General features: G+C 70.4%; 191 protein-coding genes, 3 tRNA genes and 6 pseudogenes. 97 read left to right on the top strand and 103 right to left on the bottom strand.

All coding sequences use genetic code 11. From position 1 onward, the window contains the following. Positions 1–587 precede the first annotated feature (587 nt). On the top strand, positions 588–1073 hold the full coding sequence (locus ACH34R_RS33405; RefSeq protein ID WP_397565545.1) for a hypothetical protein: 486 nt from the start codon (positions 588–590) through the stop codon (positions 1071–1073). Here the strand turns inward: ACH34R_RS33405 and ACH34R_RS33400 are convergent, their stop codons facing one another. The 5 genes from ACH34R_RS33400 to ACH34R_RS33380 all read right to left on the bottom strand — a co-directional run bounded on the left by ACH34R_RS33400 (position 1074) and on the right by ACH34R_RS33380 (position 7149). After that, complete coding sequence (locus ACH34R_RS33400; protein ID WP_397565544.1) at positions 1074–2180, bottom strand: hypothetical protein; 1107 nt, start codon at positions 2178–2180, stop codon at positions 1074–1076. Between the two features lie 98 nt (positions 2181–2278). Continuing rightward, a complete protein-coding gene (locus tag ACH34R_RS33395) occupies positions 2279–2536 on the bottom strand; it encodes a hypothetical protein (protein ID WP_397565543.1) in 258 nt (85 codons plus the stop codon). Continuing rightward, positions 2533–5181, bottom strand: coding sequence for an SUMF1/EgtB/PvdO family nonheme iron enzyme (locus ACH34R_RS33390; protein WP_397565542.1), 2649 nt, complete (start codon positions 5179–5181; stop codon positions 2533–2535). The genes ACH34R_RS33395 and ACH34R_RS33390 overlap by 4 nt, the downstream gene beginning before the upstream one ends. Further along, complete coding sequence (locus ACH34R_RS33385; protein ID WP_397565541.1) at positions 5178–5927, bottom strand: class I SAM-dependent methyltransferase; 750 nt, start codon at positions 5925–5927, stop codon at positions 5178–5180. The genes ACH34R_RS33390 and ACH34R_RS33385 overlap by 4 nt, the downstream gene beginning before the upstream one ends. 412 nt (positions 5928–6339) lie before the next feature. Continuing rightward, positions 6340–7149, bottom strand: coding sequence for an alpha/beta fold hydrolase (locus ACH34R_RS33380; RefSeq protein ID WP_397565540.1), 810 nt, complete (start codon positions 7147–7149; stop codon positions 6340–6342). Positions 7150–7215: 66 nt separating this feature from the next. On the opposite strand from ACH34R_RS33380, the gene ACH34R_RS33375 reads away from it, so the two are divergent. Further along, positions 7216–8058, top strand: a complete 843-nt coding sequence (locus tag ACH34R_RS33375) for a helix-turn-helix domain-containing protein (protein ID WP_397565539.1) — start codon at positions 7216–7218, stop codon at positions 8056–8058. Between the two features lie 12 nt (positions 8059–8070). On the opposite strand, the gene hisS is transcribed toward ACH34R_RS33375, so the two are convergent. The 3 genes from hisS to ACH34R_RS33360 form a co-directional block, all read right to left on the bottom strand. Further along, positions 8071–9378 (bottom strand): histidine--tRNA ligase, encoded by a 1308-nt coding sequence (gene hisS, locus ACH34R_RS33370; RefSeq protein WP_397565538.1) that lies wholly within the window; start codon positions 9376–9378, stop codon positions 8071–8073. A 345-nt stretch (positions 9379–9723) separates the two neighbouring features. Beyond that, complete coding sequence (locus ACH34R_RS33365; protein WP_397565537.1) at positions 9724–9858, bottom strand: hypothetical protein; 135 nt, start codon at positions 9856–9858, stop codon at positions 9724–9726. 660 nt (positions 9859–10518) lie between these two features. After that, positions 10519–13593: a BTAD domain-containing putative transcriptional regulator gene (locus ACH34R_RS33360; RefSeq protein ID WP_397565550.1), complete on the bottom strand. Its 3075-nt coding sequence runs from the start codon at positions 13591–13593 to the stop codon at positions 10519–10521. 424 nt (positions 13594–14017) lie between these two features. Here ACH34R_RS33360 and ACH34R_RS33355 point away from each other — a divergent pair, with 424 nt between their 5' ends. The 3 genes from ACH34R_RS33355 (at position 14018) to ACH34R_RS33345 (ending at position 16398) form a co-directional block, all read left to right on the top strand. Next, positions 14018–15118 (top strand): hypothetical protein, encoded by a 1101-nt coding sequence (locus tag ACH34R_RS33355; protein ID WP_397565536.1) that lies wholly within the window; start codon positions 14018–14020, stop codon positions 15116–15118. Positions 15119–15136: 18 nt separating this feature from the next. Next, entirely contained in the window at positions 15137–16078 is a 942-nt protein-coding gene (locus ACH34R_RS33350) for a carbohydrate kinase family protein (protein ID WP_397565535.1), read from the top strand. 95 nt (positions 16079–16173) lie between these two features. Continuing rightward, complete coding sequence (locus ACH34R_RS33345) at positions 16174–16398, top strand: hypothetical protein (protein ID WP_397565534.1); 225 nt, start codon at positions 16174–16176, stop codon at positions 16396–16398. A gap of 58 nt (positions 16399–16456) precedes the next feature. Here ACH34R_RS33345 and ACH34R_RS33340 read toward each other — a convergent pair whose 3' ends face one another. The 3 genes from ACH34R_RS33340 to ACH34R_RS33330 are packed head-to-tail and all read right to left on the bottom strand — an operon-like array spanning position 16457 to position 19390. Then, the gene (locus tag ACH34R_RS33340; RefSeq protein WP_397565533.1) at positions 16457–16696 is read right to left on the bottom strand and encodes a hypothetical protein; all 240 of its coding nucleotides are present in this window, start codon (positions 16694–16696) and stop codon (positions 16457–16459) included. 36 nt (positions 16697–16732) lie between these two features. Next, a complete protein-coding gene (gene secD / locus ACH34R_RS33335) occupies positions 16733–18982 on the bottom strand; it encodes a protein translocase subunit SecD (RefSeq protein ID WP_397565532.1) in 2250 nt (749 codons plus the stop codon). A 39-nt stretch (positions 18983–19021) separates the two neighbouring features. Next, the gene (locus ACH34R_RS33330; RefSeq protein WP_397565531.1) at positions 19022–19390 is read right to left on the bottom strand and encodes a hypothetical protein; all 369 of its coding nucleotides are present in this window, start codon (positions 19388–19390) and stop codon (positions 19022–19024) included. Positions 19391–19544: 154 nt separating this feature from the next. Between ACH34R_RS33330 and ACH34R_RS33325 the strand changes: the two genes are divergently transcribed. Beyond that, on the top strand, positions 19545–19904 hold the full coding sequence (locus ACH34R_RS33325; protein WP_397565530.1) for a hypothetical protein: 360 nt from the start codon (positions 19545–19547) through the stop codon (positions 19902–19904). A 50-nt stretch (positions 19905–19954) separates the two neighbouring features. Continuing rightward, on the top strand, positions 19955–20383 hold the full coding sequence (locus ACH34R_RS33320; protein WP_397565529.1) for a TraR/DksA family transcriptional regulator: 429 nt from the start codon (positions 19955–19957) through the stop codon (positions 20381–20383). Positions 20384–20426: 43 nt separating this feature from the next. On the opposite strand, the gene ACH34R_RS33315 is transcribed toward ACH34R_RS33320, so the two are convergent. Beyond that, the gene (locus tag ACH34R_RS33315; protein ID WP_397565528.1) at positions 20427–21626 is read right to left on the bottom strand and encodes a cytochrome P450; all 1200 of its coding nucleotides are present in this window, start codon (positions 21624–21626) and stop codon (positions 20427–20429) included. Positions 21627–21713: 87 nt separating this feature from the next. Here ACH34R_RS33315 and ACH34R_RS33310 point away from each other — a divergent pair, with 87 nt between their 5' ends. The 3 genes from ACH34R_RS33310 (at position 21714) to ACH34R_RS33300 (ending at position 23555) form a co-directional block, all read left to right on the top strand. After that, positions 21714–22331 carry a TetR/AcrR family transcriptional regulator gene (locus ACH34R_RS33310; protein ID WP_397565527.1) on the top strand — a complete coding sequence of 206 codons (618 nt, stop codon included), beginning with the start codon at positions 21714–21716 and terminating at the stop codon, positions 22329–22331. A gap of 9 nt (positions 22332–22340) precedes the next feature. Continuing rightward, positions 22341–22736: an ArsR/SmtB family transcription factor gene (locus ACH34R_RS33305; protein WP_397565526.1), complete on the top strand. Its 396-nt coding sequence runs from the start codon at positions 22341–22343 to the stop codon at positions 22734–22736. Between the two features lie 249 nt (positions 22737–22985). Continuing rightward, entirely contained in the window at positions 22986–23555 is a 570-nt protein-coding gene (locus tag ACH34R_RS33300) for an RICIN domain-containing protein (RefSeq protein WP_397565525.1), read from the top strand. Positions 23556–23581: 26 nt separating this feature from the next. Here ACH34R_RS33300 and ACH34R_RS33295 read toward each other — a convergent pair whose 3' ends face one another. Both ACH34R_RS33295 and ACH34R_RS33290 read right to left on the bottom strand, forming a co-directional pair. After that, the gene (locus tag ACH34R_RS33295) at positions 23582–24967 is read right to left on the bottom strand and encodes a glycosyltransferase family 2 protein (RefSeq protein WP_397565524.1); all 1386 of its coding nucleotides are present in this window, start codon (positions 24965–24967) and stop codon (positions 23582–23584) included. Further along, the gene (locus tag ACH34R_RS33290; protein ID WP_397565523.1) at positions 24964–27513 is read right to left on the bottom strand and encodes a glycosyltransferase family 39 protein; all 2550 of its coding nucleotides are present in this window, start codon (positions 27511–27513) and stop codon (positions 24964–24966) included. Before ACH34R_RS33290 ends, ACH34R_RS33295 begins: the two co-directional genes overlap by 4 nt. Positions 27514–28111: 598 nt before the next feature. Between ACH34R_RS33290 and ACH34R_RS33285 the strand changes: the two genes are divergently transcribed. Continuing rightward, on the top strand, positions 28112–29611 hold the full coding sequence (locus tag ACH34R_RS33285; RefSeq protein WP_397565522.1) for a hypothetical protein: 1500 nt from the start codon (positions 28112–28114) through the stop codon (positions 29609–29611). Here ACH34R_RS33285 and ACH34R_RS33280 read toward each other — a convergent pair. Beyond that, positions 29528–29947: a hypothetical protein gene (locus tag ACH34R_RS33280; RefSeq protein WP_397565521.1), complete on the bottom strand. Its 420-nt coding sequence runs from the start codon at positions 29945–29947 to the stop codon at positions 29528–29530. The two genes, ACH34R_RS33285 and ACH34R_RS33280, sit on opposite strands and share 84 nt — an antisense overlap. A gap of 224 nt (positions 29948–30171) precedes the next feature. Here ACH34R_RS33280 and ACH34R_RS33275 point away from each other — a divergent pair, with 224 nt between their 5' ends. From ACH34R_RS33275 to ACH34R_RS33255, 5 genes are all read left to right on the top strand, one after another. Then, complete coding sequence (locus ACH34R_RS33275) at positions 30172–30990, top strand: class I SAM-dependent methyltransferase (protein ID WP_397565520.1); 819 nt, start codon at positions 30172–30174, stop codon at positions 30988–30990. Positions 30991–31193: 203 nt separating this feature from the next. Next, a complete protein-coding gene (locus tag ACH34R_RS33270) occupies positions 31194–32198 on the top strand; it encodes a glycoside hydrolase family 26 protein (RefSeq protein WP_397565519.1) in 1005 nt (334 codons plus the stop codon). Between the two features lie 54 nt (positions 32199–32252). Further along, complete coding sequence (locus ACH34R_RS33265) at positions 32253–32624, top strand: VOC family protein (RefSeq protein ID WP_397565518.1); 372 nt, start codon at positions 32253–32255, stop codon at positions 32622–32624. A gap of 6 nt (positions 32625–32630) precedes the next feature. Then, entirely contained in the window at positions 32631–32993 is a 363-nt protein-coding gene (locus ACH34R_RS33260; protein ID WP_397565517.1) for an ArsR/SmtB family transcription factor, read from the top strand. Continuing rightward, positions 32993–33472, top strand: a complete 480-nt coding sequence (locus ACH34R_RS33255) for an SRPBCC domain-containing protein (RefSeq protein WP_397565516.1) — start codon at positions 32993–32995, stop codon at positions 33470–33472. The genes ACH34R_RS33260 and ACH34R_RS33255 overlap by 1 nt, the downstream gene beginning before the upstream one ends. A gap of 269 nt (positions 33473–33741) precedes the next feature. On the opposite strand, the gene ACH34R_RS33250 is transcribed toward ACH34R_RS33255, so the two are convergent. Both ACH34R_RS33250 and ACH34R_RS33245 read right to left on the bottom strand, forming a co-directional pair. Beyond that, positions 33742–34410, bottom strand: coding sequence for a response regulator (locus tag ACH34R_RS33250; protein ID WP_397565515.1), 669 nt, complete (start codon positions 34408–34410; stop codon positions 33742–33744). Continuing rightward, the gene (locus ACH34R_RS33245; RefSeq protein WP_397565514.1) at positions 34407–35483 is read right to left on the bottom strand and encodes a sensor histidine kinase; all 1077 of its coding nucleotides are present in this window, start codon (positions 35481–35483) and stop codon (positions 34407–34409) included. The genes ACH34R_RS33250 and ACH34R_RS33245 overlap by 4 nt, the downstream gene beginning before the upstream one ends. A gap of 139 nt (positions 35484–35622) precedes the next feature. Between ACH34R_RS33245 and ACH34R_RS33240 the strand changes: the two genes are divergently transcribed. The 3 genes from ACH34R_RS33240 (at position 35623) to ACH34R_RS33230 (ending at position 38775) form a co-directional block, all read left to right on the top strand. After that, on the top strand, positions 35623–36837 hold the full coding sequence (locus ACH34R_RS33240) for an alpha/beta hydrolase family protein (protein ID WP_397565513.1): 1215 nt from the start codon (positions 35623–35625) through the stop codon (positions 36835–36837). Between the two features lie 154 nt (positions 36838–36991). Beyond that, a complete protein-coding gene (locus ACH34R_RS33235) occupies positions 36992–37570 on the top strand; it encodes a hypothetical protein (protein ID WP_397565512.1) in 579 nt (192 codons plus the stop codon). Then, on the top strand, positions 37567–38775 hold the full coding sequence (locus ACH34R_RS33230) for an alpha/beta fold hydrolase (protein WP_397565511.1): 1209 nt from the start codon (positions 37567–37569) through the stop codon (positions 38773–38775). The genes ACH34R_RS33235 and ACH34R_RS33230 overlap by 4 nt, the downstream gene beginning before the upstream one ends. A gap of 6 nt (positions 38776–38781) precedes the next feature. Here the strand turns inward: ACH34R_RS33230 and ACH34R_RS33225 are convergent, their stop codons facing one another. Then, a complete protein-coding gene (locus ACH34R_RS33225; protein ID WP_397565510.1) occupies positions 38782–39333 on the bottom strand; it encodes a GNAT family N-acetyltransferase in 552 nt (183 codons plus the stop codon). Positions 39334–39342: 9 nt separating this feature from the next. Next, on the bottom strand, positions 39343–40662 hold the full coding sequence (locus ACH34R_RS33220; RefSeq protein WP_397565509.1) for a hypothetical protein: 1320 nt from the start codon (positions 40660–40662) through the stop codon (positions 39343–39345). A 564-nt stretch (positions 40663–41226) separates the two neighbouring features. On the opposite strand from ACH34R_RS33220, the gene ACH34R_RS33215 reads away from it, so the two are divergent. Further along, positions 41227–41598, top strand: coding sequence for a hypothetical protein (locus tag ACH34R_RS33215; protein ID WP_397565508.1), 372 nt, complete (start codon positions 41227–41229; stop codon positions 41596–41598). Continuing rightward, positions 41595–42020, top strand: coding sequence for an ATP-binding protein (locus ACH34R_RS33210; RefSeq protein WP_397565507.1), 426 nt, complete (start codon positions 41595–41597; stop codon positions 42018–42020). Before ACH34R_RS33215 ends, ACH34R_RS33210 begins: the two co-directional genes overlap by 4 nt. A gap of 3 nt (positions 42021–42023) precedes the next feature. On the opposite strand, the gene ACH34R_RS33205 is transcribed toward ACH34R_RS33210, so the two are convergent. From ACH34R_RS33205 to ACH34R_RS33180, 6 genes are all read right to left on the bottom strand, one after another. Next, entirely contained in the window at positions 42024–42869 is an 846-nt protein-coding gene (locus ACH34R_RS33205) for an ABC transporter permease (protein WP_397565506.1), read from the bottom strand. Further along, a complete protein-coding gene (locus ACH34R_RS33200; RefSeq protein WP_397565505.1) occupies positions 42866–43768 on the bottom strand; it encodes an ABC transporter ATP-binding protein in 903 nt (300 codons plus the stop codon). Before ACH34R_RS33200 ends, ACH34R_RS33205 begins: the two co-directional genes overlap by 4 nt. 72 nt (positions 43769–43840) lie before the next feature. Then, positions 43841–44314 carry a Clp protease N-terminal domain-containing protein gene (locus ACH34R_RS33195; RefSeq protein WP_397565549.1) on the bottom strand — a complete coding sequence of 158 codons (474 nt, stop codon included), beginning with the start codon at positions 44312–44314 and terminating at the stop codon, positions 43841–43843. A gap of 5 nt (positions 44315–44319) precedes the next feature. Beyond that, complete coding sequence (locus ACH34R_RS33190; protein ID WP_397565504.1) at positions 44320–44553, bottom strand: winged helix-turn-helix domain-containing protein; 234 nt, start codon at positions 44551–44553, stop codon at positions 44320–44322. A gap of 78 nt (positions 44554–44631) precedes the next feature. Further along, the gene (gene thrS, locus ACH34R_RS33185; protein WP_397565503.1) at positions 44632–45894 is read right to left on the bottom strand and encodes a threonine--tRNA ligase; all 1263 of its coding nucleotides are present in this window, start codon (positions 45892–45894) and stop codon (positions 44632–44634) included. Between the two features lie 124 nt (positions 45895–46018). After that, positions 46019–47059, bottom strand: a complete 1041-nt coding sequence (locus ACH34R_RS33180) for a DUF5937 family protein (RefSeq protein ID WP_397565502.1) — start codon at positions 47057–47059, stop codon at positions 46019–46021. Positions 47060–47143: 84 nt separating this feature from the next. On the opposite strand from ACH34R_RS33180, the gene ACH34R_RS33175 reads away from it, so the two are divergent. The 5 genes from ACH34R_RS33175 to ACH34R_RS33155 all read left to right on the top strand — a co-directional run bounded on the left by ACH34R_RS33175 (position 47144) and on the right by ACH34R_RS33155 (position 51450). After that, positions 47144–48373: an MFS transporter gene (locus tag ACH34R_RS33175; RefSeq protein WP_397565501.1), complete on the top strand. Its 1230-nt coding sequence runs from the start codon at positions 47144–47146 to the stop codon at positions 48371–48373. Positions 48374–48477: 104 nt separating this feature from the next. Further along, the gene (locus ACH34R_RS33170) at positions 48478–48969 is read left to right on the top strand and encodes a hypothetical protein (RefSeq protein ID WP_397565500.1); all 492 of its coding nucleotides are present in this window, start codon (positions 48478–48480) and stop codon (positions 48967–48969) included. Continuing rightward, positions 48954–49829 (top strand): hypothetical protein, encoded by an 876-nt coding sequence (locus ACH34R_RS33165; RefSeq protein WP_397565499.1) that lies wholly within the window; start codon positions 48954–48956, stop codon positions 49827–49829. Before ACH34R_RS33170 ends, ACH34R_RS33165 begins: the two co-directional genes overlap by 16 nt. Positions 49830–49989: 160 nt before the next feature. Next, positions 49990–50781, top strand: coding sequence for a fasciclin domain-containing protein (locus ACH34R_RS33160; RefSeq protein ID WP_397565498.1), 792 nt, complete (start codon positions 49990–49992; stop codon positions 50779–50781). A gap of 135 nt (positions 50782–50916) precedes the next feature. Beyond that, on the top strand, positions 50917–51450 hold the full coding sequence (locus ACH34R_RS33155) for a PspC domain-containing protein (RefSeq protein WP_397565497.1): 534 nt from the start codon (positions 50917–50919) through the stop codon (positions 51448–51450). Positions 51451–51465: 15 nt separating this feature from the next. Here ACH34R_RS33155 and ACH34R_RS33150 read toward each other — a convergent pair whose 3' ends face one another. Both ACH34R_RS33150 and ACH34R_RS33145 read right to left on the bottom strand, forming a co-directional pair. Further along, complete coding sequence (locus ACH34R_RS33150; RefSeq protein WP_397565496.1) at positions 51466–52716, bottom strand: MFS transporter; 1251 nt, start codon at positions 52714–52716, stop codon at positions 51466–51468. Positions 52717–53060: 344 nt separating this feature from the next. Then, on the bottom strand, positions 53061–53411 hold the full coding sequence (locus ACH34R_RS33145; protein ID WP_397565495.1) for a metallopeptidase family protein: 351 nt from the start codon (positions 53409–53411) through the stop codon (positions 53061–53063). A gap of 164 nt (positions 53412–53575) precedes the next feature. Between ACH34R_RS33145 and ACH34R_RS33140 the strand changes: the two genes are divergently transcribed. The 4 genes from ACH34R_RS33140 (at position 53576) to ACH34R_RS33125 (ending at position 55402) form a co-directional block, all read left to right on the top strand. Then, positions 53576–55033 carry a metallophosphoesterase gene (locus ACH34R_RS33140; protein ID WP_397565494.1) on the top strand — a complete coding sequence of 486 codons (1458 nt, stop codon included), beginning with the start codon at positions 53576–53578 and terminating at the stop codon, positions 55031–55033. Positions 55034–55106: 73 nt separating this feature from the next. After that, positions 55107–55179: transfer RNA gene (locus ACH34R_RS33135), tRNA-Glu, on the top strand. 69 nt (positions 55180–55248) lie between these two features. Continuing rightward, positions 55249–55323, top strand: a tRNA-Asp gene (locus ACH34R_RS33130). 5 nt (positions 55324–55328) lie between these two features. Beyond that, positions 55329–55402: transfer RNA gene (locus ACH34R_RS33125), tRNA-Phe, on the top strand. A gap of 2 nt (positions 55403–55404) precedes the next feature. Here ACH34R_RS33125 and ACH34R_RS33120 read toward each other — a convergent pair. Further along, complete coding sequence (locus ACH34R_RS33120; protein WP_397565493.1) at positions 55405–55740, bottom strand: hypothetical protein; 336 nt, start codon at positions 55738–55740, stop codon at positions 55405–55407. Between the two features lie 482 nt (positions 55741–56222). Between ACH34R_RS33120 and ACH34R_RS33115 the strand changes: the two genes are divergently transcribed. Beyond that, complete coding sequence (locus ACH34R_RS33115) at positions 56223–57089, top strand: hypothetical protein (RefSeq protein WP_397565492.1); 867 nt, start codon at positions 56223–56225, stop codon at positions 57087–57089. A 625-nt stretch (positions 57090–57714) separates the two neighbouring features. Further along, positions 57715–58725, top strand: coding sequence for an RDD family protein (locus tag ACH34R_RS33110; protein ID WP_397565548.1), 1011 nt, complete (start codon positions 57715–57717; stop codon positions 58723–58725). Here the strand turns inward: ACH34R_RS33110 and ACH34R_RS33105 are convergent. Both ACH34R_RS33105 and ACH34R_RS33100 read right to left on the bottom strand, forming a co-directional pair. After that, a complete protein-coding gene (locus ACH34R_RS33105) occupies positions 58701–59435 on the bottom strand; it encodes a hypothetical protein (protein ID WP_397565491.1) in 735 nt (244 codons plus the stop codon). The genes ACH34R_RS33110 and ACH34R_RS33105 overlap by 25 nt on opposite strands. Positions 59436–59843: 408 nt before the next feature. Then, positions 59844–60362 (bottom strand): hypothetical protein, encoded by a 519-nt coding sequence (locus tag ACH34R_RS33100; RefSeq protein ID WP_397565490.1) that lies wholly within the window; start codon positions 60360–60362, stop codon positions 59844–59846. A gap of 418 nt (positions 60363–60780) precedes the next feature. Between ACH34R_RS33100 and ACH34R_RS33095 the strand changes: the two genes are divergently transcribed. The 7 genes and pseudogenes from ACH34R_RS33095 to ACH34R_RS33065 all read left to right on the top strand — a co-directional run bounded on the left by ACH34R_RS33095 (position 60781) and on the right by ACH34R_RS33065 (position 68410). After that, complete coding sequence (locus tag ACH34R_RS33095; protein WP_397565489.1) at positions 60781–61752, top strand: cellulose binding domain-containing protein; 972 nt, start codon at positions 60781–60783, stop codon at positions 61750–61752. 76 nt (positions 61753–61828) lie between these two features. Then, a complete protein-coding gene (locus tag ACH34R_RS33090) occupies positions 61829–62188 on the top strand; it encodes a DUF2975 domain-containing protein (protein ID WP_397565488.1) in 360 nt (119 codons plus the stop codon). Next, positions 62188–62391, top strand: a pseudogene (locus tag ACH34R_RS33085) (helix-turn-helix domain-containing protein); the annotation flags it as partial. The gene ACH34R_RS33090 and the pseudogene ACH34R_RS33085, both read left to right, overlap by 1 nt. A gap of 803 nt (positions 62392–63194) precedes the next feature. Beyond that, a complete protein-coding gene (locus ACH34R_RS33080) occupies positions 63195–66152 on the top strand; it encodes an amidohydrolase family protein (RefSeq protein WP_397565487.1) in 2958 nt (985 codons plus the stop codon). Between the two features lie 392 nt (positions 66153–66544). Then, on the top strand, positions 66545–67510 hold the full coding sequence (locus ACH34R_RS33075; RefSeq protein WP_397565486.1) for an alpha/beta fold hydrolase: 966 nt from the start codon (positions 66545–66547) through the stop codon (positions 67508–67510). Between the two features lie 115 nt (positions 67511–67625). Then, complete coding sequence (locus ACH34R_RS33070) at positions 67626–68114, top strand: CinA family protein (protein WP_397565485.1); 489 nt, start codon at positions 67626–67628, stop codon at positions 68112–68114. A gap of 20 nt (positions 68115–68134) precedes the next feature. Beyond that, entirely contained in the window at positions 68135–68410 is a 276-nt protein-coding gene (locus ACH34R_RS33065; protein WP_397565484.1) for a CPCC family cysteine-rich protein, read from the top strand. Between the two features lie 57 nt (positions 68411–68467). Here ACH34R_RS33065 and ACH34R_RS33060 read toward each other — a convergent pair whose 3' ends face one another. The 3 genes from ACH34R_RS33060 to ACH34R_RS33050 form a co-directional block, all read right to left on the bottom strand. After that, complete coding sequence (locus ACH34R_RS33060; RefSeq protein ID WP_397565483.1) at positions 68468–70051, bottom strand: MDR family MFS transporter; 1584 nt, start codon at positions 70049–70051, stop codon at positions 68468–68470. Positions 70052–70157: 106 nt separating this feature from the next. Beyond that, positions 70158–70763, bottom strand: coding sequence for a TetR family transcriptional regulator (locus ACH34R_RS33055; protein ID WP_397565482.1), 606 nt, complete (start codon positions 70761–70763; stop codon positions 70158–70160). 86 nt (positions 70764–70849) lie between these two features. Then, positions 70850–71803, bottom strand: a complete 954-nt coding sequence (locus ACH34R_RS33050) for a helix-turn-helix transcriptional regulator (RefSeq protein ID WP_397565547.1) — start codon at positions 71801–71803, stop codon at positions 70850–70852. Between the two features lie 91 nt (positions 71804–71894). Between ACH34R_RS33050 and ACH34R_RS33045 the strand changes: the two genes are divergently transcribed. Then, a complete protein-coding gene (locus tag ACH34R_RS33045) occupies positions 71895–73259 on the top strand; it encodes an FAD-binding oxidoreductase (protein WP_397565481.1) in 1365 nt (454 codons plus the stop codon). A 423-nt stretch (positions 73260–73682) separates the two neighbouring features. After that, positions 73683–74297: an AAA family ATPase gene (locus ACH34R_RS33040; RefSeq protein ID WP_397565480.1), complete on the top strand. Its 615-nt coding sequence runs from the start codon at positions 73683–73685 to the stop codon at positions 74295–74297. Here the strand turns inward: ACH34R_RS33040 and ACH34R_RS33035 are convergent. Then, the gene (locus ACH34R_RS33035; RefSeq protein WP_397565479.1) at positions 74261–75631 is read right to left on the bottom strand and encodes an APC family permease; all 1371 of its coding nucleotides are present in this window, start codon (positions 75629–75631) and stop codon (positions 74261–74263) included. The genes ACH34R_RS33040 and ACH34R_RS33035 overlap by 37 nt on opposite strands. A 110-nt stretch (positions 75632–75741) precedes the next feature. Here ACH34R_RS33035 and ACH34R_RS33030 point away from each other — a divergent pair, with 110 nt between their 5' ends. The 5 genes from ACH34R_RS33030 (at position 75742) to ACH34R_RS33010 (ending at position 79814) form a co-directional block, all read left to right on the top strand. Then, the gene (locus ACH34R_RS33030; protein ID WP_397565478.1) at positions 75742–76299 is read left to right on the top strand and encodes an RNA polymerase sigma factor; all 558 of its coding nucleotides are present in this window, start codon (positions 75742–75744) and stop codon (positions 76297–76299) included. Then, entirely contained in the window at positions 76296–77138 is an 843-nt protein-coding gene (locus ACH34R_RS33025) for a hypothetical protein (protein WP_397565477.1), read from the top strand. The genes ACH34R_RS33030 and ACH34R_RS33025 overlap by 4 nt, the downstream gene beginning before the upstream one ends. Before the next feature lie 112 nt (positions 77139–77250). Beyond that, positions 77251–78678 (top strand): hypothetical protein, encoded by a 1428-nt coding sequence (locus ACH34R_RS33020; RefSeq protein WP_397565476.1) that lies wholly within the window; start codon positions 77251–77253, stop codon positions 78676–78678. A gap of 15 nt (positions 78679–78693) precedes the next feature. Next, positions 78694–78948: a hypothetical protein gene (locus ACH34R_RS33015; protein WP_397565475.1), complete on the top strand. Its 255-nt coding sequence runs from the start codon at positions 78694–78696 to the stop codon at positions 78946–78948. A gap of 116 nt (positions 78949–79064) precedes the next feature. Then, positions 79065–79814, top strand: coding sequence for a DUF998 domain-containing protein (locus ACH34R_RS33010; RefSeq protein ID WP_397565474.1), 750 nt, complete (start codon positions 79065–79067; stop codon positions 79812–79814). Positions 79815–79832: 18 nt separating this feature from the next. Here the strand turns inward: ACH34R_RS33010 and ACH34R_RS33005 are convergent, their stop codons facing one another. The 8 genes from ACH34R_RS33005 to ACH34R_RS32970 form a co-directional block, all read right to left on the bottom strand. Further along, on the bottom strand, positions 79833–80306 hold the full coding sequence (locus ACH34R_RS33005; RefSeq protein WP_397565473.1) for a DUF742 domain-containing protein: 474 nt from the start codon (positions 80304–80306) through the stop codon (positions 79833–79835). Between the two features lie 1019 nt (positions 80307–81325). Continuing rightward, positions 81326–81730: a roadblock/LC7 domain-containing protein gene (locus tag ACH34R_RS33000; protein ID WP_397565472.1), complete on the bottom strand. Its 405-nt coding sequence runs from the start codon at positions 81728–81730 to the stop codon at positions 81326–81328. Then, positions 81727–84261 (bottom strand): nitrate- and nitrite sensing domain-containing protein, encoded by a 2535-nt coding sequence (locus tag ACH34R_RS32995; RefSeq protein ID WP_397565471.1) that lies wholly within the window; start codon positions 84259–84261, stop codon positions 81727–81729. Before ACH34R_RS32995 ends, ACH34R_RS33000 begins: the two co-directional genes overlap by 4 nt. Positions 84262–84728: 467 nt before the next feature. Then, positions 84729–85208, bottom strand: coding sequence for a hypothetical protein (locus ACH34R_RS32990; protein ID WP_397565470.1), 480 nt, complete (start codon positions 85206–85208; stop codon positions 84729–84731). 98 nt (positions 85209–85306) lie between these two features. Continuing rightward, a complete protein-coding gene (locus tag ACH34R_RS32985; RefSeq protein ID WP_397565469.1) occupies positions 85307–85456 on the bottom strand; it encodes a hypothetical protein in 150 nt (49 codons plus the stop codon). Beyond that, positions 85447–86685 carry a DUF262 domain-containing protein gene (locus tag ACH34R_RS32980; RefSeq protein ID WP_397565468.1) on the bottom strand — a complete coding sequence of 413 codons (1239 nt, stop codon included), beginning with the start codon at positions 86683–86685 and terminating at the stop codon, positions 85447–85449. Before ACH34R_RS32980 ends, ACH34R_RS32985 begins: the two co-directional genes overlap by 10 nt. A 292-nt stretch (positions 86686–86977) precedes the next feature. Continuing rightward, positions 86978–87499: a phospholipase gene (locus ACH34R_RS32975; protein ID WP_397565467.1), complete on the bottom strand. Its 522-nt coding sequence runs from the start codon at positions 87497–87499 to the stop codon at positions 86978–86980. A 144-nt stretch (positions 87500–87643) separates the two neighbouring features. Beyond that, the gene (locus tag ACH34R_RS32970; protein ID WP_397565466.1) at positions 87644–88090 is read right to left on the bottom strand and encodes a hypothetical protein; all 447 of its coding nucleotides are present in this window, start codon (positions 88088–88090) and stop codon (positions 87644–87646) included. Between the two features lie 284 nt (positions 88091–88374). Between ACH34R_RS32970 and ACH34R_RS32965 the strand changes: the two genes are divergently transcribed. Beyond that, positions 88375–89163, top strand: coding sequence for an isocitrate lyase/phosphoenolpyruvate mutase family protein (locus ACH34R_RS32965; protein WP_397565465.1), 789 nt, complete (start codon positions 88375–88377; stop codon positions 89161–89163). Here ACH34R_RS32965 and ACH34R_RS32960 read toward each other — a convergent pair. The 3 genes from ACH34R_RS32960 to wecB are packed head-to-tail and all read right to left on the bottom strand — an operon-like array spanning position 89160 to position 92943. Further along, entirely contained in the window at positions 89160–89663 is a 504-nt protein-coding gene (locus ACH34R_RS32960) for a pyridoxamine 5'-phosphate oxidase family protein (RefSeq protein WP_397565464.1), read from the bottom strand. The genes ACH34R_RS32965 and ACH34R_RS32960 overlap by 4 nt on opposite strands. A 20-nt stretch (positions 89664–89683) precedes the next feature. After that, entirely contained in the window at positions 89684–91765 is a 2082-nt protein-coding gene (locus ACH34R_RS32955; protein ID WP_397565463.1) for a glycosyltransferase, read from the bottom strand. A gap of 32 nt (positions 91766–91797) precedes the next feature. Continuing rightward, complete coding sequence (wecB, locus tag ACH34R_RS32950) at positions 91798–92943, bottom strand: non-hydrolyzing UDP-N-acetylglucosamine 2-epimerase (protein ID WP_397565462.1); 1146 nt, start codon at positions 92941–92943, stop codon at positions 91798–91800. A 131-nt stretch (positions 92944–93074) separates the two neighbouring features. On the opposite strand from wecB, the gene ACH34R_RS32945 reads away from it, so the two are divergent. The 6 genes from ACH34R_RS32945 (at position 93075) to hisC (ending at position 100882) form a co-directional block, all read left to right on the top strand. Beyond that, complete coding sequence (locus ACH34R_RS32945; protein WP_397565461.1) at positions 93075–94676, top strand: glycosyltransferase; 1602 nt, start codon at positions 93075–93077, stop codon at positions 94674–94676. Positions 94677–94790: 114 nt separating this feature from the next. Beyond that, positions 94791–96053: a nucleotide sugar dehydrogenase gene (locus ACH34R_RS32940; protein ID WP_397565460.1), complete on the top strand. Its 1263-nt coding sequence runs from the start codon at positions 94791–94793 to the stop codon at positions 96051–96053. Between the two features lie 12 nt (positions 96054–96065). After that, positions 96066–97172, top strand: a complete 1107-nt coding sequence (locus ACH34R_RS32935; protein WP_397565459.1) for a glycosyltransferase — start codon at positions 96066–96068, stop codon at positions 97170–97172. 71 nt (positions 97173–97243) lie between these two features. Next, on the top strand, positions 97244–99031 hold the full coding sequence (locus tag ACH34R_RS32930; protein ID WP_397565458.1) for a DUF4434 domain-containing protein: 1788 nt from the start codon (positions 97244–97246) through the stop codon (positions 99029–99031). A 54-nt stretch (positions 99032–99085) separates the two neighbouring features. Beyond that, a complete protein-coding gene (locus ACH34R_RS32925; protein ID WP_111169870.1) occupies positions 99086–99763 on the top strand; it encodes an NrtR DNA-binding winged helix domain-containing protein in 678 nt (225 codons plus the stop codon). Positions 99764–99814: 51 nt separating this feature from the next. Next, positions 99815–100882 carry a histidinol-phosphate transaminase gene (gene hisC, locus ACH34R_RS32920; RefSeq protein WP_397565457.1) on the top strand — a complete coding sequence of 356 codons (1068 nt, stop codon included), beginning with the start codon at positions 99815–99817 and terminating at the stop codon, positions 100880–100882. On the opposite strand, the gene ACH34R_RS32915 is transcribed toward hisC, so the two are convergent. The 4 genes and pseudogenes from ACH34R_RS32915 to purD all read right to left on the bottom strand — a co-directional run bounded on the left by ACH34R_RS32915 (position 100863) and on the right by purD (position 106096). After that, the gene (locus ACH34R_RS32915) at positions 100863–101813 is read right to left on the bottom strand and encodes an EamA family transporter (RefSeq protein ID WP_397565456.1); all 951 of its coding nucleotides are present in this window, start codon (positions 101811–101813) and stop codon (positions 100863–100865) included. The two genes, hisC and ACH34R_RS32915, sit on opposite strands and share 20 nt — an antisense overlap. 64 nt (positions 101814–101877) lie before the next feature. Continuing rightward, a pseudogene (locus ACH34R_RS32910) lies at positions 101878–103168 on the bottom strand (transcriptional regulator). Between the two features lie 200 nt (positions 103169–103368). Then, a complete protein-coding gene (murA, locus tag ACH34R_RS32905) occupies positions 103369–104637 on the bottom strand; it encodes a UDP-N-acetylglucosamine 1-carboxyvinyltransferase (protein ID WP_111169873.1) in 1269 nt (422 codons plus the stop codon). Positions 104638–104824: 187 nt separating this feature from the next. Continuing rightward, complete coding sequence (purD, locus tag ACH34R_RS32900; RefSeq protein ID WP_397565455.1) at positions 104825–106096, bottom strand: phosphoribosylamine--glycine ligase; 1272 nt, start codon at positions 106094–106096, stop codon at positions 104825–104827. A gap of 385 nt (positions 106097–106481) precedes the next feature. Here purD and ACH34R_RS32895 point away from each other — a divergent pair, with 385 nt between their 5' ends. After that, the gene (locus ACH34R_RS32895; protein ID WP_397565454.1) at positions 106482–107618 is read left to right on the top strand and encodes a magnesium and cobalt transport protein CorA; all 1137 of its coding nucleotides are present in this window, start codon (positions 106482–106484) and stop codon (positions 107616–107618) included. Positions 107619–107639: 21 nt separating this feature from the next. Here the strand turns inward: ACH34R_RS32895 and ACH34R_RS32890 are convergent, their stop codons facing one another. From ACH34R_RS32890 to ACH34R_RS32880, 3 genes are all read right to left on the bottom strand, one after another. After that, positions 107640–108569: a glycerophosphodiester phosphodiesterase family protein gene (locus ACH34R_RS32890; RefSeq protein ID WP_397565453.1), complete on the bottom strand. Its 930-nt coding sequence runs from the start codon at positions 108567–108569 to the stop codon at positions 107640–107642. A gap of 87 nt (positions 108570–108656) precedes the next feature. After that, complete coding sequence (locus ACH34R_RS32885) at positions 108657–109940, bottom strand: adenylosuccinate synthase (RefSeq protein WP_111169877.1); 1284 nt, start codon at positions 109938–109940, stop codon at positions 108657–108659. 87 nt (positions 109941–110027) lie between these two features. Further along, positions 110028–110444 carry a DUF3151 domain-containing protein gene (locus tag ACH34R_RS32880; protein WP_397565452.1) on the bottom strand — a complete coding sequence of 139 codons (417 nt, stop codon included), beginning with the start codon at positions 110442–110444 and terminating at the stop codon, positions 110028–110030. A 104-nt stretch (positions 110445–110548) separates the two neighbouring features. Between ACH34R_RS32880 and ACH34R_RS32875 the strand changes: the two genes are divergently transcribed. Then, on the top strand, positions 110549–111250 hold the full coding sequence (locus ACH34R_RS32875; RefSeq protein ID WP_397565451.1) for a polysaccharide deacetylase family protein: 702 nt from the start codon (positions 110549–110551) through the stop codon (positions 111248–111250). On the opposite strand, the gene ACH34R_RS32870 is transcribed toward ACH34R_RS32875, so the two are convergent. The 5 genes from ACH34R_RS32870 to ACH34R_RS32850 form a co-directional block, all read right to left on the bottom strand. Next, entirely contained in the window at positions 111247–111492 is a 246-nt protein-coding gene (locus tag ACH34R_RS32870) for a hypothetical protein (protein ID WP_397565450.1), read from the bottom strand. The two genes, ACH34R_RS32875 and ACH34R_RS32870, sit on opposite strands and share 4 nt — an antisense overlap. Positions 111493–111584: 92 nt before the next feature. Beyond that, positions 111585–112478: a hypothetical protein gene (locus ACH34R_RS32865; protein ID WP_397565449.1), complete on the bottom strand. Its 894-nt coding sequence runs from the start codon at positions 112476–112478 to the stop codon at positions 111585–111587. Positions 112479–112526: 48 nt separating this feature from the next. After that, complete coding sequence (locus ACH34R_RS32860) at positions 112527–114107, bottom strand: glycosyltransferase (protein ID WP_397565448.1); 1581 nt, start codon at positions 114105–114107, stop codon at positions 112527–112529. Continuing rightward, complete coding sequence (locus tag ACH34R_RS32855) at positions 114104–115993, bottom strand: glycosyltransferase (protein WP_397565447.1); 1890 nt, start codon at positions 115991–115993, stop codon at positions 114104–114106. The genes ACH34R_RS32860 and ACH34R_RS32855 overlap by 4 nt, the downstream gene beginning before the upstream one ends. Further along, positions 115990–117045, bottom strand: a complete 1056-nt coding sequence (locus tag ACH34R_RS32850; RefSeq protein ID WP_397565446.1) for a class I SAM-dependent methyltransferase — start codon at positions 117043–117045, stop codon at positions 115990–115992. Before ACH34R_RS32850 ends, ACH34R_RS32855 begins: the two co-directional genes overlap by 4 nt. Positions 117046–119690: 2645 nt before the next feature. Between ACH34R_RS32850 and ACH34R_RS32845 the strand changes: the two genes are divergently transcribed. After that, positions 119691–121001, top strand: a complete 1311-nt coding sequence (locus tag ACH34R_RS32845) for a dicarboxylate/amino acid:cation symporter (RefSeq protein WP_397565445.1) — start codon at positions 119691–119693, stop codon at positions 120999–121001. 343 nt (positions 121002–121344) lie between these two features. Here the strand turns inward: ACH34R_RS32845 and fbaA are convergent, their stop codons facing one another. After that, the gene (fbaA, locus tag ACH34R_RS32840; RefSeq protein ID WP_111172165.1) at positions 121345–122367 is read right to left on the bottom strand and encodes a class II fructose-bisphosphate aldolase; all 1023 of its coding nucleotides are present in this window, start codon (positions 122365–122367) and stop codon (positions 121345–121347) included. Positions 122368–122605: 238 nt separating this feature from the next. On the opposite strand from fbaA, the gene ACH34R_RS32835 reads away from it, so the two are divergent. Both ACH34R_RS32835 and ACH34R_RS32830 read left to right on the top strand, forming a co-directional pair. Then, entirely contained in the window at positions 122606–123328 is a 723-nt protein-coding gene (locus tag ACH34R_RS32835; protein WP_397565444.1) for a DedA family protein, read from the top strand. 184 nt (positions 123329–123512) lie between these two features. Continuing rightward, positions 123513–123944, top strand: coding sequence for a hypothetical protein (locus ACH34R_RS32830; RefSeq protein ID WP_397565443.1), 432 nt, complete (start codon positions 123513–123515; stop codon positions 123942–123944). On the opposite strand, the gene pyrE is transcribed toward ACH34R_RS32830, so the two are convergent. Next, positions 123922–124473 carry an orotate phosphoribosyltransferase gene (pyrE, locus tag ACH34R_RS32825; RefSeq protein WP_111171895.1) on the bottom strand — a complete coding sequence of 184 codons (552 nt, stop codon included), beginning with the start codon at positions 124471–124473 and terminating at the stop codon, positions 123922–123924. The two genes, ACH34R_RS32830 and pyrE, sit on opposite strands and share 23 nt — an antisense overlap. Before the next feature lie 133 nt (positions 124474–124606). Between pyrE and ACH34R_RS32820 the strand changes: the two genes are divergently transcribed. Further along, the gene (locus ACH34R_RS32820) at positions 124607–127012 is read left to right on the top strand and encodes a sigma factor (RefSeq protein WP_397565442.1); all 2406 of its coding nucleotides are present in this window, start codon (positions 124607–124609) and stop codon (positions 127010–127012) included. Positions 127013–127202: 190 nt separating this feature from the next. Next, a complete protein-coding gene (locus ACH34R_RS32815; RefSeq protein ID WP_397565441.1) occupies positions 127203–128639 on the top strand; it encodes an NYN domain-containing protein in 1437 nt (478 codons plus the stop codon). A gap of 95 nt (positions 128640–128734) precedes the next feature. Here ACH34R_RS32815 and ACH34R_RS32810 read toward each other — a convergent pair whose 3' ends face one another. Both ACH34R_RS32810 and ACH34R_RS32805 read right to left on the bottom strand, forming a co-directional pair. Next, complete coding sequence (locus ACH34R_RS32810; protein WP_397565440.1) at positions 128735–129367, bottom strand: two-component system response regulator; 633 nt, start codon at positions 129365–129367, stop codon at positions 128735–128737. A 3-nt stretch (positions 129368–129370) separates the two neighbouring features. Then, positions 129371–133561 (bottom strand): HAMP domain-containing protein, encoded by a 4191-nt coding sequence (locus ACH34R_RS32805; protein ID WP_397565439.1) that lies wholly within the window; start codon positions 133559–133561, stop codon positions 129371–129373. A gap of 120 nt (positions 133562–133681) precedes the next feature. On the opposite strand from ACH34R_RS32805, the gene ACH34R_RS32800 reads away from it, so the two are divergent. Next, positions 133682–135229, top strand: a complete 1548-nt coding sequence (locus ACH34R_RS32800) for a PP2C family protein-serine/threonine phosphatase (protein ID WP_397565438.1) — start codon at positions 133682–133684, stop codon at positions 135227–135229. A 7-nt stretch (positions 135230–135236) separates the two neighbouring features. Here the strand turns inward: ACH34R_RS32800 and ACH34R_RS32795 are convergent, their stop codons facing one another. From ACH34R_RS32795 to ACH34R_RS32780, 4 genes and pseudogenes are all read right to left on the bottom strand, one after another. Beyond that, a complete protein-coding gene (locus ACH34R_RS32795) occupies positions 135237–137042 on the bottom strand; it encodes a prolyl oligopeptidase family serine peptidase (RefSeq protein ID WP_397565437.1) in 1806 nt (601 codons plus the stop codon). 166 nt (positions 137043–137208) lie between these two features. Further along, positions 137209–138069 carry a putative RNA methyltransferase gene (locus ACH34R_RS32790; RefSeq protein ID WP_397565436.1) on the bottom strand — a complete coding sequence of 287 codons (861 nt, stop codon included), beginning with the start codon at positions 138067–138069 and terminating at the stop codon, positions 137209–137211. A 26-nt stretch (positions 138070–138095) separates the two neighbouring features. Next, positions 138096–139265 (bottom strand): annotated as a pseudogene (gene rho / locus ACH34R_RS32785) (transcription termination factor Rho); the annotation flags it as partial. Between the two features lie 284 nt (positions 139266–139549). Beyond that, positions 139550–140470: a carbon-nitrogen hydrolase family protein gene (locus ACH34R_RS32780; RefSeq protein WP_397565435.1), complete on the bottom strand. Its 921-nt coding sequence runs from the start codon at positions 140468–140470 to the stop codon at positions 139550–139552. A gap of 218 nt (positions 140471–140688) precedes the next feature. Here ACH34R_RS32780 and ACH34R_RS32775 point away from each other — a divergent pair, with 218 nt between their 5' ends. Next, the gene (locus ACH34R_RS32775) at positions 140689–141012 is read left to right on the top strand and encodes a hypothetical protein (protein WP_397565434.1); all 324 of its coding nucleotides are present in this window, start codon (positions 140689–140691) and stop codon (positions 141010–141012) included. 218 nt (positions 141013–141230) lie between these two features. On the opposite strand, the gene ACH34R_RS32770 is transcribed toward ACH34R_RS32775, so the two are convergent. Continuing rightward, positions 141231–143807, bottom strand: coding sequence for a tetratricopeptide repeat protein (locus ACH34R_RS32770; RefSeq protein ID WP_397565433.1), 2577 nt, complete (start codon positions 143805–143807; stop codon positions 141231–141233). Between the two features lie 168 nt (positions 143808–143975). Here ACH34R_RS32770 and ACH34R_RS32765 point away from each other — a divergent pair, with 168 nt between their 5' ends. Beyond that, positions 143976–144425: a DUF6294 family protein gene (locus ACH34R_RS32765; protein WP_397565432.1), complete on the top strand. Its 450-nt coding sequence runs from the start codon at positions 143976–143978 to the stop codon at positions 144423–144425. Between the two features lie 47 nt (positions 144426–144472). On the opposite strand, the gene ACH34R_RS32760 is transcribed toward ACH34R_RS32765, so the two are convergent. Continuing rightward, the gene (locus ACH34R_RS32760) at positions 144473–145123 is read right to left on the bottom strand and encodes a TetR/AcrR family transcriptional regulator (protein WP_397565431.1); all 651 of its coding nucleotides are present in this window, start codon (positions 145121–145123) and stop codon (positions 144473–144475) included. 84 nt (positions 145124–145207) lie between these two features. On the opposite strand from ACH34R_RS32760, the gene ACH34R_RS32755 reads away from it, so the two are divergent. The 3 genes from ACH34R_RS32755 to ACH34R_RS32745 all read left to right on the top strand — a co-directional run bounded on the left by ACH34R_RS32755 (position 145208) and on the right by ACH34R_RS32745 (position 146771). Then, positions 145208–146137, top strand: a complete 930-nt coding sequence (locus ACH34R_RS32755) for a zinc-binding dehydrogenase (RefSeq protein WP_397565430.1) — start codon at positions 145208–145210, stop codon at positions 146135–146137. Positions 146138–146265: 128 nt separating this feature from the next. Further along, complete coding sequence (locus ACH34R_RS32750) at positions 146266–146550, top strand: hypothetical protein (protein ID WP_397565429.1); 285 nt, start codon at positions 146266–146268, stop codon at positions 146548–146550. Beyond that, a complete protein-coding gene (locus ACH34R_RS32745; protein ID WP_397565428.1) occupies positions 146538–146771 on the top strand; it encodes a hypothetical protein in 234 nt (77 codons plus the stop codon). Before ACH34R_RS32750 ends, ACH34R_RS32745 begins: the two co-directional genes overlap by 13 nt. On the opposite strand, the gene ACH34R_RS32740 is transcribed toward ACH34R_RS32745, so the two are convergent. From ACH34R_RS32740 to ACH34R_RS32730, 3 genes and pseudogenes are all read right to left on the bottom strand, one after another. Further along, the gene (locus ACH34R_RS32740; protein ID WP_397565427.1) at positions 146772–148064 is read right to left on the bottom strand and encodes a helix-turn-helix domain-containing protein; all 1293 of its coding nucleotides are present in this window, start codon (positions 148062–148064) and stop codon (positions 146772–146774) included. A 34-nt stretch (positions 148065–148098) separates the two neighbouring features. After that, positions 148099–149091: an XRE family transcriptional regulator gene (locus ACH34R_RS32735; protein ID WP_397565551.1), complete on the bottom strand. Its 993-nt coding sequence runs from the start codon at positions 149089–149091 to the stop codon at positions 148099–148101. Between the two features lie 99 nt (positions 149092–149190). After that, positions 149191–149343, bottom strand: a pseudogene (locus tag ACH34R_RS32730) (helix-turn-helix domain-containing protein); the annotation flags it as partial. Positions 149344–149676: 333 nt separating this feature from the next. Here ACH34R_RS32730 and ACH34R_RS32725 point away from each other — a divergent pair. Both ACH34R_RS32725 and ACH34R_RS32720 read left to right on the top strand, forming a co-directional pair. Beyond that, positions 149677–150228, top strand: a complete 552-nt coding sequence (locus tag ACH34R_RS32725; protein WP_397565426.1) for a GNAT family N-acetyltransferase — start codon at positions 149677–149679, stop codon at positions 150226–150228. A 107-nt stretch (positions 150229–150335) separates the two neighbouring features. After that, positions 150336–151196, top strand: coding sequence for a hypothetical protein (locus ACH34R_RS32720; RefSeq protein WP_397565425.1), 861 nt, complete (start codon positions 150336–150338; stop codon positions 151194–151196). Here ACH34R_RS32720 and ACH34R_RS32715 read toward each other — a convergent pair. The 9 genes from ACH34R_RS32715 to ACH34R_RS32675 all read right to left on the bottom strand — a co-directional run bounded on the left by ACH34R_RS32715 (position 151123) and on the right by ACH34R_RS32675 (position 160218). Further along, positions 151123–153087, bottom strand: a complete 1965-nt coding sequence (locus ACH34R_RS32715; RefSeq protein WP_397565424.1) for a nitrate- and nitrite sensing domain-containing protein — start codon at positions 153085–153087, stop codon at positions 151123–151125. The two genes, ACH34R_RS32720 and ACH34R_RS32715, sit on opposite strands and share 74 nt — an antisense overlap. A 232-nt stretch (positions 153088–153319) precedes the next feature. Then, positions 153320–153961, bottom strand: a complete 642-nt coding sequence (locus ACH34R_RS32710) for an RraA family protein (RefSeq protein ID WP_397565423.1) — start codon at positions 153959–153961, stop codon at positions 153320–153322. Positions 153962–154151: 190 nt separating this feature from the next. Next, positions 154152–154934 (bottom strand): class I fructose-bisphosphate aldolase, encoded by a 783-nt coding sequence (locus tag ACH34R_RS32705; protein WP_146607354.1) that lies wholly within the window; start codon positions 154932–154934, stop codon positions 154152–154154. Between the two features lie 11 nt (positions 154935–154945). Further along, the gene (locus tag ACH34R_RS32700; RefSeq protein WP_397565422.1) at positions 154946–155362 is read right to left on the bottom strand and encodes an ester cyclase; all 417 of its coding nucleotides are present in this window, start codon (positions 155360–155362) and stop codon (positions 154946–154948) included. A gap of 61 nt (positions 155363–155423) precedes the next feature. Continuing rightward, positions 155424–155879, bottom strand: a complete 456-nt coding sequence (locus tag ACH34R_RS32695) for a VOC family protein (RefSeq protein WP_111166892.1) — start codon at positions 155877–155879, stop codon at positions 155424–155426. 238 nt (positions 155880–156117) lie between these two features. Continuing rightward, positions 156118–156513 (bottom strand): VOC family protein, encoded by a 396-nt coding sequence (locus tag ACH34R_RS32690; RefSeq protein WP_146607353.1) that lies wholly within the window; start codon positions 156511–156513, stop codon positions 156118–156120. Positions 156514–156551: 38 nt separating this feature from the next. Then, positions 156552–157811, bottom strand: a complete 1260-nt coding sequence (locus tag ACH34R_RS32685) for an FGGY-family carbohydrate kinase (RefSeq protein ID WP_397565421.1) — start codon at positions 157809–157811, stop codon at positions 156552–156554. Next, on the bottom strand, positions 157808–158830 hold the full coding sequence (locus tag ACH34R_RS32680; RefSeq protein WP_397565420.1) for a zinc-binding dehydrogenase: 1023 nt from the start codon (positions 158828–158830) through the stop codon (positions 157808–157810). Before ACH34R_RS32680 ends, ACH34R_RS32685 begins: the two co-directional genes overlap by 4 nt. 2 nt (positions 158831–158832) lie before the next feature. Beyond that, positions 158833–160218 carry an amidohydrolase family protein gene (locus ACH34R_RS32675; RefSeq protein WP_397565419.1) on the bottom strand — a complete coding sequence of 462 codons (1386 nt, stop codon included), beginning with the start codon at positions 160216–160218 and terminating at the stop codon, positions 158833–158835. 120 nt (positions 160219–160338) lie between these two features. On the opposite strand from ACH34R_RS32675, the gene ACH34R_RS32670 reads away from it, so the two are divergent. Further along, a complete protein-coding gene (locus ACH34R_RS32670) occupies positions 160339–161826 on the top strand; it encodes an aldehyde dehydrogenase family protein (RefSeq protein WP_397565418.1) in 1488 nt (495 codons plus the stop codon). A gap of 273 nt (positions 161827–162099) precedes the next feature. Here ACH34R_RS32670 and ACH34R_RS32665 read toward each other — a convergent pair whose 3' ends face one another. Next, positions 162100–162708 (bottom strand): TetR/AcrR family transcriptional regulator, encoded by a 609-nt coding sequence (locus ACH34R_RS32665; protein ID WP_397565417.1) that lies wholly within the window; start codon positions 162706–162708, stop codon positions 162100–162102. Between the two features lie 135 nt (positions 162709–162843). Between ACH34R_RS32665 and ACH34R_RS32660 the strand changes: the two genes are divergently transcribed. The 3 genes from ACH34R_RS32660 to ACH34R_RS32650 all read left to right on the top strand — a co-directional run bounded on the left by ACH34R_RS32660 (position 162844) and on the right by ACH34R_RS32650 (position 165839). Then, positions 162844–164265 carry an MFS transporter gene (locus ACH34R_RS32660; protein WP_397565416.1) on the top strand — a complete coding sequence of 474 codons (1422 nt, stop codon included), beginning with the start codon at positions 162844–162846 and terminating at the stop codon, positions 164263–164265. 213 nt (positions 164266–164478) lie between these two features. After that, the gene (locus tag ACH34R_RS32655) at positions 164479–165183 is read left to right on the top strand and encodes a hypothetical protein (protein WP_397565415.1); all 705 of its coding nucleotides are present in this window, start codon (positions 164479–164481) and stop codon (positions 165181–165183) included. Further along, entirely contained in the window at positions 165183–165839 is a 657-nt protein-coding gene (locus tag ACH34R_RS32650; protein ID WP_397565414.1) for a hypothetical protein, read from the top strand. The genes ACH34R_RS32655 and ACH34R_RS32650 overlap by 1 nt, the downstream gene beginning before the upstream one ends. Here ACH34R_RS32650 and ACH34R_RS32645 read toward each other — a convergent pair. The 9 genes from ACH34R_RS32645 to ACH34R_RS32605 all read right to left on the bottom strand — a co-directional run bounded on the left by ACH34R_RS32645 (position 165836) and on the right by ACH34R_RS32605 (position 176153). Next, positions 165836–166486, bottom strand: coding sequence for a class I SAM-dependent methyltransferase (locus ACH34R_RS32645; RefSeq protein ID WP_397565413.1), 651 nt, complete (start codon positions 166484–166486; stop codon positions 165836–165838). The two genes, ACH34R_RS32650 and ACH34R_RS32645, sit on opposite strands and share 4 nt — an antisense overlap. 57 nt (positions 166487–166543) lie before the next feature. Next, positions 166544–167575, bottom strand: coding sequence for a zinc-binding dehydrogenase (locus ACH34R_RS32640; RefSeq protein WP_397565412.1), 1032 nt, complete (start codon positions 167573–167575; stop codon positions 166544–166546). Beyond that, complete coding sequence (locus tag ACH34R_RS32635) at positions 167572–168471, bottom strand: ABC transporter permease (protein WP_397565411.1); 900 nt, start codon at positions 168469–168471, stop codon at positions 167572–167574. The genes ACH34R_RS32640 and ACH34R_RS32635 overlap by 4 nt, the downstream gene beginning before the upstream one ends. 7 nt (positions 168472–168478) lie before the next feature. Continuing rightward, a complete protein-coding gene (locus tag ACH34R_RS32630; RefSeq protein ID WP_397565410.1) occupies positions 168479–169582 on the bottom strand; it encodes an ABC transporter permease in 1104 nt (367 codons plus the stop codon). Next, on the bottom strand, positions 169579–171228 hold the full coding sequence (locus ACH34R_RS32625) for an ABC transporter ATP-binding protein (RefSeq protein ID WP_397565409.1): 1650 nt from the start codon (positions 171226–171228) through the stop codon (positions 169579–169581). The genes ACH34R_RS32630 and ACH34R_RS32625 overlap by 4 nt, the downstream gene beginning before the upstream one ends. After that, positions 171203–172264 (bottom strand): BMP family protein, encoded by a 1062-nt coding sequence (locus tag ACH34R_RS32620; RefSeq protein ID WP_397565408.1) that lies wholly within the window; start codon positions 172262–172264, stop codon positions 171203–171205. Before ACH34R_RS32620 ends, ACH34R_RS32625 begins: the two co-directional genes overlap by 26 nt. A 617-nt stretch (positions 172265–172881) precedes the next feature. Further along, on the bottom strand, positions 172882–173376 hold the full coding sequence (locus ACH34R_RS32615) for a VOC family protein (protein WP_397565407.1): 495 nt from the start codon (positions 173374–173376) through the stop codon (positions 172882–172884). 70 nt (positions 173377–173446) lie between these two features. After that, positions 173447–174775, bottom strand: a complete 1329-nt coding sequence (locus ACH34R_RS32610) for a PucR family transcriptional regulator (RefSeq protein ID WP_397565406.1) — start codon at positions 174773–174775, stop codon at positions 173447–173449. 934 nt (positions 174776–175709) lie between these two features. Next, positions 175710–176153, bottom strand: a complete 444-nt coding sequence (locus ACH34R_RS32605) for a hypothetical protein (protein ID WP_397565405.1) — start codon at positions 176151–176153, stop codon at positions 175710–175712. 318 nt (positions 176154–176471) lie between these two features. Here ACH34R_RS32605 and ACH34R_RS32600 point away from each other — a divergent pair, with 318 nt between their 5' ends. Further along, positions 176472–176732, top strand: a complete 261-nt coding sequence (locus ACH34R_RS32600; RefSeq protein ID WP_397565404.1) for a hypothetical protein — start codon at positions 176472–176474, stop codon at positions 176730–176732. Positions 176733–176745: 13 nt separating this feature from the next. Here ACH34R_RS32600 and glnII read toward each other — a convergent pair whose 3' ends face one another. Beyond that, entirely contained in the window at positions 176746–177759 is a 1014-nt protein-coding gene (gene glnII, locus ACH34R_RS32595; protein ID WP_397565403.1) for a glutamine synthetase, read from the bottom strand. 122 nt (positions 177760–177881) lie between these two features. After that, positions 177882–178460 (bottom strand): TetR/AcrR family transcriptional regulator, encoded by a 579-nt coding sequence (locus tag ACH34R_RS32590; protein ID WP_397565402.1) that lies wholly within the window; start codon positions 178458–178460, stop codon positions 177882–177884. A gap of 88 nt (positions 178461–178548) precedes the next feature. Between ACH34R_RS32590 and ACH34R_RS32585 the strand changes: the two genes are divergently transcribed. The 6 genes and pseudogenes from ACH34R_RS32585 to ACH34R_RS32560 all read left to right on the top strand — a co-directional run. Then, positions 178549–181062, top strand: coding sequence for a molybdopterin-dependent oxidoreductase (locus tag ACH34R_RS32585; RefSeq protein WP_397565401.1), 2514 nt, complete (start codon positions 178549–178551; stop codon positions 181060–181062). Then, positions 181059–181952: an FAD binding domain-containing protein gene (locus tag ACH34R_RS32580; protein WP_397565400.1), complete on the top strand. Its 894-nt coding sequence runs from the start codon at positions 181059–181061 to the stop codon at positions 181950–181952. The genes ACH34R_RS32585 and ACH34R_RS32580 overlap by 4 nt, the downstream gene beginning before the upstream one ends. A 28-nt stretch (positions 181953–181980) precedes the next feature. Beyond that, the gene (locus tag ACH34R_RS32575) at positions 181981–182553 is read left to right on the top strand and encodes a hypothetical protein (protein WP_397565399.1); all 573 of its coding nucleotides are present in this window, start codon (positions 181981–181983) and stop codon (positions 182551–182553) included. A gap of 212 nt (positions 182554–182765) precedes the next feature. Next, the gene (locus ACH34R_RS32570) at positions 182766–182927 is read left to right on the top strand and encodes a hypothetical protein (protein WP_397565398.1); all 162 of its coding nucleotides are present in this window, start codon (positions 182766–182768) and stop codon (positions 182925–182927) included. A 980-nt stretch (positions 182928–183907) separates the two neighbouring features. Continuing rightward, entirely contained in the window at positions 183908–184447 is a 540-nt protein-coding gene (locus tag ACH34R_RS32565; protein ID WP_397565397.1) for a hypothetical protein, read from the top strand. Positions 184448–184601: 154 nt separating this feature from the next. After that, a pseudogene (locus ACH34R_RS32560) lies at positions 184602–184791 on the top strand (transposase); the annotation flags it as partial. Between the two features lie 130 nt (positions 184792–184921). Here the strand turns inward: ACH34R_RS32560 and ACH34R_RS32555 are convergent. Next, positions 184922–185395: an NUDIX domain-containing protein gene (locus tag ACH34R_RS32555; protein WP_397565396.1), complete on the bottom strand. Its 474-nt coding sequence runs from the start codon at positions 185393–185395 to the stop codon at positions 184922–184924. A 966-nt stretch (positions 185396–186361) separates the two neighbouring features. On the opposite strand from ACH34R_RS32555, the gene ACH34R_RS32550 reads away from it, so the two are divergent. Continuing rightward, positions 186362–186835: a carboxymuconolactone decarboxylase family protein gene (locus tag ACH34R_RS32550; RefSeq protein WP_397565395.1), complete on the top strand. Its 474-nt coding sequence runs from the start codon at positions 186362–186364 to the stop codon at positions 186833–186835. Between the two features lie 54 nt (positions 186836–186889). On the opposite strand, the gene sigJ is transcribed toward ACH34R_RS32550, so the two are convergent. Next, complete coding sequence (gene sigJ, locus ACH34R_RS32545; RefSeq protein WP_397565394.1) at positions 186890–187885, bottom strand: RNA polymerase sigma factor SigJ; 996 nt, start codon at positions 187883–187885, stop codon at positions 186890–186892. A gap of 160 nt (positions 187886–188045) precedes the next feature. On the opposite strand from sigJ, the gene ACH34R_RS32540 reads away from it, so the two are divergent. The 3 genes from ACH34R_RS32540 to ACH34R_RS32530 are packed head-to-tail and all read left to right on the top strand — an operon-like array spanning position 188046 to position 189492. Then, entirely contained in the window at positions 188046–188678 is a 633-nt protein-coding gene (locus ACH34R_RS32540; protein WP_397565393.1) for a TetR/AcrR family transcriptional regulator, read from the top strand. A gap of 2 nt (positions 188679–188680) precedes the next feature. Next, a complete protein-coding gene (locus ACH34R_RS32535) occupies positions 188681–189127 on the top strand; it encodes an acyl-CoA thioesterase (RefSeq protein ID WP_397565392.1) in 447 nt (148 codons plus the stop codon). Continuing rightward, positions 189121–189492, top strand: a complete 372-nt coding sequence (locus ACH34R_RS32530) for a hypothetical protein (RefSeq protein WP_397565391.1) — start codon at positions 189121–189123, stop codon at positions 189490–189492. The genes ACH34R_RS32535 and ACH34R_RS32530 overlap by 7 nt, the downstream gene beginning before the upstream one ends. Positions 189493–189505: 13 nt before the next feature. Here ACH34R_RS32530 and ACH34R_RS32525 read toward each other — a convergent pair whose 3' ends face one another. Next, on the bottom strand, positions 189506–189943 hold the full coding sequence (locus ACH34R_RS32525; RefSeq protein WP_397565390.1) for a GNAT family N-acetyltransferase: 438 nt from the start codon (positions 189941–189943) through the stop codon (positions 189506–189508). Between the two features lie 356 nt (positions 189944–190299). Between ACH34R_RS32525 and ACH34R_RS32520 the strand changes: the two genes are divergently transcribed. From ACH34R_RS32520 to ACH34R_RS32490, 7 genes are all read left to right on the top strand, one after another. Continuing rightward, positions 190300–190620, top strand: a complete 321-nt coding sequence (locus ACH34R_RS32520; RefSeq protein WP_397565546.1) for a dienelactone hydrolase family protein — start codon at positions 190300–190302, stop codon at positions 190618–190620. Between the two features lie 82 nt (positions 190621–190702). Continuing rightward, complete coding sequence (locus ACH34R_RS32515) at positions 190703–190894, top strand: hypothetical protein (protein WP_397565389.1); 192 nt, start codon at positions 190703–190705, stop codon at positions 190892–190894. A 34-nt stretch (positions 190895–190928) separates the two neighbouring features. Then, a complete protein-coding gene (locus ACH34R_RS32510) occupies positions 190929–192806 on the top strand; it encodes a glycoside hydrolase family 15 protein (protein WP_397565388.1) in 1878 nt (625 codons plus the stop codon). Beyond that, the gene (locus ACH34R_RS32505; protein ID WP_397565387.1) at positions 192807–194588 is read left to right on the top strand and encodes an IlvD/Edd family dehydratase; all 1782 of its coding nucleotides are present in this window, start codon (positions 192807–192809) and stop codon (positions 194586–194588) included. It begins immediately after the preceding gene. Beyond that, positions 194575–195600, top strand: a complete 1026-nt coding sequence (locus tag ACH34R_RS32500) for a C-terminal binding protein (RefSeq protein WP_397565386.1) — start codon at positions 194575–194577, stop codon at positions 195598–195600. The genes ACH34R_RS32505 and ACH34R_RS32500 overlap by 14 nt, the downstream gene beginning before the upstream one ends. Before the next feature lie 344 nt (positions 195601–195944). Beyond that, a complete protein-coding gene (locus tag ACH34R_RS32495) occupies positions 195945–197408 on the top strand; it encodes a hypothetical protein (protein WP_397565385.1) in 1464 nt (487 codons plus the stop codon). Between the two features lie 41 nt (positions 197409–197449). Then, the gene (locus ACH34R_RS32490; protein ID WP_397565384.1) at positions 197450–198526 is read left to right on the top strand and encodes a hypothetical protein; all 1077 of its coding nucleotides are present in this window, start codon (positions 197450–197452) and stop codon (positions 198524–198526) included. Between the two features lie 12 nt (positions 198527–198538). Here the strand turns inward: ACH34R_RS32490 and ACH34R_RS32485 are convergent, their stop codons facing one another. Further along, on the bottom strand, positions 198539–199249 hold the full coding sequence (locus ACH34R_RS32485; RefSeq protein ID WP_397565383.1) for a maleylpyruvate isomerase family mycothiol-dependent enzyme: 711 nt from the start codon (positions 199247–199249) through the stop codon (positions 198539–198541). Positions 199250–199330: 81 nt separating this feature from the next. Between ACH34R_RS32485 and ACH34R_RS32480 the strand changes: the two genes are divergently transcribed. Then, the gene (locus ACH34R_RS32480; RefSeq protein ID WP_397565382.1) at positions 199331–199849 is read left to right on the top strand and encodes a GNAT family N-acetyltransferase; all 519 of its coding nucleotides are present in this window, start codon (positions 199331–199333) and stop codon (positions 199847–199849) included. Between the two features lie 4 nt (positions 199850–199853). On the opposite strand, the gene crcB is transcribed toward ACH34R_RS32480, so the two are convergent. Beyond that, positions 199854–200213, bottom strand: a complete 360-nt coding sequence (gene crcB, locus ACH34R_RS32475) for a fluoride efflux transporter CrcB (protein WP_397565381.1) — start codon at positions 200211–200213, stop codon at positions 199854–199856. Further along, positions 200210–200617 (bottom strand): fluoride efflux transporter FluC, encoded by a 408-nt coding sequence (locus ACH34R_RS32470; RefSeq protein WP_397565380.1) that lies wholly within the window; start codon positions 200615–200617, stop codon positions 200210–200212. The genes crcB and ACH34R_RS32470 overlap by 4 nt, the downstream gene beginning before the upstream one ends. 125 nt (positions 200618–200742) lie before the next feature. Here ACH34R_RS32470 and ACH34R_RS32465 point away from each other — a divergent pair, with 125 nt between their 5' ends. Then, a complete protein-coding gene (locus ACH34R_RS32465; RefSeq protein ID WP_397565379.1) occupies positions 200743–201429 on the top strand; it encodes a TetR/AcrR family transcriptional regulator in 687 nt (228 codons plus the stop codon). A gap of 19 nt (positions 201430–201448) precedes the next feature. After that, positions 201449–202699, top strand: coding sequence for a cytochrome P450 (locus ACH34R_RS32460; protein ID WP_397565378.1), 1251 nt, complete (start codon positions 201449–201451; stop codon positions 202697–202699). A gap of 22 nt (positions 202700–202721) precedes the next feature. On the opposite strand, the gene ACH34R_RS32455 is transcribed toward ACH34R_RS32460, so the two are convergent. Then, positions 202722–203450 carry an alpha/beta fold hydrolase gene (locus ACH34R_RS32455; protein WP_397565377.1) on the bottom strand — a complete coding sequence of 243 codons (729 nt, stop codon included), beginning with the start codon at positions 203448–203450 and terminating at the stop codon, positions 202722–202724. A gap of 132 nt (positions 203451–203582) precedes the next feature. On the opposite strand from ACH34R_RS32455, the gene ACH34R_RS32450 reads away from it, so the two are divergent. The 3 genes from ACH34R_RS32450 to ACH34R_RS32440 are packed head-to-tail and all read left to right on the top strand — an operon-like array spanning position 203583 to position 205706. After that, positions 203583–204176, top strand: coding sequence for an ArsR/SmtB family transcription factor (locus ACH34R_RS32450; protein ID WP_397565376.1), 594 nt, complete (start codon positions 203583–203585; stop codon positions 204174–204176). 1 nt (position 204177) lies between these two features. Then, complete coding sequence (locus ACH34R_RS32445) at positions 204178–204924, top strand: SRPBCC domain-containing protein (protein WP_397565375.1); 747 nt, start codon at positions 204178–204180, stop codon at positions 204922–204924. Then, positions 204921–205706: an alpha/beta fold hydrolase gene (locus tag ACH34R_RS32440; protein WP_397565374.1), complete on the top strand. Its 786-nt coding sequence runs from the start codon at positions 204921–204923 to the stop codon at positions 205704–205706. The genes ACH34R_RS32445 and ACH34R_RS32440 overlap by 4 nt, the downstream gene beginning before the upstream one ends. A gap of 6 nt (positions 205707–205712) precedes the next feature. Here ACH34R_RS32440 and ACH34R_RS32435 read toward each other — a convergent pair whose 3' ends face one another. From ACH34R_RS32435 to ACH34R_RS32415, 5 genes are all read right to left on the bottom strand, one after another. Further along, on the bottom strand, positions 205713–207149 hold the full coding sequence (locus ACH34R_RS32435) for a pentapeptide repeat-containing protein (RefSeq protein ID WP_397565373.1): 1437 nt from the start codon (positions 207147–207149) through the stop codon (positions 205713–205715). A 74-nt stretch (positions 207150–207223) separates the two neighbouring features. Then, on the bottom strand, positions 207224–208078 hold the full coding sequence (locus ACH34R_RS32430; RefSeq protein WP_397565372.1) for a potassium-transporting ATPase subunit C: 855 nt from the start codon (positions 208076–208078) through the stop codon (positions 207224–207226). A gap of 3 nt (positions 208079–208081) precedes the next feature. Then, positions 208082–210166 (bottom strand): potassium-transporting ATPase subunit KdpB, encoded by a 2085-nt coding sequence (kdpB, locus tag ACH34R_RS32425; RefSeq protein WP_397565371.1) that lies wholly within the window; start codon positions 210164–210166, stop codon positions 208082–208084. Further along, positions 210166–211827 (bottom strand): potassium-transporting ATPase subunit KdpA, encoded by a 1662-nt coding sequence (gene kdpA / locus ACH34R_RS32420; protein ID WP_397565370.1) that lies wholly within the window; start codon positions 211825–211827, stop codon positions 210166–210168. The genes kdpB and kdpA overlap by 1 nt, the downstream gene beginning before the upstream one ends. Next, positions 211827–211916 (bottom strand): potassium-transporting ATPase subunit F, encoded by a 90-nt coding sequence (locus ACH34R_RS32415; protein ID WP_111167677.1) that lies wholly within the window; start codon positions 211914–211916, stop codon positions 211827–211829. Before ACH34R_RS32415 ends, kdpA begins: the two co-directional genes overlap by 1 nt. A gap of 340 nt (positions 211917–212256) precedes the next feature. Between ACH34R_RS32415 and ACH34R_RS32410 the strand changes: the two are divergent. Further along, positions 212257–212686, top strand: a pseudogene (locus ACH34R_RS32410) (histidine kinase); the annotation flags it as partial.

Below are 212686 nucleotides of genomic sequence, written 5' to 3'. Positions count from 1 at the left end.
CTGGCCATCGGCCTGGTCCGCCTGATCGGCTGGACCAACATCGCCGCCGCCACCGATCACTACCGCAGCCACCCAATGGACGGCCTACAGCTACTCGGTCTTACAACCTGAGAACGCTTCGGCCCTGCGTTACGACACCGCCTGAAACCGCCCTTCCAACCCATCCCGCCCCCGGCGGGACCCACCCAATCGCCCTCGCTCCGCTCGGCCTGTTCCTTCTCCGCCGGGCTTCGCCCCACGCTACTGTATCGCTACCGGCCAATTCTGGAACTCCTGGTATTTCCCAAGGCGAAACATGCTTCCTCCGCAAGGCGGGATCACCGGGTACCGTTGCCGTTGAACCCACTTCCTCAGGATGCTGCGAAACCTGACCATATCCGTGGCGCAAACCACTAGCAATCGGCGAAGCCATTCTATGCTCGGCAGTACGGTTTCCATCGTGCCCGTACCCGAAATCATCCCCATCGCCCGCAAGCCCGGCTACCACACCGACACAATAAACCCTTTTTAACCGGCCGCTTGGACCAGGTCAAAGGCATCTCCATTGGGCTCGTGCCGGGTCTGGTGCTCCGGCAGGACGCCTGGTCATGCGGCTACCGCATCTCGTTTTTTCCGCCGACCACTACGCCGACGGCCAGTTCCTCGCTTCGATCACCTACACCTTCCGCGAGAAGTTCAACGAGCTGGTAACGGCCTCCGGCAACTGGAGGACCACAAGCGCCTATATGTCGTACCCCACCGATTCGACTTCGCGGGCCGGTACGTCGAGTCCGACATCTGGTGCACCGGAACCTGGCGGGAACAAGCAACAACGCCCCCACGCCACCAACTCGGCCGTCGCCCGCGCACAGGCCCGAATGGACGGACTCCTCGACAAGCCGCCCCAGCGGAAATACTGCGGTATCGCCATCCGACCATTTCAGCTCGTATTTGACGGCGTACTCTTCAGCCTGCTCCTCGAACAAGGACACAGCGGCCAAGAAGACGAATACGACTGGGCAGAGCGCTCGGATTCGGCGGGCCCTGGGACGGTCTGTACTCCACCTGAATCCGAGGGCACCATCGGGCTTTGATCACTGGGTGAGGCGGCGGCGAAGGGCGCGGATGGCCAGGCGGGCGGAGCGGGTGCGCAGCAGCAGAGCGGTCAGGAGCAGGCAGGCCAATGACACCGTGGTGATCAGCCACAGGTCGTCGGTCTCCAAGACCTGCAGCAGGGCGAGCGCGATGCCTACCGGCACGGTGAGGAGGGTGAACACCACCACTGTGGCGTTGACGCTACGGCTCTCGTCGTCGCGGGCGAGGCGGTTGAAGTCGCTGATCTCCGTCAGGATCTGGTCGAAGCGATCACGGAGCGCATGTTCGCGCTGATAGGCACTGAGCAGCCGGTTCGGTATGCCGTGCGGGGTCAGGTGCTGGGCCCATAGTTGGTGGCGGAAGGAGCTCACATCTCGTTCCAGAGCGGCCATCGTGGCGGCCATGGAGGAATCCAGCGCCGCCATCATCCGCTCCTCCAACGCGGTCAGCGCCTGCTCTTGAAGGAGGCCGAGAAGTACGGCATCGAGATAGATCGACCGCACATAGACCGCGGCATAACCGAAGAAGGGGTCTTCATGTCCCTGGTCGGGGCGAAGCCCGACCATCGCCGCGCCGTCGCGCAGGACGATCGCCTGCCAGTCCACCGACAGGCGGATGATGTCACTGTCGGCGGGTTCGAGGTTCTTCGGGTCGGGCGGGTAGTCCACCAGGCTGGTCCGTGAGGCCATGGACCACAACCACTGGCTGGCGACCGGCCAACGCCGGTACCGCATCGAGCGGTACAGCCGGGGCAGCCCGCCCTTACCGTGCGTGGCGAAGGAAACGGTGTACGGCCGGGTGTCAGGCTCCACCTTGGCCTGGCCGTCCACAAGCGTCTGCGGGTCGAACGGGACCGGGGCGGCGTCGCGGCGTCCGGCCAGGGATCTCAGTAGTTCGATCGGCGTACCGCGGAGGCACCGCAGGTGGACGGCGACCAGGCCGTGTCCCTCGTTCATGCGCAAAGCTTCGACGCCCAGAATCTCGATGTCCCCGATGCGCCGGCGAGCGGAGTCGTGCCAGCGGCGCGGCGTGTCGGCGGTGCCGTACAGGGTACGGGCGGCCTTGGCGCGGTAGTAATCGCTCCGCGCGGCGGCGGTGGAGCTCATGCTGCGATGCCGCAGGACCAGAGGGCCTTCGGCCCAGGTGGGTGCCGTAGGGAAGTGAGCCTGGTAGACGGCGATGAGGCAGTGCCGTGCCAGGCCGGTCACCGGTAGTAGTCCTCGATGTCCGGCAGGTCAAGGCGGATGACGTAGGCGGCGCGTTCCGGATCGTCGGCGGGCACGGTGAAGCGGACGCGTTCGCCGGTCCGGATGGTGCGAAACCCTTCGGTCACGATGTCGGCGTACATGAAGCTGTGCCTGATCCCGGTCTCGGCGTCCTCCACGACGTAGGTGCCCAGGCGGCCGGTACTGCCGCTGCCGTACGGCATGCGATCGACGATGCGGCCGAATCGCTGGCTCATCGCACCTCCTCCACACAGCGGAACCCCACCGCGTTGCTGCTGATCCGTCTGCGGGCCAGTCCCTTGGACGAGGTCTGCAGCGCGCGGAAGGGATTGTCATAGGAGCCGCCGCAGATGACGACCTCGCCGAGGTCGTCAAGCACGGTAGAGGTGATCTCCCACACGTTGCCGGCCATCTCCCTGATGCCGTAGGGGGAGACGTTGCCGGGATGGTCGTCGACCGGGCCGGGCATGGCCCGCCCCAGCCGGCCGCCGTCGAGCTCTTCCCGCCACGTCTCGTAGGTGATCAGCGGTCGGCCGCTCCAGGAATCGGCGCAGTTGACGATGCCCAGGTCGATGTCGTCACCCCAGGGGAACAACCGGCCGTCAGTGCCGCGCGCGGCGGCCTCCCACTCGGTGGAGGTGGGCAGCCGCTTGCCATCGAAGGCGGCGAACGCGTACGCGCTCCAGGAACTGACACAGATCGCCGGATGATTCGCATACGCAGGGTCGGTGTAGTAGCCGGGCACGCGCAGGCGTTCCAGCCAGGGCTCGTGTGTGATGCCGTTGGGCATGTCCGGGTGGTCCCACTGCTGAGAGCCGCCCTGCCGTACGGCGTCCAGGAACCGGTTGTACCGCTCGACCGTGACCAGGAACCGGTCGAACCGCACCGGACGCTCGATCCTGCGGAGCATCAGGTGGTGGCTCGGCCCGACCAGATAGGTGCCGGTGGGCAGCACGCAGTCGTCATTGATCGCCGACGCCTGCGAACGGCGGAACAGGAACTCACGGACCTGCTCGGTCAGCCGGGGCGGGACGGCACCGGCGAGTGCCGCCTCCCGGTTGGACGGCAGGCGGAGGTGGTCGGCGGCCATGAGCTCCTGGTACGCGCTGTGGGCGAAGGCGACGCTGGAGGCATCGGCGGGACGGAACAGCGGGCGCAGCCGGAATGCGTCGTAGCTCAGCCGCCCACGGTCGAACACTTCGATGCCCAGGTGGTTGACGATGTCGATGAAGCCGAAGGTGGCCTGGTCGCGTAGGAACGCCGCGCCGAAGTAGCCGACGATCGCGGGCAGTCTATGGCTCAGCCCGGCCTCGGCAACGGTCTGCTCGATGTGTTTCCAGGCCAGTTCGGCGAGGTGCGGAGCCTGTTCGGCTCCGGGTACGAGCCGGTGGGATAGGCGTCGTTGCAGCGGTGTCGTATTGGAAGGGTCGTCGTGCAGCCGCAACGCCGAGAAGCGGGGCACCTGCAGCGGGTTCACCCCCTGGGCGTGGAGCTGCTGGACGAGCTTCTCCGACACCAGCGCCGTGCCGTCCAGCAGGCGCCGCACCTGCGGGGTGTCTTCCAGGAACGAAACCCGAGAGGTGGTGACGACGGCCGATTCGGCCGAGAGTACCTGGGCGAGCTCGGTGAACAGCTCCAGGAAACCCGCCTGGGTCATGGACGGTACCGCCTCGTCGATGCCGTCCAGCGCGCACAGCACCGACCCCGAGCGGGCGAAATAGTGGAACACATCGAACACGTGGGTGTTCTCCACCGACATGTACGGCGCGAGCGTGCGCGTCACGAAGTCGCGGAAGTCCTCATCACGCCGTTTGAGACTCATGTCGAAGTAGAAGCGGTACCGCCGTCCGGTCGCCGCCGCCGAACGGGCGACAAGCTGCTTCAGCAGCGTCGTCTTGCCGGTGCCGGACCGGCCGACGATCAGCAGGTTCCCGCCCGCGGTCGCCACCTCGTCCAGTAACCGGTCGGCGGCGCCCACCCGGATGATCTTTTGCTCACCGGTCTGATCGTCTGTGGTGAGCAGGTCGCCGGAAACGGTGATCTGCTCGGCGTCCGACGGCGTCGGGTAGGCGCCGGCGACGTCGGCCAGGTGCCGATCAAGGTCGACAAAGGCATCCATGAACCGCTCGTACGTCACCACCCGGAAGTCCTCGCCCAGTGGCCCCGGCCGCTGCATGGTGCCGTTCTGCTCCAGGATCAGGAAGCGGGTGAGCTTGGGAAGCCGGGTCTGCAGTAACTCGCCGCCGGTGGCGTCGAAGACCTGGATGACATCATCGACGCTCTTGCTGAGCAGCAGCTCAATGTACTCACTCCGCAGCCCGCGTTCCCGGAAGAAGAGCTGGTAGAGCGTGTTGCGCGACAGCTCGAAGCGCTTGACCGGCTTGAAGTCCAGGGTCAGGTACAGTCCTGCGAGGAACTCCGCCTTGGCCGCGACATCCGGCGCGAGCTTGGGCACATCCCCGCTGAGAATGCCGCTCCCGGTACTGCTGAACCACGCCAGTACATCCAGCAGCCGCCGTACCGCCGTCAGCCCGTCTTCGTCGGCGATCTCGTACCCGTCGTGGGTGGATCGGTTGCGCAATCGCTGGATGTCCCGGAACGCGTCCACGACATTGCTACTTCGGATGTACGGCGAAGCGCCCTTGATCAGCTCGTTCAGCGCCCTGCTTCCGGGGTCGCCCGGAACATTGTGGTGCCGCCAGAGTTGCTTGAGAATCCGCTCGGCGATCTTCCCCACGAGAGCGATCGCGTTCTCCGGGTAGCCGTCGCCGATGGACTTGATCGGCCGCTCCAGGTCCAGCCCCAGATGCCGGGCCACGCGGGAGTGGTCGTCCAACTCGTTGCGGAGCTGGTGCAGGCGGCCGTCGAATTCCACGCTCATGGGGCCGTTCCCAGCACGAAAGCGAACCGATCGGTGAAACGCACTTCAGGGCCTGGATGACGGGCGAGGATCTCCTGGACGCCCTGCTCCAATTCGGCATCGTTGAAGCTGGACAGCAGTGACATGTATCGACTGCGGACCATATCGATGTAGCGCTCACGATCGAACGCGAGCGGGAACCCTTCGCAGGTGACCTCGGCACGTAGACCGGCACCGGTCATGGCCTCGGCGATGTGTTCGGGGTCTGGCTGGCGTTGCTGGAAGAGCCTCAGCGCCGCGTCGAACAGCGGATAGTCGATCATCGTGGGCAGCATCACCACGAGAATTCGTGCCCCCGGTCGTAATAGGCGGGCCAGACCGGCGAGAATGCGGGCGGGGTCGTCGAGGTGGTGGACGACCTCCTTGAGCAGGATGGCGTCGTATGCCTCGTGCGGAAGTCGTATTTTTGCATCGACGATTTCCTCGGCTCCCGCGTGTAGGGGGGCAAGCCGCGCGTCGGAGGGCAATTGCGCCAGCATGCCACTGGAGGGATCGGCACAGACGACCATGGCGGCGTGTTGGGCCATACCCCGCGAGTACAGGCCGGTACCACCGCCGAGATCCAAGACCGTGTCGGTGGGGCGCAGGTTGAGCCGGTCGACGATCGTGCCGGTCATCCACGCGATGAAATCCGGACTATATGCCCAATTCTCATCAAAGCTGGTCGCAAGCCGGTCATAGTGTGCCCGCGTGACATCACTGCGCACGTTACCTCCACACCACGGCACCAGGGCATCCTCAGCATCTGACGGGGTTCGATCATAGTCAAGAAAGGGTCACGGCCGAGGTGAGATCGGTGTTGGGGATGGGATGTTATCGGGGTAAATGGCCGAGGAGTATTAATGCGTTGCTCGGTGTGTCCGGGCTCGCGCCGTACCGCGCCGGATGGCCGTACTCGCCGTGAACGCTTCGTGAAAGGGGACAATCGGCGGTGTGAAGAAATTTGCCGTCTGCCTCGCACTGGCATCGGTGACTTCCTGCGGCCACATGACGGGCCAGCGCGTCCATTTCCAGGTGGGCGGGCTTTGGTCTTGCCGGAGTGACGGCTACTGAGGTCACCGCAGGACCAGCCCCGGCACGGGTGTGGGGCAGGGGCTGGTACGGCTGCGGGGGTGGGGGTCAGGTCACCTGTGGGGTGTGGGTGGCGGTGAAGGCCAGGAGGGGAGCGGCGGTTCTTGGTGGGTCTTCGAGGATGGGGGAGTGGCCGAGGCCGGGGAGCAGTTCGACCTTTACCCCCGGGACGATGCGGTAGTCGGCGGCGGATGTGGAACGCCATCGGCGGTCGTCCTCGCCGAAGATGACGAGGAGTGGCTTGCCGAGGGCGGCCAGCCGGTCCGGGAGTGCCTGTTGGGTCAGGTACTCGGTGGTGGCCTGCATGGTCGCGGTGAGGGTGTGGTACGTCATGTGGCGTACCTCGTTCAGGAGTTGCTGCGGGATCTGGTAGCCCGGCCGGCTGAAACCGGTGCTCGCGAACTCGCGGAGCTGGTCGTCCGACGGCGGCCACTGCGCGGCGGAGATGCCGCCGGCGCGTGGGATGTAGGCGCCAAGGTGGGGGCCGGTGTTGATGAGTACGAGTGCGCTCACCAGGTCGGGGCGCTGCTCGGTGAGGGCGGTGGCGGCCACGCCGCCGCTGGAGTGGCCCACAACGGTGGCGTGCTCGATGCCGAGCCGGTCCAGTACGACGCCGATCCGGCGTGCCTGCTCCGGGAGCGCGTAGCTGCGGTCGGCCGGCTTGCCTGAGCCGCCGTGTCCCAGGAGGTCGATCCGGATGACATGGTGGGATTCGGTCAGCAACGGGACCATCGCGTCCCATGAGCGGGTCGATGATGCGGAGCCATGCAGGAGGAGCAGCGCACGAGCGTCGCGGGGACCATCCTCCGACACGTAGATGTCGCCGTCGTCCAATGACATGATCGTGGATTCGGTCATGAGGTCACTGTCACCGCTGGTACGCGCCCCCGTCTTGAACGAATGTTCCTCACATAGCATGGGGCCGTGCGGACGTTCGTGCACGGTACGGCGGTGTGGGGGGTCGCGTGCCCGCGGCGGCCCAGCCGGGTGGGCGGGGTCGGCATGGCCGGGTTCCGGGTCCGTGATCTTGATGCCCTCCGGATGATTCCGCACCCGGCGGTGACAATGATCTTGGAATTCGGTGGCGGCATGCCCGTCGTGGACTACTCGGCCGGGCGGCAGCGTGGGAGCATCGCCGCAGGTCCTGGCACCGGCTCGGGCGGCGCGGTGTGGGCGCGCGGCGAGAACATCGAGTGCGTGCAGGTGCGCCTGCCTCCACAGATCGCCCGTGCGGTGCTGGGCGTCTCCCCGGCAGAGCTGGACGGCGCCGTGGTCCCCCTGGACGACCTGTGGGGCCGGGAGGTCTCCGAGATCCGGGAACGGCTGAGCGGCATCTCCTCCTGGGAGGACCGTTTCGCCCTGCTGGACGCGCTGCTCGCTCGCCGGTACGAGGCGGGGCCGCCGGTGGACCCGGAGGTGGCCCGTGCCTGGCACCGGATCGTCAGCAGTGGGGGTCTGGCCCGGGTGGACGGACTCGCGGCCGAGGTGGGGTGGAGCCGTAAGCGGTTGTGGTCCCGCTTCCGGGCACAGATCGGTCTGCCGCCCAAGCGCGCCGCCAAGCTCGTCCGCTTCGACCATGCCGCCCACCGCCTGGCCGCGGGCGAGGACGCCGCCCGGGTCGCGGCGGAGACGGGCTACGCCGACCAGCCTCACATGCACCGGGACGTACTGGCGTTCACCGGGGCCACCCCGGCGACCGTGGCCGGCGAGCCGTTCCTGGCGGTCGATGACATCGCCTGGCCCGGCCGCGAAACCTGGTCCCGATGATGACCGCGCAGGTCACCGTTCTCGGAGGTGAGAGGCGAGCTGATCGACGGGGACCTGATTCTGCTCCCCGGAGTCCATGTCCCGGACCGTGACCGTGCCCTCGGCCTGTTCCTGCTGCCCGTAGATGAGCGCGAAGCGGGCTCGCCGGTCGGCCGCCCACTTCAACTGCTTGGCCAGCTTCCGGCTGGACCCCAGATAGACCTCGCTGCGCAGGCCCGCACTCCGCAGCCCGCCCGTGAAGGCCATCACCTCCGCGAGCGAATCGTGGTCCATGACGGTGACCGCGACGTCGATCCGCCCGCTTTCCGCTTCCGCGTCGCTCAGCAGCCCGATGATCCGCTCCACACCGAGCGAACCGCCGCACGCGGGCACATCAGGCCCGCCCAACGCCGCGATCAGGTGATCATACCGGCCGCCACTCGCGATGGAGCCCGGCATCCCCGCAGCGACCACTTCGAAGATCACGCCGGTGTAGTAGTCCAGGCCCCGGACCAGGCTCGGCGTGAACGCGATCCGGCCCACGCCCACGGTGGGCCCGGCCAGGTCGAGCAGCCGGTCGATCTCCGCCAGCCCGGCACGGCCCGCCTCGCTGTCCTTCAGGACGGTCCGCATCCGCTCGACGGCGTCTTCGGCGGTCAGGTCGCCGACCAGGGCCTCGGCGGTCAGGGTGTCCAGGGAACGCGCATCGGCCAGTTCCCTGGCCACGTCGCCGGGCGCCAGCTTGTCCAGTTTGTCCAGCGTGATCAGCACACCGCCGCCGACCTCGGACGGCACGCCGTACACCTCCAGCAGGCCGGTCAGGGCCCGCCGGGAGTTCACCAGCACCCGGAAGTCGCCCACCCCGGTCGCGTCCAGCGCATCGGCCACCGCGCAGACCACCTCAGCGTCGGCCAACGGCGAGGCCGACCCCACCACATCCACATCACACTGCGCGAACTCCCGGAACCGCCCCTTCCCCGGACGGTCGGCCCGCCACACAGGGCCCATCGCGAACCGCTTGTAGGGGGTCGGGAGCTGCGACCCGTACGCCGCGACGACCCGCGCCAGCGGGACCGTCATGTCGTAACGGAGGGCGAGATCGGCCTCCCCACTCGCCTCGTGCTCACCCCGCCGGAGAATCTTGAATATGAGCTTGTCGCCCTCGTCACCGTACTTGCCGGTCAGGGTCTCCAACCGCTCGAACGCGGGCGTCTGCAGCGGCTCGAACCCATATCGCTCGAACACCTCCCGGATCACCGAGAACACGTGATCCCGCACCCTCAGGTCGGCGGCCAAGAAGTCACGAGTGCCAGACGGGGGCTCGAACTGTCTTGAGGTCATAATCGACTCCTCGTCGGCGGGGTGGCTTGTACGTATACCGGTGCTTTGGCACAGCATGCCACTCAACAAGCCGATCACATTGTCGACATCACGTTGTGCGGGCCTGCCACCGCTGACGTTCATGCTGGTCACAGCTTCCACACTGGCAATCCTGGCCCCCTGGTCACACAGGAGGCCAGAATCGCGCAAGGTGACCGACGGACGTAGAAACGTATCAGTGTGCCCGGACTTCAAGGGTCACAAGAGGTGGGGGCGCAACTCGGATTTGTAGAACGCAGTAATTCGTCGAGGCCTGGTCAAGGCTTGAAATGGCTGCTATCTGTGTTCCTCGAAAGTGGCTCGATGTCACAGGTCTATCATCGAGAGGCTGATATGGAGTTTGTCGATACTTTCGACGACCTCTTTGAATATGTCCATCATCATGCCGTTTACAACGATGTCCATCATCATCCAGCTCGCGATGCTGATCATCGCCACCATGACAATCAGTCCAATCCTTGATCGGCTCTTAATGGTGCGACGTTGACGGCAAACCATGCCAAAGTCGGAACAACGCTATCACAGTTCAGGTCAGGTGTTGGCCGGGAGATAAGGTGTGCAGAAATATTGTGATCTATCTGGATTGGCTAAGAATGCACGCTTCCGTCCCTGATGTCCGAGTCGCGCGGTAGAAGCATGAACTTGACGAGGTTGAACGTTCATTGAGTCCCTCGGCTGGGTCGTGTGGTGTGGCACGAAGGCGTCCGCGTCGAAGCTCCTATTATGGACACACGACCGATGATAGCCAAGGAAGTCAAGGTTGCTGTCGATAATGAGAGGCGCATTATCCTGGCCCGGTATACCAGGCGATATTCAACGTGGTATAAAATTCTCTGAGCCCCTGAAGGCTCAATTGCCGGATATGGCTGTCTGGACGGCCTGCGCTCAAGGGGTGGCCTAGTGAACCTCTTGTGACCTCGTGCCAGCGGTAGGCGAACCGGCGGTCACTTCGCCGGTCGGGCGAGTGTGGACCGGTGGCGTACCTCGCTGTCACTCTTCGCCGTGACAAGCTTGACCGAGGGCAACGTCAGCCTTACCGTAGCCTCCGCATAGTAGCTGATCTCTTTCTCTGACGCGGCACCGGGAAACGGGCGGATAGCCTTAATGCAGGCGTGCCCGGACGGCCTCTGCTTCTGGGGATCCGAGCCGCTCGTAGAGCGTCAGGGCTTCTCGCCAGTGGATCTCCGCTTGGTCACGCCCTTTGGTGTGAAGCAGCGCCTCGCCGAGTCCCTGAAGACAGTCCGCCTGCAGGAGCGGATTGTCCACCTCGCGCGCAATGGCCAGCGCGCGCTCGTAGGTCTCGTAGGCTAGGTCGTACTGTTCGTGTCGTTGCCGGCCGTCTCCGAGACCTCGAAGCGCCAGAGCCTGCCCATAGGGATCACCGATCTCCTCGGCGACCGTGAGCGCCTTGTGGAAATGGGTCAGGGCCTCAGAAACGAGGTTCAGCAGCAGGTAGGTGGCTCCGATGTTGTTGTGGGCGTCCGTCTCATTGCGGCGATCACCGGTGGCCTGGTACTCGGAGAGCGCCTGCCGATAGAAGTACAGCGCCTCCTGAAGGGTGCCTTGACGCCGCAGTACATTCGCGATGTTGTTCAACGCCACGGCCTCGTTCTGCCGCCACCCTGACGCACGCAGGGTCGCCAGCGATTCCCTGAACAGCTCAAGGGCCCGCTGCAGATTGCCCCGGCCAAGTTCGAGCTCCCCCAGATTGTTGAGGGCCAACGCCATCGTCGCACGGTCCTTTGTGATGCGGACGATGTCCAGTGACCGTTGGAAGGCGTCTGCCGCCTCTTCGGTCCGTCCGAGATGGAAGAGAGCTATCCCCCGATGCAGGTGCGCCTTTCCTTCCCCGTACTGATCCTTGGTGCGCTGGTACAGACCGAGGGCTTTGTCGGCGTAGGCGAGCGAGAGGTGGCTGCGACCGGTATGCCAACTGACCCTGGAAAGGTGGTCCAGCACATCGGCCTCCCCGTGGAGGTCGCCGAGGGTGCGGAAAGTGGCAAGGCCGTGCTGGGCGAGTTCCATGGCGTCCTGGTAACGGCCAGTACGGCTTCGGATGAGGCTCAGCTCCAACTCCACCTGGGCCATCGCGCCACTGTCGCCGGTCTTCTGACACAGGAGGCGCGCGGTCTCGTGCAGGCGGGCCGCTTCAGCCCAGTGCGCCGAGCGTTCCAGGTAGGTCGCGAGCACGAGGGACAGGTTCACGGTGTGAGACGGAAGGCCGTGCTCCGCTGCGTGATAGGCACAACTGAGCAGATTGTCGCGCTCGGTGCGCAACCATTCGGTCGCGGAATCCGGGTCGCTCACGGACGGCGAACCGGAAGGCGGGTGGGCGATCCATGGCGTGGCGCGTCGCCGATGCGGATACAGGATGCGGTCGGCCTGGTCGGCGGCGTGCAGATGGAAGTCGAGCAGGCGGTGGACAACGCGACGCAACTCGCCGGACGACTCCTCCTCGGTGGCCCGCCGCCTGGCGTACTCCCTGAGCAGGTCATGGTACCGGAACCGACCGGAGTGCGGCTCCTGGATGAGATGGTGGTCGAGCAGCTCTTCCAGGGTGCGTTCCGCCGTACGCAGGTCACTGCCGATCATGGCCGCCGCCGATGCGGCGGTGAAATCCGCGCCGATGTGCAGGCTGAGCCGGCGGAAGGCCCGCTGGCGCTGGCGGGACAGTTCGCGGTAGGACAGCTCGAAAGTGCTGTTCAGATCATTGTCACCGGTGTGCATCTCGGCCAGCCGGTCCTGGGACAATCGCGTCACAAAGTCGCCGACGGCGCGGGCCGGGCGATGGCGGAGCCGGTCGGCCATGATCGTCACGGCGAGCGGTAGATGTCCGCATAGCCGCACGAGCCTGTTGACATCGGGAGCGGCGAGGGGCCGGTCGTGGCCGACGATGCGCCGGAACAACAGGGCCGCCTCGTGCGGGGGGAGAACGTCCAGGGAGAGCGGCCGGATACCTTCCAGCCCGGTGAGCCGGCGCCTGCTGGTGATCAGGACGAGGCAGCCGGGCGCGCCGGGCAGGAACGGCCGGACCTGATCGGCGTCGGCCGCGTCGTCAAGCACGATCAGCATGCGCCGCTCGGCGAGCCGCGCCCGCCACAGAGCGGCCCTCGATTCTAGTCCTTCGGGGATGCGGCGCGGATTCTCACCGATGTCGCGCAGCAGGATCTGGAGCCCTTCGGCGGGGGAGAGCGGCGGATGGTTCGGGTCATGGGCGCGCAACGAGAGGAACCAGCGCCCGTCCTTGTAGCGGTCCGCCAGTGTGTGCGCGGCATGTATGGCGAGCGCACTCTTCCCGATCCCGGCCATGCCGTCGATGGCCTCGATCGTCACGGCTGTCAGGCCGGTGTCCAGCGCCTCGTACAGGTGCCGTAGATCAGCCTCCCTGCCGGTGAAGTCCGGGATGTCGCGGGGCAGATTCTGGGTCACCGGGGCGCTCGGCGCGGGCGGCAGGATGTGCGGCGCCGCGAGTTCGGGATCGCCGCGCAGGATGCGCTGGTATGTGCCACGCAGGGAGGGGGCCGGCTCCGTGCCGAGCTGCTCGACCATGCGATGGCGCATCCGATGGTACGTTTCCAGGGCGTCCCTCTGGCGTCCGCACCGATACAGAGCGATCATCAACTGTTCGACGAAGGACTCGTCGTAAGGATGCTGGTCGACCAGCCAATACAGCTCGCCCAGCACCTCGGTATGGTGGCCTGCGTCGAGTTCCAGCCCCAAACGTGTTTTGATGGCTGACCGATGTTCGCTTTCCAGGCTGGTCCGAATGCTCGTAATCCATTCTCCGGAAAGTCCGGAAAGCGGCTCGCCGCGCCACAATTCTTCGGCCTTGTTGAACAGGCGCAGTGCCTCCGTCGCATTCCCCTGATATGCGAGGCTCCGTGCCTGTTCGTTCAGTCTCTGGAATCTGTGCAGGTCAACGTACTCGGGGTCGATGTTGAGGACGTAGCCTCCGGAACGCACGGTAAGCGCCGCCTTGCCGTCGGGTAACCGGCGGCGCAGTCGGGCCATATAGGCGTACACGTTGCTGCGTACCTTGGAAGGCGGTGCCTCGCCCCAAACCCAATCGATAATAGTTTCGATTGGTATCGGCTGGCCCAGCTTGAGGAGGAGTATGGCCAGCACGTATCGTTCTTTGGTCGTGCCGAGCTCGCGCATCTGCCCATCGGCCCACATCTCCACGGAGCCGAGTATTCGGAACTCCACGAGTGTCCTTCCGGCAGGTAAATGCCCCACTTCCCGATAGCTTCTCGCGTTTTTTGGTAACGGTCCACAACGCTTCTGTGATCGATGCCAGGTCGCGACATCCCGCCACCCCCCGCCGGCCCGTCTCCGGGGCCGCATCACGGTTGCTGCAAGGTTTCGTTCAGGCTTGCGGCGCACTCTCGAAACGGGCCGTGACGACGGGGACCACACACGGCCGGGGGGATACGGCGCGCAGTGCGCCCGCGCCTTGTTTGAAGGGGAGTTCGGAAGCGCGATGTCCTGTAATGAGGGGTTCCACGTACCGGTCGGGCCCGATGCGCAGCGGTGGGTGACCCGCCGCAGCAGGCGGACCGCACTCATGATCGTACACACGGTTACCTCCGGGCAGCGTCTGATGGACGTTGCTCACCTGCTCGCCGCCGATCTGCGGATCCAGGTGGTGTTCACGAACGGTCCCGACGTGTTCGGCAACGGGGTTGCCGAACTGCTCGGCAGGCTCGGCGGCGCGGTGTTGCCCTGGCACGTCGCCGTCAGGCACAGTTTCGATTTGGTGATCTCCGCCGCCTACGGGGGGATCGAGGAGATCCATTCGCCGCTCGTCGTCCTTCCGCACGGCGCCGGCTACAACAAACGGGTGAGCCGCCGGCTGGGCGGCGGCGCGGTGGCCTGCCAGGGGGTCTACGGCCTCAGCGCCCAGGAGCTGGTCAGGGACGGGATGGTCCTTCCCTCGGCGATCGTGCTCACGCACGGGGCCGAGCTGAAACGGCTGGCGAGGAGTTGCCCGGAGGCCATTCCGGTGGCCGAGGTCATCGGCGATCCGGTGTACGACCGGCTGGTCGCCAGCGCCGCCGAGCGGCCCGCCTACCGTCGGGCCCTCGGGGTCGATGACGACCGCGAACTCGTGGTGGTCACCTCCACCTGGGGGCAACGGTCGCTGTTCGGCCGGCAGGCGGAGCTGCTCCGCTGGGTCCTGGCCGAACTGCCCAAGGAACGCTACCGGGTGGCCGCGCTGCTGCACCCGAACATCTGGTTCGGGCACGGGGTGTGGCAGGTCCGCGGCTGGCTGGCCGAGTGCGTGCGCGACGGCCTCGCGCTGGTTCCGCCGGAGGCGGAGTGGCTCGGGGCGCTGGTCGCGGCCGACCACGTCGTGGGGGACCACGGGTCGGTCACCGTGTACGGCGCGGCGGCCGGGGCCCCGGTACTGCTGGTCGATGGCACGGAAGAAGACGTCGATCCGGAGTCGGCCGGCGGGCTGCTCGCCGCCATCGCGCCCAGGCTGCGGTTCGACCGGCCGCTGGCCGCTCAGCTCGGCGAGGTCGCCGCGAGCCACCACCCGGAGCGGTACGCCGCCGTGACGGCCCGGTTGACGTCGGCCCCCGGCCGGTTCGACCGGAACATGCGCAAGCTGCTCTACCGCCTGATGCGGCTGCCCCAGCCGCCGTCGATCCCGCGGGCCGAACCCGTTCCCGCCCCGTACCTCACGCACACCGACTGACCCACACCCGGAGGAGACATGACCAACAGAGTCGTCATAGCCGGTGTCACGAGTCTCTACATGGCGATGCCCGTGACGGAGTTCCCCATCGAGTACACCCCGCAGCGGTTCCCCGCCTGGATGCGCAGCGAGGTGTCGGGGGCCGCGTGCCACGTCGCCGACACCATGCGCACGCTCGGCGACGACACCAGCCTGTGCACGTTCGTGGGGACCGACGTCGCGGGCGAGGCGATCAACGCCTCGCTGCGGGCGCGCGGCCTGCTCGGGGACGGGGTGGTCCAGGCGCCGAGGTCGTCGCTGGGGGTCGTGCTCGTCGCCCCGGACGGCCGGCGCTGCGGCCAGCCGTACGTCGCCGCCGTCAACATGCTCCAGTACCCGATCGACGTCTTCAAGCGCGCCATCCAGGGCGCCGACCTCGCGGTGCTGACCAACACCGCGTTCGTCCGGCCGCTGCTGTGGCACGCCTGGTCCGCGGGGGTGCCCATCGCCGTGGACGTCCACCTGATCAGCGACGTGAACGACTCCTACAACCGGCCGTGGCTGGAGGTCGCCGACATCATCTTCTGCAGTCACGAACGGCTGACCTGCTCGCCGCGAAGCTGGGTGGCGCAGGTCTTCGAGCGCTACCCGGGCTGCGAGGTCGCCGCGGTGGGCGCGGGCGGCGACGGGTGCCTGATGGGGCTGCGGGACGGACGCCTGATCGAGGTGGCCGCGGTCGCGCCGCGCGGGGTGGTGAGCACGTCCGGCGCGGGCGACGCGCTGTTCGCCTCGTTCCTGCACGGCTGGCTCGCCACCGGCAACCCGGTGACGGCGCTCCGCCAGGCCGTACTCCACGCGGGCTGGAAGGTCGGCGACACCTTCCCCGGCGCGGTCTCGCTCACCGAACCCGAACTCGCCCGGCTGGGCGAGTGCCATCCGGTGACCGCGACGATCGGCCGATGGGACGTGCAAGAGCCGTGAATCGGGGTACCAAAACTACGGAAAGTATCGGTCCGGTAACTCACCGGTAATGGTCCGGTGGGGGCAACGGCCGACCCTGCCCCGAAGGAGGATCTATGGCTCTCGGTGACCGCGTTCGGTGCCTGCTCCATGGGCTGGCGGCGGCGATCGGGCTGGCGGCGTGGATCGGGCGGGGGCGCGGGCGGCATCGGGCGCCCGCGCGGGCCGCACGGGGCGAGGGGCGGGAGAGGGTACGCCGGGCGGGCGCGGGTGAAGGGGAGGTGCTGCCGATCGTGCCCGCCCCCCGCGCCCCGATGCACGACACCCGCCGCACCATCTGACCGCGATCCCCGCTTACAAGGGCGGCGCGCGACCCCGGCCGCGCGCCGCCACATGACCTCACAACGTCTCGCCGGGCTCCGGGGGCCTGGGGACGGGGTGTTCGACCAGGGCGAGCAGGCGGCTGGCCATGAAGCGGGCCGTACGCACCGGTGTCCCGGTACGCGTGACCTCGGCCACCTCCACGACGCCCCGCCCGATGGTCACTTCGACCCGCCGCCCGGCCCGCGTCGCCACGATCTCGTAGGCCCGCGACCCGTCGTTGGTGTCCACGACGATCTCGACCCGATCACCCTTCATGTCTGTTCTGTACCCCGCTGGGGCCATCGCGAAGGGTCACAACACCGCACCCGACCCGCTCCGCCCCGGCGGGGCCTTGCGCCGGGCGGGCGCGACCGGTGGCCGCCGGTCGAACCTGGCCAGCGCCACCGCCGCCGGCCCCGCCACGAGCGCCGACGACAGCGTGCCCGTCACGATCCCGGCCACCAGCGCGATGGCGAAGTCGCGCAGCGAGTCGCCGCCGAACGCCATCAACGCCACCAGGATGAACAACGCGCCCAGCCCGGTGTTCACGGTGCGCGGCAACGTCTGCACGATCGCCCCGTCCACCGCCGCCGCGAACGGTTCCCTGGGCCTGGCCGCCCAAAGCTCCCGAACCCGGTCGAACACCACCACCTTGTCGTTGACCGAGTAGCCGACGATCGTCAGCATCGCCGCCACGAACACCCCGTCGATCGGCTTGCCCAGCCAGGCGAACAGGCCCACCACGATCGCCACGTCCACCAGCAGCGCCAGCACCGCCGCCGCCCCGAACGTCCAGCGGAACCGGAACGCCAGGTAGGCCAGTTGCATGGCCACCGCCACGCCGAGCGCGATGAGGGCGTTGCGGCGCAGTTCTTCGCCCAGGCTCGGGCCGATGAACTCCTCGCGCCGCTTGGTCACCTCGCCGCCGTGCGGCTCAAGCGCCTGCTCGATCCTGGCCGTCTCGGCGAGGCCGAGTTCGGCGGCCCGCACGGTGACGCCGTCGCCGCTCGCCTGCACCACCGCCGTCGGGAACCCCGCCTGCGCGACCGCCCGCCCCGCCACGTCGGCCGGTACCGGCCTGCTGGTCGCGAACTCCACGAGCCGCCCGCCGGTGAACTCGACCCCGACGTTCAGCCCGCGCACCACCAGCCCGGCCAGGGCGACCAGGGCCAGCCCGCCCGCGACCGTCAAGAACACCTTCCCGGCCCGCATGAGCCGCGGCTTGCGGTGCGCGAGCCAGGTCCGCACGGCCCCCTGGGAGGCGAGCCCGGACACCCGCGGCGAGATCCGGCCGACCGCGGCCTGCACCAGTACCCGGGTGATCAGCATGGCGGACACCAGCGACGCCAGCACGCCGACGCCCAGCGTCACACCGAAGCCCTTGACCGGGCCGGACGCCAGCCAGAACAGCAGCCCGGCGGCGATCAGCGTGGTCACGTTGGAGTCGGCGATGGCGCTCCAGGCGTTCTTGAACCCCCGGTCCAGCGCGCGGCGCAACCCGCGCCCGCCGTCCCCGGCCGCGCCGTACTCCTCCCTGGCCCGCTCGAACACCAGCACGTTGGCGTCGATGGCCATGCCGATGGCCAGCACGAACCCGGCCAGTCCGGGCAGGGTGAACGTCGCGCCCATCGCGACCAGCGCCCCGTAGGAGATCAGGCCGTAGCAGGCCAGCGCGATCGTGGCGAGCAGCCCGGACAGCCGGTAGACGAGGATGATGAAACCGGCGGTGAGCACCAGCCCGGCGATCGCGGCCTTGGCGCTGGCCTCGATCGCCGCCGCGCCGAGCGTCGGGCCGACGGTGCGCTGCTCGACGAGGTCGAGCGGCACCGGCAGCGCGCCGCCCTTGATCAGCACGGCCAGTTCGCGGGCCTCCTCGTACGTGAACGACCCGGTGATGTCGGCGCTCCCGCCGGGCATCCCGGCGCGGCACGGCACCGACGGGTCCACCTGCGGGGAGGAGATGACCTCCCGGTCCAGCACGATGGCGATCCGGCGCTTGGGGTCGCCCTCCGGCTCGCAGGCGGCGGCCCCGGTCAGCCGCTGCCAGGCGTCGGCGTCACGGAAGTCGACGGTCACCCACCAGCCGGGGCCGCGCTGCGGGTCGCTTCGTTCGGCGGCGCCGGTGACGCCGTCGCCGGTGATGGCCGCGGGCCCGATCTTGAGCGGCGTGCCGCCCTCGTCCCGTACCGCGGTGCGGTCGCCGGCCTCGGCGACGCCGAGCACCGGGTGGAAGGCGAGCTGCGCGGTACGGCCGATGACCTCGGCCGCCTGCCGCGGGTCGAGGACGCCGGGCAGTTCGACGATGATCCGCTTCTCGCCGGAGCGGACCAGGGTGGGATCGACCACGCCGAGCGCGTCGGCGCGGCGGCGGAGCACGTCAAGGGCGCGGTCGGTGGCGGCGGCGTCGGCCTTGACGGTCGCGGAGTCCTTGGACTCGAACACGAGCTGGGTGCCGCCGCGCAGGTCCAGGCCGAGGCGGGGGGAGATGGTGAACGCCAGAACTGCTGAGATCGCGATGACGGCGAACGCCGCCACCGCACGCCATAGCGGCGCACGGTTCATTGAACCCTCCACAGGTTCGGAAGTGCGGGAAAGGGATCTTCAGCACCTTGTGGAGGGAGGTCCGCGGGCCGGAGCGGTCGCGACCCGGCGTCCGTCCGGCGTGCGGGCGGTGGCCCGCGCCGCGACGACGGCCCAGGCCGGTCGTGGAGCCGCCAGGCCGGCGGGGAGGACGGCGGGGCCGGTGACACCGGCGGGCCCGAGCAGCAGGTGCCGCGCCTGCGTCACGCCGTGGTGGTACGGCTCGCGCCCGAGCCCCGGTTGTTCGCGCGCCTGCTGCGCCGCCACGCGTTCGGCGACGGCGGGCCACCCGGGCGGCGCGGCGGAGGCCGCGCTCGCGGGCACCGCCCAGGGCACCAGGACGAGCCACGACAGCAGAAGGAGACGGACGGCGGGCAGTCTGCTGCGCACGTCGCCTCCTCCCCCCGGGACCGGACCTATTGGCCGCCAACGTACCCGTCCCCGGCCCTCCCGCACCAACCCCGCCAGGGGCGGGGCCCGGAAAACGAACGAGCCTTTTCCTACCGGCTGGGCTATGGTCGGCCATATGAGGGGGTCAGGGCCGATGTCACGGGGGTCCGGCACGCTGTGCGGCGTGCTGGGCCTGGTCCTGTTGTCCCTGCTGGTGGCGACCGCGTTCCCCGGCACCGCCGCAGGCCCCGCCTCGTCCTCAGCGCCTGGGCCGGCGAAGGCGTGGAGCTGGAGCCCGCTGGACGGCGGGCTGATCGGCCTGCCGCCGCAGCCGGCGAACGTCCGCGAGCACCATGTGCAGTCGCTGTGGCCGCCCCCGCCGCGCGGCGACCGGCTCGGCGAGGCCGCGTACGCGATGCCGCTGACCGTGCCGGGCGCGCCCGACGACACGTTCCGGGATCCGCAGCAGCTCACCCACCGCGCCGCCGGTTCGCGCAGCCCCCCACTCGGCTGACGTCACCACCAACGCAACGTACGCCACTGAAGGTCACGGTGCCCTGTGGCGTGTTCGCGTACGCCGGGCACGTCGATGCCCGGATCTCCCTTTCTCTTCGGCGTGCCCGCACGCCGCGCAAGGAGTCGATCGTCGTCATGACCGAGACCAGCCACTCGTCCCACCTGAGCAGCGTCCAGCTCCAGTCACTGCGTCAGGACCTTGAGGAGCAACTGAACCGCCGCACCCACCACCTGAGCGGCCTGCGGGCCGAGGCCGGGGTGGGCAGCGGAAGCGATGGCACCTGGCAGGAACTGCTCGCCTCGCTCGCCGCCGCCGACCGGGCCATCGCCGAGCTGACCCAGGCCCTGGACCGGCTGTCGGCCGGCTCCTACGGCCGCTGCGCGCACTGCGAAACCGGCATCCCGTTCGAGCGGCTCAAGATCCGGCCGCTGGCCCGGTTCTGCATCAAGTGCCAGCGCCGGCACGAGGCCGCTTAGCAGGTGCCCTTAGGACGCGGGCGTGAACGCGCCGCCCGCGTCCTCACCAGGAGACGGGCAGCGCGTTCATGCCGAAGATGGGCGCCGTGTACTTGAAGGACAGTTCCTCGTCCGGAGTGTCCACGCGCAGGCCCGGGACGCGCTCGAAGAGGGTGCGCAGGGCGATCTCCAGCTCGGCGCGGGCGAGGTTCTGGCCCAGGCACTGGTGGACCCCGTACCCGAAGGCGACGTGCGGGCGCGCCTCGCGGCGGATGTCCAGCCGGTCGGGGTCGGGGAAGACCCGCTCGTCGCGGTTGGCGGACGCGCCGAGCACGAGGACGCCCTCGCCCGCGCCGATCTTCCGGCCGCCGATCTCGATCTCCTGGGTGGTGGCGCGGTCGAAGGCGACCCAGTCCACGATCGAGTGGAAGCGGAGCAGTTCCTCTACCGCGCCCGGCCACAGGCTCGGGTCGTCGATGGCCTGCCGGAGCTGGTCCGGGTGGCGGAGCAGGCTCAGCACGCTGAGCGGGATCATGTTGGCGGTGGTCTCGTGCCCCGCGACCAGCAGCAGGAACATCATGCCCACCATGTCCTCGTGCGGCACGGCCCGCGCGGTGACGAGCCGGCCGAGCAGGTCGTCGCCGGGGGCCTTCTCCGCCTCGGCGACCAGGCCGCTCAGGAACCCGCGCAGCTCCCCGACCGCGGCGGTCCTGCCTGCCTCGTCCTCGTCGGTGAGCATCCTGCGGGTCCTGCTCTGGAAGAACTCCCGCTCGGAGTACGGCACGCCGAGCAACTGGCAGATCACCAGTGAGGGCATCGGCAGCCCGAACGCCTCCACCAGGTCGGCCTCGGTGCCCTGGGCGAGCATGTCGTCGATCAGGCGGTCCACGGTCGCCTGGATGCCGGGCCGCAGTTCCTTGATGCGCCGGTAGCTGAACTCCGGGATGAGCAGCTTGCGGTAGACGGAGTGCTCGGGCGGGTCCATGTCGATGAAGAAGCCCCGGCCCTGCTCGGCCTGCGCTTCGAGCACCTCCGGGGGCGGCGGCTCGGCGGACATGGCGACCAGGGCGTTGCCGGGCGTACTCGGGGCGGTGCTGATCGTGGCGTCGCTGAGCACCTGGCGGGCCTCGGCCCACCGGGTCACCAGCCACACCTCGCCCCCGGGCAGCTTCCCCCGTACGACCGGTGCCTCGTCCCTGAGCTTCTCGTACTCCGCCGGTGGCGCGAAGGGGCAGGACCGTTGGACGGGAAAGTCGTGAGCCATAGTGTTGCTCCCTACCAGCCGGATCGCATTGCTTACTTACATGAAAGTAAGCAATGTGAGAGCCGGCCGTCAAGCGCGGGAGAGGTAATGGCAGGTCGGCGTTCGGATACTCGGATACGGATTCAGCAGGTCGCCCTGGAGCTGTTCGCCGAGCAGGGATACGAGAAGACGACACTGCGCGAGGTGGCCGATCGGCTGCGGATCACCAGGCCGGCGCTCTACTACCACTACAAGGCCAAGGAGGACATCCTCTCCGGGGTCATGGGCGACCTGTCCGCCTCGGTGGACGAACTCAACGACTGGGCCCGCGCCCAGCCCGCCACCGAGGAGGCCAGGCGCGAGATCCTGCGGCGGATCTTCGAGCTGCTGGACGGGCAGTGGCGTCCGCTGCTGCGGTTCGTCCAGGTCAACCAGGCGGCCATGCGGGACATCCCGGCCGGGGAGCAGATGCGTGACAGCGTCCTTGCGATGCTCACCATCTTGAGCTCACCGCGGATGGACGCGGCCGAGCGCTTCCAGGCGGTGCTCGCGGTGGTCGCGATCCTGCTGGGCAACGTCCCGATCATCGACATGGGCCTGGCGGAGGACGAACGGCCCCGGGTCGCGATGCAGGTGGCTTTCAAGCTGATCGACGGGCTGCCCGGGGACGACGGTGATGGCGATACCGCCGGCGCGGACGACGGAAAGGGGGCGGTCGCGGGGTAGAATATTTGCATGGTTGCGCAAGTTCCTTCCGAATCCCCGGTCGTGTCCGTCGACTCGGTCGTGGAAGTGTTGAAGGCGATCGCCGATCCAATCCGTTTCCAGATCCTGCACGCGGTCTCGTCGCAGGAATACCGCGTCGGGCAACTCGCCGAGAAATTGGGCGCGCACGTCGCCGCGGTCTCCCAGCATCTGGCCAGACTACGCGCGGCGGGATTGGTCAGTTCCCGCCGCGATGGCACCCGGGTCTACTACCGCACCGCCAATTCCCACGTCGGCGGCCTGCTCGCCGAGGCCGGACTGCTGACCGGCTATGTCACGGGCGTGATCGAGGACGACGACCCGCCGCCTCCGCTCACCCCGCCCAGACCCAACATCCCGCTCCATCCCCGACTACATCCCGTCTGATCCGGCGGTCAGGCTGCGCGTTCTCGGCCCGATTTCCGGGTTGGCGGGATTGATCCCGGCAAAGCGAGGACTTATCGGGATCATTTCCGGCGACGCGTGATTTTGGGCCGGGAATACCCTCGGTTGGGAGCCGAGTTGTGCGGCGGCTGAAATCGTTTCCTTTCAGAGGTTTCCCTGGGCTGCGGGGACGAATGCACACCGCATTCCCGTATTCCCCAAAGGCCGGTATTTCTGGAAGGAGCGCGATTAATGGGGGAAAATCACCTTTCCGTGGCGGCGCGTGGGGTGGCCGCCGTACTGGGCGTCCTGGTCGCGGCCACAGCGGCCCTCCCGCAGGCGGCGGCGTCCGCCGAGCCGGTGTCCGCCAAGCCCGCGGGCGGCCACCACTACCTGGTGGCCGTCCACAGCGGTCATGTGCTGATGGCCGAGACCAGGGGAGACACCGACCGCCGCGGCGTGCTCCAGGCGAGCTTCGGCGAGGACGCCACCCGGCAGTGGCGGATCGTCCGGCTGGCCTCCGGCTGGGGCCTGGTCAACCGGCGGACCGGTAAGTGCGCCGCCGTACCCGGGCGTCCGCACGGCCGCCTGTTGCAGCTCGCCTGCGGCGAGGACGGCGTGGCCGACCGGCGGGCCGTCTGGGAGTTCTCCGACTACCGCGCCATGCGCGACGGCGACCCCGTCATGCTCCGCTCCCGCTTCAACGGCCAGTGCATGGACGTCTACGGCGGCTCGCGGGACGAGTACGCGGTCGTCCAGCACTACGCCTGTCACGGCGACGCCCACCAGCGGTTCCGCGTGGTCGGCGTGCCCGCGAACTGACGGCCGCCGGTCGGCGGGTCCGTCCCTCAGCGGGCGGACGCGCCGGCCGGTTCCGGGGCGGGCACCAGCCCGTGCTCGGTCAGCTCCCAGTGATGCCTGCGGCTGCGCCGCATGAGCTGGACCAGCGCGCGGAACGCCGCCGCGCTCATCAGCACCCAGTACAGCGGGACGACCAGCATCGTGCGGACCGCCCCGTGCAGCCCGCGTTCCATGCACCCGGCCATGTGCGCGAGCACCAGCAGCAGGTTTCCGGCGATCATCGCGATCGTGCCCGCGTAGAGGGCGGGCGCGCAGAACAGCGCCTCGATCGGGCGCGGGCCGGCGGTCAGGTAGATCGCGGTCAGCACCCAGAAGACCGGATTGAGCAGCGGGGCCAGGGCGGCGAAGCCCACCGTGAACTGGAAGCTCCAGAAGCCGCGCCAGCCCAGTTCGCGCCGGAGCGCGCCGGGCGAGCGCATGTGCACCAGCCAGGTCTGCAGGTAGCCCTTGATCCAGCGGCTGCGCTGGCGCAGCCAGTTGCCGAGGCGGCTGTTGGCCTCCTCCTCGGTCACCGAGTCCATGATCCGCACGCTCCAGCCGCGCCGCGCGATGCGAATCCCGAGGTCGGCGTCCTCGGTGACGTTGTACGGGTCCCAGCCGCCCAGATCCCGCAGCGCGTCCGCCCGGAAGTGGTTGGAGGTCCCGCCGAGCGGGATCGGCAGCCGGTACCGGTCCAGGCCGCGCAGGAACAGGCTGAAGTTCACCGCGTACTCGGCGGCGAAGCACCTGGTCAGCCAGTTCGTCCACGGGTTCCAGTACTGGAGTTCGGCCTGCACGCAGACCATCCACCGGGGCGAGCCGCGGAACACCGCCACCGCCTTGCGCAACTGGTCGGGATCGGGCCGGTCCTCCGCGTCGTAGATCACACAGAACTCGCCGGTCGCCATGCCCAGCCCCACGTTGCACGCCTTGGGCTTGGTCCGCGGCCCGCCCGCTGGGATCGGCACGACCGTGCACGCCGGCGGCAGTACGCCGGGCAGCGCGGCGGCGGTCTCCTCGTCGTCCTCCTCGACGAGCAGCAGGATCTGGAGCCGGTCGGCCGGGTAGTTCAGCGCCGCCAGGTGGCCGAGCAGCGCGGGAAGCACCCGGCCCTCCCGGTGCAGCGGGACCAGCACCGTGTACTGGGGCAGCGCCTCGTCGGGGGGCAGCTCGGCGACGTGGAGGACGCGCGCCTCGCCGGACCCGAAGATCAGGAACAGCTTGATGCCGATCCCCGCGACGTACAGCACCGACGCCGCCACCACGGCCGCGGTCACCACCGCCATGCCCGCGTTCAGCAGTACGGCCAGGGCGAGCCCGCCCGCCAGCACGCCGAGCGCGACCCGCTGCCCCCGGCTGAGCGTGACCCGCGCGCTGCCGTCGCCCTCGTTCACGATCCCGCCCTGGCCCGGTAGACGACCCGGTCGGTGTCGATGTACGCCCGCGTGTAGTCGCGCAACGCCGTCGTACCGTGCAGCGCCCGCCACACCCGGTCGGTGTTCCCCGGACTGCGGCGCATGTGGATCCACCGGATCCCCGCGCCGCGCGGGTCGGCCAGCGCGGCGGCCCACCGCCGGAAGCTGCCTTCGTAGACGATCGATCGGGTGGGCAGATGTGAGTGGAACATCACGGTCTCGTTTCCGAAGGAGTGTATGAGCACGGTGCCGCCGTCGTAGTTCGCCCGCAGCCAGGAGGCGGCGCCCAGCGCGCCGCGTGCGGTACGGCCGGCCTGGAACGCCTCCGCCTCGCGCCGGACGTCCACGCCGTGCGCGACCGTGGCCGCCGCGACCGCCGCGCAGCCGGCGACCACGACGCCGGGCACCGCCCAGCCGCGCGCCCACCGGCTCGCGCGGGTCCAGGTCGTACCGGCCGCGAGCCCGCCGACCAGCAGCGCCACCGGCAGGATCATGATCAGCCCGAACCGCACGTTGTAGAGGTCGCCGGTGATCTCTTCGACGTGCAGCGGACGCTGCCCGGTACGCAGCGCCCACACGAACACCGGCACCAGCGCCAGCACCAGCAGCGGCGCGGGGTCGCGGCGGCGCAGCACGTGCGCGGCCAGCCCGGGGACGGCGAGCAGCAGGATCAGCGGGCCCAGATTGCCGAGTACGGCGTAGGCGTAGGTGAGCAGCGCGGTCCACCAGTCGTTCGTGGCGGCCTCGCCCTGCGCGACCCACAGGGACGGCTTGGCGAACTCGCCCGAGTAGAAATACAGCGGGTCATTGAAGATGACGGCGTTCCAGATGAGCCACAGGGCGATGCCGGCGAAGGCGGGGGTGGCGTAGAAGATCACGTTCGCTTCGACGCCGCGCGGCTGCCTTGCCGAGCGGGACCCCCGCCATGCCGTCCAGGCCACCACCGCCACCACGGCCAGGTCCAGCGCCCACGCCTCGTAGCGGGTGAGCGTCGCGGCCAGCGCGGCCAGCGCGGTCGCGGCCAGGGACCGGTAGGAGCGGGTGGCCCGCCAGCGGGTGAGGTGGTGAACGGTGGCCGCCACGCAGCAGAGCAGCAGCGATTCGGTCATGGGGGTGCTCTGCAGGTAGAGGACGGCGGGGCAGAGCGCGAACACCGCGCCCGCCGTGATGCCCGCCTTCCGGCAGTCGGTGAGGTCCTGGGCGGTCTTGTAGACGTAGCGGGTGGCCAGGACGTAGGCGGCCATGGAGATCAGCGTCGCGGCCAGGCCGGAGTGGTACCACGCGTCGATCCACACCAGCGGCAGCGCGAGGAGGTGGGGGAGCGGCAGCCACACGCCGCCGAGCTGGGCCAGGCCGGGGGTGGGGGAGTCGACGACGCGCCGCGCGATGAGGAGGTGCGAGATCGCGTCGGGGTAGGCGAGCCGGGACGCGGCGAAGCCGTGCCAGGCGGCGAGTGACAGCAGGATCGCGGCGAGCGTGACCAGGGCGAGCGCCCGGTCCCGCCGCGGCCCGGCCTTCGGCCGCCTGGCCCGCCACCACATGACCTCGCGCAGGGCGGGCGGCGGGCCAGGGCGAGTGAGGCGGATCAGCGCGGCCCGCGCGAGGCTCGGCCTTGCGATTCGCAGATGGCGCCGCCAGGGAGCGCCCGGCCGGGCGGCGGTTCTGGGGCCGGTGGCATGTGGGCCGGGGGTGGCCGGGCCTGTGGGGTGCGCGGGTGGCTGGGCGGTGCTCGGGCCGGTGGCATGTGGGCCGGGGGTGGCCGGTTGCGTGGGCCGTTGGTCAAGGGGTGCAGCCGTTGGTGATCCGGTGGTTCGCGGGGCGGTGGTGGGTGGGCGGGGTTCGGCCGGGGCCGGGGGTTGCGGGTCGCGTGGGGTGAACGGCCGGGCGCTGCCCGGCCGTCTGGCGGGCACTCTGGTCGGCGGCTCAACCGGGCGGCGCAGGATGCGGATGTCCCCGCCGTGGCTCTTCGTCAGCAGCCGCAGGGACAGCGTCGCCGCCTCCACCCCCAGGTCATGCCGTTCCAGCACATGCCGGTCGAACAGCTTGTACGCGCAGTCCGCCTCGCGCGCCCGCCCGAACAGCGCCCGGACCAGCCGAAGGCGGTACCCGACCACCACGTCGGCCCGTTCCCGCCCGGCCTCTCGGATGATCTCCGGCAGCCGGTGCGCGCCGAACCGGGCGTCCGGGTCGATCAGGAAGATCCGCTCCGCGTGGGTGCGTTCCAAGGCGAAGGCGACCCCTGTCCGCACGGCCGACCCGCGTTCCGCGCCGGGGGTCTGGTACGCGACCCGCACCCGTCCGGGGAACCGGGCGGCCAGCCGTTCCGCCATCCGGCCCCCACCCCGCTCACCGCCTGAGCCATGGCCCGGCTCGTCGTGCGACTCGTCGCGCGGGCCGTGGCCGGTGTCGTCGGCGACGATGATCACATAGTGCTCCGCGTCCTCCATCGTGGCGAGGAAGTCCTCGACGGTGGCCGCGAGGTCGGCTTCGTCGAGGCATGCGGGCATCACAATGGCCACGCTCACGCGAAACCCCCCAAATCACAAACGCCCCACCAGTTTCTTCACGACTCCCCGAAGAGCCGCCGCACATATCCGACGTGTAGCAAGGTGGCGGATACCGGCCGACAGTATGCATGGGACAGGACCGCACCTCACCGAACACGCCGGACAACAGACCCTGTTGGCGGAAGAGGCGGTATTTCCGGGGTTTCATGCCTGCTGGATGGGCTGGCGGATAACGTTTCCGGAGCGGGGGAGATCGTTCGCCGGGCACGAAGAGATCCGCAGGTCAGACCCATGAGCCCCGGCCGTGGCGGCCCTCCTCCACCCGCCCGCCCGGGGGCGTATCTGAGTCTTGCAGGCCGTCGCGCATTCCGGATGAATGACGGTTCATTCGCAAGTCGCAAATAACGTCATCTGGTACTGTTTAGCCGGATTATTACATCAGAAACGTAATCGTGCTGTGACATGTCCGCTTTATTCTTCCTGAGAGATCCGCAGCGGCTCACAGGTGGGGAGGAGTCGTGCGCCTGGCGGCCGGGCGGGTGACGCGTGTCCAGCGAAAGTGCTCGGCCCCGGAAAACGGACCGGGCCCGCCATAACGGGCCCGGTAGGGGGAGCGATGACGTTCGTGCAGGTGGTCGTGCTGCTGGCGATACTCGGTTCAAGTGGTCTGGCCGTCTACCTCGCCGGTCGCTGGACCGTTCCAGAAGGACACGTGGGCGTGGTCCGCCAGATCCGGGGGCCCGCGCACGGCGATCCGCGTTTTCGCCGGGTCACCCCCTACCAGGCCCGGGGGATCCACGCCGCCACCCTGCCCGCAGGCCGGACCGCCTGGCTGATGCCCGGCTTCTGCACCGTCGAGTTCGTGCCCTGGGTGCGCATCCCGGAAGGCCGGATCGGCCTGGTCACCGCGCTCGAAGGGAGCAGGCGGCCGGCCGAGCGGCCGTTCGGCATGCCGGTCGAGTGCGACGACTTCCAGGACGGCGTGGCCTTCCTGTGCGGCGGTGGCGAGCAGGGCAGGCAGGTCGCGACGCTGCCGGGGGGCGCGTCGTACCGGATCAACGCGCTGCTGTTCGAGATCGAGACCGTGCCGCGCACCTACGTGCCGCCCGGCACGGTCGGGCTCGTCCTGGCCGGCGCGGGCCTGCCCCTCCCGCCGGGCAGGCCGTTCGCGCGGTACGTGGCGTGCGACGACTTCCAGGACGGCGCGGCCTTCCTGCGCGGCGGCGGCGAACGCGGCAGGCAGCCGGCGATCCTCCCCGGAGGGGCTCATTACGACATCAACCGGGCGTTGTTCGAGGTGATCACCACCGAGGACGCCGACATGCGCAACGACGAGAACGCCGCCCGGCAACTACGGGAGATCGCGATCCCGCCACGGCACGCCGGAGTGGTGATCACCTCGGCGGGCGTCGAGCCGGGGGAGGGGGAGCCGGTCGGGCCCCGGATCGAGGGGCATGACGGCTACCGCCTGCCGTGGGTGTTCCTGGAACGGGGCGGCCGGCGCGGGGTGCAGCGGGAGACCCTTCCTGAGGACTCGGTTCACCCGCTCAACCCGTGGTTCGCGGCGGTGATGCCGATCCCGGTACGCCCGCTGACCGTGCGGTGGGGCCATGGCGCCGGTGACCTGGAACTCCCGCCCATCGAACTCGTGGTGGAGGGCGGCGCGCCGCTGCGGCCCAGGCTGGCGCAGACCCTGCGCGTCCCGCCGGAGGCCGCGCCCGGCCTGGTGGCGGAGTTCGGCGGCCTGCGCGAGGCCGACCGCGACTGCCTGGGCGGCCTGCTGGAGGACCGGCTGACCATCAGGCGTTTCGCGGCGGACGTGCTCGGCCCCGTCGTGGCGGCCTGCTTCGCCGAGTTCGCGGCGGGGGCCGCCGTCCTCGAACCGGCGATGGGCACGGCAGGCGTTCGTGCCCGCCTGGAGTACCGGATCGGCGAGGCCCTGCGGGTCTGGGGAGTCGAGGCGATCCGCATGGATTTCGCCGGTTTCGAGGCCGTCCGGTACGGCGCGGCGGTCCCGGCCGGTTCATTCGCCTCATTCGGACAGGGTCTGGGCCTCCCGGCCGTGGACGACGATCGCGTACAGGACGAGTACGTCGACCGCGATGATGACCAGTGACCACCACGGGTTCACCGCGAGCCAGATGAGCTGGGTGATCGCGTTTATCACCACCAGCACGACCGCGACCGCGCGCGCCCAGGTCTGGCCGACGGACAGCGCGATGCCGGTGGCCAGCAGCAGCGCGCCGAAGATCAGGTGGATCCACCCCCAGCCGGCGAGGTTGAACAGCAGCAGGCGGGACGGGGTCTGCACATAGAGGTCGCTGTTCACGATGGCGTAGAGGCCACTGACGATGTTGAAGATGCCCACCATGATCAAAATGATCCCGGCGAACCACACCCAGCCGACCCAGCCCGTGATGGCCTGCCTTGGATGTCCGGATTGATAGGTCATCGCGTCTCCCCCTTGAACCTGCTTCGCACCGCGTCGGGGGTCGCGCGGTGCCGGTGAATGGTGATTCTTCCTATATCGGCGACCCTAGCAACGCGTGCCGGACTCGACCGGAGGCGCGGACAAAGGTACGGATGTGTTTGCCCAATGCCGGATTTACCGGCACGCCGCGGGCGACTTTGCCGAAACCTGGTGCGGCCCCGGGCGGGCGGCGTAGCGTGGCTGCCATGGCCAAGGTTCGGCTCTCCGGTGCGCAGGCCACGATGCTGGCCACTCTCTACGGCAGAGCGGTGGACGCGCGATCCTCCCGTTCGGTCCTGCACGACACGGCGGCCCTTGAGGCGGTCGAGCGGCTGGAGTTCGACTTCGCCACGACCGGGATGCGGCGCGGCGACGAGGTCGGTGTCGCGCTCCGCGCCGGTCACCTGGACGCCTGGACCCGCGAATACCTGGCCGCCCACCCCCAGGCCACCGTGCTGCACCTCGCCTGCGGCCTGGACAGCCGGGTGCGGCGGGTCGATCCCGGGCCGGGCGTCCGCTGGTACGACGTGGACTTCCCCGACGTGATCGACCTGCGCCGCCAGGTCTTCCCGGAGCCGCCGGGCGGCCGGTACGAGCTGATCGCCTCCTCGGTGACCGACCCCGCGTGGCTCGCGGACATCCCCGCCGACCTGCCGGTCCTGGTGGTCGCCGAGGGGCTGACGATGTACCTCAAACCGGACGAGGGCGCGGCGCTGCTGCGCCGGATCGTGGACCACTTCCCTGCCGGGCAGTTCGTGTTCGACGCCTTCAGCAGGCGGGGCATCAAGCTGCAGAAGCTGAACGGGCCGGTGCAGGCCGCCGGGGCGACCCTCTACTGGGGCGTCGACGACCCGGCCGAGCTGGAGGCGGTCTACCCGGGGCGGCTGCGTTGTGTGACGGCGATGAGCGCGTTCGATCTCGATGGGTACGACCGGCTTCCCGCCCGGTTGCGGGTGGTGGCGGCGATCGGCAGGTGGGTGCCGCTGATGCGGGACATGTCGCTCTTCTACCGGCTGGAATTCTGATCCGGTTTCGGGTGTCCGGCGCGGGCCGGGCCCGGTTTGGAACGAAACACTCAGCAAATCCGGAGGCTGGAGCGCTGGTACGGTACCGCTCGGCGACGTAGCGTGGTCGAGGTCTGACCGATGTGCGGCCTGTGCGGCCGTCCGAGCGTGGAAGGGGACGGATGGCCTCCCAACCGAGCAGAGCGGGAGGTCGAGGAGGTCGGGTGCGCTGGCTCGTCATCATCGCCGCTGTCGTGGTGGTGGCCGTGGTCGCCACCGTGATCGTCGTCCGCTCCCAGCAGTCCCGCGGGCCGGCCGACCCGAGCGCTCAGGGCCCGCGCCTGACGCCGCCGTCCGGCGCGTGGTGGGGCATGTACGTGCCGCCGCCCCAGCAGGGCACGCTGCTGTCGGCGATCAGCGGCATGGAGCAGACCATCGGCCGCCGGCTGGACATCGTGTTCACCTATCACGACATGTCGGCCACGGACAACGGCATGCTGCTGAAGGCCGACGAACCGCAGATCGGCCAGGACCGCATCCTCCTGCTGAGCTGGGAGGCCAAGATCTGGTCGGAGAACCGCGACATCCCCTGGCGGCAGATCGCCGACGGCGCGCTCGACGCCACGGTCATCGATCCGCAGGCCCGGCGGGTCAAGCAGTACGGCAAGCCGGTCATGATCGGCTTCGACGGCGAGATGGAACGCAAGACCGGCAGCGGCGAGCCCGCCGACTACGTCGCCGCCTACCGGCACATCCACGACCGCTTCAAGGCGCTGGGCGTAACGAACGTGGACTGGGTGTGGGCGGTCACCGGGTACCAGGAGTACCGGTCCACTTGGAAGTCGTTCTATCCCGGGCACGAGTACGCCGACTGGATCAGCTACGACCCCTACAACTTCGGGCCCTGCCGGGACGCGCCCTGGAAGAGCTTCGAGGAGACCCTGAAGCCGACGTACGACTGGTTCCAGGAGAACGGGTTCTCGGAGAAGCCGATCGTGATCGGCGAGTACGGCACGGAGGCCGACCCGGACCGTCCCGACGCCAAGGCCGAGTGGTATCGCGGCATTCCGGATGCGCTGGCCAAGATGCCCAACATCAAGGCGTTGTTGCAGTGGAACGCGGTCCTTGAGGATCAGCGCGGGTGCGACTTCCGCCTCCAGGGGCCGGGCGTGGTGGAGGCGTTCGGGGCGGCGGGCAAGCACGCCCACGTCAACCAGCCGTTGCCGTAGGTCGTTCTGGGGGTGACTAGACAGGTAGGAGATTTCCTACCTATAGTGGGTCGCATGAACATCACCCATGCACAGTTCGTGACCCTGCCCGTCGCCGACCAGGACCGCGCGAAGGACTTCTACGTCGGCACCCTCGGCTTCGACGTGGTCGCCGACCAGCGGATGGGGCCGGTCCGCTGGCTCCAGGTCGCGCCCAAGGGCGCGCAGACCGCCTTCACGCTGGCCGCCGCCGAGCAGGGCTTCACGCCGGGCAGCTCCCGGGGCATCATGCTGCAGACCACCGACCTGGACGCCGACTGCGCCCGCCTCGCCGAGGCCGGGGCGGCGGTGGAGGGCCCGGCCGACCAGCCGTGGGGACGCCAGGCGACCGTCACCGACCCCGACGGCAACGCGTTCATCCTCGCCGCCGCCGCCACTGGTGCCTGATCCGCGATGGCCCACGCCGATGTGATCGCGGCTGTCGAAGATCGGGTGTTCGCGGCCCTGGCCAGTCCCGTGCGCCGCGAAGTACTGCGGATGCTGCGCGACCAGGGGCCGCAGCCGGTCGCGGAGATGGCCGGGCACTTCGACATGGCCAGGCCCAGCTTCTCCGAGCATTTGCGGGTGCTGCGCGAGGCCGGGCTGGTCAGCGAGCGCAAGGTGGGCCGCCGGCGGTACTACCGGCTGGAGGCGGTGCCATTGCACGAGGTGCAGGAATGGCTCAACCCGTTCGAGCGGTACTGGCGGGAACGGCTCGCCGGGCTGCGCGATGTACTGGACTCGCTGCCTGACGACCCGGAAGGGGTTTCTTCCTGATGAACGATACGGACATGCCGACCACGATGGACGCCGACGACCTGACCACTGTACGAGTCGATCAGTTCCTGGCCCATCCGCCGGGGAAGGTGTGGCGGGCGCTGACCGAGCCGGAGCTGCTCGCGCGCTGGATGATGCCGGGGGATTTCCGGTTGGAGGTCGGGCATCGGTACACGATGGAGGTGGCGGCGGTGCCGGTGACGGGGTTCTCCGGCACTGTGCTGGCCGAGGTACTGGGGTTCGAGGCCGGGCGGATGCTGCGGATCGGCTGGCGCGACGCTGACCCGGCGGGCGGGATCGAGGTGGACTGGACGATCACCTGGACCCTCGAACCGGAGGGCACCGGCACCCGCCTCTTCCTGCTCCACGAGGGCTTCGACCCGGACCACCCGCTCCAGCAGAAGGCCCGCGCCATCATGGGCGGCGGCTGGCGCACGGGCGTCATGCGCAACCTCCGCACCACGCTGGAATCCATGTGACACCCTGATCCGCGCACCGGGGTCTTGCGTTCGAGGGCCCAGTACGGCGGAGCCCGGTACTCCCCGAACCGCCGTACCCGGCCCCGCCGCCGTACCGGTCTGCTGTTTTCGACCGATCGCCGTGTCCGTGTCGAACTCCTGCCCACCCGCCCGCCGAGCTGTACACGCTGCGCCACAACGCCTTGACGCATGCCGCCGAGGACAGCGCAGATGCCTTCCCCCGTTGCCTCCTTGCCCCAGGGGGTGCCTGCCGCCCGAGCGGAGGCAGGTCAGGGGTGGGCCGAGGGGCGTACCAGGCCGGTCTCGTAGGCGAAGACCACGACCTGTGCCCGGTCCCGTAGTCCCAGCTTGAACAAGACGCGGCTCAGATGCGTCTTCACCGTGGCCTCGGCCAGGTGCAGCGCCGTGGCGACCTCGGCGTTGGACAGCCCGTGCGCCACCTGCACCAGTACCTCGTGCTCGCGGGCGGTCAGTAGTGCCAGCCGTTCGTCACGCGCGGGCGCGCCGGGCATGAGCTGGGGCGCGAACCGTTCCAGCAGGCGCCGGGCGACGCGCGGCGACAGGGCGGCCTCGCCGGACGCCACGTTGCGGATCGCGGTCAGCAGCTCGGCGGGCCGGGTGTTCTTCGGCAGGAATCCCGCCGCACCCGCCCTGAGCCCGGCGAAGGCGTACTCGTCCAGGTCGAAAGTGGTCAGGATGAGCACACGTGAACGTGGGCAGTCCCTGACGATGCGCCGCGTGGCCTCGATGCCGTCCAGGTCGGGCATGCGCACGTCCATCAGTACCACATCAGGACGCAGCCGCCTGGCCATCGTGGCCGCCTCCTCTCCCTCGCCCGCCTCGCCGGCGACCTCCATATCCGGCTCGGCCTCGATCACCATGCGGAAGGCCGAGCGCAGCAAGGACTCGTCGTCGGCGATCAGTACCCGGATCGTCATGCCCCTCCGCCCTTCAGGTCGAGACCGGCCGCCACCCGCCAGCCGCCGCCACGCAGCGGACCGGCCTCCAGCATCCCGTCGTAGGCGGCCACACGTTCGCGCATCCCGGCCAGCCCCTGCCCATGGGCCGCTTCCCGCCCGGGACGTCCGTCGTCGATGATCTCCACCTCCGCGCGCCGCGGCGTCAGGTTCACCCGTACCTCGGCCGTCGCGCCCGGTGCGTGTTTGAGCGTGTTCGTCAGCGCCTCCTGAGCCAGCCGGTAAATGGTGAGCTGCGCTGTGGGAGGGATCGCCTCGGCATCGCCTGCCACATGCAGGTGGGTCGGCAGCCCGGCCGCGCGCATCTGGTCGGCGAGCGGGACCAACTGGGCGATCCCGGGCGCCGGATCGAGCGACGGTTCCCCGCTGAGGGAGCGGCGCATGTCCGCGAGCGCCTGGCGGCCGGTCTCGGCGATCCGCTCCAGGGCGGTGCCCGCCTGCTCAGGGGCGCGGTGCCGTACATGGGCGGCGCTGTCGGCGAGGGCCACCATGACCGACAGGTTGTGGGTGACGATGTCATGCATATCGCGGGTGATCCGCGCCCGTTCCTCCGCCGCGGCGAGGCGTTCCCGCTGCTCACGGTCGCGTTCGAGCGAGACGACGTACGCCCGCCGCGCCCCCGCCCACAGTCCGGTGGTGAGGGCGGCGGCGCCCATCGCGGTCATGGCCAGCACCGAGATGGGGAACTGGCCGGGCGGTGCCCACCGCGCCGCGGCCAGCACCACCCCGGCCTCCAGTACGAGGGCCGCGAGCAGCCTCTGCCGCCCGGGGCGGTATGCGGCCACGGTGTAGAGGGCGACCAGCAGGCTGACGTCGGCGGGAAGCTGCACGTCGGCGGCCCACTGGAGCGCGGCGGCCACGGAGATCGCGCAGAAGACCACCAGCGGAGCGCGCCGCCGCCACACCAGGGGCGCCAACAGGGCCACCTGAAGCGCGAGCACCCGTATGTCGCCGGTGGTCATGACCTGCCCGGGGCCGAGTGTGGTCAGGAAGATCACGGCTGCCAGCAGCGCGTCGGCGATAACGGGCTTCATGCGCTCACCCTAGTTGACCTGGGGGTTCACCCCCATCCTGCGCAAGGTGGACCATATGGGCGTCTCATCCGAAAGTCGCACCCCCGGGTCAGCCGTCCGCCGGTCGTCCGGCATCGAGGCTCGCTGCGAGCCTGGCCGCATGTTCCTCTTCACGAAAGCCGTCGCGGTCATGAAAGCCGCCGTGGTGTCCCTCGCGGTGTCCATGGCGCCGCCCGCCGGCCCCGTCACCCTGACCCTCCCTGAGCCGGACGGGCCGTACGCCGTCGGCACGGTCGCGATGCGCCTGGTGGACCGCTCACGCCCCGATCCCCTGGTCAGGTCGAAGCCCTACCGGGAGCTGATGGTCAGCCTCTGGTACCCGGCGAAGAACACCGGCCGGGCACCGGCCCCGCACATGGCCCCCCTGGCCGCGGCCGACTGGAACCGCCGTTCCGCACCGCCCATGGGCATCCCGAAGGGCACGGTGAACTGGGCCGCCACCGCCACCCACGCCCGCCCCGGCGCGCCGGTCGACGGCTGTGCGGGCAGGCTGCCCGTCGTACTCTTCAGCTCGGGGGACGGCGGGCCCCGAACCCTCGGCACCACGCTGGTCGAGGACCTGGCCTCGCGCGGGTACCTGGTCGTGACCGTGGACCACACCTACGAGGCCGACCAGGTGGAGTTCCCGGGCGGGCGGCTCGTGCGCGCGCTTCCCCTGCCGGACAAGCTGACCCCACGGGTCCTCGCCAAGCTGCTCACCCAGCACAGCAAGGCCCGTCTGGCCGACGTCCGCTTCGTCCTCGGACAGCTCAAGGGACTCGGGCAGCTCAGGGGACTCGGGCAGGTCGGCGGACTCGGGCAGGTCGGCGGACTCCGGCTGCCCGAAGGGTTGCGTGGCGCGGCCGACCTGTCCCGGGTGGGGGTGCTCGGGCAGTCGCTGGGCGGCTCGGTGGCGGCCCAGCTCGCCCGCGACGACGCCCGGGTGGACGCGGGCGTCAATCTCGACGGCGCCTATGTCGGCCCGGTCGCCAAGACCGGCGTGGCCAAGCCGTTCCTGCAGATGGCAGCGGAAGCCCACACCCGAGAGAGCGAGCCCACCTGGAAGTCCTTCTGGCAGGCTTCGCGCGGGTGGAAGCGGGAGCTGCGGTTCAAGGGCGCGGCCCACGGTTCGTTCACCGACCTGCAGGCATTGCTGCCACAGATCCCAGGCGAGACGCCTTTCGGCGACTTCGTGGGCACGATCGACCCGCAGCGCTCCCTCGCGGCGCAACGCGCTTATATCGCCGCCTTCTTCGACCTGCACCTGGCCGGCAAGTCCACCCGCATGTTCGACGCGCCCGATGAGCGCTTCCCCGAGGTGTCCCTCATCCCCTGAGAACCCCGCTACACGACGAACGCGCCACACCTGCGGGAGATTTTCTCGTGCAGTCCGTCAAAGGATGTACGACGATTCATCACCGGCGACGAGGCGACGCCCCTCTGACTCGGCCATCATCGAAGGCAATGGGGGTTCAAAGGGGGATAGTTTCGTGATCCTAGCGATCATCATCGCCTGTGAGATCGGGTTCTGGGCCCTGCTCGGGCTTGGCCTGGCCGCCCGATACCTGTGGCGGATGCGGAGGCTCAGCAACGCGCTCTTGCTGAGCCTTCCACTGCTCGACGTGATCCTGCTCGTCGCGGCCGTGATCGACATGCGCTCAGGGGCCGTGGGAAGCATCCAGCATGGCCTTGCCGCCGCCTATATCGCGTACTCCATCATGTTCGGCCACCGCACCATCAAATGGGCCGACGCGAAGTTCGCGCATCGTTTCGCCGGGGGCCCGCCGCCGCGCAAGCCGCCTACTGAGAAGCGGGCCAGGGCGCGCTATGAGTGGGGCGTCTGGCTGCGCATCCTGGCCGCATACGCGATCACCTGTGCCGTGCTGCTCGGCGTCGTCTGGATGGTCGACGACCATTCGCGTACTTCGGCCCTCATGGAGTTCATGGCGAACCTGGCCAAGGTCCCGCTCATTGCGCTCATCTGGCCCGTCAGTTACTCGTACCAAGCCTCCCGCAAGCCGGTGGATTCCCCGTCGGAGGAGACCACCGCCGAATCGCCGAGGCAATGATGGAGACCGGCTTACGCCCCAAGGCACTGGCCGGACTGGGCATGCCGGCCGCGCTCATCGCCGGACTCGGCGCGCTCTGGGCCGCCGCCATTCTCAGCGGCAACCGGTACGTAGCGCTGACCATGGCCGCCCTCGCAACGGCGGCGGTCGCCTGGTGGGCGCTCCGGCGCGTGGCGACCGCACCCGTAAGGCGCTGGACAGCGATCATCATCACCGCATCAGAACTGGCGGCCCTGGCCGCGCTGATGTTCGGCGGCCCGCCGTCCCAGCCGATCCCGCCCGGGCCCCGAACACGGTACTTCGACCTGCCGACCGGCTCGCGCATCGCCTACACCCACGCCGCCCCCGCCAAGGGCGACCGCCAAAGCACCCCCGTGATCCTGCTCCACGGCGGCCCCGGCGGGCCCGACGCGAAGCCGTCCCCACTGGAACCCGCGCTCACCGCCGCCGGTTTCGACGTGTACGCCTACCACCAGGTGGGCGCGGGCCTGTCCAGCCGTCTGCCCGACGCGAGCGGCGGCTACACGGTAGCCCGGCACGTCGCCGACCTGGACGCGCTCAGGGCCGCGATCCGCGCCGAACGCGTCGTACTGGTCGGTACCTCGTGGGGTGCCACGCTCACCGCCGCCTACCTGGCCGCGCACCCCGACCGGGTGGCCCGCGCGGTCGTGACCTCGCCCGGGATGATCTGGTCTCCCGCCTTCCCCGGCGACCGGCACATGACGGCGAGCGGCTTGCGCGACCAGACCGGGGTGCTCTGGGACCGCCACCCGCGCCTGCTGCTCTCCGCCGTACTCGTGGAACTCGCCGGTCCACGCGCCACCCGGGCGTTGCTGCCGGACGAGGCGATGGACGGCGAGTTCCAGTCCTTCGTCGGCGAACTCGACCTGCGGTCGGGCTGCCCCGGCGGGCCGCTGCAGAGACGGCCGCAGCCGGGGTTCGGGTACTGGGCCAACGTCATGAGCGTGCGTGACGCCGCCCGCGTCGCCGATCCCCGGCCCGCGCTGCGCCGCGTCGCCGTGCCCGTCCTGGTGCTGCGCGGCTCGTGCGACTACCTGGCGCCCGAGGTCGCCCGGGAGTACGCCGGCGTACTTCCGAACGCCGTCTTCCGCGCGATCGACGGCGCCGGGCACGACATCGGCGACGACCGGCCGGAAAGGTACCGGGAGCTGGTCACCAGGTTCCTGCGCGGCGAGAGCCCGTGACCCGGCCTAGGAGGACCACTCCGGGGCCAGGATCGAGTGGACCACCGAGTCGCGGTACGAGCCGCCGATCAGCAGGTGCCCCCGGACGCGCCCCTCCTCGATCATGCCCAACCGGCCCATGACGTGCCCGGACACCACGTTCTGCGGCGACCGCGCCCCCCACACCCGATACAGCCCGAGATCGTCGAACCCGAGGCGGAGCAGCAGCCGGGCCAGCTCCGTGCCGAGCCCGCGTCCCCACAGATCGGCCCGCAACGCGAACCCGATCTGCCCGCTGTTCTGCCCCGGATGCTGGGTGTCGATGGCCAGGCGGGCGAACGCGACCAACTCGTCGGTGGCCGCGTCCACGCCCGCCAGCGAGTACTCCGTGCGCGGCTCGACCTGCGCCGCCGCGATCACGGCCTGGACGGTGGCCTCGACCTGTTCCCTGCTGCGGGGCTCGAACGACATGTGCTCGACCACCTGGGGATCACCGTAGACGCGCAGCAGGGCGTCCACGTCCCCTTCCGTGAACTCGCGCAGTCGCAGCCGCTCGGAGTCGATCGTCACGGGATGCATGCGGTGAGGTTAGCGTCCGCGCGACAGCGCCGTACGCACTGAGACCTGACTGTACTGTTCGATCTCCTCCCGCAGGTCACGGGCCTGCGGAGTGCGCGCGTACGCCGGGACGCGCAGGGCGTTGTGGACCCGCATGGCGCTCGCGACGATGCCCGCGTTGCGCTGATCGGCGGGCAGGTCGAGCACGGGCCGCAGCGCCTCGGCCGCGCCGTCCAGGTCACCGGTGTGAACCCGGGCGAGCGACTGATCGGCCCGCGCGCCCGCCTCGTCACCGAAAGCCCGGTCGCCCGGGTCTGCACCGTCATAGGCGCTCAGTGCCTCCTGCGCGGTTTGATCGGCCCGTTGCTCGTCGCCGGGCAGCCAGACGAGGGTGTCGGCGGCATAGTAGAGCTGGCGCGGGCGATTGAACGTCATGATCCCGCCGAAGTCGTCCAGTTCGTCATGGCCCACGCTCTCCCGAGCGGCCTGGGCCCGATCGATCGCCTCGACGGCTCGTTCCCTGTCGCCGATTATGGCCCAGGCCCGCGCCTCCTGCGCCGGCAGCCACACCGAGGCCGACCCCTGGGTCCGAGTGGCGAACCCCGCTCCCGTCGTGGCATAACGGGCGGCGTCGCTCGGCCAGCCCGCCCAGTAGGCGATCAAAGACTGCAATCCACGCGTCCACGCGCGCAGCCCGTCGTGCCCGGCATTGTCGGCGCAGACGAAAGATGCGCGGGCCTGCGTGAGGGCGGTGTGCGGGTCGCCCATGTCATGGCTGGCCTTGGCGAGCATGCCGGAGGCGACGCCCGCGAGCAGATACAACTCCGCCGACTCTGCCGGTCGCTGATGTCCTTCCAGCAGCCGGAACGCGATGTCCTGACACTCGATCAGATCGAACAGCAGGGTGGGCAGCGGATCTTGGGGGTACGCGCGCGCGATGCGGACGATCTCATCGCGTAACTGGTCGAGCGTCCCTGGGCCGACGTTACTGGCCTCGGTGTTCGCCACGAATCTCCGTGCTCTGCGAGCGGCCATCTCTACCTCCGGTTGCAGACCGCCGACCGGCCGCCGCAGCGGTGGCACGATCGACGAGGGGATGAGCGGTTGCGGTTGCGGCTCTGGCGCGGCTTCGCTTACGTGATCACCAGGTACGGCGGCGTGGCCGGGGTCGCAGCGGATGACGATCTCACGCTCGGCGGCCGGGAGCCGGTCCAGCGCCTCGGGGGCGAGCAGTCGCCTGGGCGTGGTCTGGTAGATCTCCGCAAGTGCGATGATCTGAACGGCGGACGGCGGGCGCGACGAAGGCCCCGGAAATAGTTCGATCCATGACAGGCCGGCCTGTGTGATCACCGTGGTCGGTGATCGGAGGCGAATTCGGCCGGCCACCTCCTCCTGACTGAGCCCATGGGCCAGCCGGAAGGACGCAAGAAGTGATCGTCCGGTTTGTGCGCGAATCTCTGCCGCTATTTCCTCCATACCGCGCCCTTGGGCGATCATTTGCGCCCTCAGCCGGTTTATCTCCTGCCTGCCCCACTGTTTCCGCATTGAGAACTCCCTGGCACGAGGCTCTGATAGCAGGTTTCCCCGCTCGCCGGGCGCAGGCAACCAGACGAATCGGACGTTCGCCGGGCCGATCGAGTGAACGGCGCTCCAGGCGAAGGATCTCAGCAGCTCAGGGGCACTGTGGCCGGTATGAAAAGCACTTCGTGACCCTTAGTGACAGCGCGACTACGGATGGCATTTACTTGCGGGCACCGCAGCGCGGCGGCGGGAGTGGTTCTCGCCGGCCCGAATCGAGCGCGACAGAGGTAACGATGAAAGCCGGTATTCGCTCGCATCCATCCCGCAGATGGGCCATCCCCGCCGGCCATCAGATGCTTATTCGCCCCTTTCCCGGGCAGTTCGGCCGTTGAGATGGATTCCCTCCTGCTGGCCTATCCAAGCGTCCGGACGTCGGCGGTCCCTGTCTCTCCCGCCGAACGTCTGCGAGCCGTGCTCATCGCGCGCGGCATCGGGTGCGTCCGCGTCTCCGGCACCGCCGAACACACCCGGCTGTCCCTGACCCCCGACCTCGTCGCGATCGTGGAGCGGGCGGGCCTGATCTGGTGGCGAAGCCCGCGTACCAGCCGCCGCGACCTTCCGCTGTACTGCGTGCGATTCACGATCAAGGGCGCGGCCGACGGCCTCACCCACGACTACGCACTACTCCTCCGGCCGACCGTACTCGACCGCCCAGAGCTGGGACGGACCGTACTCGACCGTGCGATGCAGAAAGGACGCCCGTGACTCTGTACTCCCGCCCCCGGATGGCCACCCTCATGGAACACACCCTGGGCACGGTCACCCTCCCGGGCACCCACCGGGCCGTCGCGGTCGGCCGCCACTGGGCGGCGGCGCTGCTGGAGGCCGGCGGACGCAAGGGCAACGACGACGCCCTGCTCGTTCTGGGCGAACTGGCCGCGAACGCGATCACCCACACTCGCTCGGGTACGACGGGCGGCCGGTTCGTGGTCGCGCTGGTGGAGGCGGGGGAGGACGGCGTACGGATCGAGGTGACGGACGAAGGCGCGGACACCGTCCCGGCTCCCCGACACGACGACACGGACGCCCTGTCAGGACGCGGCCTCCAGATCGTGGCGGCCCTGGCGGCGGACTGGGGGGTCCGCACCGCGGGGGAGGGGCGGATGGTGTGGGCGCTGTTGCGGTAGGACTCAGCCGACCCGCTGGAGGGCGCGGGCGCGGCGGGCGGCCACGCTCGAACCGGACTCCCCGCGCGCCATCCGCCGCAGCAGGACCGGCGCCAGGAGCAGGCCGAGCACCGCCCATGCGCCAAGTACCCCCACGGTCTCCAGGTGCCGCCAGGACTCGCCGACCTCGACGGCGACCGCCGCGTCCGGCAGCAGGGCCGAGCGCATGCCGAGCCCCATCCAGTAGACCGGGAAGACCTGGGCGATCCATTGCAGCCACTCGGGCAGCGCGGTGAGCGGGTAGAAGATGCCGGAGATCCCGATCACGCCGAGGAACAGGAGCTGGATCAGTCCCAGGCCGCGGGCGCTGGGGAACAGCGACCCCAGTACCGCGCCCAGCGGCAGGGTCGCCAGCAGGCCGAGCGCCAGCACCCAGGCCAGGATCGGCCAGGAGCCGGGGCCGATCCGCAGGCCCTCGACGATGAGCATTCCGGGCACCAGGAAGATCACCAGGTCGGCGAGCAGGCCGCCGGACACCAGGACCACCTTGCCGAGAAGGTAGGCGGGCATGCCGTGCGGGGTGGCCTTGGCCCGCAGCAGGGTGCCGTCCTCGCGGTCGGCGGTGAGCTGCTGGCCCATGCCGATCATGGCGGTGGCGGCGTTCATCCCAAGAATGCTCGGCAGTGCCAGCGCGCCCAGCAGCAGCCCACCGGTACCGATCGGCAGGTCCCTGATGAAGAACATGGTGGCGATCATCAGTGCGGGCCACAGGAAGTGCGAGAACAGCTCGCCGCCGTTGGTGAACGACTGCCGCAGTTCGATGAGACCGCGGGACCAGCCGGCGCGCAGTGCGGTCGTGGCGGGGTTCATTGGGCCCTCTCCTGGGTCGTTTCGGCCTCGCGGACCAGGGCGAGGTAGGTGTTCTCCAGGGAGGCCCGGTGGACCTCGAGTTGCTGAACCTCCTCGCCGTAGCGGGCGAACAGGTCGCGGGCGAACCTGGTGGAGTCGGTGGTCCGCTCCGTGAAGCGCCGCCCGTCGTGCAGCCAGCGCACCTCGTCCTGGCCGGCGATGCGGCGCGCGAGCTGGGCGGCCGTGCCGTCGGCGACGATGCGGCCGTCGGAAAGGACGAGGATGCGGTCGGCCAGCTTCTCGGCCTCGTCCAGGTCGTGGGTGGTGAGCAGGACGGTGGTGTGGTGGTCGTCGGCCAGCCTGCGGACGAGGTCATGGAACTCGTGCCTGGCCTGGGGGTCGAAGCCGGCCGTCGGCTCGTCGAGGAACAGCAGCTCGGGGCGGCCCACGATGCCGATGGCCACGTCCAGCCTGCGGCGCTGACCGCCCGACAGCGTCTTGAGCTTCCTGTTCGCGTGCTCGGTCAGGCCGACGGCGGCGATCAGTTCGTCAGGGTCCCAGGGCCGCGGGATCTCGGGGGTGGTGTAGGCGGTGTAGTAGGTGCCCAGGTGGGCGAGAAGCTCGCGTACGCGCCATTTGCCGTGGTCGCGCCAGGATTGCAGGACGACCCCGATCCGGGCCCGCCACCGCTCGTCGCCGTGCGCGGGGTCGGTGCCGAGCACCGCCACCCGGCCCTGCGAGCGGACGCGGAAGCCCTCAAGGATCTCGATCGTGGTGGTCTTGCCAGCCCCGTTGGGCCCCAGCAGGGCCAGTACTTCACCGTGGCGGGCCTGGAAGGTGACGTCGCGCAGGACGTCGACCGGGCCGTAGCGCATGCGCAGCCGGTCGACGTCGAGCACGACTCGTTCGCTCTTCGTCATCGTGGTGTCTCTCAGGTGGGGGTGGCCGGGCCGTCGCGCTCCGGGCCGTACAGGGGGAAGGGGGTAGGCGGCCTACCACTGCTCGTGTTCGAGGGTTTCCCGGGCCTGTGCCATCAGGCCGGCCCGGTCGACGCTGGCCAGGGCGAGCGCGCGGGGGACGGTGCCGATCTCGGTGTCCAGGATGCCGAGCAGCAGGTGGGCGGGGCGCAGGTCCTTCTTGCCGGTGGCGGCGGCGAAGCCGCGTTCGACGGCGAGCCGGGCCGAGGCCCCGAGCTTCGGCGGGTTCTTGCCCTCCCGGCTCGGCTTCGGGAGGTCGTAGGCGGTGCGGGAAATGCCGACGGCGTTCAGGCTGTGCTCGAACTCCCGGTCAAGGGCCTGTCCGATCTCCCGCCTGCCGAGGCCCGCCGCGGCCAGGACGCGGTACGCGGCGGTGCCCTCGTGGGCGGCGATCGCCAGCAGGAGGTGGTGGGCCTCGGTCGCCGCGGAGCCGTCCGCCAGCGCCTCGGCCGCTCCACGGACGAAGACGTCGTTGATGTAGTGGTCCATCGCGCTCACTGTCGTCTCCTCAGCTTCACGCCGGCGGCGATGAGCCGTTTGACGTGCTTCTTGTGGACCGCCTGGCGGGTGACGCCGAGCGCCTCGGCGACGTCCGGCCAACTCCAGCCCGCGCGCATGGCCTGCTCCACGGCTGCGTCCTCCAGTTGGTCGGCCAGGCGCCGCAGCGCCGCCACGGCGGCCAAGGCGTCGGCGGGGTCCTGGGGGGTGGGTGCGTCTTCTGCCGACATGGAGCAACCGTAGTTGACTATTCCTGCGACAGTCAACTCTGGTTGCTTAATGACCGCCTCGGGCCGGGCCAGGCCGCCTCAGCCCGGGACGTCCCACAGGTCGAGCGCGTGCGCCCCCGCCAGAGCCGCGATGCGCTGTACCGCCTCCGCCGCCGGCATCGCGTCCAGCCTGCGCCCATCGCGCAGGCGCAGCGCCACGCCGCCCTCGCTCGCCTCCCGCGCGCCGATCACCGCCGAGTACGGCACCAGCCGCGCATCGCGAATCCGGGCCCCCAGGCCGCCCGCCTCCGGGCCGGACAGGCGGGCCCGAAGCCCCGCGTCCACGCAACGGGCCACGAAGGCCGCCGCGTCCGGGATCTCCGCCTCCGAGATCGGCAGCGCCACCACCTGGACCGGGGCCATCCAGGCCGGGAACGCCCCGCCGTGGGCCTCGATGAGGTGCGCGACCGCGCGTTCGAGGCTGCCGATGATGCTGCGGTGGACCATCACCGGCCGGTGCCTGCCACCGTCCGCGCCGGTGTACTCAAGGCCGAAGCGTTCCGGCTGGTGGAAGTCGATCTGGACGGTCGACAGGGTGGACTCCCGCCCCGCCGGGTCCGCGATCTGCACGTCGATCTTCGGCCCGTAGAAGGCGGCCTCGCCCTCCACCGCCACATGATCCACACCCGACAGCACCTCGCCGAGCAGCCGCCCGGCCCGCTCCCAAAGCTCCGGGTTCGCCACATACTTGCCGCCCGGACCCGGCAGCGAGAGCTGGTACCGCACCGGCCGGATGCCCAGGTCGCGGTGAGCGTGGCCGATGAGTTCCAGGGCGGCGCGGGCCTCGTCCACGGCCTGGTCGAGGGTGCAGAAGATGTGCGCGTCGTTGAGCTGGATGGCCCGTACGCGGGTCAGCCCGCCCAGCACCCCCGACAGCTCCGACCGGTACATTCCGCCCAGTTCGGCCATGCGCAGCGGCAGTTCGCGGTAGCTGCGCCCGCGCGAACGGAAGATCAGCGCGTGGTGCGGGCACAGGCTGGGCCGCAGTACGACCTCCTCCGCGCCCAGCTTCATGGGCGGGAACATGTCGTCGCTGTAGTGGTCCCAGTGGCCGGATATCTGGTAAAGCTCCTTCTTGCCGAGTACGGGCGAGGAGACGTGCTGGTACCCGGCGCGCCGCTCCGCCTCCCGCACATAGTCCTCCAGCGCCTGCCGTACGGCGGCGCCCGCGGGCAGCCAGTACGGCAGGCCCGCGCCGATCAGCGGGTCGGTGTCGAAGAGTTCCAGCTCGCGGCCCAGTTTGCGGTGGTCGTTCATGGTTGCTCGCTCTCTGACGAAGATCAGCGAGGCGGGTGACCACAAAGCCGAAGCCCCGGGGCACTCGCCCCGGGGCTCGGTGTGAAGATCAGCTCAGCGCGCCGGGACGGACTCCGGCGTCGTCGTCGACAGAAACGCGATCATCGCGGCACGCTGCATACGATCGAGGCTAGCAGCAAGCCCCGGGGACTACGGCCCGGTTTCCGCGGTCATCAGAGCCTCCGCGACCAAGAGCCTCCGCGACCAGCGCTTCCGCGACCAGCGCCTCCGCGACCGCCGTGCGCGCGTAAAGGACCCGCCGCCCGGCGCGGTGCGCGCTCGCGAGCCCCGCCCGGCGCAGCGCGGTGAGGTGCTGGTTCGCGCCCGCCTCCGACAGCCCGCTGCGCGCGGCCAGTTCCTTGGTGGACACCGGCTGGTCCAGCGCGGCGAGCAGCCGGGCGCGGGTCCTGCCGAGTACGGCGGCCAGCGCATCGGGCGCGTCCGGCTCGGCCGCCCGCCGTTCCCACAGCGTGCCGATACCGCGCGGGGTGTAGCGGAGGGTGGGCTGCCACGGCGGGGTGCTGACCGAGAAGACGTCCGGCCAGGCGAACGCGGACGGTACGAGCAGCAGCCCACGCCCGCGCAGGGGACGGGTGCCGGTCGCCCACCGGTGCCTGATCCGCAGCGTGTCGCCCGCCCAGCTCACCCGGGCGGCCAGGTCGCTGAACACCCGCGCGACCCCGCCTTCGGCCAGTAGCCGCGACCGATACAGCACATCGGACTCCAGCAGCGCGGCGATCCGCGGCCAGTAGGGGGCGAGCGCCGCCTCCCAGTAGTCGGTGATCTCGGCGGCCAGCCGTTCCAGCCCGTCCTCCGGGTCGTCCAGCAGCGGCCGGAGAGCGGGCGCGTCTCCGACCGGCTCGCCGCGCACATGGCGGGCCATGCCGCGCAGCGCGGCCAGTTCGGTGGCGAGGTCGGGCGCGCTCGTGGACGGCGGCGGGCACACGAACCCCGCGATGGACCGGGTCGGTACCGGTACCAGCGCGGACAACATGGGCCACCGCACCCGCGCCAGACGCGGACGCACCCGCTCCGCCCACGGCCGGTGAACGGCGTGCGCGGCCGGATTCTTCACCACCCGCACGCTGGCCACCACCTCCCACAACGGCGAGATCGCGAACCGGGTGTTCGCCACGTCGGCCACGCTGAAGGCCAGCTCGACATCACCCACGCCGGGACTCCGCAGCGCCGCCCATGGATTCGCTCCTGACTTAATCATTGGCCGTCCTGGACCTGATCTCAGCATCGTTGCGCCATGACGGCAACCCTCCCGGCACGCTCGCCGGGCCACCTGCTGCGCGAGCGCGGTTTCCGCGGCCTCTACCTGTCCGCCGCGGTCAGCGGGTTCGGCAGTCAGCTCACGCTGGTCGGGCTGCCGCTGCTCGCGGTGAGCGCCCTCGGGGCGGGAGCGGGCGAGGTGGGCCTGCTCAGCGCGCTGGCCACCATCACGGCGCTGGTCGTCGGTCTGCCCGCGGGGGCGTGGATCGACCGGACCGGCAGGCGCGGGGTGATGATCGCGGCCGATCTGGGGCGCGTGGCCGTACTGGGGTCGGTGCCGCTCGCCTGGTGGGCGGACGGGCTGAGCATGGGCCACCTCTACGCGGTCGCGGTGCTGACCGGCGTGGGCAGGCTGTTCTTCGACGTGGCGGCGCAGAGCGTGCTGCCGGACGTGGTCGGCCGGGACCGGCTGACGGCGGCCAACTCGATGCTGGTCGGCACCTCGGCGGCCATGGACGTCTCGGGCAGCGGCCTGGCCGGCGTGGTGGTCCAGGCCGCGGGCGCGCCGGTGGCCATCGTGATCGACACGCTGACCTACCTGTGGTCGGCCTGGTGGCTGCGCGCGGTACCGTCCCAGGCCCCCTCGCGGGCGCAGGCGCGGACCAGGATGAACCGGCAGATCGCGGACGGGGTCCGGTTCGTGCTGGGCAACCGCGTCCTCGTGGTGATCGCGGTCCAGGGGGCCATGGTCAACCTGGGCATTCCGCTGGTCACCGCGCTGCTGCCGGTACTGATCGTCGGCGAACTGGACCTGCCCGCGTGGATGCTGGGGGCGTACTTGTCGGCGTCCGGCCTCGGCATGCTGGCGGGCTCGGCGTCGGCGCACCTGCTCTCCCGGTGGGTGGGACAGGGGCGGGCGACCTGGCTGGTCGGCGTGTGGACGGCCCCGGCGGCGCTGGCCCTGCCGTTCATCGCGCCGGGTCCGGGGCTGTGGGTGTCGGCCGCCGCGTACTTCGTGGTGACCTTCCGGATCGGCGTGAACAACGTGACGCTGACCAGCTTCCGCCAGCAGGTCACGCCGGACGCCATGCTCGGCCGGGTGAACGCCACCATGCGCGTGGTCCTGATCGGCGCGGTGGGGCTCGGCGGCCTGCTCGCGGCGCTGGTCGGCGAGCTGTACGGCGTGCGGGCGGCGCTGTGGTGCGGGGCGGTCGCGCTGGCGCTGAGCTGGGTGCCGATCGCGTTCTCCAGCACGCTGCGCCGCTGACCTCGCTGGCCCCGCTGACCTATCGAAACTCCGCTAAGTGCCCTTGATCATGAAATAGCCCGAAATGAATCCAAATGCCCCTTCGCTGTGCGATAACCATTGGCATGACGATTCTCCGGCCGAGATCGAGGCCGCCCGCGGAGCGCGGCGGTCCACCGGCCAAGCTGACCCGTGCCGGGAGGTCGTGGAGGACCGGTGTCACCGCGGCCGTGGTCGCGGTGCTGCTCTACGGGACCGTCGTGGGCACCGACGATCTCTTCCCGTTCGGGCCGATGGTCCAGTTCGCGTTCAGCGTTCCGCCGGACGGGGAGATCCGTTCCCTGCACCTGGAGGCCGACACCGTGGCGGGGACGCGGGTGGAGGTGCCCATCGAGCCGTGGAGCGTCGGTACGCGCCGGGCCGAGATCGAAGGGCAGATGACCCGCTACCGCCGCGACCCCTCGATGCTGCAACGCCTCGCCGTGGCGCACGGACGCCTGCGCCCGGCGCACCCCCGGCTGACCACCCTGCACCTGGTGACCCGGGTGATCAAACTGAAGGACCGCCGCCCGGCCGGCGAGTCGGAGATCGAGGAGGTCGTATGGCGGGTGCGCTGACCCGGTGGATGTTCCCGCAGGTCGCCCCGCGCAGGGTGGCCGTCCTGCGGGTGCTGGTCTACCTGTTCGTGCCGCTGGACATGCTGCTGTTCACCGCGGGGGTGTTCCAGCATCCGGGCAATCCGGGCGGATACCGTCCGGTGCTCGTGGCCAGGCTCCTCGGCCTGCCCGCGCCCACCCAGGGCGTGGTGATCGCGGTGTTCGCGCTGGTGGTCATCGCCTGCCTGGTGGCCGCCACCGGGCGGCTGCCGCGCCTCGCCGGGTACGCCGTCGCGCTGGGCTTCGGCTACTGGGCGCTGATGGCGATGTCGTTCGGCAAGGTCGATCACGACCACCTGGCCCTGCTGGTCGCCCTGTTCGCGCTGCCGTCCGTGGGCGCGGTGGGGGAGCGGACCAGTGCCGAGGCCACCGGGTGGGCGATCAGGTTCGTGCAGATCGCGGTGGTGGCCACGTACTTCCTCTCCGCGTACGCCAAGATCCGGTGGGGCGGCTGGGAGTGGCCGAACGGCGCGACCTTCCAGTGGGCGGTCACCCGCAGGGGCACCTTCGTGGGGCACCTCGCCGAGCAGGTGCCCTTCTTGCTCCACCTCGGGCAGTGGGGGCTGCTGATCGCCGAGACGCTGTCGCCCGTGCTGCTGTTCCTGTCCGGCCGGGCGCTGTACGCGGGGGTCGCGTTCTTCGCGGCGTTCCACCTGATCACCTGGATGTCGATCGCGATCCACTTCCTGCCGCTGGTGGTGTGCCTGATGGCGTTCCTGCCGCTGGAACGGCTGCGCCTGCCCGGCCGTCTCGGCTTTGACCGGGGTATTCGCAAACTTGGCGCGGGGAAGGCGGAAGCGGGAAGCGTTCCTTTGGGTTAGTCCGCTATAGGGCGTATGTGGTGAAAAGTACATATTTAGGGAGAGATGCGAATTTCTCTGGGGCATGCCGTAAACGATGGATCGCACACCGTACTCGCTGGGACGAGGATCCGGCGTTCATCGGCTCGAAGGAGAACACCAGCCCCAAGGGAGAACGACCGTGAAGAGCAGCACCGTACGTCTCGCGTCGGGCCTGGCCGTACTCGGCCTGGCCGCCGCGCTCGCTCCGCCCGCCCAGGCGTCCGCGCAGACCGCGCCCCCGCCGTACCTGATCACGCCCGCCCCGCCCGAACCGACCCCGCCGGACGAAGGTTCGCCGCCCGACGAGGTCTCCCCGACGGACGGCGAGACCACGGCCCCTGAGGACACGGCGTCCCCGGGGGATACCGCCACGCCGGGAGACACGGCGACGCCAGGGGACACGGCCACGCCTGGGGACACGGCCTCGCCCACGACCTCGCCGACCAACGGCGCGGGCGCGCAGCCGTTCGGCCCCGCGTGCGCGCAGCTCCCCGCCTCCGGCAAGGGCAGCCTGGCCAGCCTGGCGCAACAGCCCGCCGCCTCGGCCGTGGCCGAGCAGCCGCAACTGGCCGCGCTGGCCAAGGGGATCGACGCGGCCGGCCTGAAGGAGAACCTGAACTCCGCCGAGAACGTCACGCTCTTCGCGCCCACCGACGAGGCGTTCCAGCAGCTCCCCAGGGAGGACCTGGACCGCCTGCTCGGCGACAAGGACGCGCTCGCCAAGCTCCTGAACGGCCACGTCGTGGAGGAGAAGGTGAGCAAGGAGGATCTTGCGGACGGCAAGTTCACCACGGCGGACGGCACCGAGCTGACCGTCAGCGGCTCGGGCGACCAGTTCACCGTGAACGACCAGGCCAAGATCACCTGTGGTGGCATCCCGGTGAAGAACGGCACGCTGTACCTCATCGACAAGGTCCTCATGCCGGAGTGACCTCGCTCGGCGCACCCCCGGCCCCGGTCAGGCGGACCGGGGGTGCCCTGGGGGTCGGGTCGGGGGCAGGTCCGGGGGTTGTGCCAGGGGGAATCCCGATGTGCGACAGACCCCTACAAGGGCAGTCTTAGTCCCATGAACGACTACACAGGAGTCAAGAAGCTACAGCGCACCCGCGACGGGCGAATCGTGGCAGGCGTGGCGTCCGGCATCGGCCGCTACGTCGGCGTGGACCCCAACATCATCCGCATCGGGCTCGGCATCGCGACCTTCTTCGGCGGCCTGGGCGTGGCGATCTACGCGGCCGGCTGGCTGTTGCTGCCGGACGAGGGCAAGGACACCTCCATCGTTCAGGACCTCGTGGAGAAGCAGAAGGCCGGTACCGCGCCCTGGCAGCAGCACGGCCCGCAGGGCGGTCACCAGGGCCCGCACGGCCGCGACGCCAACGGCTGGCAGCAGGCGACCGGCGGCGGCTCGCCGTACCAGTACCCCGGCGACCCCGGTGCTCCCGGTGCCCCCGGTACTTTCGGCGCGCCCGGTGCCCCCGGTACTTTCGGCGCCCCCGGTACTTTCGGCGCGCCCGGTGCTTCCGGTGACCCGCTGAAGGATGCGCCGGTGGACCGGCCGGAGACGCCGCCGCAGTCCGGTGAGCAGCGCCCCCAGGGGTGATCACACGGACGGTGATCACGTGGTGGAACCGGAACGCACCCTAGGCGTCGCCTCCGCACGGGGCTCGGCCCAGAGCACGGTCAGCACTCCCGCCGTCACCAGCCCGGCCACGCCGGCCAGGGCCACGACGAGCTCAGGACCGAGCTCCTGCGCGGCGAACCCGCCGACCAGGATGCCGAGCCCCTGCACGGCCAGCAGGCCCGACTGCACGAGGCCGAACGCCTGGCCCCGCCGTTCGGCGGGCACCGACTGGACGAAAGCGGCGTTGGCGGCGAGCTGGTACGCGCCGCCGACGCCGGACAGCACCCATAACCCCAGCACGACCCACAACGACGGGCGTAACGCGCAGCCGATCAGCGGCGCGCAGGTCAGCATCGCCAGCCAGCCCATCATCCGCAGCCGCGTCTCCGGCTGCACGAACCGCCCGAACCAGAACGCCCCCAGCACCGTGCCGGCCGGCATCGCGGCCATCAGCAACCCGGTGACCATGGGCAGCTTGGCGGGATCGGCGGCCAGGGTCGCCGCGTAGGGGACGGCGATCCCCTCCGGCAGGATGTAGAAGCCGCACAGCCAGGCGAACATCACCAGCGTGCGCAGCCGCCGCTCGCCGAAGACCAGTCGCGCCCCGGCCACGGCCGTGGCCAGCATCGACTCCCCGCCCGACGGGTCGCGCGCCGCGCCCGGACGCCGACGTACGCCGGAGATCAGGAACAGCGCGGACGCCAGGAACGTCGCCGCGTCGAGTGCCAGCGCCCGATAGGGCCCGATGCCCGCGATCACCGCCCCGCCCGCCGCGAAGCCCAGCATCTGGACCGCCTGGTTGGTCATGTTCTGGAGCGCGGAGCCCGCGACGTAGCGGTCGCCGTCCAGGACCTCGGGCAGCAGCGCGGCCCGCGCCGCCGAGAACGGCGCGCCGAGCAGTACGACGCAGAAGACCAGCCCGCACAGCGCCCAGAACGGCATGCCCGGCACGGCCATCAGCGCCACCATGGCCGCGCGGACCACGTCGCACCAGATCATCACCCCGCGCCGGGCGTAGCGGTCGGCGAGCCCGGCGAGCAGCGGGCCGCCCAGGATCGGCGGCAGGTAGGTCAGCGCGTAGACGGCGGCCGTGGCGAGCGCGGACTGCGTGCGGTTGTAGACCAGCACGGCCAGCGCGACCTGCGCGAACTGGTCGCCGAGCAGGGAGAGGCCCTGCGCGTACCACAGCGCGCGGAACTCCGGTATGGCGACGACCTCGCCATAGGTGACCCGGCGCGCGGCCACGCCGGATCCGCCGGGCCTACTGGACGACCCGTTCGACCCATTTGACCCTTCGGCCTCGCCAGATCCGCCTGGCGCGCCGGATCCGCCGGACTCGCCGGATCCGCTGGGCTCATCGGCTTCGCCGGATCTACTGGATCCGCGGCGATGCCGCCCAGACAGCCGCTGGGGCTTCGTAGCCGCCATAGGACTCCGCTAGCTTGCGAGGGGGCACTGACAGAGGGTGTTCGCTATGTAACCTACGGTGCCTGCTGCCGGGGCGTGGCGCAAGCGGATAATCGCTCGATCGCCCGCCCGGTGTTTGGGTGTGTCCGGAAATATCGGGGTATTGAGACGTGTTGTGCCGATCACCAGCCGAGCTCGTGGAGACGGTGGTCGTCGATGCCGAAATGGTGGGCGATCTCATGAACCACTGTGATCTGTACCTCCTCCACGACATCATCCGCGGTCTCGCAAATCTCACAGATGGGATTGCGGTAGATCTCGATCCGGTCGGGCAAGACACCCGCGTACGAGTCGCCGCGCTCGGTGAGGGGGATGCCGGTGTAGAGGCCAAGCAGGCCCGGCTCAGGGGGATCGTCCACGACCACGACCACGACGTTGTCCATCAGCCGTGTCAGCTCGTCGGGGATCGTGTCCAGCGCTTCGGACACGAGCTCCTCGAACCTCTCCCGCGACACCTCCATCACACCGGCCATTCTGCCCGCCGAAAGCGCGAAACGTTCACGATATGCCGTCGCACAGGTAGGAAGGCATGCCCTTCAAGGAACTTCTCACCCGATCCTCGGACATCTGGCGCCACATCGCGGAAGCCGCCCGCCGAGCCGGCCGGGCGGCCCGGCGCGTGGCAGGGCGGCCCGGCGTGCGACGCGCCGGGAGATGGACGGCGATCGTCCTGGTCGCCGGCTTCGGCGCCTGGCTCGGCATCGCCGTCAGCGGCGGCGTGCGCTCCTCGCTCGGCCCGGTCGAGGTCGGACTGTCCCTGCGGCCCGCCTGGGAGGGGCAGACCGTCGTGGACGTCCATCCCCTCGGCACGCTGCAGTTCGACAGCCACGACGCGCCGCTGCGCCTCCGGGTGACCCTGGAGAACATCAACCAGGACCTCGCCCGCGCCATGATCGACGATCCGCGGCTGGCCGACCGGCTGCCCGACCTGATCGAGGACGACCTCCGTGCGGGCGTCACGGCCCTCCTGGTGCGCTCTCTGCTCTTCGCCCTCGGCGGGGCACTCCTGGCGGGCATCGTCGTCTTCAGGCGCGTACGCGCGGCCCTGGCCGCCCTCCTGGTCGCCTCGCTCTGCGCGGCCGGCGCCGGCGCGGCGGTCGCCGCCACCTTCCGCCCCCAGGCGCTCGTCGAGCCGCGGTACACGGGCCTGCTCACCGGCGCGCCGTCCCTGGTCGGCAGCGCGGAGTCGATCGTGACGCGGTTCGAGTCGTACCGGGCACAGCTCACCAAACTGGTCAGTAACGTTTCGCAGCTGTACGACACGGTCTCGGCCCTGCCCGTCTACGACTCCGACCCCAACTCCATCCGGGTCCTGCACGTCTCGGACATCCACATCAACCCGATCGCCTGGAACCTGATCAGGACCGTGACCTCGCAGTTCAAAATCGACCTGATCGTGGACACCGGCGACCTCACCGACCACGGCACCAAGCCCGAGGACGCGTTCGTCAAGGAGATCGGCCGGCTGGACGTACCGTACGTGTGGGTCCGCGGCAACCACGACTCCAAGGGCACCCAGCGCGCCGTGGCCAGGCAGAAGAACGCCGTCGTACTCGACGACCGCTCCGCCACCGTCAAGGGCCTGCGCGTCTACGGCATCGGCGACCCCCGCTTCACCCCCGACCTGTCCGCCCAGGCCAACAACGACCCCGCCTACCTGCTCGACCACGGCCGCCGCCACGACGTCGGCGAGAAGCCGGTCGACCTCGTCGCCGTCCACGACCCGATCATCGCCGAGGGCTTCTCCGGCCGTACCCCGACCGTCCTGGCCGGCCACGCCCACGCCCGCTCCACCAAACTCCTGCCCACCGGCACCCGCCTCCTCGTCCAGGGCTCCACGGGCGGCGCGGGCCTGCGCGCCCTGGAACACGAGGACCCGACCCCCGTGATGGCCTCCGTGCTCTACTTCGACAAGGACACCCATCGGCTGGAGGCCTGGGACGACATCACCATGGGCGGCCTCGGACAGCAGTCGGTCCAGATCCAGCGTCACATCGAGGAGCAGCCTGGTCGTACAATTCTTCCTGAGCCGGCAAGCGCCCCGACGCCAACGGGATCGCTCAAGGCTTCCGCGACACCAGAGGACCGGGGATGAACCGCACTTTGGCATCGGGGGCATTCGTCCCCTATGCTGCTACAGGTCCCCGACGGAAGGCGTCACGGGCTAGGCCCCCATCGTCTAGCGGCCTAGGACACCGCCCTTTCAAGGCGGCGGCACGGGTTCGAATCCCGTTGGGGGCACCGGCAGGCGAACGCAGACCACGGTCTTCGAACTCCGAAGAACTGGTAAGCTAAGCAAGCCAAACGCAAGGTCCTGTAGAGCAGCTAGGAGTGCTCGCCACCCTGTCAAGGTGGAGGTCGCGGGTTCAAATCCCGTCAGGACCGCTCAAGGTCAGGTAGCTCAGTTGGTACGAGCGTCCGCCTGAAAAGCGGAAGGTCGGCGGTTCGACCCCGCCCCTGACCACCTCACAAGACCACCCCAAACGCCCCGCCCGTGGGATCACGGACGGGGCTTGAGTGTCTATATGAGTGACTACGTCCCTCGTTCAGCGGAAAGATCCTGTCCGTCACCGTCGCGCCTTCCTGCATGACCGGCCGTAGCTGGAAGCGGTAGACGGTCTGCGTGACCACCATGTTGATGCGGCCCACCAGGCGGGAGATGTGCCCTATCGGGACGTCATGCGCCGGCAGCAGCGAGACGAGGCTGTGCCGAAGCTCCCGCGGCGTCCACTCGCCCGGCTCGATGCCCTCCGCGCCCTTGAGAGCGAGACGGAAGTCACGCCGGATGTTCTCAGCCGTCATCGCCGTTCCGTTCCGTGTGCCGAACACCCTGCGCTCGCCACGCTCTGTAGGGCCGTGCGAGCGTGCCGGTTACGCCATGAGCGCCTTCAGGGCCAAGTACGCACTGGGTAGGGATACGCAGCGAACGCCGTGCCCCAACGGTCTTCGTATGGCTGTCTGAGTACACGCCCGGCCCATGCCTTTACGGTACGCGATCGGCGTGAACTTCCATTCGGCATCCTCCTGGCTGCTGCCGGCGCCACCAGGCCGTGCGCTCGTTCCAGATCTAGAGTTAAAGGCCCTTGCATTGCCCTCAGATTCCGACTAATGGTGTCACTACAGAGGGGGTTGGGATGCCCTACAAGAGGCGAGTGAAGGTCACGCCCAAGATCAAACTGCGACGCGCTCGGCGGCCAGCTGGCAGACCAACACGCTGGTGGGAACGGACCTGGGTAAAATTGGCAAGCACAGGAGTTCTCGTGCCGATCCTTGTAGGAGTCCTCGTGAGCTTGGTTTCTAAAGGCAGCGAGAGGGCTTTGGGATGGAACGAGAGCAACGCGACGACTGGACCTCCGAGCGTCCCCGCAAGTGAGCCGCCAAGTCCGTCTGCGGCATCGCCTGCATTCTTAGGGGACCCCGTCAAGGTAAACAAGATCACCTTCATTCCTAAATCTCAGGACAATACTTGGGTAGTTCCAAGCATCGTCCAACCGAGTATGGTCCGCAAATTGAACTCTCTGTATACTCCCGAGGGCGGACCTGAGGCGGCGGCGGATGCCATGCGCGCCCTAGGGGCAGTGGAAACGACAGAATCCACCATCGAGTTAGAACTCGAAGGGAATCGCCAGAAGCCAGTACGCATCCTCAATATGAGGATGGACGCCGACTGTCGTAAACCATTGACGGACACGCTATTCTTCTCACCACCCCAAGGCGCATCCGAGGTCGTCAAGATTGGATTTGATCTAGATCGCGCTAATCCGGTGGCTCGGTACGCCGTAGAACACGAGTTAGGGCCGGACTTTCCTCCACGATTCTCTGGCGACTACTTCGCAGATCAGAAATATGTGCTAAAAAGCGAAGAGCAAGCTACGTTCCGCCTCACGGCCAGAACCTACAAGAAATACTGTGAGTACAGATTCAAGCTAGAACTGCTCGTCAATGGTAAGTCGGCTGAACAAATAATTGACAATCATGGTCAGCCTTTTCGAATCACGGCAAAAATATCCAACAGAGAAGATGAATATAACACTTGGGCGAACTGTTCGGCGTATAAGCGCAGCTATCTCGGTGGCTCATTGAAGAATTTGAACTCAGGGCCGGGCTGGTGGTCGACCAGACCGTGGCGCCCAAGCGATCAATCCTGCTGAACAGTGGCGACGGGCCGCCGCAGATCGTCATCGGGGCGCGATCTCGCCGATGACAACGAGATCGTGCTTGGGATCACGATGAGGCTGCGTCCTACCAGCGGTGGCGCAGAGACGTTCGCAAATGGTCCCGCTTCTCCGGCGCCGGCGGCACCTCCACACCGTGGGTGATGCATCCGTCAATCGCCACCAAGTCGTGCCGGTCGAAGCAGTTCCCCCTTTCACACGGCCGACGACGCAAGCGCTATATCGCTGCCGCCACTTGCCGCCACTTGTGGGCAGTTGCAGGTTCCGATGTAGGCGAATTCCGGCGACTGGTAGCAACCGTAGGTGTTCCTGTGGCTGCGGGAGGAGGAGTATCCGAAGGGCATCATCTGTGAAGGCGGCGGGGACAGGGGCACGTGGATGATGTACGGAAAGTGCCCGCCCCTGGAAGTCGTACGCTGTCGTGATCCGGTGCGTCTACGTAGCAGGGCTGGCCGACATCGCGCGAGGAGAATATGTAGCCATCAAAAACAAGAAGCGGGCGCGCTCGCCTTATGGGGTGTGGTGGGTGGCTGGGGTCGTAGGGTGTCGCTTCTTGGGTGGAAGGAGCGTGGTGGTGCGGTTATCGCGGTTGCCGTTGTCGGTGCTGGTGGGGTGGGGGGTGGCTGCGGCTGTTGCTGGGGTTCCGACGTGGGAGGTGTGGAGGGAGCGGTGGGAGATCGAGGAGGTCATTTCGTCGTTTGAGAGCGTGAGCGTCTATGGGATGGTCTGCCCTTTCAATAGTGGGACGTCGCTGTCGCCGTTGGCTCCGTTGCACCGTGATCTTGAAGTGGTCATGGAGATCGTGGTGGGGTGGGCGGTTCCGGTTCTTGTGGTTTTGGTTGGCCTTGTTGCGGTTCTGAGGGGCCGCGATCTTGGGGTGACGGCACGGCGGGTGGCGGGGCTGCTGGTGGTGGGGGCGTTGATGGAACCGGTTGCCTCGTTGTACAGCGTTGGAGGGATGTGCCAGGAGACGGTTCCGTTGTTCAGCGCCGACTGGTTCAGGGAGGCGGCCGGGGGGTGGGGGATCGGCCAGGGGTGTCTGCTGGGGGCGGCGGCGTTGGTGTTCGTTGTGGGGGAGCGGGGGGAGTCGCAGGGTGGGGTGGTTTGGCGGCGGGCGGCGGCGGGGCTGGTGGACTACTTGGTCATCGTCTCGGTGCTGAGCGTGGGGGTGGGGGTGGCCTGGCCGTTGATCGACTCGGGGTTCTGGATGCGGATGGGGGCGGGGCTTTTGGAGCGGGCTGAGGGGGCTGTGGCCGGGGGCAGAGTGAAGCCTGAGGAGCTGGCTTTGCTGGGTGGGGTGTTCCTGTACTTCTGGGTGCAGCATGCCGTGTGGGGGCGGACGCTCGGCAAGCGGTTGATGGGTGTGCAGGTGGTCGCCGCGTTCACGGGTGGGCGGTTGAGTGCCGGCCGGGCTGCGCTTCGCGCGTTGGCTTTTCCGCTCTTGGGCTTTGTTCCCGGTGTCGGGCTGTGGTGTCTTGTCGTGGTCGGGCTTTGGATGTTGGTCGATCCTGAGGGCCGTGTGCTGCATGACCGCTGGCTGGGTGCTGCGGTGGTACGCGGCCGGGTGCGGGAGATTCAGCCAGAGATTCAGCCGGAGATCAGTCGCGGATGAAGACGGCGCCGATGGAGATGTTGCCGTCGAGGCTCAGATCGAAGTCTCGAATCCGGTGTGAGGCTTCGGTTCTGACGTTGAGCCGGTAGTGGCCGAACGATCCGACGCCGGGCTCCGGGGGCTCGGCCAGGACGACGGTATTCTTCATCGTTCAGCCGGCCATCGCCGGTGGCGTCGTTGGGTTCCGACAGCAGGCGGAGCTTGAACTTCTTGATCGGTCTGCCTGTCATGGCGTCGCGGGTGATGACGTACTCGTCGGCGTCTTCGGCATAAGTGGTGTGGATCTCTACCGTGGTCCGGCCGTCGGGGGACAGAACGCTCGCGTATTCGGACCCCTTCCATTCCTCGGCGTACGTGTCGTCATCTTCGGAGCATTCGCGTGATACCGCGATCCGGGATGCGTTCCGACTCATGCCGGAGATCGTGCAGTATCCGTTGAGGGTGGTGGTCTTTCCGGTGGCGAACTCGGTGATCAGCAGTCGCGGCCGAGCACCGGTGAAGGTCAATGCGAAGAATCCGCCGTCCGGTGAGATCTCCAGGCCGCTGTGGTGGTCCAGCGATTGCGGGTCGAGCCGGGGCGAGATGGCTTTCGTCTGGCCCGTTGGCAAATCCCAGGCCATGAACTTCAGGTGTTTCCTGCTGAAGTAGGCGACGCGATGGCCGTCGCGGGAGACCTGGAGGGGGACGCTGCGGTAGTGGGAATCGTTCACCCGTACCATGCTGGCCGCATCGGAGAGTAAGGTATCACCTGCGCACTCGTGTCCGCCTGATCGGCGCTCGCCGCACGATACGCCGAATGGGATGCCGATATCTTGTCTTCCCTCGTTCTGCTTGAGAAGGACGTGGAGTCGCCAGTCGGTGCAGGACACGATGGGGGGAGTGGCGTCGGATCTTCGCCTGTTGCTGCTGTGTGTTCGTCCGTACACTTCGTCTTCTCCGGGGCGAAGGCATATTGCACGGGTGGGTCGAACGGCTGCGGGTTCCACTTCCACTCCCAGAGCGCAAAGAAGAATCCGGCGCCGACCACCAAGACGACCACCAAGACGAGCAGCAGGGCGCCGGCCCACATTCCTGGTCGGCGTCGTCTCGGTCTCTCGTGTAACGGTCGGGCGGGTCTGTCAGAGGCCGGGCCGGTCATCGCCGAAAGAGGTGTGTTCGGTGGTGATCCCGATGACGTAGAGCAGTGAGCGCAGGGAGTCGTCGGCGAAAACGCGGTCGGTGGTGACGACATCGCGGATTCGCTCGGGTGGGACGACTCGGCCGGTGGCGGATTCGATCCAGGTGGCCAGGCGTTGGTGCAGGTCGGTGTTGTCGGCGTTGGGGATTCCGGAGCCTGGGAGGTCGTAATCCTCGGCGCGCTTTTCGTTGAGGTGGAGTTCCCAGTGGGTTTTGCCGTCGATGGTTCCGGTGACGTCGGCCACGTCGCTGTCCAGGACGACGGCGAATAGCGCGTGGCCGGCGGCCTGGGCCGTGATGGCGTCGAAGTCGCCGATCGCGGAAATCTCCGTCGCCGCTATCGACCAGCCCGGGGCAACGAAGTCGCTCCAGGGTTCTGGGCCCCAGGTGGCGCCGGGCGGGAGGATTTTCGTGGCGTCGTCCGGTGCTTGGCAGGCGAGGTACGCGCCCCACGTTCCCATATCGACTCCTCATGTCGAAGGCAGGCTGAATAGCAGGAGAAGGCCGCGTTTTATGTATTGCTGAAACCGGTAGACGCTTTCCGGTTTTGTTGTCTCCGCAATGGGGTGGCTGTGGGGGGCGGGGCGGGTGAAGTGGTGCTTTACGGGGGGTTCGTGGTGGTCCACAATCGCTGCGGGGGGACACAGGCCAACGCGAATCGATAGGGGCATCATGCAACTCCGCAGGCAAGCCCTGGGGGCGGTCCTCCTGACCCTCGGACTCTTCACACTGGCATTACTCCTCGCCGTCATGGCGATCGGCTCGGCCGGGGGTGCGGCGCGGGCCGCGGTTCCCGTGCAGGTGGCGGCGTCGTCGGAGAGCCGTGGGGTTCCGGGGGCGCCGACGCGGCCCTCTGGGGTTCGGCCGTGTCCGGTGCCGTTGGCTCCCGTTGGGAAGGGGGCTGGGAGCGGCGTCGAGACCGGGTATGCGTCGATCTGCTGGGACGCGTCGTCCGATGACACCGGGGTCGTCGGATACGACATCTATCGCCTGGACGTCGGCGGTTTCGTCCACGCCGCCAGTACCACCAGCACGGTCGGCGGCTTCTCCGGTGAGCTGGGCCGGCTCTACACGATGTACGTCGTGGCCAAGGACGCGGCGGGCCATGTCAGTCCGCCGTCCAGGCTGATCACGGTGGCCGCGACGCTCGGGATGAGCCCGACCTCCACGCCGACCCCGACGCCCGGGGACCGGGAGCCGCCGTCCCAGCCGGCCGGGCTGCGGGACGCGTGCCTGATGGACTATGAGGGGGTCACGTTCTGCTGGCAGCGGTCCACCGACAACGTGGCGGTGACGGCGTATGACGTCTACCGGGAGACCGCGACGGGGTTCGTGAAGGTCGGCACGCTGGACGGTGCGGGCTCCACGAACTTCATGGAACGTCAGGGCCTGGTCATCGGGCAGCGCTACACCTACGTCGTGGTCGCCAGGGACGCGGCGGGCAACCTCAGCGTGCCCTCCGAACCGCTGTCCGCCCTGGCCAGGGAGGGGCTGCCGTCGCCCTCGCCGACGCCGACCATTGATCCGACGTGTGTGGTGTCGTACCGGGCGGCCACCTGGGGGTCGCGGGTCAACGCGGAGATCACCGTACGCAACGCGGGTACGACGGCGATCGACGGCTGGACGCTGACCGTGGGCTATCCGGCGGCGGCGTCGTCCGTGCGGCTCGTGTCCGGGTGGTCTGCGGACTGGACCCAGAGCGGTACGGAACTCACGGGCGTGAGCAAGCGGTGGAACAAGGTCCTGCACGCGGGGTCGGCGACGCAGGTCGGGTTCACCGCGTCGTACAGCGGGTCCGTACCGGCCCCGGTCACCCTCCGCCTCAACGGCCGGACCTGCGCGACTCCGTAACCGGCCGACCTTTCCGCTCTCCGAGCCTCTGGGAGATCTCCTGTCCCCGCGGCGGTGGTCCCGTCGCGGGGGCGATGTGCTCGCGCTGCGTGCCGTGCTCATGGTGTTGCTCGGTGGTTCGGGGTTCGTCCAGGCCGTGATGGTGCCGTTGCCGGCCGTGGATCTGCGGGCGCTCGACGAAGGGCTCGCCTATCTGCGGGTTCCCGTCATCGTGATCACTCTTGCGGGGGTGGTGACGGTCCAGGTCGTGCTGGTCTGTGTATGGCGGCTGGCCACGATGGTGCGGCGGGGGACCGTGTTCTCGCATGCCGCCTTCCGATACGTACACGTCGTCATCGGCGCCATCGTGGCCGCCGCCGCCCTGGTCTTCGCGCAGACCGTCGCGCGTGATGTCGAGGCGGCGCGGATGCGGGCCGAACTGGCGGAGGTCATCTGATGCCGATCGCCGTGGACATCGACGTGATGCCGGCCAAGCGGAAGATGTCGGTGGGCGAACTCGCCGAACGGGTCGGAATCACCCCCGCCAACCTGGCGGTGCTGAAGAACGGCCGGGCCAAGGCGGTACGCTTCACGACGCTCGCCGCGCTCTGCGAGGTGCTGGAATGCCAGCCGGGAGACTTGTCGCGCTGGGAACCGGAATCCGATCCCCACTCCGAGTCCGAACGAACTCGTGAGGTCATACCGCAAAAGCAGCCGGCAGCCGGCCGCATATCCGATTTCGCGATCCCATCTCCCTGGATGGCGAATACACAAACTCCCTGACTCTGCGAATTGGTATGTCGTAAAGCGATTCACCGGCCCTTCATCTGCCGAGCCCCGGCCGATGAATTTCGGACCTCGCCACCGCCCGGCGGCAGGCGGCGCTCACGGCCTCCAGCCCACCGAACAGGGCATCCATTCCGCAGTGGACGCTGGGCACCACCAGAGCGGACACCGCCGCCACCTCTCCTGGCATGACCGAAACCAGGTCTCAGTCGCCCCTCAAGCCCCTTCCGTCGCTCGTCCCGACAAAAACGATCTACCGTTCGGCGCACTCAGACGGCCGCTCGGCGCGCCGCGCTGCCGTTCATCGCTGTGTTAACAATCACCTTCTTGGCGGTGTGAGGGCGCTCGCTTACGTTGCGGGCACCGTTGTTCAGCGGGTGTCACCTCTGAGGGTTCGGTACCGGATGTCGGGTCAGGGTGTCGTATGCCCTGGGCCCGGCCGTCCGGGGCCGATCGCTGTCCCCTGCGTGATTTCCGCTGGCACGGCCAGCCGTTTAGGAGGGACAGGCATGGGTCGAATAAGCCGGGGGCGCTTCACCGCGGCATCCGTCGTGAGCGTGGCGGCGTTGCTCGCCGTCGCCGCTGCGACGCCCGCGAGTGGCGCGAACCCGACGAATCCAACGAACCCATCGAACTCGGCCGACCGATCACACCATGGCAGAACGATCAAAGTAACGGTGACCGAGGGCACCAACATGGCGGTCACCGCCACCCCCGGCGGAGGGACCATCGTCATGGACCTCCAGGGCCGGCTCCACACCCTGGCGGGTTCGGGCGGTACCGCCCGGCCCTTCGGAGATCCCCTGCTCGATCCCTTCTGGCCGCGTCTGTCACCGGACGAGCGCGATGTCGCCGTCCAGTCGTTCGCGGATGGCATGTTCCACATTTGGACGGTCTCGCTGCGCACGGGGGCCGCCAGGCAGTTGACCCACGGGGAGTACGACGACCTCCAGCCCGCGTGGTCGCCCGACGGAAGCAAGATCGCGTTCTCCTCCACCCGGGAGGGCGGTGGCGACATCTGGACCGTGGACGTCCGGACCGGGCGGCTCGACCGGATCACCACCGCCAGTGCCCAGGAGACCCAGCCGACGTGGTCGCCGGACGGCAAGAGCATCGCGTACGTCCGCGGCAACGTCATCGAGAGCATCGACCTGGCCACCGGCGTGGTCAAGACGCTCGTCGCCGAGCGGCCCGGCACCGTGGCGGCCCCGTCGTGGTCGCCGGACGGCGGCAAGATCGCCTTCCTGCGCAGCGAGACCGGGGCGCGCCGGCTCAAGGTCGCCTCGACGCCCGACCAGGAACAGGCGGTCGGCGACCTGACCGACGTCTATCCCTTCCCGCCCGCGTGGCTCTCCGCCGAGGAGATCCTTTACGCGGGCAACGGCAAGGTCGTGGTGTCCAAGACGGCCGATGGCCAGACCCGCCAACTGCCGTTCTCCGCAACCTTCGTCCTGAATCGTCCGGTTTATCAGCGCAAGGAGTACGACTTCGATTCCAGCCGCCGCCGTCCGGTGCGCGGCATCGTCGGGCCCGCGTTGTCGCCGGACGGACGTACCGTCCTCTACAAGGCGCTCAATGATCTGTGGGTCCAGCCGGTAAGCAGCCACGGTCACGGTCACGGCCACGGGCAGGCGCGGAAGCTGACCGACGACCACTTCTACGAGATCGACGCCGTGTGGTCGCGGGACGGCAAGAAGATCGCGTACGCGTCCGACAAGGCCGGCACCATGGACATCTGGGTGCGCGAGGTCGCGAACGGCAAGGAGCGCAGGGTCACCTCGCTGGCCGGTGCGGAGATCGCCCCCGCGTGGTCACCGGACGGCCGCCGCCTGGCCTTCCAGGACCAGGGCGGCAAGACGTTCGTGGTGAACGCGGATGGCGGTGACCCGGCCGAGGTACTCGGCACCCGCAGTGCCCCGGGACGGCCGAGCTGGTCGGCCGACGGCCGCACACTCGCGCTGTCGGTCTCCTCCGCCTCGCGCAACCAGATCGAGCTGGTGAACGTCGAGGCCAAGACCAGTAAGGTCGTCGAGCCCGCGCCGTGGCGTTCGATCTCGGTGCGCGGCGACGACGGCCCGGCCTGGTCGCCCGACGGCCGGTGGTTCGCGTTCATCATGGAGACCACCCTGTGGGTGCTGCCGGTCAACCCCGACGGCACGCCCGCGGGCAAGGCGCGGCAGCTCACCCACAAGCCGAGCGACGCGCCAACGTGGAGCGGCGACTCCAAGACCCTGCTCTACCTGGAGAACGGCGAACTGCGCACGATCTCCAGGGACGGCGGGCGGTCGCGTTCCATCGAGACCGGCGTTGACTACTCGCCCGCCCAGCCCAAGGGCCGGGTCGTCATCCACGCGGGCAAGATGTGGGACGGCAAGAGCGAGAGTCTGCGCGAGAACGTGGACATCACCGTGGTGGGCAACCGGATCCAGGACGTCCGCCCGCACCGGCCCGGCCCGCACCCGCGCGGCTGGAAGGTGATCGACGCCTCGGACCGGACCGTCCTGCCCGGCCTGATCGACATCCACTACCACCAGCAGCTCCAGTCGAAGTTCTACGGCGACCGCCAGGGCAGGCTGCTGCTGTCGTACGGGATCACCACCACCCGCTCCACGGGTGACCAGGCGTACCGGGCGGTCGAGGATCGCGAGGCGGCGCAGGCGGGCGCGCGGATCGGCCCGCGGCACTTCCTCACCGGCGAGATGCTCGAAGGCTCCCGGCTCTCCTGGGACTTCGCCCGTCCCGTGATGAACGAACGGCAGCTCGACCTGGAGTTCTCCCGGGCCAAGGCGCTGGACTTCGACCTGATGAAGACCTACATGCGCTTCCCGCACCGGTTGCAGGCCGAGGTCGCCCAGCGCGGGCACCGGCTCGGCATCCCGACGACCTCGCACTACCTGCACCCGGGCATCGCGTTCGGGGTGGACCAGCAGGAGCACCTGTCCGGGCCGACCCGGTGGGGCTTCGGGTTCTCCCGCAACGCCTCCCAGGGCGTCATGTACGAGGACGTCGTCAAGCTGTTCGGCCAGGGCGGCTTCCCGCTCACCACGACGATGTTCGCCTCCAGCGCCCTGCTGGCGGACGACCCGGGCATGGTCGAGGACCCGCGGATCAAGTCCCTCTACACCGGCTGGGAGCAGGACATCCTGGTCGGCGAGCTGAAGTGCGCCCAGGGCGCCGGCGCGTGCGGGTCCCTTTCGGGCAACGCGGTGGCGGCCGAGCGTGCGGTGGCGCAGCTCAAGAAGGTGCTGGCGGCGGGCGGTACGGTACTGGCCGGTACCGACGGGCCGCTGGACAACCCGGCGGTCAGCCTGCACCTGAACCTGCGGTCCATGGTCAAGTACGGCATCTCGCCGGTGAAGGCGTTGCAGAGCGCGACCGTGCTGAACGCCAGGGCGCTCGGCATCGAGCACGATCTCGGCAGTGTCGAGCGGGGCAAGCTGGCCGACCTGATGTTCGTCGAGGGCGACCCGCTCGCGGACATCGGCACGCTCGCCAACGTGCGCGGCGTGATGACCAACGGCGCCCTGCACGACGTGCCCGACCTGCTCGAACCGTTCTCCGGTGAGCGGCAGGCCACGGCCTCGCCCACCAAGCTCGTCGCGCCCGAGCCCTCCGAGGCCGACCACACCCACTGAGGAACGCGTCTCCCGGAGGCGGAGGTCGGCGCGGCCTCCGCCCCGGGAGATCCCGAGCCCTCCCTGGGGAGATCCCGAACCCCGCCCCGGGAGATCCCGAACCTGGGACGTCCCGCCGTCCATTTAGGACGGTGTGATCTATACCTTTTTGGGTGCACATTACGTAGACCGCGATCACCTGGTGGCCGCCACCCCTTGGCCCCGGTTCTCGCGCAGCGCGACGGCCACATGTGGCCACGCACCGCGCCTTCACCGTCCATCCGCGCCGGTCACGCCTCCAACCGGTGCCGATTCCCTGCCTTTGCCGTTATCGGCCAGAGCCACCCCTCGTCACACCCCGCGCAGCGGGTAGCGAATGAGCCCATGCCCCGAAACCGGAGGTCAGGAGCGACATGACCCACGACTTGGAGACGAACCGGAACCTCGGACGGAGGACGCTGCTCGGCGCGGGAGCCGTGCTGGCGGCAGGTAGCGCGGTACCGGCGATGGCCGGCCCCGCCGCGGCGGGTACGAACGGGGGCGTGAAGGTCCCCGCCCCCGACAGCCCGCTGCCCATCATCCCGGTCCCGGCGCAGGTCAAGGCGACCGAGGCGCTCGCGCCGCTGCCCGACGCGCGGCTGTGGTACTGGGACACCGGCGGCTCGGGCGCGCCGGTCATCTTCCTGCACCCGGGCACGGGGAGTTCGGAGAGCTGGCCATACCAGCAGCCGTACTTCGCCAAGAAGGGCTACCGGGTGATCGCGTACTCCCGGCGCGGCCACTTCAAGTCCGACGCCGGACCCGCGGACCGTACGGGCACCGAGGCGGAGGACCTGCGGCTGCTGCTGAACCACCTGCGCGTGGATCGCTTCCACGGGGTGGGCGTGGCGGCCGGCGGCGGGACCCTGCTGGACTTCGCGCTGTCCCACCCCGAGCGGGTGCGCACGATCACGCTCGCCGGCAGCCTCACGGGCCTGGCGGAACCGGCGTACCAGGAGACGCTCAAGCGGCTGCGGCCCGAGGGCTTCTACAACATGGGGCCGGACTTCATCGAGCTCGGCCCGACGTACCGGGCGGCGAACCCGGAGGGGGTCCAGCAGTGGCTGGAGATCCACCACCGGGCCAGCCACACCGACGTCTCGCAGCCGTATGAGAACCGCCCGCTGTGGGCGGACCTCAAACGGCTGGACATCCCCACCTTCCTGGCCTGGGGTGACGGCGACCTCTACAGCCCGCCGAGCGTGCAGCGGCTGCTGGCCGCCCACCTGCGCCGCTCGGAGAGCCTGGTCGTCAACGAGTGCGGTCACCAGCCGCACTGGGAGCGATCCGACATCTTCAACCCCGCCCTGCTGAACTTCCTCCGCAGGCACTCCCGCTAGGTACCAAGGTCACGACCGTACGCGCGGTCCCGGAGGGGGACCGCGCGTACGGTCATGTTCCCGGTGTTAGGGTGTGCCGCGCGTTCGGGCGTGCGGAAGATCGGGGGAATGGGCGGTGTCCTTGGAAGGTGCGGCCAGGCTGGGGGTACTGCTTCGTGAGCGCGGGCTTTCGATCAGTACCGCCGAATCGCTGACCGGCGGGCTGCTGGGTGCGGTGATCACCGACATCGCGGGGGCGTCCGACTACTACGCCGGTGGTGTCACCACGTACGCCACGGCCTCGAAGGCCGCCGTACTGTCGGTGGACCCGGCGGTCCTCGCCACGCTCGGCCCGGTGAGCGGTACCACGGCGGAGCAGATGGCCGCGGGGGTGCGCGGGCTGTTCGCCACCTCGATCGGGCTGTCCACCACCGGCGTCGCCGGCCCGACCGCCCAGGACGGCAAACCGGTCGGCCTGGTCTTCATCGGCCTCTCCGCCGAGTCGGGCACCTTCAGCCGGGAATTCATGAGCAGCGGCGAATCCCGCGAGGAGGTCCGCCACCAGACCGTGGAATTCGCCCTCGACCTCCTGATCGACCACCTGACCGGCCGAACCCCCGAATGACACACGACTGGCGTACGTTCATGAACGTCGTGCGCCCGCGGCGGGACGCGCCCTATCCGTGCCCCTGCTGCGGGTTTCGCACGCTGGAGGAGCGCGGGATGTCCGAGATCTGCCCGGTGTGCTTCTGGGAGGACGACGGCCAGGACGAGCACGATGCGGACGACGTGCGCGGCGGGCCCAACCGGGAGCTGAGCCTGACCCGGGCGCGGCGCAACTTCGCCGCGTCAGGGGCATGCCACCCGAGGTACCTGGCGCACGTACGTGACCCGCTCCCGGCCGAGCACCCGATCACCTGAAAAGCGCGGCGGGGGAGGACGATGGTGGTCGTCCTCCCCCGCTGGTCGCTAGGTGGGTCAGTTGGAGGTGGTGGCGCTTTCCTGGGCCAGGCGTTCTGCGCCGGAGAGGGTGTTGAGCGGCTTTTCCTTGATGAACAGCACCGCGAGCAGGGCGAGGGCGGTCAGGGGGACGCCGATCAGGAAGAGGTCGGCGGTGGCCGTGGCGTAGACGTCCTGGACGATGGCGCGCAAGGGGGCGGGGAGTTGGGCGATGTTCGGTACGGCCTGCGACTCGCCGCCGCCTCCGGTCGCGCCCGCCATGGCCGGGAGGCGCTCGGTGAGTGACGAGGTGACCTGGTTGGCGAGTACCGCGCCCAGGGCGCTGACGCCGACCGCGCCGCCCATGCTGCGGAAGAAGGTCAGGGCCGAGGTGGCCACGCCGAGGTCGCTGGCCGGGACGTCGTTCTGCGCGGCGAGCACGAGGTTCTGCATGAGCATGCCGACGCCGATGCCGAGCACCGCCATGTAGACCATGAGCACCGGGATGCTGGTCTGCCCGCCGATCGTGCTCAGCAGCACCATCCCGGCGAGCATGATGATCCCGCCGGCCACCAGGAACGCCTTCCAGCGGCCCCACTTGGTGATGAGCTGCCCGGCCACGGTGGAGGAGATCAGCAGGCCGAAGACCATCGGCAGGCTCATCAGCCCGGCCACGGTCGGCGACTTGCCCAGCGCGACCTGGAAGTACTGCGACAGGAACACCGTGCCGCCGAACATCGCGACCCCGACCAGGACGCTGGCCACCGTGGCCAGGGCGACCGTGCGGTTCCTGAACAGGCTGAGCGGGATGATCGGTTCGGCGGCCCGCGACTCGACCCACAGGGCGAGCGCCAGGACCAGCAGCCCGCCGCCGACCAGGCCGGCGGTCCACCACGAGCCCCACTCGAACTTGTTGCCGGCCAGCGACGACCACACCAGCAGCGTGCTCACGCCGAGCGTGATCAGGAACGCGCCCAGGTAGTCGACCTTGACCTGCTTGCGGACCACCGGCAGGTCGAGGGTGCGCTGCAGAAGTACGATCGCCACGATCGTGAACGGCACGCCGATCAGGAAGCACCAGCGCCAGCCCAGCCAGGAGGTGTCCACGAGGAGGCCGCCGATCAGCGGGCCGACGACCGTGCCGACGCCGAACACCGCGCCGAAGATGCCGGCGTAGCGGCCGAGTTCGCGCGGCGGGATCAGGGCGGCCATGACGATCATCGCGAGCGCGCTCATGCCGCCCGCGCCGATGCCCTGCACGACCCGGCTGACGATCAGGATCTCCACGTTGGGCGTCAGGCCGGCGATCAGCGATCCCACCACGAACAGCCCGAGGGAGAGCTGGATCAGCAGTTTCTTGTTGTAAAGGTCGGCCATCTTGCCCCACAGCGGCACCGTGGCGGTCATGGCCAGCAGTTCGGCGGTGACGATCCAGGTGTAGACCGTCTGCGATCCGCCCAGGTCAGGGACGATGACGGGCAGCGCGTTGGCCACGATGGTGGAGGCCAGGATGGACACGAACATGCCCACCATCAGCCCGGACAGCGCCTGCAACACCTTTCTCCGGGATGTCGGGGCGGCGGGCGCGGTCACGGATTTCGACTCCGCGTCGGTCGTTGTCATGCTTCCTCAGGTTTCTCAGCGGTTTTCGCGGCGCGTTCGCAAGGCAAGCGGCAGGGCACAGTCCCCGGCCGGCGTCGTGGGCCGGGCCGGGGCAGGAGGGCCGGCATCAGGGTTCAGGGAGGCCGGCGGCCAGGCGGTCGAAGGCGTCGTCGAGCAGGTCGGTCATGGGCACGGACCCCTTCGTCCGGCTCCACCGCAGCATCGCCACGCGGAAGGCGGCCAGGCCGACGGCGGAGAGCAGTTCCGGATAGCCGCCGGCGGCCCGCTCCGGGCCGATCCGCTCGGCCACGGCGGCGGCCAGGGCGCGTTCGTTCGCGAACCCGCCGGACACCAGCCGGGGCAGCAGTGACGGGTTCTCCTCGATCACCTTGATCCGCAGCCGGACCTCTTCGGCGCGTTGCTGCATGCATTCGGCCTGTCCGCGCAGCACCAGGCGGAGCGCCTGGAGGGCGGTGAGGCCGGCGGGCGCGGAGGCCAGCGACTTGGGCCATGCGGTCTCGACGTCGGCGGGGGTGACCAGGAGGGCGTCCTCCTTGGATGGGAAGTAGTTGAAGAAGGTGCGGGACGAGACGTCGGCCGCCTCGGCGATGTCCTCCACCGTCACGCCCGCCAGGCCGCGCTCGGCGACCAGGCGCAGCGCCGCATCGGCGAGGGCCGCCCGGGTCTCCAGCTTCTTGCGGTCTCTCCGCCCGAGTTCTTCAACACTGCCCACACTGTCCACATACGACCAAACGAGCGAAGGAAGCGAAGAATTTCAGACTGAGCAAAGTTTCATGGGCTGAAAGCCGGTGATGTCGGTCACAGTGCCGCTGACCTGGCGTTCAGCGCGGCTCCGAGGTCGCGGACCCGGCGGGCGATCTCCGGTGTGGCGTCCAGGGCGAACTCCGCGCCCAGCGCGGCGATGGCCGCCACGTACTGCACGACGAGCGCGGGGGAGTCGGCGCTCACTCGTACCGCGCACTCGCCGGGGCCGAGGTCGCGGACCTCGCCGGGGATCGCCGCGAACACCCGGGTACGCAGGTCGGCGGCGGCCAGCCGTACGGTCATCCGGGCGGTGTGCCCGTAGGTGGCGCGGGCGAACGCGCGGGTCACGTACTCGGCCGGGTCGTCCGCGGGCAGTTCGCGGGGGGTGAAGCGCTGGTGCGTGGGACGCGGTCCGGTGATGCGGTCCGCCCGGAACGTCCGCCAGTCCGCGCGCCCGGGGTCGTACGCGAGCAGGTACCACCGGCCGCCGAAGGTGACCAGGTTGTACGGCTCGACCAGGCGGTCCTCCTCGTCGCGGTGGCGAAAGGCCAGCATCCGCCGGTCGTGTGAGGCCGAGGCCAGCACGGCCAGCACCCCGGCGTCCACCCGTGGCACGTTCCGGTACGGCACGGCGGCCGTCACGTCGCCGAGCGTGGCCAGCCGGGGGCGCAGCCGGGCGGGCAGCACGCGTTCCAGCTTGGCCAGCGCCCGCATCGAACTGTCCTCGATCCCGGCCACGCTGCCGCCCGCCGCGGTCACCAGGCCCAGCGCCACCGCCACGGCCTCCTCGTCGTCGAGCAGCAGTGGCGGCAGGTCGCGGCCGGAGATCAGCCGGTAGCCGCCCGCGATGCCGGTGGTGCCCTCCACCGGGTAATCCAGCGCGCGCAGCCGTTCGATGTCGCGCCGGATCGTGCGGACCGTGACGCCGAGGCGTTCGGCCAGCTCGGGCCCCGGCCAATCGGGGCGGCTCTGGAGCAGGGAGAGCAGCTTCAGCAGCCGCCCGGGCATGTTCCGGCGCACGGAAACGAAGTCGGTCACTCTTCCAGGTTGCCGTACTTTGCGGACAAGTTATGTCCGTAAGACCGCCTAGGGTGCTCGTATGACTGAGACACTGGAGGACATCCACGGGCCGGTCTTCAGGCCCGCGGCGGAGGGTTTCGACGACGAGCGCATGGGTTACCAGCGCCTGGCGAGCCACCGGCCCGACCTGATCGTGGGGGCGGCCGGTGTGGACGATGTGCGCGCCGCCGTACGGCACGCCGCCGCGCTCGGCGCGCGGGTCGCGGTCCAAGGCGCCGGGCACGGTGTCAACGTCCCGATGGACGGCGGAGTGCTGATCAGCACCCGGCGCATGACCGACGTCCGGGTGGACCCGGCCACGCGTACCGCGTGGGTCGAGGCGGGCGCGCCCTGGGCGAAGGTGATCGAGGCGACGGCCCCGCACGGGCTCGCGCCGATGTCGGGCAGCTCGCCGGGGGTCGGCGCGGTGCCGTACACGCTGGGCGGCGGCCTCGGGCTGATGGCCAGGAAGTACGGCTTCGCCGCCGACCACGTGCGGCGGCTGACCATGGTCACCGCGGACGGACGGGCGGTTGAGGTGACGCCGGACGGCGAGCCCGGTCTGTTCTGGGCGTTGCGCGGCGGCGGGGTCGGCGGGCTCGGCGTGGTCACCGGCATGGAGATCGGCCTGCTGCCGGTCACGCGGCTGTACGGCGGGGGCCTGTTCTTCGACGTCGCCGAGGTGCCCGGCGTGCTGGAGGCGTGGCGGCACTGGACCGAGACGGTGCCCGAGGAGATGACCTCGGCGGTGGCGATGCTGCCGTTCCCCGACGTGCCCGAGGTGCCGGAGGACCTGCGCGGGAAGCACGTGGCCCAGGTCAACATCGCGTTCCTGGGATCGGAGGAGGAGGGGCGGCGGCTGGTCGAGCCGCTGCGCGACGTCGGGCCGTGGCTGCGTGACACGCTGCGCGAGATCCCCTACACCGAGTCGGCCGCCGTGTTCGACGAGCCCGACCAGCCGCACGCCTACCAGTCCCAGAACCGGCTGCTGCGCGACCTCGATCCGGGCCTGCTGGCCACGCTGCCGAAGACCGGGGGGCCGTCCGCGCCGATCATGTGCGTCGTGCAGATGCGGCACCTGGGCGGCGCGCTGGCCCGCCCGCCGCGCGTCCCGAGCGCCGTCGGCCACCGCGACGCGGCCTACTCGCTCAATGCCCTTTCCGTGCTCCGGCCGGGCCAGGAGGAGATCGCGCGCAGGCTCCATGACGACGTGCTGGCCCCATTCGAGGACCAGGCGCTGGGCCGGGGGATCAACTTCGGCTACGGGCGGCTGACCGAGCAGGAGGCTCGGACCGCTTTCGACCCGGGCGACTACGACCGGCTCGCCGAACTCAAGGCGCGCCACGACCCGGACGGGATGTTTCACGCCAACTATCCGATCTCCCCGGATAAGCGCGATCAGTGACATCACTGCCACGCAATGCTGACGAAAGATACCTGACATACACGGGTGAATACCGACGGTAGAAGGGATGGCTGCGCGCCGTGGGGGCGTTGCGCCTGACCTAGCGGAACATGGGCGAAGGCGCTGGACAAACCAGCGTTCTTCGCCCAATATTGCCGGTGCCGGTCCGGTATAGGTCTTGTTGTTGAAGACTGGACGGTCTAGCCCGCGGCGCTCTTTCCGGCAGGCCCCGCACTTCGCGCTAAACAGGGGTTTCCGATATCGCGCCGAGAAAGCTAAGATTCTTCACTACTACCTGACTACGCTTTACCCGTGTGTTTTCACACGCCTCCCGCATGTCCCGCACGACCCCCCCGTGTGTACGCGAAGGGACGCGATGAAGACGAGCCAGTCCGCCGGCCGGGCGCACTAGCGGGAACCACCATGAAGGCGACCGGCATCATCCTTTGTGGCCCGCCCGCCAGCGGTAAGAGCACCATCACCCGCGCGCTGCACGACCTGGACCCTCGTTTCGTGCCGGTGCGCAACCTCGTCGTCGGGCCCGACGCCGCCGACGACCACGACCAGGTCACCGACGAGCAGGTCGATCGGCTCCGCCGGGCCGGGCGGATCATCTCCGACATCCGGCGCGAGGGCGGGCGGTACGCGATCGACCGCCACCCGATCGAGCACATGGCCCAGGCCGGGCTCGTCCCGGTGATCCACGTGTGCGGCCGGCCCGACGTGCGGCGGCTGTCCGCGCTGGGCGAGTGGGTGCGCGTGCTGCTCTGGGCCCCCAGGGAGATCTGTCACGAACGCCTGCGCCGCAGGGACGGCTGCGGCGCGGGCGGCGCGGCGGGCGTCACCGCCGGCCAGGACGTCCTGGACCCCGTCCAGGTCACCGCCGACGACCCGCTGTTCCACCTGCGCATCGCCACCGACGAGACGCCGCCCGACCACGCCGCCCGCGAGATCGCCGACGCGTTCACCGCCGCGACCCGCCCGGCGAAGGCCGTCCGGCCTCAGTCGCGCACGGCGGGCTCCGTCGCCGGGTCCTGACGGCGGCGGATCACCAGCCAGTTGATCACCCACAGCGCCAGGCCGATGGCCAGCAGGACGCCCGCCCGGGCGTAGACCTCCACCGGGCGTCCGGTCAGCGGGCTGGCCAGTACCAGCGCCAGCACCGCGCCGAGCACCGGCAGCGCGGTCGGCGCCCGATAGTGCTGGTGCTCCACCCGGTCCCCGCGGAGCACCAGCACCGCGACGTTCACCACTGTGAACACGCACAGCAGCAGGAACGCCGTCGTGTCGCCCAGGCCCTCGATCCCGCCGGTCGAGATCAGCCCGATGGCCAGCAGCGTGGTGAACACGATGCCGATCACCGGAGTGCGGCGGCGCGGATCGACCCACCCCAGCCCCTTGGGCACGACCCGTTCGTTGGCCAGCCCGTACACCAGCCGCGAGGCCATCATCATGTTGATCAGCGCGGTGTTGGACAGGGCGAAGATGGCGATGGCCGCGAAGACCTGCGGCGGGAAGCTGATCCCGCCCGCCTTGACCACCTCCAGCAACGGCCCGCTCGACTCGGCGAGCACCCGGTGGTCCACCAGCAGCGAAGAGGTGATCGCGACCAGGATGTAGACGGTGCTGGTGATCGCCACGCCCAGGAAGATCGCCCGGGGAAAGTTGCGGGAGGGGTCCGTGGTCTCCTCGGCCATGTTGACCGAGTCCTCGAAGCCGACGAACGCGAAGAACGCCAGCGCCGTGCTCCCCAGCAGGGCGAACATCAGCCCGCCCGCCTCTCCCGACTCGATGTGGACCAGCCGGCTCGGCTCGCCGAGCCCGTTGACCAGCGCGTAGACGCCGATGCCGATGATGATCACCAGCCCGCTCACCTCGACGATGGTGAGCACGATGTTGGTCCGCACCGACTCCGACACGCCCCGGTAGTTCAGCAGCGCGACCGCGATGATGAAGATCACCCCGACCACGGCGGCCGGGATCGCGATGAACTCCCTCAGGTAGTCGCCGCCGATCGCCAGCGAGGCGGCGCTGGCCGAGGTCAGCCCCGAGCACATGACGGCGAACGCCACCATGAACGTGAAGAACGGGACCTTGAACGCCCGCTGCGTGTAGAGCGCGGCCCCGGCCGCCTGCGGGTACTTGGTCACCAGTTCGACGTAGGACATCGCGGTCAGCACCGCGATGAGGAAGCCGACCAGGAACGGCAGCCACAGGGCTCCGCCGACCCGGCCCGCCACCGCGCCGGTCAGCGCGTAGACGCCGGTCCCGAGGATGTCGCCGACGATGAACAGCACGAGTAGTTTGGGGCCGATCGCCCGCTTCAGCGGGACGGGTTCGGCTACCGCTGCGGGGCTTGTGGGGGGAGTCATGTCCAGGCTGTTCCCGCGGTCAATGTTCTTGACACGGCCTGGTTGCGAAACACCTTCGTTGTGCCGGACATGTCGGAAGTGGAAGAGCAGCCTCATCGAAAGGTGGCAGCGTGGGACCACCTTCCCGCAAGCAGCGCTTCGAGCAGATGTATCTGGAGCATTACCCGGATCTGCTTGGTTACGTACAGCGGCGCACTGAATCTCCCGACGACGCCGCCGACGCGCTGGCCGAGACGTTCACCACCGCCTGGCGGCGGCTGGACGACGTCCCCGGGGGCGGGGAGGCCCGGCTGTGGCTGTACGGCGTGGCCCGGCGGGTCCTCGCCAACCAGCGGCGCGGCGAGAGCCGCCGGACCGCGCTCGCCGTACGGCTGCGCGCCGAACTCGCCGAGTGGGCCGAATCCGCCCCCGCCGCCGGGGGCGGGATCGACGGTGTCCGCGCCGCCTTCCGGCGGCTCGGCGAGCCCGACCGCGAGGTGCTGTCGCTGGCCGTCTGGGAGGGGCTGACCTCCGCCGAGATCGCCACCGTGCTCGGCTGCTCGGGCGGGGCCGCCCGGCTGCGCCTGCACCGGGCGCGTAAACGCCTCGCCGGGGAACTGGCCTCGGCCGGGCTCGATCTCACCCGATACGGCCTGCGGGCCGTGGCACTGGCGAAGGGGAGGCCATGAGCACCGACGTCGACCACCTGATCGCCGCGCTGGCCCGCGACCCGGGGCCGGGGCTGACGCCGGGGGCGCGGGAACTGCTCGGCGAGATCACCGCCGAGCCCTGCGCGGATGTCGCGCGGGAGCCGAGGCGGCGCTGGTGGCGGTTCGCGTTGCCGGTCGTGACGGCGCTGGTCACCGCCGTGGTGGGGGTACTGGCGTACTCCGCGCCGGCCTCCGCCACGCTCGACATCCGGCGCGAGGGGCGGAATTACGTGATCATGGTGATCGACCTCTACGCCGACTCTCACAAGTACCAGAGCCAACTGCGCGCGATCGGGCTGGACATCACGCTCCGCATGACGGCCGTGTCGGCGAGCCTGGTCGGGCAGGTGATCGTGATGCCGGTGCCGGACGGGCCCATTCCGAAGGCGGGAGTCCGGATCGACGACCAGATCAAGCCGATCAGTGGGAAAGGCACCTGCCGGAAATGGGGGGAGGTCTGCCCGGTAGGGCTGAAGATCCCGGTGGGTTACCGCGAGCGGGCCGAGGTGCTGCTCGGACGGGCGGCGAGGCCCGGGGAGAAGTACGGAGCCCTCGCGCCGATCGACGGGCCGGGGGAGCCGTTGCACTGCGTGCCGTACGTCGGGCGGCCGGTGCGGGCGGTCCGGGAGCTGCTGCGGGACCGCGGCGTGGCGTCCGTGACCTATTCGACGGCCAAGAGCTGGGAGTCCCAGGTGCCCGGCGACTGGTACGTCCACGACGGGACGCTCACCGCCCCGGGCTCCGCGCTGCTCCTCGTCGGGCCGGACAAGACCCCGCCCCGCGATACGGGGCCGAAGATGACCGGCGACTTCTGCTGATCCCTTCCTGACCTGCTGATCAGTTAGCCCGCGTCGTGTCCGGCGACGGGTCGTTCCGGCATGCCCGAAAACCAGGGCTGCCGTCTTCTTTCTGCCGATGACGGGGTTTCGCATGCTCACCGTAGGTTTCGCTCGCTCTGCCCTGCCGTCCGTTCCCTTGCGGGCCGGGCACCGGATGTTCGCCGTGGTGGTCGGCCTGGCCGCCGCGCTGCGCGTGGTGACCATGCTCGGGTACCGGCCCGCCCAGCTCTACTGGGGCGACTCCTTCTCCTACCTCCACCTGGCCGCCCACCCCGAGCCCTCCACCGGATTCCGGCCGCCCGGATATCCACTGCTGCTGGCGCTGCTCCGCCCCTTCCACAGCATCGAACTCGTCGTCGCCGTCCAGCACGCCATGGGCCTCGCCGTCGGCGTGCTGATCTACGCACTGCTGCGCCGCGCGTCGCTGCCCGCCTGGGCCGCCACGCTCGCCGCCGTGCCCGGCCTGTTCGACGCCTCGTTCCTGCGGCTTGAGCACGCGGTGCTGTCCGACATGCTGCTGATCTTCCTGGTGGTGGCCGCGCTGGCGGTCATCACCTGGCGGCCCGTGGTGTCGCCGCGCGCCGCCGTCGCCGCCGGGCTGCTGCTCGGCTGGGCCGGGCTGACCCGGACCGTCGCGGTGCCGCTGCTCGGCCTCTTCGTCCTGTATCTGGTCGTCCGGCGGGCCGGGTGGCGGCCGGTGGTGGCCCTGGCGCTCGCCGGAGTACTGCCCCTGGCCGCGTACGCCGCCTGGTACCACGCCCACCACGGCCGGTACGCGCTCAGCGGCTCGGACGGTGTCGCGCTGTGGGCGCGGACCATGACGTTCGCCGACTGCTCGGTGATCCGCCCGCCCGCCGCCGAGGCCCGCCTGTGCCCCAACGGGACGGTGGTGGACGCCGCCTCGGAGTACATCTGGGCGCCCGGCTCGGCGATCAACCTGCTGCCCGGCGGCCGGGACGGCAACAACGACCTGGCCCGGTCGTTCGCGCTGCGGGCCATCGCCGCCCAGCCGCTGGACTACCTGGCCGACGTGGCCCGCGACACCGCGCTCACCTTCGCCTGGACCCCGGTGCCGCACCCCGCGCGGGTGACCCCCGCCTTCGGCTTCGCCAGGGGGGCCTGGGGGCTGCCCGCGTATCCGCTGGTCGAGCAGGTGCGCCGGGACTACGACCCGGACCTGAGCGGCCTGCGGTCCGTCGAGCCGTACGCGTCCTTTCTCATCGCCTACCAGTACCCGGCCTACCTGCGCGGGCCGTTCATCGCGGCGATCCTGCTCCTCGGCGGGGCGGGCGCGCCGCTCGCCCGGCGGTCGGCGGCGCTGCCGTGGCTGACCGCGGTGGCGCTGCTGGTCGTGCCGGTGGCGGTGCTGGACTTCGACCACCGCTACGTACTGCCGGTCATTCCGGTCGCCTGCCTGGCCGCCGGCCTGGCAGGGGCCGATCTGCGCGGCCGGGCGGGACGGAATCCCGGAAAACGTCGGTGGCAGGCCGTACGGTTGCCTGCGGGGAGAACCGAGTGAAGAGGAGACGGGGCGATGACGCGGCACGATCAGCCCGGGAGCGGCGCCGGGCGTGGCCGGCTTCGGGGCGATGCCGAGCATGAGCGCAATCTGGCGCTCTTCCGGATCGTCCACGAGGTGGCCACCCACCATGCCGGCCGGCCGGTGCCCGCCGTACTGGCCACGCTACGCGACCGGGTGCCGCGCGCCCCCGGTCTGGGCCTGGACGAGGGGGCCCTGCTCCGCATCGCGCACGAGATCAGCGTCGGGCGCGACCCTTCCGGGCTATGACCGGCGGGGCCTGAGCGACCTCGGGGCACCCCTGATATCTCAGGGGTCGGGGATCAGGGGCGGCTCAGGGATGCCGCCGGATGCCCCCGGGGGTCGTTCGGCGAGATCCTTCTTGCATGCTGCTCGTGAGAGGGATCTACCCGCTGATCGCCTGCCTGGGGGTCGTCGCGGCGGTGGTCGCGCTGGCCGTCGGCCTGCTCGACACCGACCCGCGGCTCGACGCCTTCGGAATGACGATCGGTGAGTACGCCGTGGTGAGCGAGGGGGTCGCCACGGAGTTCGGGATGCTCTCTCTCGGAGTGGCCGCGGTCGCGCTGCTGGCGGGGCTGCGGGCGACGGGGGCTCCGGTGCGGGGGACACCGGAGTGGCTGATCGGCACCTGGGGCGGGGTGATGATGGTCGCCGCGTTCGTCTTGCCGATGCTCGACGGGTGGACAGGGGAGGCGCACCGGATCGCGTCGATCATGTCGGTGATGTCGCTCGCGGTCCTGCCGGCAGCCGCGGGGCTGCTGGTCTCCAGGTTCGCCGGCGACGAACGCTGGCGCGCCGTCGCCCGGCCGGTCGAGTGGCTGGCGCTCGCGGGGGGCTTCGGGCTGCTGGCCACGACGTACGCGGCGCTGCCCGGCGGAGGGGCGCTGATCGGGCTGGGCGAGCGGGTGATGCTGGCGGTGGGCATCGCCTTCCTGGGGGTGCTCGCGCTGCGGCTGGCGACGCTCGGCGGGGCGGGCCACCGGGTCGCGGTACGGCTCCGCGAGGCTTACGCGGGGTTCGCGGTCCGGGTGGATCTCGCCAAGCCGGGCAGGCTGACGCGCCCGGCCGGCTCCACCGGCGCCGACGACCCCGCTTCCGGCCGGGTCCTGCGCTGAGGCTTCGGGCGGCTCGGCTCAGAGTGCGCGGAGGCCGTTGATCACGTCCTTGAGGATGTGGTCGCCGGTGAACGTCGCCGCGGGGGCGGGCGGGCGGATCACGATGAGTTCCATGTCCCGCAGGTCGCCCAAGATGACACGGACGACGCCGACGGCCAGGTCCAGCTCGGCCGCCACCTCGGCCACCGACGCGGCCCGCCGGGTGCGGGCCAGCACCTTCTCCTGCTCCGGCCCGAGCACCGTGCCGCCGGGGGGACGCTCGCCGGTCGCCACCACCATCGCGATCAGGTCGATGGGCGGACCGCTCGACCGGGTACGCCCATTGATCAGCGCATACGGCCGGACGACCGGTCCGGCTTCGTCGTCCAGCCACTGGTAGTCGTGATACTCGGCTCCACCGGTGTCCGGCCTGGGGTGGGCGGCGCGGAGTGCGGGTTTGGCCCCCTGGTCGGGGCGCGGGTGCTCCGCTGATGGTTCGGGGGCTGCGGGCACGCCTTGGGGACGCGCCGGGGCCGGGCGTGCGGGAGTACCCGGGGTACCGGGGGCCTGGCCGGTCGGTGGGTGCAGCCGGCGCATGGGCCCGGTGCCGGCCTGGTCCGGTGACGGTTCGCCGTTTCCGGGGGGCTTGGCGGGGAGGGCCTGGCCGGTCGCCGGGGCGGGTTCGTCCGCACGGCGTACCGGGAGGGGGGCGGCTTCGCCGTCCCGGCCGACCCGTGGCTCCTGCCCGGGGACGCCGGCGGCCCGTGCGGGTGCCGGGCGCTCTTGCGCCGCCTTGCGGGGGGTTTCCTCGGCGTGTTGTGTCGGCCGGGTGGGCGCGGGGCGGTCTTGTGCCTGTTGTGCGTGGTGGAGGGGGTGGCCCGCGGGTGGTGCGCCGTCGCGGGGGGCTTCCTCCGTGCGTCGTACCGGCCGCGCGGGCGTGGGCGCGGGCTGCGGTTGAGCGGCCGGGCGGGCCGGGGTAGAGGTCGCGTCGGGGAGCGGCCAGACGCGCTCGTCCCGGGCGGGGATGCGGTTGGAGGAGGGGGGCGGCTGGCTCCTGCGCCGTGGCGTACGGCTTGGCGTGGGCCTGGGCTCTGGGGCACGGCTGGGCGGTATGCCCTGCTCCTGGGCACGCTTGGCCGCGGCCTCCTGCGCCGCCCTGCGCCGGGCGGCCCTTCGCTCAAGGCCGGAAAGGCCCTGTTTGGGTGTCGAGCGGGTGTCCTGTCCCGGGGGTTGGACCGGGCGCTGCGCCGCCCTCTCGGCCGGTGCGCCGCCATCACGGGTAGGCCAGGGCCGATCGCCCTGCCCTATGGTGGGCCGGCCTTCCCGGGGGGCTCGGTCCGGTGTCCCCCGACCGCCCGGCTCCACGCGGGGGCGCGGCCTGCCGGCGGCCTCACCAGGGGCCGTACGGGGCTCCTGCCCGCCGGCAGCAGGCCCGGTACCCACCCCCGGGCCGGTGTCGGTGGCCCCGGGGGGCGCGCTGTCCGTGGGGGCGTCGGCGGTGGGGGGTGGAGGGGTGTTGGGGTCGTGGGAGTTCACGAGCCGCCCCGTGGTGGTGTCGCGATGTGCTGGCCGACCCGCTTGACCAGCATGGCCATCTCGTAGGCGACGTGGCCCACGTCGGCGTCGGCCGTGGCGAGTACGGCCAGGCAGGTGCCCTGCCCCGCCGCGCTGACGAACAGGAACGCGGTTTCCATCTCCACGATGGTCTGCCGGACTTCCCCGCCGCCGAAGTGCCGCCCCGTACCCCGGGCCAGGCTCTGGAACCCGGAGGCGACCGCGGCCAGGTGTTCGGCGTCCTCCCGGCTGAGCCCGGCGGAGAAGCCGACGGGAAGCCCGTCGGTGGACAGCAGCACCGTCTGGCTGATCGCGCTCACCCGGTTGGTGAGGTCGTCCAGCAGCCAGTTCAACTCGCCGGTATTGCTAGGGTGCGGGGTCATTCGTCCCTCTTGTCGACAGTCGTCTGATGAACGTAGTGAGCATCCTCCCGGCCGCGCCGCGCGCCACGCTGGAAGGCGGAAAAGATCGCGCGTACTTCCTCGGGCGAGCGGTCGGCGGCGTCGGGATCCGCGTCCGGGTCCTCCGGATCAGTCTCCCCCTTCGCGGGGCCCTCGTCCGCCACATCCTGGCGAAGTTGTGGTGCCAGGCCGGCCTGCGGCACCCGCCGGGGTAGTCCGGCGTCGGTGGTCTCGCCGGGCGTCGCCTCGCCGGTCGCGGAGGGCGCGGGCTCCGGCTCGGGCGCGGCGCCGGGGATCGCGCCGGAGGGGGTACTGCGGGCGGCGGCCGGTACGGCCTCTCCAGGCTCCCCGGCCTCCCCCGAAGCCGCGGCCGAGGCCGGTGGTTCGGCGCCGGGGACCACGGAGAGCGAGGAGGGGGATGTACGGCGCACACGGCGGGTCGGCAGCGGTGGCTTCGGTCCGTCCTGCTCCTCGGGCGGCGTGAACGGCCCGCGCGCGTCCGCGCTCTCGCCGCCCGCGGCCCCGGAGGGCTGCTCCAGCGCCGGCCGCTCGTCCCCCGCGGGCGGGGCGGACCGCTGGGCCAGCTCCCGCGCCGCCGCCCGCGCGGCCCGCCGCCGCGAGCCGGGCAGCGTCCGGCGCTGCACCGGCACGACGGCGGGCTGCGCCGCACGCGCGTCGGCCATCAGGGTCCGGGGCAGCAGCACGATCGCGACCGTCCCGCCGTACGGCGAGGCCCGCAGTACCACGCGGATGCCGTGCCGGGCGGCGAGCTGCCCGACCACGAACAACCCCAGCCGGTCGCTGTCGGCCAGATCGAACTCCGGCGGGCCCGCCAGCCGTTCGTTGATCGCCTCGTACTCCTCGGGCAGCAGCCCCAGCCCCCGGTCCTCCACCTCGACCGCGAACCCGTTGGCGACCAGGTCTCCCCGCACCATGACGGTCGTCTCGGCGGGGGAGTAGACCGTGGCGTTCTCCACCAGTTCGGCGATCAGGTGGGTGACGTCGGCGACGGCCGTGCCGTCCAGGGCCGTGTCCGGTACCGGCTGCACGCTCACCCGCGTGTAGTCCTCGACCTCGGCCACGGCCGCGCGCAGGACGTCGACCACCGGCACCGGGTTGCGCCACGCCCGGCCGGGGGTCGCCCCGGACAGGATGATCAGCCCTTCGGCGTGCCTGCGCATCCGGGTGGTCAGGTGGTCCAGCTTGAAGAGGTCGTCCAGGGTGTCGGGGTCGTCGGTCCTGCGCTGCATGGTGTCCAGCAGGGCGAGCTGGCGGTGCAGCAGGCTCTGCTTGCGCCGGGCCAGGTTGAGGAAGACCTGGCCGACGCCGCGCCGCAGGTTGGCCTGGCCGACGGCGGCTTCGACGGCGGTCCGCTGCACCGAGCCGAACGCCTCGGCGACGTCCTTGACCTCGGCCGACCCGCTGACGACGATCGGCGGGGCCTCGGTCCCGACGTCCACGCGCTCGCCCCGGCGCAGTCGTTCCACGATCCGCGGCAGCCGTACTCCGGCCAGCTCCGTGGCCGCCCGGCGCAGCCCCGCCAGGTCGTGGGCCAGGCGGCGGCCGAACCGGACCGAGATGAGGATGGACACGATCACCGCGAGCAGGCCCAGACCACCGGCGATCCCGATCCTGACCAGGATGTTCGTGGCGACGGACCCGGATCGCTCGGCGAGCACGGCCGAGGACGACGCGCTCAGCTCGTCCAGGGAGGCGGAGATCTCGTCCACGGTGGTCCGCCAGCGCTCGGCCCCGGGCGGGAGCGCGCCTTTCGCCGACGCCTGGACGAGCTGATCCTCCAGTGCCGTGAACTGCGCGAACGCCGTCGAGGCCAGCAGCTTCTGGTACGGCCGGCGCAGCTCGGCGTCGAGCGAGGAGATTCCGCGGGCGTGCAGGAAGCGGCGGGTGGAGACGTACTCGGTGAAGGCGCCGTGCTCGGCGGACGTGATCCGCTGGTCGATGAGCGCGCCGCTGATCAGGGCGTTCTGCCTGGCGATGATCTCGCGGGCGTTGCCCATCGCCTGCATCGCCCCGGCCTGCTGGTAGATCGACATGTCGGGGACGGCGACGAGCTGGTCATAGAGCCGGTAGACGCGGTCCAGGACGGTGTTGTAGTCGGTGAGCGCGGTCAGCCGGTCGCTGCGCCCGCTGTCGATCCCGGCCCGGACGGCGGGCAGCAGGTCGAGCTGGGTGAGCAGGGTGGTGAGGGGGGCGCGGAGCTCGGGGCCGATGTCGCCGCGTTCGGAGGCCGCCGCCTCGGCACCGCGCAGTTTGCGTACGGCCTGGTCGGTGGTGGCCCGCTGGGCGCCGAGTTCGCTGGTGACCACGCGGGAACTGATCGCCACGGTGGACCGGGCCCGCTCGGCCTGGAGCTGGGCGCCCAGATCGGTGGCGGTGACGCCGATGGTCTGGTAGAGCGCGTCCGCGCGAAGCAATGCCAGGCCATCGCCGACCGTGACATTTAGGACGAAACCCCACAAAGCGCTCAGCGAGAGGAGCGGAAGCAGCAGCAACAGGGAGATTTTAAACCGAATTGACCGGTTTCTCGAAGCCATGCGCACTCGTCCCAACCTCATGAGTGTCTGGAGGCTTGCCGTCGCGTCACATATACCGGTAAATCCACCTCCGGGAAGATCGCTCAGGAGACTAGCACCAATTAAGGATTCTGCGCATTGGAGACGCGCATGTCGTTCTGCTTTCGCGGATGCGGGCCCGCCGGCGACCCGCCTCTGCGGCTCCCGCTCTGACCTGGGCGTATCGTGGATTGTGGCAGGGGTGGGGGGTGGCGCGGCGGCGGCCGATGGGGGTACCTCGCCGGAGCGGTTGACCTGCGATTACACAAAACTTGACGAGCTTGGAAAAACTCCTGGCGAGAGTCCACCAAGATCGTCATCGGGTCCCGAGGTTTCGCGAAGATTCTTCGTAGCACCCGGCCGCCGCGCCCGTCCCTCGAACCAGTGTTCCCTACGCCCCCGCGGGGTCAGCGGCAGGCCACTCCGGTGAGGTTGCGGCCACCGTTGTAGGAGGTCTTACCACCTGGGCCGTGGTCGGCATGGCGTACACGGATGGACAGGCACAGGTTCTTCCCGTAGACCTTGACCGGCCCCGCGTAGTACTTGAATTTGCCCTGGTCCTGGTCGTAGTTGTTCTTCCAGTTGTCCTCGGCCCACCGGGAGTTGTACATCTCGATCCACAGCGGGGTGCGCTCGCCGTACCTCGGGAGGCCGGGGCGCTTGGCGAGGACCGCGCAGTTCCAGCCGTTGGCCGCGTTGTAGTAGAGCTTGATGTCGCTGCGGTAGTAGGTGCGTCCGTTCAGGGCGTCCTTCAGCGGGACCTTCCAGGTCCCGACCAGCGAACCGGCGCACCCGTACGCGCCCGCCTGGGCCGCCTGCGGCAACGCCACCTGCGCCGCCAACGCGACACCGGCCGCGGCCAGAACCGCCAGTGACCTCCGGAACATGTGACTCCTTGCTCTCCTGGACGATCGGGTCAGATATGGCCCGGGGGATCTTCCCACCGTACCTTGACCCTCCCTTTACCCGATGGCCGCCCACCGGGTCAGCCCGCCGCCTGTGCGATCAGCGGTAACGACCGCAACCGGTGCTCGACATGGGCGGCCACGAAGGCGGGGAGGGTGCCTTCCGCCTTGACCTGCGGCCATGTGTCGATCAGCGCGCGGATGGTCTCCCGCACGACGCTCAGCACCATGCGTCGTCGAGAATGGGGACCAGAGGGTCGGTGATTTCGAGCAGCGGGGCGACGTCGATCGGCTCGCCCTGGCGATGCCCACCCACGGGCAGGTGCCTGGGCGCCAGAGACAGCAGGCCGAGGAAGTTGACCTTGGCCTGAGGGTGGGCGAGCCGCGCCTCCGAGATGTCCGGCCGCCACCCCTGGAGCGCGGGGAGGAGCCCGATCAGCCGTTGTGCGCTGGCGAGCGGATCGGTGTGCACGGCCTGGAGGAACACCGTGTTGTCCTCGACAGGGTCGCCCACCATGCCCCGCCAGATCCAGCGGCGGAGGAGTTCGGCGGCTCGGCCCCGCGGGGGACCGAACTCGGCCATGAAGGTCGCCAGGACGGGAATGTATTCGGGGTGGGGAATGAGCCAGGCGTGCGGAATGTCCGCCTCGTCGCGGAGGAAGTCCACGACATGGCCCACCGCCGCTTCAGTCCAGGAATGGCCGCCGATGGCCAGCAGGCTTTGCCGGAGAACCGGCTCGGGAAGGTGGCCGAATCCGAAGGCGTGTACGGCGCTGCTCAGGGTGTGCAGATCACCAGGTCGCTGCTCATCGCCTGTTGAGAGCAGTGCGGTGAACACCGTTGCGTCCGTCAGCGGCTTTCCATAGGTGTTCATCCGTTGAAGGATGTCGCGCAGGGTGCGGTCATCGTCTCCCCTGACGATGTACATGGGGAGCTCGTAGGCGCGGACCGAGGCGATGACCTGGTCGATCAGTGCGATCTGCCGGTCGCTCAACTCCGGCCGGGCCTGGATCCAGGCGTTCGTCCCGGCGGAGTCCAAGACGAGGGACATCGGGAACTGATCGTCTGCCGGCCGTTGCAGCCGGGACAGTGCGACGAAGGACTCGCTGGTGAGGTCGAAGAATATGCGGAAGCGTGGATCGACCGTTTCATTCGTCGCGGTGAGCGCGCCGACCAGGCTGGTGATCCGCTGCTGGCCATCCACCACCCAGTACGCGTCGCCCACCGCCGGGGCCTCGACCCGCAGGTGCCCGACGAAGATCGTTCCTGCGGCGGCGGGACGCTGCCAGACCAGCAGTTGGCCGATGGGATAGCCGCGCAGGATGCTGTCGAACAGCAGGGTGACGTCGATGCGGTCCCATTGGTAGATGGACGGGATGCGGATCCGGCCCTGGAGCGCGTACTCCACCAGGTCGCCCGGTGAGACGCTGCCGACCCTCGGTCGGGAAACTGGTGGCACCCCCGGCCTCCTTCCGGGACCACCATAGCCCCACCCAGCCCCCTGACCCGGTCGCTACGCAGAGCCATGGTCGGGGAAAGAGAAACGCCCGCCCCCGGTAGAGGGGGCGGGCGGTTCTCGGTGTGTGGGCCGATGTGCATGTCGCCTCTCGGCGAAAGGCTCAACGCGGCTCCAGCCGGACGGTAGTCCGCGAAGGCAATGAATGGTGAGGCCCGGGGACATTGGGCACACCGGCCACGATGGGGTCAACGATCAGGGCGGGGTGACTATTCCCCGGGACTCCGTCCGATCCTCAGGCGGCGCGGCGCTGGACCTCCTGCTGGATGCGCCTGATCTGCTGCTCGGTGACCACCAGGTCGCCGAACTCGCGGACCGCCTGGTAGTAGGTCCAGGCCAGACCGTCGCAGGTGGCCTTGGGGATGCCCGAGTAGCCGGCGCACACCTGCTTCATGTCGAAGTAGAAGGCGTCGTCCACCCGGGGCTTGTTGGCCGGGAAGCGGTTCACGAGCTTGTAGTTGCGGTAGCCGAAGTCGTGCCGGCGGCACGGCGTCCGGAAGTCGAAGCCGAGCGGCTGGTCGGGGCTGCTGGAGCACAGGTCGGTGGACCAGTCGAACTGGTAGTCGGCCCAGGCCGCCTGGTTCTGCCAGGCGGCGCGCCAGGCTGCGGCGCTGCCCGCGGTGGGCTGGGAGAACTGCGACAGGGCGGCGAGTTTCTGTTCCAGGGTGACGGCCGCCTGGGCGGGTAGGGCGAAGGCCAGGAGGGCGATCAGGGAGAGGGCGAGGGACGAGGACACGGCGAGGCATCGTCTGACCATGACAACCTGCTTCTCGTACGGGGGGAGCACGGAATCATGTCGTGGCAAGGTTCGCCTGACGACACCACGATGAGGCCGTACGGCCGGGCAGGCGGAGCCAGATCATGCCCAATTTCCCGCCGGGTGTTCGCGCAGGATCGCCCTTTACACGACGCGGCGGGCCAGGAGCAGCCGTATCGACCAGCCGGCGCTCCACAGGACGAGCAGGGCCACGACCGGTCCGCCCACGAGCACCACGAGCCCGGCTCCGACGTTCGCGCCGACCGATCCCGCGGTCACCACCCGCCAGCCGAATCCGGTCAGGGCCGCCGCGGCGAGCATGGGCACGAGCGTCGCCCACCACCGCCGGTCGAACCTGCGCCGCGCGGAGGCCCGTACCAGCACGGCGAGCGTGCCCGCCGCCACCACGAGGGCCCCCGCGCCGATGGTGGTCTCGGCCCAGGGCGCGAGGTCGGGCGGCCGGACCGAGTGGTCGAGCGGGGTGCCCGGCGGGACGTCGGCGCTCAGGTCGCCCACCAGCCACCACACCGTCACCGCCATGGCCGGCACACATCCGGCGGCGGCCAGGACGAGGCCCGCTCGGCTCCGCATGCCTCCAGTGAAGCACTTTCCCCCGGCGACGCGTCAGGCCACGGCCCGGCCGGACTGCGCCTGGGACACCCGACGTTCGGGTGGTAGAGGTCGGTGCCGGGCGGTGCGCCGCCGGGAAGGCCAGGGCCAGTTCGGGCAGCGTGCGGCCGAGTTCGCCGGCCAGGGCGATCAGCTCCTCGACGGCCTGGTACTTCACGGCGTTCTCCGGGCGGGCCGGGTCGGAAGGCACGCTTCGGCGGGGGACGAATCGAATCGGGGCTAGGTTTCGGGGAATGGGGACCGAGATGAGCTTTCGCGATCTGCACCACGGCGACCGGCCGTTGCTGCTGCCCAACGCGTGGGACTACGCGACGGGGGCGGCGCTGGCGGCGGCCGGGTTCGCGGCGGTCGGTACGACCAGCCTGGGCGTGGCCGCGGCGGCGGGCAGGCCGGATTCGGCCGGGGACACCCGGGCGGAGACCCTGGCCCTGGCCCGGCTGCTGGCCCGGCTGCCGGTACCGGTGACCGTGGACGCCGAGGGAGGCTTCTCCGACGACCCCGGCGAGGTCGCCGCCCTGGTCGCGGAGCTGGCCGGGTACGGCATCGCCGGGGTCAACATCGAGGACGGCCGCGCCGACGGTTCCCTGCGGCCGGTGGACCGGCAGACCGCGGTGATCGCGGCCGTCAGGTCGGCCGCCCCGGGGATCTTCATCAACGCCCGCACCGACACGTTCTGGCTGGCCGGTGCCGCCGGGCCGGACCTGGCGGCGACGCTGCGGCGGGTCGAGGCGTACGCGGGCGCGGGGGCCGACGGCGTGTTCGTCCCCGGCGTGGCGCGCGAGGCGGACATCGCCGCACTGGTCAGGGACGTCCCGCTGCCGCTCAACGTGCTGTTCCTGCCGGGCCGTACCGACGTGAACCGGCTGGCCGGCCTCGGCGTCCGCCGGGTCAGCCTGGGCTCGCTGCTCTACCGGACCGCGCTGCACGCCGCGGTGACCGCGGCGACCGGCATCCGCGACACCGGTACCGTGCCCGAAGGCCCGATCCCGTCCTACGCCGAGGTGCAGCGCCTGGTCACCGGCGCACGCCCCTAGGCCGCCGGGGCCGCCCAGGCCACCATCCAGTGCGGTTCGACCCGGTAGAAGGCGAGGTCGCCGCGTTGCATGAAGTCGCCGTAGAACTCGTCGAGGTAGGGCAGGATGTCCGGCCACGCCGGGTGTGCCGGGCCGTTCGCCGGGTTGAGCGGGTGCGCGGTGCCGTGGGTGAAGACGCCGAGCCGTTCGCCCTCGATGAGGGCGACGCTGACCGCCGGGCGGGCGGCGAGGTGCCGGGCCTTGGCCGCCGTCGTACTGGTGCCGAACACCCACCGGCCGTGCAGGAAGTGGCCGTCGCCCGCGCTGATCCGGGGCTCGCCCTTGGCGGTCACCGTGGAGATGGCCAGCGTCCGCATGCCGGTGAGCAGGCCGGTCAGCCGCTCGGCGGTCAGTGCCCGGTCCCCGGCCCCCACGATCGACCGCAGGTGCGCCGTCGATCCCGAAAGGGAGTCGTCCAGTAGTCGCTGTAATTCGGCGAGTTCGTCCGGGGTCTCACGCATGGACCCCATTGTCCCCCGGCTCAGATGAGGACGTGGGCCTCCGGGTGCCCGACGAAGGAGAACTGCGCGTTGCGGGTGAGCTTGATGTGGTCGGCCTGCCAGGTGTGCATGTCGGCGTCGGCGCTGCGCCAGTAGACGAAGTTGAAGCGGTCGGCGGAGTAGATCTTGACGCCGTCGGCCTTGAGCGCGCGGACCATGCGGGTGTCCTCGCCGCGGGTGACGTCCTCGAAGGGGTAGGCCCGGAACATCTCGGCGCGGCCCAGGAAGGTGCCGCCCTGGACCAGGTGGGCGTAGCGGTGCTCCAGGCCGGGCAGGCGGAGCATCGTGGTGTTGAGGCCCTCGAAGTAGGTGTAGTGGGCGCCCTTGCCGACGAGTTCGGCGTCGGTGTAGTCGAAGGCGCGGACGAGGTCGGACAGGTAGTGCTCGCCGTACAGGTTGTCGTCGTCCATCTTGGCGATGTAGTCGCCGTCGGCGGCGGCGATGCCGAGGTTGAGGCACGCGCCCAGGGACAGCGAGGGGTCGGCGGGCAGGACCACGACGTCGGTGATGCCCGCCACGCGGGCCTTGTCGGCCACCACGACGGGGTCGATGGAAAGGCCGTGCAGGACCATCACGAGCTGGAGCGGGCGGTGGATCTGCTTGGCCACCGAGGAGATCGCGTGTTCGAGCTGGGCGGCGCGGTTGGTGGGCAGGACGACGGAGATCGAGCGTTCCCGCGGGCTCGACGTACGCCCGAGAGCGCCCAGGATCTGGTCCACCCGGTGCGCGAACAGGTGCTTGTCGAAGACCTCGCGCATGGCCAGGTGGCCCTGCCGGGCGCGCAGCTCGGGGCTGTTGATCAGGTGCAGCACCTGGTTGTAGGACTCGACCGGCTCGCGGGCGATCGGCACCAGGTCGCCGAACGTCTCCTCGATGGCCCGCGACCACCCCGACACCACCGGTGTGGAGCAGGCCGACAGCTCGAAGACCCGCCGGGCGCACATGGTGGGGGAGTCGAGCACCGAGTTGACGTTGAGGAAGACCTTGTAGAGCTTGTAGGCGGCGAGCATCCGGTCGTAGGGGAGTTCGCCGACGATGTGCGGCCGGTACTCCGGCGGCCAGGCGTACTTCTCGTCCACCTCGCCGTTGCGGGCGAAGATGTGCAGGCCCAGTTCGCGTACCGGGGCGAGCACGGTCTCCATCTGCTCGCGGCGCTCGGGGTGCTTGTCGCGGAAGTACATGCCGGCGAAGACGACGTCGTGCAGGCGGCCTTCGCGGGACTGGATCGGGTTGTGGACGCGCGGCTGCGCGGCGAACTGGAGGACGTCCACCCGGTCATGGCCCAGCACTTCCCGATATTTCGGGACCATGTCGCCGTCGCAGGTGAACACGTGGTCGAACAGCTTGGCCGTGTCGATGAAGAAGTCGAAGTTCGGCGGGTCCTCCTTGTTCCAGAAGACCGTCGGGATCCCTTCGCCCCGGCACCACTCGATCAGGTCGCGGAGTTCCTGTTTGGGGGCGTTGGTACCGGTCATCTGATAGCGCCAGCGGCCCTGGTTGCCGTGCCAGGCCGACTCGCAGAACAGGATCTCCGGCCGCCGCTCGGCGAAGATCTCCGGCCAGTCGCGCAGCCCGAACTCGATCTGGTCCCATTCGTACCGGAACGCCATCCGGGAGAAGTCGTCCAGGATCACCGCGACCTTCAGGTCCGGCCGCGCCACCGGCCCGGCCGGCCACTTCACCATCGGCACGTCCACCTGCGGCCCGCGCCGTTCCACGGTGTCGATCACTTCGGTGACCGGCGTGGGCGCGGCCGGGGCCTTGTCCCTGGAGCGCATCGCGCGGACCACGCCGCCCGGGCTGCGCCCGCTCAGCGCCTCGCCCATCTTGTACGACCGCTTGGCCGACAGGGCGTCCAGCTTCCAGTTCGCGTACGCGGCCTTGGCCTCGGCGATCTCCAGCCGCCGCCGCAGTTCCCTGATCTCGGCCTCGTGGCGCTCGACGACCTTGCGCTCCTCGGGCAGCCAGTTGACCGGCCCGAGACGGCTGAAAGCCGGGTCGGGAGTGGGGTCCTGGGGCTCTTGTGGCATGGTGACGGCCTTCGCGATCGAGGGATCTGTCATGCTACGGCGATAGCCGCCGGAATTATGGGCTTTCAGCCGTTCTGATACGGAACGCTCAGGGTGTGCGCGGCGGGCGACAAGTTGTCCCCGCGCAGCCACGCGGCCACGACCCGCGCGACCCGCGGCCCGGAGGCCCCGTCCCACAGCGGCGGCAGGTCGCCGCTCGGCGTCGCCGCGCCGTCGGCCAGCGCCTTCTCCGCGGCGGCGGGCAACTGCGCGGGCGTCACCAGCCGGTTGGTCCCGTGCGTGATGGTGATCGGCCGCTCGGTGTTGGCCCGCAGCGTGAGGCACGGCACGCCCAGCATGGTGGTCTCCTCCTGGACGCCCCCGGAGTCGGTCACCACCAGCGCCGCGCCGCGCACCAGCGAGAGGAAGTCGATGTACCCGAGCGGGTCGATCACCGAGAGCCGTTCCCCGGTCACCAGCCCGGCGGCGGCCAGCCGCTCGCGGCCCCTCGGGTGCAGCGGCACCACCACCGGGACCCGCCTGCTCACCTCGGCCACGGCCGCGACCAGCTCGCGCGCGGCGTCGGCGTCGTCCACGTTGGCGGGACGGTGCAGGGTGCCCACCGCGTAGTGCTCGGGCAGCCCCAGGCGGTGGCGCACCGCCTTGGCGTCCAGCCGCGGCAGCGCGGCCTTGAGGCTGTCGATCATCGGGTTGCCGACCAGGTGGACCTTGGCCGGGTCCACGCCTTCGCGCGCCAGGTGCGACAGGGCTTCGGGGGAGGTGGCGAACAGCAGGTCGGCCAGGGAGTCGGTGACCACCCGGTTGACCTCTTCGGGCATGCCCCGGTCGAAGGAGCGCAGCCCGGCCTCCACGTGCGCGGTGGGCACGCCCAGCTTGGCGCACACCAGGATCGCGGCCAGCGTGGAGTTGACGTCGCCGTAGACGACGACCAGGCCGGGGTCGTGTTCGAGCACGACCTCCTCCAGCCCGGTCAGCAGGGCGGCGGTCTGCTTGGCGTGCGAGCCCGAGCCCACGCCGAGGTTGGCCAGCGGCTCGGGCAGGCCGAGGTCGGCGAAGAAGACGTCCGACATCAGGGCGTCGTAGTGCTGCCCGGTGTGGATGATCCCCTGGGGAACGTCCAGCTCGGCGAGGCCACGCACGACCGGGGCGGCCTTCACGAAGTTCGGCCTGGCCCCGAGCACGTGAAGCACCAAGGGGACACGTTCCCTCATTGACCTCGCCTTTCTAATCGGGATATGACAAACGTTGCCTATGGTACGGTCGCCGCGTGGTTTCTGACGCCAGTCCGCCACAGTCCAGCAAGGTTTCCCCGAAGTCCGCACGAGCGGGTCTGAAGGGCATCTTGAAGGGCTTCGTGCGCCACCCGGTCATCGTTTCCCGCGTCGTCGCCAGCCGCGTCAAGTCCGATCCGATCAGGGTCGCCCACGCTGCTGCCGGCACCCTGCCGCCGAAGCTGCGCCCCGTCGTGGGCCGCGTCGCCTGGCCGGCCGCCAGGCGGCTGCGCTGGGTCGCGCGCAAGCTCGGCATGCGCGTACTGCGCGGCCCATGGGACGAGGCGCGCGCGCACTTCGACGCCGGCCGGATGACCGACGCCGCGGCGGTGCTGGAGCCGCACGTCAAGTATCCGTTCATCCGCCGCAGGTTCGAGTACTACGCGGGCGAGCTGGCCGCGATCCAGCCCGAACCGATCCCGCCCAAGCCCAAGGTCATCATGGGCGAGCCGGTGCCGGGACGGGTGCTCCACTGCGTGACCAACGCCCTGCCGTACACCCAGGCGGGTTACACGGTCCGCACCCACCGCATCGTCACCGCGCAGAAGGCCGCCGGCCTCGATCCGCACGTCGTGACGAGCTGGGGCTGGCCGATGCTCCAGGGGCACACCGACGTCGAGCCGTACGAGGAGATCGACCAGATCCCCTACCACCGGCTGCTGCCGAGCGGGCACGACGAGGTGCCGTTCGAGACCAGGGGCCGCATGGTCCGCGGCGCCGGTGAGGTCACCGAGCTGGTCAGGCGGCTGCGCCCGCAGGTGCTGCACGCCGCGACCGACCACCGCAACGGCTCGGTGGCGCTGGCCGTGCGCGAGCGCACCGGCACGCCGGTGGTCTACGAGGTCCGGGGCTTCCTGGAGGAGACCTGGGTCTCGCGCAACCCCGAACTTCGTTCCGGCAGCGAGCGGCACAAGCTCCAGCGCGATCGCGAGGCGCACCTGATGCGCTCGGCCGACGCGGTGGTCACGCTCGCCGAGACGATGGCCGTGGAGATCGTCGAGCGCGGTGTGCCGCGCGAGCGCATCCACCTGGCCCCCAACGCGGTGGACGACTCGCTGCTGACCGCCGAGTACGACGGCGCGGCCTTCCGCGCCGCCTACGGCATCGAGCCCGGTGAGGTCGTCGTCGGCTCGGTGTCGAGCATCGTGGCCTATGAGGGGTTCGCCACACTTCTCAACGCCGCCGCGCTGCTGCGCGACGCGGGCACGCCCGTCCGGGTCCTGCTGGTCGGCGACGGGGCCGAACGGCCCGCGCTGCTGGAACAGCTTGAAGAGCTGGGGCTGTCCGACGCCATCCTGCCCGGCCGGGTCGGGCCCGAGGAGGCGCTTCAGGCCCAGGCCGCCATCGACATCTTCATCTGCCCCCGCGACGACCTGCGGGTCTGCCGCCTGGTGACGCCGCTCAAACCGGTCGAGGCGATGGCGCTCGGCAAACCGGTCGTGCTCAGCGACCTGCCCGCGCTGTCGGAGCTGGTCGGCTCGGACGGGGCCGGGCTGCTGGTCCCCCCCGAGGACCCCGAGGCCCTGGCCAAGGCCATCGCGGGCCTGCGTGAGGACCCGGCGCGGCGGGCCGCGATGGGCGAGGCGGGCAAGGCCGAGGTCGCGGCCAAGCGGACCTGGAGTCGCGTCGCCGAGACCTACCGTGATCTCTACCGATCCCTTGACATCAGATGACTCGCGCGTTCCGTAGTGGATGTGACGGGTTCATTCGCATTACGCGTGGCTGGTGCAGACTTGAGATAGCCTTTGCGACCATGAAGTGTTCTTTCCGGCTCCCCAGGGTCCACCGTGAACGAGTTTGACCTCGCCGTCATCGGTCTTGGGTACGTCGGTATGCCACTGGCCAAGGAGGCCACGGGGGCAGGGCTGCGCGTCGTGGGGCTCGACGTCGACGCAGGTAAGGTCGACGCGCTCAACGCCGGCCAGTCGTACATCGACGACCTGACCGACGCCGATCTCGACCAGATGCTGAAGAACGGCTTCACCGCCACATTCGACGAGGCGGTGCTGGCCCGCGCCGACACGATCGTCATCTGCGTGCCCACCCCGCTCGACGACGACCACCGGCCCGATCTGTCCGCCGTGGAGGGCGCGACCAAGGCGGTGTCGCGGCACCTGACCGCGGGCACCCTGGTCGTCCTGGAGTCCACCACCTGGCCCGGCACCACCGACGAGGTGGCCCGCCCGCTGCTGGAGAGTTCCGGCCTCGTCGCCGGGCGCGACTTCCACCTGGCCTTCTCGCCCGAGCGGATCGACCCGGGCAACCCCAAGTTCGGCCTGCGCAACACGCCCAAGGTGGTCGGCGGATACACGCCGGCCTGCCTCGATCGCGCCGCCGCGTTCTACGCTCGGTTCGTGGAGCAGGTGGTGCGGGTCAGCGGCACGCGCGAGGCCGAGATGGCCAAGCTCCTGGAGAACACCTACAGGCACGTCAACATCGCCCTGGTCAACGAGATGGCGATCTTCTGCGACGAGCTGGGCGTGGACCTGTGGGAGTCGATCGAGGCCGCCGCGACCAAGCCGTTCGGCTTCCAGAAGTTCCTGCCGGGGCCGGGCGTCGGCGGGCACTGCATCCCGGTCGATCCGAGCTACCTCTCGTACACGGTGCGCAAGCTGGGCTATCCGTTCCGGTTCGTGGAGCTGGCCCAGGAGATCAACGAGCGGATGCCCGCCTACGTGGTGGCCCGTGTCCAGCGCCTGCTGAACCGGCACCGCAAAGCGGTCAACGGCGCGCGGGTGGTGCTGCTCGGCGTCACCTACAAACCCGACATCGCCGACGAGCGCGAGACCCCGGCGGTACCGCTCGCCCGAGCGCTCCTTGAGCTGGGGGCCGAGCTTGCCTTCGTCGACCCGTACGTCAAGGACTGGCGGGTGGACGGCAAGCAGGTGCCGCGAGAGGACGACCTCGCCGAGGCCGTCGCCGCGGCCGACATCACGGTGCTGCTCCAGCAGCACTCCGTCTTCGACCTCGCGACCATTGAGGAGCGGGCCGGTCTTGTGCTCGACACCCGAGGCGTTCTCGCCGAGGGCGAACGCGTCGAGCGGCTCTAGGGGGTTCCGCGCGTGCACGTGCTCGTCATGACGGTGGTTCATCACCCTGAGGACGCGCGGATTCTGCACAGGCAGATCCGTGCGCTGGTGGACGCCGGTCATGAGGTCACGTACGCCGCGCCGTACACCGCGCGCGGCGTGGTGCCGCGCTCGTGGGTGACCGGAGTCGACCTGCCCAGGGCGGCCGAACGCAAGCGCTTCGCCGCGGTGCGCGCCGCGCGCGACCTGTTCAAGCGGCTGCGCGACAAGGTCGATCTGGCGCTGATCCACGACCCCGAGCTGTTGTTCGCGGTGGCGGGCGTGCGCCGCCGCCCGCCCGTGGTGTGGGACGTCCACGAGGACACCCCCGCCACGCTCTCGCTCAAGCCGTGGCTGCCGCGCCTGCTGCGCCCCCCGGTGCGCGCCTTAGCGCGCGTCCTTGAGGGTACGGCCGAGCGCCACATGCACCTGCTCCTCGCCGAGACCGCGTACGCGGGCCGGTTCCGCCAGGCCCACCTGGTGGTGCCGAACGAAACCTGGGTGCCCGACACCGTCACCCCGCCGGGCGATGACCGGGTGGTTTACCTGGGCTGGCTGTCGGAGGCGCGCGGGGTGCGCGAGGCGGTCGAGGTCGGCCGGCTGCTCCAGCCGTACCGGGTCACCGTCGAGCTGATCGGCTACGCCGACCCCCAGTCCCGGCCCGTGCTGAACCAGGCGGTCGCCGAGGGCCTGCTGGAGTGGCGCGACTTCATGCCCAACGACGAGGCCCTGAAGCGCCTGGACGGCGCCCTGGCCGGGCTGTCGCTGCTGCACGACGAGCCCAACTACCGGCACTCCATGCCCACCAAGATCGTGGAGTACATGGCGCACGGCATCCCGGTGATCACCACTCCCTCTCCCCGCGCGGTGGAGCTGGTCGAGCGCTACCACAGCGGCATGGTGGTGCCCTGGGAGGACGCCCAGGCGGTCGCCAAGGCCGTGCTGACGCTCAAGGACGACGAGCGTGAACGCCGGGCGCAGGGCGCGCGAGGCTACTCCGCCGCCCGGGCCAACCACCACTGGCCCAACTCCGCGCGCAGGTTCGTGGCCCAGCTCGAAGCGTGGGCGGGGGTCCGGCGGGCGGGCGCGAAGAAGCGCTGACCTCCGCGCGAGCGACCCGCTGACGTCCGGATTTATCTGGCATTGACATCAAGGGCGGTAATCTCCTGAAAGTGCGCTGGCTCACCGTTCTCCTGGGAGCGGCGATCATCGCCGCGGTCACGGCCGTCGTCATCGTTCTTCCCAAGGAGCCGCCCGCCCGGCGCCCCGCCGAGCGCAAGGCGCCCGCCGTACCTCAGGCCAGCCTGTTCACCGACCCCTGCGGCACCTTCGACACCGGCACCCGCACGCCGTACGCGGTGACCGGCTACTGGCTGGTCCCCACCTCCAACGAGTGCACCTGGCGCAAGCAGCTCGAAGCCATCCACAAGGTCGGCGGCGACACGGTGATCAGGCTCGGCACCGGCCTGCAACCCCGGTACGTGGACGAGGACGGCCGCATCATGACCAAGGACATGGAGGTCGACCCGCGCTACGCGCCCTGCGAGGAGGACGGCCTGACCTGTGTGCAGGCCGCCGAACGCGACCTCAAGAAGTTCAACCGCAACAACCGGATCACCTGGACCTACGTCTACCGGACCGACGAGCGCTTCGCCGACGGCGTCTTCCGCTGCCCGTCGGTGGAACGCTCGATCACCGTCGGCAAGACCGTCTTCCACCGGCTGATCGCCCCCCAGGACGGCAGCGACGACTCCGGCTGCGACTTCACCAAGCCGCGCAACTACCACCTGATCATCATCGCGGCGGCGCGCCAGGACAGCCTGACCCAACTGCTCGACCTCGCCGACCGGTTCCGTATGCAGGTCTTCCCGGCGCTGCCGCTGGCCCCGCGCAACCCCGCCCAGCCCACCAAGGCCGATCCCCGCCACATCGGCACGCTGACCACGCTGACCCGCCGCATCTTGCAGGACTACGGGCAGCGCCACCGCGACCGTGCCTCGCTGGGCGGGGTGTACCAGCCGTTCGAGCTCCAGATGCGGCAGATGCGGTTCGACGGCGGCGAGAACGACAACGACACCCTGCGGGTCTACGCCGAGCAGCACAACATCGTGGCGCAGGAGCTGCCCGGCAAGCCGATCCTGGTCAGCCCCTACCTGGACGCCCGCAGGCGGGTCGGCTTCGGGGCCACCCCCAAGGAGGTCGCCGCCGGGTTCGAGGCGCTGGCCAGGACCGGAGTGGAGATCATCGCCCCGCAGGACAGCCGCGGCACCGGCAAGGTCGGCCTGTACTGGCCCGACGAGCGCGACAGCCCGGTGGACGAACGGCTGCGGCCGGAGGTCGGCGAGACGACGTACGGCACGGCCTACCACGGCTCCACCCGCGACTACTACCGGGCCATGGCCGAGGCCCGTGAGCGGGTGGCCGCCGAGGGCCACAACGTGCAGCTATGGGCCAACGTGGAGGCGTTCGAGCCGTCCGGCGACCAGCGGTGCGGCGCCCAGGGCACCCGGGGCGCCACCGACAAGAGCCGCCTGGACGCCGCGGTCACGTTCACCGGCCGCTACGTCTCCAAGGTCATCTCCTACATGTGGAGCGACTTCTTCACCTGCGGGTCGCCCTCGCTGTCGCAGCAGATCGCGGCCGACCACGACCGTCCGATGGCCGTGGACGCCATCCACAAGCCCCGCGGCATCCAGGACGGGCTGGAGATCCGCGGCTACAACCTCGCGGCCACGCGGGTGAACGTGACCTGGGAGGGCCTTGCCGTACCGAAGACCGTGGACGCGCGGGCGGCCGGCTGGCACGACCCGACGCCGCTGCCCGGGATGCCCGCCGGGACCGAGACGCTGTGGGTGCCGCTGGACTGGCGGGACGTGCCGCAGGGCGAGTGGCTGCGGGTCGAGGTCGTCTCGCCGGACGGCCGGGCGGCGGCCGAGCCTTTGCACGTCCATGCTTCCTGATCGGTGGCCTGCGGTTCACCCTGCGGGCCGCCCGCTCGGTGTAACGTGCACGGCATGACCCCGCGCATTCCGGTCAGCGTGGATCTGGTCGTGCTCACCGTGCGCTTCGCCGAGCTGTGCGCGCTGGTGTGGCGGCGCGACCGCCCGCCGTACGCGGGGCGTTGGGCGCTGTCCGGCGGATTCATCCACCTCGACGAAGACCTCCCGGCCGCCGCGGCCCGGGTGCTCGCCGAACGGGCCGGCCTGCCCGGGGCCCCGGTGCACCTGGAGCAGTTGCGGACCTACGGCTACCCCGACCGCGACCCGCGCCAGCGTGTGCTGAGCGTGGCCTACCTGGGCCTCGCGCCCGACCTGCCCGCCTCCACCGAGGCCCACATGAGCTGGCGTCCGCTCACCGAGCTTTCCGAGATGGCCTTCGACCACCGGCGGATCATGCTCGACGGCATCGAGCGGGCCCGCTCCAAGCTGGAGTACACCTCGCTGGGGGCGGCGTTCTGCCCGCCCGCGTTCACCGTGGCCGAGCTGCGCCGGGTCTACGAGATCGTGTGGGGCCGCACCCTCGACCCGCGCAACTTCCACCGCAAGGTCACCAAGGCGGAGGGCTTCCTGATGCCCACCGGCCACAGCACCACCAGGGACGGCGGGCGGCCCGCGATGCTGTACCGGCGCGGCCCGGCCGAGCTGCTGCGCCCGCCGATGATGCGCCCCGCCAAGGACGTCGTGCGCCTGTAGGAGCGTGGCCCTCTCGGGGAGAGCCGGTGAGGCGGGGGTTATCGTGAGGCCATGCCTCGTTTCCGCGCGATTTTGGACACCGTGCCGCCGTACAGGGCGGGTAAGACCGCCGTCTCGCCCGACGGCCGCTCCTACAAGCTTTCGTCCAACGAGTCTCCCTACGACCCCCTGCCCTCCGTGGTCGAGGCCGTCGCCGCCGCCGCGCGCAACATGCAGCTCTACCCCGACCCGGCCGCGACCGAGCTGACCCGGGCCATCGCCGATCGCTACGACGTGCCGGCGGAGCACGTGGGGCTCGGTCCCGGTTCGGTGACGCTGGCCCAGCAGCTTCTTGCGACGGTGTGCGACCCCGGGGCCGAGGTGATGTACGCGTGGCGGTCGTTCGAGGCGTACCCGCTGCTCAGCGACCTGGCCGGGATGACCTCGGTGCGCGTGCCGCTGGCCGCCGACACCCACGACCTGGACGCGATGGCCGCGGCGATCACCCCGCGCACCCGCCTGATCTTCGTCTGCAACCCGAACAACCCGACCGGCACGGTGGTCCGCCGGGAGGAGCTGGTGCGGTTCCTGGACCGGGTGCCCGGCGAGGTGCTGGTGATCCTCGACGAGGCGTACCGCGAGTACGTCAGGGACGCCGACGTGCCCGACGGCCTCACCCTCTACCGCGACCGTCCCAACGTGGCGGTGCTGCGCACCTTCTCCAAGGCGTACGGCCTGGCCGGGCTGCGGCTGGGCTACCTGATCGGGCACGAGCCGGTGGCCGGGGCGGTCAGGAAGGTCATGATGCCGTTCGCGATCAACCACCTGGCCCAGGTCGCGGGCGTCGCCTCGCTGGCCGCGGAGGACGAACTGCTGGAGCGCGTGGAGCTGGTCGTCAAGGAGCGCACGCGGGTCCGTGAGGGCCTGCTCGGTCAGGGCTGGCAGGTGCCCGCCACCGAGGCCAACTTCGTGTGGCTGGCCCTGGGCGAGGACACCGCGGCCTTCGCCGAGATGTGCGCGGCCGAGGGCCTTGCCGTACGGCCGTTCCACCCGGAGGGCGCGCGGATCTCCATCGGCTCACCCGAGGCCAACGACGCTTTCCTGGCCGCCGCGGCGGCCTTCAGGTCCGCCCGGACGTGAGCTGCGGCTCGTCCGCCGGTTCGGCGGGCCGTCTTCGCCGCCCACTGGACGACACCACGAGTGCCACGCCCGCGACGATCACGAGCCCGCCCAGGACGACCTGCGTCGTGACGGACTCGCCCAGCACGACCGCGCCCAGGAGGACGGCCACCACCGGGTTGACGTACGCGTAGGTCGAGACCAGCGAGATCGGGGCGTTGCCCAGCAGCCACGCGTACGACGTGAAACCGATCAGCGAGCCGACCAGCACCATGTAGGCCAGCCCGGCCCAGGACCGGCCGGAGATCTCGGCCAGTTGCAGCCGCTCGCCGCTGATCAGGCCGCCCGCCGTCAGCACCAGGCCGCCCACCAGCATCTCCACCGTGCTGGCCGCGAACGGGTTGGGCGGCATCGGCATGCGTGCGGCCAGGAACGACCCGATCGACCAGGACAGCGACGCGACCAGGATGATCACCACGCCCTGCGTGCTCGACCCGCCGGTGCCGCCGGTGAGCGACAGCGCCGCCACCCCGGCGAAGCCGACCAGCACCCCGGCGAAGGTCATCAGGTTGGGCCGGTCGCGCACGAGCACCCGGAAGATCACCAGCCACAGCGGCACCGAGGCCACCAGCAGCGCGGCGAGCCCGCTTCCGATGTACTGCTCGGCGACCGAGACCATGCCGTTGCCACCGGTGAGCAACAGCACACCGACCAGCGCCGCACCGCCGAACTGGCGTGCGGACATGCGAAAGGCCCCCCGCTTTCGCACCATCAGGAACGCGCCGAGAAGAAGCCCCGCCGCCAGGAAGCGCAGCGCTGCTCCCAGCAGCGGCGGAATCGTCTCGATCATGACCGCGATGCCGAGGTACGTAGAACCCCATACCACGTACACGATCGCCAGCGCGCCCCAGATCAGCAACGACTTACGGCGGACAGTATCAACTGACCCCATGAGTCATTACACTACCGGCTGCCGCCGTGAAAACACTTGCCGGGGTCGGACCCCACATCCGACCTCAACGCGTGCCGAGCTTCTCCACGATGAGCCGGTAGAGCTGTCTGGGCCGGCCGGGCTGCGGGGTGCGGTTGGGCGGCAGCGGCCACGCGAGTCCCTCGTCCACCAGCGTGCGCAGCAACCGCCGTGCCGTACGCGGGGTCACGCCGAGCATCCGCCCCGCGCTCTCCGCGTCCACCACCGTGTCCCCGCCCTCCAGCTTGGCCGCCAGCCTCGCCAGAACCTCCACGCCCTTGGGCTTGATAGGTCCTGAGCCCGCAGGGGGCATTCTGGGGGGGCGGTACCAGCGCCCGGCCCTCGCGGTCCACCGCGAAGCCCTGGCCCTGTTTGCCCGTCTGAGTGCGTGCCAGGGCCGCTCTGGCGTGGCTCTCGGCGTCGTGGGTGGTGCGGCCCATGCCGACTCCCACCTCCACCGCCAGACCCAGCTCATCGCGGATTCTGGCCGCGAACGGCATCACCCGGAACCCGTCCGTCGCCGCCGCCACCGAACCCCTCGTCGCCGTCACCAGATAGCTGTGATCGTCGATCGGCCACACCGTCGCGTTGATCCGGTTGGCCTCCTGCACCAGCAGCCGGTGCAGCGAGAGGCGCAGCTCGTCGCGCCAGTACCGGGGCGCGGCCCGGCGTACCGGCTCGCGCAACGTCGGCACCTCGACGACCACCACCGTGAGCTGGGATTCCTCCAGCCGGTGATGCGCGCCGAGCAGCGCCGCGGTGTGCAGCGCCGTGCGGACGGCCGCGGACGTCGGCCGGATCCGGATCACCGGAATCGAGGCCGCCTGCAACCGTTCGGCCACCGCGGGCAGGCACGTCAGCGCCCCGCTGGTGGCTCCCTGTCTGGCCAGCCGCTCGTGGTACGCGGCCAGCGTGCCCGTCGCTCCAGGCTCGTCGCGGCTGTGCACCTCCGCGCTGGCCAGCCCGAGGTCGGAGTAAGCCTCCTCCACCTCGGGCCGGGTCAGAACGTCGATGCTGACCCTTTCAGGGTCGATCCGCTCGTCCAGTGCGGCCCGTGCCAATGCCGCCACGAGTGCCGCTCCTCCGAGCTGAACATAAGTCGCCGGCATTGTGAGCACGCCCGAACGCCGGGCGATGTCGTAAGGGACAGGGCTGGCGAAAAGGCAGGCGTCAACGCCTGGCCCAAGCCGTGTCACCTTGTCGGCGGCTTCCTGTTCATCCCGATAAGCGGCAGCCACGAGTCGGCATGGCAGCGGTGCCGCGGCATGCCCCATGAGCATCACGCGCTCGACCAGATCGTGTGGTCCCACCACCCCGATGGTGAGATCCGGCGTCATGGTGCCCGGACGTGACACTCGGGGTGTTTCCTCGCCCCGCTCGACCAATGTTCGTCCCATCCTGCCATCCGTTTGTGGTGCTCTCTTTTGGAACGATCGCTCGCGAGGGCCATAATGTCACGCCCGGATTTTAGCCAATACCGTTCCCGTGGCACGAAGTTCTGGTAAAGACGCAGGTCAGCATGGGAAAAGGGACGATTTCATGTGGTGCAAATCTCTCGGGTCACATCGGCGCCCAGAGCCTGCATGCGTTCGGCCAGATGGGCGTGCCCGCGATCGATGAGATAGCCGTTGGAGATCACGGTCTCCCCTTCGGCGGCCAGTCCCGCGAGAACGAGCGCGATACCCGAGCGCAGATCGTGAGCGGTCACGCTCGTTCCGGTGAGCGGAGCGCCGCCGTGCACCACTGCGCGACTGCCTTCCACCTCGATGGTGGCGCCCATGCGGTTGAGTTCGGCGGCGAGTGCGAACCGGCCATCGAAAATGCGCTCGTGAATATAGCTCGCGCCATCGGCGAGACAGGCGACCGTCATGATGGGCGACTGGAGGTCGGTGGCGAATCCGGGGAACGTGTCGGTGATCACGTTGATCGGGCGCAGCGAACGCTCCCGGCCGACATTGAGCACGGCGCCCTGGTCGGCGAACTCGACCCCCATCTGCTCCAGCTTCCAGCGCACCACGCCCAGATGGTCGAGCTGCGCGCCGACGAGGTTGACCTCGCCGCCGGTGATGGCCGCGGCCATGGCGAACACGCCGGCGTCCAGCCGGTCGGGCATCACCTGATGCTCGACCGCGCGCAGCTCATCGACGCCCTGGACGGTGATGAACCCCGTGCCGCCGCCGCTGATCTTCGCGCCCATCTTGGTGAGCATCTCGATCACGTCGAGCACTTCGGGCTCCAGCGCGGCGTTCTCGATCACCGTGGTGCCCGAGGCCAGCGCAGCCGCCATGATGAGATTCTCGGTGCCGGTGTGCGACGGCGTGTCCAGGTACAGGGAGGCGCCGGTCAGCCCGGCGGCCTTGACCGTGATGACGGTCTCGCCGTCGTCCACGACCGCGCCGAGGCGCTTGTAGCCGAGGTAGTGGAAGTCGAGGTTACGGCTGCCCAGGTTGCAGCCGCCGATGCCCTCGATCACGGCCTCGCCGAGCCGGTGCAGCAGCGCCGGGACGAACAGCACCGAGCCGCGGAAGCGGCGGGCGATCTCGGCCGGCAGCACCGCGCTCGTCAGTTTGGAGGCGTCGATCACCAAAGTGCGCTCGGCCTCGTGCAGCTCCACCCTGGCGCCGACGGCCTCGGCGAGCTCGACGGCGCGGCGGACATCCTCGATGATCGGCACATTGCGCAGCACCGTGCGGCCCTCGGCGGCCAGCAGCGCCGCACCGATCATCGGCAGCACGGCGTTCTTCGCGCCCTGAATGAAGGCGGTGCCACGCAGTGCGTTGCCACCACGCACGCGGTAACGGACCATTCGCGTCAAGCTCCTTGGCAGTAACAGGGGTGGCTCACCGGGGGGAGGAATCGGCTAGTGAGCTTCCGCTGGGGTTATCGCGGCCCACAGTAGCCGTTGTGGGGGGATGACCCGGCCGATTCCAAAGGGTCCGATGGTGAAGATGTGACCGCCACTCCACATGCCCGATCCGGGCGCCGGGCGGCGTTTAGAGTGTGCCGTCGGTTTCGCGGCTTTCGGCAGCGGCGGCGGCGATGTCCGTGCGGTGGTGCGCCCCGGCCAGGCGGACTCGGCCAAGGGCATCGTAGGCGGCGGCGCGGGCGGCGGTGAGGTCTTCGCCGGTACCGACGACGTTGAGCACCCGCCCGCCCGAGGCGATGACCCGGCCCTCGGCGTCCAGCGCCGTGCCCGCGTGCAGGACGTAGGCGTCCGCACACTCGGCTTCGACCGCCTCCAGGCCCTCGATCACCCCGCCGGTGACGGGGGAGGCCGGGTAGTTGCCCGCGGCCAGGACCACGGCCACGGCCGCGCCGCCCCGGTAGGTCAGCGGGGGCAGCCCGGCCAGGCCGCCGGTGGCCGCCGCGTGCAGCAGCCCGCCCAGCGGGGTGGCCAGCCGGTCCAGCACGACCTGGGTCTCCGGGTCGCCGAACCGGGCGTTGAACTCGATGACCCTGGGGCCCTCGGCGGTCAGCGCCAGCCCCGCGTAGAGCACCCCGATGTACGGCGTGCCGCGTTTGGCCAGCTCGTCGATGGTGGGCTGGACCACGGTCGCCATGACCTCGTCGGTCAGGCTCGGCGCGGCCCAGGGGAGCGGCGTGTAGGAGCCCATGCCGCCGGTGTTGGGCCCGGCGTCGCCGTCGTAGGCGCGCTTGAAGTCCTGTGCGGGACGCAGCGGCACGGCCGTCTCGCCGTCGCAGAGCGCGAACAGCGACACCTCCGGGCCCTCCAGGTATTCCTCGATGACGACCCGCTCGCAGGCCGCCGCGTGCGCCAGCGCCGCCTCGCGGTCATCGGTCACCACGACGCCCTTGCCGGCCGCCAGGCCGTCGTCCTTGACCACGTACGGCCGGCCGTACGCGTCGAGCGCGGCGGCGGCCTCCTCGGGCGTGGAACACGTCCTCGCGCGGGCCGTGGGCACTCCCGCCGCCGCCATGACCTCCTTGGCGAATGCCTTGGACCCCTCGATTCGGGCGGCCTCGGCCGACGGGCCGAAACACGGCACGCCCGCCGCCCGCAGCGCGTCGGCCACCCCGGCGACCAGCGGCGCCTCGGGGCCGACCACGACCAGATCCGCGCCGACCCGCCCGGCGAGCGCGGTGACGTCGGCCGGATCGGTCGCGCGGACGGGATGCACCGTCGCCACGGACGCGATCCCGGCGTTGCCCGGGGCGCAGTGAACCTCTTCCACCTGCGAATCCGCCGCGAGCGCCCGGCACAGGGCGTGCTCGCGTCCGCCGCTTCCAATCACAAGTACCCGCACGCGAACGACCCTACCGGTGCCGGGCACCCGCCAAGATGCCGTCGTGCCCCGGGCAGGATGACACGGAGAGTCGTCGGGGAATTTGTGGAGTTCTGCATGATCCGGGGGTGCCCTTCCGGGTAGGCTTGACCTTCGGTGCGAGCCCCTGTGGTAACTTGGGGCGGCTTTGGTGCCTGCTTGGGATTGGAGGTGGTCCGGGATGAGTTCTGGTGATCCTTGCAGTACGTGCTCGCGCACGTACGTCGTGCGCACGATCGTTCTCCCCCGACCACTCCGATTCGGTCGCCCGGTCTGAGGGCTCACGCGTTCTTTCTGTCTGAACGACCTGTCAAGGTCGTGTCGTGTCTCGCGTGGCCCGTGCCGACCTGGGCGGGAAGGGAGCGCCATGCGCTCGTCGATGATCTTTCCCCGCATTCGTCACCACCGTGCCGCGGGCGCGCAGCACGACCGCCGCAAGCCGCCGGTGACCACGACGCCCGCGCCCGCCGCCGAGCGCGCCTCCGTAGGCGGGTGCGTGCCGCCCAGCGACTCGCTGGTCGACTTCGCGGCCTACCTGGCCGGCGCCAAGGTCGAGGCCCCCACCATCGAGGCCGCGCTGAGCCTCGTCCGCGCCCACAACGCGCGTAGCGGCGGGGGCGGCGCCTTCGTCTGGGTGGGCCTGCACGAGCCGGAGTCGCCCGAGGTCGAGTGGCTGGCCGAGGTCTTCGGCCTGCACCCGCTGGCCGTCGAAGACGCCGTCAAGGCCCACCAGCGGCCCAAGGTCGAGCGCTACGGCGACTCGCTGTTCGTCGTGCTCAAGACGGTCGCCTTCGTCGAGGAGGAGCCGGACAGCGAGATCGTCGCGACCGGCGAGATCATGCTGTTCGTCGGGCCCGACTTCGTGGTGACGGTACGCCACGGGCGGCACTGTCCGCTCTCCGGCGTGCGCGAGAAGCTGGAAGACGACCCCAAGCTGCTCGGCCGCGGCCCGGCGGGCGTGCTGCACGCCATCGCCGACCACGTGGTGGACGAGTACCTCTCGGTGGCCGACCAGATGCAGGAGGCGCTGGAAGACGTCGAGGCGGCCGTGTTCGCCGACGTCAGCTCGCGCGACATCGGGCGGATCTACCACCTCAAGCGCGAGATGATCGAGATGAAGCGGGCGGTGACACCGCTGGTCGCCCCGCTCGGCGCGCTGCCGCAGCGGCGGGTGATCCCGCCGGAGATGCGCGACTACTTCCGCGACGTCGGCGACCACCTGTCCCGGGTGTGCGAGCAGGTCGAGTCCTCCAACGAGCTGTGCAACTCGGTGCTCCAGGCGGCCCTGGCCCGCTCGAACGCCCTGGCCAACGAGGACATGCGCAAGATCTCGTCCTGGGTGGCCATCATGGCGGCGCCCACGATGATCGCCGGCGTCTACGGGATGAACTTCGACTTCATGCCGGAGACGAAGTGGGTCTTCGGCTATCCGATGATCGTCGGCCTGATGCTGCTGACCTGCACGCTCCTCTACCGCGGCTTCCGCAGGAAGGGCTGGATGTGAGCCTGGTCCGCCGGGCTCGGTTCAGGCCGCGGCGACCGGGCGGAGCGGGCCGACCGGTACGGCGAGCGGCAGGCCGCGTTCGGCCCACAGCGCCCGCATCCGGTCGGGGTAGTCGGTGACGAGCCCGGTCACGCCCATGTCGATCAGCCGGGCCGCGTCGGCCGGGGCGTTGACCGTCCACGGCACCACCGGCAGGCCCGCCTGCGCGGCCTGAGCCATCATGTGCTCGTTCACCAGCACGTGCTGCGGTGAGAGCGTGGTCGCGCCGGCCGCCGCGGCGGCGGCCGGGAGATCACCGCCGAAGTCGGTGAGGTCCAGCCCGTCCAGCCATGCCGAGTGCATCGTCGCCGTCTCGATCAGCGCGAACCGTGGCACGTCCGGAGCCAGCTCGCGCGCCGCGCGAAGTACCCGCCAGTCGAAGCCGAGCAGCGCCGACGAGCCGAGCCGGCCGTGCCGGTCCAGCTCCTCCACCACCATCGCGGTGAACTCCGCCGGATCGGGCGTCAGCTCCGGCCTGGTCGGATCGGTCTTCAGCTCCACGTGCAGCCGCACATCGTCGGCCTCGTAGGCGCTCACCAGCCCGAGCACCGCGCCGAACGTCGGCATCCGGGTCTCGGGCAGCGGCACCTGCGTCAGCGCGAACGGGTCGTCGGGGTGGCGCGGCAGGCGGACCCCGCAGTCGAGGGTCCGCAACTGGGCGAGGGTCAGTGACCTGATCGGCTTGCCGACGTAGGGGTAGCCGGGGTCGCCGCGATGCGCCGGACGGGTGTCCGCGCTGGTCACCGAGGACACGATCAGATCGTGGCTGAGCACGATCCGCCGGTCGGCGGTGAGCACGAGATCGAACTCCAGCGCGTCCACACCGAGCTCCAACGCGTGCAGCAACCCAGGAAGCGTGTTCTCCGGCCGGAGCCCTCGGGCTCCGCGGTGTCCGTGGATCTCGACGCGCACACTCGGACCTTACCGGCACCGGGCGAGGATCTCTCGCATCCCCCGCCCGACGCGCCGTCACGACCTATACCGGCATCACATCGGTCGTCACACCAGGGGCCGGAGCTGGAGGGTCTGTGTGCGGCCCGGGCCGACGCCGATGGCGGAGATCGGCGCGCCGGACATCTCCTCCAACGTGCGGACATAAGCGCGGGCGTTGGGCGGCAGGTCGTCGAAGGACTTGGCCTCGGAGATGTCCTCCTGCCAGCCCGGGAACTCCTCGTAGATCGGCTTGGCGTGGTGGAAGTCGGTCTGGGTCATCGGCACCTCGTCGTGCCGCACGCCGTCGATCTCGTAGGCGACGCAGACCGGGATGCGCTCCAGCCCGGACAGCACGTCCAGTTTGGTGAGGAAGAAGTCGGTGACGCCGTTGATCCGGGTGGCGTACCGGGCGATCACCGCGTCGAACCAGCCGCAGCGGCGGTCGCGGCCGGTGGTCGTGCCGTACTCGTGCCCGGTGGTGCGCAGCCAGTCGCCGCGCTCGTCCAGCAGCTCGGTGGGGAACGGCCCTGAGCCCACCCGCGTGGTGTACGCCTTCAGGATCGCGATCACGCGCGTCAGCCTGGTCGGCGGGATGCCCGCCCCGGCGCACGCGCCGCCCGCGGTGGGGGAGGAGGACGTCACGAACGGGTAGGTGCCGTGGTCGATGTCCAGCAGGTTGCCCTGGCCGCCTTCGAGGAGCACCACCCGGCCCTGGTCGAGGGCCCTGGAGAGCACGAGCGAGGTGTCCGCGATGTACGGCTTGAGGCGTTCGGCGTAGCCGAGGTACTCCTCAAGCACCTTGTCCGGGTCGATCACCCTGCGGTTGTAGACCTTGGTGAGGACCTGGTTCTTCTCGTTGAGCGCGACTTCGATCTTCTTGCGCAGGATGCCCGGGTCGAGCAGGTCCTGGACCCGCACGCCCATCCGGGCGATCTTGTCGCCGTAGGCGGGGCCGATGCCCCGCCCCGTGGTGCCGATCTTGGCCTTGCCCAGGTAGCGCTCGGTGACCTTGTCGAGGGCCTTGTGGTGCGGCATGATCAGGTGCGCGCTCGCCGAGATCAGCAGCCGCTCGCAGGAGATGCCCCGCGCCTTCAGCCCGTCGATCTCCTCCAGCAGCACCCCGGGATCGATGACCACGCCGTTCGCGATCACCGGGATCACCTCGGGCGACAGCACGCCGGTCGGCAGCAGGTGCAGCGCGTACTTCTGGTCGCCGATCACCACCGTATGACCCGCGTTGTTGCCTCCCTGGTAGCGGACGACGTAGTCGACCTGATCGCCCAGCAGGTCGGTGGCCTTGCCCTTGCCCTCATCGCCCCATTGAGCACCCACGAGAACGACAGCCGGCATCGCGAAACTCTCCCCAGCACAAAGCGAAACCCCTGGCGCAAGCGCGTCAGGGGCTCTTGCATACGGATTCTACCTGCTCGGCCCCGGTCAGGTCCCGTTCAGTTCGGCCGCGGCGGCGGGGCTCGAGTCCTTGAGGAACTGCGCGCAACGCTCGGCCTCGTCCTTCTCCCCGATCGCCAGGGCGGCCCGGGCCAGCGCGTGCAGGCACCGCAGGAAGCCACGGTTGGGCTCGTGGTCCCACGGGATCGGCCCGTGCCCCTTCCACCCGGCCCGCCGCAGTTGGTCCAGGCCCCGGTGGTAGCCGGTACGCGCGAACGCGTACGAGGTCACGGCGTGCCCCTGGGCGAAGTACTCGTCGGCCAGCGCCGCCCATGCGGCGGAGAAGGCCGGGAATCGTGCGGCGACATCCGACGCCGCGGCACCGGCTTCGAGCGCCTCCCTGGCCTCAGGGGTGTCCGGCAGGTGGGTCGGCGGCGGTCCGGCGAGAAGATTCTGCGTCTCCATGCACACAGTCATACCCGGACGGCGCGCGTAACGGGTACCTGGAGGGGGCCTAGATAGCCTGATATTTCGCCCTATCGGAAGATCGCCGACAATCCGGATGCCCGATGCCCCTCACCAGCCCGTCTCCCCGCGCCCGGCCCCGCCGTACCGCCCTGGCGATCTGCGCTCTCGCCACCCTCACCGCCTGCTCCATCCCGCCCGCCCCGGTAGGCCCCGATGAGCACCGGCGGGCGGCGTCGGCCTCCGGTTCCCCCGGCTCCGGGCGGCACCTCGCGGTGACGCTGACCTTCGACGACGGGCTGGCCTCGCAGGAGGCGGCGGTCGAGCTGCTTCGCCGGTACGGCCTCACCGCGACCTTCTACATCCCGAGCGGCCTCCTGGGCCGCGAGGGACGCATGACCGCGGATCGGGTACGGCGGCTGGCCGCGGCCGGGCACGAGATCGGCGGGCACACTCGCACCCACGCCCGCCTCACCGAACTCCCCCTGGACGCCCGCCGCCGCCAGCTCTGCGACGACCGCGCCGCCCTGACGGCCCTGACCGGCACCGACATCCGCTCGGTCGCCTACCCGTACGACGCCACCGACCCGGCCACCGAACGCCTCGCCCGCGAATGCGGCTTCCGTCACACCCGCCCCCGCGCCGCCCTCACCGTCCTCGACACCACCACCCCGGCCACCCTGCGCCACCACGCCACAAAGGGCGGCACCTTCGTCTTCCACAAGATCTGCCAGGCCCCCTGCGGTCGCTACGCGATCGACCCCAAGGTCCTTGCCGATTTCCTCACCTGGCTGACGGCCCGCTAGGCACCGGGTCCCTCGGCGAAGAGTTCTTCGGTGGAGGAGATGGTGAGGCATCGGTCTGCCCAGGTGTCCATCAGTGTGGGGTCGGTGCAGGCGGTGATGCGTTCGCGGTCGGCGTCGCTGAGCGGCACCCCACGTTCTGCGAGGATGCACAGCAGCATCGATGCCTTCCCCGCCAGCCTGCCCTCCTGCCTGCCCTCTTCCCTGCCCTTGCCGTAGTGCTCGCGGGCGAAGGGGCTGTTCACAGGCCATTCTGGGGTTGTCATGGGGGCCTCGGATGAGAGTGGGCCGGGTCTCACCCTGGGATGGGTGGGTCAGACCCGGCGGATGCGGATGGTCAGTTCTCGGCGAAGAGTTCTTCGGTGGAGGAGATGGTGAGGCATCGCCGTGCCCATATGTCCATCAGTGCGGGGTCGGTGCAGGTGGTGATGCGTTCGCGGTCGGCGTTGCTGAGTGGCACCCCACGTTCTGTGAGGATGTCCAGCAGCATCGATGCCTTTCCTGCGAGCCTGCCTTCTTCTTTGCCTTCTTCTTTGCCGGCTTCACGGCCCTTGCCGTAGTGCTCGCGGGCGAAGGGGCTGTTCACGGGCCAAGTCGTGGAGCTCATGATCTCCTCCATGAGTTTCCGGGCGGCCGGCGGGGCCATGTCGTATGCGTGTTCATAGTATCGCGTAGCGTGACGATCATCGAGGTTTTTGCAGCCGTCCATGAGTGCCCTGACGACCTCTGGGCGGTCGGCGTGGGCGGCGAAGGAGAGCAGGGCGAGTTCGCCGTGGTCGCGGACCTGGGACGGGTCGGTGACGGCCGGGATCTCACTGGGGCCGATGGCCACCGGCGTGAGGGTGTAGTCGCGGAGGGAGGTGACGATGGGTTTGGCGGCCCAGGTGGCCAGGGAACGGGTGGGGCAGACGACGGCGACGGTGATGGGGCAGTCGAGCTGGAGCCACAGGGCGGCGGCGTAGCGGGCCAGGGCCTCTGGTTTGCCCGGCTCGCGGTGGAGCTGGATCTCGATGACGACGCCGTGCTGGGGCTGTTCGCCGCGGTGGCCGAGGGTGATGACCGTGTCGGCGCGGAAGTCGCGGGACGGGCGGTCGTTGAACTCGCCGGAGGCGAGCAGGGCCGGATATTCACCGGGGAGCTTGACGCCGAGCTGGTCGCGGAGGAGTTCCACGGCGAACTCGGGCCGCTCCCGGAAGAGGTCGTTGAGCGTGTCATGAATCTTGGACGGCATGTCACTGAAAGCTACATGATAACTACTTTACGTGAGAGGCGTTCGCTTTCAGCGAAATAGGCGGCGCCGCCGTACATGGGAGGAGGGCGCACGTTCCGCGCGCAGCCGGTCCAGTTCCTCGGTGAGCTGGGCGACGCGCAGCGCGAGGCGTTCGTTCTCGCTCTTCAGGCGACCCGCCTCGGCGCGGCCGGGTCCTGCGGCGGCGCTGCCCGGCTTGGCCTCCTTGGCGTCCCTGGCGGGCTGGAAGCCCCAGGTCGCGCCGTCCAGCCAGTACGTGCCCGCCACCTCCTCCACCACGTCGTCCAGGGCCTCGCCGGGGGCGGCGAGCAGCCGGGCGCGGGCGAACGCGCCGGTGTGCTCCAGGCGGGCCGTCACCACGACGTCCGTCTCGTCCAGCGCGATGCTGACCAGCCCGTACCCGTGCTCGGCCGCGTGCGCGAGCAGGCGGCGCAGTACGTTCGGGCGGGGCGCCCACCCCGGCGGGCACAGCAGCCGGTACGGCACTGGCGCGGCCGACCTCGGCGTCCGATCCACGAACCGGACCCGCGGCTCGTTGCGATAGAGCCCGTGGATGAGCAGCAGGTCCAGGTTGGGACTGTGCTGCGGCGCGCGCCGGTCCTCGGCGAGCGACGCCCATGGCCCGGCCAGCGTGACCCGTACGTCGGGCAGGTCACTGGCCAGCACGCCGTCCACCGTCGCGCGGATGTCCTCGTACGTCGCCCCCGCCGCCTCGACCGCCACGTCCAGGTACGGCACCATGTACTGCCGCCGCGGGTGCGTGCGCTGCCAGCGCATGTGCGGCACGAGGTCGGGCACGAACACCGCGTTGTACCGGGTGACCTGCTCGCGGTCGCGCATCATCATGGACCGGCCGAGATGCCAGCTCCGCGCGGCCGGCTCCAGGACGAACGCGGCGCCGTGCTGGGCGAGCCGGTAGCCGAGTTCGGTGTCCTCGCCGAGCACGAGTTCGGTTGCGAGCGGCCCGGCCGCGCGCAGCAGGCGGGCGTTGACCGAGGCGGCGTTCGTGATGTGGACGCGGTAGGCCATGTTCTTGGCCGTGCGCATGCCGTCCGTGCTTTCGGCCAGGTCGACGATCCACTGGTGGGGTTCGCTCGCGTCCAGGTCGAACAGCTTCTCCCCGGCCCCCGCGGACACTGCGGCGTGTACTTCGGCCGGGCCCGGCCACTCCTCGTCCACATACCGGACATAACCCATGACCACCAGGTAGTCCGCGAGGTGGTGCCAGCGCATGTGCGCCTCGACCTCGTCGTGATGGGTGACCATGTCGGCGTCCAGCCAGTGGATCACATGGCCCTCGGCGACCTCCAGCGCCGCGTTGCGGGCGTTGGAGCGGCCACGGGAGTCCGGCGTGGTGCGCAGCAGGCGGGTGTTCTCCGGCCTGATCTGGCCCAGGGTGAGCGGCGGGTCCGTGCCGTCGTCCACGACGATCACTTCGAGCAGGTGGGCGGGGTAGCTCTGGGCCGCGAGCGCGGCCAGCGTGAGGTCCAGTTTGTCCTGGTGGCGATAGGCCGCGATGACGACGCTGACCGGCAGGTACGGTTGCCAGTCGCCGATCTCGGGCGGCGACAGGACGGAATAGTCGTTGTGGCGGATACGAGGGGAGTTCACGCCTGCTCCATGAGTTCGCTCGGGCGGAAGCCGCGCCACTGCTCTTTGGCTCTGTGCAGGAAGTAGCCGATCGGCTCCTGCCAGGTGTGGCGTCGCCGGGCCGACCTGCGGGCCATGAACCCCAGGCCGTGGGTGCGATAGATGCAGCCCCCCGCGCGCAGGAGGGCCTGGAAGAGTTCGATGTCCACCGAACGGGGGACCGGCCGGAAGCCGCCCAGCGCGCGCAGCGTCTCGCGGGAGATCAGGAAGGTGCCGCCCGCCACGTGGTCGGCCATCACCTCGCTGCTCCACCGCCGCCGGATGGTCACGTCGATCTGCTCCAGGTAGAAGAACTCCGAGGCCACCCCGACCAGGTCGGCGCCGCTGTAGCGGCGGGCGAGCACCAGGTCGGCCAGGTGGTCGGGTCCGTACCAGTCGTCGTCGTCCCATTTGGTGAGGTACGCGCCGGAGGTCCGGTCCACCGCGAGGTTCAGGATCTCCCCGAACGGCGTGGCCGCGTCCGCCGTGACGACGGTCAGCGGAAGCGGGAAATCGGCCACCGCGCCGGCCACCGCCTCCTCCGGCACCCCGTGCAGCCCTAGTACGACCTCGACGTCCACACCGCGCTGCGCGGCGATCTGGCCGAGCGCGAAACCCACGAAATCGGGTCTGCGGGTGCAGAGCACCACGGAGATCGGCGGATCAGGCGGAATCGGCTTGCCGGCCGCCACGGCGAGGGCGTGCCAGCGGGCGGTGGTGCCGTGCGCGCGCAGCGCGTGGCGGCGCAGCCGTACGCTGTGCTCCTCCCTGCGCAGGTCGTCGGCGATGTCGCCGGGTGTGGCCAGATGGGACAGGAGTTCGCCGCCGAGCAGCGGTTCCGCCCAGATGGGGGCCGGGCCGGTGGACACCAGCGGCACCCCCGCCGCCGCCAGCCCGGCGACCACGCGGGCCGCGGCGACCGGGCCGGTGTGCGCGGGGCGCCAGTTCAGCCGCAGGCCGCGCAGCGGACGCAGGCGGTCCACGTCGGCGTCGGCGACCAGCCCGGATTCGTGAAAGCGGACAAGTTCGCGGCCCTCGCTGGTCACGCCCCACACGCCGGCGTGGCCGGTCAGGTCCGCGATGCCCTGGAGCGGTTCGCGCAGGAAGCCGCGCGGGTTGACCGACCGCTCGTCCACCGGCGGCAGGTGGTCAGGGGTGACCGCGGACGCGGCGCGCAGTACCGGGTAGCCGCCGGGCGCGCCGGCCTTGGCCCACGCGGTGTCCCGCCACGAGGCGCGCCCGGCGGCCGGTACGCGATCGTCCGGCCAGGCGGCCCCCGGGGCGCGAACGGCGAGGTCGCTGGAGGATATGCCGGACGGTTCCGGCCGCCCCCCGACGGCGACGTCCGGATCGCCGGGCCGCCAGTCGGCCAGGCCCGGCTCGCCGAGCCCGGCGGCCGGCAGCGGATACGCCGCCAGGTGGAACCCCGTCCCCCCGGCCGCCACCGCGGTCACGATGTCGCCGGCGAGCGTCTCCTTGCCGAGCCGGGTGGCGACCAGCCAGCCGGACGTGCCGTACCGGGTGATGTGGACCTCGCGCACCAGGCGCTGGCCGACTCCGCGCGCCAGCGCGACGTGCGGCGCGTCGTACCACGACGGCGTCGCGGTGATGGCCACCACGACACGCTTGACGGCGGGCAGCAGGTCCCGCAGCGAGACGATCCGCCGCAGGTCGGTGGGGGTGCGGGCGAGTACGACGACGGCTTCGGGTGCGCGGATCGTCCAGGGGGAGTCCGCGAGGTCGTCCGCGTCGGCCCAGGAGATCGCCGCCTTGGGCAGCAATTCGGCCAGGACGTCACCGGCATCATGGACACCCGAAACCACCGCGACGACCTTGGTCCCCGCCCCGACGATCCCGCCCGGGATCACGATGTACTCCGCCGGAACAGCATCGCGCCTTTCTCCGCGGCGTAGGACGTGGCCGTGAGCTCGGGGTATTCACGCAGCCAGCGTTCGGCGATCCGTTGCTCGTCGGCGCGTACGGTGTCGTCGAGCACGATCCAGGCTTCCGGTGCGCAGTGCGGCAGCAGCAGCGGCACCGCGGGGTACCGGGCCTCCGGGCCGGTCTGCTCCGGCGGGCCGTCCACGAAGACCAGACCGGCGTCGCTGAGGTCGTCCAGCGCGGTGGTGTCGTACCACGGTTGCCCCTGCCAGTCGGTCAGCGGCGCGTGCCGTACCTCGACGATCGAGTCGAGACCGTGCGCCGCCACCAGATCCTGCGACGCGCGCGCGAACCGCTCCTCGTGTTCCAGCGCGACGATCCGGCCGCCGCCGAACCGCTCGATCGCGTACCCCAGCCAGATCGAGGACGAGCCGCTGCCGCACTCGATGACCAGCTTGGGCCGGTCGGCCGCGATCCGTTCCACCAGCAGCCGGATCACGTCGGGAGAGGCCGCCCATCCGCGCAGCCGGGGCATGGGGGCTCGCGGCTGGAGCATCGCGCGCAGGTCGATCATGGCCTCGACCTGGTTGTACTCGGTACGCGCGCGCAGCGCCCTGACGACCTGGTCACGGACCGCCCGGTCCACCCCCTCGATCGACCGCTTCACCTCGGCCAGCCTGGCATCGACCGTGCTCCGCTGCGCGTCGAGGGCCTTGGCCTGCCGCTTCAGTAGGTCGGTCTGCCCGGCCAACTCCGCGCGGTCCTCGCCGAGCGCGGCCACGACCGTGTCCACCCCGGCCCGCTGCCCGGCCGAGGTCTCCTTGAGCTGTACGGCGAGCGCGCGGACGCTGTCACGAAGCTGCGCCAGGGCGGCCTCGTTCCGCTTCACGCGCTGGTCGATGCGGAGTGCCTTGCCGTCGGCCCGTCGTACGACGAGCACGGCTACGGCGAGCCCGGCGAGCGCGGCGGTGGTCAGGGCGAGCTGGACCGCGTCGGTCCACTCCACGGCCCCGGAGGCCGACAGTAACACTAGGCCCACGATCACAACGCCGCTGGTCAGAGCGGAAATGATCAGTAGCCGGCGCGTGGTCGGTGCGGGTAAACGTAGCCTTTCCACTCAGAGAGGATATGAGATGTAAAACGGAAGGACAGGGCATCTCTACTAAGAGTTAGCTGAGAGCTACCTGATCCTCAACTGCCACGGAGGTCGTTGTCCGTCACCCCAGGCACGGCCCCATCCCAGGCCACGGCGGGGAAAGGGGTGTACGGCGGAGATTCGGTCGCCGGCATGCCCGAAACCCTTGATCCAGTGACCGAAATGCGGTTCGGGGGGGTGGTGGGCGAGGCCCCGTAGTTCCGCCCTGACCAGGATGCCCAGGGCCCATAGGAGCCGATCACGACAACGTTCCGGAATCCCGGACCGGCAAGCCGAAGAGACCCGCCCGGCACCCACGAAGGACGGCACGTATTGGCCAACGCCACCGCTGCCGATCGAGAAGCCCCGCCATTCAACCCCCACCACACCAACCCCGCCTCCGGCGGAAAGCTGCGCTCCGCGCCAAGGCCCGCCTCCGGCGGAAAGCTGCGCTCCGCGCCAAGGCCCGCCTCCGGCGGAAAGCTGCGCTCCGCGCCAAGGCCCGCCTCCGGCGGAAAGCTGCGCTCCGCGCAGCGGGGTCGCCTTCGGCGGTGTGGTGCGCTTCGCGCTGGAGGTCCGCCTTCGGCGGGAAGAAGCGCTCCGCGCAGCGAGGTCGCCTTCGGCCGGGGGTCGCGCTGCGCGCCAAGGCCCGCCTCCGGCGGAAAGCTGCGCTGCGCGCCAAGGGCCCGCCTCCGGCGGGACGCCATCGCGCTCCCGCGCCAAGAGCCCGCCTCCGGCGGGAAGAGGCGCTTCGCGCTGCGAGGTCCGCCTTCGGCGGAAAGTTACGCTTCGCGCAGCGGGGTCGCCTTCGGCGGTGTGGTGCGCTTCGCGCCGAGGGCCCGCCTCCGGCGGGAAGTTGCGCTTCGCGCCGAGGGCCCGCCTCCGGCGGGAAGTTGCGCTTCGCGCCGAGGGCCCGCCTCCGGCGGGACGCCATCGCGCTCCCGCGCCAAGAGCCCGCCTCCGGCGGAAAGAGGCGCTTCGCGCTGCGAGGTCCGCCTTCGGCGGAAAGTTACGCTTCGCGTAGCGGGGTCGCCTTCGGCGGTGTGGTGCGCTTCGCCAGCCGTCGCGCTGCCGCGCGCAAAGGCCCTCGCTGACGCTCGGCCTGTTCTCCCCATGTCGGGCTCCGCCCGACGCTAGCGCCCCAGTCGGCCACCCACACCAGCGATCCATTGGTAACACCACCCAGCAGGCAGACGCTGGAAGTGGATCACCGACAAACCCCGACATCACAACACCGCAGCTTGGCTGTATCCTTGCTGCTCACCAAGGGTGCTCGCCCCACGCGTGGGGATGGGCCGTGGTGGTAGGAGACATAGCCTGCGGCGGCGGTGTGCTCCCCACACATGTGGGGATGGGCCGATCGTTCCCGAGGTCTTTGCGAGCCAGGGGCAGCGCTCCCCACACGCGTGGGGATGGGCCAGGCCGACCTTCACCCCGTGCGGGTGTCCCCACGTGCTCCCCACACGCGTGGGGATAGGCCGTTCGCCGACGAGCAGGTCTCCAGCGGCAGCGTGTGCTCCCCGCATACGTGGGGATGGACCGTGCGTGCGCGACACCAGCACCCCGCCGTTGGAGTGCTCCAGGACCGCGACTGGCCGTGGCTATGGCAGCCGGCGCCGCGTGCGTTGGGTTGACCGCCACCACCTCATGACGGTCGGTGTCCACTCGGGTGCTCGCCGCACGCTTGGAGATGGACCGTTGGCCAGATTCGACTCAGGGAGCTGGCCAACGTGCGCTCGCACCGCGTGGGGATGAGCCTGAGCGCCTAAATCTGCGACGGCCCCACCCTCTCGTCGTCCCCACACATGTAGGGGGAACCGTCGCCGACGCAGTCCGAGTGGGCGGAGGCCCAGTGGTCCCCAGACGTGGGTTGAATCCAAGGTGCGCAGTCGGTGGCGCGGATGGAGAAGCCGGGCGGTCCCCACACCTGGGGTGGCGGAGACTCGCGCCGCTGAGGGTCCTCATCTCGTGGGGATGAACGGTGAACCGGTTGATCGGCCTCCCGCATGGGAGGAACCGGTAGTGCTGAGGCGTCCCGCTGGATGGGGTACATCGGCCTTCGGCTTCGAGATCCGCGCTGGGTTCCCGGGTGCGGTGGTCTCACCCGGCATCATCACAAGGATCTTCAGAACCACACGGCCCCATGGAGACCGTCGCTGATCCTCCACAGGGACATCAGCCCTTGCATGGGCCTCCGCAAGCTTCTTCCGCCAGTTCGACGGGCTGTGCCCGCATCCCGGGCAAGGGGGAGAACCTGAGGGGCAGGGCGGTCTGTATGTCCGTTAAATGGGGAAACACCCTGTAAGGGTTTTCTCTCGCCGGGGAACGTGATAAAGATCACAGAGGATACCGGAATGTCCTATCTGTTGGGGAGGTTTGATCGCCTCGTGAGGTACTTCCCGGTGGTCGTACGGCTCGTGCACCGTCTGCACGTCGATCTCTGCCGTCTGAGCAGTCAGCTCTGTCCCTGAACGCAATCCCACCCCTTACCCTCCCTCCCGCGCATGCCCGCCTCAGCGTGAGCATGCTCTCCCGCCGGAGTCGCGTTCATGAAGAAAATCTCTTTCTCGCTCCAGTTGCTGCTCGGTCTGGTGATAGGCGTCGCGCTCGGGTTCGTGGCGCGTGCCGGTGATGTCGACTGGCTCACCGCCACCCTGACCGAAGCCGGTTCGATCTTCATCCAACTTCTCAAGCTCGCCGTTCCGCCGCTGGTCTTCACCGCGGTCGTGGTCAGCGTGGCGAATCTGCGCAACGTCAGCGGGGCCGCCAGGCTCGCGAGCAAGACGCTGATGTGGTTCCTGATCACCTCGCTGATCGCGGTGGTCTTCGGCCTGGTCCTCGGGCTGATCATCAACCCCGGCCAGGGCATCAACATCTCCACCGCCGGAGCCAAGGCCATCGACCAGGAGGACGCCGGGACCTGGCTGGACTTCCTGACCGGCATCATCCCCACCAACGTCGTCACCGCGTTCACCGAGCTCAACGTCCTCCAGATCGTCTTCCTGGGAGTCGTCCTCGGCGCCGCTGCGCTGGCGATCGGTGAGAAGGCCGAGCCGTTCATCGGCTTCAGCCGGTCCGTACTCGAACTGGTGCAAAAGGCCCTCTGGTGGGTCATCAGGCTGGCCCCGATCGGTACCGCCGGTCTGATCGGCAAGTCGGTGGCCACCTACGGCTGGGACCTGCTCGCCCCGCTCGCCAAGTTCAGCGCGGGCGTCTACATCGGCTGCCTGCTGGTACTCGTGGTCAGCTACCCGCTGCTGCTGTCCGTCGTCGGCAAGGTCAACCCGCTCACCTTCTACCGCAACGCCTGGCCCGCGCTGGAACTGGCCTTCGCCTCCCGTTCCTCGGTCGGCACCATGCCGCTCACCCAGCGGGTCACCACCGACCGCCTGGGCGTGGACCGCGACTACGCCGCCTTCGCGGTGCCGTTCGGCGCGACCACCAAGATGGACGGCTGCGCCGCGATCTACCCGGCGCTGGCGGCGATCTTCGTGGCCCAGGTGTACAACGTTCCGCTCAACGCCGGCCACTACCTGCTGATCGCGTTCGTCTCGGTGATCGGCTCGGCCGCGACCGCCGGTCTGACCGGCGCGATCGTGATGCTCACGCTGACCCTGAGCACGGTGGGCCTGCCCCTGGAGGGCGTCGGCCTGCTGCTGGCGATCGACCCGATCCTCGACATGATCCGCACCGCGACCAACGTCGCCGGACAGATGGTGGTGCCGGTACTGGTCGCCCGTTCCGAGGGCCGTCTCGACGAGGCCGTATTCAACGCCCCGCCCCAGCCCCTGGACGAGGCGCCCACCTCGGTCCGTCCCGCCGCCGGCCCGGCCCCCGGCCCCGAGCCCGCCCCGGCCTGAGCCCGACACCTCTAAGCAGGTACACCGTGGCCTCGCCCGCGACCCCAACAGGTCGCGTGCGAGGCCACGCCGCGTTCACCACGAGCGCGGGCTGGTGAGGTACGCGACCTGGGCCCCTGGCGGGTGAGTATGGCGGTCCGGCCTTGGGTGGTGCAGGAGCGCTTGGCCGTGCTCTCCGCAGCGTCTTACAACGTGGGAAACGCTACCGAGAGCGCAGCCGACGAACACCCGTTGCGGGTTCTTCAAGCTCGGGGCGGCGGGAAGAGGGATGGCCCCCGGCCCGCCGCCTGTAGCAGTAACCCGTAGCAGTAAGTAGCAGTAAGTAGCAGTAAGACGACCGCGGTCAGGAGAGCCTGGTGCCGGCCGACTTGAGGTTCTGGCAGGCCTCGACCACCCGCGCGGCCATCGCGGCCTCGGCGGCCTTGCCGTAGGAACGCGGGTCGTAGGCCTTCTTGTTGCCCACCTCGCCATCGACCTTCAGCACACCGTCGTAGTTCTTGAACATGTGGTCGGCGATCGGCCGGGTGAAGGCGTACTGGGTGTCGGTGTCGATGTTCATCTTCACCACGCCGTAGGAGATCGCCTCGTGGATCTCGCTCAGCAGCGAGCCCGACCCGCCGTGGAAGACCAGGTCGAACGGCTTGTCCTTGCCGTGCTTGGCGCCCACCGCGTCCTGGATCTCCTTCAGCACGCTGGGGCGCAGCTTGACGTGGCCCGGCTTGTAGACGCCGTGGACGTTGCCGAAGGTGGCGGCCAGCATGTAGCGGCCGCGGTCGCCGACGCCGACCGCCTCGGCGGTGGCCAGGGCGTCTTCGGCGGTGGTGTAGAGCTTCTCGTTGATCTCGCCGACGACGCCGTCCTCCTCACCGCCGACGACGCCGATCTCCATCTCCATGATGATCCGGGCGGCGGCGCACTTCTCCAGCAGCTCGGCGGCGATCTGCAGGTTTTCGTCCAGCGGGACGGCCGAGCCGTCCCACATGTGGGACTGGAACAGCGGGTCCTGGCCCTTGGCGACGCGCTCGGCGGAGACGTCGATCAGCGGGCGCATGAAGCCGTCGAGCTTGTTCTTCGGGCAGTGGTCGGTGTGCAGGGCCACCGTGACCGGGTACTTGGCGGCGACCACGCGGGCGTACTCGGCCAGCGCGACCGCGCCGGTGACCATGTCCTTGACGGTCGCGCCGGACAGGAACTCCGCGCCGCCGGTGGAGACCTGGACGATGCCGTCACTCTCGGCCTCCGCGAAACCGCGCAGCGCGGCGTTGAGGGTCTGCGACGAGGTCACGTTGATCGCCGGATAGGCGAATCCGCCCGCCTTGGCCCGGTCGAGCATCTCGGCGTAGACCTCGGGCGTTGCGATAGGCATCGGTCATCTCCCTGGAGACGGCGGTTTACGGGTTTTCGGCGGGCAGGCCACGGGGAGTGCGGCTGTTGTGCCCGTCTGGCCAGTATCGCGGGTCAGCGCCCTTCCCGGGTAGGCGGACCCCACCCCTGTGGATAACCTGGACGACCCCCCACACTCCCCTGCCTCCCTGTGGACAAACCCGTGGCGTGTCGCGTGATTTCCCTTACCGAGCTTGGCGGACCGGTAGGCTCCATCCCTGATGAACCTCACGAATCTGCTCGACGCCGAGTGGTGGATCGTCACCTTCGGGCTGATCGGCATTCTCGCCATCATCTTCGCCGAGACCGGGCTGCTGATCGGCTTCTTCCTGCCCGGTGACTCGCTGCTGGTCGTGGCGGGCATCGGCGCGTCGGCCAAGGTGGCCGCGAGCGTCGGCCTGGACGAGCCGTTCCCGCTGCCGGTGCTGCTGGTGGGCGCGCCGCTGTGCGCCATCGCGGGCGCGCAGCTCGGCCACCTCATCGGCGCGAAGACGGGGCCGAGGCTTTTCTCACGCCCAGATTCGCGGCTTTTCAAGCAGGAATACGTGGAGAAGGCCAGGCACTACTTCGGGAAGTTCGGCCCGGCCCGCGCGGTGGTGCTGGCGCGGTTCATCCCGATCGTCCGCACGTTCCTCAACCCGGTGGCGGGGATGCTCGGCATGAGCCGCAGCAACTTCCTGCTGTGGAACATCCTGGGCGGCGTGATCTGGACCGACGGGCTGCTGATCTTCGGCTACCTGATCGGCGACCGCATCCCCAACGTCGACCGGTACATCCTGCCGGGCGCGGCGGTGATCATCCTGCTGTCGGTCATCCCGATCATCCGCGAGATCCTGAAGGGCCGCAAGGAGGCCAGGGCGGTGCCGTCCCCGGGGGGCAAGCACCACCGCTCCCCGGCCGCCGCGCAGGCGCCCGACGAGCCCACCCGCAACGAGCCCTGGTAACGCCCGGCCCGCCCGGCCGCGACATCCGGGTCCGCCACGAGCCCTGGTAACGCCGCTCGCGACCTCCGGGTCCGCCACGAGCCCTGGTAACGCCGCTCGCGACATCCGGGTCCGCCACGAGCCCTGGTAACGCCGCTCGCGACATCCGGGCCACCACGAGCGCGCGGCGGCTACCCTCCGAAGTGTGGGACGCCACAGGTCTGACCGGATCGGCGTCGGCCGGGGGGCCCTCGCCGTTCTCGGGTGTCTGGTCCTGCTGACGCTGGTCGTACTCGGCGTCCGCGCGCTGAACGCCCCCGAGCCGCGCCCCCCGCAACCCCGCCAGGCCCCGACCCCGACCCTGACCCCGCCCACGGTCACCACCAGCCCCGCGACGCCCACCGTCTACATCGAGTGCCGCGCCGACCGCTGCGGGATGGTCTTCGTCCGTGTGCCCGGCGGTGACGTGCTGCTCGACCGCGAGCTGCTCAGGGGCGAGCAGGCGACCTTCACCGAGCCGAAGCTCGACGTGGTGCTCGCCGACGCGTCAGGGCTCACGGTCGAGGTGAACGGCGTACCGCGCCCGCCGGGCGAACCCGGCGAGCGGGAGGCGTTCACCGCCGAGCGGAAGGGCTGAGCCCCAGGTCGGCAAGGGTGTACGCGGTGCGGTACGGCAGGCCCCGCGCCATGATGGCATCGCCCGCCCCCCGGTCCACGATCGTGGCCACCCCCACGACCTCGGCCCCGGCCTCGCGCAGCGCCTCCACCGCGGTGAGCACGGACCCGCCCGTGGTCGAGGTGTCCTCCACGGCCAGCACCCGCCGGCCGGTGACGTCGGGCCCTTCGATCCTGCGCTGCAACCCGTGGGCCTTGCCCTCCTTGCGGACCACGAACGCGTCGAGCCGCCGGCCCCGCGCCGCCGCCGCGTGCAGCATCGCGGTCGCCACCGGATCGGCCCCGAGCGTGAGCCCGCCGACCGCGTCGTAGTCGAGGTCGGCCGTCTGCTCCAGCATCACCCTGCCGACCAGCGGCGCGCTCTGCCCGTCGAGGGTCACCCTGCGCAGGTCAACGTAGAAGTCGGCCTCCTGGCCCGAGCTGAGCACGACCTTGCCGTGCACGACGCCCTTGGCCCGGATCTCGGCAAGAAGCTCCTCGCGATCGCTCATGGCACAAGAGCCTAGTAGAGCCCTGACCACTCTCTGAGCAGGGCCGCGCGGGGTAAAGGCCGTCCATCGGTTTAGGCACCTCACCGTATGCGGAATCATTTGGCGGGCAACCCTCCGTAGTTACGAGGTAACAATGAGTGCGGAATCCCGTCAAAGTGATGCCGAGCTGCTTGAGTCGGTGCGCACCGGCAAGGCGGCGGCCTTCGGCGTCCTGTACCAACGGCACGTGTCGGCGGCGCGGTGCCTGGCCAAGCAGCTCGTGTCCAGCCAGGCAGAGGCCGACGACGTCGTCGCGGAGACGTTCGCCAAGATCCTGGATCTGGTGCGCAGGGGCGGCGGCCCGGAGATAGCGCTGCGGCCCTACCTGCTCACCGCGCTCCGCCGTACGGTCTACGACCGCTCGCGCGGCCAGAACAAACAGGTCCCCACCGACGACATGGAGGCCCACGACCCCGGAGTGCCGTTCGTGGACCCGGCGCTGGCGGGGCTGGAGCGGTCGCTGGTGGCCAGGGCGTTCATGTCGCTGCCCGACCGATGGCGCATGGTGCTGTGGCATACCGAGGTGGAGAACGCGCGGGCCGCCGACCTGGCCCCGCTGCTCGGCCTGACCCCCAACGCGGTGGCGGCGCTCGCCTACCGGGCCAGGGAGGGCCTGCGGCAGGCGTATCTCCAGATGCACCTGAGCGACCTGCCACGCCAGGGCTGCCGCCCGGTGGTCGCGAAGATGGGCGCGTATGTGCGCGGCGGCCTGCCCAAGCGGGAGAGCCGCATCGTGGACGAGCACGTCGCGAGCTGCGCCGAGTGCCATGCGATCTTCATCGAGCTGAACGACGTCAACGAGGGGATGCGACTGGTCGTCGGGCCGCTGGTGGCCGGGCCCCTCCTCATGGGATACGTGTCCGCGCTGGGCAAGGCGGGCGGTACGGCGGGCGGCGCGGCCGGCGCGCTGCTCGGGCGGGTGCGCAGGGTGCCGCGGCGGCACCTGATCGCCCTGGCCGGTACGGCCGCCGCCACGGTCGCCCTCCTCACCGCCTACCACCTGCTGACCGGCGTCCGTCCGGTCGATGCCCCCGGCTCGGGCGACGCGGCCCCGATGATCTCGCCGAAACGGTCGGTACCGGTGGCCGAGCCGCCGCCGGCCCCCCGGCCGCAGCCGTCGCACACCCGTGGTCGCCGCGCCACGCCCACCCCCGCCCCGACGCCCGCGCCGCCCGTGGTGCCGAAGCTCGCCCCCGCGCGGGCCAGGCTGGTGGCCAGCATCGATCCGGTCGGCGCGCTGGTGCCCGCCCATCCCGGCATCGTCGGCATCCGGCTGCGCAACGAGGGCGTGCGGGCCAGCGACGAGCTGGTGGCCGCGGTGGAGCTGCCCGCGGGGGTGAGCATGCTGCCCGCGGCGGGCGGCGGCACCCGCCCGATGGGCGTTTCCGCCATTCGCCCGGTCGGCACGGTGGACGGCTGGTCGTGCCGCCCGGCCACGAGCGGAGCCCGCTGCACCCGGGGCCCGCTGGCCCCCGGCCGGATGACGACGGTCTTCATGCGCGTTCAGGTCGCCAGGGAGGCCCCGGCGGGCCTGGGGCCCGCCGTCCAGGTGGCGTCGGGCAGGCAGCGGGTGGCGGCCCGCGCGGCCTCGGGGGTGAGCGCGGCGGGGGCGGCGGCGAGGTTCGCGACCGACGGCCGGGTGACCGCCAAGGCGGTCGGCAACACGCTGCTGAGCTGCCCGGTCAAGACCCGGGGCTGTACGGCGGCGCGGCGCGGCGCCGGCGACCGGGCCGACAACGACCTGTGGACGATGACCGCGGTGGACGCGGACGACGACAAGTCCACCAAGAGCTCCAGCGCGGCGAAGCTGACCCTGCCGCCGGGCGGGGAGGTGGTCTGGGCGGGCCTGTACTGGTCGGGCGGCGGACGGGCCAGGGCGTCCGGGACGACCGTCAAGGTCAGGCCGCCGGGCGCGAAGCGGTACGTGAAGGTGAAGGCGACCGACGTGATCGACCGGACGATGCCGGCCGGTTCCGGGTATCAGGCGTTCGCCGAGGTGACCCGGCTGATGGGCGACGATCCGGAGGGGACATGGTGGCTGGCGGACGCGCGGCTGCGCGAGGGGGTCTCCCGGCACGCGGGGTGGAGCCTGGTGGTGGCGGCGACCGACCCGCGCCGGCCGTACAGCCAGGTGGTGGTGCTGGACACCGCGACCGTGGTGGACGGGCGGCACGACGGGCTGCGGATACCGCTCGCGGGGCTGACGCCCGCGGCGGTCCCGGCCAGGATCGACCTCGTCACCTGGGAGGGCGACGCCGGGCTGGACGGGGAGAGGGTGACGCTGGGCGGCGCTCCGCTGCGGCCGGAGGGAGGCCGGCGCGAGGCGGACAACGTCTTCGACGGGTCGGCCAACGGCGCGGAAGGGTGGAAGAACACTTTCGGGCTGGATGTCGATACTTACCGTTCGGTGCTGGGCGAGCATCCGGTGTTGCGCATTTCCACCGGTAAGGATGTGGTTCTTTTCGGAGTGGCGTTGGTGGGGGTTCATGCCCGCTCCTGATAGCGGGTTCCAATATCAGGACAAACTGGTACGGTCGGCGTGAACGCCCTCGCATAAGGTCGGGCGCGGGCTGAATCGTCGGGATTCACCCTCGCACGATCGGTGGCTTCACTAACCTGGGGATGGGCCGACTGACGGCTGCCGGGGCTCCAAGCACAGTAGGTCCAGCCATGTAGGAAGGCGGTGTCGCGTGGATCGCTGCGCGCTGTTCGTGGACGCTGGCTACCTGCTAGCGGACGGCGCGATGGCGGTGCATGGGACCCGCCATCGAGAGGCCGTCTCGTGGGATTATCCGGGCCTTCTCCAACTCCTCACCGCCCTGTCCAGAGAGCGTACCGGGCTGCCGATGCTGCGCTGCTACTGGTACGAGGCGACCGTCGAGGGCCGCCGTACGCCGGAGCACGACGCGCTGGCCGACATCCCCGGGCTGAAGCTCCGCCTGTCCCGGATCAGGCCGGGGCGGCGCGAAGGCGTGGACGCCCAGGTCCATCGCGACCTGATGACGCTCGCCCGCAACTCCGCGATCTGCGACGCGGTCGTGGTCAGCGGGGACGAGGACCTGGCCCAGGTGGTCTGCGACGCCCAGGACCTCGGCATCCGGGTCACCGTCGTGCACATCGCGGCCGACGGCAACTGGGCGGTCTCCCGGACGCTGCGCCAGGAGTGCGACGACCTGATCGAGATCGGCGGCGGTCACCTGCGCTCGTACGTCTCGCTGACGCAGGGCGCCGCGACCGCCATGGAGCCGGTCAACGCCCTGGCCAACGGCCACCACCAGCCACTCTCCGCCGGCAACGGCCAGCACGCCCAACCGGCCCAGCACGCGCAACCGGCCCAGCACACCCAGCCGTCCCAGCCGGCCCAATCCATTCAGGCGGCTCAGTCCGCGCAGTCGGTGCCGTCCGCGCAGCCGAGTTCGCAGCCTCCCAGCGGCGGGCAGCAGACGCTCGGCCCCGCCCCCACCACCGGCTCGTCCGGCGGGCACGCGGCGGGCCCTCCGGCCCAGCAGTCCGGTAACGGCCAGATCATCACGCCGTCGTCCGGCGCGTCACCCATGCCGGGGTCATCCGGTTCTTCTGGTTCTTCCGGGTCCTCTGGTCCGTCCGGGGCGTCGCACGAGACGGGGTCCTCGGCGCCGGTGCAGCGTTCGAGCGGCGGGCACGCGGCCCCGTCCGCGCTGCCGTCCACGTCGTACCCGGGCTACCCGGCCGAGCCGCAACAGCCCTCCGGGCCGGCGCAGCAGCCGCCCGCCACCGGTCCGGCCACGACCTACTCGCCCACCACGACCGGCGGCTACCCGCCCTCACCGCAGCTCGGCGGCCCCTACACCGGCCCGCAACCGGCCCCGGTGCCCCCGCAGTCGGCCTCCGGCAGCGGCACCACCACCCTCGCCGAGGCGGTCAAGGCCGCGCACAAGGAGGGCCACGACTTCGGCGAGTCCGTGGCCCGCGACGCGCCCGCGCTGTGGCTGGAGGCCGTGCTGGCCCGCAAGCCGCGCATGCCGTCCGACCTGGAGGCCCGGCTGTTGCAGGGGTCGTCGCTGCCGATCGACTTCCTGCTGCACGACGAGGTGCGCCACGCCCTGCGCCGAGGCTTCTGGGACGCTCTGGAGCGAGCCCGCCGCTGATTTTGGACCGTGCCCGAACCGCTGCCGGGCGGCGGGTTCAGGCCGGTCTGCGGCCGACGTAGCGTGGCGAACCAGGTCAACGGCGGGCCGTGGCGTCAGCTCAGCGCGTCGAAACCGGCGCGCAGGTGGGCCAGCCGTTCGGTGAGGTCGGTGAGCGGCCCCGTCAGTGATGAGTCACCCGACTTGCGGGCCAGCTCCCGTACCCTGCCCAGCTCGTCTTCTGCGGCCGTCAGCCGGCGGGACAGCTCCGGCAGGATCGACGCCTGCTCGCCCGTCTCGCCCGGCGGCAGCTCCGTCACCACCCGCTCGCGCAGCAGCGCGGCCTGCTCGGTCATTCGGCGGTTCATCGTGTACAGCTCGACGAAGACCGAAACCTTGGCGCGCAGCACCCACGGGTCGAACGGTTTTGTCAGGTAGTCGACCGCGCCCGCCGCATAACCGCGGAAGGCGTAGTCAGGGGCGCTGTCGACGACCGTCAGGAAGATGATCGGGATGTTGCGGGTGCGCTCCCTGCGCTTGATGTGCGCCGCGGTCTCGAAGCCGTCCATGCCGGGCATCCGCACGTCCAGCAGGATCAGCGCGAACTCCGTGCTGAGCAGCGCCTTCAGCGCCTCCTCCCCGGACCTGGCCCGCACCGGCACGATGTCGAGCGAACTCAGGATCGCCTCAAGCGCGATCAGGTTCTCTTCGCGGTCGTCGACGAGCAGGATCTTGGCTCGGTCCGGCATGGCTCACGACCCTTCGTTCGGCTCGGTGGGCACGGCCTTCCCCCGGGACAGCCAGCCCCGGAGGCGTTCGAGCAGACGGTCCACGTCCACCGGCTTCGGTACATAGTCGGAGGCCCCGGAGGCGATGCTCTTCTCCCGGTCTCCTCTCATGACCTTAGCCGTCAGCGCGATGATCGGGAGATCCGCGAACTGCGGCATCCGCCTGATCGCCGACGTCGTCGCCCAACCGTCCATCTCCGGCATCATGATGTCCATCAGCACCAGCCCCACGTCTTCGTTGCGTTCGAGCTGCTCGATGCCCTCGCGGCCGTTCTCCGCGTAGACGACCGTCGAGCCGTGCCGTTCGAGCACGCTGGTGAGCGCGAAGACGTTGCGGATGTCGTCGTCCACGATAAGGATCTTGGAGCCGATCAGTGGGTCCTCGCCCTGCCAGCTGACCTGCGGCTCGGCCGGGGATGGGGCGATCGGCAACGGCTCCCGGAACGGGATCGTGGCCAGCACGTCGTCCTCTTCCGGCTCTGGGACGAAGGCCAGCGGTTCGCTGTCGGCCGGGGTCCGCTGCCGGGCCGCCGCGCCGCCGTCGCGGGAGGCCAGCGGGCCGGTGTAGGACGGCGGCAGGAAGAGCGTGAACGTGCTGCCCTTGCCCGGCTCGCTGTCCACGTGGATCTCGCCGCCGAGCAGCCGGGCGATCTCCCGGCAGATCGACAGGCCGAGGCCGGTGCCGCCGTACTTGCGGCTGGTCGTGCCGTCCGCCTGGCGGAACGCCTCGAAGATGACCTCCAGTTTGTCGGGCGCGATGCCGATGCCGGTGTCGCAGACCTGGAAGCCCAGCACGCCGTTGGCGTTCTGGAGGGTCTCGTCGTCGAACTCCACCTCGTCGGGCGCGGGCACCACGCGTAGCTTCACCTCGCCCTTCGGGGTGAACTTCACCGCGTTGGACAGCAGGTTGCGCAGCACCTGCTGGAGGCGCTGCTCGTCGGTGCGCAGCTCCTGAGGCACCGATTCGTCCACCTCGATGGCGAACTCCAGCCCCTTGTCCGCGGCCAGCGGCGCGAACGTCGCCTCCACGTACTCCACCAGCTTGGGCAGCAGAAGCTGCTGCGGGTGGATGTCCATCCGGCCCGCCTCCACCTTGGACAGGTCGAGGATGTCGTTGATGAGCTGGAGCAGCGCCGACCCGGCCCCGTGGATGGTGCGGGCGAATTCCACCTGCTGCGGGGTCAGGTTGCCCTCGGCGTTCTCGGTCAGCAACTTGGCCAGCACCAGCAGGCTGTTCAGCGGTGTGCGCAGCTCGTGCGACATGTTGGCCAGGAACTCCGACTTGTAGCGCGAGGAGACCGCGAGCTGTTCGGCTCGCTCCTCCAGGGTGCGCCTGGCCTGCTCGATCTGGAAGTTCTGGATCTCGATGGCGCGGTTCTGCTTGGCCAGCAGCGCCGCCTTGTCCTCCAGCTCGGCGTTGGAGCGCCGCAGCTCCTCCTGCTGGCGCTGCAACTCGTCGGAGCGCTCCTGCAACTCGCGGGTCAGCCGCTGGGACTCGGTCAGCAGCGCCTCGGTCCGGGAGTTGGCGATGATGGTGTTCATCGTGACGCCGATGGTCTCCACGAGCTGCGCCAGGAAGTCCAGGTGGACCTCGCTGAATTCGGTGAAGGACGCCAGCTCAAGGACGCCGAGCACCTTGCTCTCGAACAGGATCGGGTGCACCACGATCTGCGCGGGCGGCGACTGGCTCAGGCCGGTGTCCACCATGATGTAGCCGGCCGGGACGTTCTCCAGTACGACGTGCTTGCCCTCCAGCGCGGCCTGGCCGACGATGCCCTCGCCCATCGCGAACCGGCCGCGCGGGCTGGTGCCCGGACGCACGCCGTAGCCGGCGATGAGCATCAGGTCGCTGTCGTCGCCCTTGGCCTCGACGCTGTAGAAGGCGCCGTAGCGGGCCGACACCAGCGGGGTCAGCTCGCTCATGATGAGCTTGGCCACCTCGATCAGATCGCGGTGTCCCTGCATGAGCCGCTGGATGCGGGCCAGGTTGGACTTGAGCCAGTCCTGCTCCTGGTTGGCCTTGGTGGTGTCGCGCAGGTTGGACACCATCGTGTTGATGTTGTCCTTCAGGTCGGCCAGCTCGCCCTGCGCGTCCACGTCGATCTTGCGGGTGAGGTCGCCCTTGGCCACCGCCCCGGTGACCCCGGCGATGGCGCGGACCTGCGTGGTCAGGTTGCCCGCCAGCTCGTTGACGCTCTCGGTGAGGCGCTTCCAGGTGCCCTCCACGCCCTCGACCCGCGCCTGGCCGCCGAGCTGCCCCTCCGAGCCGACCTCGCGGGCCACCCGGGTGACCTCCGAGGCGAACGACGAAAGCTGGTCCACCATGCGGTTCATCGTGGTCTTCAGGGCCAGCATCTCGCCCTGCGCATCGGCGTCGATCTTGCGGGTGAGATCGCCGGTGGCGACGGCGGTGGTGACCTCGGCGATGTTGCGGACCTGGAGGGTCAGGTTGTTGGCCATGAAGTTGACGTTGTCCGTCAGGTCCTTCCAGACCCCGGACACGCCCCGCACTCGGGCCTGGCCGCCGAGCTGGCCTTCGGTGCCGACCTCGCGCGCGACCCGGGTCACCTCGTCCGCGAAGGACGAGAGCTGGTCGACCATCGTGTTGAGGGTGTCCTTGAGCTGAAGGATCTCCCCCTGCGCGTCGGCGTTGATCTTCTTGGACAGGTTGCCCTGGGCCACCGCCGTGGCGACCGTCGCGATGGCGCGGACCTGCGTGGTGAGGTTGCCCGCCATCACGTTGACGTTGTCCGTCAGGTCCTTCCAGACGCCGGAGACACCGCGGACCTGGGCCTGCCCGCCGAGCTGACCTTCGGTGCCCACCTCGCGGGCCACCCGGCTCACCTCGGAGGCGAACGACGAAAGCTGGTCCACCATGCGGTTCATCGTGGTCTTCAGGGCCAGCATCTCGCCCTGGGCGTCCACGTCGATCTTGCGGGTGAGGTCGCCGGTGGCCACGGCGGTGGTGACCTCGGCGATGTTGCGGACCTGGAGGGTCAGGTTGTTGGCCATGAAGTTGACGTTGTCGGTGAGGTCCTTCCAAACCCCCGACACACCGCGCACCCTGGCCTGGCCGCCGAGCTGGCCTTCGGTGCCCACCTCGCGCGCGACCCGGGTCACCTCGTCCGCGAACGAGGAGAGCTGGTCGACCATCGTGTTGAGGGTGTCCTTCAGTTGCAGGATCTCACCCTGGGCGTCGGCGTTGATCTTCTGGGAGAGATCGCCCTGCGCGACGGCGGTGGCCACCGTGGCGATGGCGCGGACCTGCGTGGTGAGGTTGCCCGCCATGAAGTTGACGTTGTCGGTGAGGTCCTTCCAGACGCCGGACACGCCGCGGACCTGGGCCTGGCCGCCGAGCTGGCCTTCGGTGCCCACCTCGCGCGCGACCCGGGTGACCTCCTCGGCGAACGAGGAGAGCTGGTCGACCATCGTGTTGACGGTGTTCTTCAGCTCGAACATCTCGCCGACGGCCTCGACGGTGACCTTGCGGCTCAGGTCGCCCTTGGCGACCGCGGTGGTGACCTCGGCGATGTCGCGGACCTGTGCGGAGACCCGGCCCGACATCGTGTTCACCGCGTCGGTGAGGTCACGCCAGCTTCCGGACATGCCGCGGGCGTTGGCCCGTCCGCCCAGCCGGCCCTCCGTCCCCGCCTCGCGGGCCACCCTGGTCACCTCGGAGTTGAACAGCGAGAGCTGGTCGACCATGCCGTTGATCGCCTTGCCCAGCCGCCGGACCTCGCCGCGCGCCGAGCGGTCCAGCTCGATCCGGCGGGAAAGGTCGCCCTTGGCCACGGCGTCGATCACGTCGGCCGCGCCGCTGACCGGGCTGACCAGGGCGTCGATCAGCGCGTTGACCGTGTCGACCTGGTCGGACCAGGCGCCCGACCCCGGCCCGTGCGCCAGCCGTTCGCCGAATCGGCCCTCCTTTACGACCTCTTTCTTCGCTCTCTGAAGTTCTTTGGCCATGTGCTCCTGGCGATCGGCGATCTCGTTGAGGACGATCTGCACCTCGCTCAGCACTCCGGTGGGCACGGCGGGGACACGCCGGCGGAAGTTGCCGTCGCGCAGTGCCAGCAGTGCCTGCAGAACCGGCCTGAGCTCCGATTCCGTGTAACACCGTTCCTCGTTGTCCGACACGGTGCCGGCGGTGTTCATTCGACCCTCCTCCACTCCCGGTGGGCAGCCGTGAGTGATGCCAGTCTGTCACGATGGGTAGCCTGGAGTCCTGCCCTCGATTTACCCCATGTCAGTGGAGAGTGTGGTAGGCACAAGACAGTGACCGAATCTCCACGAGCCGTCCTCGCCGCGACCTTCGCACCCGGTGAGTCGGCCGTACCAGCCGCACGGCGGTTCACACGCGAGGTGATCAGCGCGTGGGCCGCCGGTGCCGTGCTACCCCAGGCCGAGCAGATAACCGAGCAACTGGCCCTCGCCGCCGAGCGGGCCCCCTTCGAGGTGGTCTGGGGCCACCAGGGTGATGCGGTGCGCATCGAGGTCCGGCAGAAGGACGCTCCTCCCGAGTATACGAACGCTCTGACGGTGCCCGTCGAAGAGTGGGGCATCACGTTCTCGGGGCAGCTTCGGGTGCAGTGGGCCAAGCTGGCGCTGCCCGGCTCGGCGGCGCGGGTGGCCGACGACTGGACGCGGGAGGAGTCCAGAGGGTCGTTCTGGCTGGGCTTCCTGGCCGACGCCAGCGACCTGCTGGCCGGCACGCTCGACCCCGACATGGTCCCGGCCATCGTCGCCCAGATCGTGGTGCCCAGGCTGTCGGTCTGGTGCGCGGTCTACACCTCCGACGCGGGGCTCGGTCCGCTGCGTCTTTCCTATCTGTGGCACGCCGACGAGGCCCGGATCGACTCGCTGCGCGAGGAGCTGGCCGCGATCGAGGTGCCGCCGCCGCAGCGCCCGCAGACCGTCCCGCTCACTATCGGTGACTACCATGTGCTCGCGGTGCCGCTGCTGGCCAGGGGCCGCGGGCTCGGGGTGATGCTGCTCGGCCGTACCGACCGCTTCCCCGACGACATCATCCAGTTCGCCGAGGACATCGGCCGCCGCGCCGCGCTCGCCATGGACAACGCCCGCCTGTACGCCCAGCAGGCCGCCGCCAACCGGGCCCTGCAGCGCAGCCTGCTCCCGCCGGACAACCCCGAGGTCCCCGAGGTCGACTACGGCGTCGTCTACGAGCCCGCGGGCGAGACCAACGAGGTCGGCGGCGACTTCTACGACCTCTACCGGGCCGGCGACAACGGCGCGTGGCGGTTCGCGATCGGCGACGTCTGCGGCACCGGCCCGGAGGCGGCGTCCGTCACCGGCCTGGCCAGGACGACCCTGCGGCTGCTGGCCAGGGAAGGCCACAAGATCGCGCATGTGCTCGTCCGGCTCAACGAGGCGATCCTGGAGGAGGGCGAGCGGGCCAGGTTCCTCACCCTGCTGCACGGCGAGATCACCCCGACCGAGAGCGGGATGGAGGCGCGGCTGATCTCCGCCGGGCACCCGGAGGCGCTGCGGCTGCGCCAGACCGGCGAGGTGGAGGTCGTGGCGACGCCGCAGTCGCTGCTCGGGGTCTTCTCCGAGGTGACCTTTGAAGAGGACATCGTTGAGCTCAACCATGGAGACGTCCTCCTCGCGGTGACCGACGGGGTGACGGAGCGGCGTTCGGGCGGGCGGCTGCTCGACGACGACGGCGGCCTTGCCAGGCTGCTCGCCGAGTGCGTGGGCCTTTCGGCGCAGGCGGTCGCCGAGCGGATCAGGCGCGGTGTCCAGGACTTCGCGCCCGAGCCCAGTGCCGACGACCTGGCGATCCTCGTGCTGCGGGCGCCCTGAGCCGCGCTCAGGCCGGACGGCCGGACATACCGGTGAGGCGAAGCCGCTTCCTGGCGAAGTCCAGTTGCGCCGCCATCTGCTCGATGCGCTCGGCGACGACCAGCGACCCGTGCCCCGCGTCGAAGCGGTAGACCTCGTGGTCGTGGCCGCGTGCGGCCAGCCTGGCGATGTAGTTCTGGACCTGCCTGATGGGGCAGCGCGGGTCGTTCTCCCCGGCCAGCACGAGCACCGGGGCCGCCACCTGATCAACGTAGGTGATCGGGGAACTGGAGGCGTAGCGCTCCGGCACATCCTCGGGCGAGCCGCCGAGCAGCGCCCGCTGGTAGGCGCGCAGCCCCTCGGTCTCGTCCTCGTAGGTCGCCACGTGGTCGGCGATCGGCACCGCCGCGATCCCGGCCGCCCAGGTCTTGGGCTGTACGCCGAGCGCGAGCAGCGTCAGGTAGCCGCCCCACGACCCGCCCGCGATCACCAGGCGTTCCGGGTCGGCCAGGCCGCCCGCCACGACGTGTTCGCGCACCGCCGTGACGTCGGCCAGCTCGATGTGCCCGACGTCGCCGTGCAGGGCGTCGCGCCAGGCCGAGCCGTACCCGGTGGAGCCGCGGTAGTTGACCCGTACGACGGCGAAGCCGTGATCGACCCAGGCCGCGACGGCGGGTAAGAAGGAGTCGTCGTCCTGCGCGGTCGGCCCGCCGTGCAGCAGGAAGACCGTCGGGTAGGGCGCGTTGCCCCGCTCCGGGCGGGACACCAGCGTGTGGATGCGCCCGCCCGGCCCATCCACGTCGAGATCCTCCACCGGCACGGACGGCGGCGCGGACGGACCCGCCGGGTTCATCACCACGTGCCCCGCGCTGGAGCGGATCACCGGCGGGTGCGAGGAGTTCGACCAGGCGTACTCCACCGTGCCGTCGTGCCGGGCGGCGGCTGCCTCGATCACCCCGTGCGGGGTCTCGATCGGCGTCATCCCGCCCCCGCCCAGGTCGTAGCGGTGCAGCCTGGTACGCCCGCGGTGCTGCCTGACGATCAGCAGCGACCTGCCGTCCTGGAACCAGTCGGCGGTGACATCGCCGGGGTCGCGCAGCCAGACCTCGCGCTGGTCGCCGGTGAGCGGGTCCCACAGCAGCGGTTCGCGGCGACCGCGCCGCTCGTGCAGGGCGAGCAGCCGGCGGTCGCCCGCGATGGGGGAGAAGCGCACGCCGAGCAGGCCCTTGCCGGGCCCGTCGTGCAGGTCGCCGACGATCGTGCCGTTCGGGCGGATCACCCGCAGGGCGGGGTGCAGCGCGTCGCCGTGCTCGCTGTGGTCGATCAGGATGAGCGCCCCGTCCGGCGACATGGCGGTGACGTAGGCGGCCTCGGCGTGCTCGTAGACGACCGTGGGGGCCTCGCCCGGCTGTACGTGCAGGACCTGGAAGCCGCCGCCCGGCCTGGCCAGTCCGATCGCCGCGGTGCCGACCGACGACAGGCCGATGCCCATCGGGTGCCCGCTGGCCATGTCCTCCGCCGTCACGGCGGAGATCGCGTTCTCGTCGGGACCGCCGTCGAACGGCTGCCGCATCCACTGGCCCCACTCGTTGCCGTCGGTGTCGGCGAACCACCAGATCCACTGGCCGGCGGGGTCGAGCGCGGCGTACCTGGTGCCGTTGGGCCGGTCGGTCACCTGGCGGAACGCGCCGGTACTGCGGTCCCAGGCGTAGATCTCCCATGAGCCTGACGCGTTGCTCTGGTAGATCGCCCGGTTCGGGGCCTTGGCGGCGAACTGGGGCAGCGTCATCCGCGGCGCCCGGAACCTGGCCCGCCAGCGTTCCTCCGCCTTCATACGGCGCGTCCCTCCCTGTCAGGGTCTCCGCAGCCGGACGGAGCCCCTACGCGTTCCCCGCAAACGGGTTGGCGGTTGTGGTCCAGTATGTCGCGCTGAGGCAAGAAATGTTCAAGGAATGTGGGGGAATTTGGGACCAAATGTCCCTTCAGTACCATCTTTCGCGTCAGTCAGTCAAATATTGCCCTTGATCGGGAAGGTCGTTTCGGGCTACACACGGACTGTAAACCGACACCACGAAAGACGCGGTGACAATCACCGGATCGGCGATGTCGATCGCGGTCGCGCCCTCGCGATGCCAGGCGCTCGGACCCATTCCCACGACCGCCGCGACGGCGGCGGCGTCCAGCCGCATCGCGAACTCCACCCGGTGCCTGGCCCGCTCGGCGAACAGCCCGCGCAGGCTCTCCCCGACCCTGCGTTCCTTCTCCTCGTCCACCGACAGCAGGCCGAGGCGGTCTACCAGCGGGGACAGATGGGCGGGCCCCGGGGTCGCCACCACCAGCCGCCCGCCCGGCCGCAGCACCCGGGCGAACTCCGGCCCGTTGCGCGGCGCGAACACGTTGATCACGACATCGACCGCGGCGTCCTTGACCGGGAACGGCCGCCACACGTCGGCCACCACCGCCCCGGCCCGCGGATGCGCGCGGGCCGCCCGCCGGGCGGCGTGCTTGGACACGTCGAGCGCGACCCCCCGCGCGCCCTCGTGGCCGAGCACGGCGGCCAGGTAGTGGCCGGTGCCCGCGCCCGCGTCGAGCACCACCTCGCCGGGGGCCGCGCCCGCCGCCTCCGCCAGCCGTACGGCCAGCGGCTCGTAGTGCCCGGCGGACAGGAACGCGTCGCGGGCGGCCACCATCTCGGCGGTGTCGGCGGTGCCGGGGGAGCGGGAGCCGGACAGCAGGCTCACATAGCCCTGGCGGGCCACGTCGAAGACATGCCCGGTGGGGCAGCGCACGACCCGGCCGTCCAGGGTCAGATCGCCCCCGCAGACGGGGCAGCGCAGCACGTCCAGAACATCCCCCAGCATCCCCCCATCATCCCGCGCCGGGCGGGTCACGCCGCCTGGGCGATGACCTGACGCAGGAAGGCGGCGTTGGACGGGGTGTCGCCGAGCCGGTCGATCAGCAGTTCAAGGGCCTGCGGCTTGTCCAGCCCGGCCAGCGTGCGGCGCAGCCGCCACAGCAGTTGCCGCTCCTGCGGCGGGATCAGTATCTCCTCGCGGCGCGTGCTGGAGGCGTCCAGATCGACGGCCGGGAACAGCCGGCGGTCGGCCAGCGCCCGGCTGAGCCGCAGCTCCATGTTGCCGGTCCCCTTGAACTCCTCGAAGAACGTGTCGTCCATCCGGGAACCGGTCTCCACGAGCGCGGTCGCCAGGATCGTCAGCGAACCGCCCTCGCGTACGTTGCGGGCCGCGCCGAAGAAGCGGCGCGGCGGCAGCAGCGCCTGCGCGTCGATGCCGCCGGCCAGGATGCGCCCGCCGTTCGGGGCCTGGTTGTTGTAGGCGCGGCCCAGCCGGGTCAGCGAATCGAGCAGGACCACGACGTCGCGCCCCTGCTCCACGAGCCGCTTGGCGCGCTCGATGGCGAGTTCGGCGACGGCGGTGTGGTCGCGGTCGGCGCGGTCGAACGTCGAGTGCGCGACCTCACCGGCCACGGTCTCGGTCACCTCGGTGACCTCCTCCGGACGTTCGCCGACGAGGACCACCATCAGGTGGCAGCCGGGGTGGTTACGCGAGATCGCCGCCGCGACGGCGTGCAGGACCATCGTCTTGCCCGCCTTCGGCGGGGCCACGATCAGCCCCCGCTGACCCTTGCCGATCGGCGCGAACAGGTCGATCAGGCGGGTGGTCAGCACGTCGCCTCGGGTTTCGAGGGTCAGCCGCTCGCGGGGGTGGGTCGGGGTCATCTCGGCGAAGTCCGGGCGGTCGCGCCATTCGGGCCGGCCGTTGACGGTCTCGACGGTGGCCAGCTTGTCGTACGGCCGGCCCGCAGTACCGGCGACCAGGTCGCCCCGGCGCAGGCCGTACCGTCTCACCTGGGCGAGCGGCACGCGGACGTCGTGGCGGGAGGGGAGATAGCCGCCGGTCCTGAGATGGGCGGTCTTCTCCCGGATGTCGAGAACCCCGCTGACCGGCGTGGGCTCATCGGATGTGGTGGGGGTGGTGCTCAAGGGCCTTCCTCTCGGGAAGCGGCCCCCGGCTGAGGGTGTGCGCGCACGAGCGCGGCTTGAGTGAGGAACCTCCCGCCCTCAGCGGCGGGGGCGGTGATAGGGAAGTGGCCGGAAGCTCGCCCGAAGAAGGGGCGGTTCAACAGCCACTACCACACTAGCACTCCCGTGCCGTGCAGGCATGACGACAGAGGTTCGCAGGAAGTGGACGGCCGGAGTAAAGCGAGTTGCAAGGTGCTCAGGGTGTGATGGTCACGCGCACGAGAACGGCGCTGGCGTGGCAGCGGCCGTACGGCTCCCGTCGAGGGGGTGGGAGCCGTACGGCAGCCGGGTCGCGCTGGTCACTCGGTGAATTCGGCGCTGCTCAGGCGGCGGCGGTCGACCTGGAGGCGGAAGACGTCCGGGCGGTTGTAGTGGCCCGCCGGGTCGAAGTTCTGCCGCTCACCGGCCAGGAACGCCGGATCGGCGTCGGCGACCAGCAGGCGCTCCTCGCCGGAGACGGGCTCGACGATCCAGCGCCCGTCCGGGCCGGCGATGGCCGAGCCGCCGTCGTAGCCGGAGGAGTGCGCGGCCAGCTCCTCCTTGAACGGGAACCCGGCCGGGACGTCGTCGTAGCTGATGATCGCCCCGGCGGCCAGTGAGTAGACCCGTCCCTCCCTGGCGATGAAGCGGGTGATGTCGGAGGTCAGGCGGGTCGAGCCGGGCCACACCGAGACGTGTACGCCGGTGCCCTGGGCGTAGAGGGACTGGCGGGCCAGCGGCATCCAGTTCTCCCAGCAGTTGAGCCCGCTCACCCGTACGCCGCCGACCTCATGGGTGCGCAGGCCGTGACCGTCGCCCGCGCCCCAGACCAGGCGCTCCTCATAGGTCGGGACGAGCTTGCGATGCGCGCCGGCGATGCCGTGCTCGGGAGAGAGGGCGACCAGCGTGCAGTACACGGTGCCGCCGGCCCGCTCGGCGATCCCGAGATAGGTGAAGACCTTGAGGTCGCGTACGGCCTCGGCGATGACCTTGAGCTGGGGGCCGTCGAGTTCCACGGCGGCGTCCAGGTACCAGGCGTACGCCTCTTTCTGGCGGGGGTCGTCGAAGGCCGCGCCGCCGGTGAGGCTCAGCCAGTGGGGGTAGCCGGACAGGAAGGTCTCGGGAAAGGCCACCAGGTCCACATCCTGGTCGGCGGCCCGCCGCAGGTAGTCGAGGATCTTCTCCACCCCGGCGGCGGGGTCGAGCCAGGGAGAGCGGACCTGTGCCGCAGCAATACGCATATCCCGGACTTTAAGCCTCCACCCCCGAGTTCGTATTCGTATCCCGCCTCCACCAGGGCGATGTGATCACAGCGGAGGCGGCGCGTCCGTTGTAGGACACGGGCTTGACCTTGACGGGGTGGGTGGTACCTCTATGTTTCTGTTAGGAAGCTTTCCTAACAGTTGGATACATCGGGGTACCCGTCCACGACCCGCCGAACCGCTGGAGGCCAGCGAAAATGCACATCCGCACGCGCGTCGCCGCCCTGTCCGCGACCTTACTCACCGCCGCCGCACTGATCGCCACCGCCACCCCGGCGCATGCCGCGCCCGCCAACTGCACCGGCGGGACGAAGGATCATGCCGGAACCAGTGGAACCGCCTGGTACATCTGCACCGGCGGTGATGGCGGGTACGCCTTCAAGTACCGCGTCAAGCACCCGAACCCGCAGGCCGACACCTGGCTCTACGGCTACCAGACCGCCTGTGTGCCCGTCCCGCAGTGGCTCGAATTCAGGTACACCTGGGGCCAGAGGGAGGTCACAGGGGTCGCCTTCTGCTGACGCCTGATCAGTGACCCGTTCCCGCCGGCGGCCACGGTCGCCGGCGGGGACTCCGCCGGCATACCTCTGGGTACCCGTCCACGGTCCGCCGCCTCGCTGGATGGCCGGCGAAATGCACATGAGAAAGCGCATCGCCGCCGGTGACGGCGGGTACTGGCATCGGCCGGCGGGAGATCACGGAGATCGCCTACTGCTGACGATCCCGGTCAGGAGCACGATCAAAGCCGGGTTCGCGACGTCCAGTAGGCGAGGCCGTCGCGAACCCGGCGGGTCAGGGCGGACTCCGGGCCGAAGACGCGTTCCACGTCTGTGAGCAGGGCCGCGTACCGGCTCACCGCGCCGTGCGGGTCGCCGGCCTCGCCGGTCCAGCGGGCCGCGTACTCGCGGACGACGAGCGTGTCGAAGTGCTCGGGAGGGAAACGCCGGACCCGTACCGCGAGCACCGCCTCGCACTGGTCGCGGGCCGCGACCGGGTCGCCCGCCCGGCCCGTCCAATGGGCCAGGAAGACGCGGGCGACCAGAGCCACATGCGACTCCGGGCCGGAGATCCGCTCACAGTCGGGGACCAGCGCCGTATAGAGGTCGCGGGCGCCCGCGGGATCGCCCGCCTCGCCCACCCGGAACGCGAGGTTGGAACGGGCCCAGAGCGTGTCCGGGTGCTCGGGGCCGGAGATGCGCTCATGGGCGCTGAGCAGGCTCGTGCACGCCTTGAGGGCGGCCTCGGCGGCGCCGCTCTCCCCGAGGAACCGCGCGTACTGGTCGCGCGCGGTCAGGGTGTCCGGGTGTTCGGCGCACCAGACCCGTTCCATCCGGGGCAGGAACTCCTCATAGCGCAACCGGGCGGCCTCGGCGTCGCCCGCCTGGCCGGTCCAGAACGCGATCTGGTGGGCGAGCCGGATCGTGTCGGGGTCGTCCGGGCCGGAGACCCGCTCCCGCACCGGCAGCAGTTCCAGCGCCCGATCGCGGGCGATGCCGGGAGAGCCCGCCTGGCCGATCTGCTCCACGAGGGCAGCGGCCAGCCAGAGCGTGTCGGGATGTTCCCCGCCGGAGACCCGCTCCCGCAGCGGCAGCAGCGCGGCGAGCAGGTCACGGGCCCTGGCCGGGTCGCCCGCCTGCCCGATCCGCACGGCACGCAGCGCGGCGGCGGTGAGCGTGTCGGGATGCTCGGGCCCGAGGCGGCCGAGTACGTCGGCATGGATCTCGCCCTGGACCCTCGCGGCCGTCTGGTAGTCGCCGAGCGCCGCCAGGTAGTCCACGATCTCCCGCATCCCCCGGGCCGACGGCTCCAGTGCCACGTGCGCGTGCGGGACGAGCCGCGCGTACAGCGGCCGGTTGGCCACGAGATCGGGACGTCCGGGCAGGGCGTCCTCGATCAGCGCGGCGGCGGCCGAGCGCCACGCCGCCCGCGCCGAGGGGGACATCCGGTCGGCGGTGACGGCCTGGACGAGCCGGTGTACCGACAGCACGCCGGGCTCCGGGCTGGCGACGAGCGAGTACCTGCGCAGCTCGGCGACGGCCTCGGCGATCCTGATCGGGTCTCCGGCGAGCCCGGCGAGCCCGGCGAGCTCCGTCAGGCCGAGTGAGTCCGGCAGGGACGTCCGCCGTCCGGCGAGAAGGGTCCGGATCGGCACGTCGTCCGGGGCCAGCCAGGACAGCAGGCGCAGCAGCGCGATGGCGTCGGGGGCGTCGCGCTCAAGGCGCTGGAAGGCGAGCGTCCAGGTCGAGGCCACCGAACCGGCGTAGTCGTAGGGCTCGCCCCGATCCAGCAGCACGTCGCGCCGGGCGCGCAGCCCGTCGAGGTATTCGGCCAGCGACAATCCCGCGGTGCTGATGAACGCTCCGGCCTGCTCCAGCGCGAGCGGCAGCGCGCCCAGCTCGGTCGCGACGGCGGCTGCCGCGACGCCGTCGTCCTGTCCGGTGCGGTCCAGCAGGAACCGGGCCGCCGCCGGGATGTCCGGGGGCGTCACCTCGATGCCCAGCGCCAGCGGCCAGTGCGCCGACCGGGAGGTGATCAGCAGCTTGCCCGGCCCGGTCGCGGGCAGCCACCCCCGGATCGCGGTTTGGTCGGTGACGTTGTCCAGTACGAGCAGCCAGGGCCGGTCGGCCTCGGCGAGCGCGGTGTGGACCTGGGCCACGGGGCCGCCGCCGTCGTCGGGCAGCCGCAGCCGTACGGCCAGCGCCGCGAACCCGCCCGCCAGCGCGGTGTGGTCCTCGGCGGCGAACTGCCAGATCAGCCCGTGCCCGGACCGGACCCGATGCGCGAACTCCACCGCCAGGCTGGTCTTGCCGATCCCGCCGAGCCCGTGCAGGACGACCTGGACGGGCGTGTCCGACGGCTCGGCGAAGGCGTGGTGCAGCCGGGTCAGCAGCGCCGCCCGCCCCGCGAGCCGCAGCGGCCGGGGCTTCAGCTCGAAGACTCCGGCCGCGGGCCGCCGGACGCCTCCGCCGGTCTCCGCCGGCCGCCTTGCGCGGGCCTGCTGGAGGAGCCGCGCCCATCCGGGTTCGTCCAGCAGTTCGCCGATCCGGTGCCCGCGCCGGGCGCGTCCGCGAGCGTGCTCGGTCAGCACCCTGACCAGGGTGAGGAAGGCCGCTTCCGCGCCGGGCAGGTGGTCGCCGTTCTGCCAGGCGCTGATCTGCCGGAAGGTCACCGTCCACGACGCGTCCCTGGGGCGCCTGGCCATCGTCCTGGCCGCCGCGCGTTCCAGCGTCAGGCCCGACTCCTGTACGAGCTCCGCCAGCCGTACCGCGAACTCGCCGCCACGCCGCCCGTCGCCCACCGCGCCACCCCCCACCACCGGGTGCAGGTTCCGGACCGGACCAGACCGGAGAACTCAACCTAACGCCCCCACCGGCCACGCGGCCCCTCCGTGCGCGAGCCGGCATATCTCCGGCCGGCCCGGCCGTGGCCCGATGGCTCTCCCGCGCGGCGTTCGCCCTGCGGGAGAACATCAAGGAGGACCCGCATGACCATTCGGCGTACCGCCCTGCTCCGGCGCTGCCGGACCCTGATCGTCGCCATCGGCACGGCGCTGGCGCTCCTCACCGCGCTCGGCGGGACGGCCCAGGCCCAGAACTTCGCCAAGACCTACTACTGGAACTACGACATCCACGCCGGGGACTGCACAATGTTCCACGGCGCCTCGTGGACCCTGAACCCGGACGGCACGGCACGCTTCTATGGCGTGGTGACCAGCAGCGACGACAACGACGCGTGGCTGATGTGGGCGAACCTTAAGAACTCCAGCGGACAGCATCTGGGCCGGATCGTGGCCAACACCCACTGGGACGACCTCACCAAGTTCGTGTTCAACCTGCCCGACTCCTCCCGTCAGTACGTCTGGCAGCAGAACGGAACCTTCAACGCCTCGCTCTACTCGCAGGTCGCCTCGATGAGCCTGGACTCGCACTGCTGAGCAGAACCCCTCCACCGCCCCCGGCCGCCAACCGGCCGGGGGCGCTCCTATTGCGAAAGTCCGGTGAAGGTGAGGGAGGTGGGGATGGCCGCGAAGGTGGTGTGCAGGTCGGTGATGAGGTCCGCGTGGGTGGGGGTGTGCGGGCGGGCGGTCCAAGTACGCAGGGCCGCGTGAAAGGCGGAGACCACCATCTCCAGGGCCAGCCGGGGGCGGGGGTCGTCCGGGGCGAGGTCCAGGCGGCGGCGCAGGATCTCCTCGACGGCCGCGCTGGTGCGGTCGCAGTACTGCCACCCGTGCCCGGCGACGGACGGTGTGCGCTCGGCCAGGCGCTGGCTCAGCCGTACTCGCCGTACCCACACGCCGTCGCCGTCGTCCATCCGGGCGAGGGCGGCGAGCAGCGCGGCCTGTAGTCCTTCCAGGACGGGGACGTGGCCGAGCGGCAGGCGCTCGACGTCGTCGCGCAGGCCGTTCCACATCGATTCCAGCGGGGCCGAGGCGACCTGTTCCTTGCTGGCGAAGTTGCGGAAGAACGTGCGTTTGGAGACCTCGACGGCCTCGCACAACTCATCCAGGGTGACTCCGTCGAAGCCGCGTTCGGTGAACAGCGCGAGGGCGGTGTCGATCAGCGCGGACCTGGTCCTGAGCTTCTTGCGCTCGCGCAGTGGAAGCCGCTCGGCGGTGGGCGCGTCGTGGGTCATCGCCGTCAGTGTATATCCGGATGAGCAGATGCCGCTCTATGGCTTATGCTTCTTAGTGGCACTTTACATAGGGAGAAGGAAATCATGCGCGCTCTGCTCGTTGACCGTTCCGTTCCTTCCGGCCTGCGTCTGGGCGAGGCGCCCGATCCGACGCCCGCCGCCGACCAGGCACTCGTCCGGGTCGCCGCCACGTCGCTCAACTTCGGCGAGGTCAGGCACGGCATCGCGAACGCCGAGGAGGGCGCGGCGCTCGGCTGGGACGCCGCAGGGGTCGTGGTCCAGGCCGCCGCCGACGGGTCCGGCCCGGCGGTGGGCACCCGCGTGGTGACCCTCGCCGGGAGCGGCGGATGGGCCGAACTGCGGGCCGTGCCCACGGACATGATCGGGATCGTCCCTGAGCACGCCGACCTCGGCGCGATCAGCACCATCCCGGTCGCGGCGGCGACCGCGCTGCGCGCCCTCGACCGGCTGGGCCCCACGCTGGGGCGGCGAATCCTGGTGACCGGCGCGACGGGCGGCAGCGGGCGCTACGCCGTACAGCTCGCCCGGCTCGGCGGCGCGCACGTGATCGCGTCCACCGGCGACCCGGCCAGGCACGGCGACGCGCTGCGCGCGCTGGGCGCGCACGAGGTGATCCGCACTCCGGAGGAGGCCGACCCCGGGCTCGACGGGGTGCTCGACATGGTGGGCGGCCCGCAGCTCGTGGCGGCGTTCGACCGGCTCGGCGACGGCGGCACGCTGATCGCCATCGGCCACGCCACAGAGGAGGGCGAGCACTTCCCGTTCGGCGCGCTGATCAACAGCGAGGGCCGCCAGGACCGGTCGCTGGTCACGTTCTGGCTGACGTACTGCCAGGGGCTGGACCGCAGCCTGACCTGGCTGGCCCAGCAGGTCGCGGACGGCGTGCTCAGCCCGGAGATCGCCTGGCGCGGCGGCTGGGACGACGCCGCCGAAGCGGTGAACGCCCTGCTCGAACGCCGCCTGCACGGCAAGGCGGTCCTCGACCTCACCTGACGGCCCTTCGTTGCGCGTGTTGCGTGCCTGTCGAACGCCGTACCGTCGCACTGCCCGCTCCCGCGGTCCGTCCCGATGATTGCACCAGCAATCGTCGGGCTCGTGACTTCGGTGAGAAGGTGCAGATGATGGGCGACATGCCGACCGGCCAGGAGGCGTTCGCGGTGTGGGAGGTGGAGGCGGGGGATCGCGGCGCGTGCGGCGTCACCGACAACCGCGCCACCGCGCAGCGCGAGATGGTCCGCGCGCTGGAGTCCTTCCCGCGCGGGCGGGGGAGGGTACGGCTGGCCTGGCCGGCCCCGGGACTCGTCTACCGATACGGCGAGACGCTGGTCACCGCCCACCGCTACGGGCGGGTCTTCGTCTCGGTCCGAGGCGACGCCTGGGAGGCCGGCCCCCCATGGACCTGCTGACCCCGGCCCAACGGGCACACCTCGGCGCACTCGAATCGACCTTCCCGGGATGGCGGATCGTGGTCCACCAGGGAGTCTGGCACGCGACCCGCCACCGGGCGGTCACGCCTGAGCAACGGTGCAACGGCCTGCACCGCCAACTCGCCCGTCCCGATCCGGTGGCGCTGTTCCACGCACTGTGCGGGCAACTGGCGATCCTGGTCCGAATGGGCGACGCGTGATCAGGCGGGGTTGAGGAGTCGGCGGAGTTCGGTGGCGTGGGGGTGGGTGTGCGCCTGTCGGGGGAGGGCCTTGTTGATCTTGGTGGTGATGAAGCGGCGGGCCGTGCTCATGGGGCCGGTACTGAGGGTGGTGACGGCGTGGGTGAGGCCGTCGTCGATCTCGCGCCGCCGTACCAGGTCGAGGGCGCGGACGAGCGGGAGGAGGGTGAGCGGGGCAGGGGGGTCGACCCGGTAGAGGCTGCTTGTCTGGTCGGTGATGTCCGCGGCGCGGTCGTCGCCGATCAGGGCAAGAAGGTACGCCTCGTTCCAGTGCAGCCATGCCTCGCCCACCGTGGCTGCCGGATCGCTGTGCTCGGCGGCGGAAGGCGGGAGGCGCTCGAAAGTCCGTGTGAAGTTCTGTAGGGCGGCCCGTGCGTCGGCCGGGCCGCCGGTGTGGCCGTCGGCGGCCAGCCAGCCTTGTACGATCTGCGCCCGCACAAGCCCGTAACTCGGCGCGTCTCCGGCGATATGGACGGCCCTGTCCGCCAACCCCTTGATCACGGCGGGTGACGACCCGGGCCACCAGCACATCCCGGTCGCCTCCTTGGCGCGCACCCACACCGCCAGATCACGATCCCCGGAGGCATCGGCCGCTCGCCGGGCGGCACGCCACACGTCGCGGGCGGCCCGCGAGTTGCCCGTGTCGTTCAGATCGGTTGCCAGCAGACCGGACAACTCGGCGGACACTCGCAGAAGACCGGCCTGTACACGCGGGGTGTTGCCCTGCCCGAGCAGATGGCCTAAGGCAGCGAGGTCGGCGGTGAGATCGGTGACCATGCCCCCGATCGGCTTCCGGTTGAACATGTAGCCGTACTCGCGGACGGTTCGTTCCCAGTCGTCAAGATCGATGCGGGTGTCGAGGACTCTGTCGATTCCGGCAATGGCCTGTTCGAGATCGGCCAGCGGAATCGCCGCTCCAGCACCGGCGGTGGCGATGAGCTGTATCGCGGTACGCCGTTCCATGTCGTCGCCTTCGTCATCGATGGGAGGACCGCCTGGTGATGTACCCTTTCGGCGGCGTTCGGATGCCACGGTGTCGGCGTGCATGGCGATGAGCTCGCCCTCCGCCCCGAGGCATTCGTCTACAAGACGCGCGGCGGTGGCGGTGGGCCGGTTTCGGCCGCTTTCCCACCTGCTGACCAGGCTGAAATGCACATGCGCGGCGGCACCGATATCGCGTACGCCGAGCCCGCTGCGCTCCCGATGCCTGCGCATCGCCCCACCGAACACACTCCAGACCGGATCCAGCCCCATCCCCGAATCCTTACACCACAGCGCGTCCGCATGCTCACAATCCGTGAAAGCTGATCAGGCGGCGGAGTTCGGTGGCGTGGGGGTGGGTGTGCGCCTGTCGGGGGAGGGCCTTGGTGATCTCGGTGGTGATGAAGCGGCGGGCCGTGCTCAGGGGGCCGGTACTGAGGGTGGTGACGGCGTGGGTGAGGCCGTCGTCGATCTCGCGCCGCCGTACCAGGTCGAGGGCGCGGATGAGCTGAAGGAGGGAGACCGTGCCGGGCGTGTCTGCGGAGTAGCGAGCCAGTGCCTGGTCGAAGACGTCTTGGGCCTGGTCGTCGCCGATCATGGTGAGCAGATGCGCCTCATGCCAGTGCAGCCATGCCTCGCCCAGCGCGTCTTCCGGTCGGCCGTGGCCACCGGGTGGAAGACGCTCGAAGGTCTCCGAGAAGGCCCGCAGGGCGGCGCGAGCTTCGCCGATGTCGCCGCCGTGGCCATCGGCCGCCAGTCGGCAGCGCACGATGTGCGCCCGCAGGATTCCGTAGCTCGGTGTGTCTCCGGCCCGGATTACCGCCTGCTCGGCCAGTTCCCGTACGGCGTGCGGCGACGAACCGGCCCACCACAGGTCATCCGCTTCCTTGGCGCGGACATATACCGACAACTCCTGATCGCCGGAGGCGTCGGCGGACCGCCGGGCCGCCCGCCACACATGCCGGGCCACTCTCGGCCGGCCGGAGTCGTGCAGGTCCGTGGCCAGCAGGCTGGACAACTCGGCGGCCACCCGTAGCAGCCCGGCCTGCACGCGCGGGGCGTTGCCCTGATTCAGCAGGTGGCTCACGGCGGTGATCTCGGCGGTCAGGTCGGCCGCCAGTGCCCCGACCGGCCGCCGGACGAACTGGTAGCCGTACTCGCGGACGGTGCGTTCCCAGTCGTCGAGGTCGATCCGGGTGTCGAGAATGCGGTCCATCGTGGTGAGGGACTGTTCCAGATCGGCCAGGGGGATAACGGCTCCGGCGGTGGCGATGAGCTGTATCGCGGTACGCCGTTCCATTTCGTCGCCTTCGTCATTTATTGGGGGACCGTCGGGAGATGTACCCTTTCGGCGGCGCTCGGATGCCACGGTGTCAGCGTGCATGGCGATGAGCTCACCCTCCGCCCCGAGGCATTCGTCTACAAGACGCGCGGCAGTGGCGGTGGGCCGGTTGCGACCGCTTTCCCACCTGCTGACGAGGCTGTAATGCACATGCGCGGCGGCACCGATATCGCGTACGCCGAGCCCGCTACGCTCCCGATGCCTGCGCATCGCCCCACCGAACACGCTCCAGACCGGATCGAGCCCCATCCCCGAATCCTTACACCACAGCGCGTCCGCGTGCTCACGATCTGTGAAATCGGCTCCCCTTGTACTCATCGAGTAGCCGGGTGAGCGCGTGGGTGAGGGTGGGCCCATACCCAGGCTCGGTGGTCAGGGCGATGAGGCGGTCGCGGAGGGTCTTGGGAACCTTGATGCTGACCATGTCGGCTTGTGTCACCCCGCTAAATTCCCAGGGCGGGGCGGCCAATGCAAACCGTGACCGCCTGATCGCGCAGCGATATTAGGAGGCGGCGGTGGTAGCCCCATCAATATGGTGATCTCGTGCTGAAGCCGACATATCCCATTGAAACCGCCCGCCTGCTCCTCCGCCCCTACACCATGGACGACCTGGACGGCCTGCATGACTTTCACTCGCGGCCTGACGTCGTCCGCTACCTGTACTGGGACGCGCGTACGCGCGACGAGACCAAGGCCGCCCTACAGACCAAGATCGGGCAGGCGGAGTTCAACGAGGAGAACGACACGCTCTGCATCGCGGCCGAGCTTCGCGACACCGGGGCACTGGTCGGGGACATGTACCTGTTCTGGCGGAGCAAAGAGCACCGCCAGGGGGAGATCGGGTTCGTGTTCCACCCTGATCACCATGGGCGTGGGCTCGCCACCGAGGCGTCCAGGGAGATTCTGCGACTCGGCTTCGAGGAGCTCGGCCTGCACCGGATCTACGGCCGGTGCGACGCCCGCAACAGCGCGTCGGCCAAGCTGATGGAGCGCCTGGGCATGCGGCGCGAGGCCCACCTGGTGGAGAACGAGATCTTCAAGGGCGAGTGGAGCGACGAACTGGTCTTCGCGATGCTCCGCCGCGAGTGGCGGTGACCGTCGTCAGCGACCGCGCAGGATGGACGGGCTGGTAAGGGTCGCGGTCAGGGCGCCGGTGCGGACTCCGAGGGGGGGAGGGCGATGGGGGCCAGGGAGCAGGCGTCGTGCTGATCGATGAGGTGCCTGAGCGTGCTGTCCGGAGGGCCGGGGCGGCCATCGAGCTGCCCGAAGGGCTTCTGGTTCTCGATGCCGATTCCGGGGAGTTCGGCCGGATGCCGAAACCCGTGGCGGACGCCAAGATCCGGGGGTTGTCGTTCGATGGCGCGCGGATGGTGCTGGTCGGCGGGCGTGGTACCTGCTTGCTGAGGCTGGCGGACGGTGAGCAGTGTTGGTACGGCATCCCGGAGGAGCGGTACGACGAGCACGCGGACCTGTCCCCGGACGGCAGGACCATCGCCATCCTCACCTGTGACGAGGAGAACGCGATCATCAGCCTGCTCGACCCCGAGACGGGGCGGCGGCGGGACATCTGGTCCGATCCGGGGACAGCTTCACACGAGTGCGAGATCCGCTGGTCGCCCGCCGGTCGTACCATAGCGGCCACGTACATGATCTGGGACGACGAGATGGACGACGACGCGTTGTCCACCGTCGTCGTGGACGCGGCCGACGGCAGGGTCCTGGCCGGACCGTTCATCCGCACTCATCTCCTGGGCGGCTGGCTCACCGCCGACCTGCTGTCCTTCCGGGAGGAATACGATGACCTGCACCGTCTCCAGCGCCTGGACACGACCACAGGCGAGGTGATCACGGGGCCGACGATCCCCGGTCGTGTCTGGGCGGCTGTCGCCGGACGGCATGTGCACGAGGTCGACGAGCTAGAAGATCACCACGCCGAGGACACCACTTTCTACACGACCGACATCGGCTTCGCCGATCGCCGCCCGCTTTTCACTCTCCAACCGAAGGTGGAGGTCCGGTACTTCTTTCTCGCCGCGGGAGTGAGCCTTCCTCCGTCGCGGTGATGGGCCGGAGGGTCGGGGTGGCCTGGGGGACTACCAGGGTGGCGGGCATGTAGATGGTGGCGGTGAGGCCGCCGTACACGGACGGGGCCAGGCTGACGCCGATGCCGTGGCGTACGGCGAGGCGGGCGACCACGAAGAGGCCGAGGTGTTCGGTGTCGGCGAGGTCGAAATCGGGGGCGGCGGAAAGCTGCTGGTTGAGGGCTTCGAGCTGGGCCGGGGGCAGGCCGAGGCCGCGGTCTTCGATGTGGATCAGGAGTGCGCCGGGGGAGAGTTCGCTGCGGACCTGGACGGTGGTCTGCGGCGGGGAGAAGAGGGTGGCGTTCTCGGCGAGTTCGGCGATGAGGTGGATGATGTCGGCGACGGCGTGGCCCGCCAGGGCCCCGGAGGGCGCGGGCTGGATCTCCACGCGGGGGTAGTTCTCGATCTCGGCGACCGCGGCCCGCAGCACGTCGTAGATCGGGATGGGGTGCCGCCAGCCACGGCCCGGGGTCTCGCCGGACAGCACGATCAGGTTCTCCGCGTGCCTGCGCATCCGGGTGGTGAGGTGGTCCAGGCGGAACAGTTCGGCGAGTACGTCGGGGTCGTCGGCCTTGCGCTGCATCGCGTCCAGGTGGCCGAGCTGGCGGTGCAGCAGGGCCTGGTTGCGCCTGGCCAGGTTGACGAAGACCCTGCTGACGCCCGCGCGCAGCGCGGCCTGTTCGATGGCGGCGGCGACGGCGGTGCGCTGCACGGAGGTGAAGGCCCGCGCGATGCCCGCGATCTCGGCGGTGTGGCCGCCACTGGGGAGGGGTTCCAGCTCGCCGGGGTGGGGGTCGCCCGCGCGGAGGCGTTCGACCAGGCGCGGCAGCCGTACTCCAGCCAGCTCACGGGCCGCGTCGCGCAGACCGGCGAGTTCCCCGGCGAGCCGGCCGCCGAAGCGGACGGTGATGAGCACGGACACCAGTACGGCCAGCAGCCCGATGCCGCCCGCCACGGCGAGCTGGACCCAGATCTCGGTGGCGGCCGGGCCGGTTCGGGCGCGCAGGAGTTCGGCGGTCCTGGCCTGGTTGCGTTCGACGGCGGCCCAGAGCGCGTCGGTGCCGGCCTCCCACGAGCCGGTCTCCTGCGCGGACAGGGCGAGGCCGGGGGCGGCGGCGCCGATCCGGTCCTCGATCCGGGCGAAGCGGGCGGCGACCGGGGAGGCGGCGAGGCGCTGGTGCGGGCCGCCGAGTTCGGAGCCGAGGTCGGCCAGCGCCCAGCCGTGCAGGAACCTGCGGGTGGCGACCGTCTCCCGGAACGCCAGCCGCTCGGCCGGCGTCATCCGGCCGGCCAGGTCCACGGCGGAGATCAGCGCGCGCTCCCGGGACAGCAGTTCCTTGACCTCGCCGAGCGCGGTGACGGCCCGGCCCTCCTGGTACATCGAGAAGTCGGGGACGAGCACCATCGAGTCGTACATGCGGTAGACGGCGGTGATCATCCGGCTGTAGTGCTGGATGACCGGCAGCGGGTCGCCGCCCGCGTCCACCCGGCCGCGCAGCGCGGGCAGCTCCGCGAAACCGGCGGTCAGCGTCGCCAGGTGCGGGCGTATCTCGGCGGAGTCGGCGCCCGCGGCCCGCGTCCGGAAGTCCGTCACCGCGCGGTCGGTGGCGGTGCGCTGCCGCGCCAGCTCGGTACGGCGGGCCCGTTCGCCCGGCGAAGAGCGCAGCGCCCGTACCGACGCCAGCCGTTCGCGCTGTAACTCGGCCACGACCTGCTCGGACGGGCCCGCGACGGTGTCGGCCAGCGTGCCGATCGCGACCAGCCGGGCCCCGTCACCTCCGGTGAGCACCACCGCGAACACCCACAGCGCGATCAGCGAGACGAGCGGCACCAGGAGCAGCAGGGTGATCCTGAAGCGGATGGGCCTGTCCATACGAGCATGTCCCCACAGCGTCCGGTGCGAAGCCCGCGTATGCGGGCAAGGTACGCGTGCCTGAGATCGCAGTGAGGCTACACCAGCCCGGCCTCCCGCCGTGGCCGGTTGCGCACGGTGGCCTCATTCCGCGCCGAACTCCCGCCGGGCCGCCGAAAACTCCCGCCGGGCCGCCGAACCCGGCAGGGCTCCGCGGCCCGCCGGGCGGAACGTACGGCCATGCGCTCGGCGGCTACACCGAGGTGATCGGGGTGCTCCGCAGCTTGGCGATCATCTCGGCCTTGAACCGGTACGCCTCCTCCAGCGTGGAGCCGTCGCGCAGCGCGATCACCACGTCCTCCTCGGCGTCGGCGTAGGCCAGGGCGTCGCCGAGCACGTCGGTGGTGGGCAGCGCGATCACGCCGTTCCAGTCCATCACCACGGCCATGCCGTCGGTGACCCGCACGCCCGCGATGTCCACCGGCTCGCCCACGGAGGCGACGTGGAGTTCTTCCCCGGCGCTGGCCGTGGCCTCGTACAGTGCCCAGACCGGCAGGTCCAGGTCGCGGAAGGCGTCGACGTCGCGGACGCCGCCCTCCACGAGGACGCCGAACGCGCCGCTGGCCAGCGCGGCGCGGGTCAGGATCTCACCCCACACGGCTCCGGCGCTGACATGACCGCCGGCGAGCACGAGGACCCGGCCGTCCAGATCTTCGTCAAGGAGCCGGTGCAGGGGGAACAGGCCGTCGTCCCCCGGACCGCTCGCGAGCCGGACCGTCCTGGCGGTGCCGAGGACGCCTTGGGAACGGTACATGGGCCGAAGGGGTGGGCTGAGCCATCCGGTCAGGCCCCGTAGCTGGAGTACGTCCGCGATCGCGGTGGTCGGGGGAACCACGAATAATCACCTCATATGAATGAATAAAGAGAAACTTCGGGATCCTTCACCTCGAAAAGCGTCCCGGGTTCTCACGGCCCGCCGTACCCCCCGTCGTCGTTGCCGGGCAGGACGACCTCAAGGCCGGCCACCGCCCGCTGGGGGCGGCGACCGGTCGCCTCTCGCTGTCGATCGGACACGCTCGGAACCGTCAGCCCGCCTCGGGGCCGTGCACGGCCTCGCGCAGCCGCTCCACGAGCTGACGCGGCTTCTCCGCGCCCCACACGTTGCGGCCGAACGCCACTCCGGCGCCACCGGCCGCGACGATGCCCTTGGCCACGGCGACCAGTTCGTCCTCGTTGTCCATCTTCGGCCCGCCCAGCGCCACCACCGGGACCGGGCACGCCTCGGCCACCGCCGCGAACTCCTCGGGCGGCCCGGGGCACATCGTCTTGATGATGTCCGCGCCCAGCTCCGCGCCGATGCGCGCGGCGCGCGCGACGTTCTCGACCGTCCACGGGACGGCACGGCCCCAGCCGCCCGGGATCATCTCGGCCATCACCGGCAGGCCGACGGTCTCGGCCTCGGCGCAGACCCTGGCCAGCCGGGTCAGCGACTTCTCCTCGTCCGGCGCGCCGGGGAAGCCCAGCATGACCAGGCAGTCGGCGCCGACCTTCAGCGCCTCCTCGACCGTGTAGAGGATCGAGCTGGTGTCGCCGGCCGGGAACTCCCCGATCTCGGAGGAGCCGCCGTCCACCCGGAGCACCAGCCCGGACCGGGCGAACTCGCCGGCGTAGGCGCGGGCCAGATGCCAGGTGGCCAGCACGCCGTCAGGACGGCCCGCCGCGATCTCCCGCATCGGCTCGCCGAGCGGCGGACCCTCGCCCATGTACGCGGCGTGGTCGATCGCGACGAAGACACTGCGCCCGTCATCGCCGAAGACCCGGCGCAACCGGCGTAGCTTGCCCGCCCCGACGGCGGATGTGTACTGCACTGTGCATCCCTTCAGGAAGTTCGATGTGGTCCGGGGTTCGACGCTTCGACCTGGCGCTCGAACTCCGCGCCGTCCCAGTAGTCCACCCGGTGGTCGATCAGCCCGCCCGACACGCGGAAGCGGAACATGCCGCGGATGGAGACGGGCGCGCCGCCGTACCTCGCGCTCATCCGGTACGGCACGGCGGCGCGGTCCCCGTCGATCAGCATGTCCTCGACCTCGTAGCGCAGTTCGGAAAAACCGGCGAGGAACGATGCCAGCCGTTCCCGGTAGGCGTCCCTGCCGCGCACGCTCACCCCGGCCGCCGAAGTGTGCTCGTTGAAGAAGCCGGGCGTGACGCATGCGGCGATCTCGTCCCGGTCATGGCCGTTGAGCGCGTGGATGTAGCGCTCGACGGCCTCCCGGGTCGCGGTCGCCGAAGCGGCCACCGAAGCGGCCACCGAAGCGGTCGCCGGATCCGATGCGCCGGAGGCGGGTTCCGCCAAAGGGTCATTCACCCCAGAGCGTGCGGACCTCTTCGTAGACCTTCTGGTCGTGAGAGATCTCGATCACGTTGCCGTCGGGGTCGGTCAGCGCGCACACGTACCCCACCGGCGGCGGGATCTGCATGGGCTCCCAGTGCAGGCAGCCCATCTCGCGGCCCTTGGCCGCGATGGCGTCCACGTCCTCGCGGTTGGGCACCTCGATGCCCAGGTGCGCGAACGGCGTGAGCTGCGGCTGCTTCTTGCCCTTGTCCTTGGCGAACTCCACCAGGACCAGCACGAACGGGGTCTCCACCTGCTTGTCGTTGGACAGCCAGGCGTTGCGCCCGTCCTTGTCCTCGTGGGTGGAGACCACGACCAGCGGCGTGAGCGTCGTGTAGAACTCGATCGCCTTGTCCAGGTCGCTGGTGGGCAGCGCGACGTGGGTCCAGCGCGCTTCGGTGAGCGTCTTGCTCAGAGCCATTTCTCTCCTCGGTCAATCCTTGGCGACGCGCCCGCCGTGCTCGTCAGTGGCGAGCGGCGGGAACACGCCCTTGTTGGTGAGTCCTCATGTGCATCATGTGCCGTGCCCTTCCTGGCCACGCCCTTGGGGGGTCCGGCGCGGGCTCCGTACCAGGAATGTCTGGACGCTATGTCCGCCGAGGTCAGGGACTCCATGTGCCCCCAGCCCAAAGATCCGCGCGTCCTCGTCGTCGAGCGGCTCATCGATCGGCGGGCCGCCACCACATGACGATCTGGTTGCCCCAGGGATCGAGGAACGACGCGTGGTGGCCGTCGAACTCCTCCCAGTAACTCTGCTCCCACAGGGCCGTCGCCCCCAGGATCACCGCCCGGTTCAGGTACTCCCCGGGAGGGCCGTCCACCAGGATGTAGGTGCGCGGCTGAAATCCCGAACGCGGCTGGGGGGCCCGCGGCGACGGGTCGGGCACCTGCTCCCGTTCGCTCCACAGGCCCAGCGTCGGTCCGCCGCCGGGGAGGATCTCGTGGAAAACCCCCTGCGGACGGCCGTTGATCTCCCAGCCGAACAGCTCCTTGTAGAAGGCCGTGCTGGCCTCGATGTCCGGCGTCGGCAGATCGACGAAGACGAGCGTGTTCACCACAGCGTCACTCCTGGAGGTAACTCTGATGCTTCCAACTAGCGCAGTCGCCGTTCCGCGGCATCGCCCGACTCGACGAAACGCTTGTAGCCATCGCGATAGACCTGGCGGGGCACGGGTCTCACCACCCGGCCCGCCGGACGCGGCCACGATCCGCTCGGCGCCTCGCCGGGCAGCGGCCACCATCCGGCGCCCGCGCCCGCCGACAGCGCCGCGCCGTACGCGGCCAGGTCGGTCTCCTCGGGAACCTCCACCGGCACGTCGAGGACGTCCGCCTTGATCTGGCACCACACCGGGCTGCGCGCGGGCGCGCCCGCGCACACCAGCACGTCCAGGCCGGGCAGACTCAGCGAGTCGATGATGTGCCGCAGGCCGTAGGCGGTGCTCTCCAGCGCGGCCCTGGCGATGTGGGCGGGGCCGTGTCCGGACCCCAGCCCGGTGATCTCCGCCCGTAGTTCCCTGTTCCAGCGCGGCGCCCGCTCCCCCTCCAGGTACGGCAGGACGCTCACGCCGTCCGCGCCCGGCGAAACCAGTTCCGCCAGGTCCAGCAGTTCGGAGATCGGCCTCCCGGTCAGCCGGGACAGCCACTCCATCATCAGCCCGTGGCTGCTGACCGGCCCGCCGACGATGTCCACGCCGGTCGCGGCGCTGCGCATCGCCTGGGGGTCGCGTTCCGGCGGGCTGTCCACGGCGACGGCGAGGCCCCCGGTCCGGCCGCCGGGGTCCATGGCCCGGCCGGGGGTGTCCACGCCGCCGGCCCAGAACGCGAAGAAGGCGTCCTGCGCGCCCGCGACCAGCGGGATGTCCGGGGGCAGGCCGTGCGCGCCGTCGGTGTGGCCGATGACCTGGCCGGTGGCGGCCCGCCTGCCGTAGCCGCGCAGGGTGGCGTCACCGGGCCAGCGCGACTGCCGGACGTTCGCGCCGAGCCTGGCCATCACCCAGTCCCACACCTGGGCCACGTCGTCGGTGCCGAGGATCTCGCGCTGCGCGTAGTGCTGCTCCTCGAAACCGAGCGTCGCGCCGGCGGGGTGCAGGACGGTGACGGCGGGGCTGCCGCTCATCGGCACGGTGGTCGGACTCTGGCCACCGACACAGATCGCGGCCGGCCGTAAGCCGGTCTCGTTGATCGCCTCCACCACGGCGGCCAGCCAGGCCGCGGGCTCCGCCCGCCCCTGCGCCCAGCCCTCGGCCCCTTCATAGGTCCCGGACCCGGTCGCCACTACCTCCCCGTCCGGATTCAGCGCCACAGCCCGCGCCGAATTCGACCCGACGTCCACACCCAGTACCGGAGCGCTCACTGAGGGCTCACCAGGACTCGGTAGACGGGGGTGGTGGCGGCGAGCTTCAGGGCCTCGGTGACGTCGGTGAGCGGGAAGCGGGCCGTGACCAGGGCGTCGAGGTCGGCGGCGAGGACGCCGGAGGCGATCAGCGCCGCCGCCTCCTGCCAGTCTTCCGGCTCCTGGCTGTAGACGCCGACGATGGACAGCTCGTGGTGGTGGATCGCGTCCGGGGCGACCTCGCTGCGCAGGTCCTTGGCGAAGGCCCCGTACAGGACGACCGTGCCGCCGTCGTCGCACAGCTCGATCGCGGTCTCCAGCGCCCCCGGGGCCCCGGCCGTGACGAACACCAGGTCCTGCTTGCCGCCACGGGCCGGCGCGTCCTGCGGGGTGGCGGCCCAGGCCGCACCCGCCGCCTCGGCCTCGGCCAGCCGTTCGGCGCTGACGTCGATCAGGCCGACCGGCCCCGCGCCGCGCGCCTTGGCCAGGGCCAGGTGCAGCCGCCCCATGTACCCGGCGCCGATCACCGCGACCCGGTCGCCCGCGCGCAACCCGCCCAGCCGCAGCGAGTGGACCACGCACGCCACCGGCTCGCCCATCGCGGCGTGCTCGATCGGCGCCGCGCCCGTCGGGTACGCCTGCCGCGCCTTGACCACCACCCCGTCGGAAAGACCCGCCCCGAACGACACCGTGCCGTCCGACAGCGCGCCCCCCTGCGGGGCCTTGCACATCGCGCTGCGCCCACGCCGGCAGGCCGCGCACGTACCGCACCTGCTGAGCAGGTCGACCGTCACGGTGTCGCCGACCCGCGGGGAGCCGGGCAGCCCGTCCACCGCGGCCCCCACCTCGGCCACCCGCCCGGCGACCTCGTGGCCGGGCGCGACCGGGTAGAACCGCTTCTCACCCAGGTAGAGGCGGCGTTCCATGGTGCACAGCCCGGTCGCCCCCACCTCCACCAGGATCTCGTCGGGCCCGACCCGTGGCATGGGCTCCTCCCGCAGCTCCACGGCCTCGGGCCCGGTGACCACGGCGACTCTCATATTCAGTGACTCCTAACGTGTGGCCAGTGACGGCGTACGGCGACGCCGGCCCGCTCAAGCAGGCGGGCCGACGCCTTTCGTGCCTCGATTCGTAGCGCGTCCTCGTCGAGCGTCACACAGCGGCCCTGCCGTACCACGACCTGCCCGCCGACCAGCACGTCACGCACCGAGCGCCCGTCGGTGGACCAGACGAGCTGCTGGGCGACGTCGCCGCGGGGCGTCCACTGCGGACCGGTCGCGTCGTGTACGACCAGGTCGGCCAGCTTGCCCGCCTCGATCGAGCCGATCCGCGTCTCCATCCCCACGGCCTCCGCGCCGCGGATGGTGGCCATCTCCATCGCCTCGGGTGCGCCGATCGCGCCGGGGTCCATCGCGGTGTCCTTGGCCAGCCCGGCGGCGAGCGCGGCGGCGCGCAGGATGTCGGCCGCGTCGCCCGCGTTGCCCGCGTCGCAGCCGAGCGCGACCCGCCCGCCCCTGGTGAAGATCTCGGCGTGCCGTCCCGCCCGGGTGACGCCCTGGCCCAGCCGCAGGTACGCCCACGGGCAGTACGCGACCGCCGTACCCGAGCCGAGCAGCGCGTCCACCTCCGCGTCGTCCAGCCAGACCGCGTGCGCGAGCAGCAGGTGCGGGCCGAGGACGCCCAGGTCGGCGAGGTGCAGCAGCGGGCGGCGGCCGGAACGGGCCAGGTAGTGGTCCACGTCGGCGCGCCCCGGCGACATGTGCATGGTCATGCCCGCGCCGGTACGGCGGGCGAGGTCCGCCGCTCCGGCGAGCAGCCCGTCGGAGGCCAGGCCGTGCCCCACAAGGGTGACCCTGCCTTCGACGAGGCCGCCCGCCGGATAGGACTCGACCACCGCCCACAAGCGGTCGAGCACCTCATCGGCCGGGGCGGCGTGGGGGGCGTCGGCGACGTCCCAGCCCCACGTGCCGACCGTGCCGCGCGCACCCGCGCGCGTCATCGCGGCGGCGACCCGCTCGGGGTTCGCCACCGTCCCGGCCTCGATGATCGTGGTGACCCCGTTGCGCAGGTTCTCCACGCAGGCGAGGAGGGCGGAAAGCTCCTCGTCCTCGGGGAGATGGGCCTGGTGCAACGGTACGGCCCAGCCGTGGATCGACTCCTCGGAGTCGATGTCGTCGGGGATGCACGCGCGGGCGAGCGGGTCGCCGGTCAAGTGCTGGTGGGCGTTGACCATGCCCGGCGTGACCACGCAGTCGGAGGCGTCCAGTTCCGCTGCGTCCGGCCAGCGGGCGCGCAGCTCGGTGGTGCCGCCGACGGCGAGGATGCGATCTCCCGCCACCGCGACGGCGCCGCCCAGCAGCACCTCGCGACGGGGATTCATGGTCACCACGTCGCCGCCGGTGACCAGGAGATCCGGGATCAGCACCATGCAACCGAACGGTAGGTTCAGCGGGCCGGTGGGGTCATCTGCCCCGGAGCACAACATGTCAGGCAGAGTCCATGCCTGGAACACAATGCCCGTTGATCCACTTATCGGAAGGCTTCCTCCATGCGTTACGACCCGGCATGGCTCGACAGCGACCCGTATCGGCAGCTCATCGACGGCCGCGAGGTCGGCGACGGCAAGGTCCTTCCGATGGTGGACCCGTCCACGGGGGAGACGTTCGGCTCCTACGCCGAGGCGACGACCGCCGAGGTGGAGGCGGCCGTCGCCGCGGCCAGGCGCAGTTACGACGGCGGCGAGTGGCGGCGGATGCCGGGCGCGCTCAAGGCTCAACTGCTGGAGTCCGTGGCCGCCGAGATCCGGGCCGGCGCGCAGCGGCTGGCCACGCTTGAGGCGCTGGACACCGGCAAGGCGGTGAGCGGCGCGATCACGTACGACATCTTCGAGGCGGCCAACGCCTTCTCGCACGCCGCCGCCCTGGCCAGGACCGCGCACGGCGACGTACGGCGCAGCGCCTACCCGCCCGAACTGCTGTCCGGCGGCGGCCCCGAGGTCCTGACCATGCGGACCCGCGAGCCCGCCGGCGTGGTCGCCGAACTGCTCCCCTGGAACGGCCCGCTGATGACCGGCAGCCAGCGGATCGCCATCGCGCTGGCGGCCGGCTGCTCGATCGTCGCCAAGCCCCCGGAGGAGGCCGTGGTCACGCTGATCGAGCTGGGCCGAATCCTCACCCGCGCCGGGTTGCCCGCGGGCGTGCTCAACATCGTGCTCGGCGCGGGCGAGACCGTCGGCGAGCGGCTGGTCACCGATCCGCGGATCGACCTGATCAGCCTGACCGGTGGCACCGCGACCGGCCGCCGGGTGATGGAACTGGCCGCCCGCAACCTCACCCCGACCAACCTGGAACTGGGCGGCAAGTCCCCGGTGATCGTCTTCGCCGACGCCGACATCGAGCAGGCCGTGGGCTGGGCGATGATGGCCGCCTTCGTGAACATGGGCGAGGTCTGCGCGGCGGGCAGCAGGCTGCTGGTGGACGAACGGATCTACGACGACGTCGTCAAGGGCGTCGCCGAGGCCGCCGCCGGCCTCCCCATCGGCGACGCGCTGGACCGGGACACGTTCATCGGCCCGCTGATCAACGAGCGGCACGCCGAAAAGGTCCATGGCTTCCTGTCACGGGCCATCGCCGCCGGCGACGGCGAGATCGTCGGGTCCCCGGCCCTGCCGGAGCGCGCCCACCCGACGTTCATGGCCCCGACGGTCCTCGGCCGGGTACGGCCGGGCAGCGAGGTCGAACAGCGCGAGATCTTCGGCCCGGTCCTGGCCGCGACGGCGTTCTCCACCGAGGAGGAGGCCCTGGCCCTCGCCAACGGCACCCCCTACGGCCTGAACGCCACCGTCTTCACCCGCGACCTGGAGCGCGCCTTCCGCGTCTCATCCGCCCTGGACTGCGGCTCGGTCAACGTCAACTGCCACTTCACCCCGGACATGAACGAGGGCCGCGGCGAGGCCCGCAAGTCCAGCGGCCACTCCCGCGTCGGCCTGGACGCCTACACCCGCCTGAAGTCCCTCAACATCCAGACCCGCTCCTGACCGTTGATCGGCTGAGCGATTCGGCCTACGAACACCGCTGCGAACTCGCCGCGGAGTACACCCGCCGCTACACCATCGAGATCCTCGACCGCGCCGACCTGGAATCGATCGTGTCGGCACTGCGGGTGCGGGATGGTGGCGATGCTCTGTGTCGAGCGCGACCCTGAAGCCTGCCCCGCTCCCTGATCGCCCAGCGGCTGACCGAGCGGCACCACGTCACGATCGAGCATCTGCGCCCGTCGTGACGCACGCGAGAACGACCAGTGGTTCGCCTCATCCGGCCAGTCCGGCGAGGAGGTCGGAAAGGCCGGACTTGATCCGGTCCACGCTCATGCCGTCGTGCCGCCGTTGCTGGGTGTACAGCCCCGCGGCGAGCGGAGCGAGCAGCGCGTCCGCGAGGTAGTCGGCGTCGGCCTCGGGCCTCGCCTGCGCCACCAGCAGGGACAGATGCCGGTGGTGGACGGCGTAGGCCCCCGTCCGGTAGCGGCGTGGCCCCGACATGGTCGCCTCCGCGGAGGCCATGAGGTCGCCGTAGGTTTCGAGCACGTCAACATACGCGTGCAGGAACGCCAGGATGCGCGCGACGGGAGGCGCGCCCGGTCCCAGCGGGGGAGGGCCGGTCATGAAACCCGCCTGGAGCCTGCGTTCCGCCTCGTCCATCATCGCCGCGACCAGGCCGCCCTGGTCGCGAAAGCGCCGGTACACGGTGCCGACGCCGACGCCCGCGGCGGCGGCGACCTCGTTCATGGACAGTCCCGCGGCGCCGCGGGAGGCCACCAGCCGCTCGGCGGCGGCGAGGATCTTGGCCCGGTTGCGCGCCGCGTCCGCCCGTTCGGGCGCGGACTGGCCGAGCACGGTCAGGTGTGCCGAGTCGTCCCGCATCGGCGCCGGCCCCTCCCCTGCGCAACGTCGGATCGCCAAGGGTGATGCTATCGAATCCCGTTGACAATCCGGATAGCCATCCGCTTAGCTGCTGGAAACGGATAGCTATCCGGATAGCCGACCGGGAGGACGAGTATGGGGAAGCGGGCCGAGAGCCGGGCGACCAGGCGGGGCGGGACTCTCGCCCTGCTGTGCGTGGCCCAGTTCGTGGTGATCCTGGACACGACCATCGTGACCGTGGCCCTGCCGTCGATGCACCGGGACCTGGGCTTCGCCGACCAGGCGGAGTTGCAGTACGTGATCTCCCTGTACGCCCTGACCTTCGGCGGGTCGCTGATCCTCGCCGGGCGGACGGCCGACCTGTTCGGCAGGCGGCGGGTGTTCGTGGCCGGGCTGACGGCGTTCACCGTGGCGTCACTGATCTGCGGGCTCGCTCCCGCCCCCTGGGCCCTGCTCGCCGCCCGTGCCGTCCAGGGCGCGGCCGGGGCCATGGTGTCCGCGTCCGCCCTGTCGCTGCTGACCACACTGTTCACCGGGGACACTGAACGCAACCGGGCGCTCGGCGCGTGGGGCGCGGTCGGCGGCGCGGCGGGCGCCTCCGGCCTGATCTTCGGGGGCGCGCTGACCGCCCTCGCCGGCTGGCCGTGGGTGTTCTTCATCAATGCCCCCGTCGGGCTGGTCACCGTGCTGGCCGCCCGGAGGGTCCTGCCCGCCGCCGAGGCGTCCCCGCCGGGCGCGCGCACGCTCGACCTTCCCGGCGCCGTCTCGGTGACCGGCGGCCTGGGCCTGCTGATCTTCGGGCTCACCCGGGGCGAACAGGAGGGTTTCACCGCGGGCCCGACCCTGGGGCTGCTCGCCGCCGCCGTGGCATCTCTGGCCGTCTTCGTCGCGGTGGAGCGGCGCGTCCGGACACCGCTGGTCAGGTTCCGGTTGTTCCGGGTGCCGGGGGTGGCCGCGGCCAACTTGATCGCCCTGTCGCTGACCACGATCATCGCGTCCAACCTGTTCTTCACCACCCTGTACGTCCAGCGTGTCTTGGGCTTCACCGCGCTCCAGACGGGCCTGACGTTCCTGCCGAACAGCATCCTGGTGATCGTCGGGTCCACCGCGGGGTCCCGGCTCGCGGGCCGGTTCGGGGCCGCGGCCGTGCTCGCCGGCGGCCTGCTGGTGCTCGGGGGAAGCTCGCTCCTGCTGAGCGGCGTCCCTGCCGAGGGCGGCCACGTCGCCGACGTACTGCCCGGGTTCGCGCTGACCGGGTTCGGCCTGGGGCTCTCGTTCGTCAGCGTGGCCATCACCGCCACCCGGGGCGTCGCCCCCGATGATCAGGGCCTGGCCTCCGGAGTGCTGAACACGGCGCAGCAGGTCGGCTTCGCCGTCGGCATCGCGGCCATCGTGTCCGTCGCCACCGCGTACGGGGAGAGCGCCGGCGACCCCGCCCACCGGCTCGTCGCCGGCTTCTCCATCGGATACCTTCTCGACGCCGCCCTTGCGGGCGCATCGGCCGTGCTCGCGCTGTTCCTCCTACGCGAGCGCCGGGCGGTTCGCTCACGAACCTGATCGACGCCGGGGATTCGCACGCACCCGCCGCTTCCGGGCGAACGGTTTTCCAGGTTAGCTAAACCTAGCGATGCCGAATTTACGGGAAAAGCCCGTTCTGACCACGCAGCACCACCCGGAGTGGTTAATAATAGTGGAGCCGACCGTGTGGCGCCGGGTGGCGTCGGGCGGTCCGTGACCAGCATGCCGGAGCACCTTTGGGGTTGGCCAGTAATGCGGAAGACGCTGCCACAGAGCGGCGGTGCGGCATTACCGCCGGGACAGGACGGCCTATCCGTCGAACCTTCCCAATTCGTCCAACTGCTGGCCGTCGATTTCGCCGGGATCTATTCGGTCTACCTCGCCGCCAAGGATGAGCGGCTGAAAATGACCCGGCTGGCGATGGCGCTGCTGTCCGCGCCGTTCGCCGCGACGATCGCGTTGGCCAGTGCGAAGGTCATCCAGCCGGGGGCGCTGACGGCGTGGTCCGGCGTGCCGTGGTACGTGTTCGCGCTGACCATGGCGTTCGGGCTGCTCAGCGTCGTGCCGTTCCTGCGGATGATCGAGGCGGTCAGCGCGCACATGCGGGCCGCGCGGGCGATCAACAATTTCCGGCTGTTGTACGTGGTCCGGCTGAACGAGCAGTTCAAAGGTCTCGGCTGGACCCCGAACCTGCCGGTGGACGCCCGTTATCCGGAGACCTACGCGCCACTCGCGTGGCCGGGGGTCAATGTGATGGCGCTCGCGCTGGTCAACGGGACGTACATCGCGGTCGGCGCGCTCGGGTTGAGCGGGAGTGATCCGGGCGCGTTCCTCCTTGTGCTGGTGATCGGGTTGTTGACCCTCCTGCATTACCTCGTGTACTACGTGCGGGCCAATGTCTCGCGCCGGCGCAGACTCCCATCGAATCCCTACCAGTTCCCGAATATGGAGACGTGATGCCCAACCCCGACATTCAGGCGGGGATCCGAACATGGAAGTCTTGTGGGGAGGCGTGGGTCTGGCTGCTGGACCATGTCTGGGCTACCGGAAGGCCCGCCGAGGACGACCGAGGCCCGATCATCGAGGCCCCGGCCGTGCTCTTCGAGATCGAGGAGGTGCGCTGGGACGACCCGGTCGTCACGGCGCACGGTGACCGGCGGCTCATCCCGCTGTACACCCGGAAGTTCACCAGGCGCGCGGTGATCCCGCCGTTCAAGTACAGCTACGGCGCGCGGCTGCGCGCCCTGCAGGGAGTGGACCAGCTCGCGTGGGTCATCGACCTGTTGCGCGCCCGGCCGTACAGCAAGAGCGGGTGGTTGTCGCTCACCACCCCGGGAGAGCCGTTCGACGCCGTGCCGTGCCTGTCCGGGCTGGCGTTCCGGGTGCGGGGCGGCCGGCTGGTGGCGACCGCCGCGTTCCGCTCACAGAACGCCTACACCAGCTACCTCAACTATCTGCCGCTGCGCGACGTGCAGGCCGGGGTCGCCGAGCGGCTGCGGCTGCCCTGCGGGCCGCTGCGGATCTTCGTTGACGTGCCGCACATCTACCTGGCCGACACCGAGGCGGTCGCGGCGGTGCTGCGGGAGGTGAGCGAACTGCGCCAGGCGTCCTAAGCAGCCTGTCCAGCGGCCTGCCGCTGGTAGATGGTGATCGCGAACGGCCTGCCGGACCCGTCGTCGACATGCTCCGCCGTCCGGAGCAGCGCAGGATCGGCGTCGAGGCACCGGTAGAGCCGCCGGGCCTCGGGCCACGGGTGGGTCAGCACCAGCAGCCCCCCGGGCGCGAGCAGCCCGGCCAGCCGTACCGACGCCTGCCGCAACCGCCCCGAGCGGCCCAGGTAGTACAGGGTCTCGGCGCAGAAGACCAGGTCGAAGGACCCGCCCGGGGACTGGTTGAGGATGTCGAGCGCGAGGAACCTCGCGCTCGACGTGTCCTTGCCCGACTCGGCGCGGGCGAGCGCCCGCCGCGAGATGTCCACTCCCAGGGTCTCGGACTCCGGGTAGGTGGCGGCCACCAGATGGGTGAACGTGCCCTCGCTGCACCCTACGTCGATGATCCGCGCGTACGGCCGCGCGGGCAGCACCTCGATGGTGCGCTTGTGCTTGTACTTCTCGTACGGCTCGCCGTGGTAGTTCCACGGGTCGGGGTTGCGGTGCCACCAGTCGAAGTAGCGCCCGAGCAGCCGGCCCTGCCCCCGTGACGGCACCATGGACAGCAGACCGAACACCATCCGGTGCAGGGCGTCTCCGGCAGCGGACATTCGCGGGCTCCTCCGGCGGGGCGTGAGCTGATCGGAACCCCAAGCTACCCGGCGCGCTCAGATCGTGAGCACGATCTTGCCGAACACCTCCCCGCCCTCCAGCCGCCGATGCGCGTCGGCCGCCTCGGCAAGCGGGAACACCGAGTCGATCACCGCTTCACACCCCGCCTGCCCATGCCACTCCAGCATCCGCCCGAACGACTCGTAGGTGTACATCTCCGCGCCGATCAGGGTGAGCCCGCGATGGTAGGCGTCCGTCACGTCGAACGAGGCGACCAGGCCGGTGGTGTTGCCGCAGAACACCAGCCGCCCGCGCAGCCGCAGCGCGGCCAGCGACTCCTGGAAGAGCGCGGGGCCGACGTGGTCGAGCACGATGTCCGCGCCCATCCCGCCGGTGGCCTCGCGGACCTGCGCGGCCAGGTCGCCGGTGGCGTGGTTCACCGTCGCGTCCACGCCCAGCTTGGTCATCCTGGCCAGCTTCTCGTCCGAGGCGGACGAGACGATGACGCGCGCGCCGAGCCGTTTGGCGATCTGTACCGCCGCGATGGTGATGCCGCTGCCCGCGCCGTGCACCAGCAGCGTCTCGCCCTCGCGCAGCCCGCCGCGCACGGTCAGCGCGTGCCAGGCCAGGCCGTACACGGTGGGTACCGCGGCGGCCTCCTCGAACCCGATGTTCGCGGGCACCGGGTGGACGTGCGTCTCCGGTACCGCGACCAGTTCGGCGTATCCGCCCTGCCGGGTGCCGCCGAGGACCTGGAGGCCGGAGCAGTACGTCGTGTCGCCGCGCTCGCAGGCCAGGCACACCCCGCAGTGCAGCGACGGGTCGATGAGCACGCGCTCCCCGACGGACCTCGTGGTGACCCGTGAACCCACCTCGGCCACGACGCCCGCCACGTCGCTGCCCGGCACGTGCGGCAGCGAGAAGCCGGGCAGCAGCCCCGGCCCCCGCCGCTGCAACGCGTCGAGCCGGTTGACGGCGGTGGCCCGCACCTCGATCAGGACGTCCGACGGCCCGCATCGCGGGTCGGGGATCGTCACCTCCCGTAGTACCTCGGGGCCACCATGGGTGTCGTACTGGATCGCTCTCACGTGATACCTCGGACGAAGGGTGCGCCGAGCGCGGCCGGGCCGCGATGGCTCTTGGCGAGGAAGAACATGGCGGCCAGCGCCAGCAGGTACGGCGAGGCGATGAGCAACTGGGCGTTCAGCTCGTACCCCAGCGCGGGCAGGGCCAGCCGCAGCGCGTCGGCCGCGCCGAACAGCAGGCACCCGGCCAGCGCGCCGCGCAGCGTCCAGCCGCCGAAGATCACCGCGGCCAGCACGATGTAGCCGCGCCCGGCCGTCATGTTGCTGTTGAAGGTGCCGACCTCGGCCACCGCCAGGTGCGCCCCGGCCAGGCCGCCGAGCAGCCCGCAGATCAGCAGCGCCTGCCGCCTGCGCTTGTTGACGTGGATGCCGGTGACGTCGGCCGACTGCGGGTTCTCCCCGGCGGCCCGCGCCTCCAGTCCCCAGCGGCTGCGCTGGACCAGCCACCAGGCCAGCGGGATCAGCACGATCAGCAGGTACGTCGTCCAGCGGACGTCGAACAGCGCCGACCCGACGATCGGAAGGCCGGACAGCCAGGGGATCGCCACCTTGGCGACCTGGAAGAACTCGGTCTTGTCGGCCAGGTAGCTGGTCAGGCCGAGCACCAGCACGTTCAGGGTCAGGCCGACGACGTAGGTGTTGACCGAAAGGCGGTGGCTCAGGTTGGCGTGGATCAGCGCGACCACCAGGCCGGTCACGATCCCGCACAGCAGCCCGAACTCCGGCGAGCCGGTCGCCACCGCGCCGGTCACGGCGGTGAACGCGCCGCCGAGCATCATCGCCTCGACGGAGATGTTCAGCGTGCCGGCCCGCTCGGCGATCCACTCGCCGATCGCGGCGAACGTGAGCGGTACGGCCAGCCGTACCGCACTTCCCAGGATCAGCTCGAAATCGTCCACGGACCGCTCATCCCTCCACGACGACCGGCTTGTTGCGCTTGCGGAGTTTGCTCAGCTCCGCGTACGCCGCCGGGAACACCGCCGCCATCACCAGCAGCGCGGTCACGACCGACACCAGGTACCGAGGCACGCCGGTCGAGGCGAGGAACCCGCCCCCCGCGCGCAGCCCGCCGAAGAACAGCGCCACCGGGATCGCCGCCACCGGATGGTTGCGCGCCACCAGCGCGACCAGCAGGCCCTCCCAGCCGACGTTGTCCGCCATGCCGGGCTGGAAGCGCCCGACGGTGCCGCTCAGCATGATGCCGCCGGCCATCCCGGCGAACGCTCCGGAGATCAGCAGCGCGCCGCCGCCCAGCACCGTGGCCCGCACACCCGACCGGCGCGCGGCGGCCGGGTTGTGCCCGAGCATCCGCAGCCGAAAGCCCCAGGTGCTGTAGCGCAGCAGCAGCACGATCGCCACCGTGACGGCCAGCACCACGAAGACGCCGGAGGTCACGTTGAGATCGGGGTACTCGCCCACGCGGGGCAGCATCACGCCCTCGGCCAGCAGGTTGGACTGCGGCGAGCGGGCGCCGGCCTCGCCGTCCTCCTGGAGCAGGTTCTCCTGGGTGACGACGTACATGGCGAGCTGGGCGGCGACGAAGACCATCAGCAGCGTGCCGATCACCACGTTGACGCCGCGCCAGTAGTACATGACGGCGGGGATGCCCGCCCACAGCGCCCCGCCCAGCGCGGCGCCGAGCAGCGAGCCGACCATCACCATCCAGCCGGGGCCCGGCATGAACAGGCCGACGACCGCGCCCGCCATGGCCCCCATCAGGAGCTGGCCCTCCTGGCCGATGTTGAAGATGCCGGCCCGGGCGCAGACGATCGCGCCGAGCGCGACCAGCAGCAGCGGAGTCGCCTCGTCGATGCTGAGCCCGATGGAGCCGCCGCCCTCCAGGCTGCCCTGGTAGAGCGCGTAGGCCGTCTCGGACATGGATTTGCCGGTGAGCGTCACCAGTGCGCCGGCCAGGGTGAGCGCCACCGCGAAGGACGCCACGTAGAGCAGCAGGGTGTGCAGTGCCGCCGGTTTGACCATCCGGGGGAGTCGCGTCGTGAGCGCGGTCATGCCGCCTGACCGCCCATCATCATGCCGAGCCGTTCCACGTCCACCTCCGCGCGCGTCATCTCGCCGACGATCGCACCCCGGTGGATCACCGCGATCCGATGCGCCAGCGTGAGGATCTCTTCCAGCTCCGTCGATATGAGCAGCACCGCGATCCCCGATTCCGCGGCCTTCTGAATGCGTTCGGTCATGTACTCGATCGCGCCGACGTCCAGCCCGCGCGTCGGCTGGGCGACCACCAGCACCTTGGGATCGGCGGCCAGTTCCCTGGCCAGCACCACCTTCTGCTGGTTGCCGCCGGACAGCCGGCGCATCTGGATGTCGGGGCCGGGCGCGGCGATGTCGAACTCGCTGATCAGCCGCTCGGCGCGGGAGCGCAGCCGGCGCGGGCTGAGGAACGAGCCCCTGGCGACCTCGCCGAGGTCGGCCATGGCCAGGTTCTCGGCCAGGGACATGTCCAGCACGCAGCCGGAGACGTGGCGGTCCTCGGGTACGACGCCGACGCCGGCGGCGTGCATCGCCCCCGGACGCCCGGCACGTACCGCCTTGCCGCACACCTCGACCGTGCCCTTGTCGAGTTCCAGCAGGCTGGACAGCAGGTCGCCGAGCGCGGCCTGCCCGTTGCCCTCCACGCCGGCCAGGCCGAGGATCTCCCCGGCCCGCACCGTGAGGGACAGGCCGCGCAGCAGGGGGCGCCGGTCGCGGCCGGTGGCGTGCGCGTCGGTGACGCGCAGCCGTACCTCCCGCTCCTCGTCGTCCTTTTCCTTGGCATCCTTGGCTTCCTTGGCTTCCTTGGCATCCTTGGCGGCCCCGATGTCCTCCACCAGCGCGTCGAGCGCGCCGACGGCGGAACTCGCGGTGAGCCTGGACACCTCGCGGCCGACCATCTCCCTGGCCAGCTCCCGCACGTCGGTGTCAGCGGTCCGCCGGCGTGCCACCACCGCGCCGGAACGCATGATCGTCACCTGGTCGGTGGCGTGCAGGATCTCGTCGAGTTTGTGGCTGATCAGGATGACCGTCTTGTTCTCCTCCTTGGTGACGTGGCGCAGCACGGAGAAGAGTTCGTGCGACTCCTTGAGCGTCAGGACGGAGGTCGGCTCGTCCAGGATCAGCAGGTCGGGGTCGCGGCGCAGGCACTTGATCAGTTCGACCCGCTGGCGTTCGCCGGTGGTCAGGTCCTCCACGGCCCGGTCGGGGTCCACGGCCAGGCCGTACCGGTCGCCGACCTCGGTGACCAGCCGCCGCGCGGACGCGCGGTCGACGTGGCCGCGCTCGCCCAGCGTCACGTTCTCCCACACCCGCATCCGGCCGATCAGGCTGAAGTGCTGGTGGACCATGGAGATGCCGAGCCCGGCGGCGACCAGCGGGTCGGAGATCGACACCTCGCCGCCGTCGATCATGATCTGGCCGGAGTCCGGACGGACCAGACCGGTGAGGATCTTCATCAGGGTGCTCTTGCCCGCCCCGTTCTGGCCCAGCAGGCCGTGGATCTCGCCGCGCTGGACGCTGAGACGCACGTCGTCGCACGCGACGACGGTGCCGAAGCGTTTGGTGATGCCGGTCAGCTCCACCGCCGGCGCCGGGGCCGCCGTGGCGGCGGTCCCGGCGGTGGCGGTGTCGCCGTTATCCGTCGACGGCCTTGTCGACATCGAACGTCTCGTCGCCGATGCTCTTCATCAGCTCTGTGATCTTCTCGGCCTGGTCGCCCACGGGATTGCAGAACTTGACCGAGGGGACCGGGTCCTTGCCGATGACGTAGCGGGTGGCCTCGCCCATCTTCAGGTCGCCCTTCTGGAACCGCTGCAGGGCGGCGGCGAAGAACGCGCCGGGCGCGAACACGACGGAGATCTCGTACTTGACGGTGGTGTCCATGCAGCGGTCGGTACCGGAGCTGAGCGCCGGGATCAGGGGCTTCGCCTCGTTGGCCTTCTTGGTCACCGCGTCGGTCGCGCCGCCCAGGTAGGGGTAGACGACCTTGATGCCCTTCTCCTTCATGGTGTTGAAGGACTCGACGTTGACCGCGGCGTCGTCGAAGCTGCCGGTGTAGGCGGAGATGACCTCGGCGTTCGGCACGACGGCCTGAGCGCCCTTGGTGAAGGCCTTCACCGCCTGCTTGGCGTAGTCCTCCTCGGGGCCGGTGATGAAGCCGACCTTGGTGGCGTTCTGCTCCTTCAGCTCCAGGCCCGCGGCGTAACCGGCGGTGTAGAGGGTCTGGTTGACGCTGTCCAGAGACTGGTTGAAGTACTTCGTCTGCTTGATCTGGCCGGCGCCGCCGTTCAGGTACCAGTTGGTGTCCTTGCAGGTGGGCTCAGGGGCGGCGTCGAGCGCGCTGCCCAGGTCGCCCGAGCCGATGGCGATCAGGTCCACGCGCTGCCTGCACAGGTTGAGGGCCTGGTTCTTGGCGTCGGACGCCTTCAGGTTGTCGATGGTGCGAACTTCCCAGCCGTTGGATCGGGCGATGGTGTTCGCGTCGTCGACGAAGCTCTGGAAGAAGCCTTTGTCGTGGGTGTCGCCGATGCTCAGCACCCCGATCACGACTTTGCCGTCGCCGTTGACGTCCGGCTGCCCCTTCGCATTCGCGCCGGTCAGCTTGCTGTTCTGCGGGTCGCTCCCGCCGCCGCAAGCCGTGAGCAGCAATGCGGGCGCGACCAGGATCGCGAGGGTTGCCCGTGCTGAAGATTTCATCGCAATGCCTTCCAAGGACGTGGGGGTCAGTCTCGCGACTCGGGTTCGGCCCCCCACCGGGATACCAAGATGCTGTGCCCATGGCAGCCGCCGACACGGCGACGGCGCCCATCGCGGGCGCCTCGGCCGGGTGCGCCGACAGATTTCACGTGTTCGCGTTCCCGGAGTGAGGAGGGTTCGGTGTGCGTCCTTCACCAATCCGCCGGAGGTTGCGCTGGAGTACGTCTCCGGTGTAGATGCGACACTCGGCGCTCGACGAAATTCTGGTGAAGGCTAAGTCGACGAAACGCCACACGTGTTCTGTCATGGGTTTCTCCATCGTAGGGGTTTATACCATGCGAGCGATCATTTGTGTTGCCGCAGCCGGTTATGGTGGATTTCCGGGGTTTTCGCGGCGTGCCATCTCCTTTCAAGATCGTGGTCGTGATCCCGATGCGTGGCGCACGCTCGGCCGATCACTTCCCGTATGGCCCCCCGCTGGTTCCGTAGTCATGGGTGTAGGTAACTCGTTCTAACGCGAACACATTATCGAGTGGCATTTCGGTGCTGCTTCAGAAGCGATGGATCGCGCAAGCACAATTTGGAATCGTTTTTTCATCAGATGGGCGGACGCCCGGTTACTCGGCGGCACCCTCCGCCTGCTCGGCGTACCTGCGGCGCTCCGCGGCGAGGTCCAGCGGCCTGATGATCGCCTCGTGCTCCCCGGCGCCCCAGTGCTCGGTTGGAACGAGCCACATCACCTCGAACTCCAGGCCGTCGGGGTCCTTGGCGTACAGGCTCTTGCTCGCGCCGTGGTCGCTCGCGCCCACCAGCGCACCCGCGGTGGCCAGCCGTTCCTGGGCGGCGGCCAGTTCCGCCAGCGTGCGGACCTCCCAGGCGATGTGGTACAGCCCGACCGTCCGCTGCCCGGCCTGTGAGTCGCCCGCCCCCGAACCGATGGTGAACAACCCCAGGTCGTGGTGGTTGCCCGAGTCGGGTGCCCGCAGGAAGCTGTACCGGCCGCCGGGGTCCTCGATGATCACCCTGAAGTCGAGGATCTTCCGGTAGAAGTCGGCGGTACGACGGGCGTCCCGGACGTACAGCACCGCGTGGTTCATCCCTGTGACACCCATTGCTCACTCCGGTGGTTCTTAAATTCGTCGTTTCGTCGATCAGCGCGTTGGTTCGAGTGTCCACAGTTCATCAGGGGGTTCGTTGCGAGAAGACGTCCAGTAGTTCACGGGCGGTGAGCGCGGTGCGCAGCCGGTGCGCGGCCTCGGGGTCGAGTGGATCGGTGCCCAGCAACTGGCGTAACTGTCCGACGCGGTAGCCGACCGAGTTGCGGTGCAGGTGGAGTTGTTCGGCGACATTGGCCCGGCTGCCGCGGGTGGCGAGCCAGGCGTCCAAGGTCAAGATGAGTTCCGGGCGGTCCAGGATCGGGCCGAGCTGCTGGTTCACGAAGGCGCGCAGCCGGTCCGGCGGTACGGCGAGCAGCAGTTGCGCGAGGCCCAGCGCGGAGTGCAGCAGCTCGGTCTCCCCGGTACGGCGGCGCAGCAGCCCGAGCACCACCTCGGCGTCCCGGAACGAGCGCGCGGTCTCCCTGGGGTCGTTCACCACCGGCCCGGTGGCCGCCAGTACCGTGCCGTCGCCGACCATGCCCTGCAACCGCACCCGGATCCTGGTGATCTCGCGGGCCAGGTCGCCGCCGCCGAGCACGGTCCAGCCCCGGGTGTCCTCCTGGCGGACCGGCATCTCCAGCCACGACAGCGCGGTGGACCAGGTGCGCCGGTTGGGCCCGCCGTAGTCGAACACGACGGCCGCGTGCGGCTCCGAAAGCCGCAGCCCGAACCTGGCGGCGGTCCTGGTCAGCTCGTCGGTGCCGCGCAGCGCGCCGAAGCGGAGTTCGTCGATGAGGCGGCTGGCCGTCTCCGCGGTGGCGGTCGCGGCGGCGTCCCTGCGCACGGCCTCGATGGCGACCGCCGTGGAGGACGCCTTGAGCAGCGCCAGCAGTCCGTCGTCCACCGGCTCGGCGAGCAGCAGCAGCCCCACGCGCCGCTGCCCGGCCCACACCGCGAGCGCCCGGGCCGGCCAGCCGTCCTCCAGGGTGACCGTGACCGGCTCGCGTTCGGCGAAGACCTTGGCGACCTCGGCGGGGCTCATCATCGCGTCGCCGCCGTCGGTCGCGGCGAACACCCCGCCGTGCACGCCCATCAGCCGGGCCGCCCGCCCGGTCCGCTCGGCGACCCTGGCCAGCACGGCCTTCCAGCCCTCGCCGCCGAGCGCGAGTTCGTTCAGCTCGGTGGCGAACGTCTCGATGTCCACCTGGCCGGCGCCGGCGGGCGTGGTGTTCGCGGGCCCACCGTCCGTGGGGGCGGTGCTCGCGGGCTCGGTCTGGGCCCCTGATTCGGCGGGCCGCGCCCGATGGTCCCCCGGATCCACCGGCCCCCGGGCACGGCTCGCAGGACGGCCGAGCTCACGCTCGGAACCGGCGGTCAGCCCGTCCAGCTTCCCGCCTACGCCCAGCCGGTCCATGCACCCTCCATGCTCTGGCCGCCCTCGCCTATCCACAGATGACGGTATCTAGGGATAATTCTTCGCATCTATCGTCTTTTAGGACATCCTTATCGAGGTGTGACAATACGTTCACGTAACAGGAAGCAACGCAAGTGTGGCCGGGTGGGCGGCGTACGGCCACACCGCCCCCCGCCGAGGTCGCCGGGGAGGCCGTGAGCTGGGGCATTGGCACTCTCGCTGAGGGGGACGGCGACGGCACGATCGCGGGGATCGAGCGCGGCGCTTTCGACGGGCTTGATCCGGCTATGATGGTCCACCGCTCTCCGGGCGGACGCACCGGCCCTCCGTTTTCCGCCCGGACGTCCGCATCCGGACACGCCGGCCGCAGCACAGGGCCCGGGGGCGTGCGCGTAGCAGGGGCCGCTCCACGGATTCGGGGCATGCGTCGGCGAACGGTCTCGCCTCGCCCACCTCCACCGCGTTCCGCCACGATGCGTTCCCTGCTCGCTTTCTACCGGCGTAACGCCCGTGTACCCCGCGTCAAGTCCTCCGACGCCACTTTCGCCGACGATCGCGTGGCGATGACCGCCGATGCCCCGCCGTCCTGCCTTCCGAGCCGCTCGTCTCCCTGGGCCGCGATCGGCCCCGCCACCCGTGCCACGACTGCGAAAATCCCATACGACCTGGGATGACACTCTGTGCTTCGAGCACAGAACTCCTCAGACGGTGATGTCGTCACCTGTGACATGCCACATGACATGCGTTTTCGGTTCAGGCCGTCCCCCCGAGAACTTCGCAAACCCCGGCCCCCTCGGGGTTTGCGGCCCGCCCGCGGTCGCTCCCGGCACCCGCGCACGGCCGCGCGCCCGGCCCCATGCCACGAGCCGGCGGGCCCCCGATGGTTGCGGGGCCCGCCGGCTCCAGGCTTCCGCCCCCTCGGGCGGCTTCGGCCTCAGGCGGTGGGGTCGGTGGGACGGCGTCGCCCGGCGACCAGACGGTCGCCTTCTTCGGTGGCCGGGGCCGTCTGGCGCTGTGACGGGACCGTCGGAGCGGCGGCGTGCCCGCCCGCCGCATCGGGGGACTCGGAGGTGTCGAGGCGGCGTTCGAGTTCGCGCTTCTCCTCCTCCAGGCGGCGGGCCCGGCGGGCCTCGCCCTGCGAGCGGCGCAGGTCCCGGCGGAGCGTCAGGGAACGGCGCAGCCCGCCGCTCATCATCCCCATGCCGATGACGAACACCACGGCCGCGGCCACGCCAATGAGAAATACTTCCGTTGCACTGAGTTGCACGGTGGTGTCCATCACCGTGATCGACGTGGTCGTCGCGGTGGTGTCCGTGGTGATCACCACGACTCCGGCCGCCACCGCGACGACCATGAACAGCAGGCCCAGCAAGACCATTGATCCCACTCCTCGGGTTCCCGCGATTGCCGCGCGATTCCTCCGCGTTTTCTTGACAGTTTCCTGACGAAAGCTGTGGTTTTCTCGTCGGGTCCTGGCCCCCTGCCCGCGGTGGCGTGCCCTAATCGAGAATCCCGCTTTCGGTTGCGGAGACCGCCGCGTGAATGTGACGCGGGGAACGAGGAATGATCACTGTTCAAGCAGAAACATGAAGTCCCGGTTACGATCGCCCATCGACCTCGCCCATACCTCCTGTGACCCGCGCCGACCCGTCATAGTTGTCCCCCGGGTGTTGCCCGAGTGACAGGAGAGGCGCACATGACAAGGTCTTCGCGATGGAGGAGTACCGGGCCCACGATCACCGTCTGGCCGCCCGACCGCTTCGAGGTTCGCTGCGCCTTCCCGCCGCCCGACTCCACGGTCTCGGACCGGTACCACTACGCCGAGTTCGCCTACGAGGCGGCCCGCCGCCACCGGGAGCTGGGCTGGGCCCAGCACGTCCAGGTGGTCCGGCTCAGCGACGGCGGGGTGCTCTTCGACCTGGCCGCCTCGCACGAACTCCCGCTGGAGGCGTGGTGATCCGGCGGGCGGATCAGACCAGGCCGGCCTTCTCCAGGGCGGCGCAGCAGGTCTCGACCATGAGGCCGGTGACCACGTACGGGTCGCAGTTGGCGTTCGGGCGGCGGTCCTCGATGTAGCCCTTCTTGTCCACCTCGACCTGCCACGGGATGCGCACCGAGGCGCCGCGGTCGGACACACCGTAGCTGTACTCGCTCCACGGCGCGGTCTCGTGCATGCCGGTGAGGCGGTGCTCGATCTCCGCGCCGTAGCCCTTGATGTGCTCCTCGGCCCGCTCGCCGAGCGCGTCGCAGGCCGCGATGATCGCGTCGTAGCCCTCGCGCATGGCCTTGGTGGAGAAGTTGGTGTGCGCGCCGGCGCCGTTCCAGTCGCCCTTGACCGGCTTGGGGTCGAGGGTGGCGGAGATCCCGAAGTCCTCGGCGACCCGGTACAGCAGCCACCTGGCGACCCAGAGCTGGTCGGCCGCCTCAAGCGGGCCCACCGGCCCGACCTGGAACTCCCACTGGCCCGGCATGACCTCGGCGTTGATCCCGGAGATGGCGAGCCCGGCGGCCAGGCACGCGTCCAGGTGCTTCTCCACGACCTCGCGCCCGAAGACCTCGTCGGCGCCGACGCCGCAGTAGTAGAAGCCCTGCGGCGCGGGGAAGCCCCCGGAGGGGAACCCGAGCGGCCTGCCGTCCTTGAAGAACGTGTACTCCTGCTCGATCCCGAAGATCGGGGCCTGGTCCGCGTAGCGGTCGGCGAGTACGGTCAGGGCGGCGCGGGTGTTGGAGGAGTGCGCGGTCTGGTCGGGGTACAGCACCTCGCACAGCACCAGGACGTCATCGCCGCCCCTGATCGGGTCGGGACAGGTGAACACCGGCCGCAGCACACAGTCGGAGGTGCGCCCGGTGGCCTGGTTGGTGCTCGAACCGTCGAATCCCCACTGCGGCGGCTCGGCGCCGGTCGGTAGCACCTTGGTCTTGGAGCGCAGCCTGGCAGTGGGCTCCGTGCCGTCGATCCAGATGTACTCAGCCTTGTAGCTCACGCTGTGGTCCGTTTCGGTCGTGGGTCCTGTTCGCCAGGCACAACAGTCGCAACGGGCGATTTCCCGGCTGTTGCCCGTATGTAACCGCCATGTGAAGTTTCTGGCTTGAGTACGGCGAGCGGTCAGGGGACCGCCGGGTCGCTGATGTTGTTCTGCGACAGCGGGTAACCGGTCACCAGGGTGTCGATGACGGCGGTGGTGGGCACGCCCCGGTGGGTCAGGTGGCCGGTTGTGGCCAGTTCGGCCAGGCCGTGCGCGGTGCAGAGCAGGGCCAGCAGCGCGGCCATTGACCCCGAGCGGTCCGCCGCGGGCGGCTGCACGCCGAACGTCGTCATCACCGCGTCGATCGCGTCCTCCAGCTCGGCGTGGGTCCCGGCCAGGAACTCCGGCGCGAAGACCAGGCGGTATTCCTCCTTGTGCGTCACCGCGTACTCCACGTAGCTGGTGTAGAAGGCGTGCAGCCGGGCCTCGGAGCCGTGCTCGCGCAGGACCGCCGCCGAGACGTGCGCCGTCAGGTCGGAGATGATCAGCGCGGCCAGCGCTGCCAGCAAAGCGTTTTTGTCGGCGAAATGGCGGTAAGGAGCAGTTCGGGACAGGCCGGTGAGGTCCCCGACGGCGCGCAGCGTCACGGCCTCCAGACCTTCGCTGCGCAGCAGAGTGAGCGCGCTGGCGAGCAGACGGCTCCTCGTGTCGTCGGGCACTTTTCCGATCCCTTCCCGGTTGACATCGTCAACGTACCTGGTTGACGATGTCAACGCGATGTTGACGTCGTCAACGAAGGGCGGGCGGATGAAGATCACGGTGAACGGCATTCCCTTAGAAGTGGAGTGCGACCGGGCCGATACGGCCGTGGACGTGCTGCGCGACGGCCTCGGCCTGACCGGGGCCAAGGCGGCCTGCCGTACCGGGGCCTGCGGGGCGTGCACGGTACTGGTGGACGGCACGCCGAACGCGGGCTGCCTGCTGCCCGCGACCGCGGTCGAGGGACGCGAGGTCATCACACCGGAGGGGCTGGAACACCCCGTGCAGCGCGCCTTCGCCGCGCACGACGGCCTCCAGTGCGGCTACTGCACCCCCGGATTCGTGATGGAGGCCGCGGCCTTCGCCGACAGGTGGCGGGCCGAGCATGGCGACGTCGCGCCGCCGCGCGCGGAGATCGCCGCCGCGCTGGCCGGGCACCTGTGCCGGTGCGGGGCCTACGAGGGCGTGTACGCGGCGGTCGCCGCCGCCTGCGCCGGGGACTTCGACGGGGGTGGCCCGCCCGAGCCCGCCCGTGTCGAGGCCATGGCGAAGATCACCGGCCGGGCCCGTTACTCCACCGACATCCGGCACGAGGGCCAGCTCGAAGGCGTCATCGTGCGATCCTCCCTGCCGCACGCCCGCGTCGTGTCGATCAGCGGCCACCAGGCGGACCTGCTCGGCGAGGACCGGACCGTCCGCTACGTGGGCCAGCCGATCGCCGCGGTCGCCGCCCCGACCCGGCGCGAGGCGCTGGCGCTGGCCAGGGCGGTCGAGGTCCGGTACGCCCCGCTGCCGCACGCCCTCGACGGCACGCCCGGCGGCCCGCCGGTCTGGGGGCCGGACGAGCGCGCGAACGCCCCCAGCACCTCAGAGAGCCTGTGCTTTCCCGGCCGCTGGTCCGACGCCAACCTGCGCGGGCCGTTCACGTTCTTGAGCAGGCGCGGCCGTACCGCCGAACGCCGCCTCGCCGCCGCCCGGGAGAGCGGCGACCCGCGCCTGACCGGCGGCATCTTCACCGCCGCCGCGCAGTCCCACACCGCGATGGAGCCGCACGCCTGCGTGGCGAGGTGGGACGAGCGCGGCGACCTGCACCTGCAGATGTCCACCCAGACGGTCGCGATGGCCGCCGAACACGCCGCCGAACGCTGGAACCTCCCCCGCGACCGGGTCCACGTCGCCGCCGAGCACGTCGGCGGCGGGTTCGGGGCCAAAATGGGGCTCACCGGCGAGGCGGTGGCCGCGGCCGAGCTGGCCAAGGCCCGGAAGGCGCCGGTCCGGGTGGTGCTCAGCCGCGCCGAAGAACTCGCCTGCGGCGGCAACCGCCCCGGGGCCCGCGTGGAGATCTCCATGCTCACCGACGACGACGGGCGGCTCGCCGCGCTCGGCGTGGACGCCTACGGCCGCGGCGGCCTGGCCGTCTCCTCGATGGTCGCGTCGCTGGCCAGGATGGTGTACGGCAGGGCCCCGCGCCGGTTGCGCGACTTCGACGTACTCACCAACACGCCGCCCGGCGGGCCGTTCCGCGGGCCGTTCGCGCCGCCGCTGCTGTGGGCGCTGGAACAGACCGTGGACGACGTGGCGCACCGCCGCGGCGAGGACCCGATCGCGCTGCGCCGCCGCTGGGACGGCAACCGCAAACGCCAGGCCCTGTACGGCTGGGCCGAACGCCTCCCCGCCTGGACCGGCCGCCCCGCCACCGGTTCGCAGACCGGCAGATACCGCCGGGGCGTCGGGGTCGCGGCCGGCGCGTGGCAGTACATGGTGGACCCGGCGACCGAGGTCGAGCTGACCGTCGAGGGAGACGTCGTGGTCGCCCGCACCGCGACCCAGGACATCGGCACCGGCACCCGCAGCGTCATGACGGCGATCCTGCGCGAGGAACTGGACCTGCCCGCCGAGCGGGTCCGCGTCGAGATCGGGATGAGCGACGCCAGGCACGGCCCGATGTCCACCGGCAGCCGCGCCACCGCCTCCGTCGGCCCCGCCACCAGGGACGCGGCCCGGCGGCTGCGCGAGGCGGGCGGCCCCGCCGACGGCCGCCGGGTCGTCGGGCGGCGGCGGATGGACCGGCTCGGGTACCTGACCCCGTTCCCCGTCCACGGGAACGCGATCGGGCGCGGGCTCGCCGGGGCGGTCCACGTCACCGAGGTCGAGGTGGACACGCTGCTCGGCCAGATCAGGCCGCTGCGGGTGTGGGGCGGCATCGCGGCGGGGCGGATCTACTCCGAACGGCTGGCCCGCAGCCAGTGCGAGGGCGGGATCGTGCAGGGGATCGGGTACGCGTTGCACGAGGAACGGCTGGTCGATCCGGTCAGCGGAGCGGTCATCACCACGAACCTTGAGGACTATCGCATTCCGGGTATCGGCGACTGCCCGGAGATCGAGATCCACTTCGAGCAGGAGGGCTGGGACCACGTCAACGGCGGCGGCGTGGGGCTCGGCGAGGTCTCCACGGTGGGGGTGGCGGCCTCGGTCGGCAACGCCGTCCACAACGCCACCGGCTGGCGTCCCCGCGACCTGCCGATCCGCCCGGACCGCCTCCTGGAGGGACTCTCCCGATGACCGAACCGACACGCGGGGCTCTTTCTGCGGTCCTGCCCTTCCTCGCCGGGGGCACGGACCTGATCGCCCGGGCCGCGGGGGAGTGGATCGACCTGCGCGACCGTACCGAACTCGCCGGGATCACCTGGCAGCCCGACGGCTCCGCGCGGATCGGCGCGCTCACCACCATCGCCGAACTGGCCCGTGACCAGCGGCTGCGCGCCGGCTACCCCGCCCTCGCCGCCACCGCGGCCGAACTGGCCACCCCGCAGATCCGCGCGGTGGCCACGCTCGGCGGCAACCTGCTCCAGCGCAACCGCTGCGCCTACTTCCGCGCCGGGTTCGCCTGCCACCAGAACGGCGGGGCGTGCTGCCCGGCCAGGGCGGGCATCGCCAGGTACGGCACCGTGGTCGGCAGCGGCCCGTGCGTGGCCCCGCACCCGTCGTCGCTGGCCATGGCGCTGCTCGCGTACGACGCCACGGTCGAGGTCGAAGGGCGCGGGCACCTGCCGGTCGCGTCCCTGTACGGCGAGGACCCCACCCGGGACCACCTGCTCGCCCCCGGCGAACTGCTGCTCGGCGCCGAACTCCCGCCGCCGGTGGCGGGGGAGCGCGCCGCCTACGTGCGGGCCACCGGCCGGGTGCAGGCCGAATGGCCGCTGGCCGAGGCGGTCGCCCGGCTGGTCGTCGCGGGCGGGTCCGTCGTGCTGGCCGCCGTCGCGGCCGGCGGTGTGGCCCGTACCCCGGTACGGCTCCCCGAGGTCGAGACCGCCCTGCTCGCCGGGGTACCGATCGCCGAGGCCGCCGCCCGCGCCGCGACCCGGTGCGCGCCGCTGCCGGAGACGCGGTACAAGGTCGCGTTGCTTACCGGAACGGTCGAGCACGTGCTCACGAAGGCGATCGCCGATTGAGCCGCGCCCGGCTTGGAATGATGAACGTGTGGACCTGAACGAGGCCCTGGACGAGGCGCGGTCGCGGGCGGAGGACCTCTCGCGGCGATTCGGCGTGGCCACGCCTCCGGTGGAGGAGGGGGAGACGTTCCCCGGCGCACACGTCCTGCTGGTGCGCCGGGACGGCGAACTGTGCCTGGTGATCGGCCCCGGCTACGCCGACCTGCCGGAACTTGAGCGGGACGCGGCGCTCGCGTGGGTACTGGCGCAGGCCGATCCGGCCAAGGTCCGCAGCCGCCTCGGCGTCCGCGAGACACTGACCGCGCTGGCGGCGGTCATCCCGCTCGGCCTCGTGGTGGGGCTGGCGGAACGCTTCTTCGAGGTGTCGCTGCTGGCGTCCTATCCGCTGGTGGGGGTGACGGCCTTCGGGGCGCTGCTGACGGCGAGCATCCGCAAGCAGACGTTCGCGACGGACCGCCGGGTGGCCGAGGTCTGCGGCCGGGCCACCCTGGACGCGGCCCTCACCCGCATGCGCCGCGAACCCCCACCGGTCCGCGGCCTCTACCGCCTGGTCGCCGCCCTCACCCCGTCCCCAAAGGCCCGCGCCGCCCGCCTCGGCTGAGCCACTGCCCGGCTACCATCCCGCAGACCCAAATCCATCGGCCCTCGCGCTGCCGCGCACCTGAAGTGCTTCGGCCCTCGCTGCCGCTCGGACGCCTTTCTTGTGCCGGGCTTCGCCCGATGGCGCGCTGCCGCGCACCCAATCGCCTTCGCTTCGCTCAGCCCTGTTTCCCTGTCGGGCTCCGCCCGACGCCGGCGCTCCTCATGTGCCGCATGCCCCGGTTTCGCCAGATGTACGGCAGCCCCCTGCCCGCCGCCCATGGTCATGCCCTGCGCTCTGGTGCCCGGCTTCCGCAGGCGTGTGTCCTCGCCCGCCGTTCCAGCACCGGCTACCTCACCCCCGCCCTCAGCGGATGCGCGCTGCCGCGCGCCTGAAGTGCTCGGCCCTCGCTGTCGCTCGGACGCTTTTCCTGTGTCGGGCTTCGCCCGACGTCCGGCTCGTCGCGTGCCATATGTCCCGGTCTCGATTAGTGAACGGCACCCATACGTGCCACCTGTTGTTGTCTCCTTTCGCTCTGGCGAAGGGGTTCGGAGGCGTGTGTCCTTGTTCACCACTGCCACACCGGCTCCAGCGCTTTGTCTGCCATACTCAGAAACCCCGCTTTCGGCGGGTTCGCGCTCCCGTGCACCCAATCGCCTTCGCTTCGCTCAGCCTTATTTCCCTGTTAGGCTCCGCCCGACGCTGATGCTCATTCTGTGCCGCCTGCCACATAATGAGCGGTCGGCGTAGCGAGGTCTGGGCCCTACTCACCGCTTACCATGGCCTGCGGACCGCGATGACCCGGCCACCGGCCGCCCTGAGAGCCAGGTGATCACTCCGCGCCGATCGCGAGAACGGCAAAGCCCTGATCCCGGCTCTTCGGCTCAAGAGGGCGCGGTAGGCAGTGACCGCGCGAATTGGGGCTGTAGCATCAGGCGATGCGCGCATAGAGTATGAGGTAGTAGACAAGGGGGTGACGATGGAAAAGCCTTTCACGTTCGCCTTTTGGGCATTCGTTTTGCGCTCCCCGTCGCGGTGATCGTATCGGTGTCATTGGCGGGCCCGAGAGGCCGCCGCAGCGCCGGGGGGCATGTAGTACTCCAGTTGCAGTTTGCTATTCCTGCTGGTTAGAGGCAGGTTCATGAATGCACTGGGCTGATGTGACGTCAGGTACAGTGTTTTGTGACCTCCACGGCACCCTTTGGGGTCTTGAAGCGTGCAGAGGTCCATGATCCATGGCGGTCGCGCCGCCCTACGTCGGGCACCCGCGGGCACCCCCCAGGCTTAAGAGGGCATTCACGGACACCAACTCTGACTCTGTTTGCCGTCAGCGGAGTACCCAGGTTGAAAGGGCAGCACGACCGAGGGAGGGCACGTGTCCGAGTATAGCGATCCATACCACTACAGCGAGTCGTCCGGGATCGGATGGGGGATCTTTGTCATAGCGATATGCGCCGTCTTCTCCTACTTCATGGTCACATCGGACCCGACTGACGGGTTGGATTACGCATCCGGCGATACGCCTGTGGAAATGATGAAGTCGGTCTGCTTCTCCGACTCCGGTCCCTGCCCACCGACCGGCTTCGAATGGAGAATGCCCGCGTCAGGCGCCATCCAGACGCGGTTCAAGCGGGAAGAAATCCACGACCGAACGGAATTGAAAGGCTCGTTCCGTCTGGAGGCAGTGGTGTTCATCGAGGAACAGCAAGAGGTTCAGGACTGCCCGGCCCTGGTGGACTGGTCGTTGCTGGCGGACGGCAAACCCGTCGCGCAGGGGACGATCACAGCGGGCGGAGACCAAGAGGTCACCGGCACGCTGCCGCGCGAGGCCCAGTTCATCCGGCTCACCGCGCGGCGCACCGACTCCTTGCCCTGTCACTCCACCTTCCAGTGGCTCTACGCGGGGGTGGACTGACGGTGGTCATCCCATGCCATTCCTCGGTTCGCGGACACCGGGGAACAATGATCAACCGGTTGATTCCACGCAACTTCTAACGGGCTGGCGCACCTTGGCGGTGAGAAGGCTTTCGCGAAGGCCACAGGCTCCAGCCATGCTCACACGATTCCTGCGCTTCGCCGGCCGCGGGATCGAGTCCAGCCGGCGCCTGGGACGCCACCGATGGGTCGTCGAACGTACGGTCTCCTGGCCGGCCGGCCGGCTGCCGCCGCCTACGCCGCCGCTGTGAACGCAGAGCCGACCACTTCGCCGCCTTCGTCGCCTTGGCCGCAGCCCTCATCTGCTACCGCCAAATAGCCAAATGCGACGTCGTCTTAGTGAGCAAGGTCCGGCGTACCTCGGCACAGTCGGCGATCAGCGCTGGCCCTGGGGTACCGGCCTATCCGCGGGTGACCGGCCATACTGCTTGTACGTAACCGAGCGCTTTCGGAGTCAGCCCAGATATGGGCTGCTGCGGGTCGAATCCAGGGCGTGGCGGATTCGCAGGCGCTGCGTCGGATGCATTTCCAGTGTGTCGATATCGGAGGTGCTCACCCAGCGCACTTCGCGCGCCTCGTCGGTGACACGGGGGGTTCCTCCGACAGGCCGGGCACGTAGGCATACGTTGAACTGCTGGCGCACCTCGCCGTCGCTGTACGCGATCACGTGCCGGGGGTCGCTGTAGATTCCGACCAGCCCGGTGACCTCCACGATGACGCCGGTCTCCTCGGCCACCTCCCGGATCACCGCGTCGCTGATCGACTCGCCAAGGTCCATCACTCCACCGGGTAATGCCCAAAGACCGCTGTCGCGGCGGCGATGAAGCAGTACCCGACCATGATCGTCAACCGCTACCGCCGAGCCGCCCGGCACCACTGAATTGGGCTCGGGCGCGTTCGGGTCGTCGTAGTAGTCGATCCGTGCCATGAGGTTCCATTACCCCTCAGCCCCGAACGCAAGCGGTCGAGTGGCCTGCCAAGTGTCTTCGATAGATCGGTGTATCGAGCGAGGATACTGTGTGCAGTGAGGCACCGCATATGCTCATCGCCGCCATGCCCAGCGCTATCCTGACCCTCGCTCAGGTTCCACGCAAAGCGGCCAAAGAAGCACCTAGGCCAAGAGACACTTAGGCATCGAGGGGCACCGATGCCGCTGTTTCCCATGTGTACAGCCGGGTGTCTCTGCCGAGACGGATAAGCTGGATTTCTCGAAGGGTGACGGACGCAGCGGAGCGTAGACGTTTCTGTGCTCGCGTCACGATCTCCGCCAGGTCTCGTGTGCTCACCTCGTCGGTGAATGCGACACCCTGCATCGTAAGGTGCAATCAGGGCGGCGGGATCACGTCAACCCCAGAGCCGAACGCTTCCTGGTACCGCTCAGTGAGGGCATGCAGCTCGATCTGGTCGCCGAACGTGGCGTGCCAGGCGTACATCCGCCGCCCGTCTCGCCATCCCGGCCTCCACCACCAGTGGTCCCGCATCTGTCCCGAGTCATCGAGCGCGCGCACCATTAGGTCGTCCCTTCAGCCGCTCGGGATCTGCCACATCCTTGTACTGCCAAGGCAGTATTCCCGCACACGGTCGCGTAACGCCAATGGATTCCGGTCGCCGAGTAGGGGTGTCAGAGAGCAGAAGGCGGCGGGGGTGTTGCCCGAGTTCGCCCGGCCGGGGCCGTATGAGCTGGTGGCCGCGTTGACGGTACAGCTCGGCATCCTGGCCCGGATGGGCGCAGCCTGATCTGAGTACGCGACACAGATCAATACGGGGCACAAGGTGAGCCATCCGACATTGGTGATCTCCCGCTCGTGGAGACGCAGGTCACATTCGGTAGGGCTCACAATTCGCGGGGCCGTCTCGTCGAGAGGGGTAACAGCGGACAGGCAAGGAGATGGATGTGCAAGCTCGACTCAACTACCTGGACAATGCGGTAGCCATGAAGGCCGCGAAGCACCTCATTTCAGCGGTCAAGGTGCTCAAGGACACGTCGTTTCCCGCCGCCACCGGGGAGTTGGTGGCGCTTCGCGTCAGTCAGATCAATGGGTGTGCCGTCTGCATCGACATGCACACCAAGGACGCCCTCCACGCGGGGGAGGACCAGCTGCGGCTCAATCTCGTCGCGGCGTGGCGGGAGGCGAAGGTGTTCAGCGAGGCCGAGCGGGCCGCGCTGGAGCTGGCCGAGGAGGGGACGCGGCTCGCGGACGCCGCCGGGGGCGTCTCTGACGAGGTGTGGGGGAACGCCGCCAAGCACTATGACGAGGACCAGCTCGTGGCGCTGGTGTCGCTCATCGGGATCGTGAACAGCTTCAACCGCATGAACGTCATCACCCAGCAGCCCGCAGGCGACTACCAGCCCGGGCAGTTCGGATAGGCGCAAAGAACGACGGGGGACCGGGCTCATGGAGTCCGGTCCCCCGTCTGTAGGTCAGCCCGTGATCCAGGGCTGGAGCTTGCCGGGGTTCAGTACCGCCCAGATGTCGCTGATCCGGTCATCGGTGATGCCGAACGCCACGACCACCACGGTGACGCCGTCCCGCTGGGCCACCAGGCCGGGCCTGCCGTTGACCGTGCGCTCCAGGAAGGTCACGTCCGCCACCAGGCCGGTGATGTCGATCATGCGGCGGGCGATGCGCTCGCCGCCCACGATCGGGCGGGCCAGGGCGCTGACCACGCCGCCGCCGTCGGCGATCGCCGTGGCGTCGGGGTCGAGGAGGCCGATCAGGGCGTTGATGTCCTGGGCCTGCCAGGCGCGCTTGAACTCCCTGACGAGGTCGGCCTGCCTGGCCGGCGTCGGCTCGGCGGGCCGGGCCGCGCGGATGCGGCGGCGGGCGGAGGAGGCGAGCTGGCGGCAGGCCGCCGGGGTACGGCCGACGATCTCGGCGACCTCGGCGAAGGGGTAGCGGAAGACGTCGTGCAGGACGAAGGCGACGCGCTCGGCCGGGGTCATGGATTCGAGCACGATGAGGAACGCCATGCTGATCGACTCGTCGAGCGTGATCTGGTCGGCCGGGTCGGCGGGCCCGGGCGACGCGGTGCCGCCGGGCCGTCCGGTGATCCACTCGGTGCTGTCGGGCACCGGCTCGGGGATCCACTCGCCCACGTAGCGTTCCCGGCGGGCGCGCGCCGAGCCGAGCACGTCCAGGCAGATGCGGCCGGCGACCCTGGTCAGCCAGGCGGCCGGGTTCTCGATGGCCTCCTGCTGGGGCCGGGACATGGCGTACCAGCGGGCGTAGGTCTCCTGGACGACGTCCTCGGCATCGGTCAGCGTGCCGAGCAGCCGGTAGGCGAGGTTGGTCAGTTGACGCCGCTCGCTCATGATGGCGCTCAGCGCGGGGTCGGGCGACGGCGGCTCGGAGGGCATGGACGGTTCGGACGGCACGGCCGGTTCGGACGGCGGTGTCGGTGGGGTCGGCGTTGTCATGAGGGTTTCCCGGGCTCCCTGTGCTGTGTGGCGGCGGCTGCGGTCACCTGCTTTCACCACATTGACGAGGTAGCGACCCTGATTGTCAGGTCGGTCGGTGTCTCATGTCACGGTACCGCCATATATACAAACGACCGGTCGTTAATGTAAATTGCCGCATATGACGCAAGACGGCCGGCGGTTGCGCGGCATGCGCAGCCGGGAGGCGATCCTGGCGCAGGCGGTGGGCCTGGCATCCGTCGAAGGGCTGGAAGGGCTGTCCCTCGGCAAGCTGGCGACCGCCACCGGCACGAGCAAGTCCGGGTTCTTCGCCCACTGGCGGGACAAGGAGCAACTCCAGCTCGACGCCATCGAATGGGCCGTCCGCCAGTGGACCGAGCAGGTGGTGACCCCCGCCCTGCGAGCCCCGGCGGGCGTGCGGCGGCTGTTCGCGCTGCACGAGTCGCGGCTGCGGTTCTACCGCGAGGGCGTACTGCCCGGCAGGTGCTTCTTCTTCACCGTGCAGACGGAGTTCGACGACCGTCCCGGGCCGGTGCGCGACCGGGTCGCGCAGGCCATGGGCGACTGGCAGACGTTCATCCGGCGTCTGGTGGCCGAGGCCAAGGCACGGGGCGAGCTTCTGGACAGCGTGGACGACGCCCAGCTCGCGTACGAGGTGGACGCGCTCGGGGAGCGGGTCATCAGCCACATCCGCCTGTACGACGGGCCGGTCGTCCTCGTCCACGCCCGCCGAGCCGTACTCCAGCGCCTGCGCGCGCTGTGCCCCGATCCGACGCTTCTCCCGGAGGACTGACCATGACCACCATCGAGGCCGGCGTACACGAGCCGGTCCAGGTGCACTATGACGAGCTCGACGCCATGGGCCTGCTGCACAACTCCCGATACCCCCTGCTCGTCGAGCGGGCGATCATCGCATACTGGGTGCGCCATGGCTGGGCCCCCGACCGGGCCAGATCGGCGTTCAAAGACGTGTTCCTGGCCGTGCGGGAGGTCAAGATGACCTACCACGCGCCCGTCAGCGGGGCGGGCGAGGTGGTGGTCCACTTCTGGATCGACCGCATGGGCCGTACCAGCGCGGTGTACGGCTTCCGTGTGCTGTCGGCCGACCGGACGGTGGTGCACGCCGACGGCTACCGGGTCAACGTCAACCTGGACCCGGCCACGCTGCGGCCCGAGCCGTTCAGCACCGAACTGCGCGCCGCCGCCGAGCCCCTGTTCACCGCGGAGGCGGCGGCATGCTGAGGACCCGCTGGATCGCCGGACCGGCGGACGCTCGGCCGGGGCCGCTGGTGGCCTCACTGACCGACTACCGGATGAACAGCTACCGGGATTTCCCCGGCATCGTCAAAAGTGCCAGGTCACTGGGCCGCCTGTGGCCGGAGCTGTCCGGCGCGGTGGGCATGTGGCTGTGGGTGGACCCGCTCACCCGCAGGGTCGGTTCGCTGTCGGTATGGCAGGGAGAGGATGATCTACGTGGGTTCGTCCGGGTACCCGACCATGTGCAGATCATGCGGAAATACCGGCACCGGGGCACGCTCCGGTCCCGCACCTGGAAGATCGACGAGCTGGACCGCGCCGCACTGTGGCGGGTCCTCAGCCCTGCCTGACGCGGGGTGCGCGCTACAGCGGTTTCAGGAAACGCGCCGCCTGCTCGCAGGTGTCGGTGTAGCCGAGCCGTGCGTAGAAGGCGTGCGCCCCGGTCCGGTGCCGCGAACTGGTGATCTCCAGGTCCCGGCATCCCCAGGCGCGGGCCTGCTCCTCGGCGGCCTCGACCAGGGTCCGCCCGACCCCTTTGCCATGAAAAGCGTCGTCCACCACCAACGCCACCAGGCGAGCCCGCCGGGCCGAGTGCTCGATCAGCGGGAAGGCGTGCAGGGCGGCGAATCCGGCGACCAGGCCCGCTATCTCGGTGACCAGCAGCCTGCTGTGCCGATCGTCCAGCCAGTCCTTCAGGCGGGCCGTGACCTCGGCCGCGTCCGCCGGGTAGCCGAGCCGGTCGAGCAGTACCGCGACCCGCGGCGCGTCATCGGCTCGGGCCGATCTGATGCTGACAGCCATGCCCGGCAGTCTGCCAGCCGTACCGGAACGCTCGGCGACCGGCCGGAGCGGGCGGTGGTGGTGGTCAGTGTGCAAGGGTAATTGATATGTCGTCTTGACCGGCAAGTATGGCTTAAGTTACTCCGTCCCGCCGCGTTCGCCGCCCTGCCCCGGGAATCATCTGAAGTCGGCGTGCTGGTGCTGCCGGACAATCGGGGATCGTCCGGCTTTTATGAAAAGCTGGCCGAACGGCTCACCGGGCTCGGGCACCCCGCCGTGGCCATCGACCATTTCACCCGCACGGCCGGCGCCGACTACCGCTCCCGGGGCGCTGCGCGCGGCCGGGTGCCGGGCGGTGGTGTCCCTGGGGTTTCTGTCTGGGGGGCAGGTTCGCGTTCACCACGGCGCTGCCGGGGTTCGGGCTGGAGGGTGTGATCGGCTTCTACGGCTATCCCGACGTGCTCAACGGCGCTCCCGGGCCCACCCAGATGGCCGGTGAACTGGCCGCCCCGGTGCTCGCGCTGTGGGGCGGCGGCGACGAGAGCATCCCGCCCGCCGTGGTGGCGGCCTTCGGCGGCGCGTCCCCGCACGCCTTCTTCGACCGCAAGGTGGTGGGTCGCGCCGACGCGTGCGCGGACGCCTGGGCGCGGGTGACGGCTTTCATCGAGTCGTATCGTCCCACGTCAGAGGAGGCTTGACAGCTCGGGCCGAGGTTATTCGCCCCGATCGACAGGGTAGGGCTGGGCATGCGCCGGACACGGGGGAACAACCGGGGGCACCATGCAGGCGTTCGTGATCAAGGAGATCGGACGGGTCGGCTTCATGGACGAACCCGTCCCGCCGCCCGGTCCGCGCGACGCCGCCGTACGGACCACCACCGGACCGGCCTGTGCCCGGTCGGCCGGCCGCGCATGGAACGCGCTCGACGACGTGGTGAAAGTGATGATCGTCTTCCTGCGAGCCCCTGTGTGAGTTTCCGTTTGAGTCTCCGCGTGAGTCTTCCGTGATGCTGAGGACGCCTGGCATGCTCGACCTCGATCCGCCCTTCCGCCCGGTACGCCGCCGGGAGGACTATCCGGCCCTGGAGGACCTGGGCCTGATCGGCGACGGCGCCACGGCGGCGCTGGTCGGCGCCGACGGCTGCATCCCGTGGCTGTGCCTGCCCCGCTTCGACAGCGATCCGGTGCTGTGCGGCCTGCTGGATCACGCCCACGGCGGTCACTTCACCATGACCCTGGACGACCTGCGGGAGGCCAGGCAGTTCTACGAACCGGACACCGCGGTACTGGTGACCGAACTACGCGGCCCGACCGGCGTGGTACGGATCACCGACGCGCTGGCCCTGCGCGCCGGCGCCGACCTCAGCGACGACGCGGGCGCGGACCGCAGTGAGCTGGTCCGGTCCGCGGTCGTCCAGGCGGGGACCGTGCGCCTGCGGGTGGAACTGGAGCCGCGCGGCGGCGGGCAGGCCCGGCTGCTCGGCAGCGGCCTGGAGGTACGCGCCTCCAGAAGGCCCGACCTCCGGCTGCATCTGCGTTCCAGCCGTCCGCTGACCGCACTGCGTACCGTGCACGACCTCCAGGAGGGGGACCGCCTGGACCTGGTGCTGTCCTGGGGGCGCATCCACCGCCACCACCGTTTCGACCCGGAGGCGATACTGCGGCACACCGGCGAGGCGTGGCGGCGCTGGATGGGCAAGTGCGGCTACGACGGCCCGCAGGAAGCGCTGGTCCGCCGTTCGGTGATCACGCTGAAGCTGTGCGACGACTGGGTCAACGGCTCCCTGGTCGCGGCGCCCACGTCCTCGCTGCCCGCGCCCATCGGGGGCGTGCGCAACTGGGACTACCGCTACACCTGGATCCGCGACGCCGCCTACGGCGTCTTCGCGCTGCGCCGCGTCGGATTCGAGGAGGAGGCCGACGCGTTCCTCGGCTGGGTCCTGGACGCCTTCGAGCAGACCGGCCATCCGCGGATCATGTACACCGTCCGCGGCGACCCCGTACCCGAGGAGGTCCACGACGCCGACCTCGCGGGTTACCGGCGGTCCGCGCCGGTGCGGTGGGGCAACGGCGCCGCCGACCAGCGCCAGCACGACGTGTACGGCGAGGTGCTGGACTGCGCCGACCAGTGGCTGCTCCCCGGCCGCGAACTTCAGCCCGCGCTGTGGTCGGGCCTGTCGGAGCTGGCCGAGAACGCCGCGCGCGCATGGCGGCACCCCGACCAGGGCATCTGGGAGGTCCGCAGCGAGGGCCGGGTCTTCACCTACTCCGCGGGGATGTGCCAGGTGGCGCTCGACCGGGCCGCGGCCATCGGCGAGCGGCTGGGCCTGGCCGGCCCGATCGCCGCCTGGCGGGCCACCGCGGACCGGCTCCGCGACCTCATCCTGGAGCGGTCCTGGAGTGAGGAGGCGCAGTGCCTGAGCGAACACCTCGACGGCGGCGGCGGCCTGGACGCCAGCCTGCTCGCGCTGCCGTTGCGCAAGGTCGTGCCGGCCGGCCACCCGCGCATGGTGGCCACCAGCGCGGCCATCGCCGAACGCCTGTCCGCCGGCGACGGCCTGCTCTACCGCTATCTGCACGAGCGGTCGCCCGACGGCCTGCCCGGCGACGAGGGCGCGTTCCTGCTGTGCAGCTTCTGGCTGGCCGACAACCTGACCTTGCAGGGCCACCTGGACCGCGCCGAGGACCTGTACGCGTCACTGTGCGCCCGCGCCAACCCGGTCGGGCTGCTGCCCGAGCAGATCGACCCGTCCACGGGCACGTTCATGGGCAACTTCCCGCAGGCGTTCAGCCACATCGGGATCATCGCCAGCGGCGTCAACCTGGCCCGCGCCAGGGCACGTCTACAGGGCTCATCCACAGGGCATCTACCTTGGGGGGCGTAAATGAAGCGCGCCACGGAGGGTTTGCGCAGCCAGGCATGGTGGGACAACCCGGGCAACCCGGAGATGACCGAGCTGTACCTGGAGCGCTTCCTCAACTATGGCCTCAGCTCGGCGGAACTCCAGTCCGGCCGCCCGATCATCGGCATCGCCCAGACGGGTAACGACCTCGTTCCCTGCAACCGGCACCATCTCGCGCTCGCCGACCGGGTGCGGGCCGGGATCCGGGACGGCGGCGGCATCCCGTTCGAGTTCCCCGTCCACCCGCTCCAGGAGACCGGCAAGCGCCCCACCGCGGCGCTGGACCGTAACCTCGCCTACCTCGGCCTGGTCGAGGTGCTGTACGGATATCCGCTCGACGGCGTGGTCCTCACGACGGGGTGCGACAAGACCACGCCCGCGTGCCTGACCGCGGCGGCGACGGTCAACATCCCGGCGATCGTGCTGTCCGGCGGGCCCATGATCAACGGGTACCACGGCGGCATGCGGACCGGCTCCGGACTGGTGATCTGGCAGTCCAAGCGGCTGCTGGCCAGCGGCGAGATCGACTACGCCGAGTACAAGGCGCGGGTGGCCGCCTCCGCGCCGAGCATCGGCCACTGCAACACGATGGGCACCGCGCTGTCGATGAACAGCCTGGCCGAGGCGCTGGGGATGTCCCTGCCCGGGTGCGCGGCGATCCCGGCCCCCTACCGCGAACGCGCGCAGATGGCCTACGAGACGGGCCGCCAGGTGGTGGACCTGGTACGCGAGGATCTCACCCCACGCAAGATCATGACCATGCGGGCCTTCGAGAACGCGATCGTCGTGGCGTCGGCCATCGCCGCCTCGACCAACGCGCCCATCCACCTCAACGCCATCGCGCGGCACGCCGGAGTGGCACTGACCAACCAGGACTGGCAGCGGGCCGGGTCCGATGTTCCGGTGCTGGTGAACCTCGCCCCGGCGGGGGAGTACCTGGGCGAGGACTTCTACCGCGCGGGCGGCGTGCCCGCCGTCATGCGGGCGCTACTGGCGGCGGGGCGGCTGCACGGCGACGCCATGACGGTCACCGGTCGTACCGTGGCCGAGGGGCTGCGCGATGTCCCGCCCGCCGATCCGTTGGTCATCCGCTCCTACCACGACCCGGTCGCCGCGCGGGGCGGCCTGATGGTCATGTCCGGGAACCTGTTCGACTCCGCGATCATGAAGACGTCGGTCATCACCGACGACTGCTGGGCCCGCTACCTGCCCTACCAGGGCGCCGCGCAGGTGTTCGACCTGCGCGCCATCGTCTTCGACGGGCCCGAGGACTATCACGCCCGCATCGAAGATCCCGCGCTGGGCATAGACGAGAACTGCATTCTCGTCATCCGCTACACCGGGCCGATCGGTTATCCGGGATCGGCCGAAGTTGTGAACATGGAGCTTCCCACCGCGCTGGCCCGGTGCGGCATCACCGCGCTGCCCACGCTGGGCGACGGCCGGCAGAGCGGCACCTCGGACGCGCCGTCCATCCTCAACGCCAGCCCCGAGGCGGCGGCCGGCGGCAACCTCGCCATCCTGCGCACCGGTGACCTGATCCGGATCGACCTGGACCGCGCCCGCGTCGATGTCCTGTTGTCGGATGAGGAGATCGCGTCGCGGTGGGCCCGGTACACCCCGCCGGCGTTCGAGAACCAGACTCCGTGGCAGGAGATCTACCGTGCCACGGTCGGGCAACTGGACGCCGGCGGCTGCCTGCGGCTCGCCCTCGCATATCAGGACCTCGCGCACACCAAGGGGATTCCCCGTGACTCGCACTGACCCCGCTCGCACCGGCTGTGGCGGCACGATCCTGATCGCCGACTTCGACTTCGGCGATGTGGACATCGAACGCGCGATCATCGAGGGCGCCGGATTCGAGCTGGTCGCCGCACAGTGCAAAAGCGAGGACGAGGTGATCGAGAAGGGCCGTGACGCGGACGGCGTCCTGACCCAGTACGTGCGGGTCGGCAGCCGCGCGATCGAGGCGTTCACCCGGTGCCGGGTGATCGCCCGCTACGGCACGGGCGTGGACATCGTGGATGTCGCCGCCGCGACCCGGCGCGGTATCCAGGTCACCAACGCGCCGAACGACTGGTGCGCCGAAGAGGTCGCCGATCACGCGATCGCGCTCTGGCTCGCCGCCGCCCGCAAGATCTGCGCGTACGACCGGGCCACCCGGCAGGGCGAATGGCACTGGAAGACCGGACGGCCGATCCGGCGGCTGCGGGGACAGGTGTTCGGGCTGCTGTCCTTCGGCTCGATCGCGCGGCTCATCGCCGACCGCGCGAGGGCGTTCGGCGTGGAGGTCTGGGCGCACGACCCGTACGTCGGCGACTCCGAGATCCGCGCGGGCCACGCGCGGCCGGTGTCCTTCGACGAGTTGGTGCGGGGCGCCGACTATCTGGTGGTGCAGTCGCCGCTCACGCCGGAGACGCACCACACCTTCGACCGTACGACGCTGCGCGCGATGAAGCCGGCCGCCGTCCTCATCAACACCGCCCGCGGGCCCATCGTGGACGACGCGGCGATCCACCAGGCGCTCACCGAGGGGTGGATCGCGGGCGCGGCGCTGGACGACCTGGAGGAGGAACCCGCCAAACAGCGCGACTGGCGTCCGCGCAATCCGCTCCTCAAGCTGCCCAACGTGATCGTCACCCCGCACGCCGCCTACTACTCCGAGGAGGCCATCGCGGCGGTGCGCCGGATCGCCGCCGAAGAGGCCGTGCGGGTGCTGACCGGGCGGCCGGCGCGATTCCCGGTCAACGACCTGAGGGCCGGTTCCCGCCGCTGAGCGGGTGGCATTTCCAAAGAAAACCGGCCATCGAGAAAAGTCGATAATTCGCGAAATATCGGGCTCTATTGCGATATGAGGGCATAAGGCGATAAGGGATACCCGCCTTATGTGGCGGAGCGCGCGAATTTACGTTCCTTGCCTGTCGAATGAAGGGTGGCCGATTTACAATGGGGGTCGATTCAATGTAATACGCGCACGGGGAGGGTCGGATATACACGATCATGCACTCGGGTCATGTCGATGAGCCGGCGGTGCCTCCCGCAGTCGGGCGAGCGCCGCGGGGCGGCCTGCGCCCCGCCGTCCCTGACACTCGCCCGCATGAGGCTCTCCAGGATGCGGACGTGGAGGCGTTCGTGCGCGCCGTGACCCCCCGGATCGCGGCCGACGCGGCGATCGTGGGGGTCGATCCGCGGACGTTGGAGTTGCAGGTGCGGCTGCACCTGCCCGCGCTCAGCCGGGCGGCGATCACCACCGGGCCGGCCGGCCGGGCGTACGCCGCGGTGCGCACCCAGGCGCTCGTCCGGGCCGCCGAGATCCGGGTCGGCCTGGAGGACGCCGCCTTCGACGCGCACACCTCGCTGCTGCTGGGGGTGGAGAAGGTGCGCAGGGATCTCACCCTGCTCCGGGCCGACGGGTCGGTCGGGCGGTTGCGGTTCGGGGCGGTCGATCCCTGGGCGGGCCACCGGGTGCAGGCCCGGCTGCACTACCTGCGCTGCGAGCGGGCCGACACGATCATGCAGTTCGGGCTGTTCCTGCGGGGCGCCCGGATGCCGCTGACCTACCTGGCCTTCTCGCCGTGCGACCGGCGCTACATGCTCGACGTGCTGAACGCGCTCGGCGTCCCGGCGCGGCCGGGCCGGGTGCTGGTGCTGACCCGGGTTCACGGGCTGCCCGGCGTCCCGGGCAACCTGATGAGCCTGACCATCGGCCGGGCCGTACGCGAGATCAAGGCGCGCGGCGTGGCCGACCTCATCGTGACCGCGTTCAACCCGATGCTCGGATTCAACGGCGCGTCGTTCCGCGCCGCCGGGTTCACCGCGTTCGCCTCCTGCCCGGTCACCTACTCCTACGACGCCGCGGGCTTCTTCCACACCCGGCGCAGCGCCACCGCCGCGACCCCGCAGCGGCTCACCACGCCCGACAACATCCTCATGGCCCGCGGCGTCACCCGTACGGCCAGGCGGCGGCTGGCCGTCACGGTCCGGCCGCTGCGGACGGTCCCGCGCGAGACGTACGAACGCAGGGAGCCGGCCCGGTTCTGCGAGCCCGATCCGGGCGACCCGGCCTGGCTGCGCCGCCTGACCGGATACCGCGACCTGCTCCAGGACGCCTGGTCCACCCAGACCGCCGCGCCGCGCTACGTCGGCGACGGCGGGCCGCAGGGCAGCGGCCGTGGCCAGTGCGGCGTGGCCTCGGTGTGGCTGGCCCGCCGGCTGCACGCCGACCACGGGATGGTCCCGCTCTACTGCGTCGGCAGCGTCACCTTCACCACCGGCGCCCAGCCCGACGTGCCGCACCACTGCTGGATCGAGGTCGGCGACCCGCGCGACTCACGCCGGGTGATCATCGACCTCACCGCCGACCAGGAGGCCGACTCGCCGAAGCCGGTCGTCTTCGCGCGCTACTCGGACCTCATCGTCCAGGGCATCCGCTACACGCCACTGTTCCGGCAGCGGCTGGACGAATTACCGGCCAATCGCGTGTGGCGCCGATTTCTGACGCTGAGCGACCTGGTCGACCGGCACGGCACCGGTCACCCGGCGGACACCGGGAGGCGGGATCACGACAGACCGGCGACCGCCTGATCCGCACACCCACCACAGGCACAAGCGGGGGACACAAGGTCATGCCAGGCCCTCGACCGTCCGTTCTCTTCCTGTCGTCCGACGCCAGGCGGCGCTACGCGGAGGACATCCTCGCCGCGCTGGCGCTGCCCAGGGGAGCGGTCATCCAGTTCAGGTACGAGTCCAAGTACGTTGTGCCCTCCTTGCAGGCGTCCATCGCCAACATGTCAGTGATCGGCCGCAGGGCGGTCGTGGCCTACGTCGCCGACGTGGAGACGGCGGCGCCGTTCCTGGTGCCGGTGCGGTTCGCGTCCGTCGCCGACGCCGAGTGCGCCGCCGACATGGTCGTCTTCCGGCTGCGCATGGCCGAGTACACCGACCTCGACGACTACCCGCTCACCGAGGACGACATCCGGACCGAAGGGCGCCGCTACCTCGACCGGCTGATCGAGGTCAACGACGACCGGTACTACCCGGCCACCGGCCGTTTCCCCGACCTGCACATCCGCGACGAACCGCAACGGCGGCCCGGCGAGGAGACCCGGGACGACCCGCAGCACTGGCTGGGCGTGGCCAGGCGGCTGGCCAGGCATCCGACGTTTCGCGACTCCTACTTCATCCGCATCGACGAGCCCGTCCTGGACCGCGGCGGGCCGGTGCCGTTCGACGAGCAGGGCAGGCTCACCCTGTCCGACCGGCAGGCCGCCAAGCTGCGGGTCAGCTTCTTCACCCAGAGCTACTCCGACGAGGGGGAGAAGGTGCTGTCCTGCGCCACCGACGGCACCTTCCTGAAGATCTCCTCCGATGACTCCTACGACGTGGAGCTGGGCTATGACTCGGTGGAGTTCTGGCTCCAGCCGGTGATCACGACCTTCGACGCGCTCGCCCGGGTGAGCGTCGGGTTCTCCCAGGAGCGGCCCGACGTGCCGGAGGTCAACGCCGGGTTTCCGGTGCTGGTCCGCAGGTCGCGGACGCGCATGCTGACCCGGGTCACCTTCAGCGCGGCCGGGGCCTTCCTGGTCGCGCTGCCGGCCATCCTGGGCACCGGCTTCCCGATGTACGTGCGGGTGCTGTTCGCCATCATGGGCGCCGCGCTGCTGTCGGTGTCCACGGTCGTGATCGCCAGGGGCGACCGCTGAACCCCTGCACGCTCACGCGAGGCAGCGCAGCGCGGATCTGATCCTGGGGTCGAGCGGGTGGCCGGCGGGCAGCCGCCCCACGGTCGCCTCGACGAACTCCGGCGGGGAGAGCTGGGCCTCGGCCCCGTCGGCGTGGACCCAGATCTGCTCGGCGCTCGGCTCGACCTGGGCCTTGGCGTGCTGCTCGGCCAGCACGAACAGCGCGACCTTGACCCGCCAGGCGGTACGCTCGCCGGCCTCCTCGGCGGTGACCGGCGCGCCCACGTCGTCGGCGTGCGTGGCCAGCTCCGAGCAGTAGTGGAAGGTCTGCGCGCCCACCGGGTACGGCCCGGCGAGCGTCTGGAGGGTGGCGTTCCGGCCCAGCTCGCGCATCCGGCGGCGGGTCTCGGCGTTCTTCTGCCGCCACTCGGCCAGCACATCCTCGTACGGCTGGTCGCGGCGCTGCCGTACGCACCAGTCGTTGAACCCGCCGAGCCCCGACACGCCCTCCTGGGCCAGCGTGTCGGTGAGGCCGGCCAGGTCGTCGTCCAGGCAGGCGTGGTTGTACAGCTCCTCGCCGGCGAGATGGGCGAGCACGTCGCGGACCGACCAGCCGGCCGCCCGCGAAGGGCGGTCGCGCTCGCGCTCGCCCAGCCCGGTGAAGAACCGGTCGAGCCGTTCGGCCTCGGCGTCGTAGATGCCGAACGGGTCGAGGTCGGACACGGCCGCGTCGTCGATCGTCATGCCCGTCACGCTACCCGGTGGGCGTGCCCCGACACGGCGGCCGGATTGCCGGGGCCGCCGCGGGTGAGCAGAATCGGCCGGGTGCGAATCAGAGAAGCCGAGCCGGAGGAACTGCCCGCGCTGCGCGAGATCGAGCGCGCCGCCGGGCGTGTCTTCCGCGACTTCGGCATGCCGGAGATCGCCGACGACGAGCCGCCGCCGCTTCCGGTGCTGGAGGACTACCGGCGGGCGGGGCGGGCGTGGGTCGCGCTCGGCGGGTCCGGCGAGGTGGACGCCTACCTGCTGGCCGACCTGGTGGACGGCAACGCCCACGTCGAGCAGGTGTCGGTGCATCCGCGGGCGGCCCGGCGCGGGGTGGGCCGGGCGCTGATCGAGCACGTCGCGGGCTGGGCGGCGGCGCGGGGGATGCCCGCGCTGACCCTGACCACGTTCGCCGGCGTGCCGTGGAACGCGCCCTACTACGAGCGGTGCGGGTTTCGCCGGCTGGCCGAGTCCGAGCTGACCCCGGGCCTGCGCGAGATCCGGGCCAGGGAGGCGGCGCACGGCCTGGACCGCTGGCCGCGGGTGTGCATGCGCCGCGACCTCCCGGCGGTCCCCTGATCGGCTACCCCGGCCAGGTGGCGAGCAGCGCTCCGCCGTACGCGGCGGTGAGCCCGGCGGCGACGCTGCCGGCCGCGTTCAGCGCGGCCCGCGCCCGCCACCCCTCCGTGACCAGCCGCACCGTCTCGTACCCGAACGTGGAGTAGGTCGTCAGCGCCCCGCAGAACCCGGCCCCGAACAGCGCCATCAGCGCGCCGTCCGCCGGAAGCGCGGCCAGGAAGCCGAGCAGCGCCGAACCGGCGACGTTGACGGCGAACGTCCCCCACGGGAAGTCCGCTCCGGTGCGGGCGCGGATCACCCGGTCGGCCAGGTACCGCAGCGGCGCGCCCACCGCCGCGCCCAGCGCCACCAGCAGGTAGCTCACGACCGCCGCCGGAACAGCGCGCGGGTGAGCAGCACGCCCGCAGTCACGGCCGCCAGCGCGGCCACGAGCGTGCCCGCCAGGTAGGCGGCGGCGGTCAGCGGGTGCCCGGCCGCCAGCGCCTCCCGTACGTCGGCGATGTAGGTGGAGAACGTGGTGAACCCGCCGAGCACTCCCACCCCGAGGAACGGCCGGACCAGCGGGTGGGCCCGTCGTACCTCGGTGATCAGGACCATCAGCACCCCGATCAGCAGGCACCCGCACACGTTGATCCCGAACGTCGCCCACGCGAACGCCCCTGGCGGGTGCGGGAACGCCTCGGTGAGCGCGTATCTCGCCACGGCCCCCGCCGCCCCGCCCGCGGCCACCGCGGCCAGCGTGGCGGCCTCGCCTTTTCGGCCGGTCATATCTCGCGACCCTAGCCCGGCCGTCAAGCGGCGGGGGTGGAGACCGACTCGACGAAGTTCGCCCAAGCGGCCGTCCAACACTGTTCATGCGTATAGTGTGTGATTCAGGTGAACAGCATCCGGCGATGGAGGAGCAGATGGCCGACCCGATCGGAGACCCGGCGCTTTCGGATTTGACGGCCCGGGCGCGGATCAGGGACGCGGCACTGCGCCTGTTCGCCGACCGGGGCATCGACAAGGCCACGATCAGGGACATCGCCCGTGAGGCGAGCGTGTCACTGGGGCTGGTCCGGCACCACTTCGGGTCCAAGGAGGGGTTGCGCGACGCCTGTGACGCCTACGCGCTCGAACAACTCCTGCGGGTCAAGAAGGAGGCGCTGCGGGAAGGCCGCCAGGCCGACCCCGGGTTCCTGCCCTCGGTCCACCCGACCGTGCTGCTGCTCCAGCGCTACTTCAGCCACTCCATGCTCGACGGCTCGGCAGCGGCGGCGGCGATGTTCGACCACATGGTCGGCCTGGCGGAGGAGTGGGTGCGCGACAACGTGTCCGGCGTCGCCGACGTCAGGGCCTTCGCCGCGATGCTGGTCGCCATGCAGTTCGGGCCGCTCGTCATGCACGAGCAGGTTTCTCGGGCGCTGGGCGCGGACGTGCTCGCCCCCGACGGGCACCTGCGGATGAGCATGGCGGCCCTGGAGATCCACGCCACCCCCCTGCTTCCCGAAGATTACGCCGCCGAGGCGCGGGCGGGATACGACCGGCTCGCGGCCCAGCGGCGGTCCGCCGCCAGAGCGGACCCCGAGGTTCCAGCCTGATCAGGCGAAAGGAAACGTCATGCGGCAATCGTCAGACCCTGTCCAAGAGCGGCCCGCCCGGCCGCTGCCCACCGAGCGCCCCGCCGGGTGCCCGTTCGACCCGCCCAGCGAGCTGGCCACGCTCCGCGAGGAGGACCCGGTCAGCCCGATGCTCTACCCCGACGGGCACATCGGCTGGCTGGTGACCGAGCACGTCCTGACCCGTCAGGTGCTGGCCGACGCCCGGTTCGGCGCGCGGGCCGACCTGGTGCACTCGCCGCTGCCCAGGGCGGGGGCCGGGGGGAGCGTACGGCGGCCCGCGCCGCCCGGTGTCTTTTCCCAGATGGACCCTCCGCAGCACACCCGCTACCGCCGTCTGCTGGCCGGCCAGTTCACCGTGCGGCGGATGCGCCTGCTGGCCGACAACGTCAGGGAGATCACCGCCGGCCGGCTCGACGCCATGGAGCGGCAGGGCCCGGTGGTGGACCTGGTGGAGCAGTACGCGCTGCCCATCCCGTCATTGGTGATCTGTGAGCTGCTGGGCGTGCCGTACGAGGATCGCGACCGCTTCCAGCACGACACCGAGGTGCTGATGCGGATGGGCACCTCCCGTGAGGAGACCATCGCCGCCTTCGTCGCGGTCCAGGAGCACATGGCCGAGCTGGTCGCGGCCAAGCGCGCCGAGCCCGCCGACGACCTGCTCAGCGACCTGGTCAACGGCGACGGCGGGCTGACCGACGAGGAGCTGATCAACGTCGGCGGCGTCCTGCTGGCCGCCGGGTTCGAGACCACCGCCAACATGATCGCGCTCGGCGTCTTCGCGCTGCTGCGCCACCCCGACCAGCTCGCCGTGCTGCGCGACGGTCCCGGCATCACCGAGCTGGGCCACGCCGACCCGATCGTGGAGGAGCTGCTGCGCTACCTGAGCGTCATCCCGGGGACGGTCAGGGTCGCCATGGAAGACGTCGTGCTGGGCGGGCAGGAGATCAAGGCCGGGCAGTCGGTCACGGTGTCCATCCCGGCGGCCAACCGCGACCCCGAGCAGTTCCCCGACCCCGACCGGCTCGACTTCGGGCGGCCGGTGGGCGGGCACGTGGCCTTCGGGCACGGGATCCACCAGTGCCTCGGCCAGCAGCTCGCGCGGGTGGAGATGCAGATCGCGCTGCCCGCGTTGTTCGAGCGGTTCCCCGGCCTGCGGCTCGCCGTGCCGCCGGAGGAGGTGCCGATGCGCACCGACATGCTCATCTACGGCGTGCACCGGCTCCCGGTCACCTGGGAGCCGGTGGCCTGACCGGCAGGTCAGGCAGGCATGTTCACACCGAGCGCAGGAACGCCGCCAGCGCTCTCGCGACGCGTACCGGGTCCTCCTGGTCGGGGGCGTTGTGCCCGACGCCGGGGAAGGCCGTCAGGCAGGACCCAGGTACGGCCGCGCGCAGCAGCTCCGCCGCCCGGCGCAGATGGGCGGGGCTGCGCTCGCCGGTGAGCAGCAGCATCGGCGCTTTGATCCCCCGGTAGCGCTCGATCGATGACCGCACGAGCGCCTCGGCGTGCCGGCTCAGCGTGTACGCCCGCCCGAAGCCGCGCGGCCGTCCCGCCGTGACGCGGGGGCCCGGCCCGGCCGCGGGCTCGTACAGCACGAGCCCGCGCACCGGGTGGCGCAGCGCCGTCTCCAGCGCCACCATTCCGCCGTAGCCGTGGCCGAACAGCAGGTCCGCACCGGTCTCGGCGATGAGCGCGCCGAGGTCGGCGCAGTCGTCTTCCAGCGTGTGCCCCATGCCCTCCCCGCAGAACCCCCGGCCGCACGCTTCCGCGACCGGGCGTTCATCAAGGCGCCCACCGGGCCCTCGTCCAGCAGCAGCGCCGCGGCGATCGGCCACATGGACGGTGAACTCTTCCGCGAGCTGGCCCGCCATGGCGTGGTAATGCCGCCCCGCCCTGGTGCCGCCGGGCACCAGCACCAGGCCCGGGCCGTCGCCGCGGACCTCGTAGGTGACAACGGCACCGCCGGCCGTGACGACGTGGTCGTGCATGTCCGTCCGCATCGGAGCCCCCGCTCTTTGCATGACTTTCCACCATCGTGGCGACATTCGCTGTCAGAACCCGGCCAAGACGCGGACATCACCGACAACATTATTTTTCTTGACAACTCTCATTGTCGGTGAGAGAGTGAAGCCATGTTCGAAGTGGCGGTGATCGACGATCCGGCCGCGGCAGAGGTCTCACTCGACCCCGTGCGCGCCAGATTGCTTGCTGAGCTGGCCGTTCCCGCGTCGGCGACGATGCTCGCCGGGCGGGTGGGCCTGCCCCGGCAGAAGATCAACTATCACCTGCGCGCACTGGAGCGGCACGGGTTGATCGAGCTGATCGAGGAGCGCAGGAAGGGAAATGTAACCGAGAGGGTGATGCGGGCGACCGCGGCGTCGTACGTGATCTCGCCCGCGGTGCTCGGGGCGGTCCAGCCCGACCCCGACCGGGCCCCCGACCGGCTGTCCGCGCGCTGGCTGCTGGCCATCGCCACCCGGCTGGTGCGCGAGGTCGGCATGCTGATCACGGGCGCGGCCCGGGCACAGCGGCGGGTGGCCACGTTCGCGCTCGACGGGGAGGTGCGGTTCGCCTCCGCGGAGCGGCGCGCGGCGTTCGCCGACGAGCTGGCCACGGCGGTGACCGGGCTGGTCGCCAAATACCACGACGAGTCCGCGGCGGGCGGGCGGGCGCACCGAGTGATCGTCGCCGTCCATCCCGCGATCCGGGCACCTCAGGGGGAGTGACATGGGACACGCGTTCGAGGGCGAGACGGAGGCCGAGGTCGACGCGACCCCGGAGCAGATCTGGGCGGCCATCGCGACCGGGCCGGGGGCCGACTCCTGGTTCATGGGCACCAACCACGTCGAGCCGGGGCCCGGCGGCACGGTCCGCACCTTGTTCGGGGCTTACCGGGGCGAGTCGCTGATCACCGGCTGGGATCCGCCGCACCGGCTCGCCTACGGGTCGGAGCCGGCCCCCGACGGGCGGTTCATGGCTTACGAGTTCCTGATCGAGGGGCGCGGCGGCGGGAGCACCGTGCTGCGCCTGGTCACCAGCGGGTTCCTGCCCGGTGACGACTGGGAGACCGAGTACGACGCGATGACCAAGGGCGGCGCGCTGTTCTTCGCCACCCTGCGGGCCTACGTGGAGCACTTCGCCGGCCGTACCGCGACACCCGTCACCGCCTTCGGCCCGATCGTGGCCGACTGGGGTCGCACCTGGGCCGCCCTGCGCGGCCGGCTCGGCCTCGGTGACGACGTGAAACCCGGGCAGACCGTGCGGTTCACCCCCGGCGGCCTCGCGCCCATCGACGGCGTCGTCTACTTCGTCAACGAGCACACCCTGGGCATCCGCACGGACGACGCCATCTACCGCTTCCTGCGCGGGCTCCACGGCCCGATGGTCGCCGCCCACCACATCTTCACCCGCATCGATGAGCAAACGACCCAGGGCGCATGGGAGTCCTGGCTGACCGGATTGGAAAGAGGATGAGCATGTACGTTACGTCCAAGGACGGCACCCGGATCCGCTACGACCGGGCGGGCGAGGGCCCCGCGGTGATCCTGGTGGACGGGGCGCTGTGCCACCGTTCCTTCGGCCCGATGAGCGGCATCGCCGCGCTGCTGGCCGAGCACCTGACGGTGTTCAACTACGACCGGCGCGGGCGCGGCGAGAGCGGCGACACCGTGCCCTACGCCGTCGAGCGGGAGATCGAGGACATCGAGGCCCTGATCGGTGCGGCCGGCGGGTCGGCGACGCTGGCCGGCCTGTCCTCCGGCGCGGTGCTGGCGCTCGACGCGGCGGGCAGGCTGCCCGGGGTGGAGCGGGTCATCGCCTACGAGGCGCCGCTGACCACCCAGGAGGGCGACCGCACGCCTCCCGAGCACCTGGCCAGGCTCCAGGAGCTGGTCACGGCGGGCCGCAGGGGAGACGCGGTGGCCTACTTCATGACCGACATGGCGGGCGTGCCCGCCGAGGCCGTCGCGGGGATGCGGGCCGCGCCGGTGTGGCCGGCGCTCGAAGCCGTCGCGCACACCCTGCCCTACGACACCGCCGTGCTGGGCAACGGCCGGTTCGACGCCGAGCGGGGCGCGCCGATCAAGGTGCCCGCCCTGGTCATGAGCGGCGAGCTGGGCGTGCCCCCGATCGTGGCGGCGGCCCGGCACATCGCCGAGACGCTGCCCGACGGCCGCCACGCCGAGCTGGCCGGGCAGTCGCACGAGGTGGCGCCCGAGGCGATCGCCCCGGCGATCGTGGAGTTCGTCACCTCCTGAGCGGGGTCAGTGGGGCTCCTGGACGATGGGCAGCGGGCGGTGGGCCATGGTGCCCGCCGAGGTCCAGAGCATCCCGGCGGCGGTGATCAGCACGGCCAGCGCGACCCACCCCGCCGCGCGCCCGAGGCGCAGGCCGTACCCGCTGATCAGCCAGTAGGCGCAGAGCAGCCAGCGGCCGGGCCCGGTGCGCGCCAGGCGGCGCATCTCCATCGCGCCGAACGCGAAGTCGGTGGCCGTGTGCCGGTCGTCCACCCCGGCGCGCAACCGGGAGTAGAGCGCTTCCAGTTGCGTCGCCGTCGGCGGGCCGTCGCCCTCGGCCTCCGGCCAGCCGCGCCAGGCCCGCTCGTCGGCCAGTACGCTGCGCCGCCGCCACCAGCGCAGCGGGGGCCAGGTCAGGGCCAGGCGCACACCTCGCGGCGGGGCGGCGAACACGCAGCCGGACAACCGCAGCCGCTCCGGATGGCGCAGCCCGGTGAAGCTGCACCCGCTGAGATCGACCCCCGACAGCGCGAGGCCGGTGCCCGCGGCCACCTCGCGCAGCGACACCAGCCGGACCGGGCCCCTGCCGACGAGCGTGGCCGCGTCGGCGAGGGTCGCGCCCTCAAGGTCGGCCTGCGCCTCGCGCAGTCGTACGGTGAGCGGGCCGCCCGAGACGCGTAACCTGCGCAGATCCACCGAGCAACCGGCGGCGGTGAGCGCGAGCCCGGCGCTCGCGCCGGCTCCGGCCAGCGAGAGGCCGCCGCCCACCGTGCTGGGCGCCAGGTAGGCGGCGGCGGAGAAGCAGGCCCCCGCGAAGGACGCCTGCCCCCCGAACACCGTCCGGCGGAAGGAGACCACCCGCCGGAAGCGGGCGGTGCGAAAGCCGGCGTTGCCCGCGAACCGCGCCCCGTCGAAGCTCGCGGGCCCGAAGAACACGCTGCCGTGGAACGACGCGTCCTTGCCGAACCTGGCCGAGTCGAACACGGCGTCGCCGCCCGTCGTGGCCTCGTCGAACACCGCGTACCCGCTGACCCTGGCCTCGGAGAACGACAGGTGCCCGGCGAAGTGGGCGTCCCGGAAACAGACGTTCGTGGCGAAGTGCGCGTCGTAGAAGGAGGCCAGGCCGTGGAAACAGGCGTGGTCGAACGAGGCGTCGCCCTCGAACACGGTGGCGCCGAACCGGGCGTCGCCGTCGAAGACGGCGTGATCGAACCGGGCCCGGCCCAGCCGCCCGCCGGTCACTCCCAGGATGTGTTCCAGGAGCCTGGCCGGAACGCGTACACCGCGCAGGTCGATCGCCGGGGCGGGCCGGCCGCGGGCCCGCCCGGCCGTGCCGGGCGGTGTCGCGGTCAGCACGGCGTCGATCTCTTCGGGCGTGAGGTGGGCCAGACACCGGCCGTACTCCGGGTGGGCGGCCCCCGTGCACGCGGAACAGGCCGCCCATCCGACATCCCAAGGTCGCATACATCGGTCATACACGGTATGTCGTCTGGGGAGAACCGTCCGTGAGGATGGAATGCGATTCCTCCACCCACCGGTCACCCGGTGGTCCCGTCAAGTGCCAGGTTCAGCTCCAGCACGTTGACGGCGGGCTCGCCCATGAATCCCAGCGCCCGGCCCGTGGTGTGCTCGCCGATCAGCTCGCGTACCCGGGGCAGCGCCAGGCCGCGCTCCCTGGCCACGCGCGGGGCCTGAAGCTCGGCGTAGGCGAGCGAGATGTGCGGGTCCAGGCCCGACCCGCTCGCGGTCACCGCGTCGGCGGGCAGCACGGCGGTCGCGCTCCCCCTGACCGGTACCGTGCGCCCGGCCGCGTAGTCCTCGCCCGGCTTGCCGCATTCGACCCTGACCCCCTGGTAGGCGGCCACGAACGGCACCGCCGGGCACGCCTGGTTGACGCTGACCACCCGGGTGGGCGTGCCCACGGCCGGGAAGACCTTGAGCACCGCCCCCACCCCGTCGCCGGTGCAGTACGGCCGCCCGCCGGAGACGCCCTCCAGCTCGCCCGCCGCCTTGGAGCGCGCGCAGACCTGGGTGAGCAGCGACTGACGTCCCTCCTCGCCCGATGTGGGCAGGGTGTCCAGGACGTCCTCGGGGCCGAGGTTGCTCGCGCTGGTGGACGTGGGGTCATAGCCGTCGCCCGCCGCCGACGGACGGCTCTGGAAGTACTTCCCGATCGGGTTTCCCTCCGCGTCGGTGAAGCGCTGCCCGATGAGCGCGCTGCCCACCGCCTTACCGTCCTTCTCGATCAGCGAGCCGTTGGCCTTGCCGTTGAACACCGCCTGGGCCACCCCCGTCACGACCAGCGGGTAGGCCGCGCCGAGCAGCACCGTGAGCACGAGCAGCGCGCGCAGTGCCGCGAGGTGCCCGCGAATCCACGCCGGTAGTCGTTGCATGATTCACATCCCCGGAAAGAACTGAATGATCAGGTCGATCAGCTTGATGCCGATGAACGGCGCGACGACCCCGCCCAGGCCGTACAGGTAGAGGTTGCGCGACAGCAGCTTGGCGGCGCCGGCCGGGCGGTAGCGCACGCCGCGCAGGGCGAGCGGGATCAGCGCGATGATGATCAGCGCGTTGAAGATCACCGCGGACAGGATCGCCGACTGCGGGCTGGACAGCCGCATGATGTTGAGCGTGTCGAGGCCCGGATAGACCGCGGCGAACATCGCCGGGATGATCGCGAAGTACTTCGCGACGTCGTTGGCGATGGAGAACGTGGTCAGCGCGCCCCTGGTGATCAGGAGCTGCTTGCCGATCTCGACGATCTCGATGAGCTTGGTCGGGTTGGAGTCCAGGTCGACCATGTTCCCGGCCTCCTTGGCGGCCGAGGTGCCGGTGTTCATGGCCACCCCGACGTCGGACTGCGCCAGGGCGGGGGCGTCGTTGGTGCCGTCCCCGGTCATGGCGACCAGCCGGCCGCCCTCCTGCTCCTTCTTGATCAGCGCGAGCTTGTCCTCGGGGGTGGCCTCGGCCAGGAAGTCGTCCACTCCGGCCTCGTCCGCGATGGCCTTGGCGGTCAGCGGGTTGTCCCCGGTGATCATCACGGTCCTGATGCCCATCCGGCGCATCTCGGCGAACCGTTCGGCCATGCCCGGCTTGACCACGTCCTTGAGGTGGATCACGCCGAGCACCCTTGCCCTGTCCCCATCGACCTCGCCGACCACCAGCGGGGTGCCGCCGGAGGCGGAGATGCCGTCCACCAGGTGGCCGACCTGGTCGGTGGGGTGGCCGCCGTGGTCGCGGACCCACTTCATCACGGCGGTGGCCGCGCCCTTGCGCACCTGCCGGCCGTCCATGTTCACGCCGGACATCCGGGTCTGGGCGGTGAACGGCACCCACCCGGCGGTGGCCAGTTCACCCGGCTCGCGTTCGCGCAGGCCGTACGCGCGCTTGGCGAACACGACGATGGACCGGCCCTCGGGCGTCTCGTCGGCCAGGCTGGACAGTTGCGCCGCCAGCGCCAGTTCCTCCTCGCCCACCTCCGCCACCGGGACGAACTCCGCCGCCTGCCGGTCGCCCAGCGTGATCGTGCCGGTCTTGTCCAGCAGCAGCGTGTTGACGTCACCCGCGGCCTCCACCGCGCGGCCGGACATCGCCAGCACGTTGCGCTGCACCAGCCGGTCCATGCCGGCGATGCCGATCGCCGACAGCAGCGCGCCGATGGTGGTCGGGATCAGGCAGACCAGCAGCGAGGCCAGTACGAGCCCGGTCACGCCGTCGCCGGTCAGCGCGAGCGAGTCGGGGATGCCGGGGTTGGCGGCCTTGGCGTAGATCGCCATCGGCTGCATGGTCACCGTCGCGGCCAGGAAGATGACCGTGAGCGCGGCCAGCAGGATGTTCAGCGCGATCTCGTTGGGGGTCTTCTGCCGGTTCGCGCCCTCGACCAGGGAGATCATCCGGTCGATGAAGCTCTCGCCGGGCTTTTGGGTGATCTCGACGACGATCCGGTCGGAAAGCACCTTGGTGCCGCCGGTCACCGCCGAACGGTCACCGCCCGACTCCCGGATGACCGGGGCCGACTCGCCGGTGATGGCCGATTCGTCCACCGAGGCGATGCCCTCCACCACGTCGCCGTCGCCGGGGATGATCTCGCCGGCCTCGACCACCACGCGGTCGCCGGGCCGCAGTTCCGGCGCGCCGACCGTCTCGATGGCGTCACCGACGAGCTTGCGGGCGACGGTGTCCCGTTTGGCCGCGCGCAGCGTGGCCGCCTGGGCCTTGCCCCGGCCCTCCGCGACCGCCTCGGCCAGGTTGGCGAACACCACGGTCAGCCACAGCCAGACCACGATCGCCCAGCCGAAGAACGTCGGGTCGAGTATCGCCAGCACGGTGGTGAACACGGCGCCGATCTCCACGATCAGCATCACCGGATTGCGCCACAGCGTGCGGGGGTTCAGCTTGGCAAGCGCGGCCGGCAGCGAGCGGACCAACTGCCTGGGGTCCAGCAGCCCGCCCCCGACCCTGCGCTCTGACGTGCTCATTACGAAAGCCCTTCTGCGAGCGGCCCGAGCGCCAGCGCGGGCAGGAAGGTCAGCGCGATCAGGATGATCGTGACGCCGACGACCATGCCGACGAACTGCGGCCGGTGGGTGGGCAGCGTGCCCGCCGACTCCGGCACCGGTGCCTGCCGGGCCAGCGACCCGGCCAGGGCCAGCACGAAGATGATCGGCAGGAACCGGCCGAGCGCCATGCACAGGCCGAGCGCCGTGTCGTACCACGGCGTGTTCACGGTGAGGCCGCCGAAGGCCGACCCGTTGTTGTTGGACGCGCTGGTGAAGGCGTACAGGACCTCGGAGAACCCGTGCGGGCCGGTGTTCAGCATCCCGGCCAGGCCGTCCGCGTTGCCCATCGCCAGGGCCGTGCCGGTCAGCACCAGGATCGGAGTGACCAGGAAGTACAGCGAGGCCAGCTTGATCTCGCGGGCCCCGATCCGCTTGCCCAGGTACTCCGGCGTGCGGCCGACCATCAGCCCCGCCACGAAGACGGTGATCACCGCCAGCACCAGCATGCCGTACAGGCCGGCGCCGACGCCGCCGGGCGCGACCTCGCCCAGCATCATGTTGAACATCACCATCATGCCGCCGAGCGGGGTGTAGGAGTCGTGGAAGGAGTCCACCGCGCCGGTCGAGGTGAGCGTGGTCGCCGCGCCGAAGGTCGCGGAGTTCGCCACCCCGAACCGCACCTCCTTGCCCTCCATCGCCGCGCCCACGGCCTGCGGCACCGTCGCGTTGCCGGTCAGCTCGAAGACGTTGGTGAGGGTGACGCTGGCCAGGGCGAGCACGGCCATCACCGCGAGGATGGCGTTGCCCTGGCGCTTCTGGCCGACCATCCGGCCGAACGTGCGCGGCAGCGAGAACGGGATGACCAGGATCAGGAAGATCTCGAACCAGTTCGTCCAGCTCGTGGCGTTCTCGAAGGGGTGGGCGGAGTTGACGTTGTAGAAGCCGCCGCCGTTGGTGCCCAGCTCCTTGATGACCTCCTGGGAGGCCACCGGGCCGCCGGTCACGCTCTGCGCGCCGCCGGTCAGCGTGGCGATCTCCTGCGGGGCCGCGAAGTTCTGCACCAATCCGCCCGCGACCAGCACGAGCGCGCCGACGAAGGCGATCGGCAGCAGGATTCTGACCGTGCCGCGGACCAGGTCCACCCAGAAGTTGCCGAGGTTGTCGGTGCGGTTCCGGGCGAACCCGCGTACCAGTGCCATCGCCACGGCCATGCCGACCGCGGCCGAGACGAAGTTCTGTACGGCGAGGCCCGCCATCTGGGTCAGGTGGCCCATGGTGGACTCGCCGGAGTACGCCTGCCAGTTGGTGTTCGTCACGAAGCTGACGGCGGTGTTCCAGGCGACATGGTCGGGCACCGGGTCCATGCCGAGGCTCAGGAAGAGCTTGTCCTGGAGGCGTTGCAGGCCGTACAGGAACAGGATGGAGATGACGGAGAAGGCGAGCACGCCGCGCGCGTACGCGCTCCACCGCTGCTCGGCGTCGGCGTTGACGCCGAGCAGCCGGTAGATCAGGCGTTCGGCGGCGAGATGCCGGGTCGTGGTGTAGACGCGGTACATGTGGTCGCCGAGTGGCCGGTGGACCAGGGCCAGGGCCAGGATCAGGGACGCGATGAACAGCGCGCCCGCGGTCGCGGTGCCCATCAGAAGCGCTCCGGGAACAACAGGGCGGCGACCATGAAGATCACCAGCAGCGCCACCACGGCGAGTCCGGCGGCGTTGACGACGCTCACAGCCGTTCCACCGCCCGTACGACAAGGCCCAGGACCGCGAACACCGCGACCGTCAGGGCCACGAAGATGACGTCGGCCATCCCCACTCCTCGAAATCAGCGTTCGCCGGAGAACTTCACCGGCGCTCATTGAATGAAAGAGGGGATTGAGCAGGTTTTGTGGGTTCTTGATGGGTTGTATACGGCTGCGCGGTGAATATTGATGCCGCTCATACGGGGCCTGGGCGGGGCGTCAGGATGGCGTCAAAGTCGACGGCCATGGCGTAGTGAAAGCGTCAAGGACCCTACAGTCTTCGTTTTATATGCGTTTTCTAGGTTATATGCGAGTCCACCGGGAATCCATGATCGATGAGCCCCAGGGCCGGCTCCGGGTGTATCTCGGGGCGGCCCCCGGGGTCGGCAAGACCTACGCGATGTTGTGCGAGGGGCGGCGGGCGCTGGCCCGGGGCCGGGATGTGGTCGTCGGGCTGGTGGAGACCCATGGCCGGGCCCAGACCGCGGCGCTGTTGGAGGGGCTGGAGATCCTGCCGCGGCGCACGGTGGTGCATCGGGGGGCGTCGTTCACCGAGTTGGACGTGGCGGCGGTGCTGGCTCGTCGTCCGCGGGTGGTGCTGGTGGATGAGCTGGCGCACACCAACGTTCCCGGTTCGGGTAATGCCAAGCGGTGGCAGGACGTGCTGGAGATCGTGGCGGCCGGGATCGATGTGGTCACGACGGTGAACGTGCAGCATCTGGAGTCGGTCAACGATGTGGTGGAGCGGATCACGGGGG

The sequence above is a fragment of the Spongiactinospora sp. 9N601 genome (genome assembly GCF_044326295.1).
GTDB lineage: Bacteria > Actinomycetota > Actinomycetes > Streptosporangiales > Streptosporangiaceae > Spongiactinospora > Spongiactinospora gelatinilytica.
This window is presented reverse-complemented; position numbering and strand designations above follow the sequence as displayed.

Bases quoted from the DNA above. Each gene is read 5' to 3' on its own strand.
- ACH34R_RS33405 (WP_397565545.1), top strand. From the start codon at position 588: ATGCGGCTACCGCATCTCGTTTTTTCCGCCGACCACTACGCCGACGGC.
- ACH34R_RS33400 (WP_397565544.1), bottom strand. From the start codon at position 2,180: ATGAGCTCCACCGCCGCCGCGCGGAGCGATTACTACCGCGCCAAGGCC.
- ACH34R_RS33395 (WP_397565543.1), bottom strand. From the start codon at position 2,536: ATGAGCCAGCGATTCGGCCGCATCGTCGATCGCATGCCGTACGGCAGC.
- ACH34R_RS33390 (WP_397565542.1), bottom strand. From the start codon at position 5,181: ATGAGCGTGGAATTCGACGGCCGCCTGCACCAGCTCCGCAACGAGTTG.
- ACH34R_RS33380 (WP_397565540.1), bottom strand. From the start codon at position 7,149: ATGACCGAATCCACGATCATGTCATTGGACGACGGCGACATCTACGTG.
- hisS (WP_397565538.1), bottom strand. From the start codon at position 9,378: ATGACCTCAAGACAGTTCGAGCCCCCGTCTGGCACTCGTGACTTCTTG.
- ACH34R_RS33365 (WP_397565537.1), bottom strand. From the start codon at position 9,858: ATGGTGGCGATGATCAGCATCGCGAGCTGGATGATGATGGACATCGTT.
- ACH34R_RS33360 (WP_397565550.1), bottom strand. From the start codon at position 13,593: ATGTGGGCCGATGGGCAGATGCGCGAGCTCGGCACGACCAAAGAACGA.
- ACH34R_RS33355 (WP_397565536.1), top strand. From the start codon at position 14,018: ATGGACGTTGCTCACCTGCTCGCCGCCGATCTGCGGATCCAGGTGGTG.
- ACH34R_RS33350 (WP_397565535.1), top strand. From the start codon at position 15,137: ATGACCAACAGAGTCGTCATAGCCGGTGTCACGAGTCTCTACATGGCG.
- ACH34R_RS33345 (WP_397565534.1), top strand. From the start codon at position 16,174: ATGGCTCTCGGTGACCGCGTTCGGTGCCTGCTCCATGGGCTGGCGGCG.
- ACH34R_RS33340 (WP_397565533.1), bottom strand. From the start codon at position 16,696: ATGAAGGGTGATCGGGTCGAGATCGTCGTGGACACCAACGACGGGTCG.
- secD (WP_397565532.1), bottom strand. From the start codon at position 18,982: ATGAACCGTGCGCCGCTATGGCGTGCGGTGGCGGCGTTCGCCGTCATC.
- ACH34R_RS33325 (WP_397565530.1), top strand. From the start codon at position 19,545: ATGTCACGGGGGTCCGGCACGCTGTGCGGCGTGCTGGGCCTGGTCCTG.
- ACH34R_RS33315 (WP_397565528.1), bottom strand. From the start codon at position 21,626: ATGGCTCACGACTTTCCCGTCCAACGGTCCTGCCCCTTCGCGCCACCG.
- ACH34R_RS33310 (WP_397565527.1), top strand. From the start codon at position 21,714: ATGGCAGGTCGGCGTTCGGATACTCGGATACGGATTCAGCAGGTCGCC.
- ACH34R_RS33305 (WP_397565526.1), top strand. From the start codon at position 22,341: ATGGTTGCGCAAGTTCCTTCCGAATCCCCGGTCGTGTCCGTCGACTCG.
- ACH34R_RS33300 (WP_397565525.1), top strand. From the start codon at position 22,986: ATGGGGGAAAATCACCTTTCCGTGGCGGCGCGTGGGGTGGCCGCCGTA.
- ACH34R_RS33285 (WP_397565522.1), top strand. From the start codon at position 28,112: ATGACGTTCGTGCAGGTGGTCGTGCTGCTGGCGATACTCGGTTCAAGT.
- ACH34R_RS33280 (WP_397565521.1), bottom strand. From the start codon at position 29,947: ATGACCTATCAATCCGGACATCCAAGGCAGGCCATCACGGGCTGGGTC.
- ACH34R_RS33275 (WP_397565520.1), top strand. From the start codon at position 30,172: ATGGCCAAGGTTCGGCTCTCCGGTGCGCAGGCCACGATGCTGGCCACT.
- ACH34R_RS33265 (WP_397565518.1), top strand. From the start codon at position 32,253: ATGAACATCACCCATGCACAGTTCGTGACCCTGCCCGTCGCCGACCAG.
- ACH34R_RS33260 (WP_397565517.1), top strand. From the start codon at position 32,631: ATGGCCCACGCCGATGTGATCGCGGCTGTCGAAGATCGGGTGTTCGCG.
- ACH34R_RS33255 (WP_397565516.1), top strand. From the start codon at position 32,993: ATGAACGATACGGACATGCCGACCACGATGGACGCCGACGACCTGACC.
- ACH34R_RS33250 (WP_397565515.1), bottom strand. From the start codon at position 34,410: ATGACGATCCGGGTACTGATCGCCGACGACGAGTCCTTGCTGCGCTCG.
- ACH34R_RS33245 (WP_397565514.1), bottom strand. From the start codon at position 35,483: ATGAAGCCCGTTATCGCCGACGCGCTGCTGGCAGCCGTGATCTTCCTG.
- ACH34R_RS33240 (WP_397565513.1), top strand. From the start codon at position 35,623: ATGTTCCTCTTCACGAAAGCCGTCGCGGTCATGAAAGCCGCCGTGGTG.
- ACH34R_RS33230 (WP_397565511.1), top strand. From the start codon at position 37,567: ATGATGGAGACCGGCTTACGCCCCAAGGCACTGGCCGGACTGGGCATG.
- ACH34R_RS33225 (WP_397565510.1), bottom strand. From the start codon at position 39,333: ATGCATCCCGTGACGATCGACTCCGAGCGGCTGCGACTGCGCGAGTTC.
- ACH34R_RS33215 (WP_397565508.1), top strand. From the start codon at position 41,227: ATGGATTCCCTCCTGCTGGCCTATCCAAGCGTCCGGACGTCGGCGGTC.
- ACH34R_RS33205 (WP_397565506.1), bottom strand. From the start codon at position 42,869: ATGAACCCCGCCACGACCGCACTGCGCGCCGGCTGGTCCCGCGGTCTC.
- ACH34R_RS33200 (WP_397565505.1), bottom strand. From the start codon at position 43,768: ATGACGAAGAGCGAACGAGTCGTGCTCGACGTCGACCGGCTGCGCATG.
- ACH34R_RS33195 (WP_397565549.1), bottom strand. From the start codon at position 44,314: ATGGACCACTACATCAACGACGTCTTCGTCCGTGGAGCGGCCGAGGCG.
- ACH34R_RS33190 (WP_397565504.1), bottom strand. From the start codon at position 44,553: ATGTCGGCAGAAGACGCACCCACCCCCCAGGACCCCGCCGACGCCTTG.
- ACH34R_RS33175 (WP_397565501.1), top strand. From the start codon at position 47,144: ATGACGGCAACCCTCCCGGCACGCTCGCCGGGCCACCTGCTGCGCGAG.
- ACH34R_RS33170 (WP_397565500.1), top strand. From the start codon at position 48,478: ATGACGATTCTCCGGCCGAGATCGAGGCCGCCCGCGGAGCGCGGCGGT.
- ACH34R_RS33165 (WP_397565499.1), top strand. From the start codon at position 48,954: ATGGCGGGTGCGCTGACCCGGTGGATGTTCCCGCAGGTCGCCCCGCGC.
- ACH34R_RS33155 (WP_397565497.1), top strand. From the start codon at position 50,917: ATGAACGACTACACAGGAGTCAAGAAGCTACAGCGCACCCGCGACGGG.
- ACH34R_RS33145 (WP_397565495.1), bottom strand. From the start codon at position 53,411: ATGGCCGGTGTGATGGAGGTGTCGCGGGAGAGGTTCGAGGAGCTCGTG.
- ACH34R_RS33120 (WP_397565493.1), bottom strand. From the start codon at position 55,740: ATGACGGCTGAGAACATCCGGCGTGACTTCCGTCTCGCTCTCAAGGGC.
- ACH34R_RS33100 (WP_397565490.1), bottom strand. From the start codon at position 60,362: ATGGGAACGTGGGGCGCGTACCTCGCCTGCCAAGCACCGGACGACGCC.
- ACH34R_RS33075 (WP_397565486.1), top strand. From the start codon at position 66,545: ATGACCCACGACTTGGAGACGAACCGGAACCTCGGACGGAGGACGCTG.
- ACH34R_RS33065 (WP_397565484.1), top strand. From the start codon at position 68,135: ATGAACGTCGTGCGCCCGCGGCGGGACGCGCCCTATCCGTGCCCCTGC.
- ACH34R_RS33060 (WP_397565483.1), bottom strand. From the start codon at position 70,051: ATGACAACGACCGACGCGGAGTCGAAATCCGTGACCGCGCCCGCCGCC.
- ACH34R_RS33050 (WP_397565547.1), bottom strand. From the start codon at position 71,803: ATGCCCGGGCGGCTGCTGAAGCTGCTCTCCCTGCTCCAGAGCCGCCCC.
- ACH34R_RS33045 (WP_397565481.1), top strand. From the start codon at position 71,895: ATGACTGAGACACTGGAGGACATCCACGGGCCGGTCTTCAGGCCCGCG.
- ACH34R_RS33040 (WP_397565480.1), top strand. From the start codon at position 73,683: ATGAAGGCGACCGGCATCATCCTTTGTGGCCCGCCCGCCAGCGGTAAG.
- ACH34R_RS33035 (WP_397565479.1), bottom strand. From the start codon at position 75,631: ATGACTCCCCCCACAAGCCCCGCAGCGGTAGCCGAACCCGTCCCGCTG.
- ACH34R_RS33025 (WP_397565477.1), top strand. From the start codon at position 76,296: ATGAGCACCGACGTCGACCACCTGATCGCCGCGCTGGCCCGCGACCCG.
- ACH34R_RS33020 (WP_397565476.1), top strand. From the start codon at position 77,251: ATGCTCACCGTAGGTTTCGCTCGCTCTGCCCTGCCGTCCGTTCCCTTG.
- ACH34R_RS33015 (WP_397565475.1), top strand. From the start codon at position 78,694: ATGACGCGGCACGATCAGCCCGGGAGCGGCGCCGGGCGTGGCCGGCTT.
- ACH34R_RS33010 (WP_397565474.1), top strand. From the start codon at position 79,065: ATGCTGCTCGTGAGAGGGATCTACCCGCTGATCGCCTGCCTGGGGGTC.
- ACH34R_RS33000 (WP_397565472.1), bottom strand. From the start codon at position 81,730: ATGACCCCGCACCCTAGCAATACCGGCGAGTTGAACTGGCTGCTGGAC.
- ACH34R_RS32990 (WP_397565470.1), bottom strand. From the start codon at position 85,208: ATGTTCCGGAGGTCACTGGCGGTTCTGGCCGCGGCCGGTGTCGCGTTG.
- ACH34R_RS32985 (WP_397565469.1), bottom strand. From the start codon at position 85,456: ATGGTGCTGAGCGTCGTGCGGGAGACCATCCGCGCGCTGATCGACACA.
- ACH34R_RS32975 (WP_397565467.1), bottom strand. From the start codon at position 87,499: ATGGTCAGACGATGCCTCGCCGTGTCCTCGTCCCTCGCCCTCTCCCTG.
- ACH34R_RS32970 (WP_397565466.1), bottom strand. From the start codon at position 88,090: ATGCGGAGCCGAGCGGGCCTCGTCCTGGCCGCCGCCGGATGTGTGCCG.
- ACH34R_RS32965 (WP_397565465.1), top strand. From the start codon at position 88,375: ATGAGCTTTCGCGATCTGCACCACGGCGACCGGCCGTTGCTGCTGCCC.
- ACH34R_RS32960 (WP_397565464.1), bottom strand. From the start codon at position 89,663: ATGCGTGAGACCCCGGACGAACTCGCCGAATTACAGCGACTACTGGAC.
- ACH34R_RS32955 (WP_397565463.1), bottom strand. From the start codon at position 91,765: ATGACAGATCCCTCGATCGCGAAGGCCGTCACCATGCCACAAGAGCCC.
- wecB (WP_397565462.1), bottom strand. From the start codon at position 92,943: ATGAGGGAACGTGTCCCCTTGGTGCTTCACGTGCTCGGGGCCAGGCCG.
- ACH34R_RS32925 (WP_111169870.1), top strand. From the start codon at position 99,086: ATGACCCCGCGCATTCCGGTCAGCGTGGATCTGGTCGTGCTCACCGTG.
- hisC (WP_397565457.1), top strand. From the start codon at position 99,815: ATGCCTCGTTTCCGCGCGATTTTGGACACCGTGCCGCCGTACAGGGCG.
- ACH34R_RS32915 (WP_397565456.1), bottom strand. From the start codon at position 101,813: ATGGGGTCAGTTGATACTGTCCGCCGTAAGTCGTTGCTGATCTGGGGC.
- murA (WP_111169873.1), bottom strand. From the start codon at position 104,637: ATGGTCCGTTACCGCGTGCGTGGTGGCAACGCACTGCGTGGCACCGCC.
- ACH34R_RS32895 (WP_397565454.1), top strand. From the start codon at position 106,482: ATGCGCTCGTCGATGATCTTTCCCCGCATTCGTCACCACCGTGCCGCG.
- ACH34R_RS32885 (WP_111169877.1), bottom strand. From the start codon at position 109,940: ATGCCGGCTGTCGTTCTCGTGGGTGCTCAATGGGGCGATGAGGGCAAG.
- ACH34R_RS32880 (WP_397565452.1), bottom strand. From the start codon at position 110,444: ATGGAGACGCAGAATCTTCTCGCCGGACCGCCGCCGACCCACCTGCCG.
- ACH34R_RS32875 (WP_397565451.1), top strand. From the start codon at position 110,549: ATGCCCCTCACCAGCCCGTCTCCCCGCGCCCGGCCCCGCCGTACCGCC.
- ACH34R_RS32865 (WP_397565449.1), bottom strand. From the start codon at position 112,478: ATGCCGTCCAAGATTCATGACACGCTCAACGACCTCTTCCGGGAGCGG.
- ACH34R_RS32845 (WP_397565445.1), top strand. From the start codon at position 119,691: ATGAAGAAAATCTCTTTCTCGCTCCAGTTGCTGCTCGGTCTGGTGATA.
- fbaA (WP_111172165.1), bottom strand. From the start codon at position 122,367: ATGCCTATCGCAACGCCCGAGGTCTACGCCGAGATGCTCGACCGGGCC.
- ACH34R_RS32835 (WP_397565444.1), top strand. From the start codon at position 122,606: ATGAACCTCACGAATCTGCTCGACGCCGAGTGGTGGATCGTCACCTTC.
- pyrE (WP_111171895.1), bottom strand. From the start codon at position 124,473: ATGAGCGATCGCGAGGAGCTTCTTGCCGAGATCCGGGCCAAGGGCGTC.
- ACH34R_RS32820 (WP_397565442.1), top strand. From the start codon at position 124,607: ATGAGTGCGGAATCCCGTCAAAGTGATGCCGAGCTGCTTGAGTCGGTG.
- ACH34R_RS32810 (WP_397565440.1), bottom strand. From the start codon at position 129,367: ATGCCGGACCGAGCCAAGATCCTGCTCGTCGACGACCGCGAAGAGAAC.
- ACH34R_RS32805 (WP_397565439.1), bottom strand. From the start codon at position 133,561: ATGAACACCGCCGGCACCGTGTCGGACAACGAGGAACGGTGTTACACG.
- ACH34R_RS32795 (WP_397565437.1), bottom strand. From the start codon at position 137,042: ATGAAGGCGGAGGAACGCTGGCGGGCCAGGTTCCGGGCGCCGCGGATG.
- ACH34R_RS32790 (WP_397565436.1), bottom strand. From the start codon at position 138,069: ATGCTGGGGGATGTTCTGGACGTGCTGCGCTGCCCCGTCTGCGGGGGC.
- ACH34R_RS32780 (WP_397565435.1), bottom strand. From the start codon at position 140,470: ATGCGTATTGCTGCGGCACAGGTCCGCTCTCCCTGGCTCGACCCCGCC.
- ACH34R_RS32775 (WP_397565434.1), top strand. From the start codon at position 140,689: ATGCACATCCGCACGCGCGTCGCCGCCCTGTCCGCGACCTTACTCACC.
- ACH34R_RS32765 (WP_397565432.1), top strand. From the start codon at position 143,976: ATGACCATTCGGCGTACCGCCCTGCTCCGGCGCTGCCGGACCCTGATC.
- ACH34R_RS32760 (WP_397565431.1), bottom strand. From the start codon at position 145,123: ATGACCCACGACGCGCCCACCGCCGAGCGGCTTCCACTGCGCGAGCGC.
- ACH34R_RS32755 (WP_397565430.1), top strand. From the start codon at position 145,208: ATGCGCGCTCTGCTCGTTGACCGTTCCGTTCCTTCCGGCCTGCGTCTG.
- ACH34R_RS32750 (WP_397565429.1), top strand. From the start codon at position 146,266: ATGGGCGACATGCCGACCGGCCAGGAGGCGTTCGCGGTGTGGGAGGTG.
- ACH34R_RS32745 (WP_397565428.1), top strand. From the start codon at position 146,538: ATGGACCTGCTGACCCCGGCCCAACGGGCACACCTCGGCGCACTCGAA.
- ACH34R_RS32740 (WP_397565427.1), bottom strand. From the start codon at position 148,064: ATGGGGCTGGATCCGGTCTGGAGTGTGTTCGGTGGGGCGATGCGCAGG.
- ACH34R_RS32735 (WP_397565551.1), bottom strand. From the start codon at position 149,091: ATGGAACGGCGTACCGCGATACAGCTCATCGCCACCGCCGGAGCCGTT.
- ACH34R_RS32715 (WP_397565424.1), bottom strand. From the start codon at position 153,087: ATGGACAGGCCCATCCGCTTCAGGATCACCCTGCTGCTCCTGGTGCCG.
- ACH34R_RS32695 (WP_111166892.1), bottom strand. From the start codon at position 155,879: ATGGCTCTGAGCAAGACGCTCACCGAAGCGCGCTGGACCCACGTCGCG.
- ACH34R_RS32680 (WP_397565420.1), bottom strand. From the start codon at position 158,830: ATGAGAGTCGCCGTGGTCACCGGGCCCGAGGCCGTGGAGCTGCGGGAG.
- ACH34R_RS32675 (WP_397565419.1), bottom strand. From the start codon at position 160,218: ATGGTGCTGATCCCGGATCTCCTGGTCACCGGCGGCGACGTGGTGACC.
- ACH34R_RS32670 (WP_397565418.1), top strand. From the start codon at position 160,339: ATGCGTTACGACCCGGCATGGCTCGACAGCGACCCGTATCGGCAGCTC.
- ACH34R_RS32665 (WP_397565417.1), bottom strand. From the start codon at position 162,708: ATGCGGGACGACTCGGCACACCTGACCGTGCTCGGCCAGTCCGCGCCC.
- ACH34R_RS32660 (WP_397565416.1), top strand. From the start codon at position 162,844: ATGGGGAAGCGGGCCGAGAGCCGGGCGACCAGGCGGGGCGGGACTCTC.
- ACH34R_RS32655 (WP_397565415.1), top strand. From the start codon at position 164,479: ATGCGGAAGACGCTGCCACAGAGCGGCGGTGCGGCATTACCGCCGGGA.
- ACH34R_RS32650 (WP_397565414.1), top strand. From the start codon at position 165,183: ATGCCCAACCCCGACATTCAGGCGGGGATCCGAACATGGAAGTCTTGT.
- ACH34R_RS32645 (WP_397565413.1), bottom strand. From the start codon at position 166,486: ATGTCCGCTGCCGGAGACGCCCTGCACCGGATGGTGTTCGGTCTGCTG.
- ACH34R_RS32630 (WP_397565410.1), bottom strand. From the start codon at position 169,582: ATGACCGCGCTCACGACGCGACTCCCCCGGATGGTCAAACCGGCGGCA.
- ACH34R_RS32625 (WP_397565409.1), bottom strand. From the start codon at position 171,228: ATGTCGACAAGGCCGTCGACGGATAACGGCGACACCGCCACCGCCGGG.
- ACH34R_RS32620 (WP_397565408.1), bottom strand. From the start codon at position 172,264: ATGAAATCTTCAGCACGGGCAACCCTCGCGATCCTGGTCGCGCCCGCA.
- ACH34R_RS32615 (WP_397565407.1), bottom strand. From the start codon at position 173,376: ATGGGTGTCACAGGGATGAACCACGCGGTGCTGTACGTCCGGGACGCC.
- ACH34R_RS32610 (WP_397565406.1), bottom strand. From the start codon at position 174,775: ATGGACCGGCTGGGCGTAGGCGGGAAGCTGGACGGGCTGACCGCCGGT.
- ACH34R_RS32605 (WP_397565405.1), bottom strand. From the start codon at position 176,153: ATGGTCTTGCTGGGCCTGCTGTTCATGGTCGTCGCGGTGGCGGCCGGA.
- ACH34R_RS32600 (WP_397565404.1), top strand. From the start codon at position 176,472: ATGACAAGGTCTTCGCGATGGAGGAGTACCGGGCCCACGATCACCGTC.
- ACH34R_RS32585 (WP_397565401.1), top strand. From the start codon at position 178,549: ATGAAGATCACGGTGAACGGCATTCCCTTAGAAGTGGAGTGCGACCGG.
- ACH34R_RS32580 (WP_397565400.1), top strand. From the start codon at position 181,059: ATGACCGAACCGACACGCGGGGCTCTTTCTGCGGTCCTGCCCTTCCTC.
- ACH34R_RS32570 (WP_397565398.1), top strand. From the start codon at position 182,766: ATGCCCCGGTTTCGCCAGATGTACGGCAGCCCCCTGCCCGCCGCCCAT.
- ACH34R_RS32555 (WP_397565396.1), bottom strand. From the start codon at position 185,395: ATGGCACGGATCGACTACTACGACGACCCGAACGCGCCCGAGCCCAAT.
- sigJ (WP_397565394.1), bottom strand. From the start codon at position 187,885: ATGACAACGCCGACCCCACCGACACCGCCGTCCGAACCGGCCGTGCCG.
- ACH34R_RS32540 (WP_397565393.1), top strand. From the start codon at position 188,046: ATGACGCAAGACGGCCGGCGGTTGCGCGGCATGCGCAGCCGGGAGGCG.
- ACH34R_RS32535 (WP_397565392.1), top strand. From the start codon at position 188,681: ATGACCACCATCGAGGCCGGCGTACACGAGCCGGTCCAGGTGCACTAT.
- ACH34R_RS32530 (WP_397565391.1), top strand. From the start codon at position 189,121: ATGCTGAGGACCCGCTGGATCGCCGGACCGGCGGACGCTCGGCCGGGG.
- ACH34R_RS32525 (WP_397565390.1), bottom strand. From the start codon at position 189,943: ATGGCTGTCAGCATCAGATCGGCCCGAGCCGATGACGCGCCGCGGGTC.
- ACH34R_RS32515 (WP_397565389.1), top strand. From the start codon at position 190,703: ATGCAGGCGTTCGTGATCAAGGAGATCGGACGGGTCGGCTTCATGGAC.
- ACH34R_RS32510 (WP_397565388.1), top strand. From the start codon at position 190,929: ATGCTGAGGACGCCTGGCATGCTCGACCTCGATCCGCCCTTCCGCCCG.
- ACH34R_RS32505 (WP_397565387.1), top strand. From the start codon at position 192,807: ATGAAGCGCGCCACGGAGGGTTTGCGCAGCCAGGCATGGTGGGACAAC.
- ACH34R_RS32490 (WP_397565384.1), top strand. From the start codon at position 197,450: ATGCCAGGCCCTCGACCGTCCGTTCTCTTCCTGTCGTCCGACGCCAGG.
- ACH34R_RS32485 (WP_397565383.1), bottom strand. From the start codon at position 199,249: ATGACGATCGACGACGCGGCCGTGTCCGACCTCGACCCGTTCGGCATC.
- ACH34R_RS32470 (WP_397565380.1), bottom strand. From the start codon at position 200,617: ATGACCGGCCGAAAAGGCGAGGCCGCCACGCTGGCCGCGGTGGCCGCG.
- ACH34R_RS32465 (WP_397565379.1), top strand. From the start codon at position 200,743: ATGGAGGAGCAGATGGCCGACCCGATCGGAGACCCGGCGCTTTCGGAT.
- ACH34R_RS32460 (WP_397565378.1), top strand. From the start codon at position 201,449: ATGCGGCAATCGTCAGACCCTGTCCAAGAGCGGCCCGCCCGGCCGCTG.
- ACH34R_RS32455 (WP_397565377.1), bottom strand. From the start codon at position 203,450: ATGCGGACGGACATGCACGACCACGTCGTCACGGCCGGCGGTGCCGTT.
- ACH34R_RS32450 (WP_397565376.1), top strand. From the start codon at position 203,583: ATGTTCGAAGTGGCGGTGATCGACGATCCGGCCGCGGCAGAGGTCTCA.
- ACH34R_RS32445 (WP_397565375.1), top strand. From the start codon at position 204,178: ATGGGACACGCGTTCGAGGGCGAGACGGAGGCCGAGGTCGACGCGACC.
- ACH34R_RS32440 (WP_397565374.1), top strand. From the start codon at position 204,921: ATGAGCATGTACGTTACGTCCAAGGACGGCACCCGGATCCGCTACGAC.
- ACH34R_RS32435 (WP_397565373.1), bottom strand. From the start codon at position 207,149: ATGCGACCTTGGGATGTCGGATGGGCGGCCTGTTCCGCGTGCACGGGG.
- ACH34R_RS32430 (WP_397565372.1), bottom strand. From the start codon at position 208,078: ATGCAACGACTACCGGCGTGGATTCGCGGGCACCTCGCGGCACTGCGC.
- kdpB (WP_397565371.1), bottom strand. From the start codon at position 210,166: ATGAGCACGTCAGAGCGCAGGGTCGGGGGCGGGCTGCTGGACCCCAGG.
- kdpA (WP_397565370.1), bottom strand. From the start codon at position 211,827: ATGGGCACCGCGACCGCGGGCGCGCTGTTCATCGCGTCCCTGATCCTG.